Source organism: Armatimonadota bacterium, from assembly GCA_016125185.1.
GTDB lineage: Bacteria > Armatimonadota > Fimbriimonadia > Fimbriimonadales > Fimbriimonadaceae > Fimbriimonas.
In genome coordinates, this window is sequence record WGMG01000001.1 from 1 (window position 1) to 230686 (window position 230686).

At 57.4% G+C, this 230686-nt stretch carries 197 protein-coding genes, 2 tRNA genes and 2 pseudogenes (1 of these 201 cut by a window edge); 120 read left to right on the top strand and 81 right to left on the bottom strand.

What is annotated here, in order from left to right; translation table 11 throughout:
* Nucleotides 1–286: hypothetical protein (locus tag GC165_00005; GenBank protein MBI1331241.1), on the top strand; the 286-nt coding region annotated here is incomplete at its 5' end.
* Between the two features lie 62 nt (nt 287–348).
* Here the strand turns inward: GC165_00005 and GC165_00010 are convergent.
* Complete coding sequence (locus GC165_00010; protein MBI1331242.1) at nt 349–816, bottom strand: hypothetical protein; 468 nt, start codon at nt 814–816, stop codon at nt 349–351.
* A gap of 39 nt (nt 817–855) precedes the next feature.
* On the opposite strand from GC165_00010, the gene GC165_00015 reads away from it, so the two are divergent.
* From GC165_00015 to GC165_00045, 7 genes are all read left to right on the top strand, one after another.
* A complete protein-coding gene (locus GC165_00015; GenBank protein MBI1331243.1) occupies nt 856–1866 on the top strand; it encodes a hypothetical protein in 1011 nt (336 codons plus the stop codon).
* Between the two features lie 118 nt (nt 1867–1984).
* On the top strand, nt 1985–2344 hold the full coding sequence (locus GC165_00020) for a hypothetical protein (GenBank protein MBI1331244.1): 360 nt from the start codon (nt 1985–1987) through the stop codon (nt 2342–2344).
* A 164-nt stretch (nt 2345–2508) separates the two neighbouring features.
* Nucleotides 2509–2784 (top strand): DUF370 domain-containing protein, encoded by a 276-nt coding sequence (locus GC165_00025; GenBank protein MBI1331245.1) that lies wholly within the window; start codon nt 2509–2511, stop codon nt 2782–2784.
* 34 nt (nt 2785–2818) lie between these two features.
* Nucleotides 2819–3835, top strand: a complete 1017-nt coding sequence (locus GC165_00030) for an MreB/Mrl family cell shape determining protein (GenBank protein MBI1331246.1) — start codon at nt 2819–2821, stop codon at nt 3833–3835.
* A gap of 32 nt (nt 3836–3867) precedes the next feature.
* Nucleotides 3868–4647: a hypothetical protein gene (locus tag GC165_00035; protein ID MBI1331247.1), complete on the top strand. Its 780-nt coding sequence runs from the start codon at nt 3868–3870 to the stop codon at nt 4645–4647.
* Entirely contained in the window at nt 4644–5132 is a 489-nt protein-coding gene (locus GC165_00040; GenBank protein MBI1331248.1) for a hypothetical protein, read from the top strand. The genes GC165_00035 and GC165_00040 overlap by 4 nt, the downstream gene beginning before the upstream one ends.
* Complete coding sequence (locus GC165_00045) at nt 5129–6382, top strand: glutamate dehydrogenase (protein MBI1331249.1); 1254 nt, start codon at nt 5129–5131, stop codon at nt 6380–6382. Before GC165_00040 ends, GC165_00045 begins: the two co-directional genes overlap by 4 nt.
* A 141-nt stretch (nt 6383–6523) precedes the next feature.
* Here GC165_00045 and GC165_00050 read toward each other — a convergent pair whose 3' ends face one another.
* Nucleotides 6524–6808 carry a 4a-hydroxytetrahydrobiopterin dehydratase gene (locus tag GC165_00050; protein ID MBI1331250.1) on the bottom strand — a complete coding sequence of 95 codons (285 nt, stop codon included), beginning with the start codon at nt 6806–6808 and terminating at the stop codon, nt 6524–6526.
* Between the two features lie 93 nt (nt 6809–6901).
* Here GC165_00050 and pckA point away from each other — a divergent pair, with 93 nt between their 5' ends.
* Nucleotides 6902–8422 carry a phosphoenolpyruvate carboxykinase (ATP) gene (pckA, locus tag GC165_00055; GenBank protein MBI1331251.1) on the top strand — a complete coding sequence of 507 codons (1521 nt, stop codon included), beginning with the start codon at nt 6902–6904 and terminating at the stop codon, nt 8420–8422.
* Nucleotides 8423–8495: 73 nt separating this feature from the next.
* Here pckA and GC165_00060 read toward each other — a convergent pair whose 3' ends face one another.
* On the bottom strand, nt 8496–9290 hold the full coding sequence (locus GC165_00060) for a hypothetical protein (GenBank protein ID MBI1331252.1): 795 nt from the start codon (nt 9288–9290) through the stop codon (nt 8496–8498).
* A 511-nt stretch (nt 9291–9801) separates the two neighbouring features.
* On the opposite strand from GC165_00060, the gene GC165_00065 reads away from it, so the two are divergent.
* On the top strand, nt 9802–12561 hold the full coding sequence (locus GC165_00065) for a patatin-like protein (protein ID MBI1331253.1): 2760 nt from the start codon (nt 9802–9804) through the stop codon (nt 12559–12561).
* Nucleotides 12561–13703 carry a hypothetical protein gene (locus tag GC165_00070; GenBank protein ID MBI1331254.1) on the top strand — a complete coding sequence of 381 codons (1143 nt, stop codon included), beginning with the start codon at nt 12561–12563 and terminating at the stop codon, nt 13701–13703. The genes GC165_00065 and GC165_00070 overlap by 1 nt, the downstream gene beginning before the upstream one ends.
* 90 nt (nt 13704–13793) lie before the next feature.
* Here the strand turns inward: GC165_00070 and GC165_00075 are convergent, their stop codons facing one another.
* Nucleotides 13794–15512, bottom strand: coding sequence for a hypothetical protein (locus GC165_00075; protein MBI1331255.1), 1719 nt, complete (start codon nt 15510–15512; stop codon nt 13794–13796).
* A gap of 150 nt (nt 15513–15662) precedes the next feature.
* Nucleotides 15663–17438, bottom strand: coding sequence for a hypothetical protein (locus tag GC165_00080; GenBank protein MBI1331256.1), 1776 nt, complete (start codon nt 17436–17438; stop codon nt 15663–15665).
* Between the two features lie 316 nt (nt 17439–17754).
* Here GC165_00080 and GC165_00085 point away from each other — a divergent pair, with 316 nt between their 5' ends.
* Nucleotides 17755–18582: an SDR family NAD(P)-dependent oxidoreductase gene (locus GC165_00085; GenBank protein MBI1331257.1), complete on the top strand. Its 828-nt coding sequence runs from the start codon at nt 17755–17757 to the stop codon at nt 18580–18582.
* 21 nt (nt 18583–18603) lie between these two features.
* Entirely contained in the window at nt 18604–19629 is a 1026-nt protein-coding gene (locus GC165_00090; GenBank protein ID MBI1331258.1) for a helix-turn-helix domain-containing protein, read from the top strand.
* A gap of 22 nt (nt 19630–19651) precedes the next feature.
* Here the strand turns inward: GC165_00090 and GC165_00095 are convergent, their stop codons facing one another.
* The gene (locus tag GC165_00095) at nt 19652–20584 is read right to left on the bottom strand and encodes an alpha/beta hydrolase fold domain-containing protein (protein MBI1331259.1); all 933 of its coding nucleotides are present in this window, start codon (nt 20582–20584) and stop codon (nt 19652–19654) included.
* Between the two features lie 148 nt (nt 20585–20732).
* A complete protein-coding gene (locus GC165_00100; protein MBI1331260.1) occupies nt 20733–22784 on the bottom strand; it encodes an ABC transporter substrate-binding protein in 2052 nt (683 codons plus the stop codon).
* A 60-nt stretch (nt 22785–22844) separates the two neighbouring features.
* On the opposite strand from GC165_00100, the gene GC165_00105 reads away from it, so the two are divergent.
* The 4 genes from GC165_00105 (at nt 22845) to GC165_00120 (ending at nt 31734) form a co-directional block, all read left to right on the top strand.
* Complete coding sequence (locus GC165_00105) at nt 22845–25007, top strand: Bacterial alpha-L-rhamnosidase (protein ID MBI1331261.1); 2163 nt, start codon at nt 22845–22847, stop codon at nt 25005–25007.
* A gap of 197 nt (nt 25008–25204) precedes the next feature.
* Complete coding sequence (locus GC165_00110) at nt 25205–26683, top strand: sulfatase-like hydrolase/transferase (protein ID MBI1331262.1); 1479 nt, start codon at nt 25205–25207, stop codon at nt 26681–26683.
* 228 nt (nt 26684–26911) lie between these two features.
* Nucleotides 26912–28189, top strand: coding sequence for a hypothetical protein (locus tag GC165_00115; GenBank protein ID MBI1331263.1), 1278 nt, complete (start codon nt 26912–26914; stop codon nt 28187–28189).
* A gap of 125 nt (nt 28190–28314) precedes the next feature.
* The gene (locus GC165_00120) at nt 28315–31734 is read left to right on the top strand and encodes an NACHT domain-containing protein (GenBank protein ID MBI1331264.1); all 3420 of its coding nucleotides are present in this window, start codon (nt 28315–28317) and stop codon (nt 31732–31734) included.
* A 110-nt stretch (nt 31735–31844) separates the two neighbouring features.
* Here GC165_00120 and GC165_00125 read toward each other — a convergent pair whose 3' ends face one another.
* The 4 genes from GC165_00125 to GC165_00140 form a co-directional block, all read right to left on the bottom strand.
* Nucleotides 31845–32846: a hypothetical protein gene (locus GC165_00125; protein ID MBI1331265.1), complete on the bottom strand. Its 1002-nt coding sequence runs from the start codon at nt 32844–32846 to the stop codon at nt 31845–31847.
* A 386-nt stretch (nt 32847–33232) separates the two neighbouring features.
* The gene (locus tag GC165_00130) at nt 33233–37876 is read right to left on the bottom strand and encodes a hypothetical protein (protein ID MBI1331266.1); all 4644 of its coding nucleotides are present in this window, start codon (nt 37874–37876) and stop codon (nt 33233–33235) included.
* Between the two features lie 25 nt (nt 37877–37901).
* Nucleotides 37902–40079: a hypothetical protein gene (locus GC165_00135; GenBank protein MBI1331267.1), complete on the bottom strand. Its 2178-nt coding sequence runs from the start codon at nt 40077–40079 to the stop codon at nt 37902–37904.
* Nucleotides 40080–40115: 36 nt separating this feature from the next.
* The gene (locus GC165_00140) at nt 40116–41255 is read right to left on the bottom strand and encodes a hypothetical protein (GenBank protein MBI1331268.1); all 1140 of its coding nucleotides are present in this window, start codon (nt 41253–41255) and stop codon (nt 40116–40118) included.
* A 506-nt stretch (nt 41256–41761) separates the two neighbouring features.
* Between GC165_00140 and GC165_00145 the strand changes: the two genes are divergently transcribed.
* Complete coding sequence (locus tag GC165_00145; GenBank protein MBI1331269.1) at nt 41762–42301, top strand: hypothetical protein; 540 nt, start codon at nt 41762–41764, stop codon at nt 42299–42301.
* A 36-nt stretch (nt 42302–42337) separates the two neighbouring features.
* Here GC165_00145 and GC165_00150 read toward each other — a convergent pair whose 3' ends face one another.
* From GC165_00150 to GC165_00160, 3 genes are all read right to left on the bottom strand, one after another.
* The gene (locus GC165_00150; GenBank protein ID MBI1331270.1) at nt 42338–43219 is read right to left on the bottom strand and encodes a hypothetical protein; all 882 of its coding nucleotides are present in this window, start codon (nt 43217–43219) and stop codon (nt 42338–42340) included.
* 95 nt (nt 43220–43314) lie between these two features.
* Nucleotides 43315–44268, bottom strand: coding sequence for a DUF1738 domain-containing protein (locus tag GC165_00155; protein ID MBI1331271.1), 954 nt, complete (start codon nt 44266–44268; stop codon nt 43315–43317).
* A gap of 879 nt (nt 44269–45147) precedes the next feature.
* Nucleotides 45148–47037, bottom strand: coding sequence for a hypothetical protein (locus tag GC165_00160; GenBank protein ID MBI1331272.1), 1890 nt, complete (start codon nt 47035–47037; stop codon nt 45148–45150).
* A 295-nt stretch (nt 47038–47332) separates the two neighbouring features.
* Between GC165_00160 and GC165_00165 the strand changes: the two genes are divergently transcribed.
* From GC165_00165 to GC165_00175, 3 genes are read left to right on the top strand one after another with little or no spacing between them, the layout of a single operon-like run.
* Nucleotides 47333–47773, top strand: a complete 441-nt coding sequence (locus tag GC165_00165) for a hypothetical protein (protein MBI1331273.1) — start codon at nt 47333–47335, stop codon at nt 47771–47773.
* Nucleotides 47763–48281 (top strand): hypothetical protein, encoded by a 519-nt coding sequence (locus tag GC165_00170; GenBank protein ID MBI1331274.1) that lies wholly within the window; start codon nt 47763–47765, stop codon nt 48279–48281. The genes GC165_00165 and GC165_00170 overlap by 11 nt, the downstream gene beginning before the upstream one ends.
* A 55-nt stretch (nt 48282–48336) precedes the next feature.
* A complete protein-coding gene (locus GC165_00175) occupies nt 48337–48549 on the top strand; it encodes a hypothetical protein (protein ID MBI1331275.1) in 213 nt (70 codons plus the stop codon).
* Between the two features lie 490 nt (nt 48550–49039).
* On the opposite strand, the gene GC165_00180 is transcribed toward GC165_00175, so the two are convergent.
* Nucleotides 49040–50137 carry a hypothetical protein gene (locus GC165_00180; protein ID MBI1331276.1) on the bottom strand — a complete coding sequence of 366 codons (1098 nt, stop codon included), beginning with the start codon at nt 50135–50137 and terminating at the stop codon, nt 49040–49042.
* A gap of 108 nt (nt 50138–50245) precedes the next feature.
* Nucleotides 50246–50770 carry a hypothetical protein gene (locus GC165_00185; protein MBI1331277.1) on the bottom strand — a complete coding sequence of 175 codons (525 nt, stop codon included), beginning with the start codon at nt 50768–50770 and terminating at the stop codon, nt 50246–50248.
* A 78-nt stretch (nt 50771–50848) separates the two neighbouring features.
* On the opposite strand from GC165_00185, the gene GC165_00190 reads away from it, so the two are divergent.
* Nucleotides 50849–51106: a helix-turn-helix domain-containing protein gene (locus GC165_00190; GenBank protein MBI1331278.1), complete on the top strand. Its 258-nt coding sequence runs from the start codon at nt 50849–50851 to the stop codon at nt 51104–51106.
* 104 nt (nt 51107–51210) lie between these two features.
* Here the strand turns inward: GC165_00190 and GC165_00195 are convergent, their stop codons facing one another.
* The gene (locus GC165_00195) at nt 51211–52377 is read right to left on the bottom strand and encodes a hypothetical protein (GenBank protein MBI1331279.1); all 1167 of its coding nucleotides are present in this window, start codon (nt 52375–52377) and stop codon (nt 51211–51213) included.
* A 261-nt stretch (nt 52378–52638) separates the two neighbouring features.
* On the opposite strand from GC165_00195, the gene GC165_00200 reads away from it, so the two are divergent.
* The 7 genes from GC165_00200 to GC165_00230 all read left to right on the top strand — a co-directional run bounded on the left by GC165_00200 (nt 52639) and on the right by GC165_00230 (nt 59121).
* Nucleotides 52639–53343, top strand: coding sequence for a hypothetical protein (locus GC165_00200; protein ID MBI1331280.1), 705 nt, complete (start codon nt 52639–52641; stop codon nt 53341–53343).
* Complete coding sequence (locus tag GC165_00205; protein MBI1331281.1) at nt 53340–54806, top strand: hypothetical protein; 1467 nt, start codon at nt 53340–53342, stop codon at nt 54804–54806. Before GC165_00200 ends, GC165_00205 begins: the two co-directional genes overlap by 4 nt.
* A gap of 145 nt (nt 54807–54951) precedes the next feature.
* Nucleotides 54952–56307, top strand: coding sequence for a hypothetical protein (locus GC165_00210; protein ID MBI1331282.1), 1356 nt, complete (start codon nt 54952–54954; stop codon nt 56305–56307).
* Nucleotides 56304–56984, top strand: coding sequence for a hypothetical protein (locus GC165_00215; protein ID MBI1331283.1), 681 nt, complete (start codon nt 56304–56306; stop codon nt 56982–56984). Before GC165_00210 ends, GC165_00215 begins: the two co-directional genes overlap by 4 nt.
* A 44-nt stretch (nt 56985–57028) precedes the next feature.
* Complete coding sequence (locus tag GC165_00220; GenBank protein MBI1331284.1) at nt 57029–57478, top strand: hypothetical protein; 450 nt, start codon at nt 57029–57031, stop codon at nt 57476–57478.
* Between the two features lie 244 nt (nt 57479–57722).
* Nucleotides 57723–57932 carry a helix-turn-helix domain-containing protein gene (locus tag GC165_00225; GenBank protein ID MBI1331285.1) on the top strand — a complete coding sequence of 70 codons (210 nt, stop codon included), beginning with the start codon at nt 57723–57725 and terminating at the stop codon, nt 57930–57932.
* A gap of 55 nt (nt 57933–57987) precedes the next feature.
* Entirely contained in the window at nt 57988–59121 is a 1134-nt protein-coding gene (locus tag GC165_00230) for a tyrosine-type recombinase/integrase (protein ID MBI1331286.1), read from the top strand.
* Between the two features lie 47 nt (nt 59122–59168).
* On the opposite strand, the gene GC165_00235 is transcribed toward GC165_00230, so the two are convergent.
* Complete coding sequence (locus GC165_00235) at nt 59169–59597, bottom strand: hypothetical protein (GenBank protein MBI1331287.1); 429 nt, start codon at nt 59595–59597, stop codon at nt 59169–59171.
* A gap of 156 nt (nt 59598–59753) precedes the next feature.
* On the opposite strand from GC165_00235, the gene GC165_00240 reads away from it, so the two are divergent.
* Both GC165_00240 and GC165_00245 read left to right on the top strand, forming a co-directional pair.
* A complete protein-coding gene (locus GC165_00240; protein MBI1331288.1) occupies nt 59754–64805 on the top strand; it encodes a hypothetical protein in 5052 nt (1683 codons plus the stop codon).
* The gene (locus GC165_00245) at nt 64757–65209 is read left to right on the top strand and encodes a hypothetical protein (GenBank protein MBI1331289.1); all 453 of its coding nucleotides are present in this window, start codon (nt 64757–64759) and stop codon (nt 65207–65209) included. Before GC165_00240 ends, GC165_00245 begins: the two co-directional genes overlap by 49 nt.
* 129 nt (nt 65210–65338) lie before the next feature.
* Here GC165_00245 and GC165_00250 read toward each other — a convergent pair.
* A tRNA-Leu gene (locus tag GC165_00250) sits at nt 65339–65424 on the bottom strand.
* Nucleotides 65425–65593: 169 nt separating this feature from the next.
* Here GC165_00250 and GC165_00255 point away from each other — a divergent pair.
* The 5 genes from GC165_00255 (at nt 65594) to GC165_00275 (ending at nt 67953) form a co-directional block, all read left to right on the top strand.
* Nucleotides 65594–65959, top strand: a complete 366-nt coding sequence (locus GC165_00255) for a hypothetical protein (GenBank protein ID MBI1331290.1) — start codon at nt 65594–65596, stop codon at nt 65957–65959.
* A complete protein-coding gene (locus GC165_00260) occupies nt 65949–66332 on the top strand; it encodes a hypothetical protein (GenBank protein ID MBI1331291.1) in 384 nt (127 codons plus the stop codon). Before GC165_00255 ends, GC165_00260 begins: the two co-directional genes overlap by 11 nt.
* Nucleotides 66322–66705: a hypothetical protein gene (locus tag GC165_00265; GenBank protein ID MBI1331292.1), complete on the top strand. Its 384-nt coding sequence runs from the start codon at nt 66322–66324 to the stop codon at nt 66703–66705. Before GC165_00260 ends, GC165_00265 begins: the two co-directional genes overlap by 11 nt.
* Nucleotides 66695–67183 carry a hypothetical protein gene (locus tag GC165_00270; protein ID MBI1331293.1) on the top strand — a complete coding sequence of 163 codons (489 nt, stop codon included), beginning with the start codon at nt 66695–66697 and terminating at the stop codon, nt 67181–67183. Before GC165_00265 ends, GC165_00270 begins: the two co-directional genes overlap by 11 nt.
* A gap of 149 nt (nt 67184–67332) precedes the next feature.
* Nucleotides 67333–67953: a hypothetical protein gene (locus GC165_00275; GenBank protein MBI1331294.1), complete on the top strand. Its 621-nt coding sequence runs from the start codon at nt 67333–67335 to the stop codon at nt 67951–67953.
* A 20-nt stretch (nt 67954–67973) separates the two neighbouring features.
* On the opposite strand, the gene GC165_00280 is transcribed toward GC165_00275, so the two are convergent.
* From GC165_00280 to GC165_00295, 4 genes are all read right to left on the bottom strand, one after another.
* Nucleotides 67974–70493, bottom strand: coding sequence for a prolyl oligopeptidase family serine peptidase (locus GC165_00280; GenBank protein MBI1331295.1), 2520 nt, complete (start codon nt 70491–70493; stop codon nt 67974–67976).
* 270 nt (nt 70494–70763) lie between these two features.
* Nucleotides 70764–71270, bottom strand: coding sequence for a hypothetical protein (locus GC165_00285; protein MBI1331296.1), 507 nt, complete (start codon nt 71268–71270; stop codon nt 70764–70766).
* A gap of 262 nt (nt 71271–71532) precedes the next feature.
* On the bottom strand, nt 71533–71940 hold the full coding sequence (locus tag GC165_00290) for a hypothetical protein (protein MBI1331297.1): 408 nt from the start codon (nt 71938–71940) through the stop codon (nt 71533–71535).
* A 20-nt stretch (nt 71941–71960) separates the two neighbouring features.
* Complete coding sequence (locus GC165_00295) at nt 71961–72602, bottom strand: hypothetical protein (GenBank protein ID MBI1331298.1); 642 nt, start codon at nt 72600–72602, stop codon at nt 71961–71963.
* Between the two features lie 161 nt (nt 72603–72763).
* Here GC165_00295 and GC165_00300 point away from each other — a divergent pair, with 161 nt between their 5' ends.
* On the top strand, nt 72764–73570 hold the full coding sequence (locus tag GC165_00300) for a glutamate racemase (GenBank protein MBI1331299.1): 807 nt from the start codon (nt 72764–72766) through the stop codon (nt 73568–73570).
* Here GC165_00300 and GC165_00305 read toward each other — a convergent pair whose 3' ends face one another.
* The 5 genes from GC165_00305 to GC165_00325 all read right to left on the bottom strand — a co-directional run bounded on the left by GC165_00305 (nt 73571) and on the right by GC165_00325 (nt 80064).
* Nucleotides 73571–74386, bottom strand: coding sequence for an ABC transporter permease subunit (locus tag GC165_00305; GenBank protein MBI1331300.1), 816 nt, complete (start codon nt 74384–74386; stop codon nt 73571–73573).
* Between the two features lie 100 nt (nt 74387–74486).
* On the bottom strand, nt 74487–77540 hold the full coding sequence (locus GC165_00310) for a hypothetical protein (GenBank protein ID MBI1331301.1): 3054 nt from the start codon (nt 77538–77540) through the stop codon (nt 74487–74489).
* 95 nt (nt 77541–77635) lie between these two features.
* Nucleotides 77636–78130, bottom strand: coding sequence for a hypothetical protein (locus GC165_00315; protein ID MBI1331302.1), 495 nt, complete (start codon nt 78128–78130; stop codon nt 77636–77638).
* Between the two features lie 153 nt (nt 78131–78283).
* On the bottom strand, nt 78284–79351 hold the full coding sequence (locus GC165_00320; protein MBI1331303.1) for a hypothetical protein: 1068 nt from the start codon (nt 79349–79351) through the stop codon (nt 78284–78286).
* Between the two features lie 2 nt (nt 79352–79353).
* Complete coding sequence (locus tag GC165_00325) at nt 79354–80064, bottom strand: hypothetical protein (protein ID MBI1331304.1); 711 nt, start codon at nt 80062–80064, stop codon at nt 79354–79356.
* 102 nt (nt 80065–80166) lie between these two features.
* On the opposite strand from GC165_00325, the gene GC165_00330 reads away from it, so the two are divergent.
* Together GC165_00330 and GC165_00335 are read left to right on the top strand one after the other, a co-directional pair.
* Nucleotides 80167–80712 (top strand): hypothetical protein, encoded by a 546-nt coding sequence (locus tag GC165_00330; GenBank protein MBI1331305.1) that lies wholly within the window; start codon nt 80167–80169, stop codon nt 80710–80712.
* A 70-nt stretch (nt 80713–80782) separates the two neighbouring features.
* Nucleotides 80783–81421, top strand: coding sequence for a hypothetical protein (locus GC165_00335; protein MBI1331306.1), 639 nt, complete (start codon nt 80783–80785; stop codon nt 81419–81421).
* A gap of 373 nt (nt 81422–81794) precedes the next feature.
* On the opposite strand, the gene GC165_00340 is transcribed toward GC165_00335, so the two are convergent.
* Complete coding sequence (locus GC165_00340; protein MBI1331307.1) at nt 81795–81992, bottom strand: hypothetical protein; 198 nt, start codon at nt 81990–81992, stop codon at nt 81795–81797.
* A 293-nt stretch (nt 81993–82285) separates the two neighbouring features.
* Between GC165_00340 and GC165_00345 the strand changes: the two are divergent.
* From GC165_00345 to GC165_00355, 3 genes and pseudogenes are all read left to right on the top strand, one after another.
* Nucleotides 82286–82375 (top strand): annotated as a pseudogene (locus GC165_00345) (Sec-independent protein translocase TatA).
* Nucleotides 82376–82873: 498 nt separating this feature from the next.
* Nucleotides 82874–83413 (top strand): hypothetical protein, encoded by a 540-nt coding sequence (locus GC165_00350; GenBank protein MBI1331308.1) that lies wholly within the window; start codon nt 82874–82876, stop codon nt 83411–83413.
* A 381-nt stretch (nt 83414–83794) separates the two neighbouring features.
* Nucleotides 83795–84082 (top strand): hypothetical protein, encoded by a 288-nt coding sequence (locus GC165_00355; GenBank protein ID MBI1331309.1) that lies wholly within the window; start codon nt 83795–83797, stop codon nt 84080–84082.
* A 177-nt stretch (nt 84083–84259) separates the two neighbouring features.
* On the opposite strand, the gene GC165_00360 is transcribed toward GC165_00355, so the two are convergent.
* Nucleotides 84260–85183 carry a hypothetical protein gene (locus GC165_00360; protein MBI1331310.1) on the bottom strand — a complete coding sequence of 308 codons (924 nt, stop codon included), beginning with the start codon at nt 85181–85183 and terminating at the stop codon, nt 84260–84262.
* A 403-nt stretch (nt 85184–85586) separates the two neighbouring features.
* On the opposite strand from GC165_00360, the gene GC165_00365 reads away from it, so the two are divergent.
* On the top strand, nt 85587–86321 hold the full coding sequence (locus GC165_00365; protein MBI1331311.1) for a hypothetical protein: 735 nt from the start codon (nt 85587–85589) through the stop codon (nt 86319–86321).
* Nucleotides 86322–86507: 186 nt separating this feature from the next.
* A complete protein-coding gene (locus GC165_00370) occupies nt 86508–86870 on the top strand; it encodes a hypothetical protein (protein MBI1331312.1) in 363 nt (120 codons plus the stop codon).
* Between the two features lie 197 nt (nt 86871–87067).
* Here GC165_00370 and GC165_00375 read toward each other — a convergent pair whose 3' ends face one another.
* Nucleotides 87068–89017 carry a hypothetical protein gene (locus GC165_00375; GenBank protein MBI1331313.1) on the bottom strand — a complete coding sequence of 650 codons (1950 nt, stop codon included), beginning with the start codon at nt 89015–89017 and terminating at the stop codon, nt 87068–87070.
* A gap of 269 nt (nt 89018–89286) precedes the next feature.
* Between GC165_00375 and GC165_00380 the strand changes: the two genes are divergently transcribed.
* The 4 genes from GC165_00380 (at nt 89287) to GC165_00395 (ending at nt 93506) form a co-directional block, all read left to right on the top strand.
* Nucleotides 89287–90429: a hypothetical protein gene (locus GC165_00380; protein MBI1331314.1), complete on the top strand. Its 1143-nt coding sequence runs from the start codon at nt 89287–89289 to the stop codon at nt 90427–90429.
* A 442-nt stretch (nt 90430–90871) separates the two neighbouring features.
* A complete protein-coding gene (gene serS, locus GC165_00385; GenBank protein MBI1331315.1) occupies nt 90872–92143 on the top strand; it encodes a serine--tRNA ligase in 1272 nt (423 codons plus the stop codon).
* A 137-nt stretch (nt 92144–92280) separates the two neighbouring features.
* Nucleotides 92281–92694: a hypothetical protein gene (locus GC165_00390; GenBank protein ID MBI1331316.1), complete on the top strand. Its 414-nt coding sequence runs from the start codon at nt 92281–92283 to the stop codon at nt 92692–92694.
* Nucleotides 92691–93506, top strand: a complete 816-nt coding sequence (locus tag GC165_00395; protein ID MBI1331317.1) for a hypothetical protein — start codon at nt 92691–92693, stop codon at nt 93504–93506. Before GC165_00390 ends, GC165_00395 begins: the two co-directional genes overlap by 4 nt.
* Before the next feature lie 39 nt (nt 93507–93545).
* Here the strand turns inward: GC165_00395 and pdxS are convergent, their stop codons facing one another.
* From pdxS to GC165_00420, 5 genes are all read right to left on the bottom strand, one after another.
* Nucleotides 93546–94448 (bottom strand): pyridoxal 5'-phosphate synthase lyase subunit PdxS, encoded by a 903-nt coding sequence (gene pdxS / locus GC165_00400; protein ID MBI1331318.1) that lies wholly within the window; start codon nt 94446–94448, stop codon nt 93546–93548.
* Between the two features lie 407 nt (nt 94449–94855).
* The gene (locus tag GC165_00405; GenBank protein MBI1331319.1) at nt 94856–97621 is read right to left on the bottom strand and encodes a hypothetical protein; all 2766 of its coding nucleotides are present in this window, start codon (nt 97619–97621) and stop codon (nt 94856–94858) included.
* A 24-nt stretch (nt 97622–97645) separates the two neighbouring features.
* Complete coding sequence (locus tag GC165_00410; GenBank protein MBI1331320.1) at nt 97646–98449, bottom strand: hypothetical protein; 804 nt, start codon at nt 98447–98449, stop codon at nt 97646–97648.
* On the bottom strand, nt 98446–99486 hold the full coding sequence (lpxD, locus tag GC165_00415) for a UDP-3-O-(3-hydroxymyristoyl)glucosamine N-acyltransferase (protein MBI1331321.1): 1041 nt from the start codon (nt 99484–99486) through the stop codon (nt 98446–98448). Before lpxD ends, GC165_00410 begins: the two co-directional genes overlap by 4 nt.
* A complete protein-coding gene (locus GC165_00420; GenBank protein MBI1331322.1) occupies nt 99423–100460 on the bottom strand; it encodes a hypothetical protein in 1038 nt (345 codons plus the stop codon). The genes lpxD and GC165_00420 overlap by 64 nt, the downstream gene beginning before the upstream one ends.
* On the opposite strand from GC165_00420, the gene rpoN reads away from it, so the two are divergent.
* The 6 genes from rpoN (at nt 100429) to GC165_00450 (ending at nt 107775) form a co-directional block, all read left to right on the top strand.
* The gene (gene rpoN, locus GC165_00425; protein ID MBI1331323.1) at nt 100429–101967 is read left to right on the top strand and encodes an RNA polymerase factor sigma-54; all 1539 of its coding nucleotides are present in this window, start codon (nt 100429–100431) and stop codon (nt 101965–101967) included. The two genes, GC165_00420 and rpoN, sit on opposite strands and share 32 nt — an antisense overlap.
* 38 nt (nt 101968–102005) lie before the next feature.
* Complete coding sequence (locus tag GC165_00430) at nt 102006–103154, top strand: hypothetical protein (protein MBI1331324.1); 1149 nt, start codon at nt 102006–102008, stop codon at nt 103152–103154.
* A gap of 41 nt (nt 103155–103195) precedes the next feature.
* The gene (locus GC165_00435) at nt 103196–103930 is read left to right on the top strand and encodes a methyltransferase domain-containing protein (protein MBI1331325.1); all 735 of its coding nucleotides are present in this window, start codon (nt 103196–103198) and stop codon (nt 103928–103930) included.
* Nucleotides 103930–105393 (top strand): hypothetical protein, encoded by a 1464-nt coding sequence (locus GC165_00440; protein MBI1331326.1) that lies wholly within the window; start codon nt 103930–103932, stop codon nt 105391–105393. The genes GC165_00435 and GC165_00440 overlap by 1 nt, the downstream gene beginning before the upstream one ends.
* Before the next feature lie 352 nt (nt 105394–105745).
* Nucleotides 105746–106258, top strand: coding sequence for a hypothetical protein (locus GC165_00445; protein MBI1331327.1), 513 nt, complete (start codon nt 105746–105748; stop codon nt 106256–106258).
* Nucleotides 106259–106311: 53 nt separating this feature from the next.
* On the top strand, nt 106312–107775 hold the full coding sequence (locus GC165_00450) for a M28 family peptidase (protein ID MBI1331328.1): 1464 nt from the start codon (nt 106312–106314) through the stop codon (nt 107773–107775).
* Between the two features lie 180 nt (nt 107776–107955).
* Here GC165_00450 and GC165_00455 read toward each other — a convergent pair whose 3' ends face one another.
* Both GC165_00455 and GC165_00460 read right to left on the bottom strand, forming a co-directional pair.
* Nucleotides 107956–108744: a hypothetical protein gene (locus tag GC165_00455; GenBank protein MBI1331329.1), complete on the bottom strand. Its 789-nt coding sequence runs from the start codon at nt 108742–108744 to the stop codon at nt 107956–107958.
* The gene (locus tag GC165_00460) at nt 108731–110020 is read right to left on the bottom strand and encodes a hypothetical protein (GenBank protein ID MBI1331330.1); all 1290 of its coding nucleotides are present in this window, start codon (nt 110018–110020) and stop codon (nt 108731–108733) included. Before GC165_00460 ends, GC165_00455 begins: the two co-directional genes overlap by 14 nt.
* Before the next feature lie 149 nt (nt 110021–110169).
* Between GC165_00460 and GC165_00465 the strand changes: the two genes are divergently transcribed.
* The gene (locus tag GC165_00465; protein ID MBI1331331.1) at nt 110170–111321 is read left to right on the top strand and encodes a hypothetical protein; all 1152 of its coding nucleotides are present in this window, start codon (nt 110170–110172) and stop codon (nt 111319–111321) included.
* Between the two features lie 1192 nt (nt 111322–112513).
* Here GC165_00465 and GC165_00470 read toward each other — a convergent pair.
* Nucleotides 112514–112717: a hypothetical protein gene (locus GC165_00470; protein ID MBI1331332.1), complete on the bottom strand. Its 204-nt coding sequence runs from the start codon at nt 112715–112717 to the stop codon at nt 112514–112516.
* Between the two features lie 409 nt (nt 112718–113126).
* Between GC165_00470 and GC165_00475 the strand changes: the two genes are divergently transcribed.
* Genes GC165_00475 through GC165_00485 form a run of 3 tightly spaced genes read left to right on the top strand, consistent with a single transcriptional unit; the run spans nt 113127 to nt 114426 of the window.
* A complete protein-coding gene (locus GC165_00475) occupies nt 113127–113591 on the top strand; it encodes a hypothetical protein (protein MBI1331333.1) in 465 nt (154 codons plus the stop codon).
* Complete coding sequence (locus GC165_00480) at nt 113588–113998, top strand: hypothetical protein (protein MBI1331334.1); 411 nt, start codon at nt 113588–113590, stop codon at nt 113996–113998. The genes GC165_00475 and GC165_00480 overlap by 4 nt, the downstream gene beginning before the upstream one ends.
* Nucleotides 113995–114426: a hypothetical protein gene (locus tag GC165_00485; protein MBI1331335.1), complete on the top strand. Its 432-nt coding sequence runs from the start codon at nt 113995–113997 to the stop codon at nt 114424–114426. Before GC165_00480 ends, GC165_00485 begins: the two co-directional genes overlap by 4 nt.
* A gap of 81 nt (nt 114427–114507) precedes the next feature.
* On the opposite strand, the gene GC165_00490 is transcribed toward GC165_00485, so the two are convergent.
* The 5 genes and pseudogenes from GC165_00490 to GC165_00510 all read right to left on the bottom strand — a co-directional run bounded on the left by GC165_00490 (nt 114508) and on the right by GC165_00510 (nt 119896).
* Nucleotides 114508–115401, bottom strand: a complete 894-nt coding sequence (locus GC165_00490; GenBank protein ID MBI1331336.1) for an ABC transporter permease subunit — start codon at nt 115399–115401, stop codon at nt 114508–114510.
* Nucleotides 115398–116657, bottom strand: a complete 1260-nt coding sequence (locus GC165_00495; GenBank protein ID MBI1331337.1) for an extracellular solute-binding protein — start codon at nt 116655–116657, stop codon at nt 115398–115400. The genes GC165_00490 and GC165_00495 overlap by 4 nt, the downstream gene beginning before the upstream one ends.
* Nucleotides 116658–116689: 32 nt before the next feature.
* A pseudogene (locus GC165_00500) lies at nt 116690–116809 on the bottom strand (RNA-binding protein).
* A gap of 509 nt (nt 116810–117318) precedes the next feature.
* Nucleotides 117319–117816, bottom strand: coding sequence for a hypothetical protein (locus GC165_00505; GenBank protein MBI1331338.1), 498 nt, complete (start codon nt 117814–117816; stop codon nt 117319–117321).
* A gap of 139 nt (nt 117817–117955) precedes the next feature.
* Complete coding sequence (locus GC165_00510) at nt 117956–119896, bottom strand: hypothetical protein (GenBank protein MBI1331339.1); 1941 nt, start codon at nt 119894–119896, stop codon at nt 117956–117958.
* Nucleotides 119897–120001: 105 nt separating this feature from the next.
* On the opposite strand from GC165_00510, the gene GC165_00515 reads away from it, so the two are divergent.
* Nucleotides 120002–120376: a hypothetical protein gene (locus GC165_00515; GenBank protein MBI1331340.1), complete on the top strand. Its 375-nt coding sequence runs from the start codon at nt 120002–120004 to the stop codon at nt 120374–120376.
* Nucleotides 120366–120839 (top strand): hypothetical protein, encoded by a 474-nt coding sequence (locus tag GC165_00520; protein MBI1331341.1) that lies wholly within the window; start codon nt 120366–120368, stop codon nt 120837–120839. Before GC165_00515 ends, GC165_00520 begins: the two co-directional genes overlap by 11 nt.
* A 254-nt stretch (nt 120840–121093) precedes the next feature.
* Here GC165_00520 and GC165_00525 read toward each other — a convergent pair whose 3' ends face one another.
* On the bottom strand, nt 121094–123553 hold the full coding sequence (locus GC165_00525) for a hypothetical protein (GenBank protein MBI1331342.1): 2460 nt from the start codon (nt 123551–123553) through the stop codon (nt 121094–121096).
* Between the two features lie 124 nt (nt 123554–123677).
* On the opposite strand from GC165_00525, the gene GC165_00530 reads away from it, so the two are divergent.
* Entirely contained in the window at nt 123678–124076 is a 399-nt protein-coding gene (locus tag GC165_00530) for a hypothetical protein (protein MBI1331343.1), read from the top strand.
* Between the two features lie 115 nt (nt 124077–124191).
* On the opposite strand, the gene GC165_00535 is transcribed toward GC165_00530, so the two are convergent.
* Together GC165_00535 and GC165_00540 are read right to left on the bottom strand one after the other, a co-directional pair.
* Nucleotides 124192–125196, bottom strand: a complete 1005-nt coding sequence (locus GC165_00535; GenBank protein MBI1331344.1) for a transglycosylase SLT domain-containing protein — start codon at nt 125194–125196, stop codon at nt 124192–124194.
* Nucleotides 125187–125277: transfer RNA gene (locus GC165_00540), tRNA-Ser, on the bottom strand. The genes GC165_00535 and GC165_00540 overlap by 10 nt, the downstream gene beginning before the upstream one ends.
* A 113-nt stretch (nt 125278–125390) precedes the next feature.
* Between GC165_00540 and GC165_00545 the strand changes: the two genes are divergently transcribed.
* Both GC165_00545 and GC165_00550 read left to right on the top strand, forming a co-directional pair.
* Nucleotides 125391–126056, top strand: coding sequence for a methyltransferase domain-containing protein (locus tag GC165_00545; protein ID MBI1331345.1), 666 nt, complete (start codon nt 125391–125393; stop codon nt 126054–126056).
* Between the two features lie 10 nt (nt 126057–126066).
* Nucleotides 126067–126306 carry a DUF433 domain-containing protein gene (locus tag GC165_00550; protein MBI1331346.1) on the top strand — a complete coding sequence of 80 codons (240 nt, stop codon included), beginning with the start codon at nt 126067–126069 and terminating at the stop codon, nt 126304–126306.
* A 44-nt stretch (nt 126307–126350) separates the two neighbouring features.
* Here the strand turns inward: GC165_00550 and GC165_00555 are convergent, their stop codons facing one another.
* From GC165_00555 to GC165_00565, 3 genes are all read right to left on the bottom strand, one after another.
* Nucleotides 126351–126530 carry a hypothetical protein gene (locus tag GC165_00555; GenBank protein ID MBI1331347.1) on the bottom strand — a complete coding sequence of 60 codons (180 nt, stop codon included), beginning with the start codon at nt 126528–126530 and terminating at the stop codon, nt 126351–126353.
* Nucleotides 126531–126699: 169 nt separating this feature from the next.
* Nucleotides 126700–127245, bottom strand: coding sequence for a hypothetical protein (locus GC165_00560; protein ID MBI1331348.1), 546 nt, complete (start codon nt 127243–127245; stop codon nt 126700–126702).
* 71 nt (nt 127246–127316) lie between these two features.
* Entirely contained in the window at nt 127317–127862 is a 546-nt protein-coding gene (locus tag GC165_00565; GenBank protein MBI1331349.1) for a GNAT family N-acetyltransferase, read from the bottom strand.
* A 172-nt stretch (nt 127863–128034) separates the two neighbouring features.
* Between GC165_00565 and GC165_00570 the strand changes: the two genes are divergently transcribed.
* Complete coding sequence (locus GC165_00570) at nt 128035–128733, top strand: hypothetical protein (protein MBI1331350.1); 699 nt, start codon at nt 128035–128037, stop codon at nt 128731–128733.
* 2 nt (nt 128734–128735) lie between these two features.
* On the opposite strand, the gene GC165_00575 is transcribed toward GC165_00570, so the two are convergent.
* Together GC165_00575 and recA are read right to left on the bottom strand one after the other, a co-directional pair.
* Nucleotides 128736–129176 carry a hypothetical protein gene (locus tag GC165_00575; protein MBI1331351.1) on the bottom strand — a complete coding sequence of 147 codons (441 nt, stop codon included), beginning with the start codon at nt 129174–129176 and terminating at the stop codon, nt 128736–128738.
* On the bottom strand, nt 129166–130230 hold the full coding sequence (gene recA, locus GC165_00580) for a recombinase RecA (protein MBI1331352.1): 1065 nt from the start codon (nt 130228–130230) through the stop codon (nt 129166–129168). Before recA ends, GC165_00575 begins: the two co-directional genes overlap by 11 nt.
* A 190-nt stretch (nt 130231–130420) precedes the next feature.
* On the opposite strand from recA, the gene GC165_00585 reads away from it, so the two are divergent.
* The 6 genes from GC165_00585 to GC165_00610 all read left to right on the top strand — a co-directional run bounded on the left by GC165_00585 (nt 130421) and on the right by GC165_00610 (nt 142443).
* Nucleotides 130421–132829, top strand: coding sequence for an extracellular solute-binding protein (locus GC165_00585; protein ID MBI1331353.1), 2409 nt, complete (start codon nt 130421–130423; stop codon nt 132827–132829).
* A gap of 237 nt (nt 132830–133066) precedes the next feature.
* Entirely contained in the window at nt 133067–134566 is a 1500-nt protein-coding gene (locus GC165_00590; GenBank protein MBI1331354.1) for a sulfatase-like hydrolase/transferase, read from the top strand.
* 413 nt (nt 134567–134979) lie between these two features.
* Complete coding sequence (locus tag GC165_00595) at nt 134980–136185, top strand: hypothetical protein (GenBank protein MBI1331355.1); 1206 nt, start codon at nt 134980–134982, stop codon at nt 136183–136185.
* Nucleotides 136186–136189: 4 nt separating this feature from the next.
* Nucleotides 136190–136840: a hypothetical protein gene (locus GC165_00600; protein MBI1331356.1), complete on the top strand. Its 651-nt coding sequence runs from the start codon at nt 136190–136192 to the stop codon at nt 136838–136840.
* Between the two features lie 508 nt (nt 136841–137348).
* Complete coding sequence (locus tag GC165_00605; protein ID MBI1331357.1) at nt 137349–139274, top strand: hypothetical protein; 1926 nt, start codon at nt 137349–137351, stop codon at nt 139272–139274.
* Between the two features lie 79 nt (nt 139275–139353).
* The gene (locus GC165_00610) at nt 139354–142443 is read left to right on the top strand and encodes a PDZ domain-containing protein (GenBank protein ID MBI1331358.1); all 3090 of its coding nucleotides are present in this window, start codon (nt 139354–139356) and stop codon (nt 142441–142443) included.
* A gap of 209 nt (nt 142444–142652) precedes the next feature.
* Here the strand turns inward: GC165_00610 and GC165_00615 are convergent, their stop codons facing one another.
* The 3 genes from GC165_00615 to GC165_00625 form a co-directional block, all read right to left on the bottom strand.
* Complete coding sequence (locus GC165_00615; GenBank protein MBI1331359.1) at nt 142653–143987, bottom strand: alpha-L-arabinofuranosidase; 1335 nt, start codon at nt 143985–143987, stop codon at nt 142653–142655.
* A gap of 506 nt (nt 143988–144493) precedes the next feature.
* The gene (locus GC165_00620) at nt 144494–144865 is read right to left on the bottom strand and encodes a 30S ribosomal protein S20 (GenBank protein MBI1331360.1); all 372 of its coding nucleotides are present in this window, start codon (nt 144863–144865) and stop codon (nt 144494–144496) included.
* Nucleotides 144866–144960: 95 nt separating this feature from the next.
* Entirely contained in the window at nt 144961–146775 is a 1815-nt protein-coding gene (locus GC165_00625; protein ID MBI1331361.1) for a hypothetical protein, read from the bottom strand.
* Nucleotides 146776–146911: 136 nt separating this feature from the next.
* On the opposite strand from GC165_00625, the gene GC165_00630 reads away from it, so the two are divergent.
* Complete coding sequence (locus tag GC165_00630) at nt 146912–147580, top strand: prepilin-type N-terminal cleavage/methylation domain-containing protein (protein MBI1331362.1); 669 nt, start codon at nt 146912–146914, stop codon at nt 147578–147580.
* The gene (locus GC165_00635) at nt 147580–148785 is read left to right on the top strand and encodes an amidohydrolase family protein (protein MBI1331363.1); all 1206 of its coding nucleotides are present in this window, start codon (nt 147580–147582) and stop codon (nt 148783–148785) included. The genes GC165_00630 and GC165_00635 overlap by 1 nt, the downstream gene beginning before the upstream one ends.
* Nucleotides 148786–148929: 144 nt before the next feature.
* Here the strand turns inward: GC165_00635 and GC165_00640 are convergent, their stop codons facing one another.
* The 4 genes from GC165_00640 to GC165_00655 form a co-directional block, all read right to left on the bottom strand.
* Nucleotides 148930–149895, bottom strand: a complete 966-nt coding sequence (locus GC165_00640) for a hypothetical protein (protein MBI1331364.1) — start codon at nt 149893–149895, stop codon at nt 148930–148932.
* A gap of 17 nt (nt 149896–149912) precedes the next feature.
* Nucleotides 149913–151226: a GNAT family N-acetyltransferase gene (locus tag GC165_00645; GenBank protein MBI1331365.1), complete on the bottom strand. Its 1314-nt coding sequence runs from the start codon at nt 151224–151226 to the stop codon at nt 149913–149915.
* Between the two features lie 443 nt (nt 151227–151669).
* On the bottom strand, nt 151670–153391 hold the full coding sequence (locus GC165_00650) for a DUF4127 family protein (GenBank protein ID MBI1331366.1): 1722 nt from the start codon (nt 153389–153391) through the stop codon (nt 151670–151672).
* Nucleotides 153328–153666 (bottom strand): hypothetical protein, encoded by a 339-nt coding sequence (locus GC165_00655; GenBank protein ID MBI1331367.1) that lies wholly within the window; start codon nt 153664–153666, stop codon nt 153328–153330. Before GC165_00655 ends, GC165_00650 begins: the two co-directional genes overlap by 64 nt.
* A 373-nt stretch (nt 153667–154039) precedes the next feature.
* Between GC165_00655 and polA the strand changes: the two genes are divergently transcribed.
* The 4 genes from polA to GC165_00675 all read left to right on the top strand — a co-directional run bounded on the left by polA (nt 154040) and on the right by GC165_00675 (nt 160219).
* A complete protein-coding gene (gene polA / locus GC165_00660; GenBank protein MBI1331368.1) occupies nt 154040–156628 on the top strand; it encodes a DNA polymerase I in 2589 nt (862 codons plus the stop codon).
* Nucleotides 156629–156631: 3 nt separating this feature from the next.
* Complete coding sequence (locus GC165_00665) at nt 156632–157069, top strand: hypothetical protein (protein ID MBI1331369.1); 438 nt, start codon at nt 156632–156634, stop codon at nt 157067–157069.
* A gap of 14 nt (nt 157070–157083) precedes the next feature.
* Complete coding sequence (locus GC165_00670; GenBank protein ID MBI1331370.1) at nt 157084–157539, top strand: hypothetical protein; 456 nt, start codon at nt 157084–157086, stop codon at nt 157537–157539.
* A gap of 898 nt (nt 157540–158437) precedes the next feature.
* On the top strand, nt 158438–160219 hold the full coding sequence (locus tag GC165_00675) for an ATP-binding cassette domain-containing protein (GenBank protein MBI1331371.1): 1782 nt from the start codon (nt 158438–158440) through the stop codon (nt 160217–160219).
* Between the two features lie 2 nt (nt 160220–160221).
* Here the strand turns inward: GC165_00675 and acpS are convergent, their stop codons facing one another.
* Entirely contained in the window at nt 160222–160578 is a 357-nt protein-coding gene (gene acpS, locus GC165_00680) for a holo-[acyl-carrier-protein] synthase (GenBank protein MBI1331372.1), read from the bottom strand.
* A 35-nt stretch (nt 160579–160613) separates the two neighbouring features.
* Between acpS and GC165_00685 the strand changes: the two genes are divergently transcribed.
* Nucleotides 160614–161081 carry a hypothetical protein gene (locus tag GC165_00685; protein MBI1331373.1) on the top strand — a complete coding sequence of 156 codons (468 nt, stop codon included), beginning with the start codon at nt 160614–160616 and terminating at the stop codon, nt 161079–161081.
* A gap of 426 nt (nt 161082–161507) precedes the next feature.
* Here the strand turns inward: GC165_00685 and GC165_00690 are convergent, their stop codons facing one another.
* A complete protein-coding gene (locus GC165_00690; protein ID MBI1331374.1) occupies nt 161508–162356 on the bottom strand; it encodes a sigma-70 family RNA polymerase sigma factor in 849 nt (282 codons plus the stop codon).
* Nucleotides 162357–162595: 239 nt separating this feature from the next.
* Between GC165_00690 and GC165_00695 the strand changes: the two genes are divergently transcribed.
* The 4 genes from GC165_00695 (at nt 162596) to ssb (ending at nt 164835) form a co-directional block, all read left to right on the top strand.
* On the top strand, nt 162596–163573 hold the full coding sequence (locus tag GC165_00695) for a hypothetical protein (protein MBI1331375.1): 978 nt from the start codon (nt 162596–162598) through the stop codon (nt 163571–163573).
* Nucleotides 163574–163924, top strand: a complete 351-nt coding sequence (locus tag GC165_00700; protein MBI1331376.1) for a hypothetical protein — start codon at nt 163574–163576, stop codon at nt 163922–163924.
* Between the two features lie 158 nt (nt 163925–164082).
* Nucleotides 164083–164376, top strand: coding sequence for a 30S ribosomal protein S6 (locus GC165_00705; GenBank protein MBI1331377.1), 294 nt, complete (start codon nt 164083–164085; stop codon nt 164374–164376).
* 6 nt (nt 164377–164382) lie between these two features.
* On the top strand, nt 164383–164835 hold the full coding sequence (gene ssb, locus GC165_00710) for a single-stranded DNA-binding protein (GenBank protein MBI1331378.1): 453 nt from the start codon (nt 164383–164385) through the stop codon (nt 164833–164835).
* Between the two features lie 274 nt (nt 164836–165109).
* Here ssb and GC165_00715 read toward each other — a convergent pair whose 3' ends face one another.
* Entirely contained in the window at nt 165110–165862 is a 753-nt protein-coding gene (locus tag GC165_00715; GenBank protein MBI1331379.1) for a glycosyltransferase, read from the bottom strand.
* A gap of 22 nt (nt 165863–165884) precedes the next feature.
* Nucleotides 165885–167066, bottom strand: coding sequence for a GNAT family N-acetyltransferase (locus GC165_00720; protein MBI1331380.1), 1182 nt, complete (start codon nt 167064–167066; stop codon nt 165885–165887).
* Here GC165_00720 and GC165_00725 point away from each other — a divergent pair.
* Nucleotides 167039–168244: a hypothetical protein gene (locus tag GC165_00725; GenBank protein ID MBI1331381.1), complete on the top strand. Its 1206-nt coding sequence runs from the start codon at nt 167039–167041 to the stop codon at nt 168242–168244. The two genes, GC165_00720 and GC165_00725, sit on opposite strands and share 28 nt — an antisense overlap.
* A 3-nt stretch (nt 168245–168247) precedes the next feature.
* Here the strand turns inward: GC165_00725 and GC165_00730 are convergent, their stop codons facing one another.
* A complete protein-coding gene (locus tag GC165_00730) occupies nt 168248–169282 on the bottom strand; it encodes a LacI family DNA-binding transcriptional regulator (GenBank protein MBI1331382.1) in 1035 nt (344 codons plus the stop codon).
* A gap of 5 nt (nt 169283–169287) precedes the next feature.
* Complete coding sequence (locus tag GC165_00735; protein MBI1331383.1) at nt 169288–169899, bottom strand: DNA-3-methyladenine glycosylase; 612 nt, start codon at nt 169897–169899, stop codon at nt 169288–169290.
* 105 nt (nt 169900–170004) lie between these two features.
* On the opposite strand from GC165_00735, the gene GC165_00740 reads away from it, so the two are divergent.
* The 4 genes from GC165_00740 (at nt 170005) to GC165_00755 (ending at nt 174252) form a co-directional block, all read left to right on the top strand.
* Nucleotides 170005–170760 carry a matrixin family metalloprotease gene (locus tag GC165_00740; protein ID MBI1331384.1) on the top strand — a complete coding sequence of 252 codons (756 nt, stop codon included), beginning with the start codon at nt 170005–170007 and terminating at the stop codon, nt 170758–170760.
* A 121-nt stretch (nt 170761–170881) separates the two neighbouring features.
* The gene (locus GC165_00745) at nt 170882–172321 is read left to right on the top strand and encodes a hypothetical protein (protein MBI1331385.1); all 1440 of its coding nucleotides are present in this window, start codon (nt 170882–170884) and stop codon (nt 172319–172321) included.
* A 42-nt stretch (nt 172322–172363) separates the two neighbouring features.
* Nucleotides 172364–173155, top strand: a complete 792-nt coding sequence (locus GC165_00750; protein MBI1331386.1) for a helix-turn-helix domain-containing protein — start codon at nt 172364–172366, stop codon at nt 173153–173155.
* Nucleotides 173140–174252, top strand: a complete 1113-nt coding sequence (locus GC165_00755; protein ID MBI1331387.1) for an alcohol dehydrogenase catalytic domain-containing protein — start codon at nt 173140–173142, stop codon at nt 174250–174252. The genes GC165_00750 and GC165_00755 overlap by 16 nt, the downstream gene beginning before the upstream one ends.
* A gap of 189 nt (nt 174253–174441) precedes the next feature.
* Here the strand turns inward: GC165_00755 and GC165_00760 are convergent, their stop codons facing one another.
* From GC165_00760 to pcrA, 3 genes are read right to left on the bottom strand one after another with little or no spacing between them, the layout of a single operon-like run.
* Nucleotides 174442–175134: an HD domain-containing protein gene (locus tag GC165_00760; GenBank protein MBI1331388.1), complete on the bottom strand. Its 693-nt coding sequence runs from the start codon at nt 175132–175134 to the stop codon at nt 174442–174444.
* 4 nt (nt 175135–175138) lie between these two features.
* Nucleotides 175139–175741, bottom strand: a complete 603-nt coding sequence (locus tag GC165_00765; GenBank protein MBI1331389.1) for a hypothetical protein — start codon at nt 175739–175741, stop codon at nt 175139–175141.
* A complete protein-coding gene (pcrA, locus tag GC165_00770) occupies nt 175738–177945 on the bottom strand; it encodes a DNA helicase PcrA (GenBank protein MBI1331390.1) in 2208 nt (735 codons plus the stop codon). Before pcrA ends, GC165_00765 begins: the two co-directional genes overlap by 4 nt.
* 112 nt (nt 177946–178057) lie before the next feature.
* Here pcrA and GC165_00775 point away from each other — a divergent pair, with 112 nt between their 5' ends.
* From GC165_00775 to GC165_00810, 8 genes are all read left to right on the top strand, one after another.
* Nucleotides 178058–179536, top strand: a complete 1479-nt coding sequence (locus GC165_00775) for a hypothetical protein (GenBank protein ID MBI1331391.1) — start codon at nt 178058–178060, stop codon at nt 179534–179536.
* A 9-nt stretch (nt 179537–179545) separates the two neighbouring features.
* A complete protein-coding gene (gene tatC / locus GC165_00780) occupies nt 179546–180457 on the top strand; it encodes a twin-arginine translocase subunit TatC (protein ID MBI1331392.1) in 912 nt (303 codons plus the stop codon).
* A 7-nt stretch (nt 180458–180464) separates the two neighbouring features.
* Nucleotides 180465–182669 carry a DEAD/DEAH box helicase gene (locus GC165_00785; protein MBI1331393.1) on the top strand — a complete coding sequence of 735 codons (2205 nt, stop codon included), beginning with the start codon at nt 180465–180467 and terminating at the stop codon, nt 182667–182669.
* A 14-nt stretch (nt 182670–182683) separates the two neighbouring features.
* Nucleotides 182684–183712, top strand: a complete 1029-nt coding sequence (gene aroF / locus GC165_00790; GenBank protein ID MBI1331394.1) for a 3-deoxy-7-phosphoheptulonate synthase — start codon at nt 182684–182686, stop codon at nt 183710–183712.
* On the top strand, nt 183693–184154 hold the full coding sequence (locus GC165_00795) for a GNAT family N-acetyltransferase (protein ID MBI1331395.1): 462 nt from the start codon (nt 183693–183695) through the stop codon (nt 184152–184154). The genes aroF and GC165_00795 overlap by 20 nt, the downstream gene beginning before the upstream one ends.
* Nucleotides 184155–185072: 918 nt before the next feature.
* Complete coding sequence (locus GC165_00800) at nt 185073–185303, top strand: hypothetical protein (protein ID MBI1331396.1); 231 nt, start codon at nt 185073–185075, stop codon at nt 185301–185303.
* A gap of 284 nt (nt 185304–185587) precedes the next feature.
* Nucleotides 185588–186955: a hypothetical protein gene (locus GC165_00805; GenBank protein MBI1331397.1), complete on the top strand. Its 1368-nt coding sequence runs from the start codon at nt 185588–185590 to the stop codon at nt 186953–186955.
* A gap of 807 nt (nt 186956–187762) precedes the next feature.
* On the top strand, nt 187763–188401 hold the full coding sequence (locus GC165_00810; protein MBI1331398.1) for a prepilin-type N-terminal cleavage/methylation domain-containing protein: 639 nt from the start codon (nt 187763–187765) through the stop codon (nt 188399–188401).
* Between the two features lie 495 nt (nt 188402–188896).
* Here the strand turns inward: GC165_00810 and GC165_00815 are convergent, their stop codons facing one another.
* Both GC165_00815 and GC165_00820 read right to left on the bottom strand, forming a co-directional pair.
* Nucleotides 188897–190663, bottom strand: a complete 1767-nt coding sequence (locus GC165_00815) for a hypothetical protein (protein MBI1331399.1) — start codon at nt 190661–190663, stop codon at nt 188897–188899.
* The gene (locus tag GC165_00820) at nt 190660–191031 is read right to left on the bottom strand and encodes a BlaI/MecI/CopY family transcriptional regulator (protein MBI1331400.1); all 372 of its coding nucleotides are present in this window, start codon (nt 191029–191031) and stop codon (nt 190660–190662) included. Before GC165_00820 ends, GC165_00815 begins: the two co-directional genes overlap by 4 nt.
* Before the next feature lie 230 nt (nt 191032–191261).
* Between GC165_00820 and GC165_00825 the strand changes: the two genes are divergently transcribed.
* Nucleotides 191262–191906, top strand: a complete 645-nt coding sequence (locus tag GC165_00825; protein ID MBI1331401.1) for a DUF642 domain-containing protein — start codon at nt 191262–191264, stop codon at nt 191904–191906.
* Nucleotides 191907–191980: 74 nt separating this feature from the next.
* Nucleotides 191981–192721, top strand: a complete 741-nt coding sequence (locus GC165_00830; GenBank protein ID MBI1331402.1) for a hypothetical protein — start codon at nt 191981–191983, stop codon at nt 192719–192721.
* On the opposite strand, the gene GC165_00835 is transcribed toward GC165_00830, so the two are convergent.
* The gene (locus GC165_00835; protein ID MBI1331403.1) at nt 192702–193295 is read right to left on the bottom strand and encodes a dTMP kinase; all 594 of its coding nucleotides are present in this window, start codon (nt 193293–193295) and stop codon (nt 192702–192704) included. The two genes, GC165_00830 and GC165_00835, sit on opposite strands and share 20 nt — an antisense overlap.
* A 55-nt stretch (nt 193296–193350) precedes the next feature.
* On the opposite strand from GC165_00835, the gene GC165_00840 reads away from it, so the two are divergent.
* The 6 genes from GC165_00840 to GC165_00865 all read left to right on the top strand — a co-directional run bounded on the left by GC165_00840 (nt 193351) and on the right by GC165_00865 (nt 198915).
* Complete coding sequence (locus GC165_00840; protein MBI1331404.1) at nt 193351–195060, top strand: polysaccharide deacetylase family protein; 1710 nt, start codon at nt 193351–193353, stop codon at nt 195058–195060.
* Between the two features lie 7 nt (nt 195061–195067).
* The gene (locus GC165_00845) at nt 195068–195463 is read left to right on the top strand and encodes a hypothetical protein (GenBank protein ID MBI1331405.1); all 396 of its coding nucleotides are present in this window, start codon (nt 195068–195070) and stop codon (nt 195461–195463) included.
* A gap of 379 nt (nt 195464–195842) precedes the next feature.
* Nucleotides 195843–196526, top strand: a complete 684-nt coding sequence (locus GC165_00850) for a flavin reductase family protein (protein MBI1331406.1) — start codon at nt 195843–195845, stop codon at nt 196524–196526.
* Entirely contained in the window at nt 196523–197353 is an 831-nt protein-coding gene (locus GC165_00855; GenBank protein ID MBI1331407.1) for a methylated-DNA--[protein]-cysteine S-methyltransferase, read from the top strand. Before GC165_00850 ends, GC165_00855 begins: the two co-directional genes overlap by 4 nt.
* 39 nt (nt 197354–197392) lie before the next feature.
* Entirely contained in the window at nt 197393–198445 is a 1053-nt protein-coding gene (locus tag GC165_00860) for a bifunctional phosphoglucose/phosphomannose isomerase (protein ID MBI1331408.1), read from the top strand.
* Between the two features lie 65 nt (nt 198446–198510).
* A complete protein-coding gene (locus GC165_00865) occupies nt 198511–198915 on the top strand; it encodes a hypothetical protein (protein MBI1331409.1) in 405 nt (134 codons plus the stop codon).
* 4 nt (nt 198916–198919) lie between these two features.
* On the opposite strand, the gene GC165_00870 is transcribed toward GC165_00865, so the two are convergent.
* Nucleotides 198920–199870, bottom strand: a complete 951-nt coding sequence (locus GC165_00870) for a hypothetical protein (GenBank protein ID MBI1331410.1) — start codon at nt 199868–199870, stop codon at nt 198920–198922.
* Between the two features lie 144 nt (nt 199871–200014).
* Complete coding sequence (locus GC165_00875) at nt 200015–203293, bottom strand: protease (protein ID MBI1331411.1); 3279 nt, start codon at nt 203291–203293, stop codon at nt 200015–200017.
* 108 nt (nt 203294–203401) lie between these two features.
* Here GC165_00875 and GC165_00880 point away from each other — a divergent pair, with 108 nt between their 5' ends.
* From GC165_00880 to GC165_00945, 14 genes are all read left to right on the top strand, one after another.
* Nucleotides 203402–205189 (top strand): DEAD/DEAH box helicase, encoded by a 1788-nt coding sequence (locus tag GC165_00880; GenBank protein ID MBI1331412.1) that lies wholly within the window; start codon nt 203402–203404, stop codon nt 205187–205189.
* Nucleotides 205190–205312: 123 nt separating this feature from the next.
* Nucleotides 205313–207226: a protoheme IX farnesyltransferase gene (locus GC165_00885; protein MBI1331413.1), complete on the top strand. Its 1914-nt coding sequence runs from the start codon at nt 205313–205315 to the stop codon at nt 207224–207226.
* 130 nt (nt 207227–207356) lie between these two features.
* Nucleotides 207357–208127, top strand: a complete 771-nt coding sequence (locus GC165_00890) for a cytochrome C (GenBank protein ID MBI1331414.1) — start codon at nt 207357–207359, stop codon at nt 208125–208127.
* An 11-nt stretch (nt 208128–208138) separates the two neighbouring features.
* Nucleotides 208139–211261 (top strand): 4Fe-4S dicluster domain-containing protein, encoded by a 3123-nt coding sequence (locus GC165_00895; GenBank protein MBI1331415.1) that lies wholly within the window; start codon nt 208139–208141, stop codon nt 211259–211261.
* A complete protein-coding gene (locus GC165_00900; GenBank protein ID MBI1331416.1) occupies nt 211261–212658 on the top strand; it encodes a hydrogenase in 1398 nt (465 codons plus the stop codon). The genes GC165_00895 and GC165_00900 overlap by 1 nt, the downstream gene beginning before the upstream one ends.
* Complete coding sequence (locus GC165_00905) at nt 212659–213210, top strand: DUF3341 domain-containing protein (GenBank protein ID MBI1331417.1); 552 nt, start codon at nt 212659–212661, stop codon at nt 213208–213210.
* Nucleotides 213198–213818, top strand: a complete 621-nt coding sequence (locus GC165_00910; protein ID MBI1331418.1) for a cytochrome c — start codon at nt 213198–213200, stop codon at nt 213816–213818. Before GC165_00905 ends, GC165_00910 begins: the two co-directional genes overlap by 13 nt.
* A complete protein-coding gene (locus GC165_00915; GenBank protein ID MBI1331419.1) occupies nt 213819–215042 on the top strand; it encodes a hypothetical protein in 1224 nt (407 codons plus the stop codon).
* Complete coding sequence (locus GC165_00920; GenBank protein MBI1331420.1) at nt 215032–215508, top strand: hypothetical protein; 477 nt, start codon at nt 215032–215034, stop codon at nt 215506–215508. The genes GC165_00915 and GC165_00920 overlap by 11 nt, the downstream gene beginning before the upstream one ends.
* A 4-nt stretch (nt 215509–215512) precedes the next feature.
* The gene (locus GC165_00925; protein ID MBI1331421.1) at nt 215513–216442 is read left to right on the top strand and encodes a hypothetical protein; all 930 of its coding nucleotides are present in this window, start codon (nt 215513–215515) and stop codon (nt 216440–216442) included.
* Nucleotides 216439–217569 carry a cytochrome c oxidase subunit II gene (coxB, locus tag GC165_00930; protein ID MBI1331422.1) on the top strand — a complete coding sequence of 377 codons (1131 nt, stop codon included), beginning with the start codon at nt 216439–216441 and terminating at the stop codon, nt 217567–217569. The genes GC165_00925 and coxB overlap by 4 nt, the downstream gene beginning before the upstream one ends.
* Nucleotides 217566–219254, top strand: a complete 1689-nt coding sequence (locus GC165_00935) for a cytochrome c oxidase subunit I (protein MBI1331423.1) — start codon at nt 217566–217568, stop codon at nt 219252–219254. The genes coxB and GC165_00935 overlap by 4 nt, the downstream gene beginning before the upstream one ends.
* A gap of 4 nt (nt 219255–219258) precedes the next feature.
* Nucleotides 219259–219951, top strand: a complete 693-nt coding sequence (locus GC165_00940) for a cytochrome c oxidase subunit 3 family protein (GenBank protein ID MBI1331424.1) — start codon at nt 219259–219261, stop codon at nt 219949–219951.
* A gap of 2 nt (nt 219952–219953) precedes the next feature.
* The gene (locus GC165_00945) at nt 219954–220430 is read left to right on the top strand and encodes a hypothetical protein (protein ID MBI1331425.1); all 477 of its coding nucleotides are present in this window, start codon (nt 219954–219956) and stop codon (nt 220428–220430) included.
* A 468-nt stretch (nt 220431–220898) separates the two neighbouring features.
* Here GC165_00945 and GC165_00950 read toward each other — a convergent pair whose 3' ends face one another.
* Nucleotides 220899–221546 (bottom strand): 1-acyl-sn-glycerol-3-phosphate acyltransferase, encoded by a 648-nt coding sequence (locus GC165_00950; protein ID MBI1331426.1) that lies wholly within the window; start codon nt 221544–221546, stop codon nt 220899–220901.
* Nucleotides 221530–222054 carry a phosphoribosylglycinamide formyltransferase gene (locus GC165_00955; GenBank protein ID MBI1331427.1) on the bottom strand — a complete coding sequence of 175 codons (525 nt, stop codon included), beginning with the start codon at nt 222052–222054 and terminating at the stop codon, nt 221530–221532. Before GC165_00955 ends, GC165_00950 begins: the two co-directional genes overlap by 17 nt.
* A gap of 116 nt (nt 222055–222170) precedes the next feature.
* Between GC165_00955 and GC165_00960 the strand changes: the two genes are divergently transcribed.
* From GC165_00960 to GC165_00970, 3 genes are all read left to right on the top strand, one after another.
* The gene (locus tag GC165_00960; protein ID MBI1331428.1) at nt 222171–222926 is read left to right on the top strand and encodes a trehalose utilization protein ThuA; all 756 of its coding nucleotides are present in this window, start codon (nt 222171–222173) and stop codon (nt 222924–222926) included.
* Nucleotides 222927–223192: 266 nt separating this feature from the next.
* Complete coding sequence (locus GC165_00965) at nt 223193–223528, top strand: hypothetical protein (protein ID MBI1331429.1); 336 nt, start codon at nt 223193–223195, stop codon at nt 223526–223528.
* Between the two features lie 75 nt (nt 223529–223603).
* Complete coding sequence (locus tag GC165_00970; protein ID MBI1331430.1) at nt 223604–224767, top strand: aminotransferase class I/II-fold pyridoxal phosphate-dependent enzyme; 1164 nt, start codon at nt 223604–223606, stop codon at nt 224765–224767.
* Nucleotides 224768–224807: 40 nt separating this feature from the next.
* On the opposite strand, the gene GC165_00975 is transcribed toward GC165_00970, so the two are convergent.
* The 6 genes from GC165_00975 to GC165_01000 form a co-directional block, all read right to left on the bottom strand.
* Nucleotides 224808–225080: a hypothetical protein gene (locus GC165_00975; GenBank protein ID MBI1331431.1), complete on the bottom strand. Its 273-nt coding sequence runs from the start codon at nt 225078–225080 to the stop codon at nt 224808–224810.
* A gap of 52 nt (nt 225081–225132) precedes the next feature.
* Nucleotides 225133–226038 (bottom strand): prepilin-type N-terminal cleavage/methylation domain-containing protein, encoded by a 906-nt coding sequence (locus GC165_00980; GenBank protein ID MBI1331432.1) that lies wholly within the window; start codon nt 226036–226038, stop codon nt 225133–225135.
* Entirely contained in the window at nt 226035–227108 is a 1074-nt protein-coding gene (locus GC165_00985) for a LacI family DNA-binding transcriptional regulator (GenBank protein MBI1331433.1), read from the bottom strand. Before GC165_00985 ends, GC165_00980 begins: the two co-directional genes overlap by 4 nt.
* A 255-nt stretch (nt 227109–227363) precedes the next feature.
* Entirely contained in the window at nt 227364–227735 is a 372-nt protein-coding gene (locus GC165_00990; GenBank protein MBI1331434.1) for a helix-turn-helix domain-containing protein, read from the bottom strand.
* Nucleotides 227736–227907: 172 nt separating this feature from the next.
* Nucleotides 227908–228570: a lipolytic protein G-D-S-L family gene (locus GC165_00995; GenBank protein ID MBI1331435.1), complete on the bottom strand. Its 663-nt coding sequence runs from the start codon at nt 228568–228570 to the stop codon at nt 227908–227910.
* Nucleotides 228567–229295 (bottom strand): lipolytic protein G-D-S-L family, encoded by a 729-nt coding sequence (locus GC165_01000; GenBank protein ID MBI1331436.1) that lies wholly within the window; start codon nt 229293–229295, stop codon nt 228567–228569. The genes GC165_00995 and GC165_01000 overlap by 4 nt, the downstream gene beginning before the upstream one ends.
* A 92-nt stretch (nt 229296–229387) precedes the next feature.
* Between GC165_01000 and GC165_01005 the strand changes: the two genes are divergently transcribed.
* On the top strand, nt 229388–230686 hold the 5' portion of the coding sequence (locus tag GC165_01005; GenBank protein ID MBI1331437.1) for a beta-glucosidase. 921 nt of this gene lie beyond the right edge of the window; 1299 of the gene's 2220 nt are visible here — the first part of the coding sequence; the start codon lies at nt 229388–229390; the stop codon falls past the right edge of the window.

Here is a 230686-nt window from a genome sequence, read left to right on the forward strand (position 1 = left end):
GGACGCGCTGATTCAGCGCTTGGGAGACGAGAACGAAGACGTTCGCCAGATGGCGGCGCAGAGCCTTGGCCAGCTTGGCTCCGCCTCGGCTTCGGTGGTGGATGCGCTGATTCAGCGCTTGGGAGACGAGAACGAAGACGTTCGCGAGGCGGCGGCGCAGAGCCTTGGCCAGCTTGGCTCCGCCTCGGCTTCGGTGGTGGATGCGCTGATTCAGTGCTTGGGAGACGAGAACGAAGACGGTCGCAGGGCGGCGGCGCAGAGCCTTCGCAAACTCGCGCCGCTGTAGCCGCGCAAACGCAAAAGCGGCCCCCGATGGGAGCCGCTTGAATCGTTAGCTAGCCTCTGCGGTTATGCAGCTTGCTTTTCCATCCTCTTGCGAAGATCGTTCGGCACGATGGCTTCCGGCTTCAGCAGGAGGCAGAGTTCTTCTTCCTTCTTGCCCACACCGTAGGCGAGGTCGCGCTCGATGCACGACAGCAGGTCTTGGGCTTCGTCCCATTCGTCTTCGCGGTACTCGACGATCTTATCAACCGACTCGACCTGGATGGCGTAGCGACCGAAATCGGTAGCGATGACGAGGAAGTGGTGCGCGGGACCGGCGATCGGCAGTTCGAAGCGGGCGGCTGCATCGATGACGCTGACGGTCGAGCCCTGGTAGGCGAACATGCCGACGAGGGTCTTGGGCGACTTCGGAATCTTGGTCAACGGGCTAACCGGGAGAATTCGCTCGACCGACTGGATCGGCACTCCGAACTTCTCTTCTCCAAGGCGAAAAACAACAAACTTTCCTTCCATATGAATATCCCAGTGGGTCATTCCATTTGGCCAAACCGGTCATACTGTCAAAAACACCAGATGAAACTGGAAAAAACAGGTTCTTCGATTATGCTGATCCCTTCCCTTATCCTCATCGTGGGGTGCAAGCAGTCGAGCGGATACGACCGTCTTGTATCCGAAATGGACCACGCCAAGGCGATCCACTCCCAGTATGTGATCCACGTGAAGGGTCAGAACGATATCGCCATCGATTTTCTGTACTCCAAGCCGAACCGCTTCTTGGTAACGTCGAGCGATTTCTCGATGCACTGCAACGAGATCGACGGGCATTACGAGGAGATGCTGGACGAGAAGAAGTACGACCTTTTGCCGTGGGATAACAAGCCGTACCCGGGCACAGGCAAGCTGCTAGCCGCCGATTTGATCCACGCCGGGCCGGCCAGCGCCACCAACCCAAAGGACTTTGCCCCCAACAAAAAGTGGGAGCTGAAGAGCAAGAAGGACGGGGTGGAGACGTACAGCAAGACCGTCGATTCGGTCTCGGGTCCGCAGACCTTTACGATGAAGGTGGGCACGGACGGTATGCCCAAATCTTTCGAGGGTCCGGGCGTGGTGTACGAGGTAAAGAAGTTCGAATACGTGGATGAACAGCCGATCGAAAAGTTCCGGATCAGTCCGGCCGACGGCTTTGTGTGCATCCGCGTGCCGGTCGATCATATTCCGCTTGAGACCGGTCAAAAGTTCGATTGGTCGGGGTTCAAGGCCGCCTCGGATGTGCAGGGCTTCTCGCCGAAGGGGCCGACGATGTTCGCGATCGTGGACCCGAAGGAGCCGACTTCGGCGCGGGCGATGGACTGGATTCGGAAGGCCGGTCAGGGTTACACGAAAGTGATGGTCTCGAAGGGCGAGGCGTCGTCGGGATTCTATGACCCGACGGGCGAGGTGGTGGATAAGATCACCACGACCACGCCGCTGTTCTTGATGGTCTCACCGGACGGAACGGTGAAGGCGATGTGGCTGGGCTTTGATGCCGATGGCATTCCCGCGTTTGAAGCGGACATTCAGAAAGCGTTGTCGGCGAAGGATTAGCGCTTAGCGGTTTCTGCTTTTGGCTATGCGAGCCACGCCTCGATCATAGTGAAATCCTTGAAAATAGTGTAACCTTAGGGTTACAGTAGCGCATCTACACCTATAGGAAACGATAAGCATGGCTCAACCAGGTCCGAATCCGCAAACCAATTTGATTGTTTCAATCGTGGCTCCCGTAGTCGCTCTTATCGCGATTGCAGTGCTCTTCTTCATGAAGCCGCAGCCCCAGGCTCCGGCCGCGCCGACTCCGGTTAACGTTTCGGTCGCCAAGCTTCCCGATCCCGGCATTCAGCCGGTGAACGCGCTTCCGAACTCCGGCTCGGTAACCGGTTCGCCTTCGGGTGGCGCCGGTATGATGGGTGGCTTCGGCGCAGCGGGCGGCCCCGGTGGAATGGGCGGCGGAATGCGCGGCCCGTCGGCTTCCGGCCTCTCGAAGGGCGGCGGCAAGAAAGGCCCAATGGGCGCAATGGGCGGCTAACAACTTCCGCAAACCCTCAGCAGCTTCGAGGTTGGGATCGAAAGATTTTCCAACGCTTCGCTACTGAGGGAGCGGTTCAATTCTTCGGTTGAAAATTATCCAACCGAAACGAACCTAAATCCAGTAAACTCCTCTTTCGCCAAAAGGGGAGTTTTTATTTGTCGCTGTCGCCCATCCTCAATGTAGGATTCAACAACTATGTCGTGACCGACAAAGTGGTTGCGCTGGTCAGCAGCGAGTCCGCACCAATGCGAAGAATGGTGCAGATCCTCCGAAAAGAAGGCAAAGTCATCGACGCGACGCAGGGACGGAGAACGCGCAGCGTCCTATTCACCTCGGGCGATGGGATCGTCCTGTCGGCGATTTCCCAGGAGACATTGGCGAAAAGGCTCACAGGAGGTGACAACACGGTTGGAGAATCGGAAGAAGATGAGGAATAGGTCCTCGAATGGGTTTTCGAGTTGGTTCTCGAAGATGCATCGGGATATCGGGATCGACCTAGGCACCGCGAACACGCTGGTGTATGTGGCAGGTCGAGGGATCGTTTTGCGCGAACCGAGCGTGGTTGCCGTCAGCAGAGACGACGGCAAAGTGATCAACGTCGGGTCGGAGGCCAAGCGCATGCTGGGCCGTACGCCCACCAACATCGTGGCGGTCCGCCCCCTGAAGGACGGCGTCATTGCCGACTATGAGCAGACCGAGGCGATGCTTCGCCACTTTATCGGCGCAGTCTCGGCCAAATCGCTGTTCCGCAAGACCGTCGTGGTCGGCATTCCCAGCGGCGTGACCGAAGTCGAGCGCCGCGCGGTGCTGGAAGCCGCGCGCAAAGCCGGTGCGACCCACGCCTACGTAGTGGAAGAGCCGATGGCCGCCGCTATCGGCGCGGGCCTGCCGGTCTCCGAGCCGAGCGGCTCAATCATCGTAGACATCGGCGGAGGCACGACCGAAGTCGCGGTCATCTCGCTGGGCGGCATCGTGAGTTCGAAGTCGGTGCGCACGGCGGGCGACGAGCTGGACGAAGCCATCATCTCGTACGTCAAACGCGCGTTCAACCTGGCGATCGGCGACCGCACGGCCGAGCAGGTGAAGATCGAGATCGGATCGGCGTACCCACTGGAGCAGGAGATGGACATGGTGATCAAGGGCCGAGACCTCATTTCGGGCCTGCCGCGCAGCGCGGTGATCACGAGCGAAGAGGTGCGAACCGCCATCGCCGAACCAGTGAAGGAGATCGTCGAGGCCATCAAGCTGACGCTGGAAGCGTCTCCGCCCGAACTGGCGGGCGACGCCATGGAGCGAGGTATTTATTTGGCCGGCGGCGGCGCGCTCCTGCGCGGGCTGGACAAGCTCATCGCCAAAGAGACTTTGATTCCGGTGCATATCGCCAACGACCCGCTGAGTTGCGTCGCGCTCGGCACGGGCATCATCGTGGAAGATATGAACACCAACCCTGTCATTCGTAAACTACTCGAGAGGTCCGCACAGTCTTAAAGAACCAGGATTCACCGCAAAAGAACGGTCTTTTGATCTTGGCGTTAGTCGCCGTTACCATCGGTTTGTCCATCCTTCAGAAAAACGCCCGAAACAAGGGGGCGGTCAGCCTGCCCGACCAAGCTGTTCGGTTGGTCTGCCGACCGGTGGCGTCGGCCTCCACCGCCGTTGTGGTGGGCATCAAAGACTTCGTGTTCGGGGCCATTTACAGCAGTCGCCTGAAGGCCGAAAACCAACGCCTGAACCGCTCGCTGGAGAACTACGCGCTGTACGGCGAGACGGTGTCGCGGTTGGAGAAGGAGGTCAACTCGCTCCGGGTCGAGATGGACCTGGACAAGACCTACCAGCGGCCCAAGGTGGTGGGCAGTATCACCGGCTACTTCCCCCAGCAGAACCGCGTGACGCTGGACATCGGTAAGAACAAGGGTGTGGCGGCGGGCATGCCGGCGGTATGTGCGCAGGGCCTCATCGGCACAGTCCAGACGGTGGGTGTCAACGACTGCCAGGTGCTGTTGATCACCTCGTCGGCCATGCAGCTGGGGGCGATCGCTACCAAGTACGACCCGCCCGCAGCGGGGCTGATCTACGGCGAAAACTCGTCCACCTTGCTGATGAAGTTTCTGAGCCCGGACGTGCCGGTCGCCAGTGGCGACGTGATCTATACGTCGGGTTTTTCGCCCCAGATTCCGCGCGGCATTGTCATCGGACGTGTGCTGTCGGCGGAGTCGATGCCGGAGCTGGGATCGTCGCGGGCGCGCATTTTGCCGGCCGTAAACGTGGGTGAGCTTCGCGAGGTGGTGATCCTGAAATGAACCCATCGCGGCTATACATCGCCTCGGCGTTGACGATCTGGATCGCGGGGGGGCTGCAGGGCGGCGTCTCGACCCAGATGGCGGTGTTTGGCGTATCGCCCGACTTTCTGCTGTTGGCGGCGTGCGTGCTGGGGCTCTTGGCCGATATGCGCACGGCCCTGATCCTGGGCTTTGCCGCCGGATTTGTGGAAGGCGCGGTGGTGGGCGCCGATATGTGGCAGTACATCGCGACCCGGATGCTGGTGTGCTGGCTGTGCTCGTTCCTGATCGAGAGTCGGTTCCAACGGAACTATGCGACCGCCGCGGTGGTGACGCTGGGATGCACCCTCATTTCGGGGGTGCTGTCGATGATTCTGACCTTCCAGCCGAACATCCTCGGAGCGCTAAAGGCTACAATTATATCGGCTGTGTACAACGGTGTGCTCGCCTTGTTGGCTTACGTGCCACTCGAGCGCGCTACCGGAACCCGAAGCCAGCAACTATGAGCACGCACGTCGATGTCCTCGCCATGGCCCGCGAACAGTTAGCGGTCGCCGCGCAGTATCTCGAACTTGACGAGGGTCTGCACCAAGTTCTTTCCCGCCCGATGAGACAGCTCATCGTCAACTTCCCCGTCGTATTGGACAACGGCGAGGTGATGGTATTTGAGGGTTACCGCGTTCAGCATAACTCGTCGCGCGGTCCCACCAAGGGCGGCATCCGCTACCATCCAGACGTCGACGTGAACGAGACGTCGGCGCTGGCGATGTGGATGACCTGGAAGTGCGCGGTGGCGAACATTCCATACGGCGGCGCGAAGGGCTCGGTCAAAGTGGACACGAAGCAGTTTTCTCGGCGCGAGATCGAGAAGCTGACGCGCCGGTACGTGACCGAGATCAACATGATTTTGGGCGAGCGGTCGGACATTCCCGCTCCGGACATCGGCACCAACGCGCAGGTGATGGCGTGGATCATGGACACGTTTTCCATGCAGAAGGGTTACACCGTGCCGGGCGTGGTCACGGGCAAGCCGGTGGACCTTGGCGGCTCGCTGGGGCGCGTCGAGGCGACGGGCCGAGGCGTGATCGTGGCGGCCGAAGAAGCCGCGAAGTCGCTGGGCATGAACTTCAACGGCGCGCGAGTGGTGGTGCAGGGCTTTGGCAACGTCGGTTCGACGGCGGCCAAGATCGCGGCGCAGAACGGCGCGACGGTGGTCGGCATTTCGGACGCGCTGGGCGGCATCTATAACCCGAAGGGCCTGCCGGTCGAGGATTTGATCAACCGCTATGCGGGCCGCGAGGGCGGCATCCGCGAGTACAAGGACGCCGAGCCGGTGACCAACGAACAGCTTTTGGAACTGGATTGCGACATCCTGATTCCGGCCGCGATCTCCGCCCAGGTGACGGGCGAAAACGCGGACAAGATCAAGGCGAAGCTGGTGGTGGAGGGCGCGAATGGGCCTTGTACGCCGGACGCCGACCACATTCTGTCGGACAAGGGCGTGCTGGTCGTGCCGGACATTCTGGCCAACTCGGGCGGCGTCATCGTCAGCTACTTCGAGTGGGTACAGGACCTGCAGAACTTCTTCTGGGAAGAGGATCAGGTCAACGATCGACTGACGCGGATCATGCGGTCGTCGTACGGGCAGGTGGACTACGCGATGAAGCAGCATAAGACGGATATGCGAACGGCGGCGCTGATCATCGGCGTGAAGCGCGTGGCGGACGCGACGGTTCGACGCGGCATCTTCCCGTAGATTTTGGAGGGCTGGGGAAAAGGGCAGCGCCAAGCGCCAGATCGCCCGGATTCGGCTTTGCTGAAATGCGAAAGGCGTGCCGGGCCATTGCGTCTGCGGGCGTCAGTATCTGCGCCTTCAAACCTGGCCCACCAACACGGGCTAAGCCAGGTTTTCGATCTGCCGCGCCAGCTCGAAATCGAACGTCGAGATGCCGCCCAGGTCGTGGGTGTTCAGGCCGACCTCCACTCGCTGGTAGCCGATGAAAAGATCGGGGTGGTGGTCCATCCGGTCGGCCAGTTGGCCCACCGCCACCGCGAAGACCAGCCCGTCCTTATAGCTCCCAAACTTAAAGGTCTTGCGAATCTGCTCGCCGTTATAGCTCCATCCGCCTAACGTTGGAAGCATGGTTTCAATCTCGTGTGGGTCAAGCTTTCGTCGTTCCATATACCCACATTCTAGTTCATTCGACGTGCTGGGATTCCCTGACAGCTATGCCTCGGCGGGCCCTTCGTCGGGTACCTTTGTTAGAAAGAACTCATGGGGAAACATACGCCCGATCTCAGCAACGTCGCTAAGATCTACAAAAACCTCGACGTCGATACCCTCATCCAGCACTGCATCGAGCTAGACGACTGCCAGCTCCTCGACAACGGCGCCGTCGTCGCCTTCTCCGGTAAGTACACCGGGCGCACCCCCAAGGACAAGTTCACCGTCTCCGACCCGGCTTGCGAGTCCCACATCTGGTGGGAAAACAACAACCGCATGTCGCCGGAGCTTTTCGATTCGATCTTTGCAAAGATGCAAGGCTACGCCGCGGGCAAGGAGTTGTATGTCGTCGACACGTATGGCGGCGCCGACCCCAACCACCGCATCAAGACGCGCTTCATCGTCGAGCGGCCCTATCACGCACTCTTCATCAAACAGCTTCTCATCCGTCCGACCGCGGCCGAACTGGAGACGTTCGAGCCTGACTGGCACGTGCTGGACTTTGGAAAGCAGACTTTCGATCCCGCCACCGACGGCACTCGCGGCGACGCGGTGATCGCCCTCAACATGGCGACCAAAACCGTGTTGATCGGCGGCACGCAATATGCGGGCGAGATGAAGAAGTCGGTGTTCACGATCATGAACTACCTGCTCCCGCTGGACGGCGTGCTCAGCATGCACTGCTCGGCCAACGTGGGTAAAAACGGCGACACCGCGCTGTTCTTCGGCCTCAGCGGCACGGGCAAAACCACCCTCTCCGCCGACCCCGAGCGCATGCTCATCGGCGACGACGAGCACGGCTGGACCGGTGACGGTGTGTTCAACATTGAGGGCGGATGTTATGCAAAATGCATCGGCCTGACGCGTGAAAAGGAGCCGGAGATCTACGACGCCATCCGCACCGGCGCCATTCTTGAGAACGTGATTCTCGATAGCAACGGTCACCCGGACTACGAGGATTCGTCGCTAACCGAGAACACGCGCGTCGCCTATCCGATCGACCATATTCCCAACATCATGGTGCCGTCGGTTGGCGGCCACCCCAAGAATATCGTGTTCCTCACGTGCGACGCGCTGGGCGTTCTGCCGCCGGTTTCGCGGTTGGACAACGAGCAGGCGATGTTCTTCTTCCTCAACGGCTATACGGCCAAGGTCGGCGGCACCGAGGCGGGCGTCACCGAGCCCAAGAGCGTCTTTTCGGCGTGCTTCGGCGCGCCGTTTCTGCCCCTGCGCCCCAAGGTGTACGCCAAGCTGCTGGGCGAGAAGATTGCGGCGCACGGCTCCAAGGTTTGGCTCATCAACACCGGTTGGACCGGCGGTCCTTACGGCGTGGGCTCGCGCATGAAGCTGGGCTACACGCGGGCGATGATCACGGCGGCGTTTGCGGGCGAACTGGACGACGTGACGTTCGAAACCGACCCGATCTTTGGCCTTTCGATCCCGACCGAATGCCCCGGCGTGCCGTCGGACGTGCTGAACCCACGCAACACGTGGACGGATCGTGAGGCGTACGATCGCGAAGCGACGAAGCTGAAAGCGATGTTCGAGGCGAACGCGAAGCAGTTTGACTGAGAGATTCTAGCTTTCTGAATTGGTAGGGGCACAGGTCAGGTGGCGTGAGGGATTCATTGCTCGCGTGACTGCACTAGGATTTTTCGAGGGCCGCTTGCTCGACTCGGGCTTGGCGGGCCTTCATGCGGGCGAGGCGGCGCTCGGCTTGTTTGCGGAGTCGGCGAGCTTCTTCCAGTTCGTCGCCGGTTAGGTACTTTTCCTCGACATCTGAGAGTTCGCTTGAGTGAAGGATTTCGCCGAGGCGGCGCACCCATTCGGCCATGGTTTGGTCGGTGAAGTCTTCGCCGCGGAAGCCGAAGATGTAGATGTGCCGGCCTCGGTGGGCGGCGAACTCTTCGACGGTCGGATACTCGGCCATCATCTCCCGAACCTTGTTGGCGTGCTGGTCCGGCTTCCGGTTCTGCGCCATGATCTCGAATTGTTGGCGAACCTTTTCGTCGTGATCCACCGCCGACTCCATGATCTCCCTCGCCGTCTTCCCTTTTTGCGTGGCCTCAGGGTTGGCTCCCGCCTCGATCAGGCGATCGTACGCCTCGCGCTTGCCCATTCGGGCCGCCATGCACAGGGGCGTCGAGATTTCGCGGCATCCTTCGACGTCGGCCCCGGCGGCCAAGAGTAGGTTCAAAATCCGCAGGTCGTTCTTGGTGGAGGCACTGTGCAGGGGCCGCTTGCCGGTGTTGGGGTGGCCGTGGTTCACGTCGGCTCCGGCCCGGATGAGCAGGTCCACCATGGCGACGTCGTCGTTGTGGATGGCGAGGTCGAGCGGCGTCAGATTGTCGGCGACCTCGTTGACGTCTACGCCGGTCGCGAGGAGGGTTTTGACGTCATCGTGCCGCGCGGCGTCCACCAGGCGATGAAGTCTTCCCATCCCATCATGGTATCTCAGAGTGCAGAGTGCAGAGTGCAGAGTGCAGAGTGCAGAGTGCCGTCACTCGTCGGTCGTCCTCCATTTTGCGTTTCCTTCCCCCCTCCGGTTCGCTACGCTTACCGGCCCCCCTCAGGAGGGCAGCGTGGCTATTCTCTTCTTTCGGAATATTGACCTCGTACCTCGCTTTGCGGAGTGCGGAGTGTGGAGTGCGGAGTGCCCTCACTCGTCGGTCGTCCTCCATTTTGCGTTTCCTTCCCCCCTCCGGTTCGCTACGCTTACCGGCCCCCCTCAGGAGGGCAGCGTGGCTACGACTAGCGAAAGGCGCTGAGAGCAGAGCGCTGCGTTCAGAGCACAGGGCACAGAGAGCAGAAGGCGGACGGCAGTTGGGAGTTGGGAGTTTTGAGTTGGGAGTGCAGAAGGCAGAAATCAGAAAGCAGTGAGCAGAGAGCCCTCGAAGTCATGTGCATAAATAGGGGACCAATGGCAAACCCCTGTGTGATAAGGTTTATGAATGAGCACGGCTCATGAGGACTACTTCGAGCATCGCATCGGGCTAGTCATGTACGGCGGCGTTTCGCTGGCAATTTACATGAATGGGGTTGCGCAGGAGTTTTTGAACCTGGTCTTGTCCACCGCGATGACCACGGATGGAACCTTGTTGCTGAATTCGCCACCCGATGAGGGTCGAGATCAGAAGGCGACCTACCTCGAAGGGACGCGAGCGGTTTATCGCCAGATGGCGAGGGCGATCCAAAAGGATGGCCTGTTTCCAAAGTTCGTAGTCGACATCCTCAGCGGGACAAGCGCGGGCGGGCTCAACGGCATGTTTTTGGCCAAGGCGCTGGCAGAGAAGAAGAGCTTTGATCCGCTGCGCGACCTCTGGATCAATGAGGGCGAGATCGAGCTTTTGCTGGACCGAAAGGAGTCGTATGCGGACCTGCCACCGATCCCGCGGCGGCCATCGCGCTCGCTCCTGAACTCGCGCCGGATGTACCTCAAGCTACTGAACGCGCTGGAGGAGATGGACCGGCGGCCGCTGGGGCTGAGCAAGGCCGATTCGAATCTGGTGGAGGAGTTGGACCTGCACATGACGGCCACGGACCTGGTAGGGCGTCCGATCCCCATCAACCTCGGCATCGAGGAGTTCATTCCGCGCATTTCGGACTCGAACGGCGACGAGCCGGAGGAGCGACGGTTCCAGTTGGAGAAGGAGAACCGAGCCGCCTTCCATTTCCGCTTTGCGCCGGGCGAGACCGACCCGCATGACCCCGACCAGCAACCCCGAAACGACTTCAAGCCGACCGTCAACCCGTTCCTCGCTTTTGTGGGTCGGTGTACCAGTTCGATCGTCCCTGCCTTCGAGCCGATGCGCCTGAAGGACGCGACGGACGTGCTGGACGAGATCGGGCACCCGCTTCGCGATGGCGACTGGAAGCAGTACTACACGCCGTTTTGGCGCGGGGCGCGGTTCCTTTCGCCGCCGCAGGATGACCGCAAAAAGAACGTGACGCGCGAGGCGGAGGAGAGCTTCCAGATGCGGCCGTTCGGCGACGGCGGATATCTGGACAACAAGCCATTCGGCCACGCGTTTACCAGCCTCAAGCATCGCAAAGCCCTGCGTCCGGTGCGTCGCACGGTGTTCTATTTGGAGCCGCACCCCGAGCGGAATGCGGACGTGTCGAAGAGTATGGAGGTGCCGCAGTATCCGATGTCGGCCATCCGGCACGCCCAGCTCGCGACGAGCCTGAACAAAGTGCAGAACATCAACGAACGGGTGCAGGAGATGCGCAAGCTGGCGGACCAATCTGAGCGGGTGCGGCGAGCGACCGAGCTTCAGTCGCCGACCAGCCCGGAGCCGATCGACCTGTATTACGAGAGCACGCTGGACCAGTTGGCGGCAATCCTGAGCGATCTGCTGGGCTTCAGCGATGATAGTCTGATTTCGGCTCTGCGGAGCCTCATCGCCGTCTCGCTGATGATCGCTTTTCGTGGCGATGACGAAGGGCCGGACGACAAAGGGCCGATCGACGACTTTGCCAACCGGCTGCCCGAGTTTCATAAATGGGCCCACGAGAAGTTTGACCTGGCGTATAGCAATCGTATTTTCGAGTTCATCCGTCGGGGGTTGGAGAGCGGAGTTTTGCAGGCGGCAGACCCTTCGAAGGAAGGTAGTCAGTTAAGGATTAAGTCTCTAACTTATACAGATGGTAAGAGTGAGATCGAAAAACTGTACGACGCCTTTTGGAATCCACATCCCCGTGCAACTTTCTTGGCGAGCGATGGGCAGACGCCTCCGGCGCAACGGCCAGAAGCCGCTTTCGCGCGGATGAGCGCGGCCCTCGACGAACTGCGCCTGCGGGAGGACCCGCGTCAGCGTATGGCCTCGGAGGGGAGAAAGTCACAGGGTGGGCTCGAAGAGGAGATCAAGAAGTACGAGAGTTTGTTCCAGGCCCTGCCCGAGGCGGAACGGGACGTTTTGGCCTGCCTGCTGGCCCTACGCATCAGCGTGGGCGAGGTCTGCTATGTGCAGGTGCGGACCACCGACAGCGGGACCCGTCGGGATAGCAAGGAGCCGTCGATCCAGCTTCCCGAAGCGATCTTTCGAGCGTGCGGGATTCTGCACAGCGGCATCCAGCGGGGAGCTGAAACCGAATTGCCCGGGGTTCAAAAAGCGATACAGGACGACAACGAGTTTCGGAAGGGCCGACCGGTCGCGATCCGAAAGCTGATGAACGGTCTGAAGCAGATCATGGGACTGGAGGCCCGGCGGGCGGAGTACGAGCAATGGATGGACGGCCTGGAGAATCCGAACATCACGATACAGGAATTTCGGCGGCACGATGCGGCGATGTTCCCTCTGCTGTACCAGGCGGGCATGGCGGACAGCTACGCGCTGGACCTGGTGCGGGTGAGCCCGGTGGATGCGCGGTCGCTGACGGCGAAGGATTCGAACCCGGTGGCCAAGCTTTCCGGCATCGGACTGGGGCACTTTGCCGCGTTCCTGAGCCGGCCCGGGCGGATCATGGACATCGTGTGGGGTCGGCTGGACGCCGCTGAGGTGATCCTGAAAACGTATCTGCCCAAGCAAGAGGTGGCGAAGCTGTTGCCGAAGGCCCAGCTAGCTATCCTGGCCGAGGCGCTGGAGAATATTCAGCCAGAAAAGGAGACGACGAAAGACAAGAAACGGCTGCCGGAGGACCAGGTCAATAATGCGATCGAGCGGCTGGAAGCGCTGGTCCGACTGGTGGCGTCGGAGGCGGGGTACGAGTGATGAAGATTGCCGATCTGAAGGGCGAAGGGGTTTTGACCGAATCGCAGGTCAAGTTGATCACGGACTTAGCGAAATCCAAGGGTGAGGCGTCGGTGGCGCGTCCAACCGAACTGTCGGTCGAGAAGCTGTGGAGCCTGGCGCCGCCGAGCGTCGAGATCATCACCGAGGTGCTGGACGGCGTGGACAAGAGTCCGGGCAAAACGACCCTGTTGGAGCGCTGGATGGCGCGAATCGGCAAGGTTTTGTGGCTGTTCGTCGAGGCGACGGTGCCGCGAAAACCGTTCTATCTGGCGCTGCGCTACTGGTTCCAAATTTTGTTCACGTTGACGACGGTGATGGTGGTACTGACCTACTTCAAGATTTGGGAACCGGCGAAGGACGTGGCGGTCAAGGTCGAGCTGGTGCTGGTGGGCATTTATGTCCTGACCGAGACGGTGCGCGGCATCATTGCGCGGCGCTTCGACGTGATTTTGACGACGGCGGGCACCTCGTCGCTGGTGATCGGCCTGATCCTGCTGGGGTACATGGCGGCGGTGAACGACATCAACCTGCTCTCGCTGGGAACGGACCAGTCGCGGTTCACGTGGACGCTATTTGGCCTGCTCTGCGTTCCGACGATCTTTGCGATTGCGGCGTGGAGTTATCGAAAGTCGAAATCCGCGTGGAAGGTCGGGCTGCTGCTGGTGGTTTTGGGGCTGGTGCCGGTCGTGGTCGAGGGGGTCTTTTATGGGTTTAAGGACTTGTATTCTTGGTTGGCGTGGGTTGCTTTTGCCATGCTTTGCGTGCCGAGCCTGGTCGGGCTGATGTTCCGAGATCGGGCCTATGTTCGCGGTGCGGCGCTGCGGTCGGGGAGTTGGTGGACGGGCCCGTGGGACTTCGCCAAGCGGAGCCTGACGGGCGTGGCGGTGTTCTTGTATGCCGGCTCGGTGGTTGGCTCGGGGGCGTATTTGTACCTGAATCCGCGTCCGCAGGAGAAGAAGACCACGGTCGTGAAGACCTCGAACAACAACTTTAACTTTGGGTTGAGCGAGGAATCCGAGCCCGAGGTGCGCGAGCAGTCAACTGCGGAGATCATCATCAAGAACAAGGTTGACGGGGTGTGGAAGCGGCTGGGCTGGAACGGCGAGAATGACGCGAAGTGAGAGGCGATCCAGGGTCTTTTTAGTTCTCAATGCCAAGCCTCGTTGTGGGACTCCGTTGCACCATGATCTCTGCAGTGCGAGTGCGAGGGGTTAAGCTTCCGCTTTATAAAACGTGATGTCGTTATTCTGGTGGATGGTCTGGCCTTCTTCGGGTAGCTCGAACGGGTGCAGGGGTTGGGAGGGGTCGTACTCGGCCGTCACCCATCCGTCCACGACCATGGTTTCCAGCGTCACCAGCGCGTTTTGGACGCCGGTTTCCACGTTGGGATACAGGCGGTTGCTGAAGAAGAAATGGCGCACCCGCTCTAGCCACGGCAGGATGTCGCACTCCTTTTGAAGCAGGAGCGTGACGATCTCGAACACGCCGTATTGGGGAAGCATTTTCCCATCTCGCTTGTACGCCTTTCGCGCCCAGATTTTGCCTTCGAACAAGACGGGGAATTCGGCCTCGGTTGCGCCCTCCAGGTTCAATTTGAACACGTTGTTGGTAGCGACGTTCCAGGTGACCTTTTGCCGAGTGAACCGCTGGTTGACGACCTGGACGGCCTGAATGGCGAGGCCGCCGATGAAGGGCAGGGCTTGGTCTTCTTGGGCAAATCCTCCCGTTCCCAGCCACCGAAAGGCCGCATCGGGGGTGAGATTGAGTCCCGACCGTTGGGCGATGACGGCGGTGTTCTCGATGAGGTCGGTGAACTGGCCGTTGGACGTGTACCAAAAGTCGGCAAACTGCACGTGTTGCCGAATTCGGCCCCGGTGAGCTTCACTGTAGAAGTCGCGAAGCCACTGTGACTCATGATCGCCGTTTTCCATGGCAATGATGGAGTAGGCGACCTGCCGCGCGCCCATCATCGCGAGGGTGAGTCCGGCGGAGAGAATGGGGTCGGCGAAGCCGCAGGTATCGCCAGCCAGGAACCAGTTTTCGCCCGCCAGCCGGTCGGCAATGTACGACCAGTCGGTGGTGGTCGAGAAGAGATTTTCGCACTCGGCGTTCTGAACCAGTTTGCTGATCATCGGCTCTTCGGAGATCGCTTTTCGGTACAGCTCTTCGGGCGTGAGGCCCGACGCCTTGTAGTAATCGGTGGGGACGACGAAGCCGACGCTGGTTCGGGTGGGAGAGATGGGGATGAACCAAAGCCACCCGTAGCCGAGCGACATGACGACGATGCGCGTGCCCTCGGCGCCGACCGAGACCGCCCATTCGGCGTCTTGCCAGTAGTCCCATAGGGCGATGTTTTTGAGGTTCGTGGGATAGTCGACGGGTACATCGAAGGCTCTCCGGATGATGCCCGAGACTCCGCTGGCATCGACGTAGTGCTTGGCGGTGATGGTCTCGCCGTTACTCATCACGAGTCCGGTGACTTTGTCGCCCTCCTTCAGAACTTCGTTAACGCGAACGCCCTCGGTGACTTCGCAGCCGAGGGACGCGGAGTGGTCGAGGAGGATTTTGTCGAAGACGGAGCGGTCGACCTGGAAGGCGGTTTGGGCTCGGACGCCGGTGAACGTGGCGGGGCGAGGCACGTCTTTGAACTCGGCGCCGGGCAGGAATTCGAAGTCCCATAGCTCGTCGGTGGCGCCCCATCGGTACGTCGCGCCGATCTTGATGGGGAAATTGGCAGCCTCGACTTTGTCCCAACATCCGATTTCGTCCAGGACTTTGCAGACGGCGGGCAGGAGGCTTTCGCCTACGTGGTCGCGGGGGAACACTTCTCGCTCGAAAATACCGACCTTGAGATGCGGCGCGTATTTTTTGAGCATCGAGCCGACGGTGCTTCCGCTTGGACCTCCACCAACGATGACGACATCAAACATAGGGAAAGCGTGATTATAAGTCCAGAAAAGGTTCCTGTCAATCAAGTTTCTTACGGATGTGGTGGAGATTCTTACGGGGGTTGCAGGCCCTGGTCAGGCTGATATCAGCACCCTCGGATTTCGGTGGCCCGATCCACTTCCTGTTCAGCCTCACTTAATGGGATGAGGAATGAGTGTGCCGGCTTCGATGCGCTTTCGGATCGACTTCCATTCGGCGGGAGAGATGTGGTCGGGGACGTTGACGTACAGGATTCCAGAGGCGAAGGCCGCGGCTTCCAGCGCGGCTTGGCCAACGGTGGGCGGTCCGCCGTGCAACTGGACGAACTGCCGAAGCTCGTCATTGGACTTCCAATCTTTGGGCGTGGAGGTGTCGTCGAAATACTTCCGCAACAGGCGGATGGACAGCTTCGGGTAGATGGGCCGAATCTCATCGCCCGTGCTCCCCAGCGAACTCAGAAGGGCCATCTTCATCGGGGTATCGGCCTTGGCAATCTTCTTTTCGAGGAGGTCCCAGACCTTGGGATTTTCAGTTCCGAGGGCGAAATTGGAGATGGACGCGTAGTCCTTGGTGAAGGTCTTTGGAATCTTGGCGTAATGGCGCAACAGCAGGGCGTCGTACTCGTTTTGGTCGAACTTGTGCAGGATGTAGGTGGTGATCAGGCGGTCGGGGCTGTCGCCCTGGGCCGCGAGAACGAGAAGGTCTCGCTTCTGCTTTTGCGACAGCTTCGAGCTTTCGATGGCTCGCAAGGCAATCCAGTCGTCGACTCCGGCTTTGCGCACCTCGAGGTAGGCCTGTTTCAGCAGTTCCGGGTGGTTTTGTGCGATGGCGTCGAAGGTGTCGCCGTTGCAGTAGGTTCCGTCGGCGTCTTTTCGGAAGAGCGACGACATGAGCATCTTTTCGACCGAGCCGGTTTTGCGGGCCGTGGCCCATTTTTGAACGTCCTCCTTGGAGAGCCAATGGTGCTCGCCGAGGTCGCCGTTGGCGATGCTCAGCAACAGTTCGTTGACGATCGGCCCAAGGGTCACGATCTGATTCGGCCGCATATTAAAGCCAAAGATGAACGTCCGACTGAGCTTTTGGCTGCCGATGAGGTCGGTGAGCGCGGGCACGGCATCCATGCCGAAGCTCTTGACTCGATTGCAAATGGCATCGAATCGAAACTTTTCGTCCAGTCGACATCCGACCTTCGCATTGACAAGATCGTCGACGGCGGCCTGAACCGAACCCGGCGGCGCTTTGCTTGGCTGTGAGGAAAGCTCCAGGTCCTGGATAAACTCCTCCAAGCCTTGCTTGCCAGAAATCGAGAGGGAACTTTTGGCTTTGGCGATCAGGCTGTATTTGGCCAGGGTTTTGAGGCCTTTGATCACCGTTTCTCGATCGATCTTCGGGTCTAGGGACTCGTTGGCGTAGTGCACATAGATTGCCATGGCGCACTGCGCACTCAACGATGAATCGACCGGTTCACCCAACCAGCCATAACCGGAGTCGTCGAGTAGCTTCCCCTTCTCGAGCAGTGCTTGAGTGACGTCCCTATGGCCCAGGGCGGCGGCTTGCACGGCAAAGGATGCCATGCCCAACTCGCGAAAACGTACGTTCTTGGAGAACATGTCGAAGAAATCGAGACCAGCGACTTTACCCTTCATCTCATCCCAAGAGAAGGTCTTCCAGAGGTACTTGCTGAGTCCGTATGGCACCGCGTAGCCGCCAAAATAGTGCGTGTATTGAGAACTCTTGATTGGGTCAACGATTCCGTAGAAGCAGTGATCGTCCTGCCCAGCTGGGAGGGCGCTGGCAGGAGGGATCGGCATTCCCGCTTCCTTCCACAGCGCGACGGCGCGATCGATGTCGTCGGCCGCCTGCGCGCTTGCCGTCGGGGTTGCGCTTTGGGATAGCAGGGTCCAAGCCGAAAGGATTGCGAGCATCATTGATCAGTATAAGCCCGTTTTTGTTCTCTGATTGGTGGGGCTGTGTTGGTGTCCGATCTGTTGAACCTCTGCTTACGGATTCATCAGTGCGCCCCAAGCCTCGGCACTGAGGTTGCAGTCGCGGGCTGTTCCGCTCAATGACCCAATCTCCTGGTTGAGGGCTCAAACCTTTGGTGGGAGAAATCCACTGGCACTCCCTGTCGGCCTTCGCATTTTGTTCATTGGCGCGTATTGCATATTGATTGACGTGATTTGCCATTGGTTTGGCGTGCAATGAGCCGCATGATGTATTTGAAAAGTAAATACGGAACGCACTATGAATGCCACGTCACAGAAAACAGCCCTTGTAACGGGAGCCTCGTCGGGAATGGGTAAAGAGATTGCCAAAGGCCTCATCAACGAGGGATACAGTGTCTATGTTGCGGCGAGGAATGCCAACAAGATGGTTGATCTTGAGAAACTCGGAGCGCGAGTCATCACGATGGATATCTCGAAGGACGATCAAATTTCTGCCGCCGTCAGTCAAATTCTCGCCGAGTCTGGAGGTGTGGATGTCCTTGTCAACAATGCGGGATTTGGCCTCTATGGCCCAGTTGAGGAAGTCGGTCTAGACGAGGCTCGATATCAATTCGAGGTCAATCTCTTTGGCCCCGCCCGACTCACCCAGCTTCTCCTACCTTCGATGCGGAGCCGAGGAGGAGCGACTATCGTGAATATTGCTTCCATGGGAGGCAAAATCTATACGCTTCTGGGTGCTTGGTATCACGCAACAAAGCACGCGGTAGAAGGTTGGTCGGACTGCTTGCGACTTGAACTCGAACCCTTTGGAATCCGGGTTGTGGTGATTGAACCCGGACTGATCGAAACCGGTTTTGGCGACGTTGTCGCGAATGGACTCAAGCCATTCTTGGGTGGACCCTACCGAAAGGTGGCGGCGGCCGTTTCCAAGTCGACGGTTGACGCTTATAGTCCGGGAAGGGGCACCCCGCCCAGTGCAATCGCGAAGGTCGTTGTGAAGGCCGTTCGATCCTCGAAGCCGAAGACCCGATATGCGGTTGGCAAGTATGCCAAACCGATGATCGCGATTCGAAAGTGGTTTGGGGACCGCGCATTTGACAAAATGATCTTGAGCCAGATGAAATGAGTTATTGGAGCTACGGAGCAAATGCCCTCTAACCCATCAGACCGATGCAAAGTGCCGCCCGCCTTTTGGCGGGCAATCGAACGGGAGGGCCTGAGCCCATCCACCGTTTTGCGGCAAGCTCGATTGCCGGTAAATCTGCATCTAAACGAGTCGGCCGTGATCTCGACAGACCGGTACTTTGATTTGTGGAGAGCGGTCGAGATTCTGACCGATATTCCGACGCTCGGCCTGCAAATGGTGCAACGGGCAGATACTGGATCTCATCCTCCGGCCAGTTTGAGCGCTTTCTTCGCGAGGGATTACCGCGATGGGCTAATCCGCATGGCCAGATTTAAGAGGCTTTGTTCTCCAGAGAAGCTCCTGATCGAGGAAGGTTCGGAAGAAACGATCGTTCGGATCGAGTGGCCGTTTGCGACGAAGTTAGAACCGTCAATTGCGACGGACATTACCTTTGCGACTCTCGTTGAGCTTGGCCGACGAGGTACCCGTCAGCGCATATGTCCTGTTCGAATAGAACTGGCGCGCCCCATCGCGGAGCCGTACCAATATGAGTCGTATTTTGGCTGCCCTGTCCATTTTGCCGCCAAGCGTAATGAACTGGTCTTGAAAAGCTCGGATCTTGATCGGCCGTTTCCTGGACACAACCCAGAGATTCTCGCGATATTGACTCCGGCGCTTGCTTCGGCACTGGAAGAATTACAACCTGCCCGATCGGTTAGCGAGCAGGTCAAAACGGTCCTTAAGCGACATTTGGCTAGTGGACGGCCGGAGATAGCCCAGGTGGCCGACGAATTGGGCACGAGTGACCGAACGCTCCAACGGCGCATCAAGGAAGATGGAACATCGTTCCGCAATCTGCTCGCGGCGGCGCGAAGAGAACTGGGCCACCAGCTACTTTCCGATCCTGCAATTCAATATGACGAAGTCGCCTTTATGCTTGGCTTTCAAGATACGAGTTCCTTCCATCGAGCTTTTCGAGAGTGGGAAGGAATGACGCCGAATAACTGGCGACATTCAAGGGATCAAATCTCAGAGATGCCTCGGTAGCGCCGCAAGAAGTGGGACCTCTCTACTTCTTGATGAAGCCGTGCATGCGGAGCCACGACGCGAAGGCCTCGAACCAGCCGGTGCTGGTCGTTTCCTTGTTGTACATGCCGAAGCCGTGGCCGCCTTGCTCGTAGAGATGGAATTCGACCGGCCGTTTGGCCGCCTTCCAACTCTCGATAAGGCCGAATCCGCCATTGCCCATGAGGGGGTCATCGGAGGCGAGAGCGATGAACAGCGGCGGAGCATTGGCCGGGACCTTGACGGCGGCGAGCGGGCCATAGATGTCGCCGAGGAAAGCGGGATTGATGTCCTTGCCGTACAGAGCGGTCGACATGGTGAGCATGGCCCCGGCGGAAAAGCCGATCATGCCGACCTTGGTGGGATCAATATTCCACTCGGCGGCGCGAGACCGAACGAGGGCGAAGGCGGCGGTGGCATCGGCGATCTGCGGAGCGAAGGCCTGCGAAGGGTCGCCGGAAGGTGGTCGTCGCGGCGGTCCGCCGGCTCCCGGTCGCGGAGGGGCGGCAAACTCGGCCAGGTCTGCGGGAGTCGGGATCAGGCGATACTTCAGAACAAAGGCGGCGACACCTCTTTTATTGAGGGCCTTGGCCACATCCCACCCTTCGTTCTCCATGGAAAGCGTGCGAAATCCGCCTCCGGGCGCGACGATGACGGCCGCGCCGGTGGCCTTCGATTTGGGCGGCAGGAACGGCGTGAGGGTGGCGACGCTGACGTTGCGGGCAAACTTGCGCCCGTACTGAAAGTGCCATGACTCGGGGGCGGTGGCCTCGGGCAGTTTTCCGGTGCCAAGCTCGATCGCGCCGGGTTGCTTGGGAATGGGAATCGGCGTCATTTTGTCGTCTTGAGCGAGGGCGAGGGGGGAGAGCACAGCCATGATCAGGACTACCAATGACCCCGATCGACGACTGGATGCTGGAATATGAAACGATCTCATGTTGACTTGCCAACCGGTTCGGACGGGAACCTCTTTCGAGTGTCATTCTACATGATTTAACGAAAAATCAAAAGGGGGAGAACCCCCATCCCTAGCCCTTCCCCCTCTTGCATCGGACGATGCAAGAGGGGGAAGGGGATGAGAGTCTCTATCCGCCGGGATTGACGATTAACGCCGAGAAGGTGCGGGTTGAGGACATCCGCAGGCCATCGCGGTGCGTGGCGGTGGCTTGCTTCTCATCGGCCGAGACGTGCACATCGAAGATTCCGAAGTCGCCTTTTTCGTACCCGTATCCGTCGCCTTGGTCTTCGTACACTTCGGCTTGCCACGGGCCGGGGCCGTAGCATCGAAGCACGTAAGCGCCGCTGGTCGAGGCTCGTTGGTCGCCCGAATCCGACGTTGGGTGGGTCGGGATAGCCGCACCGGCGCGGACGAACAGCGGAATATCTTTCAGCGATGGGGAGATGGTGATCTGCCCAGAACCGACCGGCTTGCCGGTTTGATAGTCAACCCATTCGCCCTTGGGTAGGCGGACGGTTCGCGACTTCTGATCGGCCCGAATCGGGGCGACGAGCAGGCTGTCTCCGAGCATGTATTGGTCGGTTTCCAGGCCGCCATCGACCAGGCACATCGGCCGGATGGGCGGGATTCCGTCGCGCCAATACTGCGCGTAAGTGGTGTACAGGTAGGGCGCTAGCGACTCGCGCAGGCGCATCGCCTCGCGCACCAGGCCCTCCACCACCGGGTAGCTCCACGGCTTTTTGCCGCTGTCCCACGCGTTGAGCTGAGCGATCGGCGAGAGGCAGGCCATCTGCATCCGGCGGACCCATTCTTGGTCGGTGTCGGCGCTCCGAATTTCGGCGCACCAAAGCGTCCCCACCAGCGGGCTATTGGTCAGGGCGGTCAGGTACTGCTGGGCGTCGTAAGTGTCGCTGTAGATCGCCATATTGAAGCGGCTGGCGGCGCCGTTGGACCCTCGCACGAGGCCGAAGGTGCGCTCGCCTTTCTCGCGAAACATCCGGTCGATGAGCTCCTGCCAAAGCACGCCGTAGATTTGCCGCATCTGGAGTCCGTCGGGGCCGGATGGGAAGGTGGCATGGTCGGGCCACAGCCAGTTGTCAAAGCCGTCGACCTCGTCGATTTTGTAGCCGCTGACGCCTAGCGAGAGGTGCTTTTCGGTGTGGAACTTACGGACGATTTCGGACGCCTTTTTGTCGTACACGTCGGGCACCGCGCCGAGCCAGACGGTGTGCGAGCCGAAGCGGGGCGTGAGGCGGTTGTAGAGATCGGTGCCGGGGGCGACGTAGGGGTTCTCCCACAGGTTCACGTGAACGCCTTGGCCGGTCATCCGCCGCAAGAATCCGGCCGGATCGGGGAATCGGCCAGGGTCGAATTCCATGCTGCCGGGATACGATCGCGACTGCCATCCGGGCTCGAGGCCGACCACGTCCAGCGGGAAGCCTCGGCGGGCAAACTCGGCGACTTCGTCTTCGACTTGCTGGGCGGTGGCGAGCGAGGGGGTTCGGTGCCAAAATCCGAGGGCCCACAGGGGCGGCATGGCCCCGCCGCCGCAGTACAGGTTGTAGCGCCGAAGGGCATCCATGGCCGTCGGTCCGGTGAAGACGATAGCCTCCAGACCAGGCGCCTGGACCGAGGCCTCGACACAGCCGCTATCGGGCTGGGCGTCCCACTTTCGGTCGGTGTTTCGGTCGCGAAACTTGGGAATCTTGGGGTCGGCCAGTTGGTTTCCGACACCGACGTAGAAGTTGGTGGGGCGCGAGGTGTTCAGCAGGACGGCGTAGCCCAAGCTGCTGATGTACATCGGAGTCGGCACATGCAGACGGTCGTGGCCGGAGGCATAGTGGTCGACTTCGAGGTGGAACACGCCGCCCCGCCGGTTGCACCCAACCATCTGCAGGCCGAGGCCGTAGACCTTTTCGCCCGGTTGCAGGGGAATCTGGATGACGGCGTAGTCGCGGGTCTTTTTGAGGTGGATTTCGTCGAGCCGGAACGGGAGATTGGCGGTGGGGAGATCGGCGAGACGGTCGCGGCGCGGCTTGGCGTTGGCGGCTTCGGTGAGGGTGGGCCGGTCGTGGGAGCCGATTTCGGACCTCCAGACACCGGGCTGGACTTCGGACCATCCGGGAGCGATTGGGTTAGACATGATGGTGCTCAGGGCTATTGAGGTAGCGATCCACATGGCGATGCTCAGGGCTTTGTTAGGTTACCCACGGTCCTCGAACCTGTCTAAAATAGCTTCATGCCTTTGTCGATGATCCTCGGTGTGCAGTTGGCGGCCCTGCTTTCCGCGCCGGAGGCGACGATTCGGGACTACGGCCTGAAGCCGTACATCCGGCTCTCGAAGGATTTGCCCCACCGCGAGGACCGGCCTTGGAAGCTCGTCTGCGAGATGCCCTACAACTGCCAGTTTCAGCCTTGGATTCAGGCGGAGGGCGATGCGGGCCAAGAGATTCGGTTCAACTCGACCAACCCGCTGGTGCTGTACCTGACGCCAACCGAGACGACAAAGACCCTGGCGGGGATGCAGACCTACGAAGCGAAGAACTGGATCAGCGGCGAGGGCGCGATGTACACGATTCCCGCCGGGGTGACGGTGAAGGCGGTGAAGTACCGCGAGACGGGCTACGATACGGACTTTGCGGGGTCTTTTTCGTGCAACGACGACGACTATAACGTACTGTGGCGGCGGGCGGCGCGCACCGCGTACCTGTGCATGCGCGACCACTTTTACGACTGCCCGGACCGCGAGCGGGTGGGGTTTTGGGGCGATGGAACGCCGGAGCTCGACCAGTGCTTTTATGTGTTCGACCGCCGGTCGGACGCGCTTTGCCGAAACCTGGTACTCCGCAAGCTGGAGCCGACGTTCTACCCGGGCCAGCACCTGGAGTTTTTGGGCGAGTATGGCCTCTGGTTTTACTACCTTCAGACGGGCGATCTGGACTCGATCCGAGCCGCGTACGAGCCGACAAAGACTTTCCTGATGGAGACGTACAAGTTCGGCAACCGCAACACTTGGTTCGATTGGGGGCACGAGCCCAAGGACACCGCGGTCATCGAGACGTGCTTTGCCTATATCGACCTTGGCACGCTGCGCAAGATGGCGCTGGTGACCGGACACGAGGGCGATTTGCCGATGATCGACGCGAAGCTGGCCGAGATTCGTTCGACGTTCGACGAGCGGTTTTGGAACGGTCGATGCTACCAGTCATCGGGCGTTGCTATTCCCGACGACCGGGCCAATGCCATGGCGGTGAACGCCGGTCTGGCCAGCCGCGACAAATGGGCGTCGATCTACGACAACGTGCTGAGCAACACGACGCGGTCGAGCTCGTTTTTCGACCGGTGGGTGTTCGAGGCGCTGTGCAAAATGGGCCTGCCGGATCGGGCTTTGGTGCGTATGGCGAGCCGGTACCGAACGATGATCGATTCCAGTTTTAGCACGCTTTGGGAGCATTACGACCGGTTCTGGGCGACGCACCTGAACGACTTCGACGAGGGGTCGTCGCTGAACCACGGCTGGAATCCGCCCGCCATCGTGCTGGGGCACGACATCATCGGGGTGCGGCCGGTGGAGCCGGGCTGGAAGGTGTTTGAGGTGATGCCGCAGGAGGCCTTTTTGACGTCGATCAAGACCGAGGTGCCGAGCATTCGGGGGCCGGTCAAGGTGTCGATCTCAAAAACGAAGTCCCGCTACACCCTCGACCTGATCTCGCCGCCGGGCACAACGGCGGTCGTCGGCATTCCTCGGGCGAGCTTTACACGGTTGGACTCGATCGAGGTTGGCGGAAAGGAAGCTTGGAAGGGGGCGTTTTTTGGGGGCGCTTTGGGAGATGGTGACGAGGGCGGCTATGTGCGGTTCCGGGTGCCGGCCGGGCATTGGACGTTCGTGGGTAAGGGGTCACTGTCTTTGGCCTCGCCGAAGCCGCCGCGAGTTAAACCGGAGGCAGCGAAGGCTTTGGACAAGCATGGCTGGACGGTGTCGGCGTCGGTTCCCGACGGGTCGTTTTTGTTCAGCGGGGCAAAGATTCCGATCGACGTTTCGGCGGCTAATGCCATCGACGGCGACCACTGGACCGGGTGGCGCGACATGACCGGCACCCAGCATCCGGGGCAGTGGTTCCAGATCGACATGGGGCGTCGCCAGGCGTTTGATCGGGTCGTGCTCGACAACACGTGGGCGCTGTTCGACTACCCTCGGCGGTACGAGGTGCGGGTCTCGGACGATGGCCGGACGTGGAGCGAGCCGGTGGCGTCGGGCGAGGGGCATTTGGGGATTACGCGCATCGCGTTTCCGCTGCGGCGCGCGCGGTGGATCCGTGTGACGCAGACGGGTTCGGACGCGAAGCGGAACTGGTCGATTTATGAGGTTGATGTGACTTTAGCCGGGAATCGTAAACCGTGAACTGCAATCAGTGAACTGTAAACCCGATCTGGGTGATCCCTGATTCCTTGAGGAATGTCGGGGAGCAACTGCCGACTGCATACTGTCGCAGCGAAGCGAAGACCCCGATTTATCGGGGCCAACTCCAAACTCCCAACTCCCAACTAGCCGTCCTTTGACGGCGCAGGCCCTAGGCGTATAATGGGCGCAGGTTACCCATGCTGTCCGTCGCCGTTGCTTGTTGCCTCCTGCAAGCCCCTCGTCCCAATCTGGTTTTCATCTTCAGCGACGACCACGCGCGCCAAGCGATTTCGGCTTACGGCTCGAAGTTGATGCAGACTCCGGCGATCGATCGGCTGGCGAAGGAAGGCGTTCGGTTTGACCGGCATTACACGGCCAACCCGCTTTGCGCGCCGAGCCGGGCGAGCCTGCTAACGGGAAAGCTGAGCCACATCAATGGCCACACCGACAACCGGACCAAGTTCGACGGGAACCAGGAGACGTTTCCGAAGCTGCTTCAGCAAGCCGGGTACGAGACGGCATGGATCGGCAAATGGCACCTGGAGTCGGCGCCGACCGGCTTCAGTTATTGGGACATTTTGCCGGGCCAAGGCACCTACTACAACCCCGATTTCATCAATGCGACGGGCACCAACCGGGAGACGGGCTACGTCACCGACATCATCACCACGAAGGCGAAGAATTGGCTGGCAAAAACGGCGGGAAAGCCGTTTTGCCTCATCGTGGGGCAAAAGGCTCCGCACCGCCCATGGCAACCCAATTTGGACAAGCTCGACCTGTTTGCCAACCGCAAATTCCCCTTGCCACCCGACTTTTACCGCGATTACTCGGAGCTGAACAGCGGCGCCGGGCGCGCGACGATGCGGGTGAATCGGGACCTGCGGATGGACAGCGACCTGCTGGTGGATAGCCCTCCGGGCCGCCTGAATGCCGCGCAGCGGGCCACGTGGCAGGAGAAAATGAAGGCGCAGGATGCCGACTTTCATCGTCGAATCGAGTCGGGCGAGTCGAAGGATGCGGTGATTTACGACCGGTACATCAAAGACTATCTGCGGTGCATCAGCTCGGTCGACGACAGTGTGCGCGACATCACCAAGACGTTGGGAAACCTCGGGCTGGCCAAGAACACGATCGTGATTTATGGCTCGGACCAAGGGTTCTTTTTGGGCGAATTTGGGTGGTACGACAAGCGCTGGTTCTACGAGCCGTCGTCGGGCACGCCGCTGATCGTCCGCTGGCCCGGCGTGAAGCCTGGGGTGGTGAAGTCGGTGACGAGCAACATCGACCTTGCGCCGACGATTTTGGACGCCTTGGGCGTTCAGCCGCCCGCCGACATGCAGGGTGTGAGCCTGTGCGACCTGATTCGGACGAAAAGGGCTTCGAAACCGGTGCCGTTTTACGGCCATTTTTATGAGAGCGACGACGCCGACCACCATGTGCCGAAGTGCGTTTCCCTCATCGACGGGAACGTCAAGCTGATGTTTTACTACGAGCTGAACGAATGGGAGCTTTTCGACATCGGCAAGGATAAGGGCGAGCATCGGAACCTGTGGAACGACCCTGGGTCGCGCGACCTGCGGCGGCGGATGGTCCGGCTGATGCTGGAGAGTCAGAGGAAGTATCGGGAGGACCATCCGCTGATCGAGCGCATTGCGAAGATCGCCGAGGGGCTGTAGTCGGGGCCTGCCGACTGAAAACTGAAGGATTGGTGCGCGGGAAAGGACTCGAACCTTCACGCCTTGTGAGCACTACCACCTCAAGGGAGTTTTTGCAGGTTCAAAGAGGTGATTTTGAATCTACCGACGTCCCTGGAAGTCTCTCTATTTCTCCACCAATTGAGAGACTTTTGAGAGACCAAAGTATTCGTCATAGGTTAACCTGATTCCAACACATTTTGGTTAACCATGAAGATTGCCGACATCCGCGACGCTAATATGTTCCAATCCTTAGTACATCGTCTTATGGTTGCCGAAAGAGGAGCAGACTTTCATGTACCGGACGATAGTGGTGGTGACCGCGGGAATGATGGTTACGATGCCACAAAGGGAATTTTGTATGCAATCTACTGTCCGGAAAAGCCGGACACCGCCGATTACCGCCGCAAGGCATTAAGCGATTTGAAAAAAGCCATTCAGTTAGCTTCTGAGCCAGGTTATTCGGTCAGGCAGTGGATATTTGTGACCCCAACGCCCATCCGCGAGCAATTGCAGGCAGAGATAAGAGCTACCGCAGGTTCAGCAGGGCTGAATGTGGGTTTCCTAGCTGATGTTCACCTTGAGGATTTACTTCGAAGGCATCCCCATATTCGCGACGAATTACCTGACATGGAATACCCCCAGGTTGCACGTCAACTTGACGCAATTAGGGCGCCTCTCAGTCCACTTCGAGTCTTCTTGACTCTCGAAAGTCAAGTTCCGGACGAAGACTTGGAACGAGTCTTTGCAAAGGATGCAGGCTATCGTCGGTATTCTTCCGATGGGCCCTTGCCTCCTCCACCAGATGGTCCTCCACCTGGCACTTCATCGTGTCGCCTTTTTCAAAGTGACGGCTTTCTCGACATACAGGATGGGAAACTCGTTGGAGCTGGATTGATTCATCTCATGGGGCCAGGCTTTCCATTCAATCGGCGTCCTGCTTCTCATACCGTTTGCCGAATTTCTGGTAGTTCACTAAAGGACGTCATCGGGCCAAACGAGCCACTATGCATGCATCCCGAAATTGTTGTTGAGATACGAAAGGGAAGCGAGGCAGGCCAAGGAGGAGCACCTAAAATGATTACGTTTCGAAGCAAGATGGATGATGCCCGAAAAGTCCTTCGCCTCAGTGCAATCGACAACACAGTTTTTGCGGACTTTCTGACCGACAATATCTACCCCTTGCAGGTTGATGGGTCAAAATGGAGCCACCACGACTTAAGTGGTGCGACCCTCCGTATTAGACTTAGATTCTTCTTCGTTGAAGGCCTTGCCTGTCTTCCTGAATCAAGCTGGCCTCGGCTGAACGCACTCCAATTGTTGATAGATGGCCTGTATGTCATATCCATGCAAGAAGAAACAATTGCCACGCAACTATCAGGGCACTCAACGGAAGTACAACTCACTGGGGATGCTGTTTCTCCTACTATAGAATTGGAATACACGTTGCCGCCGACTGACTTTGTTCAGACACTTTCGCAGTCCTAGCCTGGGAATCAAATTGGCTCATTATTAGGCTTACAAAGCGAGCAAATTGAGTGTCAAATGTATCGTGGCTGACCAATTCGGCGAAGTCATGCAATATTCTCCCAACCGTTCAGTAGACTTCTCAAATGTCCCGGCTATCCGTGAGCAATCTAGAGGCCCAAAGACTTGCGTACAGGGAAGCGTTTCGAAGTCTGTATGGGGATCGATTTCAATCTTGGTTTGAGGAATGCGCAAGATGCATTCATGAGCCAGGCGACTTTCTTGCCGTTCGGCAGACGAGAGGCGATGGTGGTCTTGACGGCCTAGTCGTGAATTCACAACTCGTCTATCAAGTTTACGCGCCCATTCACCCAAGAGATTCTGCGACCGCAAAAAAAATCACCTCAGACTTCACAACCGCACTAAATACGCTCGGTGGTCAGATGCGAGCCTGGACGTTTGTGCATAATCACCCGGAAGCCAAGCTTGGGAAGCTTAGCGTTGCAGCGATTAACCGGATCAAATCAAAGCATCCTGGAATCCATCTAGCTGTGCTCGACATTGAATCCCTTTGGGAAGCGATAAAGGCTTTACCTCCGTCCAGAATTGCCAAGTTACTCGGAAAAGAATTGCGCTATGAAATTGGTGATGAGCTAGTCCGCGATAGATATCTGGATTTCCTTCTAGCTAGCCACTCGCATATTGATCCCCGTGGGATTTCTGAATTCGAATCGGATCTCAGGTTGCCCATTGACGAAATTTACGTCTCGCTTGAAGTCGAACGTCATCTCCCGTTCAACGATCGATTGACCAAACCCAGTGATGTTGGCGATTCATCTCGACCAGTTAAATCCGAAGTCGCAGAAACTCACTCTAACCCCGTCAACTTAGGATATATCCTCGCGGAATGTCCAAGACTAGTCATACTCGGCGCCCCGGGTTCCGGAAAGACGACCATCTTGCGCTATCTGGTGAACAGATTTTCTCAAGCCCTTAAAGATGGAGTGGGGTGGATTAAGGACTCATCTGGGGACAACTACGGGCAAGTGCGAATGCCTATATATTTCAGAGCAACGGAATACGCCGAAGGACTTCGACACATCCCCAACTTAAGCTTCCGAACTTTCCTCCCAAACGCTTTCGGAAACGTTGCCGCAACTCAAGATGAGATGAGAATCTTATTTGAAGCAGCACTGGCAAAAGGCTCCCTCATTATCTTGATAGATGGTCTAGACGAAATTCCCAATCTGGGCGAGCGATTGTCCGTTGCGGATCACCTCGAAAAGTTTGCATCAGGACTAGAACCAGGCAATCGCATCATAGTGACCAGCCGTGTGGCAGGCTATAAAGAATCTCGAATAGCATCGGGATTCGCCCATTTTAATATGCTGCCCATGACCAGCGATCAGATCCGGCGGTTTCTTCATTCATGGTGTTTAGCTAGAGAAAAATGCGCCTCGGGCATTGAAGCGCAAGGAACTCGCGAATACAGGGCGGAACAGGAGTCCCAAGAGCTTTGGAGGACAATTGAAGCGAGTCCCGGGGTAAGGCGACTTGCAACTAACCCATTAATGCTTACGATTCTCGCCCTCATATATAGGAAAATTGGCCGACTTCCTGATAGGCGTTTGGAACTTTACGAAATGGCTGTTCAAACGTTATTGAAAGACTGGCGATTGGCCCAGGCCAAGCGCGAAGCTGTAACAATTGACGAACGAGAGGCCCTAAGTTTGCTCGGGCCGTTGGCATTTTGGATGCACCAAAACGAACCGAGCGGACTGGTTGAAGAAGTCGATGCTCACGCCGTGCTGTGCAGGGCATACGCTGAGCCAAGATCGCTGCGCCCTAACCATCCTGATGTCGTAGCCTGTGCTGATTTATTCTTACGCAAGGTGCGAGAGCATACTGGACTGTTCATTGAGCGAGAACCTGGCCGTTACGGCTTCATGCACTTAACCTTCGAAGAATACTTTGCCGCGAAGCATTTAGCTGAGGACTTTGATCTTGCGCCTAAATTGATCCTTGACCGTCGTAGTGATCCCAGGTGGGAAGAAGTCATCAGGCTGAGTATCGCTGGAGTACCTCAACGGGACTCCCAGCGCTTGATGAGACAGTCCATTTGGTGCGAGGTCACATACGATGGGAATTCAGGCTACGTGCCAAGCGACTATGAGCCCTACCTGTATAGAGATCTGGTTCTTGCTGCAAAGTGCCTTATTGACTGCCCGACACCGGACCCTCAATTATTGGCATCACTCGCTACTCAACTCGCTGATGTATATTGCGATCAAGACCAACCTCATTTCAATCGATACCTCGAAGGAATGCTGGAGGACTTGTTTGGCGCATTAGGCGATGGCGAGTTGGGCAAGGCTGTTGCTGATAAATTGCTAGAACTGGTCCGATCGGGCGGGCCTCGAAGCAGGGAGGCTCTTGAAGGATTAACCTTTATAGGGCCAGTTAGTGAAGAGGTTTCTGCAACTCTCGAACGCGTTTTGCTAACTGAGAATCCCTGGTCTGTTGATCGTTTTGTCGAGAATCTGGGAAAAACTCAACAGACCACGGAGCGTCTTTTAGGCCTACTAACCAAAGTCTTCTGGGATGGTGACCTCAGGTTAAAAATTCCTGCTGCCAGTGCGTTGAGGCGACATTGCCCGCTGCCCGAAGAGGTAATTGATTTGCTTTGGACGGAGTTTAGGAACCTGGACCGATCTTGGAATCATCGCGTAGACGCGGCTGTGGTGTTGTTCTATATTGGCCACTCTGATGAAAGCTCGCTAGATATTCTTCAGGAATGGTGGGGGCACTCGGACGGAAAGATGCATGAGGACATCGAGGTCTTCTCTGCACTTGGAAAACGCTCTGAGGACGAAGCATGCACTTTTCTTGTGGAGCGATTAAGTTGTACTGATCCTGGCATCGTGGCCCAGTATGCTCAAATGATTCGATCCATTATGGAACCGCTCAGGAATGAACACCCGCCGGAAGTAAGAAGGCTCGTCGACATTGATGACCAAGGAAATGATTCGGATGCACGTTTCTTATTGAAACTGGTTAAGAATTGCCCACCGCTTTCTGATCAACTTATAGCAAATCTTAGCCATCCGACTGGTTGGATTCAGGGAACTTCAGCAGAAGCTCTGGGTTCTTTGAGGATAGACACCCAAGAGTCGATCGATGCACTTGTCCGGGCCTCCAAGATAGGCGATACACGGGCCTTGGAAGGCGTAATAAGAGCGTTTGGACGAATCGGCCTAGACGATGCCAAAGCCGAGGCAGTATTGCTGCAGTCTCTTCATCACGAATATAAACATATAAGAAGTGCAGCGGCATGGGCACTTTCAAGGCGTACAAAACTCTCGGAAAAGGGAGTATCTGCCCTCTGTCAGTCATTAAAAGACAAAGAAATGGATGTGAGAAATGCAAGTGCTCAAGCTCTTGGGCGGCATGCACCTGGTAGGTTGGAAATTGCCCATGCACTTGCGAATGCTGTTGCCACGGGGTGCGAAGAAGCCTGGGTCGCATTGTCAATCATTACGCAGCGCATGAACCGCCATGTCAGTTGATCCCGAAGAAAGCAGACCCTGATTGCTCGTTTCTGTAGATTTGAAATGTTGGTAGGTCCAAAGTGAGGATTCTGAAACTGTAGCTGTCTCCAGCGCAGGATCGAAATGATCTATATCCAGCCTATAACTGAAAACGGGTCCGTCTCCGTAACGCGAACCAACCAAGTAGACGCTAAATCGTCAAGAACCATCTTTCCGGGATGTTTCCGGTTACCTGCTTTTGACGAAAACACGCTTACTCGGTGTTGGAATAGATTACTAGCGCCGACATGCCATGACTCACTGGAGCCGTGATGGGGAACTTGAAGCACTTCTATTCGGTTCCAACGTCTGCCGCCGAAATGAGTACGTGCATTTTGCACTCCTGTGGCTGAAGTGAAGAAAATGTCTCCGGTAAGAAGTAGGCCAGAAATCTGGCTTCCCAACACGTGAACATTTCTGTTGTAACGCTTCGGTCTCATTATGTCAAAGCAATGCCAAAGATAGTGTTCGAACTCAATGGGATGATAGTGTCTCCAATCAACGAATTTTCGACGTTTAAGCGGAGCCGAGTACATAACAAGGGAGATTCGATTGGCATTGCGTCCCCCTTTACCAAAGGTATCTTCATAAATCTTTCGAGCCCTCGGTAAGAAGTCATCGGACAATGTGTAGTTATTTTTGTTCCAACATTCATCAATGAGAGCAAGGATGGATTTCTCAAACTGCGTGAGATCAAGATCGGGCCTGTGCTCATTATAGAAAACAAACTCCCACAGTCCCCGCATCGTAATGGTTTGATCGTGGGACGATATTCGAACCTTCGACATTTTGGTATTGTCCGCCAAGAGCGGGGTGTCAAGTTCAGAAACATCGTCTCCAGGTGGCAGGTCTGGGACAAATGAATATTCCTCATTTGACCCTTCGTGAGAAGAATCGTCGTCGTTGTTATCATCCGAGGGAGGAGCGTCCGGATAGTCAGCTCCACCTTCAACTAAGATTACTTCATCGGCTGCTAGTTCTCCAGCCTGCATGAAGGCAACCGGATCAACAAGAAATTGAAGATAAGGGCCATTGGCATCCGACTCCAGAGCTATGAGTATGCGATCGGCGAGCCGAACGTAAGGCATCACAAGGACCTTTGTTCCGCACTCGGATAACAACTGTCTCAATCCGTTTACGTGATCCTTATCGAAGTGAGATAGACACGTAAGGTCAATTGGGTTTCCCTGCAAGTGATCCCTAAGGTGGCTTATTTCGCCTTCTAGGTAGCTCCGGGAAGAGACTGATCCGCAGTCGAAGACATAAGAAAACCTTCGGTCTCCCTTAGTACAAAAGTGTCCGGAAAAGAAGAGGCCTTGTCCAACTGGGTGAAATCGAGACAGAACGCAAATAGGATTCATATTGCTTACCGACGAATCTGCGCCAGCACCTAGGAGCCTATTTTATCAAGATGCCTTTGGCATTTCTACCACTCGATGAAACTTCAGCAGACTTCCCCAAATCTATAAGAAATTGACTATGGCCGGTTCTGCCTCTCGAGGTCGCGTTGAAGGTCTTTCTGCCTCTTCTTAACCTTCTCACGCATTTCCTCTCGGATCGCATAACCTTCCTGCATGAGCACTTCGGCAAGTATGTCTGGCATCCCGCAGTATTCAAGCTCAGGATAGACTGTCGAAGCAAGGCAATCTATTAAAACATATCGCCGGAATCGATCCTCTTCTCCGGCGATTTCAGTCACTAGGTGCTGCGCCGTCAGAGTGCAGTGCAACCGACGGATAGAATCGAGAACAATGAGTCTTACTTCTCTATTCGGGTGAGAGATCAGTGGTGTTAGGAGAAATAGGTTCTTTTCGGCCTCGTTCTGAAGACTGAGGAGAAAGGCGGCTCGCTTGACAATTGCGTCATTAGTTAGGACAAGGTCCTGAACGAGTTCTGCTCTGTCAACGTGCGGAGCTAGAGCTATGCCAATATATGTCCGAAACACTTCATCCTTCGCTGCAAGAAACTCAGCCAATAGAACCTTGATGCCTTGCTGCTTGTCATAACGCAACAAGTCGAACGGCGCAAGTTCTCGATCGTGAGCTGAAGCCGTTTGTACAATGCGAAGAGTTGCGCTGAATGCCAAACTGGGATTGGAAACAGAAAGCCCTCGGACTGCGTTTCGCTTATTTCCGACGAACCGAATACTTGAATCGCTCTGGAAAGCTAGGGTTCGACAATATTCGACCACAACGGAATTCTGAAATAGGAACTCAAATTGAGGTGTGCTTAGGGCATACAATCCCATCGAGTTAATAAGCTCTCTTGCGAAGACATTTCGCTCGACGCCAGATATAACAAGCTTGAGACAAAGCTCTTGAACTCGTAATGCGGTTTCAGGAAGCAACAGTAAATGCTCCGTGAGATTTGTTATGGTGTGGATCCGGTCAAGACCTATCGGGAGTTCAACTGGTTTTTGGTAGACGCTTTCGACAAGCGCGATCAAGCGAAGCTTTGATTCTAGTGTTCCAGCGACCTCCAGAGCGCGTATAGCGAGCCAATTCTCACTCCTATTCGCAATGTCGGCTAAAATATCGGAAGCCTGTTGGGAAAGCTCAGGCATCATGTTCAAACTCCAGAGACATCCGCTGAAAAGAGAATCTTCCTCGGGTTGGTCTCGAAGAACGGTAGCAATGTCATCTCCAAACTCTGCCCTTTGTGCAAAGCCAAGAGCCATGATCGCACCTCGATCACTCCGATTGCTTTGCCAGATACTTAATGCTTGCGATAACTCGGAGTCGGGAATTGGACTGTTGTCGGGCCGATAATTTGCTACCTCCTGTGAAGACTCCATCGATCGTCTCAAAATGGACTCAATGAGGATTGGCCATTCTTGCACAATCGCTAAAGCGTCTTGAATGTTTCCTAACGGATAAGGCCTTTCACCGCTCGGAGTTGGCTCAGTTATGATAGCGCGAATGAGGTCGAGGGTTGCCGAATCGTAGCCATAGGGAATCAAATCAAAAGCGGCCATTCTGACAAAGCGGTCGCCGGATTTCAACCAGTGATTCGCCAACTTTGCGACTCCGGCCGAGGAGAACTTCTGCAATACAGTCACACTTGCTGTAAGTGTCGAGTCGTGGTAACTACCGGGCTCCTTAGCCCGATTCACGAGCATATCCACCATTACCTGCTCAAATTTTGTGCCTGCGCGTCCAGCTAGGACTGTGAGTAAGTCAGGCCTGGTGATTCCTTCAAGTGTTTGCATCCAAGGCCAAACTTGCTCAGAGTTGCAATCGACCAGTTTAACTTCCAATCCATCTAGGATGAGGTCCAGAGCTTTTGTGGTGAGCAGATTGGGGATGTCTATAAACCATTGGACATAAGAGGCAAGTTCGTTCGGATTCGAAGCCATGAGGCGCTCTACCTCGCTCATGACTTCCTCGTATCTTAGGTAGCAGAGTGGCTCAATAATCCTATTTCGAGAGAGATAAACCTTGTAGGGATCGCAGTCCCGGATTGAGTGGATTGCAATCTCCTGGTTGATCCTCACAAGGGCCGACAAAGCTTCACTTGGCAGCGAATAGTCCGCATCATCCAGAACTGAGCGAAGCCATGGCACTTCAGCCAAGTCATTAAATTCGCCGGCCGTCCAAGCGCGTTGGTAGCGATCCTTCGGGAGTAGGAATTCAATGAGGCCTGCCTTGTAGTGAAGCCAAAGTTCCTTTCCATAGTGAACCTTACGTAAAACCGCCAAGAGCAACGATACGCAAGTTGGGTGATTTTCAGGCTCGGCAAGTTTTGACTCAAGATATTCACGGGAAAGAGGAAGACAGGAATACAAGGCACTCCACACATCTCGACTTTCGCGAAAATTGTCAGGTTTCTCGTCTGAGCGGTAGTCATATCCAAGACCGCTATCCGCAGAAACCTTCAAATAGCGTTGCCACAGGGGTTCAATCGCCACGACTCCAGGAGCATCTTTGAAGAAATCATATGCTGATTCTCTGGCTTCAGAGCTAGCGCCCTCTATGTTCGAAAGCATAAAAGGCACAACCTCAGGAAGCGGAAATTGGACGACAAAATCCACATACCGATGTCGCCAATGAGCATGAGAGTTGCCTTGCGTAAATTGAAGTCTGCTGATTATGGTTGGGGTGATCGTATTCCCAAGTGTCGAAAGCATTTTCTCAACGAAGGAGTCAAAACGATGAATTCTGGTTTCCAATTCTGCAAAGAGATCGCTTAGGATGGTCTGGCCAAGCGAAGGGGTGGATGCCAATATCCAGAGAGTGTCCATTAGCCAATATCCCGAAAAGTTCTTATGTTGCGGGGCGTTGTTGAAGTCGAAAATCCAGTTATCAGCAAATTCGGTCGCTCGGATTTCATTTCTCAAAAGCTGGTCCACTTTTGCCTCAGCTAAGAGCCACTCAAGAATTCGGTCATGCCAAATCTCGAATTCTCCATCGTGTGTGGTTATGAGAAGGCCGAAATCGACCAAAGTCTGTATCAACTCAGGTGTCAGACCGGATCTATTGAGGTCCGCTATCGACCAGGGATATTTCTCATTTCGGGCTACCGCGAGGCTCGCTCGGGAGAGCGAAGCCTTGACCAACGCGGAATTGACCGTCCCCAGTCGCTTGTAGAGTCGTTGGAAGTAATGGTCATAGAGTTGATATTCGCTTTCCGGTCGAAATCCGTTTGAATCGACTTTCTTGTATAGGCTGGCGAGGATGGGCAGCTTTAGGGTTTCTTGAAGTTTCGGCTCCATTCCGTAGAACCTGCCAAGGTCTCCGTCCGTTAGAAAGCAAGCAAGTTCTTGGTCGGAAAAGTTTTCAATTTCGACCTCGTGTATGTCCTCAGGGGCATCGGCGAGAAACTCATCGGCAGGATCACTCTGAGAAGCCACAATGACTCTTATGCCCTCAATCGGGTTAAGGAGCTGATACAGGTCATCGATCCAACCTGCCGACTCAACTTGATCGACAGCAATTGTTAGCCAATGACTAGCGTAGTCAGGATGTACCTTTGCTATAAGTTCGGGATATTTTTCAAATTGGAGTGAATCAGTTCTTCCTAGGACCTCTGTTGCAAATCGCCTCTCAAGCTCTGTTTTTAGGCCAATGGCCGAGTCCGACGCTTTTTCGATAAGTACGGGTATCTTTTCGGACCAAGCGACCGCTCGCGAACTGAGTTCCCAAGACTTGCCCTGGCCGCTGCGTCCCTTCAAAGGAGTAAATCGGCTTGTGATCTTTAATACATCCTGATCATAGTTGGCGTTCGCCGCACGACGCGCGTCATCAGATTGTACATATCGCCTAGTTCTGAGCTTTCGATCAAGTGCTTCCTTTGAAGAGGCCAATAGGTTCTTCCACTCGAACCAACCATTGAGATTCAACTTGAATTCGCCGAAGAACTCTTCGCTCGAAATCACCTGATCTCCCTGCATTGCAAGAACTTGAACTCTCCTCAACATTAGATCGAGCATGTCCTTCCGTTTGTCGGGATCGGGAATTAGGCTGGACAGAAAACTGATGACTACCTCCTGCCAGTACTCGTCGCCACGTTCCCACCGGAATTCCATCCCTGAGAATAAGCGCCAGAGCGTTTGGTGCGATTGCAGGTCGGAATTGGTCGCGGTGCCCATCAACTGTTTGGTCAACAGGTCAAAGAATTCTTGCTCGCGTAGTAAATCCCCCTTCGCCTTGTCCAAAATCCCACACGGAAGCTTGATGAAGCGTGAAGAATTCCAAGTGTTTGCGTAATCCTCCATTGATCGAGGCATCTGCCGAGTCCTAAATTCAGCGATCCATTCGGCAATGTTTATCCAATTTCCAAGCCTGCCATTTGTTGAGAATACGAAGTCGTCAAAGAGGTTTAAGTCCACGCTCTTTAGCAAATTCGGCAATACGTCTTCTAAAACGAGCTTGAATGACCACGGTGAATTTGGATTTCGAGACTTGAACTGAATATGCTTGCGGTGATCATTTCGTCTTGAAATGCAGTCACCTCCAAGCTGAACGGGTTCCAGCGTAATGTCGGCATGAGTAACTTGACCACTGGAAGCTTGCCTCAGATTTTCGACCTGTATTTTGGTCAATTCAAAAAGACTTCCAAGGATTTGGTATTCGATACCTCGTATGGTTGAAGCGCCTCCTGGAGGTGAAGTGTGTTTTCTCATGGCTTCATTGATATAGAGGTCCTATCTACCCTAGGAGAGTTTGGGCTAGTTTTTCGAGTTCGGCATCGTATTGCCAATTCGAGTGAAAGAAGGCAAGTGTATGTGGCGGATCAGGAAGTGTCACATCGACGCCCATTCCCAAGCAGGTTTTGAGCTTGTTTCTGTACTTGCGGGCTTCGCAATAAGTTGCCAGCACATTTGACATTTGTTCGGGATCACCGGCCGTGGAAACAAAGGCCACTCCTCTTTCGCCGAACTGAGCAAATGTCGAATGAATGCCTCGGTCAGTTTCCGTTGACTTGAGTACCTTTTGTATCGCTTGCCAAAGCTCTTCTAACCGTCGGTCTGACAAGCCTAAAAGCTCGATGACAAAATCGCTCCTGCCAAGCTGATCACATTGTTCTGCAGCTGAAATGTACTTTTTCAATCCAGAAGGAATCTTTCGTGCGGGTTTTTCAACACGAGGCAGCATTGGATTTTCCTTTGCCCTCAAATACCTGTCAATCCGATCATCTGACTTCCCAAAAATCTCGAAAACGCTTCCAGACTTCGTTGAATCAGCGGTGTGCAAATCGCCTTCAAGATAGAGTCCAAGGATATCCCACTCGTCATGGATCAGTCGGTTTTTGTCGCCGACGATGGAGACCCTTCTCCGCAGATAGTCAAATAGTTGGGAAGGAAATTCGAGAAGATCACATATCAAAGCAAGATCAGTTAATGCGAGTGCCCAAGGATATTCGCCTTCGTCAAACATTCCCGGCAAAGCTAGGTTGGGCAAGTTTGCCGCTAAGATAGCCATTGCTCCACGCCCAAGGAGCGAAACCTCGACAAATTCCCGAATCTTGGCCGGGTCAATTTCAACGTCAACCCCTGCTGAGTCTGTAAACACGACTGGCCCTTGAGACGACTTAACAAAGTCTCTCGCACGTTTTGCTTGATTGAACGCGGCGACTATCGACTTATCTAAGTCCGTCTCTAGTGCTTCTACATTGCCCATACGAGCGCTCAGAGTCACTGACTTCCACTTGCATTCCACAAAGATCAGCTTGTTGTCAAACAGAACCAAACCATCAACTTCTTGCCGATTTTTCTTCGGGCCATACATAAGGCTCCAATGAACTTTTGCCTGCGGGAAGAGCCCCCTTAATGCCTCTAGCGACTGAATCTCAAGCCATTTCGCTCGCGCGTCATCATATCTACTTCGGTAAGACTCATCATGCCAAATATCAAAGTGGAAGGTCGAGAGAAATGCTTCATACATTGCACTAGGAACCGGCAGAAAGTACATACCCTCGAATCTGATGAATGGCCTGGAGACAAGTGGGTTCATTCCGATTGGGTCAGGATCGGATTCAACCGAACCAAGCTCATGACTCAAGCGCGTTAGGAAGGATTCAATCGCTTCTTTTGAATAATCAGGAAGCTTTTCTTGCAGGTCAGTGTGGGTAACGCCAATTCCGTAACGCAATTGATAGAAGAGGGAGAACAAGCTGAACTGTTTAGCCGATTCTTCAACGCCGATCGATCGAATATTAGCTTGGGTTTTCATTTGATCTTCGCTTAGCTCGGCTTCATGAGTAGAAAGGAGTTTTTCGTACTCCTCAATGGCTTGCTGTTGCCCTTGCCATGCCTCGCGTCTTCGCTCGCTGAATTTTTCTGACACAAGCTCGAAGAACGCATTTCCTATTAGAAAGGCATCTTCGATTGTAAACCCGAGATTCTTCGTGAACCAATCTTGATGGGGACCATATATGCCCTTGCAAAGAACCTCGATTTGAGCCGGAACTCCTTCGCCTCGAACGTGTAGCGCTTCACTTTTCATCTTGACTCGAAGGCTAGTCTCTAAGTCCTTCACCTGGTCGCCTACTGGAGCTTCGAGCAGAGAAATTGAGTACTGGGCAAAGTATTGATCTAGCTTTTCTTCCAGCGGACTTAAGATGTGGTCTCCAACAAAAACGTCTTCCCCCTTCGTTGCATCATACGATCTCAAAAAGTGCCATGTGAGCAGCTCGATTCTTACTTGCCAGCGAGCATGCTCTTCCACGTTGGGGAACTCATCTTCGTGGTGCGATAGGTTCAAAAGAGACAATTGGCAGAGCAGTTCAATAGGATTGACCGAATCGGCGATCGTTGTGATTTCTTCCCACAGGCGTGGAAGTTCCAACTTTGCTTGACTTGAAATCTCAGAAATGTTGGAACTCATCGAATCCTTTCGCCTACGATTCAAGCTCATTCAAAACTATCCTGCGACTTCAGGTCTGGGCCATCCCGCTGGCAATTCCAGAATGGTTGAAATGCTCTCGCCTGGCAAATCGTCATAACCCTGTTCCGTACATTGTCGTTTTGGATAAGGCAGGCGACTCATAATCGCGGGAGCTTCTACAAAAGGATTGTTGAAGACGCAGACTTTCACCGCTCCAAAGTTATCAGAACGACATTTGGCAACGCCAATTATGGCATTCACATTTTGATTTCGTAGAGTGCCGTCTTCACGTTTCCAAAATCCACCAGGTCGTCCTACGCCGCTGGGAAAGAGAGCGTCGTGGAAATCCATCAGTTCAGCAAAGAGTCCTGTAGCACTTATTGCAATTGCATAGGGATAGGCGTTTTCACCGTATCGACCAGCTTTGAAATCCGCTGCCTTTAGGATTGGTCCTTCATCGTCAACGATAACCGCATCACCCTGAAAAATCCCTAATGGCCTGTGTGGGACATCTAGTTTGGCAGGGTCTTTAGGTAGCGGCGTAAATTCAACGGACCATCCATTCTGTTCCCACAAATGTTTCGGCAATCCTTCGACGCCGTTCCTTTCGAGAATCCCAGGTAGCGCTTCACGATCAAGCTCTCGTTGCCAATTTACGAGCGAGTAAACGATCTGTCCGGCTCTCGGAGCCGCTGCAGTTTGGCTCAATAATCGGACGGACCAGTACAGTTCGGGGGTGCGGAGCTGTTCATTGATCTTCTGGTAGACGCCATTTAGTAAATTCTGAGCCGCGGCCTCCCGGTCAGACTCTCCTCTCGCTAACACACATTCCAGATACATCAGGTTCCCGTTGGCATCTGTAACCAAGAAGTCTGGTTTCTTGTCTACATCGTCTGGGAGGTCTGGATGAATCTGAATGTTAAATCCTCGTTGCCGAAGAGTTGAGTACATGAGCAACTCGAAAAGCTCGCTGTCAAATTCGCGACCACTCGACTTAATGCGCTGAGCCATTTCCCATCGCTCATCTTCAGGGTAACCCGCAAACCATTCGTTGAGACGACCCCGGACTCTTTGGCTGACTTCATTGTTCGCAGTGGCTAAGTATTTGTAGACGCCCTCATTTAGGGCTGCGGGACCAACCTTATTAGCATCGATTAGATCTGGATCGAAAAGCATATTGATACTATGATGCCTCACGTTTAAGGTGATCTCTCCGTCAATTGATAAAAATTATTTTCGCTTGAGGTTGGCATTCTGTCTTCAAATTGAAACCCTTTGTCTTAGCTTTTGCGATTGCATCGACACATTAAGACTGGCGACCTCAGCGGGTTGACTTTATGGTGTAGGAATGTCGAATTGCTATCTTTGTGGAAGACACTTTGAATCGTCAGACTTCCAACTTCGGCGAAAGGTCCGAACGGGAGGAAGCGAACATATTAGGTTCGGTCGAGACCGGGCAGTTTCGGCACGCACCAGCTACGGAATGCGTGTGGTTTGCAAACACTGCGCGAAGAAAATTGATGAAGCCAAGCGACAAGAGATCATTCGTGAAAACTGGAAGCTCATTGGTGCCGTCCTCCTGTTGCTCGTCGTGGCTCTGGCGAGATGGCTGAATCTATAGCGTCAGTTGCACAGACTGCTAAGGATTCACTCAATAACGTCAGTACTGAGACGATGATGCGGTGAACGCATATGCACATTCAACAACTCATCAACCAGCAAACCCACCTCGCCGCACCGCTCCCTTTAGCGAAGAACCCGGCTTCTACGAACCGGCCTCACTTTGGCTTTATGGCAACTCCAGACTTCTCGGCACTAAGCTTGCTATGGTGAGTGCTGCCTTCGGTCCGACCAAGCACAACGAAGTAGAGCTTTGGGAAATAGAAAAAGAAGCTCAGGAAATTGTTCTTGGCGGTCAAACGCTCGTCACCGGAGTTAACGGACCCGCTCATCAGCGTGCGGCCACTGTACCGCTTAGGTGGGGTGCGCCTAGAATTCTCGTCGTCCAAGGCGGCTTCTATGCTCACCTTGGACCCAACCTCAGCGAAGAGCCATTTCGCACCGCGCGGCTGTGGAGATATGAGTTTGACTTCACCTCTGATCTCATTATCTCTAGGCAAGGGCCAGACCATTGCAAGAATCGAAAGGAATATCTTCCATCTGTCGACAACCTCATTCGCTCGATCGTCGACAAATTTGTTCCCGGGCTCTTGTTCGAGTAGCATGTTCCAATGAACCCCTCCCAGGGGGTTCACTTTTTAGCTAGTTATCGTTCCAGCGAATAGCTTTGCTACCCGCTCATTTCTTAATCGAATGAACTCTTGAACGCATGATTGCAACCGCTCAACGACTACATTTAGAGGGCATACACCAACGGACTTGCCTCCGTTCCCAGGCCTCTCTCTGGTTTGAATACCAATCACGCGAACATCTTTGTTTTCAATAACCATAAGAACCGGCCCTCCGCTTACTCCCTGCAAACTCTCATTGGATCCTTCTGAAACAAAATTCACCGGAATCCAGACATAGAATTCCTGTTCCAAGTCCACTTTCTCGGGATTTATGTCTTCGTTTGGTTCAGGGTGGAGAGGAAACAGCCGTGGTCGAACAGTGGCTTCGGTACCTTCCAGTTCAAAGGAGGAACCGGGAATTCCACAACAGAAAATTGCCGCATCGACTCTCTTCCGGTCATGGTACTTAGAGACATCTTCACCAAATTCTTCCAAGGCGAAAGTTGCGACATTTTTATTGAGAAGGTAGCAGACGACGGTATCAGGTACCGGCAGGCAAGCTACATCGAAGAGGTCCGCAATCCGAGCTTCATCTTCGCCAAGCGGTCCGTTTAGTTCCATCTGAGTCTTATTGATTTCCTGAAAGTCCACGAAGGTGCAATCGTCACGACAAAATGCAATCTCGCTTCCTCCGCCGAGGTAAGTGAGGAAGTCAACTTCGCAAGTGGGCCAGTTTTCTATTGTCTCGCGTATCTCAGTTTTACAGTGGGCCGCCGTGAGCCAAAACCACTGACCTTCAATGTCGACAAAAAAGCCAGAGTAAATACCCAGCGGCCTCTTATAACCTGGAGCATGAACAACCACTGCTGAGCACCGCTCGAAGATGTACTGCTTGAAGTCAAACTCCATCTCTAAATGCTACGTCAATTTGACCAGCCCGGTACTCATAACGAGCCCAATCTCTTCGTAAAAAGAATCCCTCCACGAACGCAGAGGGAAGGGATTTAGAGATAGGAAACACCACGGATGTAGTCCGCTGCTTTCTGTCCCTGAGCTGCCGCCACAACGAGAGCCTTCGGATCAGCTTTGAGAGCACGGAGCCAGCCGCCGATGTATGAAGCTGAGTCGTCGATCTTCGAATTGTCGAGACCAGCCGTGGCACAGCAGAACGCTGATCCGAATTCAGCGACAAGCTCCTCACGGCTATATCCTTCCGATCCGAAGTGAATCGAACCCATGACCCCGGAGCGATTTAGCCGGGACTCATGTCCCGTGGCGTGTACGAACTCATGGAACTTGGTGCGGTAGTAGCCATCGACCGAATCGAACAGGGCCAACGGAGGAATCCGCACGAGGTCTTGTCCGGGGTTATACCAAGCTTCAGTCCCACGCTCTTCAAGGAAAGGTGGCATAGGCATCGACTCGATAATTGAGTCTGCTCGTTTAACCCGGTCCTTGGCAGATAGAATGGGACGTACCGCATCCGCGATCTTGAGACCCTCGATTTGTTCGACATTGAAGACGTTGTAATACCGGAGGACCGGGTACTGCTTCTCTTCGCCTTCGTCGGTCTCGGATTTTCGTTCAGGAAACTTCCAAAACACGACCATCGTTGACTTCTCACCGGATCGGACGTTGGCCCCCAGTTCGGTGGCTTGCCGAAAAGTGAGCCAGCGGTGATCGGCGAATGCCGTCGAGTTCAGTAGCCAGGGATTTACCCCGCGATACGGCTTGTTGGTCAGGAGATTTAGGGGCATGAAGGAAGATTTGTGCCAAGGCCTTCGCCATGGCACGACTCCTCTATCCAATGCTTCGATGATCTTCAGAGTGACGATTTCGTAGAGGTTTCCGCTCAACGCGTCAGCCTCCTTCGGAATGGTGGTTGGATGGAATTCATGGCAGGTTCCTAATTGGAAAAATTCGCGACCTAATGCCGCCCTGCCATAGTGGTGTTCAATCGGACTGCGAGAAAATCGAACTGCGTTGGTGCAATTCTAAGGAATCAATCGTTCCTCATTTGGGTGAAAGGTTCATACCGGAGGAATGGTGTCCTTGATCAGTAATTCTCTCAGACATGCAATTCCTCCAAATCCTGTTTGTTCTGGCCCACCAAAAAGAACACATCAAAGTGAACGGCCATCTCCGTAAAAGGGGGTGGCTGTTTGCTCTCGACAGGGGTTTCGATGTACCTAGGCACATCGACAAAAATACCATTCAAGCGTACAATCCGAATTAGCCCCTGATAAAGGGACGTTTATAAGTAGCTTTCCAATTATGAAAGCAATTTTGAGCGCCCCATGTTTTGAAGGCTTGGATACCTGGTAGGGATTTCACTACTAGGCGGAAAAGTGACAGTCGTGCTTGGGGTCAAATTTGCCCGGTCTGGGGAAGTGACTGTCTGCTGTGAGAAGGGATCGCAAATCCTCAAACCTGAGATGCCATCAACGGGATGTACGCAGTACGGAGATTGCAGACACAGATGGAGTCGTTGCTTTGCAAGCGCGGCTCTTTTTGAGTCACTTTCTATTCAGAACCTTCAACATCGAGCTGGGACCAATTGGTTTGCCACGAGATAGGAGCCCCTTTTCAGCCATAGCACGGGAAATCTCTCGGATCGACATCCCTTCTGCTCTCAGCTGCTTCGCTTCCTGCACTAGTGGGTGGGTCTCGAGATTCGGCACAATCCGAGATACCTGCGCTTCTGAGTCCCAAAGGCGCATGTAGCCGATCGGAACTCGGCCCGTTACCTCTCCTCTCGATCGTTTTTCCTTGAAGGTATGTCTCAGTTGTTCAATCCGCCGTGGGTTGGCATTGGGGTGAAGGTGTGGGTCCATGGCTCAATCCTCCGTCAATTGGTGGGTTGCCGCCGATTTCATCGCATTCACGCACGTGCTCCATGGTGATCCAGAGGTACTGCATGATGCGGCGGAGGATGTCGCGCGCTTCGTCGGTCGTAATCTCCCTTCCTGTGTGCTTCTGGTACAGCTCCTTCGTTTTCTCAATGCCTTTCTCGTTTGGGCTTGGGCAGACTTGGGGTGGGAAGTGGTTGTATTGCATACTTCCAGCGTATCGACGCCTTCACTAAGAACAATCTCCCCCAGAAATACTTCCTCCCGGAGTAGTCGTTGCACGTGAGCAATTCTTCCAACCCCTGTTTGCTCTGGCCCACCATAAAGAATCGACTTCACAAAAGCCGGTTCTTTTGTGTTTCCAGAGCCTGATTCGTATGGTTCAAACGGACTGATTTCTCGTGTGAAAGCTACCAATTCATTGAGGAGTGGCCTAACTCTGACCTGAATTGTCTTCGCCACCCCGTCAAATAGGATCTCGTCTGCTAGAGCCTTGCAAATGTTCTTTTGGCGCTCCGTAGGAAAGGTTTTGAACTCCCTTTGAATCGTCGCAAGGAATTGCAATGATCTCTCAAGGTTTCCAATCACTACGCTTGCCTCGCCTTCGATTCGCGCTGCTTCTTTAGAAAGTTCACTCTTCACAGCAAGCTCTTTGGATTCAAGTTCATGATATCGATCTGAATCGGTAAGAACACCGCTAATCCACATTTCATCGAGTCGTTTGAGCCTCTGGTCCACTGCCCTGAGTAGCGCGGATTGAGTTTCTGAGACTGCTCGGGGATCGACGCTTGAGAGTTTCAGTTCTTCGCGAATATTGTCGCCAGCAATTCGAAGCATTTCGGGTTCGATCTGAAGGTGCTTCATGGCACCTACTACTGCCCGGCTCACCATGGCCTTCGACATGCCTCGCTTTGTGCAAGCTCCTTTTGAATCTGAGCATCGGTAGTTTTCCCAGACAGTCCCATTTTTGAGAATCCTTCGCTCAGCTGTAATCTGTTGCCCACAATGAATACACCGCATGATTCCAGTGAACGAGTACTCCTTAACACGAGGGGCACTGAACGAATTCTTTGAAATCAGAACCTGGACCTGCTCAAACTCGGCCAGGGTTACCATCGGTTCGTGCCTTCCGGCGACCCATTCGCCTTTGACTCGAACGAAGCCCGCATAGAACGGGTTTTTTAGCACTTGATAAATGCCACTGTAGCTAATTGGTCGCATGCCTCCTTTCTTCGTTTTCCGAGTTCTGTAGCCCCATGAACCATTGAGGGTTCGACGAACCTCACTGACGGTGTAACTCCCCGTGAGCATTAGCTTCCATGCCCTCTGAATCATGTCGAAACGGTCCAAATCGACTTCGACAGTCCCTTTCTTCAAGTTCAGTTGGTCTCTAGCATTGCGATACCCTTGTGGAGCGGCATGGATACACCCTCCTGAGCGAAAACTTCCGTCCATCCCCCGGCGTACTACCTTGGAATGATCCAAACTAAACTGCGTCGCCGAAGCTGCTTCGATTACGAGCGGCATTATGTTGTCGCCAGTTCGGTATATTGCGCTCGGAGTTCGTATCTCCTTTAAGCGACCATCGATTAGGAGCTGGGCCAACTTTCCGCCTTCTTCCATATTCCGAACCAGACGGTTGATGTGCCAGCAAACAATTCCGTCGATTTTTCCCTTCTCCAAAAGGGAGATCATTTCACTATATTTGGGCCGCTGATATGGGTGCCTTGCTGACTTGCTCTCCTCCCAACTCGCGACCTCTCTTAGATCGCTCGCCTTAATCAGCTTTGCGCACTCTGCGAGTTGTTCAGTTGTGGACTTCTCGGTTACGGACCGATCGTCATCGGACTTTCTGGTGTACGTTCCGTATCTGAGCATGGAAAGTTCATTAGGAATAAATAGCGCATGACTCGCGCTAATATGTCGCGAGCTTCTTCTTCCGTGATACTGCGACCACTCACATTGAAATAGAGTTCTTGGGTCCTTGCAATACCCCTAGCATTGGGCTGTGGACAAATGAACTCCGGCGAAACATGTTTTTGTAGGTTTGACATGCTCACCACTATCGCGAGTGGAGAATCTAGGCGCGAAAGGTGCTCCGCTCGTGCAACGCACAATTGCACAAGTGGGTCAAGGGTGGAGACGGTCACTGGACCCGTGTTGCAATGGGTGCATGAAACACCAAACACCCTTAGCCGGGGGCTACGGCCCCACATTCAACCGCCTAACGGACGTGCTCGAACACACGGACCGTTATGCGTTCGTTCCAGTTAAACGCCTTGCGCTCGACACCGGAGTTAATCCCTCCTCCATATCGAGACTGCTCAATCATCAAATTAACCCCTCGTTTGCGCTAGTGGCGAGAATAACAGCCGCCATTGAAAAAGAACTCGGAATGCCGATCGATCCAAGAAACATTGTCGCGGAGGGAGGAAAATTCCTTACCCACTCAGTCTGCGACCTAGTTGGCTGCCCGGGGTGTCTCCCGGCCGCCGCCTACGATGAACTCGACGAAACGAATACAGCTTTCCTCGGTGTGAAACCGGGAACGTGGGTCAGCTCGCGCCACCCACACGGCTATACCAGTAACCAGGAGTCCCAGCATGGACAATGAACGACTGCTGGAAGGAGCTCTCTCTAAGAGTTCGCTTCCTGCGCTCATCAACCTTACAGTTAAGGTGCTGGCTCGGTCTGGATATGGCGATATCGAGGTTCTAGGTCGCAGACTAAATTGGCAAAAGTCGAAGCTCGGTGGATGCGAACTCCTGTGTCGTTCCTTCATTGGAAACATCGAACTGAGAGTGATTGTGAAGGTAATTAGAGATTTTGCAAGGACTCGGATGCTTGACGAAATGGCCGGTGCTATGGATCGACTTGGAGCGGATCTCGGCCTCCTGGTTACCACCGGGAAACTCGGCGTATCGGTAGGCTCAAAGGCGAAACTTCACATCAAGTCACGAATCCATGTTGTCGACGTGAAGCTCCTGGCTGAAATGCTCAGATACTACCGAATCGGAGTCCGCCCCGACGGCAGTCCAGATTACGCCTTCTTTGGTTCATTAGAGGCCAAGGCAAAGCAATTCGAATCATTACTCCTCGCCCATGGACGAAACTCGTGGTGAAAGGGCGGTGCGCCTCGCCGGACGACTCCTCAGACTCGGAATAAGCCATCGCGGAGTGACCGAACTCCTCATGTTTCCCTTAGACGATCTTGAGAAGCAAATCGACTGGCTACCGCTACGCAAAGCAAAACGTCCCGGCGCCTACCTCATTGAGGCGGTGCGCCGAAAATACCAACCACCTAAAGAATTCTTCTATGCCAAAGATCAGATTGAAGCTGCTCGGATCGCTGACACCCTGGACACGGACCCCAAACCTCGTTATCGATAAGCTCCTTCCGACCCTTAAAGACACCGAACTTAGAATCCTCATGATTCTCCTTCGCTGTACCGTTGGCTGGAATCGAGCCGATTCTCCCGTCGTTCTGTCGTACCGGGTTCTCCAGCAACGGTCTGGACGCTCAAGCGAGGCAATTTCAAAGGCCCTTGTAGCCTTAGAAAGCGAAGGGCTTATCCACATCGGGCGCACTCGGAAGCGCAACTTCCTCAAAAATGCGAAGAAAGGCACTTCGCATTTCGAAGGACATTAATAAAAACAAAGTAATTAAAGAACAACGCCACGCCTCATCGTTTTCCACAGGCTGTCGGCAGAAGCCTCCCGCAACCAGCGGGAGGCTTTGAACGCTCATAGCGTTCCAGCAAACAAACAGGGCGGCGGGCGGGTTCATATACCTTCCGGCCCTGGTGGAATGGTTACTGTCTAGGGGTTACTTCCACCAGTCCCAGAAGTCATATGATAGTTATGCTGACCAGGTTTTCAGCTACTCGACCTTTGTAGTGATTCTCACCGTTTTTAGGCTTTTCGAATACTGACTCGAGATTACGGCGAGCCGCTTGCCTGTTTTGAGGTCGTAGAGGTCGACTTCGCCTTGGAGCTTCGAGGACCTGCCGATCGCCACAATGCTATCTGATGCAGCCATCGATCGAACGCTGTCCTTGCCCGTATCGAAGCTTCGCCTTGAAAAATCCTTGAGATTCCAAACGGTGCAAACACCACCGGATACCCGCTTCTCGCGGTTTGTATCCTCACAGATTGCCCCTACGGATACAAAGCTATCTTCACCTATGAACTGGACCTGGGAAACGTAGCTGTAGCGAGGTAGCGTAAGACCCGGGAAAGGGTCTGCCGTTCCCAGATGCTTTGGCGTCGTTGAGAGGGTGTTTGAGTAGCTGACCTTGGCGTGGTCGTCGATGTAGACGTGCCGTCCGGAGGATAGCATAGCGATATCGGTTTGCTCGGCAACGCCGGAGCAGTCATCGGGAAGCGCAAGACCACTTGCTCCATTGTCCTTCAAAGCATAGAGGCTCATGTGTCCGTACTCGCGGCATACAATGCCCTGATCTGTGATCCAGATTCGATGAGATGTTTGTTTCTTCTTGGCAACCAAGGTTGAACTGCTCTGGGCGAAGGACCACTTGCGAATACTCCACGGGTCCTTCCAGTTTCCATCTGCTTCGAAGTAGAGGTCAGCATCGTTCGCAAAGGGAACACTCATCGTCGTGTTGCGAATGAGCGTCCCATTTCCAGTTTCGAGATTGAAGAGTTCAATGCAGAACCCGCCTTCCTTTGCCATACGAAGTGCCGCAAGGTATTTGCCATTCGGTGAAAGCGTGAGCGAGAGGATACTATTGAATCCGGTCTCCCGGTTATTGTCGCGCTGATCGTAGGTTCCCGGTATCTGAAGCACCCGCTTTAGGGAGTAGCTCTTCATGTCGATCTCCCGGACAATGCCATCGTCTAAGCCCACATAGAGGCTCTGCGTCTTTTGGCAAATGGCGAGCGAGTCGGTGTGGTTGAACGAGGGCAAGAGCGAACCCATACCCTGCATCGACATAAACAGCAAGGCTAGGCTGGTCATTGATACGCCTTTACTTGGAACATTTGATCCATGCGGTGTCCATTTGCTTCGTTCCGTAAAGAACGCTTTGATGGAGAGCGAGACGGACGGCAATTGGATGCGGCAAAGCTAGTCCCTTCCGACATATCTTGTTCTATGACCCTGGGTTAGCGTCAGAGCCGTGATCTCGACGTGCTCGATATCACGGGTGAGTTCCGGAGTGAAGTACACGAACGCAGAATCCTTCGCGCCACGACCAGTCTTATCGACCTTGTAGAGCGGTGCTGCCGGGGCGTAATACTTCGTGATCGATGATCCGTTGTCCATCACGAGCTTGCACCGAAGCAGGACGCCGTCTCGCGTGTCCTGAGCGGTAGCGGCTCCTCGCAAGTCGATTCCCAATACTCGCGCTGGATGACCAGTGGTGTCGGTAGGGTCTTTACGACTGCCACTCTGGAGGTAGATGCCCTTGTTCCCATTTAGGACGAGTTGCACCGTTTGGATCGCTTCTTTCTCGGCTTTATCGAACTCTTCTTGAGTCGCAAGCTTGAAGCATGGAAGCGCGAGTTTCTCCTCCATGGTCGGCGGTGGAACCTGCTGATTTTGGGGCCGGACGTGGCAAGAAGAAACCAGAACTAGGAGAGCTGACAACATTGTGAATGACCTACACGAACATTCAGTATATGCTATTTCCACCTAACTTAGGTGGTCTACTTGCAACCAGATTGAGTCGTGGCCCAACGCCCCGTCGCTTCTCTCAACACGTCTGACTACGACGAACTAATTTCGTTCATCAAGCGAATTCGGAGCGAGAAAGGTGTGAGCCAAGAAGAACTATCGAAGCGGCTCGGGCAATCCGAGAATTTTGTGCTGAAGATTGAGCATAAGGATAGGCGTATTGATGTTGTCGAGCTACTCCATCTCGTCGAGGCGCTCGGGTATCGACCAGACGACGCTTTTGGACAACTGATAAAGCTACTTCGTTCCTAGGGACGCTCTTGGGTTCGCTACAAAACGGTATTGAAATGAACGAGGCGAGCAAGGTCACTGATAGAGTCGATGCCGAGGTGGAGTCACATAGGTAAATTCACGATTCAGGCCAAAGCTTGAATTTGAAGTAGTAGGCCGACTGCTTCTCTCCTTATGTGAATGTCCCCAAGAAGTTGACACTGGTTCGCTATGCGTTTTGCCATCAGCTTGGCCGACCGGACTCGTCCGAGCCGAAACAAGGCGACAACCTTTGCCAGTTGGTAGTGGTAACCAAATGGACTTGCTGAAATCCGCTTGTTTAAACTAGCAAGGGCTCTACGCGGGTCACCAATCGAGGCTTCAAGGCATAGATTTGTTTCCTCGTTTTTCTCTTCCATTAATGGTGCTGCCTTCGCGGCGACACGTGCAAAACGACGTCGAAAGTAGATTAATTCTTTGGTGCTGGCAGGACCGAGTAAAGGAAAAAGTACTCTTATTGCCAACCCAATTGCGATATTTCCGTGATATTCATAGTAGCCGGAGGCGAGTTGATTCGACCTGATCTTGAGGTCCCTCAGATACTTCCTGCACTCGGATGCAAAGTCAATTGGATTTGATGAAGTTTCGCAAAAATCGGAAAAAGCTATCCATAATTGGATCTCGGAAGAATCAAAATGGCTGATTGTCTTAGACTCAACTATCCTAAGAATCTTGCTTGACAATGAGTATTTTCCGACTCTCCTTGCTATATCAGCAAGTCGAATTGCAATGAAGACTGCTGAACGAGTAACTCTCATGGTGCGCCGAACTGTGGGCCAAATGGAATAAAGGACTTCGAAAGATTCCTGAACACATCCATGCTTTAACAGCTCCGCCACACGGTTCAAGGCCTCGGAAAGGGCATCCGGTGAAGGAAAATCGCGGATGTCGCCTGTAATCGATGTCCTCCAAGGATTAGTGGCGAAAGGAGTGACTCGAATATCAGTTTCAAACTCCTTTGCGTAGGATTCTCTTAGTAATCTAACCAAATCAGGGACTAATGCGCACCATGTGCACATATGGTTCAGGATTTCTTGATCCGGAACTTGGCCACACTCAAGCTTGTAGTACCTTCCTGGCTCAACGTTGACGGCCTCAGCAGCCTCACGGATTGAAATTGATCGGTTTGAGAGTTCTCCAAGTGTTCCCCTGACAGTCCGCATGGCCCGACCAAAATGATGACCACCAGGTTTCAGTTTTGGTTTCTCTGACTCCGCAAATTGGTGTGCTCTTTCTCCTTCTGAGATTCCCATGCAGACCATTATTGTTCACTTTTGTGAACAATAGCCCCACTTTGGTGGGCTTGTGCGAAAAATCATGTTGGTAACGGCGATTACGAAACAAGGGCCACGCTGACACGTGACCCCGTAATGAACCCGGTACCTCGCTGAACACGCAGCTCGATTACACAGGTCCGCGACGCACAATGACAGAGTTACAACCAACGGTCAAGTAGTTTGAACTTTGCGCAATGCGCGACGTGTGTTTTGAGAGCTCCAGCATGGAGCAATCAAGTGACAACTAAGCATAACCCAACCCCAGTCAAAACTGACAACCGTTTCGCCATCATCGGTGCCGTTCTCGGACTCGTCATTGCCCTACCAATCTGCTTGACCAGGGAGTCCCGCGACAGGCATCGCCTCCACCTGACCGAGCAAACCTCGCCAAGGGTTCTAGACGTTTGCCTCGACACCTCGATCAGCAACCGAAATGCCCTGCCTTGGGAAGTAAAGGGATTAAATCAGCTACAAGATGGCCTCGATCCCAACGAGACCTGGCTCGACATTTCCCGCATCGATAGTTCCCTACAAGATCTGTACAGCGACCTCCTACCTGATTCGAGCGAGACGTTCCTTGCGAACCTCACCGCGAACCTCAAACCGGTTTCGAAGGTAGACAATACCTACCTCTCGCTCTACTTCACGGAACTTGCCAAGCGAGCTAAGGACTGCAAAGGGAACATTGTCGTCATCGTTGCCTCCGACGCCTATTGCGAGGGTGAAGGTCCTGAGGGTCATCGCAAACTTGCAGAAGCGGCGCGGGTTCTTGCCAAGAACCCGAGGGTAAAGCGGGTGTTTCTCGTCGGCACAAATCCGGCGAACAGGGCCATGATCAGCGAGGACCTGAGCGCCATTAAGGACCGTGTGCTGTTCCCTGAGAATGGATTCCCGAATGCAACTCTTATCGATGCCTCATTTGATAATGCGGAGGGACGATGAAATCTCTCGCGATGCTCTTTGATGACGAAGACGCCCGGCAAGAAGGAACAACCGTTCCCTACAGCCGGGAAGTGCCGACGGACCGAAAGAAGCCTTTGACCTACAACCTGGCGGCGAGCCGCCAGGTGAGGTTCGGTGAGACGGAGACGGCACCGAGCTTGTTTGAGCATCCAAACAAGCTCGGTGCGGCGATCGCGGCCGATTTCTTCGAACTGAAGCTCATGGCATCGGTTCAGGAGGCCGCGAAAGCCCAAGCCGATGTGGACCGCCACGTTATGGAGCACAACGAGCGGGCAATTCAAGAGAATAAGCAAATCGAAGCGGAACTCGAAAGGCTCCTCGAAGTAGAGCAGGAACTTTTCGATGCCCATCTCGCGGCAACAAGGGTCGCTGGCGAGGACCTTGATTACCTCTTGCCCGAAAATGCCTCGACTCTCGCAAAGGTAGGACTCGTTCTCGACCCCAATAACTTCGCTCCGGTCACGCCAGCGGTTGAAGTTCTGTCTAAACCGGAAGCCCATGCCGCTCGGCTAAAACTCCCATTCTGTCCCCAGGAAAAGACAGTGTTTTGGACACCCGCAACTGAAGTGCTTGCTATGGCCCTCGTAGCGATGGCGCAAGGCCTCGGCATTGGGAGCATTGCCGGGATGGTCTCGCTCAGCAATGCTTTCAAGAACCCTGTGCAAGCGATCTTTTGCGCTTTGCTCGGTGTCTCGATTGCCCTCTGTGTCGGAGGAACGATCAAGGCGGCATGGCGGGGAGCGAGTGAAGCAAAGTACCTCGGCGAGCCTTGGAAAGCGTCTGCTGTCTGGGCGAGCATCATAACCGCCTTCCTTGGGGCGATAGAGGTTGCCGTGGACTGCTGCGGACTCATGGCTTACCGAACCTCACAAGCTCAAGTCGATTCAGTAGGCCTTCACTCATCGAGCTCGAACCAACCGAACCTGTACCTCTTCCTGCTCTGCGGCGCGGTGGTGAGCGTGCCCTACGCCTTCTACTGCGCTTTCGCCGGTTGGCGCAAGGAACGTATCGCTGCGGCAAATAAGATCATTCTCGCGCAAGAAGAGGAACGGCACGAAAAGCTGGCAGAGTTGCACGGATTGGAGTCGTGGCCCGAAGCTTTAGCAAGTTGCAACGCCATTACAGCATGGAAGGTGCTCGAAGCACAACGGATGGGCACCTATGAAGACAATCTCCGGCTCCTTGAATCGCGTAGGCAGAAGCTTAAGAGCCAACTCCGGTCGTTTCGAACATCGGGCACCGAGGAAGAAATCCTCGTGGTGGAGAAGGCTCGCACGGAAGTGAGCGGCCTTTGGGGCGAATACTACCAGCTTCTCGCCGCCCTGCAACAGAACCGATCTGTCACGCCAACTATCTCTGGTCGGAGCCTCCTCGGTAAGAGACCAAGCCTCTGGGATCGGTTCACAGCCCTGTTTGTAAAGAACCGTGGGGTGCGACAATGAGTCGCGCTACCACACGCAAAATCTGGATCGGATACGAGACAGGGTTGAGTAACGACTTGAGCCTGACGCAGGTTCGAGAAACCCGGGCCGGGTTCACCGGCCCCCTCGCCAGGGTTCTCACTGGGTTTTCTAAGGAGGTTTCACGGTGAAGTGGCTCGTTGAAGGCGTCGAGTCCATCATCGTTGGAATCGCCAACTCCATGCGGAGGACGAGGAAGGTGACCGCTCCCATAGGCGAGGATGACACGGACTACATCGGAACAATGGAGGGTGGGCAGGGCTTCACCTTCCTACCGTCCGATTTGTCTCGAAGTGCCCACCTTACGGGTGTGAGTGGTTCGGGAAAGACCACCGTCGTTCTGAAGATCATCGAACTCGACATTCTGCGGGAATCCACGGTGGTCGTGGTGATCGACCTTAGGGGTGATCTAATAGCCGCAGTGCTAGCCCTCTGTACCCGGCTCCGTATCGATCCAAGCCAGGTGACCCTCCTCGACCTTCGCGAGAAGGACAATGTAGTTGGCTTCAACCCCTTAGCCGGAGCCGGAAAGCCTTATATCAAGGCACTCCACATGCTGGCAGTCCTGGAGGCCAACGCTGCCTCATGGGGCGTGAGCCTTGAGGAGTACTGCCGAAACGGACTCCTGGTCCTTGCCTCTGCCGGACGTGCCCTTACCGACATGGAAGCTCTGTTCTACGATGAGGCATTCCTCCACACCTGCCTTGCTTCGGTCGAAGACGAATCACTTCAGGCTTTCTGGATTCGGTACTCGGAACTGTCGAAGGATAAGCGTAGGGGCATCGCAAGTTCGGTATTGAACAAACTCTCATGCCTTACGTGCGTCGATGTACTTCGTGATGTGCTTGGGAGCCGGGACCCCATCAGCCTCGAAAGCATCCTAAGCAATCCCGGCCAAATTCTCCTCGTCTCCTGCGCGGTAGACGAATTAAGCCGATCTGGTGCGATGATCGGAAGCCTCCTGGTTTCCGCGATAAGTCGCGAAGTGCTGGGCCGGGTGAACCTGCCTCAAGCGAAACGGAATCCGGTGCGCCTGGTCGTTGACGAATTCGAGTACATGGCCGGTGAGGCCTTCGAAGAGCTTATCCAGGAAGGCCGTCGATTCAATTGCACTTGCTGCCTCAGCCACCAGCAGTATTCTCAACTCCCTCCCAAGCTCAAATCTCTGATCCTCGCAAATAGCGGCCTCAGAATCCTCTTCCAACTCGGATATGAAGATGCTAAAGCCGTATCTGGCGAGGTGCCCGAGCGGTTCGGCGTTAAGGAGCTTCGAAAGCTGAAACCAGGCGAGGCGGTGGTGCTGCGCCGGGATGGGTCAGCGCGGCAATTGCGCTTCCATCCCCCGGCGAAATCGCCCCCGGCAAAGGAGGTCGAGGCGTTCCGGGCCAAGGTGCTAAAGGGTGCGACTCCAAGGGCCACATCCCCACTACAAACGGAGATCGGTCAGCCACTCTCCAAACCCGATCTTGGAGAGTGGATATGAGATTCACGGATAGGGATTTTAGGGTTGTGAAAGAATCGGTTTTGAGCCATGTTGTGGCGCGAGACCAGTTCATATCGCTCGGATATTTCGGTTCCCCCTCCCGGTGTACCGACCGCCTGCGTGGACTCTGCCGCGAATCCTACCTTCGGGTCCTTCCTACGCCCTACTTCGCGCAGTACCTATACGCAACGGGTCCTAGGGCCAAGGAAGTGGTCGGAGCGAGGCTAGCCTCGCTCCTTGCCGCGAGAACTCCGACTCCTCGTCACGTCCAGCACTGCCTAGCGGTAACAGACGTGCGCTGCGCCCTCCTAAGTGCAGGTGCAAAGCGGTGGCGGTTCGAGCCGCAAGTCCACCAGGCTTTCGGTTGGCTCGGCCAAACCCACGAGGTGAAGCCGGACGGCTATGTCGAGCGGCAAGGGCTGCCGACTTTTTTGGAAATCGATCTTGGCCACTGCGGGCTGCCGAAGTTCACTGATAAGCTTCGGTCGTTCGCGGCATTCCTTCGAAGCGGCGTCTTCAAGGAAACGTACGGAGTCGAGCGGTTCGAGGTCCTTACCGTAACGATGAGTGCCGTTCGCAAAGCTCGGATGCTGGAAGCGGCGAAGCTCGTCGGAGCACCGCTCTCTTGTGCTCTCTTTGAAGAGCTTGGAGTTCGAACTCCGGGGGGCTGGAGTTGATCCTCTGCCTCAATTGCAAGCGGCTCTGGCTCGTTGGAACATCAGTGTGTGGCAACTGCGGTGGAACTCTCGGGTGCCGCAAATGCCCAGAAGGGCATTGCAGCCCGCTCACCTCGAACCAGTGCGTGGAGTGCGGATCGCAGGACCTAACAGTCGGCGTTCCGTGCCTCAACCTCAGGCCCCTCGTCCTCGTCTTGCTTGGATTCATCATCTGGAAGCTCGTTCCGGTTCTCCTCGCCTCGCTTAACCTCGGTGAACGCCTCAACCATTTGTACTGGTTCTTTCTCAACGAAGTCCTGTCGAGGGCGATCCTCTACGCTCTGGTGGCTCTAATCATCAGTTGGTTTCTCGGTCCTCGGGCTTTCGCCGCTGTGCAGAACTTCTGGGTGGGTGCTCTTCGGCTCTTTCTCGACGCAGTTATCGCCGTCGGAAGGTGGGTGCTAGACATGGTCGTGAAGTTTCTCCTTCGTGGTCCAACCGGAGGCGAGAAGTGAACGTTGATTTGGGGCGTGTTGTCTGCGAAGCAAGCGGAGTCAATAACACAGACTGGAGAGAAGCTGTGTCGAAACATGGACGCGGCGACTGGGGTGGAGCGACCGGGAACGAGAAGTTCATGAATGGTCAAAACCTGCTTCGGCGAAGAGACTTCGTGATTTCTCGACACGTCGATCGTTCCGGGAAGAGGTTTGTGATCGTCACTGACTTCGCTAAGAGAACTACCACGGTGAGGCCCGGATGATGGAACCTGACACTTCTCCAAAACTTCTGTTCACAGTCAAGGCTGCTGCCAAACGGCTCTCACTTAGCAGGGCTCAACTCTATCGCCTAATTGAGCAGGGAGACCTGGACGCGGTTCTAATTGGCCGGAGCAGGAGAATTTCTCAAAGCCAACTCGACGCATTCATCGCTCGGCTCGAACAGAGCAAGAGGTTGACCGTCATCCACTAATTGCATCGATGAGGCGATCTTTGATCGCCTCCAATCCTTTCCTTAGCGTGATCCCATGGCATCCAGAGCAGATAGTGGAGACGGTTCCTGCCGTCCTATAAAAACAGGTAAGCACGTTGGGAAATTCCGGGTTCAGTACAGCGTCGAAACAGCCACGGGACACACCCAACGGCTATCGAGAATCTTCAAGACAAAAACAGAAGGCAAAGAGTTTCTCCGGTCGCTCAAACGACAGGAGAAAGTTGAGACAGCTCGGCAAAACCGAGAAATGACATTGGAAGAGTGGGTTATATGGCTCGCTGAAAATGACTGGCCCGAGTCAATCGCTACAGTCACGATCGAACAGCGAAAGCGGCGGTTTCGGAAGTACACCAAAAAGCACTTTGGCGACACACCGTTGTCGAAGATCGACCCGATGAAGGTTCGTGCCTTCTATAAGGAATTGCGTGAGAACGGAGCAAAGGAGACTTTGGTCATTTCGGTTCGGGCTGACCTGGTTCGAGCATTCAACCAAGCTATCGTTCCGTACGGTCGCATCCCAATGACTATGGCAAATCCTTTCCGACTCTCCGTACCACAACCCAGAATTCGGGTAGCTGTTGCTCTCACCCCAAATGAAGTTAAAGCTGGCATTACCGGTGAAAAGCTCGACACGTCACGACGCGCATTGCTCGCACTCCTACTGCTTGGCGGTTTACGCCTTGGGGAGATGATGGCAATGAAGAAGTCAAAGCTTCGATTCGACGAGAACCTTATCGACATCGACGTGGCTGTAAAGGTTGCTTTTGGTGGTAGGCAGTTCCTCGGTCTCCCGAAGGGAGATAAGACGCGAAGTGCCATCATGTCCGAGCGACTCAAGGAAATTCTCCTTGAACTCGTTCGCGACATGGGTCCCGACGACTATCTGTGGCCCAAAGCCACGATCAACGAGCCTAGGATGAAAAAGCAGGTGTATGAAATTTGGAAAACCATCGTGACAGATGCTGGGCTTCCAATCGATATGTCTCCCCACGACTGTCGACTGACTCACATCAATATTGTCGAAAAGCTTATGCCAGAAGTCTCTCAGACCACTTGGAAAGAGCACGTAGGTCACGCGGCATCTGGTGTTTCTGAGATTCATTACACAAGGCCGCTAACGCCGGCTCAATACATTCTGCGAGAGTCGCTTGACCGCGTTCTCGGATAGATTTCACTGGCTCGCCCTACCTTGGCGAGCTTTTCTTTTGGCTTCGCCTAGCTCTTTTTGCGCGGTCGAAGCTTTTGGATCTTGTAGCTGCCTTTACCGGATGGATCGAAGATGACCCGGCTATTGTTCTGCTTAGCGAATGCCTCAAGTTGCTTTCGAAGCTCGTCGGGTAATTCAGGTGCGCTTGACTTCGATTTTGCCGGACTGGTTCGTCCAGCGGCCTTCAGTTCTCTGATCGCAACTTTTACTTCTGCTTCATCTGTTACAAGCTTTCCATTTCGGTAGATTGCATTGGTCGCCGGAATACTGATGAAGAGCAGTTCCTTGGCTTGGATAACCGAAGCTTCCGTCCCTTCGATATCCAAACGTGTGCCTCCAGCTTTTACCGAAATCTTCGAGTGTTTCTTTGCACTTTTTCTGAGAAGTACAAGGTCATTATTGGAAATACCGCTGAAGTTTGAGACGCCGCGAGCCATTCCGTTAAATCTAGCACTTCGGTTGTGGTTATGTACAGGTTTCAGTCACAGTAGCGATTGGCACGAGTTTTGCACCATCCCTCGATTGTGCCAAGTCATGCCAAATTCGTTCGCGCCTTCGTTAAGCGAGGAGCCCTTCTTAGCATCGTTTTGCTAATGCTTCTTGTAGCGGTAGGTGTCGCCTTCCAAGGTGGTGGAAACCCAACGATTCTCCAAGGAGGAAGTGCGAGTTTTCCGCGAACCGGTTACGACTATCCGACGACTGCCATGACATGGGACATCGTAAACCCGTCGGGCACAGTTATCGCCACGGATGACACGCCAAACGGCTGGAATCTTGTCGTCGTTAACGACAATTTGAATGTGTCTTGCCCTACGACGGCCACGGTTGCGAACAATTACGAAGTGCGATTCTCCGGCGAATATCAAGACTTCCCGGCGGGTCAATTGCGGGCAAAGGCACGTCCTAGCAACTTTAACGGAAACTGGGCTGCATCCGAATCTTTAAGCCACGCAAGGCGGAAAGGAGAGGCACATCCCGATGACATCATCATTGTGCCCGTCACGAAGAGCGCCTACTTCAATGTCATCTCGGCAAACGCACCGCCCAACGCTCCCACAACCTTAACCGCTACCGCCGTGGCCAGCAACCGGATCAACCTCTCCTGGCATGACAACTCGACAAATGAAGGCGGCTTTAAGGTGTATCGCCTCGCACCGGGCGGCAGCTGGAACTTAGTGACAACTACTGCGGCCAACATCACGAGTTTGTCCGATATGCCGCTTCTGCCATCGACCAGTTACAGCTACAAGGTCTTGGCATTCAACACTTATGGTGATTCTGCTTATACCAACGTGGCCAGTGCGCAAACCTTCGATCTGACGCCACCACCACCGGGATACGCAGGAAACGAGTTCTATTTTGCACTTCCAGAATCCGGTCCCACGGGGCAAGGCGCCTCAGCGAATCCACACCTGCGCGTTTCCTCGGATAGCGGCGCGTCGGGGCTCTTAACTACTCTTGAGACTGGAGAGAGCATTCCGTTTACCGTGACCGCCGGTGGCTCGATTGCTTTGAACCTTCCAGAATCCCGACGAATGACGCAAAGTGATGCGATTACCCACGATTCGTTCCGTATCACCTCGGACAATCCGATCAACGTCATGATGCTCGACGAGAAACCCGCCGCCAGCGAATCCTGGTCCGTGCTTCCCACCACCGTTTTAGGAACCGAGTATGTATCGACCAACTACGCGGGAACGAAAGACATCCACCGATCGGTGATTGCGTTGGTGGCAACCCAAGACAACACAGTTGTTACGATCACGCCAAAGACGGTGTGCGGAACACCGCCAGCGGTTCGGCAAGCAAACGTGCCGTTCACCGTGATGCTTCAAGCTGGCGATACCTACCAAATCAAGACTTTTCCTGGCAGTGATCTCTCCGGTTCCTCGATCACCTCGACCAAACCGATTGCGCTCTACAGTGGAACGGTTGGTTCAATGGTTCCTTTGTACGCAAGCTATGACAACCCATTGATGGAACAGCTTCTGCCCTTCGACCGGTGGAGCAGTGATTTCGTTGGCATTCCCTTGTCCACCCACGCTCGCGGCTACTACCGCATCACCGCTGGTCGCCGCTACACCACCGTTTCGGTCTACAACGGCGCTACGGGCGCAACCACAACCTACCCCATGGATAAGGGAGACAAGCTCGATTTGGATTCCCTGGATCCCCTGATTGTGACGTCGGATAAGCCGATCCAGGCTATGCAGTTGGCGGCTGGGCAATACTACGACCACGTAACGGGCGATCCGATGATGATGCCGATGCCCTCCATTACCTCGCCAACCTCCATGCGCACTAACTGGATGACCACTGCAAACATCTATGTGCCCTCGGGCGACGCCATGGCCAATTACTACGTCACATTGATCACTGACTCCCATGTGATGACCACGCTGAACCTCAATGGCAGCCCTATCAGTGGTTGGCACTCGATTGGTACGACTTCGATGAAGTACGTCTCGTTATCGCTTGCTCCGGGAAACAACGTGATCAACGGCGTCGGCGGCATTGGCTCGAACACCCCGGCTCGCTTTGTCGCCTCGACCTACGGTTTCAATGACTTCGACGCGGAAGGTGCGGCCATCGGCGGAGCTGTGCTTACCAACAGTTACGTAAACATTAAGCCAACCGATCCATCTCCGCTCGTAGCGACAGCCGTTTCCGCTCATGAAATCGATCTTTCGTGGACGACGTCGCAGGATGCCTACGGTTACCGCCTTGAGCGAAAGACCGACTCGACCGACTGGTCGCTCTTGATCGATACGTCCTCGACGACGGGAACGTTTGCAGACACCAATTTGCCGCACAAGACGAAGTATTACTACCGCGTCACCGCTTATGCAGACGAAGATTCAAATGTCTCCAATACGGCGAACGCAACGACGTTCAACGAAAAACCAGCTATGCCTGGCAATCTGGCAGCATCGGCTCTCTCCGACTCACAAATCAAATTAACTTGGACCGATAACTCGGACAATGAGGACCATTTCGTCATCCAGCGGAGCCTGAACGGTCAAAGCGGCTGGACTGACGTCCAGACCACAGACCCGAGTGTGACGACATGGACGGATTCTAACCTCAATAAGAAAACAACTTACTACTATCACATTAAATCCACGAACGAAATGGGCGATCTAGGTTGGAGCGGCACAGCGTACGCAACAACCAAAGACACAAAGCCCAACGCACCAACTCTCACCTCAGTAACGGGCGTTTCATACAATGCGATCGACCTAACCTGGGTTGATAATTCGGACAATGAGGATGGTTTCCGCATTGATCGTTGGACAGGAACTTCTTGGTCTCCGGTCGGCAACGCTAACGCAGACGCTACCACGTTCCACGACACATACGCCCTGAATCCCCTAACGACCTATAACTACCGCGTCGTAGCGTTCAATAATGGTGGTGAGTCGCCGAGCAATGAGTTAAGCGGTTCGACGCTTACTCCCCCTGCCCCAAATGCCCCGACAAACCTCTCGGCAACGATGGTTTCCGATACCGAAATTCAGCTTGCCTGGACGGATAACTCGACTATCGAACAAGGCTTTAGGGTCGAACGCCGGGTAGACGGCTCAAACACTTGGGACTTCCTGACGAACACAGGAGTGAATCAGACCAGTTTCAAGGACTCAACCTGCTTAGCAAATACTAAGTACTGGTATCACGTCCGCGCTTACAACCAAGGAGGAAACTCAACTTGGAGTAACGAAGCTTCGGCCACTACAGAGTCCGTGCCTCCTCCTGGCATAGACTCGTATCTCCAGGACGTCATCCTCGGTGACGACGTGCTTGTCTCGTCGGGTGGCGTCGTCACCACTTCGGTAACCGTAAAGTTACGATCAAGACCTACGACGAACCAACGGGTTTACCTTTCGGCCAGCACGTCTAGTATTGCGCTTCCACCCTTCATCGATGTCCAAGCAGGGCAGCGAACGGCAACCGCAACTGCAACGGTGTACGGCCAACTCGCCGACACCGAAGCGATTCTTGCGAAGTCGGGCGACTGGACCCAACGAGCAAGTTTGGTCACCGTTTCTAGTTCATCTGGAATGTCCGTAGTTTCGGCGCAGGCCGTTTCATCAGGACATGCCCGCATCGTGACATGGCAACCAATGAACAACCTCGTCTTTAGACAATCGCTCAAGGGATATCAAATTCTGCGTAGCGTCGACAATGGACCGTTTACTGTGGTTTCGCCGACCCTGACCTCAAGTCGAACATTTGTCGACCTCGACTCATTATCGGATGGCGCGAATGTCAGGTATCAGGTTCAGGTCATTGGAAGGTCAGGTGCAGCCACCGGCTCCACCACCTCACCAGCCATTGCGAATACGAACATGGTTCTAAACGGGACGCTGTCCGTTCAAGACATCGGTGACTCCTATTCCGTGGAAATGAGCGGAGTTCCAAACGCGCTTACGTACCACCTCGTTCTTGGGAATCAGGTGCTTTGTGATCTGTCTACGGATGTCGAATCAGGCATTGTCAGGGGTGAAATCAAGAAGTCGAACTTGTCCAGTGCCTTGACCAGTCCAAACCTGGAAATAATTTCGGACCCAGATGACACCGGTTTCGCCGTTCAGAGTAACGCGGTTTCCATTCAGCTTCAGCAGGTTCCCTCGCTGGATGAAGGTGATCGAATCCTGGATTCGGATGCCGGAGTGATGGCAGGTTTTAGGTACTCAACGAACCTGCCTGATTCGACCGTTACATTCCAAGTTAAGAACAGTTTAGGATCAGTAATCAAGCAAGTTACAGGCTATGATCACGCTCTGAGTTGGGTATGGGATGGCAAGGATACCTTGGGCAATGATGCTCCTGAGGGCGACTATGACCTGACCATCTCCCAAGGTTCGTCGAGTACGCAGACGAAGCGAAAAGTCGTGGTTGTTCGCCAAGGCGCTAAGTTCCTGGTCCTTTACAACACGAACATCGTGTTCAATGGTAACTCATTTAGCGAACGGTATGAGAATACGGTAAGGGCCAACGTAAGCAGCATCTGTTCGTCTGGTGTCGTCAAGATGGTGTTCATACCTTTCGAAGATACCGACGCTTACTCGGATGCCATGAAGAAGACCCTGATCAGCTTGTTCAAAAAGTCCCAGTACTTCTATTACTATGGCCATGGACGACACCCACACACGCCGACGACGGTACACCAAACCTTGGACATGGGAAGCTATGCCATCAGAAACTATACGGTCTGGTATTACGGAAGCTCGACGATGGACGGAATATGCATTCCAGCCATAGCACCTTACTTCCAGAGCCAATACAAGTTCATTTGGGTCGATGCATGCTTCTCCGCGGGCTACGACGCGTCTAAGCCGCTTCCCCACATGACAAGCACCCCAAACCAGGGTTGGCTTGAGGCGTTCAACATGACTCAGCAAGGTGCTTCGTTAACCTGGAACGGTCTAATCCCGGGTGTTTCTTCGGGTGGTATTCTTGCCTCATGGCTGGGTCAGGGAACTTACCGCGAACAGTTGTGGATTGCGCTTGCAAGTGGACGGGATATGGATGCTTCTCTCACCTACGCCCTCATCCACACTCCAGGCGGCGCTGACTTTCAGGGATATGGACCGCCATGGAATCAAATAAAACTGTATGGAGATCCGTTGGTTTCGCTGCCGTAGCGATCATAGTCGTCATCTGCCTCGTTAGAACGGGATGGATAAATCCATTCCGTGCTGCGAGGCAGTTCCCAAGCGGCAACAATGGCAGTTCAAACGCTGACATAGACTACATTGAAAGTCATCTGGGTCAAATTGAGAAACTCACAGTCATGACCCAATCCGGCGGCGAGGATGCCCTCTCTAAAGAGGATCAGGAAGCATTGAAGAGCATACTTCAAACCCTCGGACCCTACAAGACGCCGCCGCCATCCATGGAGGCAAGGGATTCGATCATCGTTTACTTTTCTGGCTCGTCAAAGCCCGCACAGTTCTGGCTGAGTGGATGTTCGGAAAAGGATCAGGAAGCGATCCGGAAGGTAGTGGGAACCAAAATTGGCAGTGCAGATGGTTTGGAAGACCGCTAATCAACTTCGATACTAATGTATGGATTGCGAGGCAATTGAGAGACCAATTGAGAGACCTGACCATTTTGTTCCGTCACACCGGTATCCAGAGAGGATTGAGAAAAGTGGAATTTGAACCTAAAAGAGGTTTGGTGCGCGGGAAAGGACTCGAACCTTCACGCCTTGTGAGCACTACCACCTCAAGGTAGCGTGTCTACCAATTTCACCACCCGCGCAACTGATGGAAAATGAATGATACCACACGCGCGCGAGGCGCGTATATGGGCGCTGCGCACGCACAATGCCGCGTTTTTGTGGTGGAGAGAGCCGAACTCACAGTGCATCGGAGGTGTGGGCGGTCTGGTTGGTTTCGGAGAGACGGAATCCGGTTACAATAAAATCATCATGAATTGGGGGCGTCGGCTTGGGTTCTACGGGCTTCCTGGGCTGGTGGGCCTGATTGCGCTCTTTGCGAGGAACGGTTTGGATTTGGGCGCGTGGATCGTGACGATTACCACAGGTTCCCTTTTCTTGGTGGCGATTCTGATCGATCGTCAGTCGGCACCGACACGGCTCCAGTTTCATCGTCGATTGGGGACGGGTATGGCCTTGTTCCTCATCGGTTTCGTGATGGAATTTGGGAGGATGGCCGTTTGGGAGCTTTTGGCGCGGTCTTATTTCGGCTGTGGGATCGCGGTGGCGATGATGACGGTCGCGGGTTGGGTGAGCGACCGATATCGGGTACGGCGGGAGGTGGCGGATGTGGGCTAGCGTTCGTCGATTTGTGATGTACGCCCTGCCGCTGATTTTGCTGGCGGGGGTGGTGATGTTGCCCATGGATCTTCGTCCGGATGACTTCCGCACCTTTGGCGGCATCTTGGAACGGGCAGGACTGACGTGCTTGGTGTGTGGTGGTGGCTACCTGGTGGAGGTTCGCCAGAGGCCGATCAACTGGGTCACGACGATCGGCACGATGTTGATCTTTTTGCCGCTTCTCGTGTACGGGGAGTTCACGAAAGGGATGACGGCGCCTCGCGTCGTGGACGTGATTCAGATCGGTTGGCTTATGCCAGCCGTTTCGGTGTGGACCGGCGATCTGGTGACGTGGCTCTTTCAGAAATTGGGGTTCCGAAGTGTGGCTTAGTGTTCGGCGGTTCGTCATGTACGCCCTGCCGCTGATTTTGCTGGCGGTGGTGGTGATGTTGCCGATTGGATTGCGGGCGAAGGGGTTGGTGAGCGGCGCTGACCTGCTGGCGTGGACCTTGGCGAGCTTCCTCCTTTGCGTCCTGGGCTACCGCATCGAGGTTCGGAAAGTGCCGGTCGATCTGACGAATTTTGGGCGGATGACGTTGTGTTTTGCGGTCCCATTGCTCTATGCCACTTTTTCGAAGGGGATTTTGGCGTATCGGGTGGTGGGTGCGGTCTGGATTCTGTCGCTCGTGCCGGTTGCGACGCTTTGCTTGATGGCGGGGTGTCAGTGGGTTCAGCGGAAGATGGGGGTTCGGAATGCGGTCTAGTGTGCAGAGCTTTTCGATTCGGTCGGCGGCGGCGATTCGCGAGGCGAAGCAGGTGTTCTATGCACCCCTTCCTGGGCTCGCTCTATTTTTGGTGGCTGGCCTTTATCGAGGCACGGTGCAGGATTGGTTCAACTTTCTTGTTGTGGCGGCGCTCTTCTTGTTAATGGCATTTCTGGGCACGTTTTTTGGACTGCGCAGGCTGGCTGGCGTCCAGAAGATCGAGGTGGACGAGGCGGAGATTCGGCATTTTGGGCAGGGTGAGGAGCCGGTTTTGGTGCGGCGCCTCGACGAGGTGGAGACGCTGAGCGCGAAGGGGCTTTTCGAGATTCCTTCGCATTATGTGGTGGAGTTTCGCGATGGCTCGCGGCTGACTTTTATGCGGACGATCGAGCGGTGCGACGAGCTGACGCGCCTGTTGTCGGCGCGGACGGGGCTGCGCTGGGGCTCGCCGAACGACGTGCTTCCGTCGGAGGCTTGAGGGGAGTTGTAGGCCCCGATTAGTCGGGAGAAGGCAGGTAGCACCATGCCCGGGCAGTGCGGGAGAGGAAGTGACTTGGATCATCGCGCTCCTTCGGGGCTTTCGAAGCTCGTTACCACCCAAAGCCCAACGTCGCTTACAATACTCTCGTGAGTGAAAACGGCCCGCGGTCGAAGCAAGGCACGCTATTCAAGCAAATCAGGGAGACCGAGTTCGCCGATATTCCACTCCAAACCTTCATCGACTATGCAGGCTTCAAGCGGGGCATCGAGACATTCCTGAAGATCATCGAGCGAGAGAATCGAACCATCCCGACAGACTTTGATGACGAATCGACGGCCTTTTGGAACACCAAAACCCGTTACGAGACAGCAAATTTGGAAATGCTCATGTTCGCAATCGGGTCGATGAATACTCCACGCAGTTTCGAGGTCCTGATGAAGTTCGCAATCGGCGACTATCATCCGTTTGTTCGGTGCGAGGCGGTCTTTGGGCTAACCTTCGACTCTAGGAACTTCAAGGAGGTTCGGCGTCTGGCCGTTCGGCTGATCCAGTCGCCCCGCCACCAACTGGACATCTACAGCGGGCTTCTGGTCTTCGATCACTTATTCTATCGTTTCAAGGGACCTAAGGCGGTCGAGTTTCTGGCTCCGTTGCTGGATCATACCAACGGCCATGTTCGCGCTCAAACTGCTTATGTTTTGGGGTATTGGCCAGAAGGCAAAGTCCGTCTGGCTCAATACCGAGAGGGCTGGGCTAACGGTCAATAAAAGTCAGGCCGTCTGAGGGACTACCGGCCTCCTTTCCCCTTGTCCTTCATCTCTGCCGATTTCGCATAGTCATCCCCCAGCAGGTGCTGGGCGAAGTACTCCATCAGCCGATCCTGGAAGTACGACTGCATCGGCCCATAGCCGTGCGCCTGGCCCGGCATGATCATGAAGTCGAACCGCTTGTTCGCCTTGATCAGCGCGTTCACCAGCCGAATCGTGTTTGCCGGATGCACGTTGTTGTCCACGTCGCCCGTCACCAACAGCAGGCTCCCCTGCAGGTTCGCGGCTAGCTCGACCGTGGTCGGGACCTTGATCTCGAACTTGATATTCTTCTGATCGTCGCCCGTTTTCTTGGTATCGCCCTTCTTCTGGTCGTCTTTCTTGGTGTCGTCCTTCTTTTGGTCGCCCTGCTTCTGGTTCTGCTCGAACAGCATCGAATCCAGCGGATCGGTGGTCACGTCGGACACCCACGCCTCTTCGGGCGAGGGCTTCTTGGACCCTGAGCCATCATCGAAGATCGACGTCACGACCTTGAGCCCGTGGTGCTGCTCGCTCCAATTACTGTTGTAGATGTTGTTGTCGTGGTTGCCTGAACTCGAGACGCCGACCTTGAAGAACTCGTTGTACGGGGGCAGGAGCATGGCCGCCGCGGTCATGAATCCACCGCCGGAGTGGCCATAAATTCCCACGCGATCGATGTCGATCCACGGGTACTTCGACGCCAGTTGCTCCACGCCCGCCTTCTTATCGGCCAGGCCGTAGTCGCGCAGGTTGTAGTAGCCGTAGCTGTGGTACGCGTTCGAACGTTGCGGGCTGCCGCCGCGGTTGCCGATCTGGATAACGATGAACCCAAGCTGAGCCAGCGTCATCTGCGAGGTGACCGGGTTAAACGTGTCATTGACTGCCTCGGTCTGCGGGCCGGGATACACGTAAAGGATGATCGGATACTTCTTCTTGGGGTCGAAGTCGAACGGCTTCCACATGTTGCCGTAGATGTCCACCACGCCATCGTCCGACTTCACGGTGAACGTCTCTGGCATCTTCCAGCCCATCGCCTCCAGGCGCGAGAGGTCCTGCTTTTCGAGGTCCAAAACCTTGTGGCCTGCGTCGTCCCACACCGCGTTGGTGTAGGCCATATCCACCCGCGAGGCGGCGTCAATTTCGAACTTCTTGCTGGTGCTGAGCGTGACCGCGTGGTCGGCGTTGCCGGGCGTCAGCATGCGAAAATCGCTGCCATCCAGCTTCACCCGGTACGTGTGGTTGTAGTAAAGGTCCTCGCCAGGCTCACGGCCCACGCCGGTCACCCATGCATAGCCCTTATCCGCATCCACGTCCGTCAGCCCGTCGGCGCGCCACGGACCGCTGGTAACGGCGTTCAGGAGCTTGCCGTCGTACGAGTAGCGGTAGTAATGGCCCCAACCGGTGCGCTCGGAGAACCACAAAAAGTCGCCGCCGTCCTTCACGTACTTGATCGGGCGAATCTCGAGATAGGCGTTCTCCACCGCCTCCGTCAGCAGGACCTTGATCTGGTCTGTATTGAGGTCGTAGTCGCACACCTCGAGGTGGCGCTGAAGGCGATCGCGCCGCACAAACCGAACGTGGTCCGAGTTGCCCGGGAAGTGGACGTCCAGCAGAAGCTGGTCCTTGTAGCGGTCGGTTTTCAGCTTTTTGAACTGGTGTGTGGAGCGAGTGAAGACCCACAGCTCCTGCTGCGGAACGTACTCCTCGCCCGGCATGGCGTACTTGTACGTCATCAGCGTCGGGCGCGGGTCGGCCAGGTTGTTGACGAGGTATAGGTCCTTCACCTTGCGCGAGTCGAACCGCGAGATGAAGAACCGCTTGGAATCCTCGGACCACGTTGCGCCCGGGCGAGTTTTACCGTTGTTGTCGGCGTTCTGCGTGTCGTCCTGCTGTTGGTTGCCACGGTTGCGTCCGCCGCCGCCTCGACCGCCACGGCCGAAGCTGTAGTTCTCTTCGCCGTCGAACGTAATTTGGAACGCGGTGTCGTCCTTGTCGCCTTCGTTTACGTATAGGTTATCGTCCTGAGCATAGACATAAATCTTGCCGTCTTTGGCTTTGTTCTTATAGTCTCGGGGCTCGGGCTTGGGCGTGTCGGGACCCTTTTCCGACTTCTCCAGGTGCTCCTTGGCGCGGTCGTACAGGTACCACTTGTTCTCCACATTGATGTAGAACTTGCTGGGCTCGGTCATGGTGACGGTGTCGAACGGCAGGGCGATGGCATCGTACGGCTTCTCGTGCAATTCGGATAGCTGAGCGGCCATCTTGATCGGGTCGAAAAGCGGTTCTTTGACGCGCTTTGCTGGGTCAACGTACATGAACCGCTTGCCGCTGGCCTCACGCCAAACGTACCAAAAGGCGTCGGAGTCTTTGAGGAAGTTGGGAACGACTCGCGAGCTGTAGATGTAGGGCCGGAGCGCGGCGGTGTTGAACTTGTCCGCCAGCTTCCAGTTCGCCTGGTTTTGCGCCAAGCCGATGCCGGCGAGAGAACCGGCGATGAATAAGGAAAGAAAACGTCCCACATCGGCGTTTTACCGAAAGTTAAGAGAAAATTACGCCATTTGGACGGAGGAAAGAGCGATGAATGGAAGGGCGGACTTCACGAGGTTCCCGCCATAGGGAAATATCAACGATTCCGAATGGCGAAGCTGAGTCGGAAAGCAAAGCGAATCGGAGCAGCCCACCGTAAGTGTTCGGCGAGGGGCAACGCAAATCAGTAAGAAACCACCCACGCTACCCCACTGAGGGTCGGTAAGCGAGCAACACGAAGCGACTGGGGGAGGTTCGGCCACCTACGCCAACTCCGCAAGCGCATCCCGAAAGACCTCAAATTCCGACGCCCCAAACATCGCAAATGTCACCGCCTCGAACCGATCCGCAAATGGAGCTACCTCCCGAAGAGCGATGGGCGCGGCCAACTCGATCGGAAAGCCATACACGCCGGTCGAGATGGAGCAAAAGCCGACACTCTGCACGCCGATCTCCGCCGCTTTTTCGACCGCATTACGGTAGCACGCCCCCAACTGGTCGGCCTCGCCGTGACTGCCACCGCGCCAGATGGGACCGGGCACGTGGAGAATCCACTTCTGCTTCAATTCGAAGCCCGGCGTGATCACGACCTGGCCAACCTCGCACCGCCTCGGGGCCACGCGCTGAAGCTCCAGCAAGAGCTTATGTCCCGCTCGCTGATGGATCAGCCCGTCGATGCCCCCTCCCCCGCGCATGAGGGTGTTGGCGGCGTTGACGATCGCCTCGGCATCGAGGTCGAGCAGCGATTGTCGGACGACGGCAATGGGCATCCGCCTGGTTTACCTGGAATTCTCGGGAGAAGCCATTTCGGTTAAGTCGATCAATGAAGGTCTGCCAACCGGGAGCGTCACCAAGTTCCTGCCGTCCAAAGCGCAGATAGGTCTGCCCGATCACCGTGCCACATCGTTTGCGGAGCTGACTGTTGGGTGCTCCGTGTCGACCTGTCGGACCTTTGCCAGAGCGCAAAGGGCGATGATGCCGAAGACAATCGCGACAATGAGGGTGAAGTTGCGGCTGAGTCGATCCACCTGGCTACCTGCCCTGCGGTTTGGCCGTCGGCACCTCGTGCTGGACCAGCGTAAACGATGCGAAACCGAAGGCGACCGCGACGAGGATCCCGTAGAGGACCGACGGACTCAGGCTGACCCGCTGCAGAAAGGGCTGCGATGTGAAGAAGAACGCGACCGGAATCATGAACAGATTTCCCGCCTTTGGCAGGATTCGAAAGCCGCGGCGGCGCACCGCGCGGACGACCGAGATAGCATAGCTGATGGCCAGGAGGGCTAGGAAGCACAGCACAATGGTGCGAATCTGCGGCGAAAAGTGGAGGAAAAACGCGGCTCGGCCCACGAGATAAAAGCCCACGAGGGGAACGGCGAGATCGACGATGTCGAGGGCGATGTTGAACCAATGGCGCGCCGGAAGGTCCGGTTCGGACATGAATGGGTGCCTTGGCTCGATCACGATGACTCCATGGTAGCGGCGGTTGGCTGAACGCGACTCTGTCGGCGAGCTATAAGGAAGGCAAGGAACAATGTGAAGGCGATCAGGGTGGCGTAAAGGGTCAGCGGAGACGGGAACATGTGGTTCCCGTTATGCTTGACCAATATGAAAAGTTCGATGGCTGACAGGACAGGAAGGTACAGGTCGATCGGGTTTATTCGAATGAATCCATGCTGGCGTACGACTCTGACCATCATGGCGATGTAGAGAAGGGACACGACGGCCATCACAGCGAGGATGACACCCCGGAGGGACGACTCGAACTGGATGGAAAAACTCGCAATGGCGAGGAGGGTTACCGGCATCGCCATGGATGCGAGATTGCAGACGACGTGAAGCCGGGTGGTCGCTGGTCCATCTCTGACTTGGCTATCCGTCATCCCAATCCCATTATAGGCGAGGTTTGCTTTGGGGTGGCACGTATAGGTGCGTGGCTCAATGCAGTCATTTCGAGAAGCGCTGATGTCCACCGGCGACTTTTCGAACCCGCGTGGTTGATCGGTTTCCGTCCAAAGCCCTTCCTCGGCGCTAAGCGCCGCAACAATGTGAGCGAGACGCTCACAACTCCCAATGGGCTGAACTCCTATCTTTGGTTGCAAGAGCGGACCCTCCAGATTTCCTACGGATAATCTGGAGAGGGACCTAGCGCCCCCGGTAGGTTGAACTCAATGCTTCATCTTGCGGAATTCTCCCGACTGACAACGGCAAACTCCCTCCGTCCGGAAGCAGAATTCTCTCAGCGAGTAAACTTTCCTCGCCGATGATCTCCAAGTCTCCCGATGCCCCGATTGGCGTTTTCGACAGTGGTCTCGGCGGGCTGACGGTCCTGAAAAGCTGTCTGCAGGCGATGCCGACCGAGCGGTTTGTATACCTGGGCGACACGGCGCGAACCCCCTACGGATCGAAGGCGCATGAGACGATTTGCCGGTACGGCGTGGACTGCGCCGACTTCCTGGCGAGCCACGACGTGAAGTTCCTGGTGGTTGCGTGCAACACGGTTTCCGCCCATGCCATGCCCGACCTGGAGGCCCGATTCGACTGCCCGATCGTGGGAACGGTGGACCCGGCCGTGCGCGCGGCTTTGCGATCGACCCGCAACCGGCGCGTGGGCGTGATCGGCACTGAGGCGACCATCAACCGCGGCGCATACCAGGAGGCGCTGAAGCTGGCCGACCCAGCGGTCGAAGTGGTGAGCCAGGCGTGCCCGCTGTTTGTGCCGCTGGTGGAGCAGGGAATGGTGTCGGGCGAGATCGTGGAGAAGGTCGTGGAGCTATACCTGGCCGGGCTGAAGGAGTCGGGTGTGGACTCGGTCATCTTGGGATGCACGCACTACCCGTTGCTGAGCGAGGCGATTCGCGCGTACCTGGGCGAGGATGTGTCGTTGGTGGCGTGCTCGGACGCGGTGGCAGCGTCCGTGGTCGAAATCCTGGCGGAAAAGGACTTGGGTGCAAGGGAAAGTCGGGCGGGGGTCGAGTACTTCGTCACCGATGCGGCCGACCGATTCGACTCGCTGGGACGGGCTCTGCTGGGCCTGGACGACGTGCACTCTCGGCACATCGACCTGTAGCTACTTGTTGGAGCCGAGCAGGATTCCCTTGACGAAGAAGCGCTGGGACAGCAGGAAGACCACGATGAGCGGGAGCATGACGATGACGGCGGCGGTCATCTGGAGCGGCCACGCGGTGGCACCGTACGAGTTTTTGAACACGCTGAGGCCGACCTCGAGGGTGCGCATCTCGGTCGAGTTGGTGTAGATGAGGGGTCCGAAGAAGTCGGTCCAGACTCCGAAAAAGGTGAAGACGCTGGCGGTGGCGAGCGCGGCTTTGCTGAGAGGCAGGATCACGCGGGCGTAGATTTGCAAGTCGGACGCGCCGTCGAGCTTGGCCGCCTCGTCCAGCTCTCTCGGGATGGAGATCATGAACTGGCGAAGCAGAAACACGCTGAACGACGAGCTGACGCCGGGCACAATCAGCGCCCAATAGCTATCTAGCCAGCCGAGATTTTTGATGAGCAGGTAGACCGGGATCTGCATGACGCTCCCGGCGAACATCATGGAGCCGAGGAAGAGCGCGAAGAGCGGGCCCGAGCCACGAAAGCGCAGGCGCGCGAAGGCGTAGGCGGCCATCGACGTGAAGAGAATTTGGAAGAAGACCACCGCGCTGGTGACGAAAACCGAGTTCCAAAAGAACCGCGCGACCGGGAGCGAGGGGTTGAACAGCACCCACGAGTAGTTCTCGAAATGCCACTGGGTCGGGACGGTGTCCTTGAGGTCGGGGATCGCCTCCTTGGGGCCGTGGAGCGAGATGAGCACCATCCAGACGAACGGCGCGGCGAGGAACAGCGCGAGCGCCCAAAGGATGATGGCGGTGAGGAGGCGTTTCATCGTCGTTCCGTCTCCATTTTAGTCTGGTTGGCGGGACTTGTGGGTGGTAAAAGGACAGACTGACTTCGTCAAAGACCGGACAAGACCACAATCAGGCCGATTACCAATGAAGTCCGCTTGAACTACTAAGAACGAATTCCTTTAATCGGAATATCCTGTTTTTAAAGCGAATCTGTGGGTGCAGATATTTAATGCGGCTATCGTAGACGCTATCTGCAGACATCTCCCTCAGCCTTGGCAACCGATTCAAGAAGCGAAAGTTCGACAAATTGATTCCGTTTAGTTCCAATGTAATCAGATTTGGAAGAACCGGAAGACTATCTATCTCCAAGTTGCCACAGTCTATAAGCATGAGATGCTCTAGTTTTCTATAGTTCCTCAAGTGGCTTAAATCGTAGATCGGACAAAAGGATAAATCAAGAATCTTTACATTTTCGAGTCTGGCCAACGGAGAAATATCTTCTAATGGCAATGATCGAAGGCATAATTCATTCAAATTAGTTAGGTCTCCAATCGCATCTATATCGGTTATTTTTGTACCGGATAACGTAATGCACTTTAATTGCTTAAGTGATCTTATCCATTCGATCGAAGAAACATTCGAATCAGATAAGTCAAGAAATTGGCAATTCGTGAAGCTGGACAGACCCGAATAGTCAAAAAGAGGACAGCCAGCCAAATTTAGTGACTCAAGTAACGGGTAAGACAATAATGGATCGAGGCTCGTTATGGCTGACGCGATTTTGTCGAGTGAGGAAGGTCTATCACCTCTTGTCAGCTCCTCCACCACCAATGGAATCTCCAATATATTGCGAAAAACTCCAAATACTAGTAGTCCGACTGCTTTGGCTATTTCATTGATTTCGACTGGCGACTGAGCTGATTCAACATATGGCCTACAGGCCAAAACTGCTTCTCCGGTGCTGATCCTGGAAAGTGCACGAGCCTTAGCCATTTGCACTATATGTTTTTGAATAGGCTCGTATAAAAGGTGACGAACAGCGCTTGGTCCAATTTGCCCCATTATGACTGCCTTTGCCTTTGTGTTAACTGGTAGATATCTGCTTTCGACTTTGGCGACAGCATCTTCAATGTCCACGGGCAATGTTCGACGGTACAGTTTAGCGAGACGAAGAGCAAGTAGATCGCAAGCCGCCTTTTGGCCCTTCGTATCCATGTTCATCGAAATAAGTGCTCTCAGCACCTCCAGAGCAAAATCGGACTCCGATCGAGAGGCAACAATAAATGTAAACAATGGTTCCCATCGGTTGATCGGATCCGGCCCGTTCTTGCCCCTGCCGTATAGCAACTGGGTTAGGAATTCCGGATCGCCAACTTCAGCGATGGGGTGCGCGCCTAAGTAATCTCGGAGCGTATTGTGAACGAACTCAACATCGTCTGCACCAACTGCACGAAGCAAGTTGCTCCGTTCAATTATGCCCTGCAGTATTCCTTCCGCTTCCTCCTCCGTCCTTCGTCCATACAGTGAGCGAATCGTATGGCTAACCACTTTTCGAGAACGCACTTCCGTCCGATGCTCAATGAAGTCGAAGGCGATCTTTTCGATAATCTCTCGCCTTTTTTCGACTCTATCCAGGTCTCTGTAAGCCTTTGGAGCAGGATCGCAGGAACCTAACTGCAGAAAGTCTCGATCCCACAGGAGCATCGTTACGGCACTCTCACAAAGGTCATCGAGAGACGTCGGGAGGTTGCCGCGATACACTCGGTTGATTGCGCAGAGAAGGGCACAAAGGAGGGGATTTCGAGCAAGTCGAGCTAACTCTGGCTTATTTTGTAGTTCTGCGTGAAGAATCCCCTTGACGACTTCGAGATTTGCCCGTTCTATTTCGTCCAGCTCTAATTTCCTAGCCACGGCTTCGTGCCACCTATCTAGAAATAAATCTTGAGTCACTGGAGTTAGCTCGCAAATTTCGAACTCGTCGAACCCCTCAGGAACTTGGTCATCTACCGCCTGAGGGCGCGACGAAATCACGATGATATTTCGACGATCCGAAGTGTAGTTTCGAAACCAGTCCATGGCTTTCTTCCGCTCAGCGATCGGTAACTCGTCTAGGCCATCAACAAGTAACAAAGCGCGTCCGGAATCGAAGACCCGCTGGGCCCAGTTGCTGTCAGGTGGCGTGTCGGATAGGATGCGATTGGTAAGCTCCGCTTTGGTAGGAAATGTGCCACTTGAACAATCTCGCAGGCGGACAAAGAACGGAACATAACCAGTCCACCAAACGCCTGTGTCTCCCTCCACTTTCGATCTGGCAGTGGCAATCCAGTTAGATATTTGCCCTCCCGCTCCTGGAGTTTCAGGTCGCCGATTCAGCTGAGACTGGAGGCCGAACCAAGCCAAGAGGGTTGACTTCCCACTGCCCGCCATACCTTTGATGTACTTTCTAGCCGGACCTGATTTCGGCAGGCTTAGAACGTTTTGGGCATCGATAACTTCACCATCCGAACCAAGCTGTAGCGTCACGTAAGCGACTGAAAGCTCTAGGCGATTATCTTCTGGGGTGACGTTGCGAGTCGGGCCAGGCTTCTGCTCGATGAATAGCTGAACTTCATTGAACTTCTGACAGAAGGCTTGACAGTAGATTTCTTCAAATTCGGCGTCGGCACGCGCTTGCTTGCCAAAATTGTAGGCGGTGATTCGCGCTTCGAACTCTTGAGGATCGACCGAGCTCTTGGTTATCTGAAGGAGCCAGCGAAAGAAGCCAGGGAAACGGTCGACACGGTCAATGATCTGCCTGACGATCTCCGTGAGGAGTATGCGGATGTACGCGAGCTCGGACGACCACTGACTTTCGTTCATGGCCCCTCGAGCCATTATGACGTCCGCAACTTGCTCCGGATGATCGAGGCCCTGAAGCAGTTCCGCATATGTGAAACCTCGATCGAAACAGTATGATACCTCGAGAAGCACCTGGTCGGGAAATTCGTACTCAGACAGGTTATCTGCGGCCGCAGTGAGTATTTCCGTTCGAAGGGAAATCGTTGCTTTGTCCTTGACCCAAGCGTCGAGTCGTTCGGCACCAATACCTGATGCTTCCAGTAACCCACCTAGCCGGTCACCCTGAGCCAGTTTGATGATCGCCTTTGTTAGGGCTAGGCTTAGCTTTGCGGTCCACTTCGGCTGGCTTGACACGATGGCATTTTATCAGGATGTGTCCCAATTATGAGGCTTTCTGTTCGTAGGTTTGTGTGAGCGGGACGCTCACTGCCCCCAGTGGGCGACTCTGCTTAACCTCGAATCAAGCGCTTGGCTTTGTCAGGCGATTCGAACTCGAATCTCAATCCGGTTTTGTGTTCGACGGTCTCGATGAACCGTCGGCGATTGGCGAGCCACCAATGGAACTTGACGTCGAAAAACCGACCGGGCAGGTGGATGATGTAAGCCGTTGGGAAGCCCAGGAATGTGGTGTAGGTGAGGGCGACGACGCTGGAGAACGGGCACTCGATCATCGGCTTCTCGTGGCGCTTATAGTAGCGGAACATGTTGCCCTCGACCTCGATCCGCTGTCGGCGATTGCGCACCACGCTGACCATGACGGAGATGGCCATGAGGGCGGCGCACAACCCGAAGCCAATCGATCCCCATTCCTCAATTCCTGAGCGACCACCTTTCGAGAAGCTCCCTAGGGCGATGGCGACAAACGTGTGGACCTCACCCAGCCAGGCGACGTAACCCCAAAACCCCCAGAAAGAATAGACGGCGCACTCGCCCACGAGGAACATGATAACTCAATCTTCGCGCCACGGACCACCTGATCGCTCGAAATTAGCCTGCGGCCACTGTTCCATTTCGTCGGTAATTGTCGAGATTTACCTACTTTATGCAACACATTGTCTGCTCAAACCAAAAAAAGCCCCCTCTTGCGAGGGGGGAAGCTAGTTGCGGATGGCCGATGCCTTCTGCTTGGCCAGCCATTGGGGCCAGACGCCGTAGTACAGCCAGCGATTGTTGGGCGCGTCGGCCTCTCCGGCGCGGGTGCCCCACACGATGATGGTGGGCACGACGGCGCGAAAGGCGTCGATTTCGGCTTGGCAGATGTCGGAAACGTCGGTGTTGAACGAGCCATCGGGCGCGAGGTCGAGGCCGAAGCGGGCGGGGCCGCCATAGAACTCGGCGATGATGACGCGCTTGCCGGCAAAGACCGAGTTGCCCGCGATCACCTGACGTAGAGTCTCAGCGTTGTGGCGGAACCCAAACTTGAGCTGACCCATCCGCGCGGAGGCGTCGGGAAAGTCCTTGGCCGTGGCCCACGAGGCCGAGCCGCCGATGTTGACGGCGATGGTGCCGACCTTCGACCAATCGAACGTGTTGGCCGAGGCAAGCTCGGTGACGGAGCGAATGTTGCCGTCGAGGATGCAGGAAATGGAGGGCGAAACGATGCGCGAGGGCCGGACCCCGAGTTTAGACAGCACGGCGATCTCGGCGCTCATTAGCTTGAAGAGGTCGGGGTGCCACTCGCCTTGGCTCGTGCGGTTGCTCCCGCCCGGCTTGGGGTCCAGCGGCGGGTTGGTGCACCGCCCGGCGGGCTCGTTGAGGAGTTGGTAATAGGGGGTCAGGTGGAGGTCGAGGGCGCGAGCTTCGATATGCCGAACGATGCCTTCCATCGTCTTCATGCGGTCGGGGATCGACCACACCGGCGGCACCCAGCGGTCCGGGTCGGTCCAATGGATGGGCTCCAGCAGGATGAACGGAACGACGTGATATTGCGCGCAGAGGTCGAGCTGGGCGTCGATTCCACGGTAGTCGTCGCCATATTCGACCTCCCACTGGATGGTGCCCCACCGGGCAAACGAACCCGGCGTGAGCAGACCGTATGCCTCGACTGCGTTGGCGTAGTCCTTCGACGTGTAGGCCGGGCGCAAGGCGGGAATGTTCCCCCCGACGGGCATGGTGGAACCAGCCGTTTGGGCAAGGGAAAGGAGTGCGCTGAGGGTGCCGATCATGGTTATTGGGTTCTGGTGAAGTAAGGAATAGTTTCGAGCTTGTCGATCTCAGCTTTGAAATTTGCGGCAAGGCGAAGCTGGCCGACGCGGTTGGGATGCAGACCGTCCGACGACGTGTTTCCGCCGATCGAATAGCTTACGCCCGATCCAACGGCGGCCAACATAGTTGCAAACGTTAATTGGGTGCGGGTGTTTCCCGAAATCGCCTTGGTTTGGACTCCGACCGTGACGAACGACCCAACCCACTGGTTCTTGGTCCAGGTGGCAGTCGAGTCGTTGAGGGTGGTCATGGTGCCCGCCGAATCCGTTGTGCCGGTAGCTTGAACGCCGAGATTTTGGTACTCCTTTCCGGCGGACTCCTGCAGGTTAAGGATTCCGTGGGTATAGCCGCTTGCGAGAGCCGCATCGTACACGGCATATTTGGGATCGAGATTGCCCGCGTCGTAGGCGGTCAGTGCGCCAGATTCGTTGGTATAGCCGTTCGGGACCTTGATGGTGTAAAGCCTCAGCTTCGGATTAGCAGATCGCATGGCCGAACTGAAGTTGGCGATACATTCTGGCAGGGTCGATAGCGAGTCGTTGTTGGGGTCATAGGCAATGCAAATGTCGCAGTAGGTCATGAGCCTCGCCAATGTGCCTTTTTGGAGAGCGATATCCTCGGCATTCGTCGTCCAATCTGGACTGGTACCGCTCGATGAAGATCGACGGCTCAATGCAGTAAACGTCGGGCGTGTCGATGGTCACGACTGTGGTTCGATCGGGAGTTAAAGGGTTCATATGGGAAAGGCTCGCTTGCGCAAGGTAAAAATGATTTCGTGTCGTACAACGATTGGCTCAAGATGATTCGACACGCGGGAGCCGATCCGCGTCAGGCCGATCCAAACTGGCTGAAGAGCCAATTTCAAGCCGGGGCGCTACCCGTCCTCATCGCCAATGACATCATCGCCGGGCGCTTTCCGCGCCGAAAATCGGTGGTGCCGCGCCAAACCCGACGACCCGTTTCTGCTGTGGGGAAGCTGGGTATCGGGTGCGCGACCATCTTCCTGCTCCTTGGTCTCTGGTTCATGCTTACGACCGGTCTGCGGATGATCGCACAGCCGCGCTTGGCTGCCTACTGGACCTACAACGGCTCCAAATACTCGATTGTCAAAATCACGAATGAGTCGGGGCAGAAGCTGACCGGCCTGCAGGTCTGGTTCGATACGCCTTCGGATGACCGGGTCTTTGGCGATCTCGTCACCAAAACGCTCGCGCCTGGCCAGTCCACCAAGGCCTCCTTCGACTACGAGGACATTCCGGCCTACACGACACTCGATGGCCGCTGTAGCTCGGGCGGGGTATTCATCTTCACGACGAACTAGCCGAAGAGTCGGTGGATCGTTCGTTCCAAACTATCTTTCTAGTCCAGCGTCGCGGTGCTAAAATTGCCGCGTGTCGTACAACGACTGGCTTCAAGCGATCCGAAGGGGAGGCGTCGATCCGCGAGTGGCAGATCAGGCGTGGCTTCGGAGTCAGTTCGGGTCGGGGACGCCGCCGTCCGTGGTCATCAACGCGATGGTCACCGACCGGTTTCCGAGGGCTCCGTTGAGTCCGATGGTCTTCACGCCACCGCAGGCGCCCGGTTCTCGGCCCTCGCCAAACCCACCGCCGGTGGGTGGCTACATCCCCCGCCGTTATCCCCCGTCCGGCATCGAGCGGTGGTTCACCCGCATCGGGATCGTCCTCGCCATTTTGGGCGCCATCTTCCTTGGACCCATCGTTTGGAAAGTCATCACGTGCCCTCACTTTTCGTATCGGTGGATGTCAACTGGGAACGGCTACTGCACGGCTCGCGTGACCAACAAATCCAAGAAGCGGATAACGGGCCTGACGGTCTGGCATACATCCCACGAGTACACCGATAGAGAAGGCTTTGTGGAGCATAAGTACTACGGAGACCTGGATGCGACCTCGCTCGATCCCGGCGAGTCGACCACGGCCACCTTCCACTTCACCAAACCGGATGACTTTACGGACGTCAATGGCTCCTACAGCTCGGGTGATATCTTAATTCTTCCCGAGGACAACTAAGCCGTATAGGCGCCCAGTTTGAAGGCGTGGCCTTCCAGCGCGGCGGTGATGATCTCCTGCTTCCAACCCGGCGGGAACGCGCCCTTAGCTCGCGATCCGCCGCCGCGGTAACCACATAGTCGGCGTGCCAGGGACACGAAAAGGTGATCGTGTACAGCCCGGTGTCACCCAAGATCATCGGGTTGGCGCTACGCGAATAGATTGCGACTTTGAACCCGTGCGTGCTGGAAAAAGCGTTGCCGTATGTGACGGTCGTGTTCGCAGTCTCGATGGCGGCAGGCGGGCTAAAGCTCGTCACCAGCGAGTAGCTCGCCGAAAAGTCTCCGCGCCAGACATAGTTCGCCGCGCCGAGGGGGTCGTTCTTAAGGATCATTTAGTCTCCACACCCGCATGGCCGTTTGACTGGCTGGCCCTGGGCGCGCTTTTGACCTTCGGTCACAATGCGGCGGATGGCAGGAAAGATGCGGGTGCGAATCTCGGTCATCGTGACCTCGTCGCAACCTTCGAGGGTGATGACGCAGTTGCGCCCCTCGCCGACCTTGAGCCGGTATTCGTCGGGTGGGTTCGTCATTGGAAGGCTTCAGTGGGGCAGGATTCAGAAAGATGAGTCACGACGGACAGGCGCGATGTTAAAATAGTCCAGTGTCGTACAACGACTGGCTAAAGCTGATCAAAAACACGGGCGCCGATCCTCGCCTGGCCGATCAGGCTTGGCTTCAGAGTCAGTTCCGGTCCGGCACGTCTCCGGCGATGGTGGCAAACGCCATCAAAATCAATCAGTTTCCAAGGCCTCAGGCACCCATGATGCAGGTGCCGATCCAGCAACCAATCTACCAACAACCGGTCCAATCGTCGATGCAGCAACCGGTCCAGCAACCGATTTACCAACAGCCGAATTATCAGCAACCGATGCCGCCGCAGGGGTTCCAGCAGCCCATGGCTCAGCCTGGCTACCAGCAGATTCCGTACCCGGGACCCGGATACGCCTATCGGCCCGGAATGTCGACGGGCACCAAGGTGCTTCTCGCCATCGTCGGAGTCATCGGAATCTTCTTTCTTGCGATCCTTGGGGCAGGGCTGAAGGGACTGGGTCAACCGCACCTTTCGGCACGGTGGGTGTACAACGGTTCGGAGTACGCGCTCCTCAAAATCAAGAACCGGTCGAGCTCCACCATCAGCGATATCCGGCTATGGCTGGAAACCGACATCGCCACCACCGATCACGGCATCGAAACCGTCTCGCATGGCAAGGTTTACGGCCAAGATTTCTCGAGAACGCTCCGTCCCGATCAGACTCAAACCGTCACGTTTTGGCTTGGCAATATCCCCGATTGGGCGTCCGTCCAGGGCACCTGTAGCTCGGGCGATCTGTACATCACCAACGATTTTTAGGTTAGCCACCTTCAGAACCAAAGTACCAAAACGAAGTAAGCGCCATGCTAAAATTCCCGCATGGATTTCGCTCGGTGGCAACAAATGGTACGCCAGGCGGGTGGGGATACAAGGATGGCGGATCAGAACTGGCTCTACAGTCAGTACCAGATGCAACAAGCCCCCATCGTCGTGGCGCGCATGATCCAGGCGGGAGCCTTCGTCCCCGCCCAGCCGACTCAACGCCGGATGCCAACGCCGGTCATGCCGTCCATTCAACTCGGCGACCCGCGCGCGATGCGATTTCCCACCGACTACACCGAGTGGCGATGGACCCTGTACCTTACGTCGGTCGGCTTCCTGCTCCTCTTCTTCTACGCCGCGTTCTCCCTGGCAACGGTTAACGATCTCGCCCAGCGATTCGCGTCGATGAGTACTTCACCCATCGAATACTTCGTTAAGAAGGCCTGGTGGGCGGTCCTTCTGGTTATCGGTTTGTGCATCTTTATTAGGCGATTATTCCTCTTTTCGCCGTTCCCGTCGATCCACTCTCGCACATACCTAACGTGGATGGCGGTGCTTTGCGCGCTTGTCGCCCTCGCCGTGCAGTTCACGGTTTAGACCAGCCAGTTATCGCCCAAGCCGACCAGAAACTTCAGTTTGCCGAATGTCTCCGACGTCGGGTCAGGTCGAAGCCATTCGGAAGGGAATTGGGAAGAGGTGGCGACGAACGCCCTATTTCATCTCGGGGAACACGGTCGGGTCCCACTTGTTAAATATGTGCACGTCTTTTCCGTTGCCTATGCTGAAGTCGATCCCATAAAGTTCGTAGTCGTACCGCATGGTGATGGTCCACTTATCGCCAGGGTAGATTCGAATTACGGGGCTGTCATAGAAGCGATGATAAGAGAGGCGAGGATCTGGTCCAGGGCGACCTTGCTGACTGTCCAAAGTTAACTTGGGTGTTACTGTGCACGTGGCTGGATTTCCAGTCGAAGTCTCGTGAAATATCCTATCCCCGAAGAGGTCGATCTGCATCACATGGCCAGTCGTGTTGGTGAGCTCCCCGACAATCTCGTCGCCGTTTCGTCGATTCCAGCTTACAGTGAGGGGCGGTACGTCTCGCTGGACTGGTCGGGACGCGGATTGCCCATCTCGCTGATCGCCGGGCCGAAATCCAGGGCGAGTTACGAAATAGATTGCAAGCCCAGCAAGTCCGAGCAGGAGAATCATGCCGATGATCCAACCGAAGTTGGATCGTCGAGGACGCGGCACTGGCGTACCAACTAAAATAAGGCTCCCCTGGGCGTATCCAGGGTTCGAAGGTTGAATGCTGAAAATGTGTCCGCACGAACCACAGGCCGTGGCATTCAAAGGGCTCGTCATCCTGCACCTTGGACATACGATATGCGGCACATTCGGGTCCATTTGGATATCTTACGTCGCTCTATCCTCTGGACCTCAATCCTATGGCCAAGCGGGAAAGCTGAAGTTTGGATCGTATTTGTTCTTCAGGTCGACATCGAACACCGCATGGACTTCGTCTGACCCAGTTGCCGTGAGTGTGATTGGACCATCAGCCCCAATAGAGTAGGCCGTCTCGCCCATCAGAGAAATATCCATTTCGCCGTTAGAATCGCTTTCTATTGTGGGTCCGAGATCGCTTCGACGATTCTCCTCTGGCGCGTAGTTCTGCACCCGTCGAAGACGCCATTTGTATGTATGACCGTCGTCAGACTGACTGTCGATGGTTAAAAGAACGGATCGCTTGGAGTAATTGAGGAGGACACCTTGCTGTTGGCCGCCGCCGAGACGGTGAGTCCACACGACTTGGATATCACCATCCTGAATTTGCCCCTTCGATGCTTCGCCAACGGGAGCCACACCGCGGTCTTGTTCGGTCGGGCTCGGGCCGCTTTGCGTCGGGTCACCCTGAGTTGCCTGATTGTCCGACGAACTGTAGGTCTTGGGCGGAGGAATCGCCTGCGCCTGCTGGGGCTGAGGCTGCTCGTCGCTTCGCTCGTTGGAGCTCGAGCTCGGCACCACAGATTTGAAAATGAACGCGCCAACGATGACCACCGCCAGGGCCATGATCGCCAGGTAAGGCTTGCGACTCACGGGCGCCTGCGCTGTCTGTACCGGACCGGTCTGCATTGGGCCAGCCATCGGGTTTGACCCGCTAAACATCTGAGTCTGATTCGGAGTCGGACTACCGCCACCGAACATTTGCGTTTGGTTCGGGGTGGGCGAAATCGGTGCCGCGCCGAATGCCTGCGTCTGATGAATCGGCGTCCCGACGAAGGACATTCCGCACTTCGGACACGCCGCCGAGCCAAGTACAACCGGGGTTTTACACCTCGGACAAGGCGATGTCGGCGAACCAGGATTCACGATGGTTATTGTACGACAACAAAGGGCCTCAACCTTCGGTCTGCTGTCAACTCGAATGAAGGCTTTAGCTTCAATCCTTAAGTTTTGGCGGGCGAGACGCACACCTTCCAAGTTCAGCAAATTCACGTCGTAAACGTGCCCTGAGGTGTCTTTGCACTGGGACTCCTCCTTCGGTGGGTACTTTGCTATGCCTATGAAATAGGCGAGATAAGTCTGGCTAACGAAAACGCAGATGAATCCTGCGCACTTGTATAGTTGAGTTGCCAGAACGGAAGCATCTGGACCTGCCAGAGCCCTCATGGTCGTGGATGGTCGACCTCTTTCCGGACGAGCCCGAAGAAAAGGACGAAGATAATGGTTTGGGTGCCTTGATGATGCTCGATTCGCATCGTAAAATGGACGAATGATCCCGTCCGCGCCCTATAAGGAGTGCCCGCGATGCCGGATGAAATGCACCTTGGACGCCCAAGTCTGTGGGACCTGCGGGCATTTGTTCAGCACGAAGTTCGTGCCGAATGCGGCTCAGCCGATGGCGGGGCAACCCCAGATGGGCCAAACCCAGATGAATCAGCCGTACCAGGCGCCGATGCAGCCTGGACCGGCGTACGGATACGGCCGCGAGGCGTGGCATCAGCGGCCGAGTACGCGGTCGCTGATCACGTGGCTGGTGGTGATTTTGGCGCTGTCCGGTTTGGGCTACCTTGGCTACAAGCTGGTGGCGGTGAACAACGGCCTGGTGATGACGTGGTCAGGCTCAGCCGATAAGGGTGATTCAACGGTGGGTTGGCTGGAAAACAACTCGTCACACCCCTTCGCTGTGAGCCTCAGCAGTGAGATCGACGTTCCGCCGGAGAAGCGGTCTCCGCTGGTTCCCGGCCCAACGATGGGAGCCTACATCTATGTTCGGTTTCATGGCGACGACCAAGACCCGGGCTTGGGCGGTTGGGCCAACGTGAAGCTCCAGCCAGGCGAGGCCGCGCACGTGAAGATCTCTGCCGGTGGTCGGCTGATCATTAAGGCGATCGACGACTTTGGCCAGAAGTCGCAGATCGACTTTAAGCAGCGATGGGAGAAGGGTTATGCGCCGGCGGATGACGGCGGCGGTGGCGGCGGCCAGTCGGATAGAAATGGGTGGTGAGCTTTTAGCTTCTAGTTGGCAGTTGGGAGTTGGGAGAGGGCACAGAGCAGTGTGCAAGTGCAGAGTGCAGAGCGCCCTGTGAAACGCACTTCTCAAAGAGGCTGAACCTCTCTTGCGGCTTGAAGCTTGTGGCTTGAGGCTCAAGGCTCATGGCCCTTTGCCCTTCGTTGTCGTACAATATCCACCGTGAATCCTGGTTCGCCGATTCATCAGACCCAGGCTTTTGGCGCGGCACCGATTTCGCCCACCCCGAACCAAACGCAAATGTTCGGTGGCGGTAGTCCGACTCCGAATCAGACGCAGATGTTTAGCGGGGGGAACCCGATGGCCGGCCAAATGCAGACCGGTCCGGCGCAGACAGCGCAGGCACCCGCGAATCGCAAGCCTTACCTGGCGATCATGGCCTTGGCGGTGGTCATCATTGGCGCGTTCATTTTCAAATCCGTCGTTCCCAGTTCGAAGACTTTGTCGGACGATGCCAGGACCGAGTCTCTTCGTCGGCACCCGGCGATAAGTGGCGGATTTATTGCGATTTCGACTTTGCGCTGACGGGATGGCTCCACGAACCGAACGGCGAGCGGACTCGTGCTCAATCATGAATCGGTGGAATCTGCGGGTTTTTGCCGGAGATGAAGCAGAATTGAGGTTATGGACTCTAGCTGGGAGTTGTGAGCGTGACGCAATGGAGCCCAAACAAAAAAAGAGGGTCAGGCGAAAATCGCCTGACCCTCTTGATCTGATCCCGCTTAGAACTTGACCGAGAACTGCGCGCCGTAGAAGGAGCCCTTCTGCGCGTTTCCGATGCCGTTCACCGTGGTGATGATGTTGTTGAGGTCGCCGTTCTGCCAGAACAGGTTGAACATCGTGTGCTCGCCCATGTCGTAGCCAAGGTTGACCGTCGTGAACTTGCTTTCAGCGCCATCGGCGATGCCCTGGAAGCCGCTCTTGAACTTCGTATCTTCGTACGAAGCCATCATGCCCCACTTCTGGGTCAGTTCGTAGCCGAAGCCCGCCTTCCACATCTTGTAGTCGCCGGTACCGGTGATCGCGTCACCCTTCTCGTACGAACCGTGGATGTGCAGCTTGTCCGACAGCTTGGCCATACCATAGGCGGAGAGCGCCTTGGTGTTGGTCAGGTTGCGGAAGACCGACACGCGGCCCCAGTCACCCGGAGCGACGTAGTTGGTTTCGACGTTTCGGTAGCCGAGCTTCAGGCCGTAGCTGTCCGAGTGCGTGCTCAGTGCAACGTTCCATCGACCGTTGGCGGTATCCACCAGCGTGTCGAGGTTCTGCGTATCCGAGCCGGAGCCCGAAGACGTCAGATCGTTGTTGTTTGCGGCGATGCCGTAAGCGACCGACTTGCCCGCGCCGCCTTCCAGCATGAAGCTGCCCGCATTGAAGTGCAGATCAGCGCCGTAGACGTTGTATCGGGTGATGCCAGACTGCTGAACGATGCCCTGCGGCTGAGCCGTGCCATCCTGCAGGAAGTTGACGTTTACGCCAAGCGAACCGTCGAAGTCCACGTAGGAAGCGGTGACGCCGCCCTTGTCCTCGGCAAACTTGAAGTCATAGGATCCACCCATGACTCGCTGAACGCCAAGCGTGGTGAGCTGCATCGGCTGGACGTTGAATCCGCCGGTGGTCGTCGTGTTGTTCAGGGTTCCCCAGAACAGCTTGCCGCCCTGACCGAAGGCCAGAACGCCGCCATCCATTCGCCACGTGTGGTCATCCCACCGGCTGTTCTTGTAGAACGAGGTGGTGTCCGGTCGGCTGAGGATGTAGTTGCCAAGCTTCAGGCCCTGTCGGCCAACGGAGAGGTTCCACTGCGGGAGCGTCGCCGTCAGTTCGTGCAGGTACACCGAAGTGCCGCTGGACGAGATGACAGAACCAGCGCCCGTCGGGTTGTACGACTGCACGCCGAAGCCCGTACCGGTGGACGAGTTGAGCATATTCGTCGCCACGACTTCCGCCTTGTACGGAATCTTGGAGGACGGATCGGTGATCTTCACACCGAACTCGTGCATCGTGATGAGGTTGTCGAAGCCACCGCCCGTGCCGAAGCTCTGCAGGTATTGGCCGTCTTGGTTCACCACCGCAGTCGAGCCGGTAGCCTGCGAAGCCATCGCCATGAAGAAGTTGGCATCGCCGGTGATCTGGATGCCGCCGCCAGCCTGCTCGAGCTTGGAAACTCGCGCGGCGAGGTCGGAAATGTTCTTCTTCATCGACTCGACGTCGACGCCTAGCGACTTCAGTTCGTTGGAGTAAGCCGAGGCCATCTTCTTGAGCTGAGCCAAGTCGCTGCTCCACTCCTTCATGCCGCCAACCTGCTTCTGCAGATCGGCCAGGCCGGTCTTGATGTCCGAAAGGTCAACGGTTTTGCCGCTGCCGCCGTCTCCGACGGAGTTGATCTTGGCTTCCAGCGCCTTGAGATTCTTCTCAACGTCGCTATTGAAACCGACGAGCTTGGCGTAAACCGCGTAAACGATCGACGCGACCTCGTAACGGGTCATGGTGCGGGTGCCGTTGAAGTTCCCGTCGCTGTCGCCGTGGATCAATCCCTCAAGCTTCAGCTTGTTCACGCTGTCGGCCGCCCAATGTGTATCCTTTACATCCGGAAAGCCATCTTGGGCGAAGGCAGGAACAGCCATACCGAGCCCAAGGACTACCGAAAGAGCGTACTTATAAGTTCGCTTCATGCTGCTTTTTCAGTTCTCCTCTATTTCCTATTTCGGGGAACCTTTCTTTCGCGCAGGCTGGGCCGTTTCTCACACTTTCCTAAGTTTCTTATGAGACTCGATCCGACCTATTCGAATTCCAATATTCCCCTGTGGCACAATGCCACAGGCTCATTATTACCTTTCGAGGCTCGCTCTGGCAAGGGTGCAAGGCCGATATCAAGCGCGACATTTCGGTTTTAGAAAGCGTTATAGGGGAAAAGATGTGGAAAAGGCGGATAGCGTGTGGATTGTTTTTCGCCGCTTCGGCGTGGTCCTCGGCTTGCTTGTGGGATTACGACACGCTCTCCAACGAGGCTCGGGGACTGCCCGATGTGCTCGACGCTATCGTGGGGCGAGTACCCGTTTACCCGAAAGAGTATTACGAGTTTCGCGTTCGCCGTTCCTCGGCGATTGTCGCCAAAGACCCCGACAACCTGGACGAGCTGGACAACCTGATCGTGGCTTACGACAAATTGGGGGATGACGCGTCGGCTTTTCATTACGCGGCGATGAAGGCCAAGGCGCTGGCCCTGCAACCCAACGCCGACCACGAGTATCGATATTACGCTAACCTCGGCACCATCGAGGCGCACTCCTGGGTTCGCGGCAAGGACCATAAAGACAGGTCCCTGCTGGATAAGTCCATCGCCCACCTGAAGAAGTGCCTTGAACTGAACCCTAACGCCCACTTTGGCCGCGAGATCGTCCAATTAAAGCTGATCGAGATGGTGCGGGCATCCAAGGGCCCCTACGATGACACGGAGAAGAGGGGTCCATATGGTGATATCTATGTCGTTTCTCGCGATGTGAGCGAAGCGGCTTACTCCGAATGGCAGAAATTCATCGAAAAGAACGGGATCGATAAGACTCAAAAGGGAATCATCGGCATGATGATGATGGGTGGCGGACCCGATTCGCCCGATCTTCTTTTCGCTTTATACGGCACCTTCGATCTGAAGAGTGGGTACCTTCTGGACTTCGCCGGAAGGCGTGCCGAGGAGACTTGGAAAACCCACCCGAACTTCGTTGGCTTTAATAAGGTGGATTTCGCCTATATTCCTTTCGATGTGAAAGTCGCCAATCGGCAATATGCCGCCCTGGTCGAGAATGCCAAGCAGTACCGAGGAGCGATGGCTGAGTACATTCGAAACAAGGTCGCTCAGGGTAAACACCCCGACGTCGATCCGCACTTTTGGGATGATTGGCGGGAACCGCCGCACGTTGACTTACGCGCCTTTGAGCCGCTCTTGTCCCAGAGGCAGGTAATGAACCTTCAGATTCTTGGGTTGGGGTTTACGTGCTGTGGCTTGCCGTCACTGGGTTTCGCTACTATTCTGTGGGTCATCGTGCGAAAAGGAAGATTATGCAGTCATCCGACGGACACGAAATAAGAAAGTCCGACGAGCGATCTCCCTCTTCGGTTTCTCGCAGAGCGGATTCCGGGCAACCATTTCTCCTCTCCTCTTAGAGCCCGTCGCACGGCAGCTCTTCCAAACATTTGACACCCCATTTGTCGCCGCCATAATGGCGGGGTCGTCCCGAATGTCGGGACTCCTCGGACCATTTCAGGTTAGAAGTCGTCCGGGGGTCTACGCTCGTACCTCGCTTCGACCGCCCGGCTACCAGCTGTGATCCCTCCGGGATCAGGTTTTCGCTTGCGATGCGACGGGCTCTAAGAGGAGAGGGGCTTCGTGCGACAGTAGGAGCATGTCGTTGGACCCCGCCGAGCAAAGCGAGGGAAATGGAGCAAAGCGGAATCGGGGCGAAGAGGTGAGGTAGGGATTCCCCAAAAGCATCGAGTACAGCATGCAAATCAGCTAAAATTGAGCTTCTATGCTCGACCGAGAACTCATTCGAAAACAGCCGGATTTAGTCCGGACCGGAATCCAACGCAAGCGTCTGGATTCGTCGATCGTCGATGAGTTCCTGTCGGTGGACGCCGAATTCCGGCGGATCGCCACCGAGACCGGCAACGCGCAGGCCGAGATGAACCAGGTTTCCAAAAGCATCGGCATGTTGATGGGCCAGGGCAAAAAGGACGAGGCAGAGGCCGCGAAAGCAAAGGCCGGCGAGCTGAAGAAGCGCGTGGGCGAGTTGGAAGACCAACAGCGCGAGATCGAGGCCAAGCTTCACGACGTCGAATTGCAGTTCCCCAACCTGCCGCACGACTCCGCGCCGGATGGCGACGACGAAACCCAAAATCCGGTCATCCGCGACTGGGGCCAAAAGCCGAGCTTCGAGTTTGAGCCGAAACCGCACTGGGACCTGGCCGACCAGCATAACATGTTAGACCTGGCGCGTGGCGCCAAGATCACCGGCAGCGGCTGGGTGGTTTACCGCGGCGTCGGGGCCAAGCTCCAGCGAGCGCTGTTCAATTTCATGGTCGACCACCAGACCGGCGCGAACGGCTACGAAGAAATCTATCCGCCGTTCGTGGTCAACCGCGAGTCGCTGATCGGCACCGGTAACCTTCCAAAGTTTGAAGACGATCTGTATAAGACTCAGGACGATTTCTTCCTTATTCCGACCGCCGAAGTGCCGGTAACCAACCTGTACCGCGACGAGATTTTGGATGCCAGCCAGTTGCCAATCAAGCACGCCGCTTTCTCGGGATGCTTCCGCCGCGAGGCAGGCGCGGCGGGCAAGGACACGCGCGGCCTGCTCCGCATCCACCAGTTCGATAAGGTGGAAATGGTGAAGTTTGTGGAGCCCTCGACCAGCTACGACGAGCTCGAATCGCTGGTGAAGGACGCCGAATCGATCCTCCAGGCGCTGGGCCTGCACTACCGGGTCATCGAACTGTGTACCGGCGACATGGGCGCAAAGGCGACTAAGATTTATGACCTCGAAGTGTGGGCGCCAGGCGTGCAGAAGTACCTCGAAGTGTCCTCGTGCGGCAACTTTGGCGACTATCAGGCGCGGCGAGCGAACATCCGCTTCCGCCCAGAGGCGGGAGCCAAGCCGGAGTTCGTGCATATCCTCAACGGCTCGGGTGTGGCGGTGCCGCGACTGTTTGCGGCGCTGATGGAAACGTACCAGCAGGCGGATGGATCGGTGAAAATTCCGCCCGCTCTGGCCCCGTATTTCGGCCGAGATTCGATTTAGGTTCCTGAGACCTTGCTTAGGTGGGTTTCTAGCCCACCTAAGCACCCCCAAAGAATGATCGGCCACTCGACGACGTCTATCCCTATAAGGTGGAGGTAATCGACAAGCCAAGGTCGAAGTGGGGTGTCGTGGGCAAGGTGTCCCTCGTCGTTTTTTCCATCCTGCTCGGATTGGTGGCCATCGCCTACCTGCTCACCGACGTGCCCAAGGCCGCCGGAGCCTACAACCGCAACCACGCCGCCGCGCTCCGCGCAAAGCTTCCCATGTCGGACGCCGAGTTGGAGCGGATGCGAGCGGTACCCGATGCCGATAACGCGGCGTTGACCCTTGGGCCCGTGATCCAAGACCTTGTGACCATCCGCAAGGCCGACACTTTCAACTACAACGACAAGACCGAGGACATTGCCCGCAAGGCTTGCCGAAGTTCGCGGCCGACCTTCCGGTCGTCGAGCGCGCGAGCCGCCAGTCCAATTTCTCGCAGAAATTCATCTTTCGGTCCGGCGAGGCTTCGCCATACGTCAGCACCTTGCCCTATCGTGATCTGGTCGTGATTCTGGCTGGTCATTTGGAGTTATCGGCTAAAGAAGACAACCGCGAGGAGACGCGACGCACCGCCGGTGTATTGGCCCGACTGGTGGTACTGATTGGCTATGATCCCAGTGTAGAGTTCACGCTAGTGAGGATGACGGGGGGAATGGTGGCTGAACGAGCCCTTCAGGCCATTTTGAACCTCCACGGTCAGGACACCGCTTATCGCAAGATCGTGTCCGATGCCGCCACGATCATGGACATTCCGATCGACTTGCGGCCCATGCTTCGCCAAAACTACTGGGAAGCGTTTAACTACGTGCAGCAAGCACTGAAGCCAAGACAAGGGGTTCCGGGAGCGCCCAGCAGCCCGGCTCGATTCATCCCGAGTTTTGAGCGAGCAAGCATGTCGAGGCTGGACGAATATTATGCATACGCCATGGCCAACTACCCAGCCAATCTTTGGGATGACCAAGCGCTATGGCAGTATCATCTGCGATTGCAATCGCTCCAAAACCTCAGCGACGTTAGCATGACGGTTGTGAACTCTGTGACGCCTGGAATCGAGGGGTTGGTCAAATCAATCTGCCGATATCACGCCCAGATCGGCACGCTTCTGCAGGCGGTCCGAGCCCTCGATGGAGCCGATCTGAATAATGGTCTTCCGCTCCAAGATCGACACCGGCTCGACGCCGACGGCAGCCCATTGCGCCTCCGAAGAACGCCCGATGGCTGGATCATCTACTCCATCGGCTACAACCTGACCGATGACGACGGCGTGTTCGATTCGAAAAAGGGGAAGGATGATTTTGCCGTGAGGATACCAACGCGATGAAGTGGGGCCAATGAGCCCCACTCTGTATATCGCAATCCGTTACCAGCCGCGGGTGGCCAGTAGTTCCTTGTCTTCCAGGCTGTCGCAGTTGATGCCGACCATCGGCTCACCGAGGTTTCGCGAAATCTCCGCCAGCTTCTTGGGGTCCTGGTAGAACAGCACCGCTTCGACGATCGCGCGGGCGCGCTTGGCCGGGTTGCCGGACTTGAAGATGCCCGAGCCGACGAACACCGTTTCGGCTCCGAGCTTCATCATCAGTGCGGCGTCGGCCGGGGTGGCAATTCCGCCTGCCGAGAAGTTCGGCACTGGGAGCTTGCCCAGAGCTTTGACCTCGCGAATCAGCTCTAGCGGAGCCTGATGATCCTTGGCCAGCACGTACAACTCGTCCTCACGGGCGTTCTGAACGATCTTCATTTCCGACTGGATGGTCCGCATGTGTCGCACCGCTTCGATGACGTCGCCGGTGCCGGCCTCGCCCTTGGTTCGGATCATGGCCGCACCTTCGGCGATGCGTCGAAGCGCTTCGCCCAGGTTCCGCGCGCCACAGACAAACGGCACGGTGAACGCGTGCTTGTCCACGTGGTTGTGGTGGTCGGCCGGGGTCAAAACTTCGGATTCATCGACGAAATCGACCTCCAGCGCCTCCAAAATTTCGGCTTCGACGAAGTGCCCAATTCGGCATTTGGCCATGACGGGGATCGTCACCGCCTCCTTGATGCCGATGATCAGCTCGGGGTCGCTCATTCGCGCCACGCCGCCGTCCTTTCGAATGTCGGCCGGTACGCGCTCTAGGGCCATGACGGCCACCGCGCCCGCGTCCTCGGCGATCTTGGCCTGCTCGGCGTTAACCACGTCCATGATCACGCCACCCTTCAGCATTTCGGCCAAACCTACTTTCTCACGCCACGTCTTCTTCGCCGCAATCTGCTTTTCGATGCTCATTGAATTCAACCTAAGTTGGCTCGCCGGATCGGGAAACGAAATGGAAAGGGGCGAGCCTATCTCTTTCTCTTAAGGATACCTTTTCAGGTTCAATCGGCCCGTGCCTTGGACCGTCTCCCTAACTTAATTACGTAGATTGGGCACGCGGGATTTCGAAGATTCGGACGGGAGAGAGTCTGGGCTTTTGAAGAGCTATCGGCTTAAGCGGATCCCCAGTAATTCCCCGCTTCTCAGACATCCTTACCGGCGCCACCCGAGATTCCTGTCCTCGCCTTGCTTGGCAATTCCTCGTGATTTGAGTTGCTAACGAACGTGCATAGTCGATTCGAGCCCGCTAGTTGATAGCATCGATGTTCCGACCGACCAGGCGACTTATCCAGGGATTGGCGTGGTCGATCACCCCCGTCCTATTCTCTTCCCAACACCGGAATGCTGTTCGCCAACCCAAAACCCCGTACGTACGAAATGTCGTCGAAGTCCGTCAGGGTTGCCCGCTGAAGCCCGGTGCCGCGATACGCCACGTGCAGGATATTGTCGCCCTCGCCTTGCCCGCCGTCGACCCAGCGGTACGCATACAGCATGTCGCCGTCGAACCAGCACGCCGCTGGGGCCGAGCGGCTTTGCGTCCACTCGTCGTAGTACCGCTTTACCAGCCAGCCTCCGTGGAAGTTCGGATCGGCGATTTCGTGTGCCATGTAGCAGCACGACCACGGCGTCTTCTCGTCCGTTAGGCCCTTCGCGATGATCGTCACGCGGCCCTTCGGACCCGCGTCCTTGCTCGCATCGAACAGCACGATCATTCGTCCGGTCCCACGACTTCCGCCCTTCTCGCCTTCCACCCAAAACGGCCCCGACGCCTGCACCAAAGTTCCATCGGTCCTTGCCGTCAGGCGGCGATATTGCCACCGGTGGGTGCGCCCCTCCGGCTGGTCTTGGGCCAGCGCCAAAATCGCCTCGCCCGTCTTTGTGTCGGTACACAGCCCGACCGGGTTCGTGCTTGCAAACTCGAGTGTTTTCGCCTCGGGTAGCAAGTTTCCACGCTCAAAGATGCGGTAGCTGACCTTGCCGTCGACCGGATTCGTGAGGAACACGTACGCGCGGCTTTGATACACGCCGATCGTCGGCGTCAGGTTCGGATCGCCGTCCAATACGATCGGGCTCGACATCTGGTACCCGTCACGAGTTTCCCAAACCCAGCGGGAAACGACGCCATCTTGGGTCGGGTATGCCACCAAAATCTTGCCGTCGTAGCTGGTCGCCACCGGGTCTCCGGCCAGGCCACCCGACTCGATCACCGTCTCGGGCTCCCACTTCTTGCGCCGGTCGGTGCGGCTCGAAAGCAGGCGGCGGATCACCAGCCGCCCGGGCCGGTCGGGCGAGATCGTCGGGTCCACCGTCTTATCCGGGTGCAGGTCGTTCATGCCATAAAGCAGGTAGGCGTCGCCACGATGCTCTAACAGCCACGGGGCCGTCTTCAGGCGCGATCGCCCGAGGTCGTCGCGCGTGCCGCCCGAGATCGAATAGGCGTACGTGATGCTCGCCTTCACGTGTTTTTCGCCAAAGATTCCGTTCCGGTTCCAGTCCACCAGCGTCTTGTCACCGTCATCCTTCAGCGGGAAGTGATATGGCCCCTTGCCGAGGAAACTGACCTTCTCCATCGGGAACGGCAGTGTCTCATCGAGGTCGTCCTCGCGGAGCTTGAGGCTGCTGAACGAGCCGTCGCTGTAATGGACGTTCTCCAAGCTATCATTGAACCGATAGCTGTAGGTGTAGTTCATCAAACTGGTATAGATCGGCGAAGCGTAGCCGGGCGAAAAGCCTTCGTGGTTAAGCCCAAGCTGATGCCCAAACTCGTGGACGAAGACCGCCCACAGCGCGTTTTGGCCGCACGTTCCGCCGTCCGAAAGCTCGTTCGATTGTCCGCCACCGCCGGGCGTGACCTGCATCCAGTGAACGATGCCTCGCCACTTTTCGGGCAGGTACTTGGCGCGGTTGGACTGCCACGCGTGCCGCTCGTCGTCGCCTTTGATCGGGTCGATGAGCAGCGGGTGAAAATGAATGCCCGTCGTGCCGTCGGCGTTCTTGCACGGCAGGCCGGTGTAAAACGATTCGATCCGCTTGATCCCTGCGTCGAGGGTTTCCGGTTTCACGCCGTCGAAGCGGGAGATCAGGCAGACGACGTCCGCCTGGCCCGGCTTGCACCCCATCGCCTTCAGATCGAGCCCGCGGTAGCCGTACAGCTTCCACCCATCGAGGAGGCCATCGTTGCCGGAACAGCGATTGTAAGCATCGGACTCAGGATCGCTGTCGGGCAGGCTCTTATCCTGCTCGATGATGCCACGCCGAAGCTCGACGAGAGTGCCGGTGCCGAGTTCCTTACCGCGCCGCCATTCGTAGATGATGGGTCGATTGAACTTGCCACTGGTACCTACCGCGCGCTGGACGTCGGCAGCAGGCAGACCATCGGGCGCGAGGTCGAACAGACCCTTGGGAGTCCAGGCTTTATCGCCAAAGACCACCAGCCCCGGCATCGCCGCCGGTTGAGAACCGGGCGATTCGTGCCCGAGCGTGCCCTTACGGCGCATATTGGCTCGATCTAGCCAAAATAGTTCGCCCTTCGTGTCTTTGCCCACCAGGTCCGCCCCGGCATCGCCGACCCAGACTGTGCCCCGTGGCACGCTGACCGCCGTCGGGCTCGCCGGATTTTCGGGATCGACCATGTAGCCGTCGCCATCGCGAGTCGAAAACACCAATACATGACCCTCGATGACCGCCATCGCTGGATTGCCGACCTTGTGCGGAAGCTTGGCCCAGGTCGCCTGCACTTTCAGCGGATAGTCGCCGTCCTTTTTGGCTAGCCGCACCGTTTGCCCATCGAATACGCCCACCAGCACGGGCGATTGTCCGGGCGTGAGGATGCCCACTGCCGCCGCTTGGCAGTTCTTGCCGAACTCGGGCAGAATCTGCATGCCATCGGAGGGCTTAAAGCCATCGACCGTAGGAAGAATGTGGAGGCTTCCGTTACCGCGCGGGTCGAAGGCCACCATGTCGGCGCGGCCATCACCGCTAAAGTCGGCGGCGAACGTGAGGTCGGGAGCGGCACCCCACCCAGCGATCCACGCGCGGGCGGGCGCAAAGCCGGTCAAAGCGGATGCGGCGAAGAGGGAAAGCACCTTGGCGTGAGTATATGCGAAAGTCTAGGCTTTGCGCGTGGCTTCGACCATGCGGCGCGCCATCTCGACGTTCCAGCGGTGCCCGCTCCGCGTTCCGACCACGTTCAGATGATCGATGGGCACGCCGGAAAGGTACAAATCGCCGATCAGATCCAGCAGTTTGTGCCGGGCCGGTTCGTCGGCAAAGCGCGCCTCATTTTCGTACCCCTGAGCGCCCAAAATCAGCACCGACGACTCGTCGAGCCCACGCCCCAGCCCCGCCTTTTGAGCCATTTCGATCTCTTCGGCGAAGACGGTGGTGCGGGCCGGAGCCACCTCGGTACCGTACGACGAAACGATCGTCGGACAGTCGTACGACTGCTCGCCCGGCCATCGCTCGCCGGTGATGAAGTCGAACCGCCAATGCCCGGTCCCTTTGCCGACCGCGATCTTGATGTCGCCTTCTTGTAGAAAGATTCGCGTGTAGATGTCTTCGATCTCCCGCTCGCCGATCTCGACCAATCCCGCCGCCGACAGGCTTTGGTAGTAGGCGACCGAACTGCCATCGAGGCCGGGAAGCTCGGGATAGGTGAGCTCGACCACCGCGTCGGTGATCCCGGTTGCGGCAAACGCCGACATCAGATGCTCAATCGTGCGAATCTCGCCGAGCGTCGTGCATCGCGACGTGTCCGTGACGTTGGCGGGCTCGGCCACGACCGAAGTCATGCCATGCCGAAAGACAATGCCTCCCTCGCCGGGCAAGACTCGCACGGTTGTCGGCTCGCCCGAATGGAGGCCCAAGCCTTCGAACACGCATTCCTGCACCACAGTCCGACGAACGAACGTCATTCGCCCCCTTCCAGCTCTTGAATCTTCTTCTCCAGTGCCTTCAGGCGCTTCACCAGGTTCGGCAGGTCGCTCATCAGCGAGAAAACTCGGTGGAATTGGCGAATCGGCATGCTCGGCGCACCGCCGTACATGCCAGGCTCTTGGATGTCGTTCATGACGCCCGCCCGCCCGCTCAGCGCGACGTTGTCGGTGACGGTCACTTGGTCGGCAAAGCCGCTTTGCCCGCCTGCGGTCAGGCGAGCGCCGATGCGTGTGCTGCCCGCAATGCCCACTTGGCTCGCAACCACGCCATGCGGCCCCATCTTCACGTTGTGCGCGATCTGCACCAAGTTGTCAAACTTATTTCCGCTATCGATGAACGTATCGTCGGCCGTCGCTCGGTCGATAGCCGTCAGCGCGCCGACATCGACCGCATCGCCGAGAGTCACACCGCCCACCTGCGGAATCGCCACGTGCTTGGTGCCGTCCCAGTAGTAACCAAACCCCGAGTGTCCCAGCACTGCGCCCGGACCGATTTCGCAGTTTTCGCCCAGCGTCACATCGCGCAGCAGGACCGCGTGGGGCAACAGACGTGAGCCCTCGCCGACGGTGCAGTTCTCGCCCACATAGGCAAACGGCATCACCAGCACACTAGCTGATATCGTCGCGCCCGACTCGATAACGGCATAGGCTCCAATGGACGCGGTCGGATCGACCGTCGCCGCCGGGGAAACTACTGCGGTTGGATGCACACCGCTGACGAAAGGATAGGGCCGATTGAAGAGATGAAGAAGATGCCCAAACGCGGCCCGAGGGGCCGGATGCCGCAGGATCGGCTTCGAAAAGGATTCGACCGACATCGGCACGATGACAGCGCCAACGCCGCTCGCCGCGGCTTCATCGAGGTACTCTTGCGACTCGGCAAAAGCGAGCCCGTTGGGGTTGGCCGAGGACGACGTAGCCGGGGCCGAAATCACCAAGTCTGCGGGGCCGACTATTTCGGCTTGGAGGGTTTTTGCCAGTTCTCCCAGTGTCCAGACTTGAGGTTGGTTCTCCATTCGATAAATTCCGCCGTCACGTCCCGCGAGTCCGCCGGATTGGGAGACCGCTCGTAGTGATTCAGGCTGAGAAAGGCTTCGAGTTCCTTCGTCAGCGCGAGCTTGTCATCCTGGTCGATCTGCGCTCTGTCAAAAGGTACCCCCGGAACCCCCGGCTGGGCTCCGATTTGAGGGAAGTTCACGGTTTTTGTGGGTATTTCTCGTAGTTGAAATGTGTAGCGACTGAAGATGCGCTCCGACAGGCCAGAACTGAACCGGCGGACCAGTTGGGTTGCCTCCTTGGCCGCCTTGTCGTCGATCTCCTTTTGCTTGGCCTTGAGCAGGTCCTGCAGGCGGGTGGCTTCCTTTAGTAGAGCCTCGACGTTACCGCCGTCCAGCTTCGACACTGCATCGTCGTACTCGCGGTCGATCTGGGCCATTTGCCGCTGGAGGTCACGAATCTCTTCCCGCTTCGCCTTTTCGCGCTTGGTCAGGTCTTCGCCCTCGATCGGCACCAGCTTTTCGGGAGGGGGAAACTCGGTCAGGAACGACAGTCGCGTCAGCACTGGGCCGCGCTTCTTTGCCGACTCCTCGAAGATCGCCCGCAGTTTGTCCAGATAGTCCTGATCCAGCTTCTCTTTGAATGGAGCCAGCGCCTTCTGCTGGTCGGCGTAAAAATCGTCCACTTCGCGCTGATAGTAGTCACGTAGACGCTCGGTGATGGTCGCAATGGCGGAACGAGTCTCCCGCTCGACTTCGTCCCGAATCGCCTGCTTCTGCTCGCCGCGCAAGTTTTCGACCTCGGTCGCCGGCTCTCCGGGAATGGTTTTGGGTGCCGAGGAGGACGCGGACGACACCGACGGCTGGATCGCCTGAAACTTCGGCTTAACGGGGATCGTGACCGCGACCTTATCGAGGTCCACGAACACCCGCTCCGGCTTCGAACCGCAACCGACGGCCAAGATGGAGATCAGGAGGACGCTAAGGTTTCGCATGCACCTTTGGATTCATTGTACATCCGCTTTCGACTCCCCCGGGAATCTCAGAGCTAGCAACTCTACCAGTCACAAGTTCACCGGACTGTGGCAAGAGACTAACCGAAGGGAAGCATTTCCCGTGGGTGGGCATTTGAATATCGGTTACCGAAATAGTCAGAGACTCGAAACTGGACTCCGAGTCGATCCGAAGCTCCTGCTGGCCAGTCAGATTCTGCAACTGACCCAGCAAGAACTCGAGCAGATGATCCAGACGGAGTTGAACGAAAACCCAGCTTTGGAGCGTATCGCGCCGGAAGAGGAGCCGATGACCGATCGAATGATCGAGAAGAGCGTCGCCGGTCGCGACCTCAAGCCGCGTGGCGACGACCGCGAGCTTTGGCGAAGCCTTCCAACCGACGACGACACCCCATCGTGGATCGAGCTTGCCCCATCCGATGTGACGCTTGGCGACCATGTGAGCGGCCAGCTTCTGCCTAATCTGCCTTCGGCCTTGCGTGGAGTCGGCGAGTATGTGGTGGGATGCCTCAACGATAACGGCTACCTGTACGAGCCGATCGAGGAGATCGCTCTGGGAGCTAACTGCTCCATCGAAGAGGCCGAGTTCGTAGTCGGCCAACTGAAGAAGTGTGAGCCTGCCGGTGTCGGCGCGAGTGGCATTCAGGAATCGCTGCTACTTCAGCTTCGTCATGTCGATACTCTCGAAGGCAAGATTGCTCGTCGCATCGTCCGCGACCACCTCGACCTGTTCACGAACGGCAAGCACATGAAGCTCGCCAAGAAGTTCAGCGTCACGCCCGACGTCATCGACCAAGTTTTCGACCTTATTCTTGGCTGTACTCCGTTCCCGGGCGAGTCCTTCCAGTCGTCCTCGGCGACCTCCGAAGCCCGCCTACCCGCCGTTCAACCCGACCTCGTCCTCATCCGCTCCGAGCAGGGCTGGGAAGTGGCGGTCAAGGGTCCGGTCAGTATCGAGTTTTCGCTCAACGGCTACTACAAAAAACGCCTGGAGGAACTGCAGGAAGACCGCCGCAAGGACAAGGATGAGCGCCGCCACGTGGCCCACTTCGTCGAGCGCGCATCGAACTTCATCGAGTGCCTGGAACAGCGGTACAAAACGATGATGAAGATCGGCCAGTATCTGATCGAGCATCAGCCCGGCTTCATTTCCACCGGTGACGCCACGTTCCTGCTTCCGCTGACTCGGACCCAGCTTGCCCACGACATTGGCCTGCACGAAAGCACGATCAGCCGGGCGACGCAGGGCAAATTCGTGCAATTGGCGACCGGCGAGACCGTCTCATTCGACGTATTCTTCAAGCCCGCGCTTCGCATCCAAAAGATGATCGAGGAGATCTTAGCGACCGAGAACCCGGACAATCCGCTTTCCGACGAGCGCATCGCCCAGATTCTCGCTAGCAAGGGCGTGCAGGTGGCGCGGCGAACCGTCAACAAGTACCGAGACCGCACGAAACTGCTCAGCTCGCGCAAACGACGCACCGCCTAAGCCCAAATTAGCGGCCGGATTGGACGATAATCTTTGGAGTGAAGAAATTCCTCCGCAGGATCAAGGTCTTTACCGAAAACCGTACGGTCAAGATCGGCATCGCCCTGGTAGCGATTGCCAGCGTGGCGGTCTTGCTGGTGGGAATCTTCTATACACGCAACAGTACGAGCACATACTCTGGTGACCTCGAAACGAATAAACTTCGCGCCAGAAAGCTAGGCGCGTATCCCACCGAAGCCGACTACAACGTCGCGCGGATGAATGACGGCTCTGCCCAAGCGGACGAGAAGTACCTCATCCTGGCGTATCAGGTAGCGTCGGAAAAAAGCCTGATTGCGAGTAACGCCAAGGGCTTGCCGGACCTCGATGGCTTTGTCCGGGCGATGGCCAAAAATCCCGATTCCAAGCCGCTGGCCTATACCGAACAGCAGATCGATCAGATGGCAACCGATATGAGATCGGCAGTCATTCAACTGGTGGGAAGGTCGCGCGAGGTTCCTCTCGGAATAGACGGCCAACGCAAAAAGGACATTCTTGTTTTGGCGACCCATATTGCTTCGACTCTCGACTGCCGGTATTCGTGGTCGGCATTCATCGATCGAAATTCCGCTTGCCTAGCCATTGCCGACGAATTGGTTGATTTGCTTCGCTCGAAGACGCAAAGTAAGGTGATTCGATCTGTGATCGATGCCTGTATGCCCAACCTGAGCAAGCCTCTTCGACTCGAACCCATGCTGAGGAAGGAGCTCCTTCGGATGACGCTCAACTACGACATGCTGCTCGGCGAACGACAGCTTGATCCAAACTCCATCGCCTACCGCCATCCGCAGGACTTTTCGGTGTCATCGAAGTTCCTCCAAAAACTTCCAAACGTTACGAATGCCCTCCGATCTCGCATGTATGAATTGTTCTCCGACGCGTTGGATATGGCCGCCTTTATTAAGCACTTCGGAACGCCGAACTATGTATCTGGTGCGGACCCCAATACCATTTTTGCCATGCAGCAAAAGGTTCAGACGAATCCGGCGAGTTCTGATCTCATCGTCCACTTAGCCCCGGAGATGCTCGGACAGCACGTCTCGACGCCCCTTTTCTTGTTTGGGTCCGACATGCGCGAACTAACCGGTCGGAAATCCAAAATGAAGCCGATGGACAAAGACTGGGTCCCGCCCGGAGCCGCGCATTAGTCAGAACCTGAATCACCGAAAAAGGTACCCTTAACACTAATATGAGTTCGATGTGGAGGGACTTCTTCGATGGCGAAGCCGCGACCTACGAAGAAAATCCGTTCACCAAGAACACCGTCGCCGAGGTGGACTTTCTTCTCTCGCTTTACCCGTTAAAGCCGGGCGCGACAATCCTCGATATCGGGTGCGGCACGGGCCGCCACAGCATCGAACTGGCCAAGCGCGGATTCAAAATGACCGGCCTAGACCTGAGCGAGAAGATGCTGGAGCAGGCCAAAGCCAACTCCGAAGGACTTGATGTCGAGTGGATCAACGGCAACGCCCTGGACTTTGCCCTCGACCAGATGTTCGAAGGGGCGATCTGCCTTTGCGAAGGTGGGCTTGGCCTCATCGAGAAGGGCGAGAACCCAGTCGCGCACGACAGCGCGATCTACCGAAACATCGCCAAACACCTGAAACCCAACGCGCCGCTGATCGTAACCTGTCTCAACGGGTATTCGGTCATCCGGCAGATGAAGGACGAGTTCATCGCCGATGGCCGATTCAACCCGGCAACGATGGTGAGCAACTACATGGACGAATGGAACCTCCCCTCGGGAACCAAACAGGTTCAGGTTTACGAAAGACTTTTTATTGCGCCCGAAGTGGTGAATTTGCTTGAGCAGGCTGGATTCGTGGTCGATGCCGTCTATGGCGGCACCGCTGGCTATTGGGGGAGGAGACCCCTCAGCCTCGACGAAGTAGAAGCGATGTTCTGCACCCGCAAGAAGCCCTGATGCACCCGAAAAAATTTGCGCTTTGGTTCCTGCTCGCTTGGGTCGTGGCCTCAATTCCGCTCGTCATGCTCCACGGTGTGCCCGGCGTCGACACCCCCAACCACGTCGCGCGCCTGCACGTGCTTGCTTCGCTGGAAGAGAACCATTCTCTGTGGCTGTTCTACCGCGTGCATTGGGCGTTGCTGCCCAACCTGGCGGTGGACCTTTTCGTCACGCCGATGGTCTATCTTTTCAACCTGAGCGCCCTCACGCTGATGAAGATTTTCCTCATCAACATGGTGGGAGTCACCGGCCTCGGCTTTGCGATTTTGAACCGGGCGTTGACCGGAAAATGGAGCGCGTACGGCCTCTTCGGCCTGCTGTTTGCCTACAGCTACGTGCTCGGATTCGGGTTCATCAACTACCTTTTCGGCATCGGTCTGGCCTTGCTGTTCGTCGGCGTCCAATTGTGGCTGAAGGATTTTCCCAAATGGCGTGGAGCGGTGGTGGCGATCGGCTTTCCCATCCTGCTTTTGAACCATCTGCTCGCCCTCGTATTGGGGGCCATGACCCTGCTCGCCATCGCTTGGTGGCAACGCGACCGCAGCAAGGGGCTGTGGGTCGGATTCGCCATTGGGAGCGTGCTGTCGCTGGTGTACATGAAGATGTGCACCACCGCGCCAGTCACCGCCGGGTTCCGCTACGACCGCCTGGGCCAGCACCTGCGCAACGTCTTCTTTCCACTCTACTTCTCCGACCTGGTGCGCGACCTTCTATTTTGGGTGGTGGTGGTGGGCGTGGCACTGTGGCTGATGCGCCGATCCGGCAAAAAGCACTCATTGGGTCTGGCCTTATTGGGTGGCTTTTTGGCCCTCGGATTGGTGTTGCCGCACATGGCCATGACGAGCGCGTTTTTGTCGGGTCGTATCTCGATTTGGGCGATCTTGGTCGGGGGCGCGGCCCTCGAAGAAGTGACGATCGCGCCGCTGGTGGTTCTCGGCTTGCTGGGGGTTCGCACCGTCGACTTGTGCCAGCGATTCGTAGGATGGAACACCACGTTCGATCAGCTTCAGGCCGACCTGCGTGTCATTCCCGACAAGTCGCTGGTGTACCAAATGGTGTCGATGCGTGCTAACCCGCTTGATCCCGCCGGGTGGTCGCCGTCGCTCATTCATGCCGACTGCCTCCTGCTCCTGAAGGAGAGTTGTTACATCAATAATCTCTTCTCGATGCCGTATCAGCAGCCCCTGGAAAACGCACCGGAAATCGGCCCCGATCTTCGTGATTTGTATAATTTTGGAACGCCAAAGACTATCGAACGAAGCCGCCAATGGATGCTCTGGCAGTTGGGTTTGATGGCCCCAACGCTGCACCACCGACCGGTATATATCTACTTCATTAAGTCCGCGCAGGAGACGCCCTCGCCGATCCTTGGCACCGTCCTCGTCGACCGCCCGCGGTACGTGATCTATCGGTATAAGTGAGTTGGGCTTCAGGCTTTATGGGAGGGTGGGCTTCTAGCCCACTCTAAAGTCGCTCCCATCGCTCTCTACCTCACCTCTTCGCAAAGATATCCTCCTAGGAGAGCCTATCGTACGGCAGGTTTCCAAATATTGGTGACCCTTTTGTCGCCATCATAATGAGCAGGGTCGCTTTGCTCTTCGGACCACTTCAGGTTCGAATTCATCTGAGGTTTGCCAGTGATGCGTCAAACTTCTTGGCCTCACTCCGCTGCAAAACCATGCACCTAAACCCCATGCCTACGGCGTATCATGAGGAGTTGTGGGGCCGCAGTTTCCGACCAAAGAGTGTCCGCGATGTCGGATGAGGAGTGATGTGTCCGTCCAAGTATGCGCGTCGTGCGGACTGATGTTTGCGCCTTCGACGATTCCCCAACCTCAGAACATCCAGGTTCCGAGCCAACCCAATCCGACGCAAGTCGTCTATCCCCAGCAAAACTACCAACAGCCTAACTACCACCAACAGAACTACGATCAGCCGGGTTACGAGCCACAAAACTATGGGCAGCAGCCGGGCTACGGACAGCAGCCCTACGGCTACAGCCAATACCCGCGTCCGGGTTATGGCTACCACCCAGGCATGATCTATAAGCCAGGGCAAAGTGTCGGCTTAGCGGCCCTATTTTCGATTCTGTTGACCGGCGGCGGGCAGATGTACAACGGCCAAGTGGCGAAAGGGTTAACCATCCTTTTCGGCGGGATATTTATCTCGTGCCTCACGGGTGGCTACATGGCCTTGCCGGTCATCATCTTCGCTCTCGTGGACGCCATTGTTGTGGCCCAAAGGCTGTACCGCGGCGAGTGCATCGACGCCTGGAAATTCTTCTAACACGCTTCCCGGAACTATCGCACCTGCGTAGCCGGTAAGATGTTCGAAATTCCATGAAACGACTCGGAACCTTCGCTCTAGCCGCTGTCGCGCTGGTGGGCTTCACCTCGGCCCCCGACAAGACCCTCTCCAACGAGGCCGCCAAATCCGCCGCCAACGACATTTCCAGCGGACGCCTGAAGGATTTTCTGACGTTCATTGCCGCCGACGCTCTGCTGGGCCGCGACACGCCGTCGCCGGGCTTGGACGCCGCAGCGAACTTCATCGCCTATAACCTCAAGAGCTGGGGAGCAAAGCCGGCGGGCGACGACGGAACCTTTTTCCAGAAGATCAAGCTGGAGAAGGCGACCATCAACGAAGCGACGAGCAGTCTGACCGTCGGTGACACCATGCTGGCGTACAAGACGGACTTCGTGGCGTTCGGCGGGTCGGGCAAGGTGTCGGGCGAGATGGTGTACATCGAGAAGGCGGGCCAGCAGGTGGACGTCAAGAATAAGGTCGTTTTGCTGGCCGCCGATGCGCGTTCCGAAATGCGCACCCTGCGCGGAAGCGGCGCGTTGGCAATCATCTCCGACTCGGGCCAAGCGCGAGCATCGTTTCCGGCGTTTGTGGACGGCATGCGACGCTTCGGCGGTGGCTATCGACCGGCGGACGAGGGCAACGGCCAAGGTCCAGCGCAGACCCTGTCGGTGACGATGAATTCGGATTCGTTCAAGGATTTGGTCGGAAAGGTGGGCCAAACCGCATCGCTGAACCTGGAGGCGACAATGGACGTGGCCTACACGCAGAACATCGTGGCGATCGTCGAGGGGAGCGACCCCAAGCTGAAGAGCGAGTACGTGGCCTTCGGCGCGCATTACGACCACATCGGCTGGAACCCCAACCTCAAGGGTGATCAGATCTTCAACGGCGCGGACGACGACGGCTCGGGCACCTGCTCGATTCTGAACATCGCCGAAGCCGCACTGAAGGCCCCGGCTCGACCTAAGCGGTCCCTGCTGTTTGTGTGGCACTGCGGCGAGGAGAAGGGTCTGTGGGGCTCGGCGTACTTCAACCAGCATCCGACGGTGCCTAAAGAGAACATCGTCGCCCAACTCAATATCGACATGATCGGGCGGAGCAAGCCGGCGGGCAATACGAACCCACTGAACAAAACCCTGACCGGGCCGAACGCGGTGTACGTGATCGGCACGACCATGATGTCGACTCGCCTGGGCGAGATCGTGCATGGCGTCAATGCCAAGTACCTGAAGATCGACTACGACAAGCAGTACGACGACCCGAAGGACCCGAACCGATTCTTCTACCGAAGCGACCACTACAATTACGCCAAGAACGGCATTCCGATCTGCTTCTGGTTCGACGGCGAACACGAGGACTACCACCGCGTGGGCGATGAGGTGTCGAAGATCGACTTTAACAAGATGCAGAATGTGGCGCGAACGGTGTTCGTGACCGGCGTGACGGTTGCGAATGAGGCGACTCGACCGAAGGTGGACAAGCCGCTGGATCGGTGAGCATTAGGTTTCAGTTGGGGAGCTTTCAAGTTTAGGCAGGACGGCTCGGAGTTCCCCGCATTCACACCTCCCTCGCCCCTGTACTGATCGCCCACGGAAATATGATACGCGGCGAACCTGCACCAACCAAAATCGTCCGTTTTAGCAGACGGAATTCCACATAAAAATCTGGAATCAGGTTCAGCGGTCGATCTCGATGCCTGGGAACTTCGACTTCACACGCCCCAACATCTCCTTCGAAACGTCGTTGCCGCGCACCTGAATGTATTCCAGCTTAGGAAAGCCCTTGGAGTCCGCCAAGGTTCGAATGTCCGCATCTTTCAGGCCGCACTCATGCAAGTTCAGAGCTCGAAGCTCGCCAAAATTCGCCGAGTTGGCGATACTGGCCATGCCGCTCGTCTCAACCCCGTTCTGGGCCAAGCCCAGCCGCTCAAGGTTCTTCAGGTAAGCCGAACTCGCCAAGAACCCAACCCCCGCGGGCGTCAACCCGCAGTCGGTCAGCCACAACAGAGACAGGTTCGAAAGCCGCGCCGAGCCCGCCAGGATTTCGACCCCCGCGTCGCCGATCTTGTTGTACTCGAGGTGGAGCCGCTTCAGGTTGCGGAACCGCGTCGCGAGCGCCCGCATATCCTCGGTACCCAACCCCACCGAAGCCAGTTTCAGCTCCTCGATATCGTCGCAATGAGCCTGAGAAACCACAATATCTTCACCTAGCCTCAGCGCCCGACGAACCTCGATCTCGATCTCGGGATGGAGCGAAAGCGCCGCTGCCACCACCTGGCTCGCCGCCACTCGGCGCACCGCCTTTCGCTTGCCGCCGTCGGTGAACCAGTTGTCCTTGGAGTGCTCCGACAGCGCATCAACCAAAGGCTTAAGGGCTGGGTCGGACAACATGCGAACCACGCGCGTCATCAACGCCAGACGCGAGTCAGCCGCGCTACCTTCCGAATCCACGTTAGACCGCGCCACCGTCCGAATCCGCCTTAGGAAGTTCAATGATACCTCGCAAAGCCTTAAATATTTGCACGCAAAGCTCGTCGTCGTCCGCCAACGTCTGCATTTCGTCGGGAGTCAGGCGAGCCTCCAAAATCGCGTCCGTCGCCAGGATCAAAGCGTCTGAACCGTCCAACTTCTGCTGACTCTGCCACAGCCGCGCCTTCACCAAGTAGCTGTTGGCCAAACGCACAAACTGCCGCGGATTGTAGTTCGCTCCCGAGGCCAAAGGCTCGTAAATCGACGCTAGGGTAAACAGCTCCGGCGAGAATTCGCCCGCCTTAGCCGTGTTCGCCACCAGTTGGCCCCCAGGCAAATCGCTCTCGATAAACAGGCTCCCGCGAACCTGCTCCTCAGTTTCCACCAGCGTCCGATTTCCGAGTGCAGGCTTCCAAAGCTCGTGCCGCGCCGCCAGCTTCACCACCTGCTCGCGCGCGTACTTCACAAACACCGCCCGGTGCGACGGCACCCGCACCGGCAGGTTCACGATCTTCTCCAGATACGACTCGCCCCACTGCCGCTCGGGGTCCAGTTTGAATTTATCCGTGTAAACGTACTGCAGGTACTTCGTCACCACGTTGTCCGCCAGCGCCAGCACAAACACAAACCCGCGCTGGTTCAAAATCAGCTTGATCGACTCCAGCAGATGCACCGCCTTCTCTGGGTCGCACCGGTCCAGGTCGTCGATGAACACGACGATCTTGAACTGCCCATTCTTCGAAACTGTGGTTAGAGTCTCGTAAGCATCAGCATAGGCCAACTCGAACGGGAGAACCAGCTCGGCGTCGACCAACTCCTGGTAGGCATCGATGAGCCTGGCAAAGTCCATCTCGATGCCGGTCTTCAGCACTTTCGAGACCCCAAACTCCCCCTTGATCTTCATCGACTTGGCGATCGCCACGATCGCCGCCTTGATCTGACCTAAAATCTCGGTTTTAGTCTGCGCCTTCGAGTCGCTGTTCCGAATGGCGTTGACCATCGCCGCGATCAGCGCAAACAACGGCTCCGGCTCCCGCTCGTGTTGCCAGGCGTTGAACCAAACCGTGACGGTGGAATTCTGCCCGTACCCATCCACCATCTCCCGCGCCAGGTTCAAAAGCGACGTCTTGCCCGTCCCCCACGGCCCAAACACCCCGATCGTAAACGGCCCCTCGTTGCCCACCGCCGCCCCGGCCACCGTGTCCGCCACATCCTGCAGACGCAACCCGTCGCCCAGCCGATTCGGACACGGATTGTCCTGCATCAGGATCAATGGCCGCAAATTGTACGTCCCCACACCGCCATCCTACCCCCGAACTTGGGACCCAAAACACACAAGACTATGCTAGGCTTTTATCACGCCGGAGAAGCGATGCGCCGATTCAAACCAAAATCCAGTCCAAGCCGTTTCTTCCCCGCTTCATGCGCAAGCCCGAGCCGCCCAAAAGCGACACGCCAAAGCTCCCCGACGACCTGGTCCAGATCGCCTCATCCGTCAACGAAGCGTCCAAGCACGTGGCCGGGTTCTTTGCCGCCTTCCTCCTGGTCACCACCTACCTCGTGATCTCCGCCGCCGGAACCACCGACCTCGACCTCCTCTACGAAAGCCCCCTCCAACTCCCCATCCTCAATGTTCAAGTTCCGCTCAAGTTCTTTTACATTTGGTTCCCGGTCATCTACGTCATCCTCCACTTCAATCTCTTCGTTCATGTGCGAATGCTCGAGAGCCAGGTCAACCAGCTCGTCGCCGCCATCGACCGCCATCAAGAAAAAGACCCCTCGTTCAAGGAAGGCGAGCTCGGCCGACGCACCGAGGAGCTCGTTTTTCCGTTCTTTATCAACCGAATCTTCTTCCCCAACCGAGGCGAGGTCGCCTGGTTCCAAACGATGATCCGCCTGATGTTCACCGTCACCGCCATCTGGATTCCGCTCATCGCCCTCGGCTTCACCCAGTACAAATTCCTCCCGTACCACTCGCCGGAAGTCACCTGGATACACCGCGGCCTCATCTTCCTCGACTGCCTCGTCCTCTTTATCGGGTGGGTCGTTGATGTTCGAAAGCGAAGGCGGACATTCTTCCTGTATCGGCTCAGCCAAATAGCCTTGAGTTGGTCCCTCGCACTCGCAATCTATGTTTCCTTCTTCGGCCTCACGTTTCTGGACGGAGCCTTCGATTCACTGATGCCAGACTGGTGGAGGCCTCATCACAATCTCTTCATCGAGGGAGCTGTGATTGGAAAAGACCTTCCCAGCTTCCGCGACTTTGCCTCGTCGGACGACTTTGAGCAGCGTTGGCTAAAGAAAGCCTCAAGGCTCTCGCTGGGAGGTCGCGACCTCTCCCATGCCACTTTCTATGGGTGCACTTTTCTCAAAGTCTCATTCGTTGGTGCCAACACTTCTAAGATCTATTTCCGTGGGAACACCTTTCGCAACTCTGATTTCTTTCTTTCTGTGAGTGCAAGTGAATATAGCGGCGACAACAGGTGGTTTCAATGTCGTTTGGATGGCCAAAGCCTTAATGAGGACCGATTTCAAGGATGCACTATCTCTAATTTTGGAGGCAAAAAAAAATGACAACCACCAGATGCAATTTTTTCGACTGTAGTTTTGATCTCCAGGCGAAGGAATGGGATTTATATTTATGTACTTTCTACAAGTGCCGAGGTCAGATCGACATTCCCGTGATCGAACCAACCCTCTGTGCCTTCCTCAAACAAACAACCTGGGAGCCGGGGGGTATTACCGCTATTCGCTCGGGCGACGACCTTCGAAAACTGCCGACTCCATCGATCGATCTCCTTGACCCGGACGACCCGTTCCGCTCCGACGACTCGTGGTAAACCATTTCCTTTCTTGGCTCGCCTCTTCGCTTCGACCCACTCGCCTTTCTTCCTGAAGGCGCGATGCGCCGCAAGCCCCAAGTTTCCTCTCCTCCCAGGAGAGGACGTTGCCGCGACGATAGGAGCTCGGCAACAGGTGAGGTAGAGATTGGCCCCGACCCACGCCTCAATCTCGACAAGTCAGCCCTGAAGGGGCGATCCAAGTTAGCCCAGTCCGCCAGGGCTGGGTACCGAGACACCGAGAAAAGCGGTCTGAAGGACCGCGCCAAGCCAGCCCTCTCCCGCATCACCCACGCTGCGCCGCAAGCCCAAATTCCTCTCCTCCCAGAGCCTGCGTACAGCAACAGAAAGCCCTATCTCGGAGAAGGAGGGCCAACCAATGCCAGTCGTGGCACTGGTCATATGCTTGGGCACAAGACGCAACCATCTCCCCTCCGAAGATCGGAGGGGTGGCGCGAAGCGACGGGGTGGATGATGACAGACACACGCATCTTGCTCCTTTGCGGAGAAAGGAAGGTCTGCGAATTGGGCACCACAAGAGGGCGCAATTCGTGCGGGGATGAAAAAGGGCTTCGCCCAAGGAGTCCCGAGCATCGGGACGACCCCCAATTCTAATTGCGAAGAGAGCCAGCCGCATACCCAAACGGCATGGCAGAGCGGAAAAGCCCGGGACTGCTACCTCAGGGCCGAGGCTTACGGCAAACACACGAATCAGTAATCAGAGGTTCTGAGGTTCAAAAGTCTTCAGTAGGCAGGATGACTTCCCAAGGAAGAAACATTGCCCCACCCACGTCTCGCCCATATAGAAGTCTGCTTTGTTGGCAGCCGACCAAAACAAGGAATGACGGGTGAAGCAGTGGCTGAAGCTCTGCCCCGATTCGCAAAAGCCGGGTCAGAGCCTCGGCCTCAATCCTCCTGGTCGGAGGCTATTTCAGGACTACGAACCGCTGCATCGGCGATGGGCCGATCTCATTCGAGTAGGCGATTGGCGGGTTTTCTGGGCTCAACTTGTACTGGTACGTCCCGTAGGACGCAGCCGCACAGTCGTTCGCTTCGACGATCTCGAGCTGCTTGCCCGTGGATTTCTCCTCGAGCATCGTGCCGACGGCTAGTTTGATTTGTTGTGCCATAACAAACCCATCCTACGCCCATTAGCTCCGTCCAAACCCCTTTTGGGCCATAAAGTCGGGGACTTTTGTACCAAAAAGTCGAATATTCTCCCGGTTTTCAGCATTTGGCCCATGTTCTCGTTCGGCGAAGCCCCAAACTCTCGTAGCGAAGCGAAGACCCCGATGGATCATAGCCAACTCCCAACTCCCAACTCCAAACTCCAAACTGAAAGGCTAAACATCTCTCACGCCCGTTTCTCAAAAACCTCTCCCCTCCAAAGATTGGAGGGGTGGCGCGTAGCGACGGGGTGGATGATCCTTCCTTGGAGCGAGAAGCTTGGCGTCACAAAGGCCCCGCTACAGGATCTTCTGCCCTCTGCCAACTGCCGACTGTCAACTCCAAACTCCCCTATAATAAAACCCAAGCGCCATGGCCAAGACCTTCTCGATCCGAACCTGGAAAGACTACATGTCCGTCTCCTTTCCCGTTCTGGCGCTGGTCAACGCCATGCTCTTCTTCTTTCTCGACCGCAGCTCGATCGACAATCGCATCATCCTCGGCGTGGCCTGGCTCTTCATCGCTCTCCTCTCGGCGAGCACGCAGCTCCCCCGCTTCCTAAGCTCCCGCAAAATCGAGATCGACGACCACGAAATTCGCTTCTACGGACAATCCGATCGGCCCACCCTCACTCAAAACTTGGCCGACGTCGTCCTCCTCTCGGAGGATCGTTCCAACAACTTCGACAAAGCCTACCGAGTCGAGTTTCGCGACGGAACCCTCATCAAATTCCGAGGAACAGCCGAACGCAACCGCGACCTCGTCGCCCTCATCGAGGTCCGCTCCGGCAAGCAGTTCCTTCCCCGCCAGGAAGTCCGCCAACCCGCCACCTCATGAACCCCGCCCTTCGCCGATTCCTGCTCTACGGACTCCCATCCGTCATCATTGGCGTCATATTGGGAAGAGAAGTCTTGCACCCCGACGGGCGCTTCGTTTTCGGGCACGTCGATGCGTCCATCGTGTGGATCATCTTCGAGGGGAGCGTTCTCGCCGCCTACCTCCTCGACCGCAAGCACGGCCCCAACAACCATGTCTTGGCTTCGGCCCTTGGCGGGATGCTCGCCTACGTCTTCATCTATTCCATCGAGTTTGCGTGGCACACCTGGCACGACGGCCAACCGTTCGATTGGATGCGGGCGGGCACCAAAGTCGTCTTCGTCGCGGTGCTGCCCTCATTCTGTTCGGTTGGCTATAAGGTCCTTCGACTCGACAAGCGAAAACCCACGTCGGAGCCCACGCCATGAACCCAACCCTCCGTCGATTCCTTCTATACGGACTGCCGACCTTCGCGTCTATCGCCCTCTTCACCTGCCTCGCCTTCTTCGCCCACGGACAACTCACCTTCCTGCGCGACGGCCAGCTCCACGTCATCAACCCGACCGCCATCTACGTCGGCGGAGCGTTCACCCTGCTGTTCATCGCCGCCTACGCCGTCGACCGACGACACGGCTTTCCCAAATGCGTGAACGCCGTCAGCGCGGTCATCGCGATCATTCCCGCCACCGCCCTCATCGTCCCCGACCTCTGGCGAGCCGCGCACACCGGCCAAGTCGGCGATTGGCTAGCTGCTGTCATCGCCGTCGTCGTGGTGATGGAGCTCCTCGCCATCTTCGTCATCCTCTTTCCCGTCGTCACCAGCCTCAAAATGCCCCACGAAACGAGCATCCCCTAGGCTCATCTCCGCATCTTCGGAAGATCGAGGGAGTTCAGCCGCTTGGGAGGGTGGGCTTCCAGCCCACCAAAGGGCGCAAAGCTAAAAAGTGCTATGCCCTTCCAACTGCTTCTGCGTCATCCGGAACTGCGCCGCCGCCACCACCGCGATGATCACGAACAGCACGAACGACTTCGCCGATGCGAGCCCGGTGTTGAACGACACCCACGCTTCCGAGTAGATGTGGTACCCGGCCATGTCCGTCGAGTCCTCCGGCCCGCCCTTCGTCATCATATACACCGGCGTGAAAATCTGGATCGCCGAGATCGTCGAGGTCACCGTCACGAACAGCGTCGTGGGCACCAACATCGGCAAGGTGATGTGCCGAAAAGCCCGCCAGCCGACCGCGCCATCCAGCGACGCCGCCTCATACAGCGTCTGCGGAACCCCGATCAATCCCGCCAAGAAAAGAATCATTTTCGGACCTAAACCTGTCCATATCGACATAAAGGCCAACGCCCACAGCGCTGTTTCCGACTTGCCCAAAAAGTCGATACTGCTAAACCCGAGGTGCCCCAACAGCACGTTCAACAGGCCCTTCTCCGGCAGGTAGATATAGATCCAGATCATCGAGATCGCGACCCCGCTGGAGATCGCCGGGAGGTAGTACAGCGTGCGGAAAAACGGGCTCAGGCGCATCTTCTGGTTCAGCAAAATCGCCACCCCCAGCGCGACCACGATGCCCGCCGGGACCGCCACCGCCGTGTACCGCAGCGAGTTCCAAATCGAGTTCAGAAACGCCGAATCCGACGCCAAATATTGGTAGTTCCGCGCCCCCACAAACGTCTTGTCCGGCTGGTACAGCTTCCATCGAAACAGGCTGAGGACCAGCGTCACACCGATCGGCAACAGCGCAAAAAGAAACAGATGCAGGGTCGCCGGAGCCACAAAAAGCCACCCGGCGCGGTTCTCTTTCTGCCGCAGCGACGAGCTCATTTGCTGAACTCCCGATCCACGCGCTGGGCCATCTCGCGCAGGGCGTCGGCGGGCTTTCGCCGCCCGTTTAGCACGCTTTCCATCATCTTTTCGCCCTGCTGCTCCACAAACGCATACCCCTCGACTTGCGTCCCCGTGGGCGGACGAGCGCCCGGAATCAGGTTCAAAAAGTCGCGCTCGATCGGGTCCTTAGCCCGCTCGGTGGCCACGTCCTTGCGCGCGCACACCGCGATGCCCGACGAGTTGTACCGCATCTGGTTTTGGTAGCTGGTGAAGTGCTTGATGAACTTCCACGCCGCCTCGGGGTGCTTGCACCCATGCCCGATTCCCAGCCCGGATTCGTAGTAAACCGTCGCGGGCGAAGGCAGTTCGGTCGGCATGGAAACGATGCCCAGATGCCGCCAATCGATCTTCTTCGCGCTCTTATAGCCGATGATCGACCAGTGCCCGCTAACCGCCATCGCGACGTCGCCGTTGGCAAACGGGTCCACGCCCGTCGCCGCCACTTCGCTGAGCTTGGGCGCGTAGCCCTGGTCCACCAGCTCCTTCAAAAACTCAACCGTCGTGGCGTTCTGCGGCGAGTCCAGCGTGCCGCTCGCGCGCGTACCGGTGGGGTCCAGCACCGCGCCGCCGTTGTTCCACAGCCACATCACCCAGCCCGGCATCCATGTGGACATCACAAACGCCTTCTGACCCTTCTTCGCCAGCGCCGCACAGGTGTCGTGGAACTGCTGATACGTCCATCCGTTGCGCGGGTACGGCACCCCTGCCCGGTCGAAAAGGTCCTTGTTGTAGTACATCACCATCGGCGTGAAATCGACCGGAATCGAGTACAAATGGCCGTTGTAGGTGCCCGCCTGCAGGGTGTTTTCGTAAAAGTCGCTTTCGTGAAAGCGAGGATCGTTGCGGATGAACGGCGTCAGGTCCTCCAGCACCCCGTTTTTGACGAAAAGCGCCGAGCTCGAGGCGTCCAAAACCGTCACGTCCGGCACCACTCCGGCGATGTGGCTCAGCATCACCTTCGACACGTAGTCGCCCGGCATGTTCTCCACCACGAGCTGAATGTCCGGGTTCTGCTTCTCGAAATCTTTATAGATTTGCTCGACAAGCTTATCGAAATCGTTACCCTCGCCTGCCCCCGCCCAGGTGGCGATGCGAAGAACGATCTTGCCGTCGCCCGGCGGCTTGGCGCAACTGAGGAGGGATAGGGCCGCTAGCCCCAGTACCGCAAACCTCGTCGTCCGCCGTGTGGTCACGAGTGGTAGTTTACGTCTTTAGGCTCCAGGATTCAGGCTTCTGGCCTCAGCTTTTGAGGTTCTCGCGTTTTGGCTTTCTGCCTTCTGCCTCCTGCTCGCGGCTCACGGCTTTCGGTTCTCGGTTCTCGGTTCTCGGTTCTCGGTTCCCGGTTCCCGGTTCCCGGTTCTCGGTTCTCGGTTCTCGGTTCTCGGCTTTCGGCCTTCTGCTCTCCACTCCGCGCTCTGCGCTCTGCGCCCTGTGCTCTCTGCTCTGTCCTCCGCGCTCTGCACTCCGCGCCCTGTGCTCTGTTCTCTGTGCTCTCTGCTCTCTGCCCTGTGCTCTCTGCTCTCGGCCGTCTACTCCGAGCCATATCCCCCACGGAGCCCCAACGGGGCGATCCAAGTTAGCCCAGTCCGCCAGGGCTGGGTCCAGAGGAACCCAATAGACAGCGGTCTGAAGGACCGCCCCAATCCACCTCCTCATCAGCGAAGCGAGGAATGGGGCGTCAACAGACTTCCAAACGAGCCAAATAACCACGCTACTCCACAGGGGGAAGGGTCGTTAGTCAGTGATGGTCGAAGAGCTACCATCACTGCCAAGGCAGAAGGCAGAAGGCAGAAGGCCGAAAGCAGATGGCTTTCGGCTCACGGCTAAAGGCTAAAAGCTAAAAGCTAAAAAAGGCTAATCCCCCGCCTTCCGATGCACGGACGGCTTCGTCGGCTTCGTCTGCTGACTCACCCATGCGATCGCGGCGTCGCGCTCCTTAAAATAAAAGCCTTTCTCGGTCAGAGCCTTCACCGGGTCCTTGGCGTACTGCGCGGCAAACACCGGGTCGTGCTTGATCGCGTCCTTGATCAGCGAGGCCTGAAACCCTTCCAGGTCCGCCAATTGCTGCGCCGCCTTGGGGTCGCGAGCCAGCGATTTGGCCGCGTCGCCGTAGTGACCCAGCGCGCGCAGAGCCATGCCCCGCAGGCCGTAGTAGCCCGGCTCGAACGGGTTGAGGGCGATCAGCTTGTTGGTGGTCTGCACCAGGGCGCGAAAGTCTTCCTGCTTCCACAGCAAGCGAGCCTGCAATTCCAGGGCTCCCAAATGGTCGTGAGTCTCGGCCAGCACCGTCTGAATGACGGATGCCGCCTCATTGAATTCGTTCTTCCCCAGATGGCGCTCCGCCTTGGCCACTTGCAGGGCGATTCTTCTTCGCCGGGAAGTTTCCGTTTTGGATGTGGGGTGGGGAGATCTGATCATACGACCTACGATAAATCATAGGATAGCAATCGGAGCCCCGAAAAGAACCTGGTAAAAGTATGGATTGAGGACTTTAGGCCGCGCTGGGTACCAAAAACTGGTTTAATTGCGGGCTCAAACTGGCAACCTTCACCCGTAGCTGAAGGGGTATTTTCGCCGATCCATCCGGGGTGCGCAGGTCGTTGCCCAAACCCTTCGATGTCACATCATTCGCCCACACCGACGCAGAATCTTTATCGGTCCCTTTCAGGAACACCATGATCAGTCCGTCGGGGTGTTTGCACATCAGCGCGCCGGACGGCGTATGGGGCCGAACCCGCATGGTCAGCGACCGCAAGGCATGGCTCATCGCCGGTTTGCCGTACTTGCGCTCAAATTCCTTGTACTGAAGCGGAACCAGGGTCACCATCGTACCTTCGCTCTTGCCCACCGCCTCGATGAACTTGCGCGGAGACAGGATGCCTTCGTCGTCGAACTCGGGCGTTTCTGGCTTCATGAACAGGCGCGAAAGCTCGGCCGCCGCGCTTCGCAGGGTGCCAAGGTCGCTGGTGTCGATGCCGCCGATGCGGCCCGACGCGGCCGTGATGTAGCCGTACGCACCCGACTCGCCGTTAACGGGAATCACCACGTAGCTACCGATGCGGCTCCGCACGATCGCCTCGCTGGGCAGGAGACTGCTGGTGCGCGCGTCGTTCACCACGATCTCGGGCGAGCCGGAGTTCAGCCAGCCCACCGCGCCACTGCCGTTGGGGAACGTCATCGAACCCAGCAGGTTCATCGCTCGTCCCTCGTTGGCCAGGAGCAGAGGCTCGTCGTCGACGATGGAGTAAATCGAAAGGTGCTCGATCTGGAGCACGGACTGGAAGTCGCGAGCGATGCGAGCGGCGACCTCGGAACGCGTGGTCGCGCCCTCGGCGTTGCTCACCACGGCATACAGAACCTCGACCTCGGTCAGGCGTCGGCGCATGCTCTCCTTGTCCTGCTCTTCCAGCACGATGCTGGCGATCAGCGGCGCGCATGGCTGAAGAGCCTCCAGCGCCTCGAACATCTGGTCGCGGTCGCGAGCGGTGACGGTGAGCACGCCCACTACCTTGCCTTCGTGCTGAAGAACCACGTTGCTACACGGCTTTTCGGGTTCGAGAATCTGCGAAAGATGGTCGGCCTGTTCGCGCACCAAAGCAATGGCTTGCTTGGCGTTCACGCTCAGCGATTCGGAAAGCTGAACCTCGTTCACTTCGCCGGCCGCACCGCGCACGATGAACTGGTCGCCCACGTTGGAAACGGTGTACAAAAGCACGCCGGCGGCGCCGGTCGCTTCCGTGATTTTCTCACACAGCGAGAAGTAGCCAGATCGCTGCGAGGTGCCGTGGATGTCGGCCAGCATGGCCGCCACGCGGTCCTTTCGGCTCTTGCGGTCCAGGTCGCGGTAGGCGTCCTTCAGTTGGCGATAGTTGTTGCGAAGCTCTTCGTTGTGCGACTCGGCCAGGCTCAGCTTGTGCAGCTCCACCATCGGCATGTCGTCGGTCACGGTCTCGTCCTCGTCTTCGGTCTCCATCACGGAAACCTTGCCGAACGGCTTCACCAGGCATCCGATGAGCAGGAAGGTGCAGGCGGCGCCCAAAATGTTGAGGTTGGCGAGGTGCCAGCCGTGGTTGGCCATGTGGGCCAGGACCATGCCTGCGCTGGCCACCGGCGTCATCAGGAACGGGTTGGAATTGTGGCGGGCGGCGGCGAGGATGATCGGGGCGAGCGAGAGAAATCCGAACGTTTCGAGGGCGGGGTGCGTGGTGATCGAGCCCAGCGCGAACTGGATCATGAGCGCATCGGCGCACGCAATGAGGGCGCTGACGGCGGGCAGGCGCAGGTTTTTCCGATCGAGAGTGAAGGCGAAAACAGCCAGGGCGCTCTGAATCAGCGAGATCTTCGTCATCGCAATGAACGGTGGCACGCCGGTCGCTCCGGCGATGAAAACCATCAACCCGGCAAGGACCAATCGAACGGAAAGCTCAACCATTACTAAAGGTTTCGGATTTCCCGGCAATTTTTTTAGGGTCGCCGGGACACGAATTCCTGCAACGCAACCCAAAAAACTATGATATAGAAGATTGGGAGACCCTGCATGCAGAACATGAACCACGTGACCGCACAAACCGAGCTGAGCGAAACCGAAACTCGCGAACTCATCGAACGCATGTCGAGCGAGCACAAAACCACGGTTCAGGACCTCGCCGAGGCGATGGATGTCGACGTCGAGGTCGTGATCGCGCGCCTCAACCAGATGCGGGCCGAAAAGGCTCCGCCCGCCCCGCCGATTTTTGCCGAACCGCCGATGGTTCAGCCGGTCTACCAGCGTGGATTCTATGGCCGTCCGCGCCCGCGCAGGCTCGGGTTCATTCTGTGCACGTTCGTATTCGTGGTCGCGCTGAGCAAGGTGATGCACGCCAGCGCGCGCCCTACGCTCGTAAACCCTAGCACGGTCATCCATGGACGCTAGGCACACGCTCGACGAAGACACTCCCGTCGAGTCGGGCGAGCTCCGACAACTCATCGCGCGCCTCGCCGACGACCATCGCCCGCGCATCCGTGACATCGCCGAGACCATGGACGTCGAACCGGCCGTCGTGCTGGAAGAACTGCGCCGCATCCGCGCCGAGAAGGAGCAGGCCGCGCCACTACAGGCGCAAAAATTGGCCGAAGTGCTTGAGATCGCCAAGACGCCGGTCCGGCGCAAGATTTCGATGGCCCCCACCCGCCGCCTCGTGGCGGCGACGGTGACGCTCTTCTCGCTGATGCTGATCGCTAGCTGGATGATCATCCAATCCGCCTCCGCCAAAGCCCCCGAAATTCGCAAGAAGATGGAGCAGGTGAACTATGCCAAGCACTCCGCCGAGATGTCACCGAAAGACCGCGCGGCGTACGAGGCGAAGATGAACGCGGACCGGGCAAAGAGCCATTAGCTCTCTGCTTTCTGCCAACTGCCAATCGCCGACTGGGAGGGTGGGCTTCCAGCCCACTAAGAACTGACCAAAGGAGTTTTGCCCGTTGGGGACTGCCCGAATTTATTCGCGCTTTATCGACCAGAATTGTCTCGCCGGGTCACCCGAACGAATCACTGGAAATCCCCAGCCAAGCGGACGTCATTACGAGTGCCACCCTAAATCCGCTCCCGCATATCCTTCGGCTATACAGGCCACCCGAGTTGGCAATGAGTTTACAACGGCGAGCGAGTCATGCGCGTCGGGTGCTCGCCAGCGAGCGACCGAGCCTCGAAATGCGTGATCGGCTGGTTCACTTGAATCTCGTAGACGCCAGGACTATGGAACGTTTCAAAATTCCGAAGGAACGGCTTGGTGTCGCCGTCGACCGTCAGCATCAGATCGACGACCGGATGGTCAATTTCGATCTCGAAGCGCGGGCCAACGTTCGCGTCGTGCTGCGAACTGTAATGAGCGGGCTGGCTTGAGCCGAGGATCCTTCCCGGTTTGGCGAAATTCATATCTTTCGGCTCGCCGAGCAGGTGCCATGCGTGTCCTCCCGAGCCTAAGACGGATATGAGTGTGTCTGGCACCGAGAGACCTGTGAGGTCGAGTTCCGCGATGACCCCACGAAAGCCAGGACCTGCCTCGAATGGCTGATATTCCCACTCACGCACGATATCGCCAGTCGGGAGATCGATCGCCACAGCCCCAAACATATATGTGGATTGGATCGGTTCTAACTCGTCATTAATGTAGTGAATCTTAATCTTCTCTTTCACTCGCTCTAACGAAAGAAGGTCTTGGGCGTAAAGCCGCCGCTGCAGTTCATACGCCGCCGCCTTGTAGCGACCGCTACTGTCAATTACCGCCCAACTCTGCACCGGCCAAATGTCGTTCAACTGCCAAATCAATGACCCTCGGCAGAACGGCGATCGGCGGAAATGCTCGACCCCCATCCGCAACGCATCGCGCTGATTCAGTTGCGAGAAATACACCCAATCCTCTAGCGATTCCGACTTTGGATAGTGCAATTCGGTGTAGCCCACGAAGGTCTCATAGCCCTTGCGCGTCTTGTCGTGCCAACGCACGGCCGGGCTCTTGTAGTCCCAATCCTCCTCGGCCAAAGTCTCCTCCCACAGCGCCAACGAGCATGACGACGCAAAGCCGTACTCACTGCTGAACCGTGCCTCGGAGTCGAGGTAGTACTTCCAGTCGCCGCGGCCATGCCAGGCGTCCCAGTAGTGCGAATCGCCGACTTTGCCCGCGTTGCAGTCCTTTTCGAGGTCGCCGCAGGGTGAGGTATGGATGTACGACCGCTCCGGGTCGAGCTCCCGCACCAGGCTGGGGTAGAGGTCGTCGTACAGCTTTTCGCCGTACAAACGCGGCGGGTGGGGGTGCCCCATCCAGTTCCATTTGCCCTGCCACATGGTCAGGTTTTCGTTGTTGCCACACCACAGCGCGAGGCTGGCCCGGTGGCGCAGACGCTTCAGATGGTATGTCGCCTCGGTGCGCGCCACGTCCTGCCACTCGTCGGTATCCGGGTAGTACGCGCAGGCGTGCATAAAGTCTTGCCAGACCAAAATCCCAAGCTCGTCGCATAGGTCGTAGAAGTCGTCGGACTCGTACATGCCGCCGCCCCAGATGCGTAGCATGTTCGACCCGAGATCGTACGCCTGCCACAGTCTTTCTTCGTAGCGTGCGCGACTAATAGCGGCCGGAAAAGAGAAATCAGGGATCCAGTTAAAGCCCTTACAATAGACCTTTTTGCCGTTAACCTCGAACTCGAACGACTCGCCGATTTCGTCCTTCTCGCGAAGGAGCTTGACTTGGCGCAAACCGAACTTGATAAACGCCGAGCTTTCATAATTCGGGAGTTCGGCTCTCAAAGTGTAAAGCGGCTGGTCGCCACATCCTGCTGGCCACCATAATTCTGGGCATGGGATCCGAATCACGCCCGTTGAGCTTTCGGCAATGTAATCCCCATACTGGATTGTAAATTTCGGTTTAGCGTCACCGTCGACTTCGCAAATGGCATGTACGGTCACTGACCCATCTTCGTGCCACTCTTGCCGAGCCGACAGATGCGTGATCAGCTTCCCATACTCCACCAGTTTCACTGGCCGCCACACACCGCACGAGATGAGCCGGGGTCCCCAATCCCACCCGAACATGCACTGAATCTTGCGTACGAACGACCGCTCTTCGAACCGCTCGACCGCCTCGGGCAGACCCTGGCTCTGGAAGTACGCCGCCATGCGCTCGGCCCCGGTGTTCAGCGCCGATTTGAAGTCGATTCGAAGCTGATTTTCGGCCTTTAGCTTGCCCGTGACCACGACCTCTAGCGGCACGAACATGTTGTCGTGGCGGGCGATTTCCTCGCCGTTCAGGAAGACGGTACAGACCGTGTCGAGCCCCTCGAACACGAGCTTCTGGTTCGGTTTGTCCTCTTCGGCCTCCCACGTAAAGGTGCATCGGTAGCTCCAGTCGGTCTGGTCGACCCATTGCGCCCCGATTTCGTGCATCCGCTCGTGCGGGTCGGGGATGATGCCGTGCTCCATCAGGTCCAGGTGCACGTGGCCGGGGACCGTGGCCGATAGCCATTCGGCGTCGGAATAGCCGATGACCGCGCCCGGCTTATCCAGCCGCGTCTCGATGAACTCCCACCCGTCGCTGAGGTAGAACGATGAACTCATTTGCTGACGAGTTTACCGGTGTATCGTGGGCGATCTGGGAGGAGAAAGCGGAGATCGGAGATCGGGACATAAAGGACGTAGATGCGATTACGCAGGATGCGGAAGACAGCTAAACTCAAGTCAAATGACTCGCCTCCTTATCCGCGTTGACAATGCTCCGACTCGATGCGAGCCGTATGGCGCAATTCGCTTGCAGCTTCAGACCAAGAAAGCGTTTGAGGAGGCCAAAGATGGCGTCTACACCGTACCCATGAGTCAAAAGGAGAATCGCAAGGGTGAGACGCATTGGGCCGGCGACGGTGTGCACTACCACGGCGACGGACGCCGATTTATCTACCTCGCCTGGATCGGCGAGCGAGGACAGCGGTTTCGACGCATCAAGCTCTACCTCGACCATGTGCCCAACCTTGGCGAAGGCGAAGGCGAAGGCGATGTCGAGGTCACCATCGCCGGGACGATGAAGGACGGCACCCCCGCCTGCTCGACGGCGCGAGTTCTGGACGAGAACAGGAGTGGTTCATAGGGCGGCTCCCACCTCTCGCTTGAGTTCCAACGGAGTGATCCAAGCTTGCCCAGTCCGCAAGGGCTGGGTATCGTTCGACCCTCTTCGTTCAGAAGGCAGAAGGCTCGAAAGCGAACTAGTCGCCGCTGCACAACTGCTTGTACCGCGTAAAGACTCGCTTGATGTAGTCCTTGGTCTCGCGATACGGCGGGATGCCGCCATACTTCTTCACCGCGCCCGGACCGGCGTTGTACGCCGCCAGGGCCAGTGCCAACTTTTCAGGATCGTTGTCGCTTCCTCGATAGCGATCGAGGTGCTCGCGAAGCTGTCGAACCGTGCCGTACAGGTTCTGGTTCGTGTCAAAAACGTCGGTGATGCCGTACTCTTCGCAGTTCTCGTCCATCAACTGGCCGAGGCCCTTTGCCCCTGCGCCGGAGATACAGCCGGGTCGGAAGTCGCTTTCGGTGATGAGCACCGCCACGACGAGCCGGGCGTCCACATCGTACGTGAGGCTCCAGCGGATGACCGCGTCGGCGATTTCGTACGCTTCCGAGTTGCTGAGCTTCTTGTTGTGGTTCTTGATGAACGACGCGTAGATCGAGATAATGCGCGGATCGCCCTTCACACGGCTGACCTTTCCGCCGCGCGAGGCAGTGGTGCCGCGCTTAGCGCCCGTGGTCACGGTTCGCTTGGCCGGGGCCGGTTTGGGTGCGTGGGCGGCTTCGTAGGCCGCGATATCGGCTTCGGGAGCCGCGCCGAGCAGAGTGACTTCGCAGACCGCCAGAGGTTCGGATCGGGTGGCTTTGACCAACAATCGAGCGGCAACGCTTCCGCCCTGAAGCCAATCGGGGATTTCGGTAGCGTCGATGGCTTGCTCGCCCCGGTTGTCCGGGTACTCGACGTAGATGCTGGCCTTGCCGTCGAGCTCCAGCGAACCCTTGACGACGCATTTGAGTTCGAGGACTTTTTCGCCCACAAAGTTGTCGAGCGATTCGACGGGCGAGAATTTCGTTATTTTGTTGGCCTGGCGTAGCGAAAGATACTGGTCCAGCGATTGCGCGGACGCAGACCCAACGATGCTAAGCACCGCAACAATTGTCAACCACTTTCTAATCACAATCAAAAGTTTTCTGGCGGACAGATCGGGATTCGAACCCGAGAAGAGATATTATCCCTTACCCACTTAGCAGGCGGGCGCTTTCGTCCACTCAGCCATCTGTCCACTTCGCGGCTCCCTTATTATATCTTATCGGCTAAACGGCGTGCACAGAAGAGAGTTCGCCTGTATCATGGGGATAAGTAGATTTACCGGGGTCGGGGTTGATTGGGGACGAAATGGAAGCACAGCAAGAACTGTTCGAGCGGCGCTACGCGCAAATCGCGGGCACGGACCGAGTTGGATGGTCCGACGAAGTCACGAGTGCCTTTGCCATCGGCATGTTTCAAAAGCAACTGACGGCCGTCGGGCTTAGTGGCGGAGACTTGGTCGAGTTGGGATGCGGGCGTGGCAACATCGCCCTGGCGTTTGCGCGCCTGGGTTGGAGGTCGATCGGCGTGGATTTTGCGCCCACCGCCGTGCGCTGGGCTCAAGAGTTTGCAACCGAACAGGGCTTGGAGGCTGAATTTCGGGTCGCCGACCTGCGCGAGCCGTGGCCGTTCGACACCGAGTCGTTCGACGCCGTGCTCGATGCCAACTGCCTACACTTCTTCCACGGCGACAACCGTCGTCGCTTCCTCGACGAGGCGCATCGCGTGTTGCGGCCGAGCGGCTACTTCCTCGTCAGCACCATCGTCAACCAACCCGATCCCGAGCATTGGGAGATGCTTCGCTACGACCCGGACGCACGGATAACGCGGCAGGACGGCGTGCCGCTGAATTGCTATGTCGACACGCCGGACCTGATTGGTGAACTCGCCGAAGCGGGCTTTCGGGTGGTGTCGTCGGTGGTCGAGACCCGCGACCACCCGATCATGTGGGCGACGTTGCGGAAGTCGATGTAGAATAGAATCGATGATCCCCGAGGAACTGAAGGGCGTGCTGAGTCAAAACCCGAATATCATGTCGGGCTCGATTTGCTTCGTTGGCACCCGCATTCCAGTCAAGGTTCTGCTCGACAACTATGTCGAGGGCGTTCCGCTGGCCGAGTTCATGGACGCGTACCCCGACGTGACTCTCGAACAGATTCAGGCCGTTCTGCGATGGCAAGATCGTCAGACTCGCGCTGCCCTTGGTCTTGATCAAGCCTCGTGAAAATTCTTCTGGATCATTGCGTCCCGCGACCTTTTGAAAAGTTCCTAGCTGGACATGACGTTCATCACACCAGTCGGCTCGAATGGGGGCATCTCGACAATGGCCATTTGATCGGCGAAGCGGAGGCGAACGGTTTCGAACTGATGATTACGGTGGACCAGAATGTTAGGTATCAGCAGTCGCTTACCGGCAAGAGCGTATGCATCTTCGTTTTGAAGAGTCATTCGAATTCGTTTTGAAGAGTCATTCGAACTCAATACGTGCCCTTCTGCCCTTTGCTCAAATTGTCGATAGCTCATTGGACCGGGTTGTGCCGGGGACCATCGTTGAACTGTCTCTCTGACAAAAAAACGCCCCGAGCCAGCCAGCTCAGGGCGTTTGGATTGGTCAGTCTTACTTGACCAGATCGTCGATCGCGCCGTTCAGAGCGGAGAGGCTCTTGGCGTCGGTGCCGAGGTCCACAAACTTGTCCTCGACCTTCCAGTTCTTGTACACGAAGACCGTGTTCTTGGCGCTGGTGTTGATCTTGTAGTTCTTCACCGCTGGGTTGTCGGCCGTCAGGTAGCTGATCGAAACGTGCTTGAACTCGCGGTTGAGCTCGGGCGATTTGTCCTCGATCATCTTGCCGCCGTCCTTGGTCGTAAAGATAACGACCATGGCCTTAAATTCCTTGTCGGCGTACTTGTCCATCGCCGAATCCAGAGTCTTGGCGAATGCCATGATGGACTTCTGGTCTCCGTTGGTGACCCATGCCTGAACCTGCGGTCGGTTCTGGTAGGTGCACGGGAAGCAGGAGTCAGTGCCCTTCAGGGCGCCAGCCACGTGCTTCGGGTGGAACGGGGTGACCATTTCACCCTTCTCCAAGCCGCTATTGACGAACGCGGTCGCAATCATCGACATTCCGACGAGCGCTCCGATGGCGAGAATTCCTCTATTCATGTTCGTACCTCGCAATAGAAATTGCTTATTTACTCTATGCATTTTAGGCCAAAAAGGTTCCGAACGCAACGTTAAGGATGAAGCTCTAGGAACTTCTCCTTGGTGAGAAGCATGTACACCATGTCGTGGAAGACGCCGTTTTTCCAGTGCTCGCCGGGGATGCGGCCGTACTCCGCGTAGCCGGTTTTCTCCAGCATTCGGCGGGATGCGTGGTTACCGCCCAGGTGGGTGCTCTTCAGCATTCGAAGGCCCAAAACGTGGAAGCCGTATCGGGCGCGTAGGACGGACGCCTCGGTGCCGTAGCCCTGCCCATGTAGGTTCGAAACGCCGATGAAAGAGCCGGTGTTGGCCACGCCGTTGGTGAGGTTGATGTTGTGGATGCCACTTGTGCCGATATGGGTTCCGTCGAGCAGTTCGATGGCCCACACGATGTTGTTGGGGTCCTTGCCGATGCGCTCCATCCACTCCTGTTCGCTCGCGCGAGACATCGGCGTGCCGCGAAAGCCGAGCGTGTCGGTGACGTCGCAGTCATTCACCCACGCGTAAACGTTGTCCAGATGCTTGTCTGGGTCCAAGGGGACCAGACGAATTCTTTTGCCTTCGAAGCCAAATCCCATCTTCGCAGGATACCGGCTCGGTGGTAGTCGGGGCAAAGTGTTCGCATCGGTAGGCCAGTGTGTTTCCGGTCTTCCTCTTTCTGCCGACCCAGATCTAATTGGTTTCCGGCTCGCACTCGCGAAATCAATCGAGACTTCGCTTCGAGACCTGATCCCAACCTACGCTCACAAATTGCAGAGTCGCGAGGCTTTTGCCAGTTTGCTCGATGGGATGGACAAGCCATACGATTTGCGCGATAGCGTCAGAATAGATCACTGGCGAGCCGTTTGGGCTGGCTCTGTTCTGATGGGCGACACGTCTAAAGGGACTTTTCGTGACCTTGGTTACACCGATGAGGACAGGTTGCCCGGCGTCTTGATGGCTGGCCGTCGCCTGCCGCTCTTCGGAAAGGCTCAGCTTTCCCAGGTGCATGAGTACTTTGCCAACGTCGAGAAAGGTCTACCAAGGGATCCGAGCGACTTTGAACAGGCGAAGAAAGTTCTGTCCAAAAGCACAATATGGACTTCCAGACTGGATCTCAGTAAAAGCCTCTTAAGGAATTTTCCCGGGCTTACGGACTTTGCCTGGATAGACGACTTTGTAGCCGAAATGGCAAGGAGAAATGTGATCCGCCAAGCCCTTGCGCTGATGGACTTCGGCGTCAGGGCCAAAGCCCTGCCGTTGGGAGGACGCGCGACACTGGACACTGACGGAAAACCCCTCCGGCTTTCCCATCAGAAGAACGGGTGGGTCGTCTATTCTGTCGGCCAGAATGGTGTAGACCAACTGAACTTTTCGGGACCAATGGTGAAGGACGACTTCATCATCCCCGAAAGCCCTGAAGTTCTGGACCCCAAAGAGTGGAAAGAGCGAACCGTGGTTCGGCCCTGAGCCTACGCCATTCCGATTCGGTCGAGGATCGATTCGATCGTCTCTTCGCTGAACCCTCGGCTGGCCAAGAATCGGGCGACGCGGCCTGGGTTCTGGGAGCCGCTGAACTTCGCATCCACCAACACCAGCGCGCGGCTCAGTTCGTCGAGGTCGGCTTCGGCGAACAACTCGGCCACCACTTCGGGCGGGACGCCGCGGCTTTCCAGCTTCGCTCGCAAAGCCTCGTCGCCGACGGCTCGACGGCCCTCGTTGCGTTCGATTGCCAGCCGCGCCAGGCGCACATCGTCGAGAATCCGCTTGGTTTGCAGGAATTCTAGCGCCTCGCAAATCACGGTCGGCTCGAAATTACTTTCGAGCCGATGGGCGACTTCCTGAATCGTCAGGTCCTGTCGCTTCAGGATTTTCAGCGCGGCCAACAGGGCCGCGTGGACGTCAGAGTTCATCGAGATCGGGTTCTTCTTCGTCCTCGACGACGGCCTGAGCCGGGAGGCTCGCCCGCTCGGCCTTGAAGATGTCTCGTACCTTGCGGTCGATCTCTTCGAACACCTTCGGGTTTTCTTCCAGGTAGGTTCGGGCGTTGTCGCGGCCCTGCCCCAGGCGAATTTCGTCGTAATTGAAATAGGTTCCGCTTCGCGTGATGATGCCCTTGGCGGTGCCGATGTCCAGCACGTCGCCGGCCTTGCTGATGCCCTTGCCAAAAATGAGGTCGAACTCGGCGACCTTGAAGGGCGGCGCAACCTTGTTCTTCACGATCTTGACCTTGGTTCGCGCGCCGGTCTGCTCGGTGCCGTTCTTGATGGCGTCGCCCTTGCGCACTTCGAGTCGGACGCTAGCCCAGAACTTCAGGGCGCGGCCGCCCGGCGTGGTCTCCGGGTTGCCGTACATGACGCCGATCTTTTCGCGAATCTGGTTGATGAAGATACACGCAGTCTTCGACTTGCTGAGCGTGCCGCCCAGCTTTCGCAGAGCCTGACTCATCATTCGGGCCTGCACGCCCACAAACGTATCGCCCATCTCGCCTTCGATTTCCGCGCGAGGGACCAGCGCCGCCACCGAGTCCACAACCACGAGGCCGACCGCGCCAGACTTGATGATCGTGTCCGCGATCTCCAGCGCCTCTTCGCCGCTGCTCGGCTGAGAGATGTAGAGCTTGTCAATATCGACACCCAGCATGCGGGCGTACTCAATGTCGAGTGCGTGCTCAGCATCTACGTACAGGCAGATATCGCCCATCCGCTGCGCTTCGGCCACGCAGTGCAGAGCCAGGGTGGTCTTACCACCCGACTCCGGTCCGTAAATCTCGATGATGCGGCCCCTCGGGATGCCGCCGATGCCGAGGCTCATGTCCAGGCTCAGCGAGCCGGTCGGAATCGCCTCGATGGGCTCCCGGTCGTTGGTGCCCATCTGCATGACTGAGCCTTTGCCAAAATTCTTTTCGACCTGGCTGAGCGCCATCTGAAGCGCCCTCGTCTTCTCACTCGCGTCTCCGTTCGCCAAACCTTTTTCGATGTCCAATGCTGCCTTTCTCACGTTGTATGTTTCCCTGTTGTCTGCGTAATTTATAGACGCGTGTCTAGTATTTATAACCCTTATTGATAATCTTTTGTCAAGTACTTTGCTGGCAATTTTGACAGTTTTCACCCGGACGTTCGTCGCGAACCCGATCCGAATTGTGTTTTAATCAAGTGTGGGCGCCCGTAAGCGAATTTTAGCGTTTCTTGGCGTCGTTTTGGCTTCTCTCGGACCAAGTTCCTTCGCCCAATCCGACGGTGATATTGTCATCCGTATGCTTCCCGGCGGCGGCTATGGCATCCCGCCCAAAGAGTCCACATCCATCACCGCCCAGGTTCGCCGATCGGTCTTCGAGGCGTTCCACCGCTCGCACCCCGGTGTGCGCGTGGTCAACGCTGGGGGCCTCAGCTTCAGCGGGAGCAATCTGGACGATTCGATGTTCCTGATGTCGATGGCGGGCGACTCTTCGCCGGACATCTTTTACGTTAATTTCCGCCAGTACTACACCTTCCTCGAGCAGGGTTTTTGCCGCTCGCTGGACGACCTGATTGCCAAAGACCCGGACGTGATGGCGCGGTGCAATCCCACCGTGAAAAAGGTCCTCACCAGCTACGACGGCAAGGTGTACGCGGTGCCATTCTTCCAGGTCGCCACCGCCCTGTACTACCGCCGGGACTTCTTTCGAAGCGCGGGCCTGGACCCCGATAAGCCGCCCAAGACATGGGACGAATTGGTCGCCGATGCGCAGAAGATGACCGACCCGAAGGTCGGCCGATACGGCTTTGCGCTCTCCAGTCCGCCTGGCTACCAATGGTCGAACTTTCTGTATGCCGCCGGGGGCGAATCGGTGCGACAGGACGCCAACGGAGACTGGAAATCGGCCATCAACACGCCCGCTGCGGGCAAAGCCGTTGAGTTCTTTCGCCGCCTGATGGTGGGCGAGAACCCGCCAGGTACCGTCTCCAAAGACCTCAACGACGACATTCGACGCGGTAAGGCCGCGATGTGGCTGAACTACACCAACGATGTTCTGCTCCAGCAGAGCGAGCTCCCGCCCTCGGTGATCGGCATCGCGCGGGTGCCCGCCGGTCCTGCGGGTTATTCGAACGAGGTGAACGCCGGAATGTGGGCGATCAGTTCGCGCGTCACCGACCCAGCCAAGCTGAAGGCCTGCTGGGATTTCATCAAGTTCTTTGCCGGCGACGAGGCGGCCAAGATCAACACCGATAAGTGCATCGAGCTTGGCATGGGCAACCTGGTGAACCCGTCGTGGCTGAAAAAGTTTGGCTACACGGACCTACTGGCCCAGGTGGACCCCGCCTACGCCGAGGCCAACGACGAGTTGTTCCAGACCGGCCACCCCGAGCCATATGGCAAGAACTGCCAGCAGGTGTATTCGGTGCTGGACAACGCCCTCGACCGCGCTCGCCTCAACCCGAAGGAGCCGGTCGAGCGTATCCTCGCCGCCGCCGAATCGGAGATGAACGACAAGCTGTTAGGCTACACGCCGCCCGAGATCATGGCCCGCCAACGCGGATGGGCTATCGGCATTTTGTCGGTGATCTGTATAGCTTTAGTGTCCTTAGCTATTTATTTCGTACGTCGAGCGCGGGCCAATCCGGTGCACTTCGTCGAACGGATTCCGCCCGGTACCGACCGCCGCAAAATGCGGAGATTCATGACGGTGTGCCTCGCCCCCGCGGTGATCACGATCGCGGTATGGAGCTATTATCCGCTGGCGCGTGGCCTGGAGATCGCGTTCCAGGACTACGGCATCCAGCGTCCGCCACGCTGGGTCGGGCTGGACAATTTCATCGGCGTTTTCACCCAGCCGCTCTTCTACAAGAGCCTATGGAACAGCGTCGTGTACGTCTCGCTGACACTCCTGATCGGGTTCTTCATGCCGATCTTTCTTGCCCTCGCGCTCAACGAGATTCCGCGCTTCAAGGTCCTTTTCCGCACCATTTTCTACCTACCGGCGATGACCTCCAGCATCGTCATCGCGTTCGTGTGGCGGCAGTTCTACGACAAGAGCCCGTCGGGCCTGCTCAACTCCATCGTCGGACCAGTCATCGAGCACGTGGTGAATCCGCTGTTCCATCTGGTCGGGCATGCGCCCTGGCCGACCGCCAACGACTGGCTCGGCGACCCTTCGCTAGCGATGTTCGCCGTCGTGCTCCCCGGCATCTGGGCAGGAGCGGGGCCGGGCTCGATTTTGTACCTCGCTGCGCTGAAGAACATCGCGACCGAGCGCTACGAGGCCGCCGACCTGGACGGCGCGAACTGGCGGCAGAAGATTCGCTACATCACACTCCCGGGCCTCAAACCGCTGATCCTCATCAACCTCCTCGGCGTGTTCATCGCCGGGTTCAAGGCGATGGAAAACGTGTTCGTTCTCACCATGGGCGGTCCTCTGAACTCGACCCGCACGATCGGGCTGGAGGTGTGGCAAAACGCGTTTATGTATCTGAAGTTTGGATACGCGACGGCGGCGGCGTGGGTGATGGGCTCGATCCTGATCGGCTTCACCCTGGTGCAGATTCGAAGCCTGCTGAAGATGCGCTTCTCGACGGCGAGGAGTTAGGGAGAGCTTTTAGCTTTTAGCTTTTAGCTTCTAGCTTCTAGCCTCTAGCCTTCTGCCTTCTGCCGAATAGTGGAGTTCAGCCCTTTGGCAGCCGTGAGCGTCACGAAGTCCCCATCGAGCATCGCGAGGGAAATGGCAAAGTTTCGGTATTGCAATCGATTCGTTCGATGGAGTTCCGCTTGAAGCTAGAAGCTTGAAGCTACTAGCTCAAAGCTCGCCCCGGTTTATACTGTCCAGATGAAACGCGCGCTCGGCCTGATCACCGCCTTGTTCGTCGCCGCGATGACGGCAGCGCAGAAGCCGAATATCGTGTTCATCTACGCCGACGACCTGGGTTACGGCGACACCGGAATCTACGGTGCGAAGGCTGTTCTCACCCCCAACGTGGACAAGCTCGCGCGGGGCGGACGGCGATTCACCAGCGCCTACGCATCCTCCTCGACTTGCACACCATCGCGGTTCTCGCTGATGACCGGCAGCTATGCCTTTCGGCAGAAGGGCACCGGAGTTCTACCCGGCAACGCCGCCTTGATCGTGCCCACCGATCACGCCACGCTCCCATCCATGCTGAAGAAGGCGGGCTACGCGACCGGGATCGTCGGCAAATGGCACCTCGGGCTGGGGTCGGCATCGGCCGAGCAGGATTGGAACCACGTGGTCTCGCCCGGCCCTCGCGAGGTTGGGTTCGACTATTCGTTCATCATGGCCGCGACCGGCGATCGGGTGCCGTGCGTGTATCTGGAAAACCAAAAAGTGGTGGGCCTCGACCCTGGCGATCCCATCCGCGTGAGCTACAAAGCCCCGTTTCCGGGCGAGAAAACCTGCGCCGACGAGTACGACCACCTGAAGATGAAGCCGAGCGACGGGCACAACAACGCCGTCGTGAACGGCATCCCGCGCATCGGATATTCGATCGGCGGCGAGAAGGCGCAGTGGGTCGACGAGGACCGCGCAGACATCTTTACGAATAAGGGTGTGCAGTTCATCGAGCTGAACCGCTCACACCCGTTCTTCCTCTACTTCGCCACCCACGATATCCATGTCCCGCGCGTGCCGCATGCCCGGTTCGTGGGCAAAACCGACATGGGTCCGCGCGGCGACGCCATCGCCGAGTTCGACTGGTCGGTGGGCAAGATTCTAGCGACCCTCGACCGTCTGAACCTGACCAAGAACACGCTGGTGATCCTGACCAGCGACAACGGTCCGGTCCTGGACGACGGCTATCAGGACGAGGCGTTCGAGCGGATCGGCGACCATAAGCCGAGCGGCATCTACCGCGGCGGCAAGTACAGCATCTTCGAGGCGGGGACGCGCATGCCCATGCTAGTGAGTTGGCCCGGCCACGTCAAGTCGGGCATCAGCGACGCGCTGATCTGCCAGACTGACTTCCTCGCGTCGTTCGCGCATCTGGTCGGCCAGCCGCTGAGCGCCCACGACGGCGTGGACAGCATGAACGTAATGGACGCACTGTTGGGCCAGACCGACTCGGCGCGTCAGAGCCTGGTGGAATATGGCGGCTCGCTCGCCATCCGCGATGGCCGGTGGAAGTACATCCAGCCGAGCAAACGGGCGGCGTACGACAAGGAGACGCGCATTGAACTTGGCAACTCGCGAGAGCCGCAGTTGTACGACCTACAAACCGACCCGGGCGAGACGCGCAACGTGGCGAACGAGCATCTGGACGTGGTGATTCGTCTGTCGGATGAATTGGATCGCATTCGAGAAAGCGGTCGGTAAGGGCTCGTCTCGCATGCCAAGACAGCCTCGGGTGGCACGTATAGGTGCGATGGAGTTGGGCTGGTTGAATGCCACTTATCCACCTATGCGTGGTGTTTAGCCCCTTCTTCAACGACTGAAGCACTGGTAAATCCCAGCTTCGCCCTTCTCTGTCCTCGTCCCTTGGACTTCGGCGGACGAGAAGACGTCTTTATCAGTGCCACCCAAGGTAGGGACCGGTAAGAGGTGGGCGTCACACTAAGGGATTCTCATTTCAGTGACGCAGTCTTAAAGCTCTCCGCCAACTGAAGCCTCCCACCCAAAACCTCACAAACTTCTCCAACATTTTTCGCGCCCACCCTTCAGAGATTTGGAAACACCCCGATAGAACTACTGGGATTGTTTCGATCCCACCAAGAAAGGGGTTAACGACCATGTCAGTAACAGATTTCGAATGCGCCATCGCTAAATCGCAGATCGCGCGTTATATTGCAGGAGAAAATCTCAATCCGGAGGTCTCGCGTCAGCTCGAAACGCACATCTCCGAATGTCCACGCTGCAAGCAGCTTCTCATGGAGAAGAAGTCCAGCCTGGAAGCCAAGCTCAGATCGACCATTGAAACCGTTGAAGTTCCGGTGGCGATGACCAGCACGCCGACGCCAGAACCGACTCGGCCGGCACCGATCCAAGCCACCGGCGAGCCCAAAGAAATGACGGCCGAACCGGCCACTCCCAAGGCCTCGCTCCTGGGCAAGCTCCTCGCCAAGCAGGACGAAAACGTGATCGAAGTTCCGCAAGTCGCTCCCGCTTTTGCCCACAAGGATGCGCCCAAAGTGGCCGCCACCACGATTCACCTCGACCCTTCCGACGCGCCCGCCAAGAAGACCAAGAAAGCCAAAGCCCCCAAAGCCGCCAAGGCAGAAAAGAAGAGCTTGTTCAAGTCGCTCGCCCTGTTCGAGCGAGTGCCGAACGCCCCCGAAGGCGTGAAGCCGGCCATGACTGCTGACAATCTGCGCGAGGCGAAAAAGGCCCTCAAGCAGAACCGACCGGGCCTCAACAAACCGATTTTGTACCTCTGTGGAGTCTGCGCCGCCGCCGCCGCCATGTCGTTCGTGGTGAAGGACCCGACCAGCCTGCTGGGTGGCAAAGCCAACCAGGACAATCTGCTGGTGAAGGACCGACCCAAGACGGACACGCCCAAGGAGACCAAGTCGCCGAAGGTAGGCGAATCGACGGCCAAGCGATTGGACGCCGACGCCAGTAAGCAGGCCATCCGCGCCGAAGGATTCGTTGATCCGGCAACGGGTCGAATCGAGCCGCAAAAGCCGACAGCTCCTGCCAAGGCGACCCCCGCGAAGCCAAAGCCAGTCGCCAAACCGACGGCCGCCAAACCTGCGAATGCGAAGCCGGTCGCCAAGAAGCCGGTAACCGCCAAGAAGCCAGCTATCGCCAAGCCGACTGTGGCCAAGAAACCAGTCGCGAAGAAGCCGACCGCTAAGAAACCGGTCCTCCACACTACCAAGAAGAGCACGGTTCGCCGATCGACCCGACGGCACACCACCACGGCTCCCAAGACTTCCAAGGAAAGCGTCGTCCACGTTTATGCACCCGACGGCACTCCGACCAACAACGGGCAGTAAGAACATGAAGAAAACCATCGCTAGCATCGCCGTACTCGCAATCGCGCTTAGCGCCTTTGCTCAGTCCAAGACCATCAAGGTTAAGTCGAAGGGTGACGACGTCCGAAGCGTGATCGCCACGATCTTCGAGCAGTCGGGCAAGCAGTATGTGCTGGAAACCAACGTGTACCAGACCATCTACATGAGCCTCGACGACGTGACCTTTGAGAAAGCGATCGATATCGTTTCCAAGCTCGCCGACCTAGATTTTAAGGAGAAAGACGGCATCTGGTACGTGCACACCATGGCCCCGACCAAGAAGGCACCGGTGACCAAGACCACGCCGATCACGGCTAAGAACGGGACCAAGGGCGCGGTGCCCAAGACGATTCCGCCGGCCGCTGCCGCCGCCGAAACATTCAAGGACCCGAACGAGATCGACCTGACAGGTCGCCTGACGGTCCAGATGAAGAAAGTGGACATTCACGAAGTCTTCGCCGAGTTCTCGGCCCAGACCAAGGTGGACATCGAAATCGACGACACCGTCCCGGCCTACAAGCTCGACGCCTACTTCTTCAACACTTCGCTGAAGTTCGCACTCGACAAGATTTGTAAGGTCGCCAAACTCAAGTACAGCTTCACGCCGAGCAAAACGGTACGCATCAGCAAAGCCTAAGCTCAGACGCGAATAACCACGAGCAACTCCTCTATTTCCTGCGCACTCCTAACCCCGGTGCGCGGGATTTTTTTGTGCGAGCTTTTAGCTTCTGGCTCCAAGAGAGGTTGGGAGGGAGTCGGCAGTTGGGAGTTGGCAGAAAGCAAAAAGCAGAGAGCAGAAAGCTGTATGCCTTGCATGGCGCGGGCCGATCTCTCTTGCGGCTTGAGGCTAATGGCTTCAACCCCTTTGCCCTCGAACGACGCCCCAAACCCAAAACAGACGGGTGAGAGACGTCGGATTCGTCGGGCTTTTTTGCCTAAAATGCCATTTTATGGTTGCGAGGAGAAAAACCACTCGTCCATAATAACGATGGCTAATAGCCAATGATGCAGGATGCACTAGCGCAGCTTGGGATATCGGAAAGAGGTTTTATAAGAAACTTAGGAAAGTGTAAGGCCTCCCTGATACCAGGCGAACTTAGAACTCCTGTGTCGCAAAAACTAACAGGAGATACGACACAGTAAAGATGAACAAAACGTTCAAATATGCAGTCTCGGTCGTTCTCGCCGCAGGCATGGTAACCCCGGCCTTCGCACAGCGAGATAACTTCCCGGACGTCGCCGATACTCACTGGGCCTACGAGGCTGTCGCTCGACTCAAGAAAGAAGGCATCATCACGGGTTATCCGGATGGCACTTTCGGCGGTAAGCGAATGATGACTCGCTACGAAATGGCGAGCCTCCTCTACGCTCTCTACATGAACCTCAAGAACGTCACCGACGGCCTTGATGCTCAGATCAAGACCCTTAGCGATAAGGTCGACGGTTTCAAGCCGGGCGGCGATGACAACGGTCCCGCCATCCAGGCTCTTCGCGACCAGTTGAGCGCCCTCTCGAAGGACGTCAGCGGCATGAAGGGTTGGGGCGACGACATCGCTCAGCTGAAGAAGATGTCCAGCACCTACGAGAAGGAACTCTCGCAGATGGGCGTCGACGTCGAAGCGATGAAGAAGGACCTTTCGGACCTTTCCAAGCGCGTCAGCGATCTTGAGAACAAGAAGAACAACGTCACCATCTCGGGCGACGCCAGCTTCTTCATGGGCGCCAGCATCAAGGGTAACACCGGATCGGCTGCTCTTAACAGCGACGGTCGCTACTTCGGTGGCACCGGAACCGGCGCTGGTATCGACACCCTGACGGTTCTTCACGAACTCGGCCTCAAGTTCTCCACGAACAACGCAACTGGCGCAAACGTAGTTGCTGACCTCGTGGTGGGCAACGCCACCCAGGGCTTCGGCAACCAGAGCTCGACCACGACCGCGAACGGCATGCCGTACAACGCGGCTGGAACCGGCACTTCGGTTTACGCTGATCGACTCTACGCAACCTTCAACGACGGTCTCGGCGGCCTCAACTTCGATGCCAAGATCGGACGACAGGGTCTCAAGCTCGGCGGCTACGTCCTCGAGCGACCGGACACCACGTCCTTCTGGAGCAACGAGCGATGGGACAACGGCGAGTACGCAATGGACGGCGCCAACCTCAAGTTCGGTCTCGGTCAGAACACCGACCTGAACCTGTTCCTTGGTCAAGTCGCCAACATCGTTGATGCTTCGGGCAACCCGATCCAGCCGATCATGATCGGTGAGGAAGCTGCCGCTACCTTCGGTACGGCTACCCTTTCCGCCGCACGAGCCATGGGCGGTAGCCTTGGCTTCAAGATCGGTGAGAACGGCAAACTCGACCTCTCGTTCGTCGACCTCGATTCGAACACCTCGGCTAACACCCCGGTTGCGAACCGACTCGAGACCTACGGCGCCGACTTCAGCTACAAGATCAGCGATTCGCTCGGTCTGACTGCTGGTACCGGCAAGTCGCAGTTCAAGAACGGCACGAGCACCGTTTCCTACGGCTCGAAGAACACCCGAACCAACGTTGGGCTGAACTTCAAGACCGGTGGTCTCGGAATCGACGCTTCCTACGCTGAAATCGGCAACGGCTACGTTGCTGCCGGCGCTTGGAGCAAGGCTGCTATCTACCACAATCTGAACGACCTCAAGCAAACGTCGGTTAAGGCCAACTATGCTGTCAACGACAAGTTCTCGATCCACGGTGGATACATGAAGGGAGACCAGATCTCGGTCTCGAACAAGGATGCCGTCAAGAGCACGACGGTTGGCGCTGACTTCAAGATCAACGACAACTGGACGCTTATGGCCGACTACGAAGACACCAAGTTCAAGGGTGGCTACGTGATCGACGGTACGACTCCTCAGTTCAAGTTCACGACCCTGGGCTTCGGCTACGACATGGGTGCAAACACCATGTTCAAGCTGTTCTACCAGGCGAGCGACATCACCGGAATCACCCCTGCTTCCTCGTTCTACGGCCTCACCTCCGCTGGCGCGATGAAGGGTTCGACCTTCGGTGCTCAGTTCTCGGTTAAGTTCTAAATTTAACCGCTGAATAGCAAAAGAACCCAGCCCTACGGCTGGGTTCTTTTTTTGTCAGGGGTTCAGCTACAATCTTGGAATGAAGCTTTTCTCCGGCGCGCTGGCGCTGGTCATGGCGTCGGCGGCGCTAGCTGGTCCGATCAAGCGAATTCAGTACCCCGCCATCTCCCCCGACGGCTCCACCGTTCTTTTTAGTTGGCAGAACGACATTTGGTCGGTGGCCCGAACCGGCGGAATGGCCACCCGGCTCACCGTCCATGCGGCGATCGACTCCCGCCCGGTGTGGTTCCGCGATGGCTCGCGCGTCGCCTTCGCGTCGGCCCGCTATGGCAGTACCGACATCTTCACCATGCGCCCAGACGGCACCGATCTGCGCCGTGTCACGTACGACTCCAGCGCCGAGATTCCCACTTCCGTCTCGCCGGATGGACGCTTCATCTACGGTCAAACCAATCTATGGAGCCGAGGCGACCTCTTCCGCGTGCCCGTCATCGGCGGTGATCTCCAGCGCCTCACCAGCCACCCGTTCGAAGCCCCGTTCGCGCCGTTCGTGTCGGCTGATGGCACCAAGGTGTACTACAATCGCGGTTCGTACCGCGAGACGGCGTGGCAGAAGCCGACCATGCAGTCCTCGGCCCTGCCCGAGATTTGGGTGGCGGATAACACGGTTCCGCTCTCCAACCATCGACGCCTCACCAACAACGAGTTCACCGACCTCACGCCCCAAGTGATGCCCGACGGCACAATTTTCGCCGTGACCAATCGGGGCGGATTCCCTAACGTGTGGCGACTGGGCAAAGGCGACGTGGAGCTGACCCACCACAAGGACGGCACCAGCCGCAACCTTACCGTCAGCCGGGACGGACGCTACATTTCGTACGAATTTGAGTCAGCGCTGTGGGTGTACGACACCACCAAGGACACCGACGTAGAGGTTCCGGTGACCGTGCCGGACGACTCGCGTACCAACCCGATCGAGGAAATATCCTTGGCCGGTGGCATCGAGCAAATGGCGGTTTCGCCCGATGGCAAACGCGTCGCCGCCTACGCCCGCGGCGACATCTTCCTCCTGCCCGAGAAGGGCGGCACCACGCGCCGACTGACCACCAACCCTGCCCGCGACTACTCGCCGCAATGGCTGAACCCCAAGACCATCGTCTACACCGCCATGGAGGACTCTCGGCGACGCCTGAAGACGGTCACCGTGGATGGCGTCGTCAAGGACTTCATCGTCGATCCCTCGGCGGAAATCCACACGCCGGTCGTGTCGCCCGATGGCAAGACCGTCGCCTACCATAAGGGCGGCGACGAAATTTGGTTGGCCGACGCCGAAGGCAAGAACGCCCACCTGCTGGTCAAGGGTAACTTCCGCAACGCCCTCGACGGTGGCGTGCCCACCTTCTCATGGTCGCCAGACAACGCGTACATCGCCACTACCCTGCTCGTCGGTCGCCGCACAGATGTTGCACTGGTGGATGTGAAGACGGGCAAGACGACGGTCGTGGCCAAGATGGTCGATCGTCCGCAGAAGGGCGATGTTTCGGTGCCGCAGTTCACGCCGAATGGTCGCGCCCTGTTCTTCACCTCTCCCGAGTTCGATTTCCCCGACCTCTTTATCGTGGACCTGGTGCCGCCGGATGTGACCTTCTCCGAGGATGACCTCGATAAGATCGACACGCCGCCCAGCAAAGAGAAGGTCGCGCCGGAAGTCAAAATCTACGAGCCGAACCTCGACAAGCGCCTGCGACGCCTCACCAATCGCATGTGCGCGGGGGCCGTCGCAAACCCGGACGGCAAGTCGCTAATTGCGCTAACGGACGAGGGTCTGCAAAGCATCGACGTGGCTACGGGCAAGCGGACCACGCTGATGCCGGACACGGCCATCGCCACGATCCAGTCAATCCAAGCCGCTAATGGCAAGGTGTACGTCATCAACAACGGCCGCATGGCCACTCTCTCGACCGCTGGTCCCGCCGCGTCGTTCGCTCCGATCTCGTTCAACGCGCAGTACTCGGTGGACGCGCGCGACGAGGAGAAGGCGCTGTTCGAAGAAGTTTGGTGGGCGATGGGCCAGCTTTACTACGATCCGGGCATGAACAAGAAGGATTGGAACGGCATCCGCGACAAATACGCCAAGATCGTGCCGTACGCCTACGATCGGTCAGACTTTTACCGTCTGATGGGTGAGATGATGGAGGAACTGGATTCCTCACACCTCGGCTCGACCGCGCCCCCGGCGGACTATCCTGGCTCGAACGACGAAGCCACCGCCTTCCTGGGTATCGACCTCGACCCGGTCGCCCTCGGGCGTAACGAGGCGGTCGTGGGCCGCGTGGTGCCAAACTCGCCTGCCGACCAGCCGTACAGCCTGCTGAAGGTTGGCGATGCGATCAAGGAAGTCGACGGCGAGGCCGTGGGTTCGACGCCGCTGGCCGCGCTTCTGAATCGCAAGCTGCTGAAGAAGGTCGATCTGACCATTGAGCGGGACGGCAAGCGCCAGCACGTGCTGATCAAGCCGGGCTCGAATGCCCTGCGCTCCGAACTGGAGTACGAGGCGTTCATCGACGGCCAACGCGAGATGGTACACAAGCTGAGCAACGACCGCTTGGGCTATCTGCATATCCGCGCCTTCGACCAGACCTCGCTGGACAAGTTCCTGCGCGAGATTCGCACTGAGGGCGAGGGCAAGAAGGGCATGATCATCGACGTACGGTTTAACGGCGGTGGTTCGACTGCGGTGGATGTGCTGGGCGTGCTGATCAAGCGGCCCTGGATGATGCGAAGCACGCGCGGCGACTTTGGTCTGAAGCTGAGTGAGAACATCTTCCGTGGCGACGCGCTGGAACAGCCGACCGCGCTGATGGAAAACACCTTCTCGTTCTCCAATGCCGAGGTTATCACCGAGGGCTTCCGGGCGCTGAAGCTGGGCCCGATCATCGGCGAGCGAACGCCGGGCTACCTGATCGGCACCGGCGCGTACTCGCTGTGGGACGGCGGGCGTATCCGCATGCCAGCCATCGGCGCGTATGCGGTGAACGGCACGAACCTGGAGAATAATGGCCGCAAACCCGACCACACGGTCTGGTTCGACCCGAACGCGTGGATGCAGGGCCGCGACCTACAGACCGAGCGAGCGGTGGTGGAATTGCTGAAGAGTGTGAAGGATTAGCTTTTAGCTTCTAGCTTCTGGCTTCTGAAAGAAGGGGGGCTCTTTTGGGGGCAAAGGCGTCTCGCCTGTGCAAAAGTGCAAGGATGTCAAACATTTGTACCAGCCACGCCACTCCCCAGGTGGCGTGGCTGAGCAGACCGTAGGCGAACCGGTGGGGAGGATTGAGGAAGCAAGAAGCCCACCCTCCCAGAAGCCACGTAGACAATTCTTCACACCCTGATCACGAACGTCGTGACCGAGTCGGCTGAGAGCGTCGTAGATAGCGTCTTGTTCGTGACCGTCGCTGACGGCATCGGCGAGAGGTCGTGCGTTGGGTCGGTGACGAAGACCTGCACCGGGTCGCGACCCGCGCGGGGGAAAGCAGAGAGGTCGAACGAAACCGGTCGCTCTGCGCCCTTATTGACGGAAACCAGCACCAATTCGCGGTCCTTCAACGAGGCGATCGTGTGGTCGTCGGCCACGTCGATAATGGTTGCGCCAGGTTGCACAAACCGGCTGAAATTGCCCATCACGAAGAACTTCTTGTGCGTCACGTAGGTCTCGCCGCGGTTGTTGAGGTCCATGTCGAGGAAGCCCCAATTGGAGCCGGTCGTGTCGATGACCTGCCAATAAATCCATGCACTCGGCTTCATGTCTCGCACGTCGTGGACGATTTTGCCCGCCATCTCCATGCCGCTCGCGTCGTTGTTGCCCTCTTCGGACATCCACAGGCGTTTCTTATACTCGGCCGCGCGCTGGGCCAGCTCCTTCTGCTTGTTGCCGCCGTAGTGGTGGGTGTTGATGCGCCAAACCAGGTTCTTGGCCTCGGGCGTGAGGGCGTCCCAGCTCTTGACGGCGGTGTCGATGACCGACTCGTCGGACGCGGCGATTTTGGTGGGCGACTTGGCTTTTGCCAGCTCGCGAGCCACCGCTTCGATAACGCCCGACTGAGCCTCACCCATCGGCACCCGGCACCCTTCCTGCCGTCCGCCGTATGGCCACCAGTCCACGTGCGGTTCGTTCAGGGGCTCTAGGGTTTCGAACGTGATGCCCCAGTATTTTCGAAAATGCTCGTTGACGGTGACGAGATATTTTGCGAATGCGTCATAGTTTTTAGCCGGAAGATTATCTTTTCCGTCGTGTCCGCCGGAGGCGCACCCCGAGTTCGTCATCCAATAGGGCGGCGAGTTGGAGAAGGATTCGAAGCGATTTGCGCCGAGCTCTTTTGCCCGCTGAAGCACCCATCGCTGTCCCGCGTCGGCGTTCCAATCCCAGTTGCCGTCCTTGTCCTGGTAGCCGGGAAGCTGGGCACGGTATTGCATGTGGTGGTGCTCGGGGTTCTCGCCGCCTGCGATGTTGTAGCGCACGATATTGAGCTTGAGGTAGCCGAAAAACTTTTGCATGAGGTCTTCACGCACGGCGGGCGGGTAGGTTCCGACCACATGGGCCCACCAGCAAAGCGACGTGCCCCACCCATCCCATTTTTGGTACTTGGTGTTCGGGTCGACGGCGATACCGGCGGTCGGCGCGAGGGCGATGACGGTGGCGAGGGCGAGCACGGACATACGCTTCTAGCCTACATGATTTGATGCTGAATGGTGGGAGATTTTTAGTCGCATGCTTGTAGCTATGAGTGAGGATCGCTTTCCGTTCGAGCAGACCAACCACACTACTCCAAGGGGGGAGTAGCGTGGTTGGTCTGCTTGTTCAATCTGTGTTCCTCGTTCCCTTGAATCAGATCAATTTGATTTCTGGTAGTGAAGCGAGGCACCGTTACCGTGCCACATCGTTTGCGGAGCTGACTGTTGGGTGCTCTGTGTCGAACTGTCGGACCTTTGCCAGAGCGCAAAGGGCGATGATGCCGAAGACAATCGCGACAATGAGGGTGAAGTTGCGGCTGAGGCGATCCAATTGGCTACCTGCCTTGCGGTTTAGTGGGCGCATCAATCCTCTCCCGCATAGCCTTCGGCTCACGGGCCACTCGAAGCTGTCCGAGCGGGCAAGACACCCAAGCACAAAAAAATCCCCGACCCATCGCAGGTCGGGGATTTTCAGAAACGGCGTCCGAAAACTACTCGGACTTCTTCTTCGCCGGAGCCTTTTTCGCGGGAGCGGCTTTCTTGGCAGCCGGAGCCTTCTTCTCGGCCTTCGGCTTGGCGGTCGGCGTCACGCCGGCGGCCTTCATCGCCGCGGCGGCCTGCTTGGCAATTCGCGACTTGCGTCGAGCAGCCTGGTTCGGGTGGATCACGCCGTTCTGCGCGGCCTTATCCAGAGCCTTCACAGCGGTGTTCAACGCGGTCTGCGTCGTGTCGGCGTCACCGGCCTCGGTAGCCTTGCGCGACTTCTTCACGTACGTCTTCAGAGCGGTGCGAACCGCGTTGTTTTGAACCGTCCGTTTGGCGATTCGTCGAATATCTTTCTTGCTTGCCTTAGTGTTTGCCATTTCTGAACAATCGATATTACCCGATTGGGGAAAATCTGCGCGACCTTTTGGTCGCCTGATTCGTCTCACCCCCTCGGTTTACGAGGGGACGATACTTACTTCTTAACGAACTTCTTCTTGCTCTTGTCGAAGCCCTGGTCGACCTTCTTGGCATCGAAGTGCCAAACCGGCGAGCCGGAGCGCTGATAGAAGCACTGGTAGCTGGAGAGCAGGGAAGCCACCAATCGGCGCGAAGTGCGTCGGGCGACGTTGATTTCGGCCAGGATGGTGAGGTAGTCCGCACCCTTCGGCCAGTGGTTCATCACGTCGATGAGCACATCGAGCGTGCTCTTGCCTTCGGATTCGGCCCCGAGGGTTCGAAGCTCTTCCATGCGCTGAGAGCTGATGTAGACGACCGGGTCCGGCTGATCCAGGTATTCGAACTCGAATACGTTGGGCGACGGCGTCTTGGTAAGCGTGAACACCGCGCCGCTCTCGATCGGCTGATCCAGCCACCAGTCGATGAGGCCGTACATCAGTCGCGCCTCCTGGTTGATCCAGACCTGCAGTTCGCGGCCGGTTGGGTCCACAAACATCGCTTCCTGAATCTTCGGCTGATCGTCCAGCCAGCCGGTGGGAACCTGCGCCAGTGGGAACGTACCCAGTTCGCGGTGGATGGACTTCAGCACCATTCGGATGGATTCCGGCTGGTTCTTCAGCGCCGGTTGGATGTCCTCGTCCAACACGTCGAGGGCCAGCGGGTGCTGCAGCAGCTTGCGGAGCGAGCTATTGAGACCGTCGTCGGTGAGTTCCAAGTCGACCTCTTCGCCTTCTTCGTTCAGCACGCCCGACGGGACGAACTGGAACGGCTCCGGCACTTCCATGATGTACTCGGGATGGTCGCCGGCCTTGCGGAACCGGTCGCCGCCCACCCATTCGACCTTGTCGCTGGTGCACAGAGTTGCGATGATATTGGCGAGGTCGTCGGGGAACGTCTTGCTGCCCGGCGTAATCTCGAAGAACTCTTCCAGCAGGCGGATAGCCGTGACCGTCTTTTCGCTGGAGACGATCTTCTTGATGAGGCGATCGACGTCTTCCGGCTTGAATTCCAGCGGCGCGGCGTCGTCCACATCGATGGACGGCGTCAACTTCTGCGCCAGCTTGAGGGCGGCAGAAACCAGCGACTTGGCATCGGCTTCGGTCATGAACGTGCCGTCGCTATTATAGATATAGCCTGGAACGGCGAAGAGCGCTCGGTAGAACGACTCGGCGTCGAAGATGAGGGCGCTTCGCGGGTCGTCGCTGTTGACCTTGCTGTACGCGACGGCGCCGATGGCCTTGATGTTCAGCGGAGCGTGCTTCAGAACTTCGGTGGCCCAACCTTCGGCGCGGAAATCAACTCCGGCCAGCTTCTTGGTTGTCGCTTCCAACGTCTCGACCGAGACGCCGTTGAGCGCCAGCGCGCGGGCCAGCGGCTCGTCCTTGGCGACGAATCCCCAACTGAGCTGGGCGACGAGTGCACCTTCGACTTCGATGAAACCCTGGTGGCCGTTGACCAATCGTCGGATCATCGGCTCGATGGCTTCCGGCGTGGTGCGCTGGGCACGGGCGACTTCTTCGACGAGGGTGGTGAAGGCGACGGGCGCGCCAAAACTATCCAGGATGGCGCGAACGATCTCGGCGATCGGGCGGCCCTGGCTGTTCAGTCGAGCGGCAGGAACCCAGCGTCGCTCATGATAGGCGAAAACATCGGGATTCGAAGCCATGAGGGACCGAACTGCCGCGAGTCCGATACCTGCGTCGGACAACTTGTCGGCGAGCTCACCCAGCTTCACCGCCGCCTCCATTTCGGAGAGCTTTTCGAGGATCAGGCGGTCGGCGTAGGATCGTGCTACGGCTTCTTCTGGTTTAATGGAAATCGGCTTGGGCAAAGATTCGCTCCTAGATGCCCGTGCATACGGGCGCGAATTTATATTTTGGCAGATCGGCGCACCTTTTTGCCACTCAGATTCGTCACGTCGGAACTATCCAGAAACGACGGCGCGTTTACGACGTACAATGAGGGATATGAGGCGCGGCTTTACGCTAATCGAGCTCCTGGTGGTGATCGCGATCATCGCTGTTCTCGCTGCGATTTTGTTCCCCGTTTTTGCCCGCGCCAAAGCCGCCGCCAAGCAAACCGCCTGCCTGAGCAACCTTAAGCAGATCGGCACCGCCATCACGCTCTACATGGGTGATAACGACGACATCTTTCCGTACGCGGTGGATGCCAGTGACAAGTACGATCCGTCCATTTGGGACCACGAGCCAACCTTCAAGGCCCAGATTCCGTACATGCTGGAGCTCCCCGACGCGCTGTTCCCGTACACCAAGAGCAAAGAGATTTTCCACTGCCCCGCCGATAGCGGCACCCGCGTGCTGGATAACCATTTCCCCGACCAGTTCATCTCGTCGCCGTCGCTGTACTCCACCTACCGCTCCAGCTACCTCTTCCGCACTGAGATCGCGTTCAAGTTCTTCTCGCAGGACCGCTTCCAGCTTCCCGCCGAGGTCAATGTGCTGTTCGACGGCGCCGGTCATTGGCACGGCGCGGGCCGCGCCCTTCAGCGCGATGACGATTACGACACGTATTTCGACCTCATCCGCACCTACCGCTACAACACGCTCATGGGCGACTTCCACGCCAAACCGCTGACGCGAGACCAACTGGACGAACTCTGGGCCAAACCCCTCTGATGGACGACTGGCTTCGCCCCCTGGCCGTCGTGATCGACGGTCAGCTTGAGTTTGGGCTGGAGGTCCTAGTCTCGCCGGACGGCGTGGTCGAGGCCATTCGCTCGTCTTCCCGACCGCCGTCGTCGTTTGTGCTCTCGCCCGCGTTCGTCAACGCCCACTCGCACCTGGAGTACCGCGGCATGCAGGACCAGATTCCGCACCCCGAGTACTACGAATGGATCTACGAACTCACGCGTCTGAAGCCGCTGGAGTCGCCGCAGTTCGTGCGCGAGCAGTGCCGACTGGCCGCACGGGAAAACCGCCGAAGCGGTGTGGCATGGATCGGCGAACATTCGGATCGACCAGGGTCGGCCGAAGCGATGCTGGAGGCCAGCTTGGGCGGGTGGATTTTTCATGAAGTGATCACGTCGGGCTCGCCGGATGTCGGTGCACGCATGGCGGAAATTGAATCACGGATGGAGGAGACGCGGCGTTTGCTTGATTCCCACCACCCGGCACTGAGCACTCCCAACTCCAAGCTCCAGACTCCCAACTCACCCATCGGCTCCTCCCTCAACCCCCACGCCTACTTCACCGTCGCCCGAGATGTCCTCCGCGAGTTCGGCGCCAACCAGCAACCCAGCAGTATCCACGTCGCCGAGACCGTCCACGAATCCAATTTCACGCGCACCGGAACCGGGCCCATCGCCGACCGCCGCCGCTCCTACGGCGTGCCGTTCGATATCTATGGGCAATCGGTCGTCGAAGTCCTGGACGACCTGGGTGTATTGAGGCCCGGCATGCAGTGCGTCCACTGTTGCGACGTGGACGCGCGCGACATCGAAATCATGGCCGCACGAGGCGTGACCGTAGCCCACTGCCCCCGCTCCAATATCCGTTTACAATGCCCGCCCGCGCCCGTGCGCGAAATGCTCGACGCCGGGCTGATCATCGGCCTCGGCATGGATTCGCCCGCCAGCGGCGGAGCCATCGACATGTTCGCCGAGATGCGCGCAGCCCTGAAGGTCAGCCGCGAGCGGGGCGCCTCCGTTTCGGCTGTCGAAGTATGGCGCATGGCCACCGGCGACGGCTATCGCTCTTTCGGCGAACCTGGCAACACGGCCTGGGGCATCTATCCTGGCTCCTCCACCCCGCTCATCCACATCTCGATCGACGACGCCAAGACCATCGATGAAGTGATTGAGCACGGACGGGTGAGCTACTAGCTTTCTGCTTTCTGCCTTTCGCAAGACGTGGCCATAGTAAAAACGAAATGGAGTTCCGCCCGTGTGGGACTGCGTCATGCTCCTCGGGATGCTTTCACCAGCGAGACTTGTCTCGCTGGCAGAAGTGAGCGTCAAAAACCGCCATCACCTCTCCACAACCGCCAGCACCGGACGATGGTCGCTTGCCGTCGAATTAATCACCTCCGCCCGCATCGGCGTCAAGCCGCGCTCCCACACATAATCGATCCGCTTATACGGCATCTTTGCCAAAAGCGTCATGCCAAACCCTTTCTCCGTCGCCGCAAACACATCTGTAAAGTCGTCCCCAAACTGACGAATCACCTCCGAGCCCGCCGACCCATTAAAGTCGCCCGCCACGATTACCGGTTCCTTCGACCCCCGAAGCGCCTCCAGAACGATCCGCGCTTGCGCCCGCCGATCCTGCACCACCTTCCCTACCACCGGAGCATAATGACCAAAGTCCGGCGGCATCTTTTCCACCCAACTCGGCTCCATGTGCACGCACATCACCCGGATCGGCCCGAGCGGCGAATGCACGATCGCCTCGGGAAACTTCTTCGTGGGCCACTTCGTCGGCATGTCGTAGACCTTCGTCAGCTCGATCGGATACCGCGACACGATCATGTTCGACGACGCCACCACGTACTGGTAGCCGCCCATCTCCTTGCACAGCATCTCGCCCGTCGCCTTTTGCTCCTCGGGCTTGCACGCCTCCTGCACAAACAGAATGTCGGCCTTCGACTCGCGCATCACCTTCAGAACGCCCGGCTTGTCGAGGTCGAAATGCGCCACATTGTAGGTGAGAATCCGTAGAGGATCGCCCATCGGCTCCGGTTCAGACCCGCAACTCGGATGCCCCGCCACCACCAGCGCGGCGCACAGCATCCCGACCCAGCCGAGGGAAAATCGCCACGCCCGAATGTGGAGCGCCGCCATCAGCACACACCACGCCAGCACTAGCAGAAAGCTGTTGTGCACCAAGAAATACGTCGCCCAATTCGCCTCCGAATGAGGTTCCAGCACGAGCCGGAACGTGACCAAATACACGGCGAACGCCGCCATCAGCCCGATGCGAATCTTCTTCAGCACACGGGTAAGGACAAGTTTTAGTTCACGGCTGGTTCCGTGCCGGTTACCGGGTCTGGCCCTTTCTCGCGGACCATCGACTCGCGAAGGATCTGACGAAGACGCCTCTGCGCTCGTCCCCACAGGACGGGAATCCGCCGGATCACATCGCGCTCAAACCCGATCCAAGCCGTGTGGCCAAAGTACCGCGCGAAGGAAAAGAGGCCCCTTCGCACCAGGTACATCCGCGTCATCGGTTCGCCCGTCTGCGCCAGCCACCGCGTCTTCCACGGCCCGATATTCCGCAAAAAGTTGATTCGTCGAATACCCCCTTCCAGCGCCTCGCGAAAGACGACCGAGTGAATGACGAAGATGGGGCTATAGCGGTAAAAGCGTTCGTCGTAACCCGAATAGGAAAGAGTGAGCGTCTCGCCCTGGCCATAAAAGGCCTGCGACGCCACGACTTGCCCATCGACCAGCAATTCGGCGATGAAGGCCGATTCCTCTTTGGCCATCGTCACCAGGAAATCGCGCAAAAATCCAACCTGAGTCGCGGTATGCAGATGGTTCGAATGCTGTCGCCCCCGTACGCTCTCCGCCCTCGACTTGTGAAGCTCAGCCAATCTCGCCACCGCCGCCGGAATGTCCTGCGCCTTGTCCAGCTTGCGAACCTCCCAGCGGTGCCCGTCGCGGGTCAGCAGACGAGGATAGTAGGGGATGTTCTCGCGCATCGACTTGGACAGCGACCGCCGATACGCCTCCCATGACTCGGGCAGTTTCACATCGTCCGAGCCGGATCGCTGATTGGAACGCACAAGGGCGAGGGATTCCAAAGAACCCCCCGCGTCCAATGCGAGGCTACCGGGGCCGATCATCGCGACGAAATCCCAACGACCCTGCTCGAGCCGAAGCCGCAGGTGTCCGGCCAGGCATTTGAAGACCGCTTGCTCATATCCCGGCTCGACCAGTACGGTCGGCTCCTCGGTCATGTCGTAGGCACGCTCGCGGCCGAGGTACCCCATCGAACGCAGACGTCGCAGCTTGAGGAGCGACTTCGGCTGGTCCTCGTAAAGGGGAATGACGGCGACGAGCTTTCGGTCGGCGTCGCGAAAGGTCAGAACGTACGGTTGAGTCTCACGCCCTGTGCCGCGCCCCCGATGTCCAAAGTTGTTCCACCAGGCGATCGTCCACTCTGGGTGCGCACACATGCTTGCATTTGGAATGCACCCATGAAGCACCTCCCACTCGCGGGCCAGGATTTGGATGTCAAGGATTGTTTGGACGACCTCGCAATGAAGCCAATCGACTTCGGGGCTTCGCCCGAAATGAGTACCAGAAGTGGTCGGTAGATGCATCAATGATAGTGACTAAATAGTCTCTGGTCCATAATCCAGACTTTGGTACTGACAATATGGACGCAAACAGCAAGTACATCAGTTCCAAAGAATTTCAGGAAAGTGAACGCTTTTCCCGTGGGTGGGTCATTGAGCAGGACATTTCGAGATCGCTACCTCTGTGCCGAGGCTTACGGCAAACGTGTGAATCTGACATCAGAGGTTCAAAAGCCTTCCGTAGACAGGGTGGCTACGCAACAGAGACACATTGACCCACCCACGTCTCGCTCACAAAAAGGCGGAAATAATGGCCAACTCGGGTGGCCCGTATAGCCGAAGGCTATGCGGGAAAGGATCGAACTTGGATCACTCAGTTAGGAGCTCAGCGAGGGAAATGTCTACGATTCCGAGAGGCGATGCTGAATCGGAAAACGAAGTGAATCGGGACCGATCACAAAAATAAACTAGGACCCGCCCGACCCGTTTGGACCAGTTTCCTCAGCCTTCAGCTTGAAGTCGACCCGAACCTCGTACGCACGCGGCCAAGGAAGCTCGATCTTCAAATCCGTAATATCCGAGATCTGATACTCCTTGGTCCCGGCAAAGAACCGGCGATACTGGAACTGCGAAAGAAAGATCTGCCGCACGTACTTGCGCAAGTCGTTCGCCACAAAAGTGTTCACCGCGTCGAAGTTTGCCCCGTACACCTCGTCCCGCGTGTCCTGCAGTTCATCGATCATCTGGTACGCCGCCGGACGCGTGAACCGGTGATACGCCCAATCATCGATCATCCGATGCATCAAAAACTCTCGCTGAGCCAGCTCGCGTCGAAGCGGATTCACCTCATATTTCCGCGCACAAAGGTACACGTTGGCGGCCGGAATCGCCGTCCCCATCGTGTTGCCGGCCGTGTTCCAACCGGCAAACGCCAGTAGGCGGAACGACTTGCCCGTCCGCACCAAAAAGTTGAAAAGCTCCTCGTCCGAGGTCCCGCTCACGCTGAAGTTGATGTCCGCCACCGCGACAGGGAAGCCTTGGTCGATCTCGTTGCGCATCCGCTCCAAAAACGCCTCAAACTGCGGCTCGCGCCGGTCCGGCGTGTTCACATAAAGCGAATAGTCGTACTGGTCGGTGTCCTTGGCCATCTCGGCTCCCGACGCAAAAAGCTGGTCCTGCAGGCTTTCCTTGACCGTCTTCGACTCGTACGACGCGTACTGGTCCTTGCCCGCTTCATCGCTGTAAACGATCCGCACCTTCGGCTTCCAGTTGTGCTCAGCAAGGATCGCCCGCGACAGCAACAGGTTCGAGTGCTGGTCGATGCCCTCGCAGAAGTACACCTTGTCCTCCACGTGGTACTGCGTCGCCAGCCGCTTCAGGCGCGCATTCTCCTGAATGTGGGGCCCGTCCGGCTTGGCGTCGTCCTGCCCCATCACCAAAAAGTCGATCTCTTTGCCGATGGCAAACCGCAGCAGCGCGGCCTGAACCTGATAGTTGCGCCGTCGGGTCTGTTCGTAGTGCTGAATCTCAATCGCCGGAACCATGCGCCGCAGGTTCGTCAACTTGGATGGGAGCGCGGGGTCGTGGGTGCGCTCATACCGGTCCTTCATCTCCTCGTACTTGGCGAGGTTGAGGCGATACGACGCGGCCTCCTTGGTCGCCGTCGGCGTCAAACGCATCGTCGATGCGTACACATACATCTTGATCGGCTCGGGAGCCTTCTTGCGAAAATCGATCAGCCGCTGCAGTCGCGCGATCGCCGTGGTCGTGTCCACGTCGTTCACGCGTGAGGCGATCAGCCCGCCGTATGCGATCATGTCCGAACTGACGATGATGGCGCTCACGTCGTCGAGGCGCTGGGACTCCAGCCAGCCGAAAATCTCGTCCACGTTGCCCGGCGTGGTGAATTTGCCGAGCATGTCGATCGGCGGCGTCTCGACCTTCGTGTCGTTGATCGCGCCGATCATTTGGCAGAACTGACCGGCCGCCGGACGGCTGTCCAACGGGACCAAAAGGATGCGGTTTCGAACCGGAACGGGAGTTTGTGAATAGCCGAGTGCGGTCAGGACAAGGAGGATGGTTAGAAAAATAACCTTGCGCACGGTGGTAGGACTCGGGTCGTCGGTTAGGCGAGCCGTGCGGACCGATTCCTTACGTATTCGGCGCTGCGCTCGACCCACTTCATAAATTCATCGGCATTATCAAGAATAGCTTTAGGGAGTTTGACATACTCCTTCAGAGGATCGGCGCCGGCTTCCGGGCGCATCTCGCCGGCTCCAGGAAGACAAATAGCTTCTTCGTAGTGTTCGGGACAAAGCTTGAGGGCGACATCGTTATCGATGAGGAAGGCAAACATGCGTTCGCCGGTGTAAACGCCCATACCGCCGAACATCCTTCGGGCGCGCACTTCGTAGGCATCTCCTGCCTGCATGATCTGCTCGTACCGAAGTGGTCTGTACACCATCGTTATCAGCTTCCGATCGGCCTATAGAGGCCGCTTCGCCTCCTAACCCCGCAAGCTATTGTACCTGGTTTAACGTTAAAGCGGTTACTAGGTTTTCCCAACTTCCCAGTGGGAAAGCGTTACTTATGTCTCTCTTACACTAAAAGCGATCTCAAAAACCCTTACTGTAAAAGGTGGCACGGATACCACGCCGCAAGACCGAGCAGAGCCGAATCATTGACTCTCTTCACTAGCCACATAGATGCCAAATGGGGTGGCACCGATACGTGCAAGTGTGTCTTCGGGAATGCTTGCCGAACAGCACGCTGATCCGTGTTACTTCTAACCCGCCGCGTTTTCGCCCCGCCCCACGGTAACCTAGGCCGTACAAACCATGTCGAAAAAGCGCCTGATCATCATCGATGGGTACTCGCTCCTCTTCCGGGCGTTCTACGCCACGCGGTACCTCAGCACAGCCGACGGCAGGCCCACCAACGCTCTGCACGGCTTCACGACCATGATGTTCAATCTGCTGGAAAAAGACCGTCCGGACGCCATCGTCGTCGCCCTCGACCACCCGTCGAAAACCTTCCGCCACACCGAATACGCGGCTTATAAAGGCACGCGCAAAGAGACCGCGCCCGAACTGATCTCCCAGTTGGATGAGTCGCGCCACCTCCTCACCGCCCTCGGCATTCCCCAGATCGAACTGGTCGGCTTCGAGGCGGACGACATCGTCGGCACCATCAGCAAGCAGGCCGAGGAGAACGGCTACCTCACCACCATCATCACCGGCGACCTCGACTCCCTGCAACTGGTCGATGAGTGCGTTTCCGTCGTGACTCCACGCCAAGGCGTGACCGAAATCAACACTTACGGCCCCGCCGAAGTGGTCGAGCGGCTTGGCGTTCCGCCCGTCATGGTCCCCGACTTCAAAGGCATCAAAGGCGACACCAGCGACAACATTCCTGGCGTTCCCGGCATCGGCGACAAGGGCGCGGCCGAACTCATCACCAACTTCGGCACCGTCGAAGACATCCTCGCCAAGTTGGATCAAATTCCCGAGAAATATCGCAAGAAGATCGAGCCCGCCATCGACCAAATGAAGATGTCGAAGTGGCTCGCCACCATCATCCGCGACGTTCCCGTCGAATACGATTTCAAGCCGTTCATCCTCTCTCAAGACCAACTCGAAGCCGCCAAGAAGTTCCTTCAGGAGTTTGAACTGAAGTCCTGCCTCCGCGCTTGCGACCGCGTGCTCGGCCCTTACGTCGATGGCTTCGAGCACGGCGTCCACGCCGCCGTCGAAGTGGTGGCCGAGAAGATGCAGTTCACCACCCGCGACGCCGGTTTCCTGATGCTCAAAAGCACGGTCAACAGCCAGCCGTTCGGCATCCACTTCGCCGCATTGCCCGCCGATGACCTGTTTGACGAGAATGCCGAAAAGGCGTTCGTCTCCGTCGGCCGCGAAGTGCTCATCGCTTCGCGCCAAGACGGCATTCGCCTCTTCCAAACCTTCCCCACGCAAGCCATCGTCCACGACGCAAAGCCGATGTACAAGGCCGCGCAGGTCTTCGACCGGTCCGTGTCGTTTGACTCTCTGATCGCCGGGTACGTTCTGCAGTCCGGCCGCGCCAAATACGACCTCGGCGACCTCGTCCAGGGCTACACTGACTACGCCGCGCCAGAGTCGCCCGAGGAGTCGGCCTTTGCCCTGCTTGCCCTTCGCGATGCGATGCACTCGCGTTTGCAGAAGGAAGATCAGCTACGGGTGATGGAGACCATCGAGCTTCCCCTCACACCGATCCTGGCCGAAATGGAGGTCGCGGGCATCCGCGCCGACAAAGATCAGCTCCGCGAGTTCTCCAAGGAACTGTCGGTAGCCATCGAGGCCTCGACCGCCAAGATTTACGAACTGGCGGGTCAGGAATTCACCATCGGCTCGCCCAAGCAACTCGGCGAGATCCTGTTCGATAAGCTCGGCATCCCCGGCGCGACCAAAACCAAGACCGGCTACGCTACCGGCGCCGAGATTCTGCAACAGATCGCGCCGACGTACGAAATCGCCGGTGAAGTGCTGACCTGGCGCGAACTGACCAAACTTCGCTCGACCTACGCCGAGGCCCTGCAAACGCAGATCGCCTCCGACGGGCGCATCCACACGACTTACTCGCAGACCATCGCCGCGACGGGCCGCATCTCGTCCAACGACCCGAACCTGCAGAACATCCCCGTTCGAACTGAACTCGGACGGTCCATCCGCAAGGCGTTCACCGCCGCCGACGGCTACGCGCTCGCCTCGTTCGACTACTCGCAGATCGAGCTCCGCGTCCTCGCCCACATGTGCGAGGAACCGGCTCTGGTCCATGCGTTCGAGCACCACGAGGACGTCCACACCGCCACCGCCAAGCTGATGTTCCACGTAGACGAGCCGACCAAACAACAGCGCGGCTACGCCAAGCTGCTCAACTACGCGGTGCTCTACGGTGTCACCGACTTCGGTCTTGCCAACCAGCTCGGCGGCGGCTTCAGCCGCGCCGAAGCGAAGGAGTTGATCAACCTATATAACGAGCGCTTCCCGACCGTTAAGGGCTTCACTCAAAGCGTCATCGACGAGGCCCGCTCGAAGGGCTTTACCACCACGCTGACTGGTCGCCGCCGCTACTTCCCGGACATCCACGCCGCCAAGTTCAATGAGCGCCAGTACGCCGAACGGCAGGCGATGAACGCGCCGATCCAAGGCACCGCCGCCGACATGCTGAAGCTGGCCATGCTCCACGTGCGGGCCAAGCTGGAAGGCTCGTCCACGCGCATGCTCCTCAACGTCCACGACGAACTTGTGTTCGAACTGAAGGACGGCGAAAACGGAATCGTCGAACCCATCCGCCACCTGATGGAAGTCGCCCTTCCCCTCAAAGTCCCGGTCGAGGTCGACGCCAAAATCGGCGATAACTGGAACGAAATGTCCCCCGTCTCCCGGTAGCCCATGAACGATTTTACTGTAGTCGGGCAATCGGGAAATCCGTGGGACGAGGCGTCCAGTAACCTGACTGAAACCAGTCAAGGCGGAGAGATTCTGCTTCGCTTGCAGCAAGCAGGAGTGAACGTACCACGCGTCTCGCCGAACGGTGCCGTAGCCGCCGGTACATACTGCACCCTTTTCTTCGATGCCCACAATTGCGAATCGGCGTTTGAGGCAGTGCGGCGCTATGCGCTTCCAGCGGGCGGGTCAACGCCCAGCACGGTTGCGTACGATGTCTACAAGGTTGTGCTACAAAAGGGTGTTCAGTACTCCCGGGGGCGAGTCAAACCCGCATTTGGGCAACTTGGGGGCGGTTTTGAGGTCGTAATCCAGGACTCGTTGCCAGCGGGTAGTGCTGAATTGCTCGGTACGTTGAGCACGATTGGTGGAATAGCCGTATAGAATAGAGAAGAGTCATGGCAAGGAAAGTTGGATCGGGCGGAGGAGCAGGAAAAAAGCTGTATCGCTCAACGACAACTCGTCCAAGGTTTGTTCGTGAGACGGCCCTGAAGGAACTTCAGGAGGTTTCGGCAAAAGATTCCACTATGGAAGAGATTAAGAAACGTCTCTCCACTTTGGAGAATCTTCTCGTCCGTCTTGCAAACGGCCAAGCCAAGATTCTTGAGAGCTTGCAAGTGGACGACCTGGTGTCTGAATTCACCGACGTCCACCTGACCAAGAAGCAGTCAGCCGAAATTGTAAAACTCCCCGAATCTTCGATGGGTGCCCACCTCATGCGCATCACGCTTAAAAGCGGCGAGGTCCTCAACAACATCCCCGTGATCGAAAGTACTTGGGCCCGAATTCCCGAAAGCGACTCGCATCTGAAAGCGAGCGACTTCGCGAAATTCGAAGCCGCCCCAAGGTCATGACCTTCCCATACTCGTCCAAGGCCGTCACAACCTTCATCGAGGTCGACGCCAAAATCGGCGATAACTGGAACTAAATGTCCCCGTCTCCCGGTAGCCCATTTGGAATGCGCGGACTTGTCCGCGCTTTGGAGAGCGAGACTTGTCTCGCTGGCTCGGAGGGTCCGCAGTTGGAACTGCCACAAAGGCAGTTTCATCGTGGAAAGGTGTCGTTCCGATTCCTAGGAACGACGGAAAGGGATAAATTTGCCGTCAATGCCGATCTAAGGAGTTCAGCCCACTGGGAAGGTGGGCATCCTGCCCACCAAGAAACAAAAGCAAAGTCTTGGCACTGGTTAAGACGTCTGCTTGTCCGACGAAGGAGGGCGAAGCTGGGATTTACCAGTGCTCAGAAGAGGACTGCCGACCAATCAAACTCCCCCTCCCAGAAGAGCCTGTCGCACAGCAGTTTTTTCAAACATTTGACGCCCCATTTGTCGCCGCCATAATGGCGGGGTCGTCCCGAATGTCGGGACTCCTCGGACCATTTCAGGTTAGAAGTCGTCCGGGGGTCTACGCTCGTACCTCGCTCCGACCGCCCGGCTACCATCTGTGATCCCTCGGGGATCAGGTTTTCGCTTGCGGTGCGATAGGTTCAGAAGGAGGGGTGTCTCCGAGAATCGGAGACGGGGTGGGTGATGGTCGTTGAACTGAGTGCACAGCTGGGAGTGACGAAAGGTGCAGGGATGGAGGAGACAGAGACGCCTAACAAACCCAGGTGGCCCGTATAGCCAAAGACCATGCGGGAAAGGAATCAACCCCCAAAACCCCGCCCGACCAAAAAATGCCAAACTAAAGTCAGGAAATAACCTGCCCCGATGCCGTCGCGTGCGGTCCAAGCGGCGTAGAAAGACCGGCCCACATGACTCCCGAATCAAAACCCATCGACCGCGCCATTGTGCGCCGCGTCATCAGCTTGTTCGGCCCCCACCGCAAGCAGGTGATGCTCATGATGGGCACCGTCATGGTCGCTGTTATCCTCGGCCTGATCCCGCCGTTCCTCCTCCAGGTCATCATCGACCGCGGTCTGCAGAAGAACAACCTCGGCGTCGTCACCGAGTACTCGCTCCTCACCATCGTCATCACCCTCTGCGCCGCCAGTTCCACCCTCCTCTACGGCTACCAAAGCGTCGTCATCGGGCAAAAAATCATGTGCGACATGCGTCGCCATCTCTTCACCCACTTGCAGGGCATGTCGCTTCGCTTCTTCACCCAAACCAAGACCGGCGACATCCAAACCCGACTCATTTCCGACATCGGCGGCGTGCAAAACGTCGTCAGCAACACCTTCGTCGATGCCCTCTCCAACATCGCCATCGTCATCTCTGCGCTGGTCTCGATGTTCATCATCGACTGGCGGCTCACCCTCCTCGCCGTCACCCTCATCCCCGTCTTCATGATCATCGGCCAAAAGGTCGGCGACTTCGCCAAGGACATCCGCCTCGGTGTCCAGGAGCAGACCTCCGAGATCAACTCGCTGATGCAGGAGAACCTGTCGGTCTCGGGTGCGCTCCTCGCCAAAACCATCGGCCGCGCCGACCAGATTGCGCAGAAATTCGACGTCGAAAACAACAGCCTCGCCCGCTGGCAGGTCAAGGCGTCGGTCCTGCAGTACACCTTCTTCGGCATCTTCCGCATGATCACGCAGGTCATCCCCGCCCTCATCTACTGGCTGGCCGGTTACCTACTCCACCGCGGCGACACCCACCTCACCGTCGGCGTGCTCGTCGCGTTCACGATGCTCCAAACGCGCATGTTCTTCCCCCTGACCGGCCTCTTCGCCACCCAGGTTGAAATCCTCGGCTCGTTCGCGCTGTTCGAGCGCATCTTCGAGTACATGGACGTCAAGCACGACATCGTCGAAGCCCCCAATGCAGTCGAGGTCGATAAGTCCAAGATGGAGGGTCGCGTCACCTTCTCCAACGTTGGCTTCAAGTACGACCAAAACGGCGAAGACTGGACCCTCAAGGACGTCTCGTTCGAAGCTAAACCTGGACAACTGATCGCCCTCGTCGGTGCCAGCGGCGCGGGCAAAACGACCCTGACGTACATGATTCCGCGCCTCTACGACGTGGACGAGGGTCAAGTCTCCATCGACGGCGTCGATGTCGAAAACCTCAAGCTGGACAACCTCGCCGAGGTCGTTGGTGCGGTCACCCAGGAAACCTATCTGGTCCACGCCACCATCCGCGAGAACTTGCAGATTGCCAAGCCCGAAGCCACCGACGATGAACTGATCGAAGCATGCAAGGCCGCCGCCATCCACGAGCACATCGCGGGCCTGCCCGAAGGCTACAGCACCGTAGTGGGCGAGCGCGGCTACAAGCTGAGCGGTGGTGAAAAACAGCGCATCGCCATCGCCCGCGCTATCCTCAAGAACCCCAAGATTCTCATCCTCGACGAGGCGACCTCCGCGCTCGACACGCACTCGGAACGGCTCATCCAGCAGTCGCTGAACAACCTGATGGCCGGACGAACCACCTTTGCCATCGCCCACCGCCTTAGCACCATCCTCAACGCTGACCAGATTCTAGTCATGAGCGACGGAAGGCTGGTCGAATCCGGACGACACCAAGAGCTGATGGCCCTACAAGGGACGTACTACCACCTCTACACCCAGCAGTTCGAATCGCACCCGATCTAGGGCTACATCGGCACTTGCAGAACGCTTCGCTCGACCACGGCGACGGCTGCCGCATGCGTCTTTTCATGAGTGATCGAGACGAAGATCTTCAGCCGCTTGCCATCGAAATTTGGGTCGGTGATGGTCACGATCGGCTGGCCAAGCTGGTTGTTGACGACCTGAATATGCTTCATCATCAGCGGAATCCCGACCGCCTTGATGATCGCCTCTTTGGCCGCCCATCGCCCCGCGACCTTGGCGGGCGTGTCGCAATAGGCTTCTTCGCGCTCGGTAAGGATTCGACGGGAGAACTGCTTTCGCTGCAGGGCCTTGCGAATACGCTCGACCTCCACGATATCAATTCCCACGCCAACGACCATGCAGAGATTATGCGCTAGAAAAGTATGATATTGGGGTGGCGCGCTACTTCATCCATGCCGCGGATGGGCAGGTTTATGGTCCAGTCGAGCTGGATACGATCAATCAGTACATCGCCGAGGGGCGCGTCGTCCCCACCACCCTGCTCCAGCCGGAGAGTTCGCAGATGCGCGTGGCCGCCTCGACGGTTCCTGGCCTCGCCTGGGCCGACAATCAGTCGTTCAAGGCGTACACGCCGCAGGTCCTCAGCACCGCCAAGTACGAATTGGCCGGCTCGTGGGCATGCCTGGCTGCTTCGCTGGTGCTGTGCTGCATGCCGATCGGGGTGCATATTTCTTTCGGCATCGGCGGAATCGTGCTTGGACTCATGGCGTACCGAAAGGGCCGAATATCCGGCCTGACCTCGATGATTTTGAATCTGTTCCTCGTCGTCTTTTTCATCTGGTTTCTCCGCCTCTCTCCCGAATTTTTCCAAAACCTAATGCGCCAATCCCGCGGCGAATAGCCTCCTGGGAGGGTGGGCTTCTAGCCCACCAAAAGCGATCGTAGGTGATCAGCCCACTGGGAGCGGTGAGCGTCACGTAGTTCCCGCCGTAGGGGAATAAGCGAAGCGAATCGGGATCGCTCACCAAAGCAAAGTCGTGGCACAGGTAAAGACGTCTGCTTGTCCGACGAAGGAGGGGTAGCTCCGAGAATCGGAGACGGGGTGGGTGATCTTTACTCTAAGCGGTTGTTCTCGCCTCAAAGGAGGCCCGCCTCTTTGGGAGTGCTCAAGCCTGCTTGAGCTTTCGAACTGTCGCTGAACCCGCCGAGCTTGCGAAGGAAATGGAGCGAAGCATGCTTCGCTGAATCAAGTTACGAAAAGTCTTCGACCAAGCCGACTGACCACGCTGCTCCCTGGGGGGGCTAAAAGCTCAGCTAAAGAAAATCCTCACAAAACGTCTTTCAAACGCTTTTTGTGAGCCAAAACCCGCAGTTTTCGAATCGCCTGAACCTCGATTTGCCGAACCCGCTCCTTCGAAATCTGAAGCTCATTCGCGATCTCGTCGGTTTGCAGACCTTCGCCGTTCATGCGGAACCGAAGCGACATCACCTTCTGCTCACGCTCGTTGAGTTCCTTCAAGATGCGCTGAAGCTCGTTCACAACCGCATCCTTCAGAGCTTGGCTCTCCGGATCGCCATCGCCTTCATCCTTGATGAGGCCGCCCAACGTGGTCCCCATGCCGTCGCCGACCGGGTTGTCCAGCGAAAGCATGTCCTGGGCCGAGGCGATAACCGCCACCAATTTGCGCTCGGACATACCCATCACATGGGCGAGTTGGTCCAGCGTCGGCTCAAGGCCGGTTTCCTGAATATAGCGTTCCTTCTCTTTCTCAATGCGACGGATCGATTGAGAAACGTGGGCGGGAAGCCGAATCGCCTTGCCCTTATTGTCGATCGCACGGCCGATAGCCTGGCGAATCCAGTGGGTGGCGTAGGTAGAAAATCGGAAGCCCTTGTCGGGATCGAAGCGCTCAGTGGCCTGCATCAGGCCGATCGCGCCCTCCTGAATCAAATCCTCAAGGGGGATGTTGCGGCACTTATAGCCCTTGGCGATATTGATCACCAAGCGCATGTTCGACTCAATGAGTCGTTTCCGTGCTTTGATATCACCAAGTTTTGCCGCTCTGGTGAGCTCCAGCTCTGCCTCTTGGCTAAGCAGGGGCTCTTGGGTCAGACGGCCGAGATAGCTTGGTACGCTCTCTTCGTTTTCAACATTCATTTGCCGCTGTGCTGACATAGTTCGCTCTTCAGTGAGATTGGCCCGCTAAGAGATGATCTTATTGACGCATAGCTAACCCCGCAAGTTCTGTGCCACGCCCCAATAAATGCTACTTTGTTTCTCTTGACGACTCTTTCTAGTAGAAGGTTTCGCTAAATCGCACTTCCCTAGGTGGGCTTTTCCACATCTTTCGTATAAAGCTCCCCGCAGGATTCACAACAAATGTTCCGCTCGACGCTTCTATAATTCAAAGGGAGATGAACGAGGAGTCGCTGGTCAACCGCCGCATTGCCGACTGGAAACGGCTCGAAGAGCTGTGCGCCAAGTCGGACCTGCGCGTTGGCTCTCTCAGCAACTACGAAATCCTCGAATTCGTTCGCCTCTACAAGCGAGCCTCCACCGATCTCTCGCTGATCCGCACCCGAAGCGCCAACGAGCCGCTCGCGATGTACCTCAACAATGTGGTCTCCCGCGCCCACGGCATCCTCTACAAGTCGCCCACCAAGCCGCTCAGAAAGGCGATTTCGGACATGCTGAACAACACGGCCCGAACCTTCCGCCGCAACAAGTGGTTCTTCTGGGCCTCGTTCTCCATCTTCTTCGGTTCTTCGTTCTTCGCCTTCTTCCTCGTCCATCGCGACCATTCGTTCCTCAGCTACTTCACCGGCGGCATGGACGACGTTTTCGACCAATGGAAGAAAGGCACCCACGACCAGCGAAGCCTGGGCGAAAGCGGCATGATGACCTTCTTCTATGCCGGCAATAACCCGCGCGTCTCCATCATCGCGGGAGCCGTCGGCGCGGGCACAATGGGCCTTCTGTCCATCATGATGCTGTTCCAGAATGGCGCGATCCTCGGTGCGCTCGCGAGCGAGATGTACTCGGTCCACAAACTGCCGTTCCTCATCAGTTCCATCGCCCCCCACGGCGTGCCCGAACTCAGCGGCGTCATGTTCGCCGGAGCCGCCGGACTTCGCTTCGGATGGGCGATCCTCGTTCCCGGCGTCTACTCCCGCGCCGAATCGCTCCGACGCTCGGCTAAGGATGGCGTCACCATGATCGTCACCGGCGTTTTTCTCTGCTTCATCGCCGCCCCGATCGAAGGGTTCTTCAGCTTCAGCCCCCACATCCCCCAGGAAGCAAAGTTCATCTTTGCGTGCTTTTCGTTAGTCGTATGGATCTATTTCTGGTCATTTTTCGGAAAGGATAGCGAAGAGGGGTTAGAATCCACGTAAATGCCACATATTCGACTTGAAACGACCAGCGACGTGGTGGAGAATCAGGACGCCGTCGACATCCTCCAACGCCTCGTCGACAAACTCGCCGAGTTCGATACCATCGGCCCGTATTCGATCAAGGCGTATCATGTCTTGCGCAACACCTGGCTGATTGGCGAAGGTGGTCCCAGCGGATTCATTCATTGCGAAGTGGCGATCCTCACCGGCCGCTCGCCCGACCTCAAAAGGGCCATCGCCGACGGAATGTTTGCCGAATTACAAGACTGTTTCAACCGCTCCCGCGAGAGCGAAGAAGCAGGCATTACTTTAGAACTTCGAGAGATGGACAAAGAAATCTATCGTAAGTAATTTTCTTGGATTAGTCGACGAAAGTATTGGTTTGGGTGGGGTTGCCCGTGCCAAATCGAGCCATTCCGCCGATTTTGCCCCCTTCCGCCACGTGGTATCATATTCATTCAACTCTCTGTTCCGACTGCGGTCGGAGCTGACAGACCAAAGGGAGAAACATGGCAAATCGAAGCTACGAAGCACTTTATATTGTTCGTCCTGAGCTGAAGGATACTGAAGTTCAAAAGATCGCTGACCGCTACAAGAAAGTGGTCGAGGACCACGGCGGCGAAGTCGCCAAGGCCGAAAAGTGGGAGAAGCGAAAGCTCGCCTACGAACTCAACGGTCTTAAAGAAGGCAACTACATCATCATGAACTTCTCGGCCCCGGGCGACGTCCCTGCCGAACTCAGCCGACTTCTTCGCATCAGCGACGACGTCATCCGGCACACGATTGTCAAAGAAGAGGCCTAAGAAACCATGAGCGTGAACCGCGTTGTCCTGATCGGTCGATTGACCCGCGACCCCGAGTTGCGGACCACCAACAGTGGCCGTAACGTCGTCGAATTCAGCATCGCGGTTCAAAAGCGCATCAAGCCTCAGGATGGCTCCCCCGACGCGGACTTCTTCCGCATCAAAGCGTGGGGCCAAACCGCCGACTACGTCAACAGCTATATCACCAAAGGCCGTCTAGTGGCGGTCGACGGCCGACTGGAAACCCGCAAGTGGACCGACCAGAACGGCAACAACCGCGAGACCGTCGAGGTCGTCGCCGATAACGTCAACGGACTCGATCGTCCCCGCGACGGTGATGGCGGTGGCGGCGGAAACTACGAAGGTGGCGGCGGCAATAGCGGCGGCGGCCAGCGCGCCGCTCGTCCGGTCACAACCGCTCCCAGCGAAGACGAATACGATCCGTTCGCGGATGAATAAGCCTCTTTCGCTGTCTGGGAAGGTGGGCCTCTTGCCCACCATTGGGCTCCAAGGAGTCCAGCCCGGTTTTCTCTTTCCCTCCTCCCCACCGGCTCGCTTCGCTTGCCGACTTGTATAGTTAGTTTCGAGGAGCGGAGGGCCATCACCGGCAAACGGCCTTATGGACTGTGTGGGGGAGTGCGGCCCCCGTTTCTTGCCAACTTTTCGAGCGCGAATAAGGAATCCAACGCCGCAGTTAGAGCTGGACCGACGCGCCTTGCACTCGCACTGAGATTTACCGCCGATCGTGATTGCCGTCGTCGCGTCGCTTCACCTTATTCCGAAGCTCCCGCAACGTCTCCGCCGGATCGCGCTTCGTCAGCCGACGAAGCCGTTGGGTGCGATCCTTCTTGCGGCTGCGCACCATCGCTTCGCGAATCTCGCGATACATCTTCGACCGCGCCTGTAGGCCCTTCACCAGGCCGTATTTCTCTTCCTTAAAGCAGTTGCTGACGCCACGCAGGACCACGCGCTTCACGCGCGACTTCTTCTTACGTGCCGTGTTGGTAATAGCCACCTCGACACCGAACCGCAACTCGCCGATATAAGGAATCGCCTCAAACAGCTCGCGTTTCATCGCCCGCTGGCCGCTCAGCCAAGGCGTCACCGCCATCGCCGCGTTGCTTCGGATCTTGCCGCCCCGAAATACGCCAAAGCACATGTCGCACTCGTCGCGCAGGAGCGGACGGATGATCTGGTCCACGTGCTCGGCCCGAAGTCCCACGAGGTCGGCGTCCACAAACGCCACGATCTGTGCTGAGGTCGCCGCGACACCGGTCGCCATCGCGCCGCCCTTGCCGACGTTTTTCACGAGATCGATGACTTTGATGCCCGGGACCTTTCGTGCCACGGCGGACGTATTATCCTCACTCGCGTCGTTGACAACGATAATCTCGGAGATGTGCGACGCACCCTTCACCGCGCGCAGTACTTCGGTAATGCGCTCGGATTCATTGAAAGCAGGAATGATGACGGCAATCTGCTTCATGGGTGGATTGTAAAGTTTAACATTATGGAGTGGGTTTTGGAGCCTTCGAAGGACGCAAGGACTTACCCTCGAAGCGTTGCCGTACCTTCAACTCTACCTGCCAGGCCGACGCGTTCCACCATTTTCCCGCATTTCCTAGTACGCCACTGGGCGGAAGAAGGATGCGGAAGTTCGTTCTTTCTCGGTTTGGTTTCCAGCGGCGCTTGTACGGCTCGTCTCCCCGCATAAAGTCGAACGTCGTGCAACCCTCTTGGATCGCCCACTCGATCATTTTTGCCACCAAAATCGTGCCCGGCGACAGGGACGATGCATCTGGGTCCATGCCCGCTTGGTAGAAGTAACACGTTTGGCCCGCCCGCATGGCGTAAACGCACCCCGCAGGCTTTCCATCCGCCACCAGGCGGTTCATCATCACGAGGCCGGCGGGAACAGCGGCGTGCATCCACTCGCGCTGAAAGCGCTCTCCTCGACCGAAGAACGCTCCTGGCAGTCCGCGCGACTTCCAGCGTAAACGATGAAGATTGAAAAACTGATCAGCGAACTCGTCTACGGTCTCCGGTGAAATCCATTCGACCACCGCGCCCTTCTCGGTCAGCGCCTTTCCACCAAGGCGGCGCACATCGTAGCGCAGGCTCTTGCTCAGACTCGCCACGTATTCCTCATAAGTAGGGGGCAGGTCCAACACTAGACATCGAGCCTGGTCGATGGTCTCATACGGCAATGCGGCGGTAAAGAAGTGATCGCTGGGTTGCTGGTGAAGGTCGATGAGGCGCTTTCGGCCAAGCTCGACCAGCGCGTCCTGCATCTCGCCGACGAGCGAGGCATCCGGCAAGAGCGGAGGCAGGTAGTCGCTTGGCCCGGTTCCGGCCGGGCGCAATGCGCGCCACGGCGACACCGACGAAACCAGAGGAAACAGCCCAACCACGTCCGCCCCTTCGCGCACCACGATGGTGGTCAGCCGCGAAGGCGACGCAAAGTTTCGCGCCCACGTCTCGATCCAGATGCGAGTCTGAAACGGAGTCGCGGTCTCGCACGTCCGACTCAGGTGATCCCAACTCGCGGCGAGCGTGTCGAAAGCCTTGCCACCGCTCAGGATTTCGACTTTGGGCATAGGCTCAAGTATATCGGAGCGGAGGCGGCCACCAGCCCGGGAACGGATCGGGAATACTAGGGCAAATGGTTTCGGCAGTTCTCCTTCTTGCATCGATTCAAACCCCGGAAAAGCTTCCGGGTCTCGTCACCGACCCGTGGCTTCAGCTCACGGAGTCATCTACGGGCATGGTGGTCGAGTTCATCACTCACATGAATCCGCGCATCACCATCGAGGCGGATGGCCTGTACGTCAAGAAGATCGAGAACATGGCGCTGAAGACCGATGACTTGGAACTCCAGAAGTTCGTCGTCGGCAATCTCAAGCCAAACCAGACGTTCGAATACAGCTTGGTTGAGGACGGCCAGAAGGTCACCTACACCGGCCATGCTCCGGCGACGACCACCGGGGTGGCTCGCGTGGCGATCTTTGGCGATTCGGGCACGGGATCGGCAGATCAGGCGGCTCTGGCCAAGCAGATCGGCACTTACGACCCCATGCTGATCGTCAACACTGGCGACGTGGTCAAGCCTTACGGGCAAGAGCCCGACTATCTGTCCAAATACTTCGCCGTATACAGCGACACCCTTTCTCGTACGCCGGTTGCGGCGGCGGCGGGTGAATGCGAAGGCGTGTACCGCGACTACGAGCAATATCCGGCCGGGCTTTGCTACTACAAGTTCTTCAACTTGCCCAAGATTTCCTACCCTTGGACGCAGTATTTCGGCAACTACAGCTTCACCTATGGCAATGCCTATTGGATCGTGCTCGACAGCAACACCTACAACGACTGGAGCGATAGCAAGGCCCAGGCGTGGATCAAAGCCGAACTGACCAAGGGCGCGAAGTACACGTGGCGATTTGTGACGTTCCATCACTCACCCTGGTCGTCGTCCACCGCCGAACCGGCTGACACGCACATGCGCGTGCTCGACCCGCTTTGGAAGGCGGGTAAGGTGCAGATCGTCTTTACGGGCCACTTGCACGACTACGAGCGAGCCAAGCCAGACCCGAACGGACCGATCTACATTGTGAGCGGCGCGGGCGACGGCGGAGCCTATACCTCTGGCATTCCCGCGGATAAAACGCAATGGCAACCGTACACGCAGATCGCGGTTTCGGGGCCCTCGTACACGCAGTTCGTATACGATGCCAAGTCGGCGGTGCTGACCCAGGTTGGCAAGGATGGAGCCACGCTGGATGCGGTACGACTCAACGCCCCGGTGCCGGTCAAAGCAACGAAGCCGGCGCCCAAGCGACCGGCTTCGAAGAAAAAGAAAGGCGGTGGTTAGCCTTTAGGCAGACGGGAATGGGATCGGGAGTCCGACCGGCGCCGTAGGCCCGGGCGGGTTCTCGATCTTGCTGATGAGAATCTCGACTGCCGTCTTGCACATCTCGTCGATAGGGAACACAAAGTGAGCCTTCTTGTCGGCACCCGGATCGGTGTCGGCAACGATGGCCGAAAGGCCACCTTTCTTGCCCTTGCTTCCGCCGAGGACCTTCGAGAGATCAGCGGCTTCCTCGATGCTCCAAACGACTCCCGCTTCGACACCGGCCTTTTGGGCGGTGGTGGCCACGTCGTCTAAGCTCTCGTACGAGAAGAAGTCGATCGCCAGGCGCTTGCACAGGTCCTTCAGCTTCTGTTCGTCCATCAAACCCTTGCTATCGCCCTTCTTGGCGAACAGGCCGATCTTCGAGAAATCGTTAACGCGCAAGTGGCCGACGTAGTTGATGATCGCCTGCACTTCGTCAATGCGGACGTTCACCACTTTGGCGGGGAGATCCGTGTCGTCGAGGTGGATGCCCACCTGGGGCAGTTCCTCGACGCGAGCGTCGTTCTCGCTGAGGTGCTCCGGCGGCTGGCCAAGCCAGATGACGCCGTCGAACTTCCCTTTCGAATCTTCGAAAGTGACGGTCTCGGCGAGGGCTCCGTTGGTCAGACAGATCGTGTATCCCTTCGCGGTTGCATGACGCAAGATTGCGTCGAGGATCGACGCGTAAAATGCGTTGGATGAAAACAGGATGCCGAATGGGGCGGCAACTGTCAGGGCTCGCGTACGCCCACTTCGCAGCGATTGTGCGCTTCTGTTAGGCTTATAGTTGAGGTCTTTTGCCGCTTTTCGTATTACTTCCGAGGTCGCTTCTGAAACTCGTATGGTCGAGGCTCTTCCGTGGAGAACTCTCGATACCGCTCCAATACTAACACCGGCACGTTGGGCTACATCCTTGATGGTAACTCTTCGTTCCTTCATTGTTCTTGTTTTGCGAGGGGCTGGCCCCCTTCTTCGTTTCTGATTCTGACCTAACATGTTTCCATTGAACCTTGCCATTCTTTTTATTCGGCCCCCTTGTCACCTAAAATAGTTCGGTTTAGTCCATGTGGAGTAATCCAACCGATTAAGTTTATGTCTATGTACCTTCTCATCGCCTCATCACCCTTGCCGGCAGCGAGTCCAATTCGTCGCGAAACGCCAACGATCGGCTTGCTTTGAGCCTGTAGAATCCGCACTTCGCTTGCAGGACTTAACAGATCAATCGAATTATACTGATTATCAATTCCGAAAGCCTTTGCGAGTTTTCCCGGTCCCGACAGCAGGTCCTTTTCGACGCTAATGTTAGGTCGATTTGAGTAAAACGTTTCGAGTCCGCTCAACGGCTTTGCCGCACGGATAAGCACCGCACCAGGTACGTCGTCCTGATCCGCCACTACGTTGAGCATCCAATGGTTGCCGTAAGTGAAATAGATGTAAGCAGTGCCGGCCCGTCCGTACATCGCCATGTTCTTCATGCGCTCCTTCCGATAGGCGTGGCAACCGGGATCGTCCCATGTGTAAGCCTCGGTCTCGACGATTTGAGCGGCCATGTCGCCGCGAACAAGAATGCACCCTAACAGAGCGCGTGCGCCAGCCTCGACGTCACGTCGCAAAACCTCCCTCAGACCCTCCACCTGTCAATTTTACTAGCTAGTAAAAATAACGAATCTTCAAGAGCAGGTATTGATGCATGGTCGGCAGCCATCCAGAGGGGGAAGAAACGCACCGAGAGGAAAAGTATGGTTTTTCGTAAATTTGGGGCGTTGGCGTTGGTGGGCCTGATCGTGGGTACGAGTCTTGCCGGTTATCACGCCAAAGCCGCTATTCACCCTTCGGTTGCCGAGCATCTCGATAATGCTCGTATCCAAGCGCAGTTGGGCAAGGTCGAAGAGGCCGCCAGCTACGCCGAAGCGATGCTCATGGGTGGAAAAATCACCGTGTCTGTCGATTATGGAGACACGCCAGTCGATCAGATGCCGCAATGCGACGAAGCCGTGAAGGGCGCGTTCGAAATGTGGCAGAAGGCGCTGGACGGAGATGTATCTTTCGAGCGAGTCGAGTACGGCCAACCTGCCGATGTAAAGATTAAGTTTGACCAGCATACGAAGCTGAATAATCAGATTGTCAGCGGCTATATCAATTGGAGCCGAACCGTCGAAGAAACGACCACCGGTCCCAAGCCGCACTTCAAAGCCGACGTTTTTCTGCGCACCACCGATCCAAGCGGCCACCGCATGACGGCGAAAACGATGCGCCACACCTGCGGACACGAGTTCGGCCATATGTTTGGGCTGGACGATGTGAAGGAAGTCGGCATGCTGATGGGTCCGCTCGACATTCGGCATCCGGTCTCTTGCCCGGGTGAAGCCGAGGTTGAAACGGTCAAAGCCATCCGGGCCGAATGTCAGAGCCTGGTTCAGGCCGCCAAGGCCAGCACGGGCTCCCACGCGGAGCACTTTGCCGCCGACGGCAGTATCGAGTGCGACCATCACTAACAATTTCTGTCACCATTAACCCTCTCAAACCCAAGCCCTCCACCCTCCCGGAGGGCTTATTTTTTGCCCGGCCTAAAATCCGTACAAGACTTCGGCTCTGACGTCCCGGTACACCGGGTTGATGATGTCTTTGGCTTTTGCTCTGGCCATGTGGTCAGGCTCGGATGACAACCATCGGCAGGCGGTCGCCTTGGTCGAGCGGTCGATGCAGGTCTTGGGTGGACGGTCGCGCCTGGAGTCGATTCGGAGTGCGACGGTTCGATTTTCGGGCCATGCCTACCTGGCCGAGCAGTCCGAGCGGCCCACCGGACCGTTTCTGTGCGTCTATTCGCGGGGGACGCAAACGCTGGATTTCGATGCCTTCACCGTGAAGTGCGACATCACTTCAGCCGGGTTGATCTTTGGCCCCGACGAGACTCATCGCACCGTTTCCGTCGATCCCGCGACGGCCAAGGGCGCTTCGCCACTAGAGTCTTGGCTCATCCGGCGTCGGCTGATGCTCGGTCCCGAACGCGCGCTTTTTCTTGCCGCCCAAGCGCCGGACCTCGCGTTGGAAAAGGATCAGGTGTTCAACGGTGTGCCCCACCAGGTGGTGAAATTTCAGTGGGGAAAGACGCCGGTTCGGCTGTTCCTGAAGCGGGGGACGGCGTCACCATCGGCGATCGAGACGACTTCGCCGATGCCCTTTCCATGGTCGGTTTGGGGCGACGCTGTGGCGACTACGCGCTGGGGCCAGTGGGAGGCCCACCAATTCGGGATCATGTCGCCGGACCAGTTCACGACCGACGTGAACGGTATCGTGATCGACGATGAAACCGTGGTTTCCAGCGAACTCACACTCGGTGCGGGGCAGGCGATGGTTGCAACCCCGATGGAACCAGTCCAGACGGCGACGGCGGCGCTGATGGATCGGTACAAGCTGGTGTCGGTAGCGGATGGCATCACGCAGTATCAAGGGCCGTTCAACACGTTCGTGATCGACCAGCCGGACGGGCTGGTCGTAGTCGAGCCGGTTCTTGATTCCTCGTTTGCGACGGTGTTTTGGGATCGGTTGGCGAAAGACTTTCCGGGTCGCCAAGTGAAAGCGGTAGTCCCCACCGACGACGCTTGGCCGCACTTCGGCGGCATTCGCACGTTCGCCTCGCGCGGAGCCGAACTAGTCGTTCTCGACCTGAATCGTCCCATCGTCCAACGCCTCCTCGACGCCTCATACCGGACGTTTCCCGACGAGTTTGCCCGGCATTCGGCCAAACCCCAGGTTCGCGTCGTCAGTCGGTCGCTGAGTGTTGGGACGGGTCCAAACCGGTTCGTGCTGTACCCGGTGGCGGGTCAAGGGAGCGAACGCATGATGATGATCTACTTCCCGGAGCGGCGATTACTGTACGGAAGCGACCTGCTGCAAAAGACGGCGACGGGATTCTTCTTTGCTTCGTATCCCAAGGAACTAGCGGCCGCGGTAGCACGCGAGGGACTGGCAGTGGAGACGGTGTTCGCCGAGCACCTAGGGCCGACACCATGGAAGACGGTGACCGATTTCGTCGAGTCGATTGGCCGGGGCTAGAAACGAATCGGTTTTTGCTTTCGTATCCCATGGGAAGACCCCATGGGCCCAACCAGTCTCGAAGAGCGGCAGATTCTGCGCCGGTCGACCGCCTCGACCGTGGACGTCGTCTTGGCCGACATGGATCCGGGCTATGTCCACCACCGCTCGACCTGCCCCGACGGGCAGTTTTGGCTTCCGATTTCGGGTTTGCAGGTAGTGGCAGGACGGCGTGGCCACCGCCGCCAAGGACCGTTCGAGTTGTTGTATTACTGTCCACGCGAGCCCGCGGTGCGCACCACCGACGAGCGAACCCTCGCGTACGGTGTGCGACTTCGGCTGTCCGAGTTGCGCGATGATGAACGAAATCGTCCGTGGGTCGAGGGCTGGCCGTCCAGTTGGTCGGCCAAGCGGGAAGTCATTCGACTGGTGACGCTGGCGATGCGGGAAGCAGCGGACCCTCACGATCTTGACGAGGTGGTGGCGCAGTGGATTTCCTCGCCGACGAACGCTCGCCCAGAAGCGGCCGAAGCGCGATGGATGGCGAAGGTGGAGGACCTCCTCCGCGAGGATTCGTCGCGGTCGCTCATCGACCTAGCCAGGCGTTTGGAGCTCGCGCCAGCGTACTTGTCGGCGCAGTATTCGCGGGTTTGCGGCCGCACGATTTCGCGTCGGCGACGGCAGATCATGCTCGACGAGGCGTTGCGGCTTGCGGGAGAGCGGTCGTTGAATGAGGCGGCGGTGGAGGCGGGGTTCTACGATGCGTCGCATTTTCACCGCGTCTGCGTGGCCGAGATGGGAATTCGACCCTCGGAGCTACGGACCTTCTTCGCGCCGGTATGCTCGGATCGATGAAGGTGCGGGCGGCGATTTTGGATGAAGTCGGAGGGCCGATCCGGGTCCGCACCGTCGATTTGGCCGCGCCCCACGCCGGTGAAGTGCTCGTCAAGGTGGCGGCGTGCGGTGTTTGCCACAGCGATTGGCATTTGGTGACCGGTGAGACTAAGCACCCTTTGCCTGCCGGAATTGGCCACGAGGGCGCAGGGACGATCGTGGAGCTTGGTCCGGAGGTTTCTACCCTGTCAGTGGGCGACTCGGTGGCGCTGAGTTGGGCGCCGTTCTGCGGGTCGTGCTTCTACTGCTCAGTGGGGCAGCCGAACTTGTGTGAGACGTATGTCGAGCCGATTTGGGCGGGCACGATGCTGGACGGAACCACACGGTTTTCGGAAGAGGGGCGGCCAATCTACCACTATTGCGGGCTGGCGTGTTTTGCCGAATACGTGGTGGTCCCCGCGATGTGTTGCGTGCCGATGCCGGAGGGGTTTCCGCTGGAAATCGCGGCGGTAATCGGGTGCGCGGTGACGACGGGCGTGGGGTCGGTGGTGAACACAGCTCAGGTTCAACCGGGGTCGTCGGTGGCGGTTTTTGGGGCCGGTGGCGTCGGCCTTTCGACGGTGATGGGCGCGGCGGCGGTGGGTGCGACGACGATTATTGCTATCGACCGATACGAGAGCCGATTGGAAGCGGCCCGTGACCTCGGGGCGACGCATACGGTGTTGGCGGGCGAGGATGCGGTGGGCCAGATCCGGGGCTTGACTGCGGGTCGTGGGGCTGACTATGTTTTTGAGGCGATCGGCAGTCCGTCGGTTCAAGAGTTGTGCTTAGAAGCGGCGCGTCCGGGAGGGACGATTGTGTTTTCAGGGCTATCGCCGATGGGATCGTCGACGAACCTGCCGGGCTCGGTGATCGTGCGGCAAGAGAAGACGATTCGCGGGTCGTATTACGGCTCGGCGAACCCACCGGCGGATTTTGCCCGGTTCGCTGAGTGGTACCGCGAGGGGCGTCTGCCGTTGGATCGTCTGGTATCGCGGCGGTATGGGCTGGACGAGATTCAGACGGCGTTTGAGGACATGCTGGCGGGTCGGATACGGCGCGGGGTGGTGGTGTTTTAGCCTTCGGTGAAGCGGTCAGCTAGGACCATGTTCGGTCTCTGGATTCCCCGGCGAATAGCGTGGTTAGTCGGCTCGGTCGAACTTTCTTCTGCAATCTATGCTGGGAAGCCGACTAGCGGGGCATATTTTCTCTCTTTAGAAGCTAGAAGCTAGAAGCTAGAAGCTAGAAGCTAGAAGCTAGAAGCCAACCTACTCCAACAACGTCCCGTTGACGCTCAGCTTGAACTCGTACCCGAACAGCCCAGCCGACTTTCGGCACATGATCATTCGGTTCAGGAAGATCTCGAAGTACTCCATCACCGTTGCCAGCGACGTATCGATGTCCAGAGTCAGTTGGATTGTGCGGGCGTCGTTATCCATCTCCACTCGGCTCTTTTGCACCGCCGCGTTCACGCGGTCGTGGATGTCGTATGTCTCCAAAATCGGGTTTTGGACGCGGCTGAAATGCACATCGCTCTTATCGGCGATGATCAGCGCAGCGCTCATCGTCGAAATCGGCATGCCGCCGGTTTCTTCGTGGTTGCCAATTGCACCAAGAATCGGGGCGATTTCAAGGCAGTCCATTCCCATTTCGTTCAAGATCACGAACGAGATCGACGCGCCGTGCATCGGATGGTTGATGCGGTTGATAACGTTGCCGATGTCGTGCAGATAGCCGGCGATCTGCCCCAGTTCGACGTCGCGGGGCGACGCGCCCAGGTTCTCCAAAATGTAGCGCGTGATGGACGAAACGACGCCCACGTGGCGGTGGCCATGCTCGGTGTAGCCCATGGCCTTCATGACTTCGTTGGCCCCATCGATCAGCTTGCGGACCTTGGGATTGGATTTAACGTCCTTCAGCGTGACTAGCTTCGGACCAGAAATACTGACTTGTTCAGCCATTCAATTACCTCAAAAACTCTAAAGAGACGACCAGTTCGCGGTTCGTTCTCTGCTCTTGCCTGACAATACCTTTCCCACGTTCAAACCAGGTTCGGAGTTCCAACGCGGAATCGTCCTTCATGCCGTCGATCTGAACCCGGAGTACGGTTTCGACGACGTTCGTTTCGCCGAAGGTGAGTTGGAGGGTGCTTCGCCGTTCGCTGAGCGTGGCTTTGGCGCGGCGCACCTTGCCCAGACTCTCAAACGTACCGCTCCACTCTTCGACGGGGACGAAATCGCCCTCGCGGCCTTTCTTCTTATCGGGGACTTTGTCGTCGACCAACAGAGGAATGGGCGGGATGAACACGGTGTTGGAGAGCATCGACGCGATAAGGCGATGGTTGTCCCACGCCACCCGCGACTCGCCAAGCTCGCTGGCGAGCACGCGGCCCGTGATGCCGCCAACGCTGACTTTCGATCCGACCTTCAGGTTGACGACGTTATCCTGAAACGCGCTCTTCGATGTGTACGACCACGCTTTCTCGTCCACCAACGGTAGATACGAGGGTCCTCCCTGACCGCACGCCATCAAAAGCCCAAAAGGGACAAGGATGGCCATCCTTTTCATATCTTTTCTAGTTTAGCGAGCTTTTGCACCAATTTCTTCACTCCGGTCACACCGGGGAATGCAATGGTGACTTCCGAATCATCCTTGATGGGGTTGCAGGCGATGACGACGCCGATCCCAAATTTTGCATGTTTCACCCTTTCACCCACCTCGAATAGCGGTTTGTAGTTGCGCTCCGGCTTGGGTGCGGGTGGCTCGGTGATAGTGTAGGTGCCGGTTCGCTGTTGGGTGACAGAGCGGACCGGTGGAGTGGGGTTGAACGTGTAACCGTTGTCCCCACGGATGTCCAGGATCATCGGTGGAATGTCGTCGACGAACCGCGAACGGGCGTTGAAGTTGGGCATGCCGTACAGCGATCGCCGGTGGGCGTGGCTGAGATGAAGCTCCTCTCGTGCACGGGTCATACCCACGTAGGCGAGGCGGCGCTCTTCTTCCAGTTCGGTGTCGGAATACAATGAGCGCGAATGCGGGAACACGCCTTCCTCCAGACCCGCGAGGAAGACGACCGGGAACTCCAGACCTTTGGCCGAGTGGAGCGTCATGAGGGTCACGGCGTCGCCTCCTTCAACGAGGTTATCGACATCGGCGACCAGGGCCACGCTCTCCAGGAATTCGCCGAGGTTCGGCTCGTCGGCCGTTTCGTCGTACTGATGAGTGACGTTGAGCAATTCTTGCAGGTTCTCCAACCGGGCGATGCTGTCGTCGCTGTGCTCCTGCTTAAGCGCATCGAGGTAGCCGCTCTGGTTGAGGATGGAGCGCAGAACGGGCGTGATGGGTCCTTGCTCGGCCAGTTCTTGGGCTTCGCGAACCGCGTCGCAAAAGACGCCAAGGGAGCTGGCGGCCTTCTTTTGCATTGAGACTTGTACGCCTTGGTCGTTGGCGGCATCGAAGAAGGTCAAGCCGCTACGGCTGACGAAGTCCTCCATCAGCGAGACGGCCGAGTTTCCGATGCCGCGAGTGGGCACGTTGACGATGCGCTTGAAGCTGATGTCGTCGCGAGGGTTGTGGATAAGCCGGAGGTAGGCCAGCATGTCCTTGATTTCCTTGCGCTCGTAAAACCGTTGGCCGCCGATGAGGATGTGGGGAATGCGGTTGGTGAGGAAGGCTTCTTCCACCACGCGGCTTTGGGCGTTGGTGCGGTAGAGCACGGCGAAGTCGCGGTAGGTGCGACGCCCCCGGCGAACATCGGCGAGAATTTGGGCCGCAATGTTCATCGCCTCCTCGGTTTCGGTACCGGACATCGTCAGGGTGATGGGCGCGCCCTCGCCATTGTCGGTCCAGAGGCGCTTATCGGCGCGAGAGCGGTTCTTGCGAATGACCTCGTTGGCGGCAGTCAGGATGGTTTGGGTGGAGCGGTAGTTGCGCTCAAGTTTGACGATTTTGGCGTCGGGGTAGTCGCTCCCAAAGCGGAGGATAAGACTGACGTCGGCGCCGCGCCAGGCGTAAATCGACTGATCGTCGTCGCCGACGACCACGATGTTGCGGTGCTTTTCGGCGATCATGTGCACAATGTTGTATTGCGCCAGGTTCACGTCCTGGTATTCGTCGACCAAAACGTGCAAGAACCGCTCCTGGTACTTCTCCAGCACCTCTTTGCGCTGTTCGAACAGACGGTTGGCAAAAAAGAGGATGTCGTCGAAGTCGAGGGCGTTGGCGCGCTGGAGCGCTTGGTTGTACGCCTTGTAGATTCCGGCGACGGTCTGCTCGAAGAATCCGGCGGCGCGGGCTTCATACTTTTCCGGCGCTTGGAGCTTTTCCTTGGCGCTGGAGATTTCGCTGAGGACGGCGCGCGGCTGAATCGACTTATCGTCGATGTTGCGCTGTTTGAGGATGTCCTTGATGAGCGAGAGTTGGTCGCCGTCGTCGTAAATGACGAAATTGCGGTCGAGGCCGATGGCGGTGCCCTCCATGCGCAGGATGCGGGCGCAGATAGAGTGGAATGTGCCGATCCACATACCCTGGGCCTTGTTGCCTGCCAATTTCTCGATTCGCTCCATCATTTCGCGCGCCGCCTTGTTGGTAAAGGTGACGGCGAGAATGCGATACGGCGGCACTCCGTCGTTCAGTAAACGGGCGATCCGCGTGGTGATGACTCGCGTTTTTCCCGACCCGGCGCCGGCAAAAATCAGCAAAGGACCCGCTGGATAAGTGACCGCTTCAAGCTGCTCGGGGTTAAGAGAATCGAGGTGAAGTTCAGCAGACATTAAGCTCAAATAGGATTATGCAAGGAAAAAGACTTGTCCTGCGGTGTAACTTCACGCTAAAATTGGGCGTCAATATCGGTGCAGTCCAAAACGCCGGAGAAGTACAGACGATATGAAACGGGCATTAAGTAGCGTCATTTTTGCGGGAGCCACAGTCTTTGCGTTAGCGCAGGGTTCCTTTACCATCGTACGGCCATTCGATGGTTCGAAGATTCGGGAGACGGTTCACGTCATGTTCCCGAAGAACAGTATTCCGGAAGATTCCGGATACGTCGGTATCTTCATCGACGGCGAGTTTATCGAAGCCGTCGCTCCGAAGCTTTCGGCCGACAAGAAGTACTACGAGTACTTGCTGAACACCAAGGATCTTGCCGACGGTCAGCACAAGCTCGAAGCCAAGCTTTACGTGGACTATAGCAACCAGCCCCGAATCGTCGACACGAGTAGCGTCGACATCACGGTTGCGAACAAGACCAGCATCCCCGTGCCCGACGAGGGATTCCAGATTCGATACCACTTCAATACCGGCACCGAGCACATCTATCGCATTCAAGAGAAGGTCATCCAGAACATGATCAGCGAGGATCAGCAGAAGATCAAGGATTCTCGTCCGATGCAGTTGGAAGAAGACGGTGAGTCGATGAAGATGCTGTACGCCTGCGACAACTCGTATGGCAACGGCGACGGCCTGATCCGAATGCAGGTTGTGCCGGACAAAGGCATCAGGAATCGCGAATATGCCTACATCTCGGTAGCAAACTCGAACGGCCCGCAGAAGTTCTACTCGTCCGATATGGCGGCGATCTACATGCGCATCACGCCGACGGGCCGCGAAGTCTTTGGTTCGGTTCCTGAGTACTTCGGATTGGAAGGCAACACCGGAACGCAAAATCGACTCCTGCTTTACGCCGACTACCCGCTTCCCACGCTTCCGACGAAGGGCGTTCGACCGGGCGACACCTGGCAGACGAACTTCCAGCGCGGCGCGATCAACCTCGAGAACCCGTACATTCAGGATTCCGTCGTTCGAAAGCTCCCGGCGCGAGGCGAACTCCTCGGCGTCGAATGGGAGATGGGCCACCCCTGCGCCAAGATCAAGAATTCCATCGCGATCGGCTCGGGTGACACGGCCAAGAAGACTCCGCAGGTCAACGGCGTGGACAAAATTTCCGACGCGAAGTACTCGATTGAAGAGACCGTTTGGTTCGCGCTCGACACCGGCGTGCCGGTCAAGTTCTACCGCGACATTACCGTCGAGGGTAAGGGCGACTTCGGTCTGACCGTTGGCGGAAATAGCGGCGGCGCAGGCGGCAGCGGCGGACCTCAAGGCCCGAGCGCAGCCGGTCAGTCTGGCGGCGGAAACAGCGGCGGCAAGGATCCGCGCGACTTCCACATTGGCAACTTCCAGCGGGGCGGCGCTCCGGTGGGCGGACCGCAGGGTGGTCCAAGCCGTGGTGGACCCACTGGCGCACCTTCCGGCGGACCTCCTCAAGGCTTCGGACCGAACGGTCCCGGCGGCTTTGGCCAACAGAACAGCATCTCGACTTTCGTTCGCATTCGAATCCAACAACTGTTCGTTCTTGAGAAGTAAACTCAAACGGTGGACGACAGGGACGATCAGGAACAGTCGGATAAGCCGGTAGTTAAAGAAACTGAAGAAAGCTCCTCGGGTAATCCTGAGGAGCTTTCTTCGCAAAAGAAGCCCTCGAAGCGCCAGGCGCTGCGATGGAATTCGCCCGATCACAACCCGGAAGACTTTCGGCTGTCGCTGGTCGAGCATCTGGAAGAACTACGGACCCGCATCATTCGGTCCTTCCTGATCCTCCTCGGCTTCTGGGCCATCTCCTGGACGTTCGCCAAGGACATCTACGTCTTCCTGACCAAGCGAGCTACGGACTCCATCGCGCCGAACCTTCCCAAGGGCAGTCACTTCAAGGAGGTCTTGCTTCATGCACCCGACGCGTTCATGAACATCTTCAAGCTCTCCTTTTTCTGCGCGATCATCGCGGCATTCCCGTTCATTGTTCTGCAGGTGTGGGCATTCATCGCTCCGGGACTGAAGCCGGAAGAACAGAAGCCACTCCGCAAAATCGGGCCGGTCAGCCTGATTCTCTTCCTGACGGGCGGGTTCTTTTGCTGGCTGATTTTGCCGGCGGCGTTCGCCTGGTTCGCGTCGTATATGGAGTACTTCCCGGGCGTCGACCTGAACCAGGAAGCAGGCACGATGTCGATCTTTACGCTGAAGAGCATTTTGGCGTTCGGTATCGGATTCCAACTTCCGCTGGTGGTGTTTGTACTCGGCGCCCTGAACCTGCTGTCGTCCAAGACGCTGTTGAAGTATTGGCGGCACGGCGCGGTCGCGATCTTCTTCATCTCGGGTGCGATTACTCCCAGCAACGACATCCCCACGATGCTGATGATGGCAATACCATTGACCGTTTTGTTCATGATCAGCGCCTACGCGGTGCGCTTTGTCCAGAAGGATAAGGGCAAGGACAAGACCGACGAGTAGGTAGGGCATGTCCGCCGACTTTCCCGTCTCGATCTCTGACCAAATCGTTTACACCGAGGAGATCGAGCGGCGTCCGGCGCGGGTGATTCCCAACGACCTGCGCCTGCCCGCGTCGCTGCTGGAGCGGATGCCGGCCGAGCTTTATTCGCACCAATATGCGGCGATCCGCGCCGCGCGCGAGGGCAAGGATGTCCTCATCGCGACCGGCACGAGCTCCGGCAAATCGCTCTGCTTCCAGATTCCCGCGCTAGCGGCGTGCGTCGAGGAACCGATGGCGCGAGCGCTGTTTCTGTATCCCACCAAGGCCCTGGCCCAGGATCAGATGGGCCGCCTGCAGGCGATGGCGAGCGATCTATCCGTGCGGGTTTCGACCTATGACGGCGATACGCCCAAGAGCCACCGGTCCGGCATCCGCAATCTTTGCAATATCGTGTTGACCAATCCGGACATGCTTCACCTCTCGATCTTGCCGGGGCATGCCAATTGGACCAAGTTCCTCAAGTCGCTCCGCGTGATCGCGCTGGACGAGATGCACAGCTATCGCGGCGTCTTCGGCTCGCATGTCGCGCTCATCCTGCGGCGGCTTTTGCGCCTCTGCGCGTGGTATCACAATCGCCCCCAGATCATCGCCGGGTCGGCGACCATCGGCAACCCCGAGGAGCTTTTCGAACGGCTGACCGGACGCACAGCGACGTTCATCGACGACGACGGATCGCCCAGCGGCAAGCGGTCCATCGTGTTCCTGAACCCGCCTTTGCTCCCTAACCAAGAGCGGTTAAGCTCAAACGTCGCCGCCAGCGAGGCGTTGGCGACGCTGGTGGAGACCGGTACCGTCACGCTGGCATTCAACCGTTCGCGCATCGCGACTGAGCTAGTGCTCCGATACACGCGCAAACGGCTAGACGAGAGCCTGGCCGACAAGGTGGAGAGCTACCGCGCGGGCTATACACCGAAGGAGCGGCGGCAGATCGAGCAGGCGATCTTGAAGGGCAAATTAACCGGCCTGACCACCACCAACGCACTGGAGCTGGGAATCGACATCGGCAACCTCGACGCGGTGATTTTGAATACTTATCCGGGATCGCAGTCGAGCTTTTGGCAACAAATCGGGCGGGCGGGACGCGGAACCAAAGACTCGCTCGCTTTGTACATTGCGGGAGATAACCCGCTAGAGCAGTACCTTCTGGACAATCCAGAAAAGCTCCTGAATGGGAGAAATGAAGCGGTGACAATTCAGCCCTCGAACCCAAATATCCTAGGGCCGCAACTGCTGTGTGCGGCGTACGAGCGTCCGTTGGCGCCGTCGGAGTGCGACCTGTTCGGTGAGACGGCGCTGGAAGTGGCGGAGGAGAAGGACCGGGCCGGAGAACTGATGTTCCAAAGCGGACATTTCTACTACCCAGGTTTCGAGCCCCCAGCTCTCAAAGTGAACATCCGTGGCGTGGGCGGCGACATGGTCAGCCTGACGGTGGGCGGCGAAGAGTTGGGCAACATGGAGTACGGCCGTGCGCTTCGCCAGGCGCACGTGGGGGCGATCTATCTGCACCGGGGTGAACCGTTCGAGGTGACGGAATTCGACCTAGATCGCATGGAAGCGCGACTCCAGCGGTTCGGTGGCAACTATTACACGCAGGCGAAGGTGCAAACGTTTTTAGAGCCGGGCACGCCGTTTGCCGACCAAGGCCCGTTCTCGCTCTGCGGGTGTACGGTCACGACGCAAGTGATCGGCTACAGCAAGAAGACGTTCGACGGCGACACGGTGATGGACGTCATGCCGCTGGAGTTGCCCGCGCAGTCGTTCGACACGGTGTGTCTCCGCATTGATTTGCCGCCGATCGACATGGAGAACTATGAGATTCAGGCGAGCGGAGTGCATGGGGTAGAGCACTCGCTCTTGTCCCTGGCACCGCTGTTTGCCGCGTGCGATCCGAACGATCTCGGCTCGGCGTGGTACGCGATGTTCCACGAAACGATGTGCCCAGCCGTGTTCATCTACGATCAAACTCCAGGCGGAATCGGGTTGGCGGAAGCGCTCTTCCGGCGTGCGGACGAGCTTTTGGACGCCGCCATCGACCGCGTAGGGCGGTGCGAGTGCCAAGGCGGGTGTCCCGGCTGCTTGTTCCTGGCAAGCTGCGAGGTGGGAAATGAAGCGTTGGATAAGACTTTGGCATACGGAATGCTGCTCAAGCTAAAGGCCCTGACGAAAGGGTAACGTTTGGTAAATCCATGATCATTGTTATGCAGGTTGGCGCCTCCGAGGCGCAGGTGCAGGCGGTAGCCAGTTTCATCCGCGACCGAGGCTTCGAGCCTCTCGTTCTCCCCGGCGAGGGCCGCACGGCGATCGGCATTCCTGCCTCGCTCAACAACGATCAACGCACCGACATTGCGGCGCACATCAGCGCGATGGAAGGCGTTAGCCGGGTCACGCAGACCTCCCACCCGTACAAGCTGGCCAGCCGCGAATACAAGCGCGAAAGCACGATCCTGAAGGTGAAGGACGTGGAGATCGGCGGCGACTCGTTTGTCGTGATGGGCGGACCATGCTCGGTCGAATCGTACGATCAGTTCGAGGCCGCGGCGGCGGTGGTGAAGGACTCCGGCGCGACGATCCTTCGCGGTGGTGCGTTCAAGCCGCGAACCTCGCCCTATTCGTTCCAAGGCTTGGCCGAAGAAGGTTTGAAGATCATGAAGGAGGTCGGCGACAAGTTCGGCCTCGTGACCATCACCGAAGTCATGAGCGGCGACATGGTCCCTCTGGTATCGAAGTATGCCGACATTCTGCAGATCGGCGCGCGGTCGATGCAGAACTTCCCGCTCCTCATCGAAGCTGGTAAGAGTGGCAAGCCGGTGTTTCTGAAGCGCGGACCGTCGGCGGGCGTCGACGAATTTCTGCTCGCGGCGGAGTATGTCATGAACCAGGGCAACCCGAACGTGATGCTGTGCGAGCGCGGAGTTATGGCGTTCGACCACACCTATACGCGCAACATTTTGGACCTCGGTATCGTGCCGGTGCTGAAGGAATACTCGCACCTGCCCGTGATCGTCGATCCGTCGCACGGAACCGGCGTGGCGCGGTACGTTCGGGCGATGGCGAAGGCGGCGATGGTGGCTGGAGCCGACGGTGTGATGGTTGAGATGCACCCGAACCCGAAGGAAGCCCTCAGCGACGGCTCGCAGGCGCTGACGCCGGAGACATTCGTCGGGCTGATGGACGACCTGAAGGGTCTGTCCGGCTATGTCAAACGGTCCATCTGACGTGACCATCGAGTTTGCGTCGGCGTCCTTCGAGGACGCCGATGAATTGGTGGCCATTCGCATCGCGGCCATGCGCGAGAGCTTGGAGCGGGTCGGCCGGTTTTCACCGGACCGCGCTCGTGAGCGCTTTCTCAGTTCGTTCGACCCCTCGGTGACGAAGTTCATTTTGGTCGACGGCGTGCGTGCGGGATTCTTTGTCGTCAAGCCGGAAACGGATGGTCTCTTGCTCGATCACCTCTACGTTCTGCCGGAATTCCAGCGGCGCGGCATTGGCCGACACGTTTTGAAGGCGGTGTTCCGAGACGCCGACGAAAGGGGTCTTACGATGACGGTTGGCGCGCTCAAGGAAAGCGATTCCAACCGCTTTTACGTCGCGAACGGATTCGAACCGGTCGGCGAAGGCGAGTGGGACAACTACTATCGGCGGCTTCCAAATGAGTAGCCTCACCATGTGACGCTGCAAGTGCTCCGAGGGATTGAACAGCTTTTTCGGACCGAACGGCGGCGCGTGGTGGCGAGCCTGAGCGCTCCTGGGTGATCTGGACCTGGCCGAAGATGCGCTCGCTGAGGCGTTCGGCGCGGCCCTGGACGAGTGGCCGCAAGACGGTACTCCCCCAAGAAGCCTCATGTCTGGCAGGTGAAGACAGGGCGATTCAAGGCGATCCACGCCATCCGCAAAGCGCCCAATCGGATGTGTCGCTATTGTAGGTCGTCGAGCAGATCGACCAATCGGCTCAGGTGGACATCGACCTGGTGAAGAACGCCATCCGCGCCGGGTAGTTTGGCACGCACACGGTCCAAGCCGCCATCGCCGTCATTCATGCCAAACGCCGTCGTGGTCTGAAGTGGATTGGACTGAAATCGTGACGCTCTACGATCTGCTGTTCGGCATCTTGCCGTCGCCGGTGGTGGAATTGAAGGGCGGTCGCCGTGGCATTGCGGAGCGACGTCAAGCAAGGCATCGATGTGATCGAGGTTCTGGCGATAGAGCGGTTGGATTCCTACTACTTGGCCCACGCCACGTACCTCCGTGCGCTTGATTTGGTCGGGCCAGATGCGGATGGACTGTTCCTTTGTCGGCGGTTGGAAAAACTATTGTAACATTTTTGCGGGCCTTGTTGAAAGCGCAGGGTGCCGGGCGACGAAGAGACGTAGGGCCAATCAGTCGGCTCAAGAAAGGAAAGAGCGTGCAATTTATGATGCTGATGATTCCCGCCGTTTACCAACCGGACAATAGGGCCAAGGTTGGTACCGACTTCACGCCACTACTCGATACGATCGAGATATTGCGGACCTACAACCAGTGGCCTAGGCGAGGTGGGCGTGCTCGTTGCCCTCGAAGAGCTTCAGCCTCCGGAGAATGGCGTTTACGTTTGCTATGCTGGTGGCAAGGCGTCGACGATCGACGGTCCTTTCATCGAGTTGGACGACGTGCTCGGCTGCATTTATCATCGATGTGCCGTCGAAGGAGGAAACGGTGAAGTTGGCGCTACAAATTTCGGCTCATGAAGGCGATGTGGTGAAAGTGCGGAAGATTCTCGACATGAGCGACTTTCCCGAAGAGGTTCAAAATGCCATCGACGAAGATTGAGGTCGGCGCCCGGGGAATTTGCCTTTATTCCCCACTCACCCCCTCGCGGGCGGAGCATCGTGGTTTGCCTGGAGGTCACAGCTATGGGGTGGCTGCTATCGAGCCCCAGCCAACAAATGCTTCGCCATCGCAACAGTTTCCTCGCAAGCCTCCATAGCAATGCCTAATCGACGCTAGAGTCAAGAATAGAAAAGCACTTCAAAATATTCAAATTATTAATCAAAGCCCTTGACATCTGTGACAAAGCAACCTAGACTAACACTGGAATACGTGACATGGGTAGTGTGGCCAAACTTAAGTTGGCAGTCCAAGGTTTTAACGATAAGCCGGAATCCCAACGTTGGATGGTGCTCTGCGTACTTATTTGCTCTCTGTTGGCAATTGTCGCATGGTCGCTGTTCTTGCTCTCAACGCTGGCAATACATCAAAGTCCGGATACTGGCAAAAAGTACTACCTTGTCTCTGACCGACCTTCGGCAAAAGACAACTTCTTCATAGACTACACTCAAGAGCACGAAAACATTCGTTACATGCGTGCATCCTCCGATTATGCAACAAGTCTGCTTAAGGATGTTGGTGGTCTGTCTGCGGTTACAAAAGCAAAGGAAGGCGATCGTTGTGTTCTGTTCGACGCTGAAAATATTCATCACTACTTTACGAGCTTAGGTGTGATTATCCAAAAAATGGACAGATCAGCCCAAGACGTAACTGTCAGAACTCAAGGTAAGTACTTGTTTGGTTCGGCAATAGGTTTGGCTATTGGAATCCTCTTCACTCACGGCTTGAGGAAAGTACTCCTCCCTATTATGCTCGGTTTATCAATATTGTCCATGCTAAAATATGCGACACCATGTCTTGTTTGCATCAACACAACGTTGTTTGGATTGGACGCGGCGCTGTGGGGTTTGATTATATATTCGACCGTTTTCCTGTTAGTTTACTTTGATATCGGGCCTGGATATTTCCTAATGTTGACCGTTCCTGGACTTGTCGCTATATGGCAAGTGATCAATATGGCCTTCTACTCGACATCATTTTGTCCTATTTGTCTGATGATATTGTCGCTAAATTTTGCGATGTGTGGAGCTTCGATTCAACGTCCACTCAAAATCAGACGCTTCAACCAAGTCAGGAAGCACAAGATTGGATTTGCTCTTGCGTATCTAGCGCTTGCGGTTACTACGACTGCTAAGTTTAGTGTCGTGCAAAGGCCGTATTCTTCCGAAGATGCGTCAGTGGCTCAGCTTCGACGGAAGGTTCAGATGGAGCAAAAAAGCAATTTAGCTGGAAAGTCTCTTGAATCACTTGGCTTAAGTATCAAAGTGCCCAAAGGCGGATGCATCATTTGCGTTGGCTCGCCTTCCTGTAGGCCCTGTAGCCTAGCTCGCTTGTGGCTATCGAGACTCTCGGAAGTTACCTTGGTGTCAGTTCAGGTAGTCGAGAGTAAAAGTGAGAAACCAATATGGCAGAATTACATCACAGATGGGCGTAAGTTTCCGTATTCTCCGACTGTTATGGCGGTCGGAAGTGATGGTGTCGTCAAAAGTGAAATTTTTGGCTGGTCGGACGATGTGCCGTGGCAATCCACGGCTACGAGGGAATTGATTTCCTCGTTAACATCGCCTCCTGCTGATTCCCAAAAAGGAAAGTAAATCATGATAAAACACTTGAGTAAATTCATCGTGCTATTGGCGGTTGGCCTTGCCGGATTCATTCTGGCAGACGATCCTCCAGGTTCTGGTTGCACCAATGGAGGTTGGTATCTTGGTAACTTCAAGCTCTATACCTGCGTGAATAAATACGATAGCCAAGGGGCACTCCTTGATTGCGGTCAGCCGTATATGCCGATGTTCCTATCGTATCGGGTTTGTGACTTGTACTGCTGCAATATGTGGGGAGGTGGCACTTTTGTCAACAAGGTGTGCCTTCCACCACACGATGATGGTTGTTGCGATATAGAACCTGACCGTGAGGACTCCTATGATTTTACGGAGCCTGGAGATCCAGCACCTCAGCCGTGTGAGGAGACGCCGCCGTCTGGAAACTAGTAGCTTGAAGAGATTTTCCCAAAATTTCGTCTTGGTGGTGGTCCCGATAACTGTTTCGTCGATCACTGCCAGGATGTTTGGTAGCTGGTTGGCTGGAGAAATAGGTGCTACAGTTAGTTTTGACTACCACCCTTTCGCCACACAATTGCTGTGGTCTGTTAGGTATTTTGCATGGCCGTGTATTGCCATAGTCAGTGTTCTTTGCCTATTTTTGAGGAGAACTGACGTGAGGACTCAAATAACAATTAGTATCGCCTACTCGCTTGTCTTCTTGATTTTCAGTCAGCTAAAATTTTATCGACTGAACGCTGGTTTACACTTCGTCGCGGATTTTGCTTCTTGTGCGCTAATGAATTTAATTCTTCCGATTTTGTATGTCGGACTAGACAAGCTAAACAAGGTTGAGTTAGTATGAGGGGGTTTAGACGTTATGGGCTTAGTTTAGTTGAGGTTCTGACCGTCGTTGCTATTCTGTCAATTCTGTCCGCTCTTACCTTAGCAGTATTTGCAAATGCTAGACGTTCCGCTCTTGCTAGCAAAGATATCGTATCGTTGCACGAGATATATGCTGCATTAGCCTTGTATGAGTCAGATGCCAACGATGTTATGCCCTCAACCTTGAACAAGGCTTTGAACTATTACGCTTCGACTGATATTTTGATGTCTGACTTAGATTCTCGAAAAGAGATGCCTGCGAGTGGCTGGACCGCTACTCCATTTGTGCCGTGTGGACATGAAAGGTTAAGGTATAAGATTAGCTTCGCATATCTTAAGACATTTTCAAGTAGCAATAATGACGGCAAGAATTCGGAGTGGTCGCTGTTGAGGTCCGAGTCGCAGATTGGTCTTCTTGCTTCACCTTGGGACGGGGTTCCGGTTGATGGGCCTCTCTCAGAGGGTCGATGTGGTGAAACGGTCTTCCAAGTGAGTGGCATACCTCTGGACGGACCGATTCACAGGATAAACATGGATGGTTCGTATTTCAAATTGAGAAAGCGACGAAGCATTTACGCTTTGGGGTCTCTTATGGATTTCTTCTTTAACCGATAGAGTAGAGAATATTTTATAGGATAAAGCTGCGCGCCGGCTTACGTTGAGGCATTTTGGTGATTATTCTAGAGGAGCTTAGAATACGGTAGTAGGTGGTAAGTTTTTTCACTTGAGAGTGTTTTAGACGATAAATGTCTTTATGTTGTGTGAGAAATCCTTGCTATTGTCATACAAAGCTGTGCTTTTTGTAGTGCCAGTTACGAGACGGTGCCCTTTTGGAGGGCGTGAAAACTATAGAGCCCAGTTTAATAAGTGGGTTGCCGATTGGAATCGTGCGATGAAGGATTTGCTGATTGTTATCTTTCTTCGTGCTTATCGTCTTGACGCTGGATTTGGTTTGGTCCATGAAATCATGAGTTTGCCCGGCATCTAGGCGTCTTAAGCGTTGAAATCCTTGGTCTACTGATTGCCTGGATCGTTTGGCATTTCCTGCTATAGCACCCAAGGCCTCCTTATGCCCCGAGTAGCCAAAGACTAAGCCTGAAAGCAAAGGGCTTAGTGGGTCGATAGATGCTTCGTCTCTGGCGTCAAGTGGACATTCTTGAACTCAAGCCACTGGTAATCCCGGAACTCAATTTTGTAGGATTTCACGTCCCGCGAACTGAACATGAGATGGAGAACCCAGTGGCCATCCTCGACCCGGCCCGATCCATCCATGAAGTATCCGGCCTGCACCTCTTTGCCTTTCGAATCCGTGCCGATGAGCTTTAACTCTTTGCCGACTAGTTCCTTCGGAAACACCATGGAGTAGGTCTTAGTGGAGTCCGAATTCGTTTTCGCCGTCAGTTTATCGAGGGGTTCGGCCTTGGTCCAAGTGCGGAATTTGCCGAACGGCACCGCAATTTGAAACGAACCGATGTCGGAGTCCTTAGTCGTGAACTGCGTCCACAGTTCCGTCGTCTTGAGGTCGGGATGCCTGATGGCCTCCGTCGATGCGGTAAACGCCCCGTTTCCGACTTTGGTTTGATAGATGACTTCCTCCTCAGGAATGTTGGTCAGCCGAATCAAACAGTGGACGGCGCCGTTTGAACCTGACCGGGAGTCTGCCGCGATTTCACTTTGAACGACCTTGACGGGCATACCGTTGGGGAGCCACGCCACGATGTCCTTGCCGGTCTTTTGGTACAGATACTCGAGCTTGGCGCTGGATCCGTTCTTCAGCTTGAACGGTCCGAATCCGACCTCTGAGCTATCCGTAGGTTTAGGTTTCGCCTTGCCAGTGCCTTCTTGGCGCGAGCTGGCTGGAGGCGGCTGAGCGATGAGCACCGCGGACAGGGCGGAACTGGCCAAAACCGAGGTGGTGAGGGCGACTTTCAGTTTTCGAGTCAACGGCCTTCGCACGCGGACGTCGTCGGAGAGAAGCGATTGAACGCGTGACGTCAGAGACGAGGATCGGACCACCGCGCCGATCGATACTCCGACCAGCCGGGCTCGCGGATATCGCTCGAAGACGGACAGAAGAGCCCGGGCATACGCCTGTTGAGGGATGCCAGAAAGGACCGCCTCTTGGTCACAGCGTTCCTCGGCAGTGCTCTGCATCTCGCGATTGAGCATCCACGCGATGGGGTGGCACCACAGGATGGCGCAGGCGAAGCGCGCGACGAGGAACCATTCGAGGTCTCGTCCCGCCAAGTGGGCGAGCTCGTGCTGAAGGATCGAATCGACCATTTCATTCGACTGAGTCTCCAGCCAATCGACAGGTAGGAAGATGGCCTTACGAAAGGTTCCGGTCACGAAGGGCGTCATGCCGTCGGGCGACTGCCGGAGAGTCGGCGCGGGAAGGCCATAGGCTTTCGATACGTCTTGCACTCGGTCGTAGATTGGGCCGCTCGCGATGATCGGCGCCTGACGTCGAAGGGCTCGAAGCGACCAAAGTCCGAACGCGTAGAGGCCGAACGATGCAGCGAGCCCAAGCGAATAGACCGTTGGTAGGAGCCAAGCGTAGTCAACGGCATCGGGAGTTGGGGCCGAGGCAGGTGCGATCGTCGGTTGGATTGGACTGGTTAGCGGTTGGCTCGGTGACTTTACATCGGCTACCTTCGGCACCACTGACTGCGCCGAAAAGTCGATGGGAACCACCGGGTCGGCGTGAACTGAGACGAAAGGAGAAAGGATGAACAGGGCCGCCGCCCCCAGCAAAGCCCCTCGGATGACATAAATCTTGGCAGCAAAGCGCCGCCCGAGCATCTTCGCGAGCCCGAGCCCAGCCAGGAGACAGATGCCCGATTGGACCCAAGCGATGAGGAGGCTGGTGAGTGTCATTTCTTCTCGTGCTCCTCGATGAGTCGTTTGATCTGGTCGAGCTCATCGGCCGAGACCTCTTCGTTTTCGAGGACGTGGGCGACGAGGCCGCTAAGCGAACCTCGGAAGACCCGCGTCAGAAGGTCCTGGGTGGCGGACTGCGTGGCTTCCTCTTCGGTGACGAGCGCACGGAAGTAGAAAGTCCGGTCTCGTTCTTCGTACGCAACCGCCTTCTTGTGCTCGAGCTTGCGAAGGAGGGTCTGGATCGTGCTGTGCGCGACCTTGGCCTCTTGGTTGATCGCGTCGGTGATCTGGCGGGCGGTGGCTTCGCCCCGCTCCCAGAGGACGCGCATGATTTTTAGCTGGAGGTTACCGATCTTGATTGCCATTTGCTCTCGTTGTTTACCATGGTAAACGTATGTAGTTTACTATGGTAAATGCAAATTTGTGAAATTCATTTTGCTTGGGGACCCGCAGTGTCCGCCAAAGTTCCTCGCTCAACTTGTAGCCGACTAGCAAAAATACGGGACTTCGCAACGAGAATCGTGACAGAATCGCTTGATATAGAATAATATATCAACGCCTAAATCCTTCACTGGAAGGATTGGCGAGATTACAAATGAAACGACTACTTCACATGGGAGCGCTCGGGGGTTTATTGGCTGCGGCCAGCTTAGCCCCCGCTGAACTCTTGACCAATGGTGACTTCGAATCCATGCCGAATTGGGGCATGGGTGTTCTGGGCGATTCTGGCTACACCGCCCTGACGGGATCGCAGATTCCGGGTTGGACCATCGAGGCTGGACACGCGGCAACGGTTCACAACACGAACCTCTACCCGACGATCTCGGGTACCTACAGCATCAACATGGACGGCGAGGGCTACAACGGCGTCAATGCCAACCTCTATCAGGACTTTATGGTGGGTAACGGCGACGCCGGTACGCTGGATTTCGACTGGCTGACGTGGGCGAACAATAACGCCGACAAGCTCGATGTCACCATCACCGATTTGGTCACGAATTCGGTGCTCGTACACGGCAGCTACAGCACAGATGCCGGGGGAGTCCATCACGAATCGTTCAACTTTGTCGGTACTGGCAATGCTCTGCGCCTTCGCGTGAAAGAAGACCCCGAGTCGCATTTCAACGACAATTCGTTCATGGTGGACAACTTTAGCGTCAACGCCGTGCCCGAACCGGCCAGCGTGCTTGCTCTCGCGGGTGGCACGCTTGTCCTTTTGCGCCGCCGCAAACGCGCGTAGTCTTTTCTCGCCGGGACTTTGCTAGTAGCGGGGGGAACTAGCAAATCCCGGCACAGTTGCCGTATGATAACGGCATGGCCACGCTGAAGGCTTCCGAAGCCCTCGTCGGGTTCGGTTTTACGGCTCTCGAATCCGAGATTTACGCTTTCCTACTTCAGGAATACCCTGCCACCGGCTATCGCGTCGCCCAAGCCATCGGCAAGCCTGCCGCCAATGTTTACAAAGCCTTAGAAGCGCTAGAGCGTAAAGCCGCCGTCGTGGTCGACGGGTCCAACAGTAAGGAATACCGTCCGGTCGCTCCAGAACGGCTTTTCGGACGACTAGAGAAGGAATTCTCCAGCAACAAGTCTTCGGCGGTGCGCCTCCTATCGTCGTTGGGTAGCCCGGATGCGTCGGGCCGAGTGTTCACGCTTAGTAGCTACGACCAAGCGGTTGGGCAGGCCAAAACGATCCTGTCGTCCGCCAAAGAGTCGGCGCTCGTCATTGGCTCGGAAGAGTTCATCGCCGACCTTCAGGGCAGTCTCGACGATGCCTGGGTGATGACCTCGGTGGCCACCCCAGCGGAGAACCTGGTTGGCGTCCCAGAAGAGATGTTCGACGTTCCGACCCTGGAGGTCGTGGTGGATCGAAAATCTGCGGTGTTCGCCAGCGGCAACAGTGCGAACTTCCAGGGATTCTGGTTCGAAAACCACCCGCTTGGCATCTCGATGCACCAAGCCGTGGTGTGCCAGATGGGGTTGTATCAAGTTGATCGCGCTATCGAGGCCGACGCGGGCAAAAAGCAGATTTCCCGCATCATCGAAGGATTGCCGTAAGCGCGGCCGCGGCCAGGTCGGCGGGCGGCATGGTGGCGTCCAGCACAACAAATCGCGACGGCTCTTCGCGAGCAAGCGTCAAAAACCCCTCGCGTACGCGGCGATGAAAGTCCAGCGGCTCTTGGTCGAGCCGGTTGACTTCCCTGCCTCCCAACCGCGCCAATCCCACCGAAGGATCGAGGTCGAACAAAAGCGTGCGATCTGGAACCAAACCCCGAGTAGCGAACGCGTTTCCGGCGCGTAGAAAGTCGAGCGGGAGCCCACGTCCATAGCCCTGATACACCAGTGTCGAATCGGCGTGGCGGTCGCACAGCACCACGTGCCCCGCCGCCAGCGCGGGGCGGATAATGGTCTCGACATGGTTGGCCCGGTCGGCCAAAAACAGCAGAAGTTCGGTCTCGGCCGAGACGGCGTCTTCCTCCAAAAGCATCTGCCGGATGCGCTTGCCCAGCGGCCCGCCGCCAGGTTCGCGAGTGGTGGTCACTTCGCGTCCGAGGGTTCGTAGTTCGGCGGCCACGGCCTGGAGCGCAGTGCTCTTGCCCGCGCCTTCGGGACCCTCGAAAGTGACGAACATTCGATCAAGCGTACCTGCCGGAACCCGCGCCAACAGCTAAAATGTTAATGACCTCATGAGACTTCTCGCCCGCATGTTGGCCCTTGCTCTCCCCTTCGCGCTCGTGGTGGGGTGCCAAAAGCCAGATGCGCCGAAGAAGCCGGACGCGGGTACGAAGCAGGAAGAGGTGACGCCGCCCAAGCCGGACGATCCGCACGGCGATCCGCCCGCCGAGACGGATATCTGCTTCGATGCGCAGAACCGCCGCACTCCGATTATCATGTTTCACGATCTGGTCGAAAAGCGCGGCAAGGACACAGTTTGGTACGACTGCACAACCGAAGAATTCAAGGACATCCTGGACAAGATCAAAGAAGATGGACTGACGGTGATCTCCCTGAACGATCTGTGCAGCCATCTGGCCACCGGCAAGGAGATTCCTGAAAAGTCGATCGTACTCACCTTCGACGACAACTATCAGAGCTTTTACGACATCGCTTGGCCCATGCTTTGCGAACGTCAGTATCCAGCGACCGTGTTTGTCCACACCGCGTTTGTGGGAAGCCAGCAGGGGCGTCCCAAGATGTCTTGGGACACGCTGAAGGAACTGGTGAAGGACCCGCTGTTCACTGTCGGCGGCCACACCATCAACCACTACGAGGACCTGAAGGACCGCGACCTGGAGACCCAGCGGCATGAGCTGACCGACTCGAAAACCGAATTGGAATCCAAGCTGGGCGTGAAGATTGACCTTTTGGCGTACCCGAACGGGAGCAACGGCGAGGACACTCAAGCAATTGCGCGGGAGGCTGGCTACAAGTTGGCGGTGACGGTGGAGAACATGCCCGCTGAGGAGTCGCCGAACATCTTTGCCGTGGGGCGCTACATTCAAACGCGCTTCAAAAACGCAGTCGAAGACTGCGAAAAGGCGGCAGACGGTGCGCCTGCCGATGTGTTCCGCATGAAGTGGAACAAGGACGCCAAGGTCCATTATGTTGACAAGAAGTTCGCGGGAATTCCGCTTCGAATGGTCATCGGCGGGATACCGGAGACGGTGATGAGCCCCAGCGGACGCCAACCGGTCAAGGAGATTGTCGAGCAGGAGGGCGGCGTGGCTGGCATTAACGGCGGCTTCTTCGCCATGGCGGCGGTGGCCTCGACCGACAATGCGATGGTCGGCCCGCTGAAGACGACCGAAATGGGGCAGGTCGCCCCCGACCAATCGCCCGAACGGTGGCCAAAGATCAACGACCGCCCACTCGTGATCTGGAGCAAGGACGAGTTGGCGCTTCTGCCATACGTGCCCGCCCAGATGAACAAATCGGACCAGTACGAGTACTTCATGCGCGACTACACCGACTGCTTCATGGGCGGCGTGTGGCTGGTGCACAAGGGCGTCGCGCGCACCCGCGACCAGCAGGACGTTTTTGGCGCGAAGGATATCCAGGATCCGCGTCGGCGAGCGTTCATCGGCATCATGGCCGACGGCGAGTTCGTGGCGGGGACGGTGCCGGATTCGGTGTCGTCATCCAAGCTGGCCGAGGCTGCGGCGGAGGCGGGAGTGCAGGAGGCGGTGCTGATCGACTCGGGCTTCTCGACCTCGCTGGTGTTCAACGACAAGATCAAGGCGTCGGGCCACTCGAACCGCGACCATCCCTCGCGGCCGGTGCCGCACGCCATCGTCATCAAGGGCGAGATCGACGCGACAACCGACGACAGCGAAGACCTTTCAACCGCTACCTCGCTGGAACCCGAGACCGGCTCACGCCGACGCCGAAAGCGGTAGGTTTCTCGTGGAAATTCTGGGCCTCGACCGACCGCAGACCGTTCTCGTGATTGAGGACAAGCTGTCATTCGCCCACCGCCTGGTGCGGTGGCTCCGCGAGCGAGGGCACACGGTCTTCGGCTTCACCGGCGTCCTATCGGTCGAGGACGGGGTGATGCTTGGTACGAGTCCATTAGCCGACGATATGCCTTTCGAAGTGTCGCTGGCGACGGTGCAAGTGTGCTTTCTCGACCATTATTTCGAAGGCGATGTGTTCAACGGGACGTCGCTGACCAAAGTCCTCGTGCCAATGGGAATCAAGGTGTGCGGAATGAGCTCGGTTGATCCCGCGAATGCGTCAATGATGCGGGTCGGAGCCGTCTGCGCGTATCGGAAGGACGCGTTGGGGCGGATGTTAGTTTAGTCTGCAGTTGGGAGCCTGAAGCCTAGTATCTGCCTCGCCTGTTGCCCCCGATTCACTTCGTTCATTGCCCTTTGGCGGGGTCCAACGACATGCTCCTTTCGTCGAGGCAACGTCCTCTCCTAGAAGGACAGGAAAACCAGATTCTCCCTCGCTGACCGAGGGAAGGGTCCGCAGGAGGTCTTGCCCCGAAGGCAAGACCGATGTGGATGTGAACAAAGTGAACAGGTTTCATTAGTCTTCGACAACTCCGGGTGGCCCGTATAGCCAAAGGCTATGCGGGAAGGAACAGTCTCGACGAACAAGGATCAAAAGGCGCCCAGCCACCAAGTCCGCAAGAAGCGGATAGTTTTGCCTCTGCCGCCTGCCGTACCTTACTCCTATGCACCAAACGATCGAGCCTTCGATTCTCTACATGGGGACGCCGGTGGTCCTCCTCAGCACCCTCAACACGGACGGCACGCCCAACCTTGCCCCCATCTCGTCCGCCTTTTGGCTTGGATGGCGGGGCCTGCTCGGCATCGGCGCGCGCTCGCAAACCGCCGAAAATCTGCTTCGCACAGGAGAGTGCGTCCTCAATCTTCCGTCCGATGATCTGGTCGGCGCGGTCGATCGGCTGGCCCTCACCACCGGGCGTAATCCAGTGCCCGAGTACAAGGAGCGGCGAGGCTACCGACACGAGGCGGACAAGTTTGGGGCCGCGGGCCTGACTCCGGTACGATCCGAGATCGTCACCCCGCCTCGGGCCGACGAGTGCCCCGTGCAAATGGAGGCGATTCTGGAGCGGGTAAATCCGGTGGCCGAGGACGACCCGAGCCAAAAGGGTGGGATTCTGTGCCTGGAGGTGCGGATCGTGCGAGTCCACGCCCATTCGTCAATCCTGATGAACGGCAAGCCGAACCACATCGACCCCGACAAGTGGCGACCCCTGATCATGAGCTTTCAGCGGTTCTACGGCTTGGGCCCGGAGCTCCACGATTCGCGTCTGGCTACGATTCCCGAAGCGTCGTATCGCAGTCCCGACGTCGATCGGGCTAGACTGGCAACGTTGGCGGGTGCACGATGAAAGAGGAAATGCTGGAACTGGCCCGCTACATCGAGGCAAACTGCGACCAGGCGCTGACCCTCGAAGCCCTGGCCGAGCGAGCGGGCTACAGTCCGTTCCACCTTCAGCGGTTGTTCAAAAGTTCCATCGGCGTCAGCCCAAAGGAGTATCTGGAATCGTGCCGTCTGCGCCGCTTGCGGACCGGTCTGCAGGACCAGCAGTCCGTGTCGCTTGCCATCGTCGAGGCGGGGTTTGGCTCGTCCAGTCGGGTGTACGAAAAGCTGGATACGCGCCTGGGCATGACGCCCAAGCAGTACCGCGAGAAGGGGCGCGGATTGGCGATTTCGTACGCAACTACGAGCACCCAACTCGGGCTGGTCATGATGGGTGCGACCGACCGTGGCATCTGCTTCATCCAATTTGGGGCGTGGGAACAGGACCTGCGCGGCCAGCTTGAGCGGGAGTATCCGGCCGCGACGCTGACACCGATGGCCGAGACCCATCGCGACCAATTCGAGCTCTGGATGCGGGCGCTGTCCGACTATCTGGCGGGCGATCTGCGCTCGCTCGATCTGCCGCTGGATGTGCGCGGCACGGCGTTTCAGCTCAAGGTGTGGAAGTACCTGCAAACGATCCCGGCGGGGCAGGTGGCGTCATATGCCGAGGTGGCGGAGGGCATCGGAAACCCCAAAGCCGCACGAGCGGTGGCGAGCGCGTGTGCGAAAAACACAATCGCAATCGCGATTCCGTGCCATCGCGTGATTCGCGGCAACGGCGACATGGCCGGGTATCGGTGGGGCAAGGATCGCAAGCGGACGCTCTTGGATTTGGAGCGAAAAGTGGGCTGAGGCGCGAGGCTACCCAACCGCCCGGTAAACTAACCAGTAATGTCCGTTGACCTGAATTCCCGCGATGCCGTGACGGCGCTCGACCCCAAAGGCATGCTCCATTTCACCGAAGAGTATCCCAACCAATGTCGACATGCTTTAACCTTGGTTGACGGCGTCAGCTTCCCATCCGGTACCTATACTGCCGCGATGCTGACCGGCCTCGGCGGGTCGGCGGTGGGCGGCGATTACGTTCGCGCGATGTTCGATGCCTTCGGCTCGATCCCCTTCGTGGTCAACCGCGACTACCACCTTCCGGCCTACGTGGGTCCGCAGACCCTCGTGTTCGCCACCAGCTATAGCGGCAACACCGAGGAGACCCTCAGCGCCTACGCCGACGCCCGCAACGCCGGTGCCCAGATCATCTGCGTCACCAGCGGCGGCAAGCTGAAGGAACTGGCCCAGGCCGACGGCTATCCGGTCATCACCGTCCCGGGCGGACAGCCTCCGCGAACCGCGCTCGGCTTCATGCTCATCCCCGTCCTCGCCGCGTGCGTCAAGATGGGCCTCCTGCCCGAGCAGGACTTCGCCAAGGCGTTCGACCTGCTGGAGTCGCTGTGCAAGGAGTGGACGGTCGAGGGCGGCAACGCCGTCGCCAAGGACCTCGCCAAAAGCCTTCACGGCAACCTTGGCATCATCTACGGCCTCGGCGGCTGGCAAGCCATCATCGCCAACCGATGGAAGGGCCAGATCAACGAGAACGCCAAGAACCACGTCTTCGTCAACGCCTTCCCCGAACTCAATCATAACGAGATTCTGGGCTGGGTGAAGGCGGGCGAGCAGGGCGTCTCGAAGTACGTGGGCATGGTGCTGGAAGACGGCGAAGAGAGCGCAAAGATGAAGAAGCGCGCCGAGGTAACCGAGGGGTTGGTCAAGGACCTGTGTTCCTTCCAGAACGTACAAGCCGTAGGTTCAAACTTGCTCGAAAAGCTTCTCAGTCTGACCTATCTGGGCGACTTTGTCAGCCTGTATCTGGCGGCGCTGAACCAGGTCGATCCCGAGAACATCGACTCGATCAATATCCTCAAGACCGAGCTGTCGAAGGTTAGCTAAGTCCTTCATTTCCTCTCCCATCATCGATGGGAGAGGATTGTCGCGAATGTCGTAAGATGTTAGCGGTGGCCAACATGAATCGAGTCGAGAAAGCACGTGTACTCATGATGCTGGCCCTGTTCGCCCTCACATTCGTTTTCTGGGTGTACTATGCCATCGCTCACCCGCCCAAGGCGTTATTTGGCTATGTGTACGTCGTTCCGTTTCTCCTCTTCGCGGTTCGATCCGTCGCCACTTATTCCAGCCAGCTTCGCTCGAAGCCAAAGCAGTTCGTCTCAACCGACTACGTGCTCCTTTTTGTGACTTATATTGCCATCGGCGAACCGCTCGATTCTCCGCGAATGGGACGCTACGCTGCGTTGCTTGCGGGCTTTTTGGTCATTTCGCTCTGTTTCGACCGTTTGATTGCCCAGGCAAAGTCCAGGGAAATGGCTCAAGCTGGCGAAGTGAACGAGACTTCACCAGCCTAAGACACTAAGCCGTCAGAACCGCGCGCTGCCCGTCGGTCAGCGCGTTCCACGCGCCTTCGCCGATCGAATCCATCGTCGCTTGGTCGCTTCCCCACGGAACGAAGACCCGCAGAAACACGACGTATCGGAACCGGTCGTCGTCAAACCCACCATTCTTCGGGTTGGAAGCGCTTCCCGGTTTGCGAGCGAATGCCTCATTGATTTCGGACGGCTGTTTGCCGGCCACCAAGCCGCACAGGAACATCGACGCCTCGCCCGCGCTCTGAGTCGGACCGACGTCGCCAACCACCGCGCTGAACCGGTTTCCGTTGTGCAGGTCGATCACAACCGCCGCATTGCCCGTCTTCGCCCCGCCGATATCGCCGCCGGGGATGACGACGTACGACACTTTCAGGGAGTCCAAATAACGGGATGTGCTCTGCACGGGCGGGTTCGAAGGGTTGGTCCACGCCGTCTTGCTCACGTAGTAGCCAGGCGCGGGGTCGGCGCCGGTCTGCACGTATGGATGGCCGTTCACGAATGCGATGATCGACGGCTTGAGGCCACCCGAGTTCGCATTGAAGTCCAGCCCCGTGTTGTTGGGGTGGTAGGTCAACGGACACCCGTCGGCATCCACCGCCATGTTCGCTTTGAAGAAGACCGCGTCGCCAGAATCGAACTTGAACAGGTTCACGCCGTCCCGCGTTGTCTTGCGGATGAGCGAAAAGTCGGCCGACGGCTCGGGTGTCGGCTCCGGGTCGATCAACACAAAGCCGAGCTCAGCGGCCTTCATATATGTATCGTGCCCGACCTTACCGTCGGTGCTCAAGCCATGGTCAGCCTGAAATTGAACGGTGGCGTTTTTGGTCTCGGTGCCGAACTGACTATCGACGCCTACTTGATATCCTTTTGAGGCTAAAAACGTCTGCCATCGCCGGACGTCCTCGCCGCTTGTTCCCACTTTTAAGAGTCTCATTTTCTAAACCCACTATCTCAAAGAAGCACCCGTCCGAACAGCATTGCAGTCCGCCATTATCAATTCGAGCGCCTTATTCGATATAACGAGATTACTAGGCTGTTTCTTACAGCCTAGCGTGAGTTTTTCAACATTTTTGTGTGGCTACCGTCCGCCTTGCTTCTTCCCTGGTTTAGGGGGCAGTTGAGACTTGTCTGGGAAGTTCGCCAGCGGTGGGTTCGGCACTCTGGTGTTGGCCAACTGCTTCAGTACCTCGGCGATAGCCGCCTCGAGCTGAGCGTCGCGACCCTGACGCCACAAATATGGGTCGAGTTCGACCTCGATATCCGGCGGAGTGCCTTCGTTTTCGATCACCCAATCGCCAGTCGTCGCCAGCATCATCGCGTCGTCGGGGGCCGTCACGCTTCCACCGTCCAAAAGTGGAAAACCGTACGCCGAGATCATCGCACCCCAGGTGCGTCGCCCGACCAGCTTGCCGACCTTGTGGAGCTTGAAGATGTATGGGAAGATATCGCCGCCCGAGCCCGCCATCTCGTTCACCAGCATCACTTTCGGACCGTAGATCGCCGCGCTCGGGTCGTGCATCCGCGCGCCGTAACGGGCCTTATCGATGAAGTCCAAGGGCTTCTGCATTTCGTTGACCATGAAGTCGTTGACGAGCCCGCCGTGGTTGAATCGGTCATCGACGATGAGGCCCTGCTTCTGCGTCTGCGCGTAGAAGTAGCGTAGGAACGCCTCGAAGCCGCCCCCGCCGGTGTCGGGCACGTGCACGTAGCCGATCTTGCCCGCCGTTGCCTTCTCCACCTCGCGCCGATTATCCTCGGCCCAGGCACGGAACCGCAGGCCAAACTCATTGGCGACAGGCACGACCGTGACCTCGCGCGAACCCACGCCGTCCGGCGTCGGCCCCAGCTTGATCTTGACCTGCTTGCCCGCTTTGCCTTCGAGCTGGAGGTAGATGTCCATTGCGTCGCTAAGTTCCTTGCCGTCGATCGCGAGCAGGTATTCGCCGGTTTTGGCATCGACGCCCGGCTGGGCCAAGGGTGCGGTTAGACTCGGGTTCCACCGCTCGCCATCGTAGATGCGCGCCAGCCGGTACCGGCCGTTCTCAAACGTGTAATCCGCCCCCAGGAGACCACCCGCCACGCTCTTCTGAACCGGCCGGTCGCCGCCACGGATGAACATGTGTCCGACGCACAGCTCGCCCAGCATGTCGGTGAACAGGTAGTTCAGGTCGTCGCGTGTCGCCAGGTTATCCAGGAACGGCTCGTACCGTTTCTCCATCATCACCGAGTCGATGCCGTGCAGATTGGGGTCGTATAGGAGCATCCGCTCGCCCGCCCACACTTCATGGTACATCGCCCGCCATTCGGCGCGAGGGTCGATCTTGGCTTTCAATCCGCTGAGGTCGATCGCGCCCGTGCCCGGGGCAGGAGGGGCCGCCGAGGGCACGATGGAAAGCTGGCCCTTCTGGTTCAATAGCAACTTGGATCCGTCCAGCGACGACTGCAGAGCATTCACGTTCTCCGCGAATTTGACCGGCTTTCGGTCGCTGAAGCTGAACTTATAGAGCGTGTTGCTTCCGCCGCCCGAAACCGCGTTGGCGCGCGGTGCATCGGCGATGGCGAAGAACGATCCCGTCGGTCCAGGTTCGAGGGCCGAATAGCCTTGGCGCGGCATCGGCAGAACGATGATGCGCTTCTCGATCCCGTCGAGGTCGATACCAAACGGGACAGGTTTAGGCGCATCGCCCGGCTTGTCTGCCTTCTCTGGTTTGTCGGTTTTGGGCTTGACGCCCTCTTCGTCGCTTTCGGGTTGAAGTGGATTCGGCAGGTCCTCTCGTAGGACCACAGCATAGACCGAACTCGTCGAGTTCGGCGCATTCAGAGTCGAGACGTCTTCGAAGTGCGCACCGAGCCCGACGTCGGTACTGACCGTGAAGTACAAGCTCTTGCCGTCGCGATCGAAGATTGGGTTCTCTGCGTCGGCAATGCCGTCGGTGATCTGCGTCACCTTCTTGCTGTCCAAACTGTACAAAAAGACGGCGTTGTAGAGGTTATCCAGGTCCCGACTCCAGGTCAGCCACTTGGAATCCGGCGACCACGCAGGCTGAATCTCGGTTCGCCCGCGATGGGTCTGTCGGTCGATCGTCTCGTTCTTGCCGGTCTCGATGTCGATGAAATTGAGGGTCAGTTTCTCGCAGGTGTAGGCAATCTTTTTACTGTCCGGAGACCAAACGAGGTTTTTATAAGCACCCGGGCTGTCGGCCAACGGTAGGCGCTTTTCTTTGGCGGTTGCCACATCGTACAAAGCCAGCATTTGCGGCCCATCCTCATCGCTAATATAAGCTAAAGTCTTGCCATCCGGCGACCACGTCGGTTCATGGCGATTGACGCCCTGCTTGCCATCGAGGAGCCGAATATCCCCCTTGCTAGCGGGCGCAGTGAAAATCCAGCCTCGGGCCGCGATCACCACACGCTGGGCGCTCGGCGAAAGCGAGTAGCCGGTCATCTGGCCCTTCACATCCTTGAATTCCGTGCGAACCTCGGGAAAGTCGGCGTGAATCTGGATCGGAACGCGGTGGGATTGGTGGGTCTTCAGATCGAAAAGCTGGATCGATCCGAGCTTTTCGTACACGATCGCGCCCGGTCCCGCCGAAGCCGACTTGATGTCGAACCCGCTTCCCGGAATCTCGACCGAAACCCGCCCGGATTTGGTGCTGTAGCGGCTGAGCCCCACCGGCCCGGTCGGGTCGGACATGTAATAAATGTCATCGCCGATCCACATCGGGTGCGAGTCGTTAGTGTTGGGATGCGGCACCGATTTCCAGGTCGAATCGGATAGTTGCAGAACCCAAATCGGCGTCGTTTGTCCGCCTCGGTACCGCTTCCACGCCTCCTGCCATTTACCGTTTGGGACGTAGGCGATCTGCTTGCCGTCGGGCGAAAACGAGCCGGCGACGCCCGCCGGGAGGGGAAGCGGCTTCGGGATTCCGCCGTTCTTGGAGACGGTGAACAGGCGCGGATAGTCCGTGTTCGAGAGCATTGACGATGAGAACAGCACGCTCTCGCCGTCGGGTGTCCACCCCGCCACATTGTCGTCGGCGGGATGCGCGGTCAGTCGCTTGGGAATACCGCCCTCGACCGGCATGGTGTACACGTCGGTATTGCCATCGTACTGCGCGGTGAAGGCGATGGTTTGGCCGTCGGGCGAGAACATCGGGTTCGATTCCACACCCGGCGAGTTGGTGAGGCGCTTTGCCTCGCCGCCCTCGCGCGGCACCGACCAGAGGTCACCCGCGTACTGGAACACGATGGTGGTCGCGCTCAAAGTCGGGTTCCGCATCAGTATGGGATTTGGACCCGGATCGAAATCGGCGTCCTGGCGCATGGCTCCCAAAACCAACAAACCGGCGAAAATCATGCCGGAATTCTACCGAGGCGAGGGCCCTCCCGAGACCTTTTGTTTTTTAGGAATCGCCACCGAAACTCGCACCATCGCCGCCATGCCTGCCGTCTTGAATCATTCCCGATGCATTCCCGCGACGCCGTGGCCAAGATCCTTTTGCGCCCCTACCAGGCCAAGGCCATGGGGCAGATCTTTGCCTGTCGCGATCGCGGACTCAAGCGCGTGCTCGCCGTCCTGCCCACTGGCACCGGAAAAACCACCCTCTTTAGCGCGCTGATTGGCGAAATCTACCGTGAGAGCAAAGCCTCTACGCTCGTGCTGGCCCACCGCCGCGAATTGCTAGAGCAGGCCGCTAACCGCATCCATCTTCAGAACCCCAAGCTGAGCGTGGACATCGAAGGCAACCTGAAGAACCGACCGGAAAAGCAGAACGTACTCGTCGGCTCGGTGCAGTCGCTGGGTCGCGAGAACACGACCCGTCTGGGCGAATGGAAGCCGGGTTGCCTCATCATCGACGAGGCTCACCATGCCCCCGCCGACAGCTACCAAAACGTCATGCGCTCGGTCGGCGCGTACGATGGCGGATGCTTCACCGTCGGCGTGACCGCCACCCCGCACCGCATGGACAACCGTCCGCTCCACGGCGAGGAGGAGGCGATTTTCGAAGAGGTGGCGTTCACATACACCCTGCGTGAGGCCATCGCCGACGGGTGGCTGGCCGACCTAAAGGGCTTCCGTGTGGCAACCGGCGTGGACCTTAGCAGGGTCCGCATCGTCCATGGCGACTACAGTTCGAAACAGCTTCAGGAAGCGGTCAACACCGAGAGCCGAAACCGAACCGCTTTCGAGAATTGGGTCAATATCGCCAAGGAGCGCAAGACTATCGTCTTCTGCACCGGCGTCGAGCACGCCAAGTCGGTAGCCGAGCTTTTCCGCCTCGAAGGCTTCACCGCCGAGTCGGTTGATGGCTCGATGAAGCTGGACGAGCGGTCGAAGATCATGAGCCGCTTCGCCACGGGGCGAATCCAAATCCTCACCAACGTCGAGATCGCCACCGAAGGGTTCGACGTGCCGGACGTCGGATGCGTGCTCCTGCTCCGTCCCACCAAAAGCTGGGCGCTCTTCTGTCAGATGATTGGGCGCGGCCTGCGCGTGTTGCCCAACACCATCGAAGGTCTGCCCGATGCCGACGCTCGCCGCGATCGTATTTCGCGATCGGATAAGTCCGACTGCATCGTCATCGACGTGGTCGATAACGGCAAAAAGCTCTCGGGTCCCAAGCCGGAAAAGGAAGATGAAGCTCCATCTCTGAGCGCCGTCGTTGGCCTGCCGCCCGACTTTGACCTCGAGGGCCACTCGCTGCTAGAGGCGATGCAGAAGTGGGATCAGCTCGACCCGCGCGCCCAAGCGATGATGTTCCGCCGCAACGTCAACTTCGACGAACTGGACAATTCGCTAACCGCGGTTGACCTCATCGCCGAACTCACCCCGCCGGACGAGATCATCGGCGTCAGCCGAAACGCATGGATGAAGGTCGGCGACGGCCGCTACCTGCTGGCGTGCGGGTCATCGCGGCTGGAGGGCCACCGCATGGCCGCCATCGAAGAAGACGCACTGAGCTTCTACCACCTGGTGCTCACCTCGGCCTCCCGCGAGCCGATGGAGTTCGAGCTTGGCCGCGACCTGCAGGATGCCTTTCACGTTGCCGACCGACGCATCAAGGACATTTGGCCGTTCACCAACGGTCTCACGCTGGCCAACACGCGCTGGCGAAACAATGCCGTGACCCAGGACCAGAAAGATGAACTGCGAAGGATGGGGGTGGAAGAAACAGTCCTCGCGATGCTGGACACCGCCGGTCAGGCCTGGACCCTCATGGAACTTAAGAAGAGGGAACTGTCCCGAAACTGATACTTTTCGGGGGATTGGGTTCTCTGGCGAGGAAAACTTGGGGAGAGTTTTACTGACAAAAGCCCCTTACGCCGTCTCCCCAAGAGGACTTTAATAGGGTTAAATAATTACACCCAAGGCCAAATGAATCCACAGAAAGGTTTCAATCTTTTCAGAAACTTCATTGCTGATCCCCAGACTGCAGGGGATGAGAAGGGTAATCGGCTGGCAGGCAACCCCGCTTTCGCCGCCTTTTCCTGGTTCTTCCTGGTCTACAACTTCCTCGTGGTCGCGTGGGGCGTCTTCCTTCGCTCCATGGGCTTCGGCGACGGATGCGGCGCAAACTGGCCGCTCTGCACCGGTCCGAAGGATCCGGCCAAGGGTTCGATCGCAACGCTGATTGAATCTTCCCACCGTTTTTCCACCGAGTTGGTCGGCCTGCTGGCCCTCATCATGGTCATCTGGGCCTTCCGCGCCTTCTCGAAGGGTCATCCCGCCCGCTGGGCGTCGAGCGTCGTGCTCGCCTTCACCTGTGTCGAGGCGCTGATCGGCCGCTATTTGGTCGTGAAGGGGCTCGTCACCTCGAACGCCACTGTTGAGCGCGCTCAATGGATGGGCTTGCACGTGCTCAGTACGTTCATGCTCCTCGGAAGCATCGCCGTCGCCGCCCTTGCGGCGAGCGAAATTCGCCCGATCCGCCTCAAGTCTCAAGGCACGGTCGGCTGGCTGTTAGCGTTTGGGTTCATCGGCACCATGCTTCTCGGCGTCAGCGGAGCGATCTCCGCGTTCGGTCACCAGGTTCGCCCCGACGTCGAAGGCTTGAGCGAGATGCTGAAGCCCACCGCCTTCTGGGCCAACAAACTCGCGGTCGCGCACCCGGTCGGTTCGGCCTCCATCGGCCTCTATCTGCTCTTGATGTGCAGTCTGGTCCAACACCTTCGCCCGGACCGCTTCGTTAAGAATGCGTCAAAAATGCTCATCGGCGCGCTGGTCATTCAGCTCGCCGTCGGTGCGCTCAACATCTTCTTCAAGGCCCCGGTTGGACTGCAAATGGTCCACCTCGTGCTGGCCGATCTCAACTGGGTCACGGTCGTCGTGCTCGCCGTCGCCGCCTTCGGTGTCGGCATCGAGCCGGTTGAATCTCGACCCGCGCCGGAAGCCGCCGAGACCTCCGAACCCCTACGGGGCAAGGAACTCATCAAAGCCTACGTCGCCCTCACCAAGCCGCGTGTCATCAGCCTCCTGTTGTTCACCACGATGACGGCGATGGTGGCAGCCAAGGGCACCTGGCCCGGTACATTCCTCTTTATCGTCGTGTCTCTGGCAGGCTACATGGTCGCCGGTGCCGCCAACACCATCAATATGGTCATCGACCGCGACATCGATATCACGATGAAGCGGACGAAAAAGCGCCCGACCGTCACGCAAAGCATCTCCAGCATCCACGCCCTTGTCTTCGCCTTTGCGCTGGCTTCTCTCTCCTTTGTTCTTCTCTGGGTGTTCGCGACTCCGCTGAGCGCTCTCATGGGACTGAGCGGCCTCGTTTTCTACGTAGTGATCTACACGATGCTGTTGAAGCGTCGAACCTGGCACAACATTGTCATCGGCGGCGCGGCCGGCGCGTTTCCCCCGCTCGTCGGGTGGGCGGCGGTCACCAACGATCTGCCCCCGTTGGCGTTGTATCTCTTCGGAATCATCTTTGTGTGGACCCCGGTCCACTTCTGGGCGCTCGCCCTGCTCATCAAAGACGATTACGCGGCGGCCGGCGTTCCCATGCTTCCCGTCGTGAAAGGTGACCGGGTAACGGTCATTCAAATCGGCGTCTATACGGTAGCCACCATCCTTGCAACATTTGTACCGGCTTTCTTCCCGCAAGTTGGATGGATCTATACGATCAGCGCGATTGTCCTCAATTTGATCCTCATTCGTAGTTTTTGGCGACTTTGGAAAAATATGTCGGACCGACCCCGGGCGAGCAGTCTGTTCCACTACAGCATGCTCTACCTGGCGATATTGTTCCTCATGTTTGCCATCGACAGGGTTGTGGTGATGGGTTGAACGGACAGCAATTTCACCGCCAGAATCGGTATCATCATTTTTTGTTTGCGAACGTCAGTTTCGCAAACAGCTTCGTCTCTCAAGGATGCGAGACAAGCACACCAAAAACGGAGCAACAGATTAAGTAAACATGGGTTCGCAGGTCTTTAAACCAAACGCCAACTCGATAGCGCGCATCACGATCCTTGCCATCGTCGCGACGCCGTTGACGGTCGGCCTTGCGCTCGCCGCGCTGTCGCGGTCGCCAGCCAATACCAAGGTGAACATCGCCAAGAACCAACCGGTTCCCTTTTCGCACCAGCACCACAACTGGGAACTTGGAATCGACTGCCGCTATTGCCATACGAGCGTCGAAAAATCGAGCTTTGCCGGCATTCCTGCGGTCGAGACCTGTATGAGCTGCCACTCGCAAATCTGGACGAACTCTCCGCTCCTGGAGCCGATCCGAGATGCGTACGCCACCGGCACGCCCATCAAGTGGAACCGCGTCAACAAGGTTCCCGACTTCGTTTACTTCAACCACTCGATTCACATCAACCGTGGTCTGAACTGCAACATCTGCCACGGCCCAATGCAGGACGAGCACATCACCGCCAAGGGTAACTCGTTCCAAATGGCCTGGTGTCTACAGTGTCACCGCGCACCGGAGCGCTACCTCGGCTGGAACAAGGACCTGAAGGAGCAATACCCGAACCTGACCCCGCGTGAGCTGGCGTTCAAGTTCTACTGGAAGCTTCAAACCGTCGGCAAGGGCGGCCTTTCTCAACGAGAGACCGAACTCGCTACCGGTCAGTTCGACGGCTCCGACCACCCGGAAGAAGTCGCCGACGGAAAGGAAATCGTCAAGCAACTGGGTATCAAGGTTCAGCAGGACGCCGACTGTACGGTGTGTCACCGATAAGGGATTTTTGAATGGAAGAACAGAAGATTAACAAGCAAGAAGCCCTGGAGAAGATGCGCGCCGAACTCGAAGGCAAGCGCGGCCAGCACTACTGGCGCAGCCTCGACGAAGTCAGCCAGTCGCCGGAATTCAAGTTGTGGTACGAGGACGAGTTCCCGAACCGACAAGACCTTCTCACGATCGACCGACGAACGCTTCTGAAGTTCGCGGGTGCCTCACTCGCCCTGGCTGGCCTTGCCGGTTGCCGTGGCGTGTTCCTGCCGGAAGAGAAGATCATCCCTTACGTCAAGGCGCCAGAAGAACTGGTGCCGGGCAAGTCGCTTTTCTATGCTTCGGCCGTCACCCTCGCGGGATACGCGACGGGCGTACTGGTCGAGCAGGTCGACGGACGACCGATCAAGCTGGAAGGAAACCCGGATCACCCGGCCTCCCGAGGCACGCTGGGCTCGATCTCGCAGGCCGAAGTTCTGAACTTTTACGATCCGGACCGGATGCAGAACGTTTTCCAGGGTGACGAGATTTCGACCTGGGAAGAGTTCGCCAAGGTCATGCGCGACCAGATGGATGCGCACGTGGCAACCGGCGGACGCGGAATCGTGCTCCTGTTCGGCGCGGTCACGTCGCCGACGCAAGCCGACCTCATCGCCAAATTCCAAAAGAAGTTCCCGAACGCGAAAGTTTTCTCGTGGGAGCCGTCGGGCCGAGCATCGGTCACCAAGGCGACTTCGACGCTGACGGGCAAGCCCAGCGTTCCCGTTTACGACTTCAGCAAAGCCAAGGTCGTGGTCTCGCTGGACGGCGACTTCCTCTGCAATACGGACAACCCAGGCGCGCTGATCTACGCTCGACAGTTTGCCGAAGCGCGAAAGGTTCGCGGAAGTCAAGGCGAAATGAACCGCCTCTACTCGATCGAAGCCAACCGAGGCTTGGTCGGAGCGATGTCTGATCACCGCTACATGGTGAAGCCGAGCGAACTGTATCACGCCGCTCTCGGTTTGGCCAGCCAACTGGGGGTCTCGGTTCCGACCGGTAAGGCGCCGGAAGGTCTGAGCAAGGACCTGGCCACCATCGCCGAAGATCTGAAGGCGAACATGGGCGCCAGCATCGTGGTTGCGGGTGAGCACGCCGCGCCGGAAGTCCACCAAGCCGCCCTCCTCATGAACCAGGCCCTGGGCAATATTGGCAAGACGGTCACGCTTGTCGATTCTCCCGAGTACTCGGCCAACTACGGCACCATTGCCGACTTGGTTGCCGAGCTGAGCACTGGCCTGGTCGACATTCTTTATATTTCGAACTGCAACCCGGTCTTCACCGCTCCGGCTGACCTCAAGTTTGCCGACAAGATGGCGAAGGCCAAACTGACGGTTCACCTGTCTGGCGACTACAACGAGACGTCGAAGCTGAGCAATTGGGTCCTCCCGATGGCTCACCATCTGGAAGCCTGGGGCGATGCCCGCTCGTTTGAAGGAACGGCTACCATCATCCAGCCGCTCATCGCGCCGCTGTTCGACGGTCGAAGCGAAGTCGAAGCCCTCTCTGGAATGATGGGCGAATCCCGAGGCGGATACGACATCGTTCGCGACTACTGGAAGTCGCAGAAGCTCGGCGGAACCGACTTCGAGAAGGGATGGCGAACCGCAGTTCATAACGGAACGATTCCTAATACGGCCTCGGCTACGGTCACGGTTGCAACGACTCCCAGTCTGCCTAGCCCAGCCCCGGCAAGCTCCGGCTACGAAGCTGCGTTCATTCCCGACACTGCGATCTACGACGGTCGGTACTGCAACAACGGTTGGCTTCAGGAACTGCCTCGCCCGCTGACCAAGGTCACGTGGGACAACGTGGTCACATTGGCGCCGTCCGATGCGGCGGCTCTCGGAATTCAGTCCGACGAATTGGTGCGAATCACCACCGCGACGGGCCAAGTCGAAGGCATCGCCTACCTCCTCCCGGGTCAAACGCCTGGATCGGTGACGCTGAACCTCGGCTACGGCCGCGAAGTCGGCGGCACGCTCGCGCTGCTGCGCGGCGATGAAGGCGGCGGCTTCAACCCGTACGTCATCCGCACGTCGGCGAGCCTCGCCTACGCGCCGATCACCGAGATCAAGGGTCTGGGCGACGACAAGCACCTCGCCAGCACCCAGGGCCACAGCCCGGTCGGTGGCAACCGAATCACGGACGACCGCGACGTCATCCGCGCCGGAACCCTCGAAGCGTTCAACAAGGAGGGTATGGAAGCCCTCATTATGGGCCGCGAGACCGAGCAGAAGGAAATCGACGACGCGAACCTTTTCCCGGAAGAAACTTTCGAATACGACGGATACCAGTGGGGTATGGCGATCGACATGAACGCCTGCACCGGATGCGGCGCGTGTATCACCGCCTGCCAGGCCGAGAACAACATTTCGGTCGTCGGTAAGGAGCAGGTGGGCCGTGGCCGTGAGATGCACTGGATTCGAACCGACCGCTACTATACCGGCGGCGACGAGAACCCGGACGTCGTGTGGCAGCCCATCGGTTGTATGCACTGCGAAAAGGCGCCCTGCGAGCCGGTCTGCCCGGTCGCGGCGACTGTCCACAGTCACGAAGGACTCAACCAGATGGTCTACAACCGCTGTGTGGGTACCCGATACTGCTCCAACAACTGTCCCTACAAGGTTCGACGGTTCAACTACCTCAACTGGACGGACAACCAAGAGCAGTTCACCAAGAAGACTTCGCCGTGGAACACGCGCATTGTCCCCGGACCGATCCGCGAGCCCAAGGCCGAAGGCGTTCAGCTTCTCAAGCTGTTGAACAACCCCGACGTAACGGTTCGAGGTCGAGGCGTCATGGAGAAGTGCACCTACTGCGTGCAACGAATCAACGAAGCCCGAATCGAATCGAAGAAGGCGGGTACGACGATCAAGGATGGCGACATCCTCACCGCGTGCCAGCAAACGTGTCCGAGCCAAGCAATCGTGTTCGGAAACATCGCAGACAAGGACAGCGAAGTTGCCAAGCTGAAGAAGGACCCCCGAAGCTACCTGCTTCTGAAGGAGCTCCAAACTCGGCCTCGCACCTCGCACCTCGCCAAGCTGCGCAATCCCAATCCGTCCATCAAAAATGAGAACGCATCGGAGGCATCTAAATAATGGCTGACAGCAGAATCAACGACCTGCTGATCACCGGCGATCAAACGTACGCATCGATCGACCATTCGATCGGTCGACTCGTGCTGGATACGAAGGCGCACTCGATCAACTGGTTCAAGTGGCTGGTGGTCGGCGTCCTCGGTTCGGGTGTCCTCTTGGTTAGCCTCGCATGGCTGATCTTCCAGGGCGTTGGTATCTGGGGTGACAACATCCCCGCCGCCTGGGGCTTCGACATCATCAACTTCGTTTGGTGGATCGGTATCGGCCACGCGGGAACGCTGATTTCGGCGATCCTTCTGCTTCTCCGCCAGCAATGGCGTAACTCGATCAACCGCTTCTCGGAAGCGATGACGATTTTCGCGGTTATGTGCGCCGGCATCTACCCGCTTCTGCACACCGGCCGTCCGTGGAACGACTACTGGCTGTTCCCTTACCCGAACATTCTGGGTATGTGGCCGCAGTTCCGCTCGCCGCTCCTCTGGGACGTCTTCGCGGTCTCCACGTACTTCAGCGTTTCGCTCGTCTTCTGGTTCGTCGGACTCATCCCCGACTTCGCCACGCTCCGCGACAAGACGAACAATAAGTACGCGAAGGTGGTCTTCGCTCTTCTCTCGATGGGATGGCGCGGAAGCACCAAGCACTGGCACCGATACGAGCAGATGTACTACATCTTGGCCGGCCTTAGCGCCCCGCTCGTTCTTTCGGTTCACAGTATCGTTAGCTTCGACTTTGCGATTTCGATCGTCCCGGGCTGGAACGTCACGGTCTTCCCGCCGTACTTCGTTGCTGGCGCGGTCTTTGCTGGATTCGCGATGGTTATCCTCTGGGGTCTCCCGCTTCGAAAGTACTATCGACTGGAGCACCTCATCACCAACCGGCACATGGACTGGATGGCCAAAATCCTCCTTGCAACCGGAATCATCGTTGCCTACGGTTACTTCCTGGAAGTCTTTTACCAGTTGTACAGCGCCAACCCGAGCGAGCTCAAGCTCCTCAAGGGAGTCCGATTGGACGGCATGTACGCGAAGTTCTACTTCATGCTCATCCTCTGCAACTGTATCATCCCGCAGATATTCTGGTGGAACAAGGCTCGAACCAGCACCTTCTGGCTGATGTTCGTGTCCAGTGCGGTTACGGTTGGAATGTGGCTTGAACGCTTCGTCATCATCCCGATGTCGCTGACCAGTAACTACTTGCCGTCCAGCAACAAGCCGTACTATCCGACGTTCTGGGACATCGCGATGTTCGCAGGCACCATCGGATTCTTCATCATGCTGATGATCCTCTTCGTGAGGTTCCTGCCGATGATCAACATCTTCGAAGTGAAGGACTTGCTCTACAAGATGAAAGGACAAAAAGAGTTCGTCGAAGGACAGAAGCCAGTGGAGGTTCAATAAATGGCTCACGATTTCTCCGATCCGACTGGCCTATACGCCATCGTTGGGGAGTTCGATGACCCGGACACCCTGATGAAGGCCGCCGAGGAGGCTCGGTTCGCGGGCTACAAGGAAATGGACGCCTACACGCCATTCCCGGTCCACGGCATGAGCGAGGCGATCGGCTTCCGCGACAGCAAGGTGCCGTGGACGGTTATCGCCTGCGGCATCATCGGTCTCACTTGCGGCTACACGCTTCAGTTCTACACATCGGTCATCGACTATCCGATGAACGTGGGTGGCAAGCCGCTGAACTCGATTCCGTCGTTCATCCCAGTCAGCTACGAATGTACGATTCTGTTCTCCGCCTTCAGCGCGGCGATCGGAATGTTCATCTACAACAAGCTTCCGATGCCCTACCATCCGATCTTCAACGCGAAGAACTTCGAGCGGGCCTCGCAGGATCGCTTCTTCCTAGCGATCGAAGCGAGCGACCCCAGCTACGATGAAGGCAAGATCGAGAAGCTGATGCGCGAACACGGCGCACTGGAGGTTTCGACATGCGATTACTAAGATGGGCCGCCGTTGGGTTCGCTGCCATTACTGTGGTGGGCTGTAACACCGACATGTGGGTGCAGAACAAAACGATGCCCCACTCCGAAAGCACGTTCTTTGCCGACGGATCTGGCCAGCGACCGCTGGTGCCGGGCACCATCCCCCGCGGCTACCTCCGCGAGGACGGCGCGTTCTACACCGGTATCGAAAACGGTAAGTGGGTCGACAAGATTCCGCTTCCCGTCACCAAAGAACTGATCGACCGCGGCCACGACCGATTCGACATCTACTGCACGCCGTGCCACGGACGACTAGGAGACGGACAAGGAATGATCGCCCAGCGCGGCTTCCAGCTTCAGCGACCGGTCGGCAACTACCACACGGATCGACTCCGTGCGATGCCGGTTGGCCACTTCTACGATGTCATCACAAACGGATACGGTGCGATGTACAGCTACGCCTCGCGCGTCGAGCCGCAAGACCGATGGGCGATCGTCGCCTACATTCGCGTCCTGCAGTTGGCTCACCACGCGCCGGTCAGCGAACTCAACGACAACGACAAGGCGGAGCTCAATAAGAAAACCGATGCAACCCCAGAAACCCATGCCGAAGGAGAAAGCCACTAAATGAGCGAAGCGGTCATGACTAACGATGCCATGCCGACGAGCGGCGACAACAAGCCGAACTTCCTGGGATGGAAGTCCGGTGCGGGCCTTCTCGGACTGCTGGCTGGACTCGGAGTTTGGGCGGCGCTTTTCTTTGGCGGCGATCAGACGGCCCTCGGCGGCTATATGTTCGGCTACATCTTCTGGGTGGTCGTCACCATGGGTTGCCTTGCGCTCACCTTCCTCCACGGCTCCATCAACTGTAGCTGGACGATCGCCACGCTTAGAATCTTCGAAGCCGGTTGCCACCCGTTCATGTTCGGTGCGCTCGCTTTCTTCTATCTTCCCATCTGGAAGCACATGGACAAGATCTATATCTGGGTGAATCCCGGAGACGACAAAGTCCTCCAGATGAAGAGCGCCTACCTCAACGAGCCACGAGTCGTCGCCACATTCTTCGGAATCATGGCTCTCATGGCCTTCGGTTCGTGGGTGATGCAGTCTTCCTCTCGCCGCCAGGACAAGTCCATGGCCGACAAGGAGCGACAGCTTCGAACCAACTTCGGTACGCCGAGCTTGGTCGTAATGGCACTGGCCGCCACCGTCTTCCTCACCGACCTCGCGATGTCGCTGACGCCGCACTGGTACAGCACGATCTACCCGCTTTGGCTGGTGATCGGCGGATGCCAGACCGCGCTCTGCATCGCCATCGCGCTGGTTTGTAGCAACGCCAAGAAAGAGCCGTACGCAAGCTCGATGTCCCCGTCGCTGACGAAGGACCTCGGCAACATGATGTTCGTGCTGACGATGCTGTGGGCTTACACCTCGGTCTCCCAGCTCATCATTCTGTGGAACGGAAACATTCCGGAAACCGCCATCTTCTACGCTCACCGTGGCAGCGACACCCGATTGGGTTGGAACTTCCTTGGCGCGTCCACGATCCTTGGATGTTTCATCATTCCGTTCTCGGTCCTGCTCTCCACTCGACTGAAGCGATATGCCGACCGAATCCGCAACGTGGCGCTGTTCATTCTGATCTTCCGCGTCATCGACGTGTACTGGATCATCGCCGCATCGGTACCTCACCGAGGGACTTTTGAAGCAAAGCCGACCCTGTGGGACGTTCTCGGATTCCTCGCGTTGGGCTTGGTCTGGTTCGGTGTGATGCTTAACCGAGTGGCTACCGCGCCGTTGCTCCCCCAATATGACCCTCGACTGAAGGAGGCGAAAGCCAATGCACACTGAGTTTAAACCAGAAGATCCTGATGTTTTAAAGGAGATGGGTTACGACCGTCGTGACCTTAAAATCCCGCTCCTGACGAAATGGACTATCGGCATCACCGCCGGTTGTGCAATCTGTTTCGCCATCGCTTTCCCGATCTACAGCCTTTTGTCGGGCGGCGGACTCCTCGGCTTTAGCCGCCAACCGGCTCCGGCGACGAGGAACAACATCAAATCGCCAAATCCTCTCCTGCAGGATAACTTCACCACCAAGACGGACATCCAAACGATGCGCCGCCATGAGGACGAAGTGATGACCCACTACTCGTGGGACGATCAGAGCAAGGGTATTGCCCACATTCCGATCGAGCGCGCAGAAGAGCTGATCCTTGAGAAGGGTGTGAGCACCGGCAACGAAGTGCCGGCAAAGACGGTCGGAAACACCATTCAACAGAACGCTGTCGGTCCGGGTACAAGCGGACAGAGGTAAACACATGAAGAAGAAAACAAGCCCAATCTGGATTCCAATTTCGATGGCCCTCCTGGTCGTTGGTCTTGTTGCCGTCATTCGTCCTATCAAGTCGAACGGAATCTTTGGCAAAAAATTCGACTTAAAGCCGCATATCGGCGCACAAATGCCGGTCGATGTGCAACTCACGGAGTCCGATGGAAAGTCTCACCAGTTCGGTGAGTATTTCCGCACTGGTCGGCCCGTGCTGTTCCTGCCTATTTTCTACAAGTGCAACGGTGTGTGCTTCACGGAAACGGATTCGCTGGTGAAGATGCTCATGAAGGAAACCGCTCTGAGCACCAAGCGATCGGTGGATTCCGTTATTCCCGGCCGAGACTTCGATCTCGTCGTCGTTAGCATCCACCCCAAGGAAACCGTGGACCTCGCTCGCGCCAAGAAGGCCGAGCTGATGTCTGCCTTCCGAGAAGCGTGGGAGAACCAGACTCCGGCCATGCAGGAGAAGCTGGACCAGTACGTCGAAAGCGGTATCCACTACACCGTGGGTAAGCCGGACGATGTGAAGAAGCTCACCGATGCGATGGGCTTCTACTACTCCTACGATGAGAGCAAAGATTGGGTGAACCACCCCGCCGCGGCCGCTTTCTTGGCGACCTCCGGCAAGATCGTCGCCTACAACACCGGCTCCGAGTTCCAAACAAAAACGGTGCGCAACAACGTGCATGAAGCCTTCAAGGGTTTGACCCAGCCACTGGGCGACGTCTTCCTTCTCGGTTGCTTCAAGCTCGCCTCGTCCAGCCCGCGAACCCGCACGATCGTCGAGGTCACGAACTACACCGCTTTGGCGACCGTGCTCGGCATCTCGCTCCTCGTCTGGCGCTTTAATAAGAAATTCCCTAGCAATACTCTCCCCGGCGATTCCAAGAAGGGATCTGGGGACAACCAGAAGCCATGAACCTAGCTAACTTCCCCTTTGCACCGCCCGCCGCGTCGAACTTCGCGTCCGAAATGGACACGCTGTTCTACTCGATCTTTGGGCTGTCAGTGTTCTTTGCGGTCGTCACCTTCTTCTTTGTGGTGTTCTACGCATTCCGCTACCGGGCGGGGTCCTCTGCTGATCGATCCAGCCCCGTTTACGAGAACATGAAGATGGAAGTGATCTGGATCGTCGTTCCGACGATTCTGGCCATCATCTTCTTTGGCTGGGGCGCAAAGGTGTACGCCGACGTTCGAATTCCACCGAAGGATGCGAAGGAAATCTACGTCGTCGGCAAGCAATGGATGTGGCACATCCAGCATCCGAACGGCGTGCGCGAGAACAACACGCTGCACGTGCCGATCGATACCGACATCAAGCTGACGATGATCTCGCAAGACGTCATCCACGCCTTCTACATTCCGGCGTTCCGGGTTCAGTTCATGGTTGTTCCCGGCCGCTATACACAGATGTGGTTCCGACCGACACAGATCGGCACCTACCATCTCTTCTGCAACATGTACTGCGGTGCCCAGCACTCCGAAATGGGTGGCTCGGTCATCGTCATGAGCAAGAAGGATTACGCCGAATGGTTGGCTAACAACGGTTCGATGCGACAAAATCTCACCCCGGCCCAGGCAGGCGAAAAGCTGTTCACCAAGATCGGCTGTGCCAACTGCCACGGTCCAGTCGACATGCCGCCGCGCGCTCCGTCGCTCGCCGGACTGTATGGTAAGACTCGCGAGATGACCAACGGTCAGAAGCTCCTCGCCGATGAAACCTACATCCGAGAAGCGATCCTTCGCCCGAGCGAAGCGGTCCTCAAGGGCTACGACAACACGATGCCCGCCTACGATAAGCAGATCAGCGAAGACGACATTATGTCCCTGATCGCTTTCATCAAGGCTGGCGCAATGCCGTCCCTTCCGGCGAGCAACCTCGCCGCCGGTAGCGCAGGCACCGAAGCTCAGGTGAAGGGCAAAGCAGGATTAAACGCGAACGCACTCGAGTACAACGCCGAGCGAGCGGACGCAACGCCGACGGAACGCGGAAGCAGTCACGCGGTCGGTGCTATGGCTGCAGAAAAGGTTGATCAGAAACGATGAGCACTACGGTAACTACCCCCATCGGTAATGTCGAACCGGCGCCAAAGCCGAGAACGAATTACCTAACGAATGGACACACGCTCCGCTCGTGGCTCCTGACGGAGGACCATAAGCGAATCGCCATTCTGTATCTCATCTCCGTTAGCTTCTTCTTCATGCTGGGTGGAAGCTTCGCCGGAATGATTCGCTGGGAGCTCACGTCCCCGGCCGGAAACATTCTCGAATCGGACGCCTATAATCGTGTCTTCACGGCTCACGGCGCCATCATGGTCTTCCTATTCCTGCTGGTTGCGGTACCGGCGGTGCTAGGCAACTTCTGTCTACCGCTGATGATCGGGGCCAAAGACCTCGCCTTCCCGCGTATCAACCTGCTCAGTTGGTACCTGTACACGGCGGCGGGCACCCTCGTTCTCATCTCGGTTATCTCAGGCGGCGTTGACGCGGGCTGGACCTTCTACACGCCGTACTCTAGTCTTTACTCAAACAGTAACGTCTCGCTCTGTTTGGTCGGTGTCTTCATAGGAGGTTTTAGCTCGATTACAACGGGCGTCAACTTCATTGCCACCGTCCATAGGATGCGTGCGCCAGGCATGACCTGGTTCCGCATGCCGCTGTTCGTGTGGGCGCACTACGCCACCGGCATCATCATGATGCTCGGTACGCCGGTCGTCGCCATCACGCTCCTCTGCGTCATCTTTGAGCGAACGTTCCAACTGCCGATCTTCAGCCCGGAGCTTGGTGGAGACCCCGTTCTCTTCCAACACATGTTCTGGTTCTATAGCCACCCGGCGGTCTACATCATGGTTCTGCCGTCCTTCGGCGTCATCTCCGAGGTCATCACCGCATTCTCAAGGAAACGGGTGTTCGGCTACCACTTCATCGCGTTCTCGTCCCTCGCCATCGCCTTCCTAGGCTTCTTGGTCTGGGGCCACCACATGTTCGTCTCCAGCCAGTCGATGTATCAAGGTGTGGCGTTCTCGCTGATCACCTTCCTTCTGGCGGTTCCGTCCGCGATCAAGGTCTTTAACTGGACGGCGACGATGTGGAAGGGCAACATCCACCTGAACTCGCCGATGATCTACGCCATCGGCTTCATGGGGCTGTTCCTCATCGGTGGTCTCACCGGCCTGTTCCTCGCCTGTATGGGTACGGACGTGCACCTCACCGCCACCTACTTCATCGTGGCGCACTTCCACTACGTCATGGTTGGTGGAACGGTCATGGGATTCCTCGCCGGCCTCCACTTCTGGTGGCCAAAGATGACGGGCAAGCTGTTCAACGACAACGTCGCCCGCTGGAACGCCATCGTGGTCTTCCTCGGCTTCAACCTCACGTTCTTCCCGCAGTTCATCCTCGGATGGCTGGGCATGCCACGACGCTACCACTACTACTACTTCGCACCGGAATATCAGCCATTCAACATCATGTCGACGCTGGGTGCGACGGTTCTGGGTGTCGGCTTCATCGTCCCCGTCTTCTACCTGATCACCTCGCTGTTCAAGGGTAAGCCGGCTGGCGATAACCCGTGGGGTGCCCACGGCCTGGAATGGCAGACCACCTCGCCTCCTCCGACGGAGAACTTCTACTACGATCCGATCGTCACCGACGATGTTTACGACTACGATCCGGTTGCCGAACACGAACAATTCTTGGAAAAACAACGACAGCTAGGAGCGCACGCTTAAAGAAATGTCATCGCACGCACACTCAGATAGTCCGGTCAAGTTTCAGTACCACGATATCGACCAACAGAACGATACGTACATCATCGGGATGTGGTCCTTCATGGTCACCGAGATCATGTTCTTCGGTGGACTGTTCCTGATCTATACGCTCTATCGATTGAACTACCAGGGCGACTGGTGGCTGGCGCACGAGCACCTGAGCTGGCAATGGGGTGGCGTCAATACGCTGAACCTGCTGCTCAGCTCGCTCTGCATGGCGCTTGCCGTGCGTGCCGCTCAGCGGAAGGATCGAACGACGGTCCTCATTCTTTTGGCAATCGTAGTCGGGTGTGGCGCGATCTTCATGGGTATCAAATATTGGGAGTACTCGACGAAGATTGCTGATCACCTGTACCCTGGACCGAGCTTTACGCAAGATCCTTCCATCGTTCATGGTGCAAATCTGAACCATGCTCAGTTGTTCTACGGACTCTACTTTGGTATGACCGGTCTGCATGGCGTTCACGTCGTGGTGGGAATGATCCTGATCTCGACACTGTGGCGCTTCTGGTACAAGAAGAAGAAGATCGTCACGGAAGACTTCATCCCCACCGAGTTGATTGGTCTCTATTGGCACTTCGTGGACATCGTGTGGATCTTCCTCTACCCGTTGTTCTATCTCATGCCCAAGCCCTACACTATCGGGGGAGGTCACTAACCATGGCGAAATCACCTTTGCACGCCGACGATCACGGCCATCACATCCACCCAGTGGGGATGTACATCAGAACGGGCTCCGCTTTGATGGTCCTCATGGGTCTAACCGTACTAGCGGCGAGAGTCGACTTTGGCGACATCGTCACCGGTGGCCACCATCAGTACGGCTACTACGTGAATAACCTCGTGGCGATCCTCATCGCCGCCATCAAGGCGTTCTTGGTCGTCATGTTCTTCATGCACATCAAGTGGTCTTCCAGCACGGCCAAGGTGTGGGCGCTGACCGGCTTCTTCTTCCTGCCGATCCTCTTCTCCGTCTTCGCGGACTACTTCACGCGAAGCCACGAAGTGGTCAACGGCTGGACCGGCTCGCAGATGGAAACGGCTCTGCCACGAGTCATCGGCGAAAACGACCAAGCCCCGCTTGATCCGAAGTCGTCCAATAACCAGAACCGCAATCCGCGCAGCTCGCTCTGGTAGACGAGTTCTGATAACGAAATCAAAAATCCCCTCGCAACCCGAGGGTTTTTTTTGGGCGACCAAGGTCCCTCTCCAATTTCTCGTTAAGCGAAAATTGGAGGGTCCGCAGTTGGAACTGCCACAAAGGCAGTTTCGGCGTGGAAGGGTGTCGTTCCGATTCCTAGGAACGACGGGAGGGGAAAATCCGCTTTTATGGCTACTCAACGGGGTTCGGCCCGCTGGGAACTGGGAGCGTCTCGCTCACATGAAACTGGGCAAAGCGCAGGATAGAGTTTGAGGATATCAACCCATTTTGGAGTGCTCAAGCCTGCTTGAGCTTTAGAACTGCGAAGCCTGGTTCGCTGACCTGGGAGGGCGGGCATCTTGCCCGCCAATATCCTAATCGGGTTGTGCGACTATGAACAAGCCTAATCGCCACGCTACGCCCATGAGTGGGGAGCGACGAAGAGAGACCGGGGGCACCGACAACTAACCCGCCTTCGGCTCAGGAATCAACCGCCGAAACTCCGACTCCGCCCACGCGACGATCTCTTCCGTCGTCGACTCCTTACTAAACTCCCGAACCTCGCCCCAGTTCGCCGACACCCACGCGAAGGCAGGACGCGGCACCAGCTTCCCGTACGGCAGAATCCGATTCGTATTCCGAAGGCCGCAACAGATCACCGGCACGCCCGCCATCCGAATAATCAGCGCCGCTCCCGGCTTGATCTCCTGCAAAAGGCCATCCTCGCTCAGTTGGCCCTCGGGGAAGATGCCCACCGCCGCACCGCCTTTCGCCAACTCGGCCGCAATGCGAAGCGACGCTCGATCCGGCTCGCCGCGCTTCACCGGAAACGCGCCCCACCACTTCATCATCGGCCCGACCACTTTCATGTCCCACAGCTCGCTCTTACTCATGAACTGAATGCCACGCGGACACGCCGCCTGCAGAACGACCGGATCACAGTCGGCCAAGTGGTTGCACAAGATGATCAGCCCACCCTTGCGCGGCACCCGATTCCAGCCGCGAAAGCGAAGCGGACCCAATAGGGTCAAAAGGGGAAACACGACCAGGTAGCGCAACAGCTCAATGGCCCAATGCCCGCGCGGAACCGGAAGATCAATCTCTTTGGCCATCGATCGCCGCCTTGAGCGCCTTGTAATAGGTCTCGTGCTCCAGGGTCAAAACTCTCGCCGCCAAGGTGTCCGCCGTGTCGTCTGGCAACACCGGGCATCTCGCCTGCATCACCGCCGCCCCCTCGTCGTACTCCTTGGTCACAAGGTGGACCGTACACCCCGACTCCGCTTCACCCGCCGCCAGCACCGCCTCATGAACGTGGTGCCCGTACATTCCCTTCCCGCCAAATTTGGGAAGGAGCGCCGGGTGGATGTTGAGGATTCGCCCCTTCCACCGCTCGACCACCGCCTCGGGTAGGAGGCGCATAAAGCCCGCCAAGCAAATCCAATCCGCTCCGTCCAGCGCCGCTTCCAGGTCGGCGGCAAACGTCTCGCCATAGGGAACCACCGCGGTCGTCAGGCCCGCGTCACGAGCCGCTTCCAACGCCGGAGACTCCGCCTTCGGCGCGATAACGTTCTGGACTTCGAGGTCGGGATCAGGCCCGATATGCCTCGCCAGAGCCAGCATATTGCTCCCCCTCCCCTTGGCGCCGACGATGATGCTGATTTGAGTCACGGATTTCTCTGGACAAGACTACCAGGAAGGGCCCGGATTCATGAAATTAAACCCGGCGCCGCGTCAAAATGAAGCTAATGTCCAACAAGCTTCGGGTTCTTATCTGGGATGAGAATCCCTCCCACCGCTCCTTCGAAATCTACCCCGACAGCCTCCGCGCCGCCATCGCCGCCGGGCTGACCGAGCTCGACAAGGCTGGAGAACTCGAAGTCAGGACCGCCCACTTGGACGAAGAAAACCAAGGCGTCACCCAAGCCGTCCTCGATGCCACCGACGTCCTCATCTGGTGGGGCCACGCCCGCCATGGCGAGGTCAAAGACGAGATCGCCGAGATGGTGAAGAAGCAGGCTCACGAGAAGGGCATGGGCTTCATTTGCCTGCATTCGGGCCACTACAGCAAGACCTTTAAGGCCGTCCTTGGCTGTACCGGCCACCTCAAGGGCGGCTGGCGAGAGTCCAACGACGTCGAAACCATCCAGGTCTGCGCCCCGTGGCACCCGATCTGCGACGGCGTCGAAAGCTTCGTCATCCCCGCCGAAGAGATGTACGGTTCGCCCTTCGATGTCCCGCCGCCCCTTACCAACATCTTCCAGTCGCACTTCTCCATCGGTAACGAAACCTTTCCGAGCGGCATGACCTGGACGGTCGGCGAAGGCATCGACCCGGCATTCACGTCCGGCCCCGGCAACGGCGCAAACCAGGGCTACGGCATCGGCCGCGTGTTCTACTTCCGCCCTGGCCACGAAACGTACCCGACATACCTCCAAGCCGAAGTCCGCAAGGTCATCTACAACGCCGTCCGCTGGGTCGGCAAGTTGTCGTAAACAGGACGCGGAAAGCAGAAAGCAGAGAGCAGAAAACAGTGACCCGTATGCTGGTCAAGTGTCAGCTTGGCCAGACAATCTACAAAAGACGATTTCGAGGACGGAAATTTCTGAATAGGCCAATAGCCATGCTACGCCCCAGCGGGGAGTCGGTGAAGTCCGAAGTATGAGGACTGAACCGGAGGGGAGTAGACGAACGAAGGCCGGACGGCCGATCTAACAAAACCAAAACATCGCGCCGAATCCAACCGTGGTAAGGTACAGGCATGTCTAAAGTCATTCTTCTCTCTCTGTTCGCCATCGCGCTGATCGGGTGCAAATCCGGCGGCGGTGATACCAACACGAATAATTCGACCGTTACCACTCCTCCCCCGACCACTAACAGCGCTTCGACCCAAACCGGAGCCGGGGGCGCAGGCGGAGTAGCGCCCATGACCTCCGGGGCGGCGGGTGGCATGACCCCGATGAGCGGCACCGATTCGGTCCAGGGCTCGAGCGGCGGCAGCGTCGCGATGGGCGCAAAGGGCTTCGCCAAGCGAAAGCTCTCCGAAGCAGGCACAAGCACCGTCGGCCAAATGCCCTCCGATGATTCCGGCCAGTAACCCGATCCGCTAAGATCGTTAGCCCAAAGGCCATTTTGAATCGAGAATTGGCGTCAATCGGCGCATAATTCTTTCATGCATTTTGCGACCAAGGCTTTGCGCGTGGGCCAAGACCCGGATCCGAAGTTTAGGGCTGTCGTACCCCCGATCTACCAGTCCTCCACCTTCGCCTGGGAAGACCTGGACCACATTCCGCCGATCGACTACTCGCGCTGTCAGAACCCCACGCGAGAAATGCTCGAGAAGGTCATCGCCGCCCTCGAGAACGGCTCGTGTTGTACCGTATTCAGCTCCGGAATGGCCGCTGTGGCCGCCACTTTCGCCTTGCTTCAGCAAGGCGATCATCTTTTAGTAGCCAGCGATATCTACGGCGGAACGTTCCGACTGGCGGAGAAGTATCTCCCGCGCCAGGGCGTCTCCTACTCCAGTTTCGACGCCCAAAACCCGGAATCCATCCGTGGCGTCATCCAGGCCACCACCAAGCTCCTCATCTTCGAAGGGCCGACCAACCCGACCATGCGCGTCCCCGACATCAAGAAGGTAGTCGACATTGCGCACGAGTACGGCCTGGTCGTGGTGTTCGACAACACCTTCGCCTCGCCCGCCCTCCAAAACCCGCTGGATCTCGGAGTGGACATCGTTCTCCACTCCACCACCAAGTACATCTCGGGACACTCAGATGTGGTCGGTGGAGCCACCATTACCAACAATCCAGAACTGGCCGATTTCATCTTCGAATGGAACAAGGCGTTCGGCTCCAACCCGTCGCCGTTCGATAACTGGCTCTCCCTTCGTGGCATTCGTTCGCTCTCCTGCCGCATGGAGCGGCACTGCAAGAACGCACTGGCCGTTGCCGAGTTTCTCGATGGTCATACCCGAGTTACCAAGGTCCATTACCCCGGCCTTCCGACTCACCCCGACCACGAGGTCGCCAAGCGACAAATGTCCGATTTCGGCGGCATGGTCTCGGTCGAGTTCGCCACCGTAGAAGAAGCCCGCTGGGTCGCCGAGCACGTCAAAGTCTTCCTCTTGGCCGAATCGCTCGGCGGCGTTGAGAGCCTGGTGGCCTATCCGCCCCTGATGTCCCACGCCACGATGACCGAAGAACAGCGTCTGGAGCGCGGAATTCCGCCCACCATGCTACGGCTCAGTATCGGTATCGAAGACGCCCGCGACCTCATCGAGGACCTTAAGCAGGCCATCGCCACCGCGCCACAGAAGGTCGGCGCTCAGGCATAAAAAAAAGGCTCCGCGGTAGAGCGCGGAGCCGAGATTCGAACTATCGCCGTCGTCCGGCCTGATCCGTGCCACCGCCGCCCTTTGCGGCGTCGGCTGGGTTCGGGGCGGATGGCCCGCCCATGTGGGCGCGCATCTGAGCCTTCTGCTCTTCGGGAATGTTCAGGTTGTCGATCACCTTCTGCCGATTCGTGTCGGCTTGCTTAATCTCATCCTGAGTGGGTTGTCGGTTATCGCCGCCGCTGCAGCCCGCCATCGTCAGAGCGAGGAGGCTGAGGGCGATCAGTCCGCCGAGTAGTTTTCGTGCTTCGATCATAAGGTGAAATCCGGTAAGGGTTGGGAGCCCGGAGGGCGGGCTCCCAAAGGGTTTAGAACGGTTCCTGTGGGTAGTACCATCCGTAGGTCCAGCTGGCCGACGTGATGCCGCCGCGCTGAACGTAGATGTTCTTGAACCACTTCAGGCCGCCCTGCGGAATCGCTTTCGCGTGGCCGTCCGAGAATCCGAACACGCCGACGTTGCCGTAGCGATAGCGCGGGTGTGCAGCGCACTCCCAAGCGCCCGATGTGGACGAGTTACAGTCCGTGTTGTACACCGGCGAGTAAACCGGCGATGACGGTTGCCACGAGGTATCGCCGTCTCGGTAGACCGTGCTGGCGTTGCCCGGGGTGGTCGCGATGGAGTCGATGTACTGGAATTGCCAATCCACGAACCACGGATAGTTCCACTTGTCCGAAGGATTATTGAGGCCCTTCGCTGCGATCAGAATCTTGTCCGCCGGGGCGTCCATTTCGGTCTGCGACATGGAGTTGATGACCTGGCCGTTGCCGTTGAACCACGGCTGACCTCCGTCGTAGTCGTCGGCGCAGATCAGTCGGTTGACGCCGAAGTAGTAGCCGTCCGTGTTGGGGTCGGATACGTTCACGGCTGGACCGGCGATATCCTTAAAGATGCCGTCCTTACCGGTACAGACCTTTTGGTTCTGCGAGTTGGTGGCATTGTCGCCGTTTTTGACGTACGGGAAAACCGAAGTCGTCCAGGTGATGTGGGGGTAGTTGATATCCCCGTCGCCGTATTCGGCCATCGGGAAAACGTCGTCGGAATCGCCGCAATACATGATCAGGCCGAGGTCGGACTGCTTCATATTGCTGAGGGTGGAAGCCTTCTTGGCCGCAAGCTTGGCTTGGGCGAAGACAGGGAACAGGATAGCCGCGAGGATCGCGATGATGGCGATGACGACGAGTAGTTCGATAAGTGTGAATGCTCGTTGTTTCATGGTTGGTGCTCTGCTTTGAGTGGTTTTGCGGTTGAGTCCCGCACGTCGAAGGTGCAGGGGAAGATAAGCGATTGGCTTTGGGGACGATTGCCCCGGATCATGGCGAGAAGGGTCTCGCCTGCGCACTTGGCCATATCGTAGATCGGCTGTCGGACACAGGTGAGACGGGGGGAAGTCGTTTCGCAGTATTGCGTGCTATCGAATCCGATGACGCTGAGTTGGTTGGGGACCGAGACACCGATCTCGGCGGCGCGCTGTAGGAGCGAGCCTGCGAATCGCTCGGTCCAACAGATGATGGCGGTCTCTTCCGGCTGACCGGCCCACCAATCCTTGAAGTTGTAGCCGTGCCAGTCCCATTCCAGGACCGTGCCGCCGTACTCGCCGTTGGTTCGCTTCGCCATCGCTTTGGTAAAGCCCTCCAACCGCGCCATGCAGTCCGGTGTGGCCCGCTCTTCGCCCTCATGGGCGAACAGGATTTTGCGGTGACCCATCTCCCACAGGTGCTCAACGGCCAGGTCCATGCCGCCGTCGTTATCGCAGGAGATGAAGATCGCCTCCGATGGCGTGTCGGGGGCCAACGCGTTCATCGCGACGATCGGGATTGGACTCTCGTGGATGATGCGAATCGCTTCTTCGTCGCGCGTCAGTTTGCACCACACGATGCCCTCGAGCTGTCCGTCGCCTAGCGAGTCCATCACATTGTCGTGGTCGAGTTTGGGCAGAATCGTGAGGCGATACTCGTTGTTGAACAGTGCCGAAGCGACGCCGTCGAAGAGGTGAACGTAGTACAGCGGCCCGCCGGAAATGTTGGTCAAATGCTCGAACAAGAGACCGACCGTATGGGTTCGCCCTGTCAGTAGACTCCTCGCGAGGGCGTTCGGCTTGTAGTTCAATTTCTCCGCGATCTCGCGAATGGCCGCCGCCTTCTGCGGGCTCACACGGACGCCGTTGCCTTTGCCATGAAGGACCTTCGAGACCGCCGTTCGCGACACTCCGGCCGCCTGAGCTACTTCGCGAATCGTCGCTGGCATCGCGCCGCGCCTCCTTCGGAAAAACGAAGGTTGAGGCATGAATGGGTATGGGTTAGGGTGTAGACATGCTTCATCGCAATCCTCTCGACCTCGTAGTCATTGTTGATTGACGGGTCAATCGATTGACCCGTCAATCACTATACATCAAATGTCTCTTTTTGCAAACTGTTTTTGAGAAAACTGGTACTCAGACACAAAATGGCCCGCCTGCAACGGCCAATCGCAGGCGGGCCAGGTTCAAAGGGGGGCTAGCCGCCGCAACAGGTGCAACAGCCGCAGCCACAGTTTCCGCAGTTACAATTTTCGCAACAAGGGGTCATGCTTTTCCTCCCGAGCGCAGCAGATTTCGTGGCTAGAAAAGTATTCGGCGAGCTTTGCTTGGGCGTCGCGATTCACCGAGCAAAACACATTTTTGCCGCGCTTCTCCATCTGAATCAGGCCCGCGTTCCGCAGTTCCTTCAGGTGGAAGCTCAGGGAGGAAGGAATCCGGTCCATCCCCAAAACCCCGCAGCACACTTCGCCGACGGTGGGACCCGCCGGACCAAGAACGTCTTCTCGGTCCTCGATTCCGATTCCACAGCAGCTCTCGCGCAGGAAGCTGTAGATTCGAAAGCGAGTCGGGTCGGCCAACGCCTTCATCATCGGCACGATCGAGTCTGCACTCATGAGCCTATTCTACACCAATAGTTCTATGGTTATAGAATTATTGAATTAATTCCTTTTTGGGAGTGCGCGAACCTGTTCGCGCTTTGGGTAGCGAAGCCTGATTCGCTACAGGAAAACGTGGGAAAGCACCGTGCTTTCTTTGAGCATGGCGACACTGAAGATAGTTCCGCAATTACTCCGGCTTTACATGATTTGGCAACGGAACACCCATCGCCCGCAGCCAACCCGCCGCCATCAGTCCGTCGCCCGCCTCATTGAAATGGACGCCGTCGGTCGTAAGGAGCAATGCTCCCGGACCCGCGACCGCCTGAAATCCGGACAGCACGCGGTGGAATACGGCAAACATGTCGACGAATCCGACGCCAATCTCCGCCGTCACGCGCCGCTGAACCTCGACATACTCGGCCAAACACCGATTTTCGTCGCATGTCAGATCCTCATAGATTCCCGTTGGCGACAAGAACAAGACCCGAATGCCCGCCCCAAGCGCCATTTCGATCATGGCCCGAATCGCTTGTTCATGTGTCTGAATGTCTACGCCGCACCCACTATCGCCTGTTGGCACGCGCTGCGTCCATTCTGCATCGCGGAAGTTGTGCCAAACGTCGTTCAGCCCAGTGTTGATCGTCACCAAATCAGGCTTTCGATCCAGCACATCGGTCTGAAACCGATCCCGCATCTGCGTCGATTTATTCCCGCCGATCCCGGCGTTGATGAGTTCGATTGACCGACCCGACTCCTTCAAAACCCGGTCAATCTTGGTGATGAAGCCGCCCGCCTCGGTGATGCTCGCCCCGAGGAAGACGATCCTACCGACGCCGTCCAGCGGCATCATGGCTTGATGTGGTTGGGGATCGGAACTCCCATCGCCCGCAGGACGCTATTGGCCATCAACGCGTTGCCCTGGTCGTTCATGTGCACGCCGTCCACCGTTAGCAACAGTTGCGACGGACCGGCCTCCTTTTGGTAGGCGGAAAGCACCACCTTAAACTCCTTGTTCAATTCCACAAACGCCACGTGATTCTCCTTTGCCAGCTTTCGCTGGGCGTCCACATACCCGTTCAGCCGCTTGTTCTCGTCGCAGTTGATATCTTCATAAATGACCGTCGGCGATAGAATCATGACCTTGATCCCGGCGTCTTTCGCCTCTGTCACCATCGCCTGAAGCTCCTTCAAGTGGAGGTCCAGCTTCACACCGCGTCCGCTGTCGCCGGTCGGCACCCGGTGCGTCCACGCCGGGTCGCGGAAGTCGTGCCATACGTCGTTCACGCCCACACTGATCGTGACCAAATCGGGATGCTGGTCGATCACGTCCTTCTTGAACCGTGCATGCATGTCCGGTGCCTTTTGCCCGCCGATGCCCACGCCGATCAGCTCGAATGGGTGGTTCGGATAGGCGGTCTTGAGCGTCTGGCCGATGACCGTAATGTATCCCTTGGGCGAAGTTCCCGCCGCCGTGATGCTGTCGCCCATGAACACGATTTTGTGAACATTGGCGAGGTAGGGAGGTAGATTCTGCAAGGCGGTCGAGACTGCAAGGAGCGGGATCAAGGGCAACATGTTTCGATCTTACCGGCTCCCAGCCGCCAAGAGGTAGCATAGCTAAAGGAAGCTCCGATCCGATGCCGGCTTGAGCTCCAAGGCCCCCAACGATGATGGTCCTCCTGCCTTTGCTGTCTCTGGCCACTCTGTCCGCCAAAGCCGACTTCGATACCAAAGCGATCGACCAGAAGGTCTCCGCTCTCCTCCGCCAAATGACTCTCCGAGAGAAGATCGGGCAGTTGGTCCAGTTCTCCAATGGTCAAGCGACCGGCCCCGACAACGTCCACGTCGACCAAAAGCAGTTGATCGCCCAGGGCGGCATGGGCTCCATCCTTAACGCCATCGGCGCAAAGAACACCAATAGTCTCCAGCAGATCGCGGTCGAAAAGTCTCGCCTCAAAGTACCGCTTTTGTTTGGATTGGACGTCATCCACGGCTACAAGACCATCTTCCCGGTACCGCTTGGGATGTCAGCGTCTTGGGACACCGACCTCGTTCAGCGATCCGCTCGCGTTGCCGCTGTCGAAGCTACGTCCGAGGGCATCCGCTGGACCTTTTCACCCATGGTCGATATCGCCCGCGACTGCCGATGGGGCCGCATCATGGAAGGCGCTGGAGAGGACCCGCATCTAGGCTCCGACATCGCCGCCGCCTACATCCGCGGATACCAGGGCAAAAGCCTTTCCGACCCGACCTCGATGGTGGCCTGCGCCAAACACTATGTGGCGTACGGCGGGGTCGAAGCTGGGCGTGAGTACAATGCCGTGGACATCTCCGAGCGAGTCCTTCGCGACGTGTATCTACCGCCGTTTCAATCCGCTGTCGATGCTGGTTCAGGCACGCTGATGAGCGCTTTCAATACGATTCAGGGCGTCCCCGCGTCAGCCGACCACCACACCCTCACCGACATTCTGCGCGGCGAATGGAAGTTCAAAGGCTTTGTGGTTAGTGACTGGGGCTCGGTCGGCGAACTCATCGAGCACGGCATCGCTCTCGACAACGCCGAGGCCGCCTACAAGGGCCTTACCGCTGGAGTGGACATGGATATGTCGTCCAACGCCTACGCCTCAGAACTGGAAAAACTGGTCAAAAATGGGAAGCTCAAAGCCAGCGTCATCGACCAAGCTGCCACCCGAATCCTGCGAATCAAATTCGCCCTCGGTCTTATGGATCATCCGCTTACCGACGAGGGTCGCGCCGCCAAAACGCTCCTGGCTCCTGAGCACCTGGTCGTCGCCCGTGAAGCCGCTGAGAAATCCTTCGTTCTCCTGAAGAATCAGTCGGTCTTGCCGCTCCAGTCGGGCCAAAAGGTCGCACTTATCGGCCCTCTCGCCGACAGCCAAAGCGACATGCTGGGCGAATGGGCCTGCCAGGGCAAACCGGAGGACGTCGTCACCCTCCGAACCTCG

Bases quoted from the DNA above. Each gene is read 5' to 3' on its own strand.
- GC165_00010 (MBI1331242.1), bottom strand. From the start codon at position 816: ATGACCCACTGGGATATTCATATGGAAGGAAAGTTTGTTGTTTTTCGC.
- GC165_00015 (MBI1331243.1), top strand. From the start codon at position 856: ATGAAACTGGAAAAAACAGGTTCTTCGATTATGCTGATCCCTTCCCTT.
- GC165_00020 (MBI1331244.1), top strand. From the start codon at position 1,985: ATGGCTCAACCAGGTCCGAATCCGCAAACCAATTTGATTGTTTCAATC.
- GC165_00030 (MBI1331246.1), top strand. From the start codon at position 2,819: ATGCATCGGGATATCGGGATCGACCTAGGCACCGCGAACACGCTGGTG.
- GC165_00040 (MBI1331248.1), top strand. From the start codon at position 4,644: ATGAACCCATCGCGGCTATACATCGCCTCGGCGTTGACGATCTGGATC.
- GC165_00045 (MBI1331249.1), top strand. From the start codon at position 5,129: ATGAGCACGCACGTCGATGTCCTCGCCATGGCCCGCGAACAGTTAGCG.
- GC165_00050 (MBI1331250.1), bottom strand. From the start codon at position 6,808: ATGGAACGACGAAAGCTTGACCCACACGAGATTGAAACCATGCTTCCA.
- pckA (MBI1331251.1), top strand. From the start codon at position 6,902: ATGGGGAAACATACGCCCGATCTCAGCAACGTCGCTAAGATCTACAAA.
- GC165_00060 (MBI1331252.1), bottom strand. From the start codon at position 9,290: ATGGGAAGACTTCATCGCCTGGTGGACGCCGCGCGGCACGATGACGTC.
- GC165_00065 (MBI1331253.1), top strand. From the start codon at position 9,802: ATGAGCACGGCTCATGAGGACTACTTCGAGCATCGCATCGGGCTAGTC.
- GC165_00070 (MBI1331254.1), top strand. From the start codon at position 12,561: ATGAAGATTGCCGATCTGAAGGGCGAAGGGGTTTTGACCGAATCGCAG.
- GC165_00075 (MBI1331255.1), bottom strand. From the start codon at position 15,512: ATGTTTGATGTCGTCATCGTTGGTGGAGGTCCAAGCGGAAGCACCGTC.
- GC165_00080 (MBI1331256.1), bottom strand. From the start codon at position 17,438: ATGATGCTCGCAATCCTTTCGGCTTGGACCCTGCTATCCCAAAGCGCA.
- GC165_00085 (MBI1331257.1), top strand. From the start codon at position 17,755: ATGAATGCCACGTCACAGAAAACAGCCCTTGTAACGGGAGCCTCGTCG.
- GC165_00090 (MBI1331258.1), top strand. From the start codon at position 18,604: ATGCCCTCTAACCCATCAGACCGATGCAAAGTGCCGCCCGCCTTTTGG.
- GC165_00095 (MBI1331259.1), bottom strand. From the start codon at position 20,584: ATGAGATCGTTTCATATTCCAGCATCCAGTCGTCGATCGGGGTCATTG.
- GC165_00100 (MBI1331260.1), bottom strand. From the start codon at position 22,784: ATGTGGATCGCTACCTCAATAGCCCTGAGCACCATCATGTCTAACCCA.
- GC165_00105 (MBI1331261.1), top strand. From the start codon at position 22,845: ATGCCTTTGTCGATGATCCTCGGTGTGCAGTTGGCGGCCCTGCTTTCC.
- GC165_00110 (MBI1331262.1), top strand. From the start codon at position 25,205: ATGCTGTCCGTCGCCGTTGCTTGTTGCCTCCTGCAAGCCCCTCGTCCC.
- GC165_00115 (MBI1331263.1), top strand. From the start codon at position 26,912: ATGAAGATTGCCGACATCCGCGACGCTAATATGTTCCAATCCTTAGTA.
- GC165_00120 (MBI1331264.1), top strand. From the start codon at position 28,315: ATGTCCCGGCTATCCGTGAGCAATCTAGAGGCCCAAAGACTTGCGTAC.
- GC165_00130 (MBI1331266.1), bottom strand. From the start codon at position 37,876: ATGAGAAAACACACTTCACCTCCAGGAGGCGCTTCAACCATACGAGGT.
- GC165_00135 (MBI1331267.1), bottom strand. From the start codon at position 40,079: ATGAGTTCCAACATTTCTGAGATTTCAAGTCAAGCAAAGTTGGAACTT.
- GC165_00140 (MBI1331268.1), bottom strand. From the start codon at position 41,255: ATGCTTTTCGATCCAGATCTAATCGATGCTAATAAGGTTGGTCCCGCA.
- GC165_00150 (MBI1331270.1), bottom strand. From the start codon at position 43,219: ATGGAGTTTGACTTCAAGCAGTACATCTTCGAGCGGTGCTCAGCAGTG.
- GC165_00160 (MBI1331272.1), bottom strand. From the start codon at position 47,037: ATGCTCAGATACGGAACGTACACCAGAAAGTCCGATGACGATCGGTCC.
- GC165_00165 (MBI1331273.1), top strand. From the start codon at position 47,333: ATGAAACACCAAACACCCTTAGCCGGGGGCTACGGCCCCACATTCAAC.
- GC165_00170 (MBI1331274.1), top strand. From the start codon at position 47,763: ATGGACAATGAACGACTGCTGGAAGGAGCTCTCTCTAAGAGTTCGCTT.
- GC165_00180 (MBI1331276.1), bottom strand. From the start codon at position 50,137: ATGACCAGCCTAGCCTTGCTGTTTATGTCGATGCAGGGTATGGGTTCG.
- GC165_00185 (MBI1331277.1), bottom strand. From the start codon at position 50,770: ATGTTGTCAGCTCTCCTAGTTCTGGTTTCTTCTTGCCACGTCCGGCCC.
- GC165_00195 (MBI1331279.1), bottom strand. From the start codon at position 52,377: ATGGGAATCTCAGAAGGAGAAAGAGCACACCAATTTGCGGAGTCAGAG.
- GC165_00205 (MBI1331281.1), top strand. From the start codon at position 53,340: ATGAAATCTCTCGCGATGCTCTTTGATGACGAAGACGCCCGGCAAGAA.
- GC165_00215 (MBI1331283.1), top strand. From the start codon at position 56,304: ATGAGATTCACGGATAGGGATTTTAGGGTTGTGAAAGAATCGGTTTTG.
- GC165_00225 (MBI1331285.1), top strand. From the start codon at position 57,723: ATGGAACCTGACACTTCTCCAAAACTTCTGTTCACAGTCAAGGCTGCT.
- GC165_00230 (MBI1331286.1), top strand. From the start codon at position 57,988: ATGGCATCCAGAGCAGATAGTGGAGACGGTTCCTGCCGTCCTATAAAA.
- GC165_00235 (MBI1331287.1), bottom strand. From the start codon at position 59,597: ATGGCTCGCGGCGTCTCAAACTTCAGCGGTATTTCCAATAATGACCTT.
- GC165_00240 (MBI1331288.1), top strand. From the start codon at position 59,754: ATGCTTCTTGTAGCGGTAGGTGTCGCCTTCCAAGGTGGTGGAAACCCA.
- GC165_00245 (MBI1331289.1), top strand. From the start codon at position 64,757: ATGGAATCAAATAAAACTGTATGGAGATCCGTTGGTTTCGCTGCCGTA.
- GC165_00255 (MBI1331290.1), top strand. From the start codon at position 65,594: ATGAATTGGGGGCGTCGGCTTGGGTTCTACGGGCTTCCTGGGCTGGTG.
- GC165_00260 (MBI1331291.1), top strand. From the start codon at position 65,949: ATGTGGGCTAGCGTTCGTCGATTTGTGATGTACGCCCTGCCGCTGATT.
- GC165_00270 (MBI1331293.1), top strand. From the start codon at position 66,695: ATGCGGTCTAGTGTGCAGAGCTTTTCGATTCGGTCGGCGGCGGCGATT.
- GC165_00285 (MBI1331296.1), bottom strand. From the start codon at position 71,270: ATGCCCATTGCCGTCGTCCGACAATCGCTGCTCGACCTCGATGCCGAG.
- GC165_00290 (MBI1331297.1), bottom strand. From the start codon at position 71,940: ATGTCCGAACCGGACCTTCCGGCGCGCCATTGGTTCAACATCGCCCTC.
- GC165_00300 (MBI1331299.1), top strand. From the start codon at position 72,764: ATGATCTCCAAGTCTCCCGATGCCCCGATTGGCGTTTTCGACAGTGGT.
- GC165_00305 (MBI1331300.1), bottom strand. From the start codon at position 74,386: ATGAAACGCCTCCTCACCGCCATCATCCTTTGGGCGCTCGCGCTGTTC.
- GC165_00315 (MBI1331302.1), bottom strand. From the start codon at position 78,130: ATGTTCCTCGTGGGCGAGTGCGCCGTCTATTCTTTCTGGGGGTTTTGG.
- GC165_00320 (MBI1331303.1), bottom strand. From the start codon at position 79,351: ATGATCGGCACCCTCAGCGCACTCCTTTCCCTTGCCCAAACGGCTGGT.
- GC165_00340 (MBI1331307.1), bottom strand. From the start codon at position 81,992: ATGACGAACCCACCCGACGAATACCGGCTCAAGGTCGGCGAGGGGCGC.
- GC165_00350 (MBI1331308.1), top strand. From the start codon at position 82,874: ATGGATTTCGCTCGGTGGCAACAAATGGTACGCCAGGCGGGTGGGGAT.
- GC165_00365 (MBI1331311.1), top strand. From the start codon at position 85,587: ATGATCCCGTCCGCGCCCTATAAGGAGTGCCCGCGATGCCGGATGAAA.
- GC165_00375 (MBI1331313.1), bottom strand. From the start codon at position 89,017: ATGAAGCGAACTTATAAGTACGCTCTTTCGGTAGTCCTTGGGCTCGGT.
- serS (MBI1331315.1), top strand. From the start codon at position 90,872: ATGCTCGACCGAGAACTCATTCGAAAACAGCCGGATTTAGTCCGGACC.
- pdxS (MBI1331318.1), bottom strand. From the start codon at position 94,448: ATGAGCATCGAAAAGCAGATTGCGGCGAAGAAGACGTGGCGTGAGAAA.
- GC165_00410 (MBI1331320.1), bottom strand. From the start codon at position 98,449: ATGACGTTCGTTCGTCGGACTGTGGTGCAGGAATGCGTGTTCGAAGGC.
- lpxD (MBI1331321.1), bottom strand. From the start codon at position 99,486: ATGGAGAACCAACCTCAAGTCTGGACACTGGGAGAACTGGCAAAAACC.
- rpoN (MBI1331323.1), top strand. From the start codon at position 100,429: ATGGAGATCAGGAGGACGCTAAGGTTTCGCATGCACCTTTGGATTCAT.
- GC165_00420 (MBI1331322.1), bottom strand. From the start codon at position 100,460: ATGCGAAACCTTAGCGTCCTCCTGATCTCCATCTTGGCCGTCGGTTGC.
- GC165_00435 (MBI1331325.1), top strand. From the start codon at position 103,196: ATGAGTTCGATGTGGAGGGACTTCTTCGATGGCGAAGCCGCGACCTAC.
- GC165_00440 (MBI1331326.1), top strand. From the start codon at position 103,930: ATGCACCCGAAAAAATTTGCGCTTTGGTTCCTGCTCGCTTGGGTCGTG.
- GC165_00450 (MBI1331328.1), top strand. From the start codon at position 106,312: ATGAAACGACTCGGAACCTTCGCTCTAGCCGCTGTCGCGCTGGTGGGC.
- GC165_00465 (MBI1331331.1), top strand. From the start codon at position 110,170: ATGCGCAAGCCCGAGCCGCCCAAAAGCGACACGCCAAAGCTCCCCGAC.
- GC165_00470 (MBI1331332.1), bottom strand. From the start codon at position 112,717: ATGGCACAACAAATCAAACTAGCCGTCGGCACGATGCTCGAGGAGAAA.
- GC165_00475 (MBI1331333.1), top strand. From the start codon at position 113,127: ATGGCCAAGACCTTCTCGATCCGAACCTGGAAAGACTACATGTCCGTC.
- GC165_00480 (MBI1331334.1), top strand. From the start codon at position 113,588: ATGAACCCCGCCCTTCGCCGATTCCTGCTCTACGGACTCCCATCCGTC.
- GC165_00485 (MBI1331335.1), top strand. From the start codon at position 113,995: ATGAACCCAACCCTCCGTCGATTCCTTCTATACGGACTGCCGACCTTC.
- GC165_00490 (MBI1331336.1), bottom strand. From the start codon at position 115,401: ATGAGCTCGTCGCTGCGGCAGAAAGAGAACCGCGCCGGGTGGCTTTTT.
- GC165_00510 (MBI1331339.1), bottom strand. From the start codon at position 119,896: ATGGTTGAGCTTTCCGTTCGATTGGTCCTTGCCGGGTTGATGGTTTTC.
- GC165_00515 (MBI1331340.1), top strand. From the start codon at position 120,002: ATGCAGAACATGAACCACGTGACCGCACAAACCGAGCTGAGCGAAACC.
- GC165_00520 (MBI1331341.1), top strand. From the start codon at position 120,366: ATGGACGCTAGGCACACGCTCGACGAAGACACTCCCGTCGAGTCGGGC.
- GC165_00525 (MBI1331342.1), bottom strand. From the start codon at position 123,553: ATGAGTTCATCGTTCTACCTCAGCGACGGGTGGGAGTTCATCGAGACG.
- GC165_00530 (MBI1331343.1), top strand. From the start codon at position 123,678: ATGACTCGCCTCCTTATCCGCGTTGACAATGCTCCGACTCGATGCGAG.
- GC165_00545 (MBI1331345.1), top strand. From the start codon at position 125,391: ATGGAAGCACAGCAAGAACTGTTCGAGCGGCGCTACGCGCAAATCGCG.
- GC165_00550 (MBI1331346.1), top strand. From the start codon at position 126,067: ATGATCCCCGAGGAACTGAAGGGCGTGCTGAGTCAAAACCCGAATATC.
- GC165_00555 (MBI1331347.1), bottom strand. From the start codon at position 126,530: ATGACTCTTCAAAACGAAGATGCATACGCTCTTGCCGGTAAGCGACTG.
- GC165_00560 (MBI1331348.1), bottom strand. From the start codon at position 127,245: ATGAATAGAGGAATTCTCGCCATCGGAGCGCTCGTCGGAATGTCGATG.
- GC165_00565 (MBI1331349.1), bottom strand. From the start codon at position 127,862: ATGGGATTTGGCTTCGAAGGCAAAAGAATTCGTCTGGTCCCCTTGGAC.
- GC165_00575 (MBI1331351.1), bottom strand. From the start codon at position 129,176: ATGAACTCTGACGTCCACGCGGCCCTGTTGGCCGCGCTGAAAATCCTG.
- GC165_00590 (MBI1331354.1), top strand. From the start codon at position 133,067: ATGAAACGCGCGCTCGGCCTGATCACCGCCTTGTTCGTCGCCGCGATG.
- GC165_00595 (MBI1331355.1), top strand. From the start codon at position 134,980: ATGTCAGTAACAGATTTCGAATGCGCCATCGCTAAATCGCAGATCGCG.
- GC165_00600 (MBI1331356.1), top strand. From the start codon at position 136,190: ATGAAGAAAACCATCGCTAGCATCGCCGTACTCGCAATCGCGCTTAGC.
- GC165_00605 (MBI1331357.1), top strand. From the start codon at position 137,349: ATGAACAAAACGTTCAAATATGCAGTCTCGGTCGTTCTCGCCGCAGGC.
- GC165_00610 (MBI1331358.1), top strand. From the start codon at position 139,354: ATGAAGCTTTTCTCCGGCGCGCTGGCGCTGGTCATGGCGTCGGCGGCG.
- GC165_00615 (MBI1331359.1), bottom strand. From the start codon at position 143,987: ATGTCCGTGCTCGCCCTCGCCACCGTCATCGCCCTCGCGCCGACCGCC.
- GC165_00620 (MBI1331360.1), bottom strand. From the start codon at position 144,865: ATGGCAAACACTAAGGCAAGCAAGAAAGATATTCGACGAATCGCCAAA.
- GC165_00630 (MBI1331362.1), top strand. From the start codon at position 146,912: ATGAGGCGCGGCTTTACGCTAATCGAGCTCCTGGTGGTGATCGCGATC.
- GC165_00635 (MBI1331363.1), top strand. From the start codon at position 147,580: ATGGACGACTGGCTTCGCCCCCTGGCCGTCGTGATCGACGGTCAGCTT.
- GC165_00645 (MBI1331365.1), bottom strand. From the start codon at position 151,226: ATGCATCTACCGACCACTTCTGGTACTCATTTCGGGCGAAGCCCCGAA.
- GC165_00655 (MBI1331367.1), bottom strand. From the start codon at position 153,666: ATGGTGTACAGACCACTTCGGTACGAGCAGATCATGCAGGCAGGAGAT.
- polA (MBI1331368.1), top strand. From the start codon at position 154,040: ATGTCGAAAAAGCGCCTGATCATCATCGATGGGTACTCGCTCCTCTTC.
- GC165_00665 (MBI1331369.1), top strand. From the start codon at position 156,632: ATGAACGATTTTACTGTAGTCGGGCAATCGGGAAATCCGTGGGACGAG.
- GC165_00670 (MBI1331370.1), top strand. From the start codon at position 157,084: ATGGCAAGGAAAGTTGGATCGGGCGGAGGAGCAGGAAAAAAGCTGTAT.
- GC165_00675 (MBI1331371.1), top strand. From the start codon at position 158,438: ATGACTCCCGAATCAAAACCCATCGACCGCGCCATTGTGCGCCGCGTC.
- acpS (MBI1331372.1), bottom strand. From the start codon at position 160,578: ATGGTCGTTGGCGTGGGAATTGATATCGTGGAGGTCGAGCGTATTCGC.
- GC165_00690 (MBI1331374.1), bottom strand. From the start codon at position 162,356: ATGTCAGCACAGCGGCAAATGAATGTTGAAAACGAAGAGAGCGTACCA.
- GC165_00695 (MBI1331375.1), top strand. From the start codon at position 162,596: ATGAACGAGGAGTCGCTGGTCAACCGCCGCATTGCCGACTGGAAACGG.
- GC165_00700 (MBI1331376.1), top strand. From the start codon at position 163,574: ATGCCACATATTCGACTTGAAACGACCAGCGACGTGGTGGAGAATCAG.
- GC165_00705 (MBI1331377.1), top strand. From the start codon at position 164,083: ATGGCAAATCGAAGCTACGAAGCACTTTATATTGTTCGTCCTGAGCTG.
- ssb (MBI1331378.1), top strand. From the start codon at position 164,383: ATGAGCGTGAACCGCGTTGTCCTGATCGGTCGATTGACCCGCGACCCC.
- GC165_00715 (MBI1331379.1), bottom strand. From the start codon at position 165,862: ATGAAGCAGATTGCCGTCATCATTCCTGCTTTCAATGAATCCGAGCGC.
- GC165_00725 (MBI1331381.1), top strand. From the start codon at position 167,039: ATGGTTTCGGCAGTTCTCCTTCTTGCATCGATTCAAACCCCGGAAAAG.
- GC165_00720 (MBI1331380.1), bottom strand. From the start codon at position 167,066: ATGCAAGAAGGAGAACTGCCGAAACCATTTGCCCTAGTATTCCCGATC.
- GC165_00730 (MBI1331382.1), bottom strand. From the start codon at position 169,282: ATGGCAAGGTTCAATGGAAACATGTTAGGTCAGAATCAGAAACGAAGA.
- GC165_00740 (MBI1331384.1), top strand. From the start codon at position 170,005: ATGGTTTTTCGTAAATTTGGGGCGTTGGCGTTGGTGGGCCTGATCGTG.
- GC165_00745 (MBI1331385.1), top strand. From the start codon at position 170,882: ATGATGTCTTTGGCTTTTGCTCTGGCCATGTGGTCAGGCTCGGATGAC.
- GC165_00750 (MBI1331386.1), top strand. From the start codon at position 172,364: ATGGGCCCAACCAGTCTCGAAGAGCGGCAGATTCTGCGCCGGTCGACC.
- GC165_00755 (MBI1331387.1), top strand. From the start codon at position 173,140: ATGCTCGGATCGATGAAGGTGCGGGCGGCGATTTTGGATGAAGTCGGA.
- GC165_00760 (MBI1331388.1), bottom strand. From the start codon at position 175,134: ATGGCTGAACAAGTCAGTATTTCTGGTCCGAAGCTAGTCACGCTGAAG.
- GC165_00765 (MBI1331389.1), bottom strand. From the start codon at position 175,741: ATGAAAAGGATGGCCATCCTTGTCCCTTTTGGGCTTTTGATGGCGTGC.
- pcrA (MBI1331390.1), bottom strand. From the start codon at position 177,945: ATGTCTGCTGAACTTCACCTCGATTCTCTTAACCCCGAGCAGCTTGAA.
- GC165_00775 (MBI1331391.1), top strand. From the start codon at position 178,058: ATGAAACGGGCATTAAGTAGCGTCATTTTTGCGGGAGCCACAGTCTTT.
- GC165_00785 (MBI1331393.1), top strand. From the start codon at position 180,465: ATGTCCGCCGACTTTCCCGTCTCGATCTCTGACCAAATCGTTTACACC.
- aroF (MBI1331394.1), top strand. From the start codon at position 182,684: ATGATCATTGTTATGCAGGTTGGCGCCTCCGAGGCGCAGGTGCAGGCG.
- GC165_00795 (MBI1331395.1), top strand. From the start codon at position 183,693: ATGTCAAACGGTCCATCTGACGTGACCATCGAGTTTGCGTCGGCGTCC.
- GC165_00800 (MBI1331396.1), top strand. From the start codon at position 185,073: ATGGCGTTTACGTTTGCTATGCTGGTGGCAAGGCGTCGACGATCGACG.
- GC165_00810 (MBI1331398.1), top strand. From the start codon at position 187,763: ATGAGGGGGTTTAGACGTTATGGGCTTAGTTTAGTTGAGGTTCTGACC.
- GC165_00815 (MBI1331399.1), bottom strand. From the start codon at position 190,663: ATGACACTCACCAGCCTCCTCATCGCTTGGGTCCAATCGGGCATCTGT.
- GC165_00820 (MBI1331400.1), bottom strand. From the start codon at position 191,031: ATGGCAATCAAGATCGGTAACCTCCAGCTAAAAATCATGCGCGTCCTC.
- GC165_00825 (MBI1331401.1), top strand. From the start codon at position 191,262: ATGAAACGACTACTTCACATGGGAGCGCTCGGGGGTTTATTGGCTGCG.
- GC165_00830 (MBI1331402.1), top strand. From the start codon at position 191,981: ATGGCCACGCTGAAGGCTTCCGAAGCCCTCGTCGGGTTCGGTTTTACG.
- GC165_00835 (MBI1331403.1), bottom strand. From the start codon at position 193,295: ATGTTCGTCACTTTCGAGGGTCCCGAAGGCGCGGGCAAGAGCACTGCG.
- GC165_00840 (MBI1331404.1), top strand. From the start codon at position 193,351: ATGAGACTTCTCGCCCGCATGTTGGCCCTTGCTCTCCCCTTCGCGCTC.
- GC165_00850 (MBI1331406.1), top strand. From the start codon at position 195,843: ATGCACCAAACGATCGAGCCTTCGATTCTCTACATGGGGACGCCGGTG.
- GC165_00855 (MBI1331407.1), top strand. From the start codon at position 196,523: ATGAAAGAGGAAATGCTGGAACTGGCCCGCTACATCGAGGCAAACTGC.
- GC165_00860 (MBI1331408.1), top strand. From the start codon at position 197,393: ATGTCCGTTGACCTGAATTCCCGCGATGCCGTGACGGCGCTCGACCCC.
- GC165_00870 (MBI1331410.1), bottom strand. From the start codon at position 199,870: ATGAGACTCTTAAAAGTGGGAACAAGCGGCGAGGACGTCCGGCGATGG.
- GC165_00875 (MBI1331411.1), bottom strand. From the start codon at position 203,293: ATGATTTTCGCCGGTTTGTTGGTTTTGGGAGCCATGCGCCAGGACGCC.
- GC165_00880 (MBI1331412.1), top strand. From the start codon at position 203,402: ATGCATTCCCGCGACGCCGTGGCCAAGATCCTTTTGCGCCCCTACCAG.
- GC165_00885 (MBI1331413.1), top strand. From the start codon at position 205,313: ATGAATCCACAGAAAGGTTTCAATCTTTTCAGAAACTTCATTGCTGAT.
- GC165_00890 (MBI1331414.1), top strand. From the start codon at position 207,357: ATGGGTTCGCAGGTCTTTAAACCAAACGCCAACTCGATAGCGCGCATC.
- GC165_00895 (MBI1331415.1), top strand. From the start codon at position 208,139: ATGGAAGAACAGAAGATTAACAAGCAAGAAGCCCTGGAGAAGATGCGC.
- GC165_00900 (MBI1331416.1), top strand. From the start codon at position 211,261: ATGGCTGACAGCAGAATCAACGACCTGCTGATCACCGGCGATCAAACG.
- GC165_00905 (MBI1331417.1), top strand. From the start codon at position 212,659: ATGGCTCACGATTTCTCCGATCCGACTGGCCTATACGCCATCGTTGGG.
- GC165_00910 (MBI1331418.1), top strand. From the start codon at position 213,198: ATGCGATTACTAAGATGGGCCGCCGTTGGGTTCGCTGCCATTACTGTG.
- GC165_00915 (MBI1331419.1), top strand. From the start codon at position 213,819: ATGAGCGAAGCGGTCATGACTAACGATGCCATGCCGACGAGCGGCGAC.
- GC165_00920 (MBI1331420.1), top strand. From the start codon at position 215,032: ATGCACACTGAGTTTAAACCAGAAGATCCTGATGTTTTAAAGGAGATG.
- GC165_00925 (MBI1331421.1), top strand. From the start codon at position 215,513: ATGAAGAAGAAAACAAGCCCAATCTGGATTCCAATTTCGATGGCCCTC.
- coxB (MBI1331422.1), top strand. From the start codon at position 216,439: ATGAACCTAGCTAACTTCCCCTTTGCACCGCCCGCCGCGTCGAACTTC.
- GC165_00935 (MBI1331423.1), top strand. From the start codon at position 217,566: ATGAGCACTACGGTAACTACCCCCATCGGTAATGTCGAACCGGCGCCA.
- GC165_00940 (MBI1331424.1), top strand. From the start codon at position 219,259: ATGTCATCGCACGCACACTCAGATAGTCCGGTCAAGTTTCAGTACCAC.
- GC165_00945 (MBI1331425.1), top strand. From the start codon at position 219,954: ATGGCGAAATCACCTTTGCACGCCGACGATCACGGCCATCACATCCAC.
- GC165_00950 (MBI1331426.1), bottom strand. From the start codon at position 221,546: ATGGCCAAAGAGATTGATCTTCCGGTTCCGCGCGGGCATTGGGCCATT.
- GC165_00955 (MBI1331427.1), bottom strand. From the start codon at position 222,054: ATGCTGGCTCTGGCGAGGCATATCGGGCCTGATCCCGACCTCGAAGTC.
- GC165_00960 (MBI1331428.1), top strand. From the start codon at position 222,171: ATGAAGCTAATGTCCAACAAGCTTCGGGTTCTTATCTGGGATGAGAAT.
- GC165_00965 (MBI1331429.1), top strand. From the start codon at position 223,193: ATGTCTAAAGTCATTCTTCTCTCTCTGTTCGCCATCGCGCTGATCGGG.
- GC165_00970 (MBI1331430.1), top strand. From the start codon at position 223,604: ATGCATTTTGCGACCAAGGCTTTGCGCGTGGGCCAAGACCCGGATCCG.
- GC165_00975 (MBI1331431.1), bottom strand. From the start codon at position 225,080: ATGATCGAAGCACGAAAACTACTCGGCGGACTGATCGCCCTCAGCCTC.
- GC165_00980 (MBI1331432.1), bottom strand. From the start codon at position 226,038: ATGAAACAACGAGCATTCACACTTATCGAACTACTCGTCGTCATCGCC.
- GC165_00985 (MBI1331433.1), bottom strand. From the start codon at position 227,108: ATGCCTCAACCTTCGTTTTTCCGAAGGAGGCGCGGCGCGATGCCAGCG.
- GC165_00990 (MBI1331434.1), bottom strand. From the start codon at position 227,735: ATGAGTGCAGACTCGATCGTGCCGATGATGAAGGCGTTGGCCGACCCG.
- GC165_00995 (MBI1331435.1), bottom strand. From the start codon at position 228,570: ATGATGCCGCTGGACGGCGTCGGTAGGATCGTCTTCCTCGGGGCGAGC.
- GC165_01000 (MBI1331436.1), bottom strand. From the start codon at position 229,295: ATGTTGCCCTTGATCCCGCTCCTTGCAGTCTCGACCGCCTTGCAGAAT.